This is a genomic window from Kitasatospora viridis (assembly GCF_007829815.1).
Taxonomy (GTDB): domain Bacteria; phylum Actinomycetota; class Actinomycetes; order Streptomycetales; family Streptomycetaceae; genus Kitasatospora; species Kitasatospora viridis.
In genome coordinates this window covers 3868580-4095860 of sequence record NZ_VIWT01000001.1, presented here as the reverse complement: position 1 = coordinate 4095860, position 227281 = coordinate 3868580, and the positions used below count along the sequence as shown (strand labels likewise).

The following is a 227281-nucleotide window of genomic DNA, read 5'->3' as shown; positions in this document are numbered from 1 at the left end:
GCTTCGTCCCGGCCGCCGCCGCGATCGTCTTGTTCACCCTCTGCGTGCGCCTCGCACTGCACCCCCTGGCCCGCGCGGCCGCCCGCGGCGAGCGGGCCCGGGCCAGGTTGGCACCCCGGGTCGCCGAGCTGCAGAAGCAGCACAAGGACCGGCCCGAACGGCTGCGGGCCGAACTCGCCGAGCTCTACAAGGCCGAGCAGGCCTCGCCGTTCGCCGGCTGCCTGCCGATGCTGGTGCAGCTGCCGTTCTTCTCGGTGATGTACCGGCTCTTCACGCTGGCCCGGGTGGCCGGGCGGCCCAACGACCTGCTCGGCCACACCCTGGCCGGCGTGCCGCTCGGCCTGCACGTCACCGCCGCGCACACCCCCGCCCAACTGGCCGTCTTCGGCGCGCTCTACGCGGCACTGGGGTGCCTGGGCCTGCTCGGCTACCGCAAGGCCCGGGCAGCGGTCACCGCCGGTACCCCGGGCGCGGGCATCGCCCCGTACCTGGCCTTCGGCACCGTACTGTTCGCCGCCCTGGTCCCGCTCGCAGCCGCCCTCTACCTGCTCACCACCACGGCCTGGACAGCCGCCGAACGGGCCTGGCTGCACCGGGGCACCCCCGCCCCGGCGCAGCCGAACCCGGGTCAGCCGCGGGTCCAGCCCGCCAGGTAGGCGTCGATCTCGCCGTTCAGCCGGGTCTTGCCGGCCTGGTCCAGGAACGAGGCCTCGACCGCGTTCTTCGCCAGGCCGGCCACGCCCGCCTCGTCCAGGTCGAGCAGCTCGGCCGCCACCGCGAACTCGGTGTTCAGGTCGGTGCCGAACATCGGCGGGTCGTCGCTGTTCACGGTGACCAGCAGGCCGGCGTCGACGAACTTGCGGATCGGGTGCTCCTCGATCCGCTCGACGACCCGGGTGGCCAGGTTGGAGGTCGGGCAGACCTCCAGCGGGATCCGGTGCTCGCCCAGGTAGTCCATCAGCGCCGGGTCCTTGAAGCTCTGGGTGCCGTGGCCGATCCGCTCGGCGCCCAGCTCGCGGATCGCGTCCCAGACCGTCTCCGGGCCGGTGGACTCGCCGGCGTGCGGCACGCTGTGTAGGCCGGCCGCCCGGGCCCGGTCGAAGAACGGCTTGAACTGCGGCCGCGGCACGCCGATCTCCGGACCGCCCAGGCCGAAGCTGACCAGCCCGTCCGCGCCCACGTCCAGGGCCAGCCGCGCCGTCTCCTCCGCGGAGACCAGGCCGGCCTCGCCCGGGATGTCGAAGCACCAGCGCAGCACGATCCCGAAGTCCCGCTCGGCGCTGCGCCGGGCGTCCTCGATCGCCTCCATGAACGCCACGTCCGGGATGCCCCGGCGGACCGAGCTGTACGGAGTCACCGTCAGCTCGGCGTAGCGGATCCGCTGGCGCGCCATGTCCTCGGCCACGCCGTAGGTCAGCGAGCGGACGTCCTCCGCGTCCCGGACCAGGTCCACCACCGAGAGGTACACCTGGATGAAGTGCGCGAAGTCGGTGAAGGTGAAGTACTCCGCCAGCTTCTCGGGGTCGGCCGGCACCTGAGTGCGGCCCTCGTAACGGGCCGCCAGGTTGGCCACCACCCGCGGCGAGGCCGAGCCCACGTGGTGCACGTGCAGCTCGGCCTTGGGCAGTCCCGCGATGAACGCGTCCATCCCGCGCGTCATTTCCCACTCCTCACAGATCGTTCGTCGATCAACCCATTAGACCCCCTCAGCCACCCAGCGCGGTGCTGACGGTGTGGATCAGCAGACCGGCCAGCGCGCCGACCACGGTGCCGTTGATCCGGATGAACTGCAGGTCCCGGCCGACGTTGGCCTCGATCTTGCGGGAGGCGTCGTCCGCGTCCCAGCCCGCCACGGTGTCCGAGATCAGCGAGGTGATCTCGGCCCGGTAGGTGTCCACCACGTAGGCCGCCGCGTCCTGCAGCCAGCCGTCGGTCTTCTGCTGCAGGCGCCGGTCGGTGGTCAGGCGCGTGCCGAAGGACCGCAGGCCGTCCCGCAGCCGGCGGCGCAGCTCGCTCTGCTCGTCCTCGGCCGCCGCCACCACCAGGCCGCGCACCGCGCTCCACGAGGAGGCGATCAGCTCCTGCACCTCGTTCCTGGCCAGCAGCTCGGCCTTGGCCCGCTCGACCCGCTCCTTGGTCGCCCCGTCGGTCTGCAACTCCACCGCGAAGTCGGCCAGGAAGGTGTCGATCGCCCCCCGGGCCGGGTGGTGCGGGTCGTCCCGGACGGCCGCGGTGAACCGCAGCAGCTCCTTGTGGACCCGCTCGCCGACCTGGTGGTCGATGAACTTGGGCGTCCAGCCGGGGGACTTTATCGCCACCTTGTCGACCACCTCGCCGTGGTGCTCGACCAGCCAGTCGTGCGCCCGCACCGCCACCAGGTCCACCACGCCGTGGTGGCCGCCGTCCGCGACCACCCGGCCCAGCAGTCGGCCCAGCGGCTCGGCGACCTGGGTGGCCGCCGCCCGCCGGGTGACCGCCTCGCCCACCACCGCCTGCACGTCCTCGTCCCGCAGCACCGCCAGCACCCCGCGCAGTGCGGCCGCCGCCTCGGTGGTCACCCGCTCGGCGCTGCCCGGCGCGGCCAGCCACTCGCCCAGCCGGTGGGCGATGCCGAGCGAGCCCAGCCGGGTGCGCACCACCTGCGCGGAGAGGAAGTTCTCGCCCACGAAGGTGCCGAGCGAGCGGCCGAAGGCGTCCTTCTTGGTCGGGATGATCGCGGTGTGCGGGATCGGCAGCCCGAACGGCCGCCGGAACAGCGCGGTGACGGCGAACCAGTCGGCCAGCGCGCCGACCATCCCCGCCTCCGCGGCCGCCGCCACGTACCCCGTCCAACTGCCCCAGCCGGCCGCCTTGCCCCAGGTCGCCAGCGCGAACACCACCGTGGCCGCCACCAGGAACCCGGTCGCGATCGCCTTCATCCGCCGCACCCCGCGGCGCTTCTCCTCGTCCGCCGCGGTGAACCGAACCCCCACCGCCGTCGACCCACTGCGCTGACTCTCCACCGCTCCAGTGTCACCGATCCGCCCCTGACAGCGGCTCAGCCACCACGCCCGGCAACGCGATGATGATGATTGTCCTACGTACCGTCACCATTTCCCGGCTAGGCTCTCCCCGACTTCTAGGGGGGAGCACCACCGATGGACCTCGCCAGCCTGCGCGACGCCGACTTCACCGGCCTGTACGCGACGGCCGACGCCTACGACAAGCTCTGGACGGCCTTCGCCGACCACACCACCGACTGGTACAAGGGCACCGACCAGGCAGCCCACGGCGGCGGCTGGACCGGCACGACGGCGGACACCGCCCTGTCCGCCGTCGCCACCACCACCAACCAGCTGAACGCGGCGGAGATCGAGCTCGGCCTGATCGGCGGTCAGCTCCGCGAGAGCGCCGACGCCTTCCAGCTCGCCCAGTCCAAACTGCTCAAGGCCCTCTCCGACGCCCAGACCCAGCACCTCACCGTGGACGCCACGGGCGCGGTCAGCTGGTCGGCCCCGGACCAGGCCCAGACCCCCGACGACGCCGCCACCTGGGACGCCCAGCAGAAACCCCTCGCCACCGCCCTCGCGGGCCGCATCTCCGCCGCCATCAGCGAGGCCGCCACCGCCGACGCCTCCCTCACCTCGATGCTGGCCACCTACACCCAGCGCGCCACCAGCGGCGCCGGCCTCGACCTCACCACCGCCAACGCCGACCAGTACGTCGCCAACTTCGGCGGCGCCACCCCCGACTTCATGAGCGGCGTCCCCGGCGACAAGGCCACCCCGGCCGAGGTGAAGGCCTGGTGGGACGGACTGACCCCCAACGAGCAGCAGTGGTTCATGACGGAGCACCCGGACCTGATCGGCAACCGGGACGGGATCCCGGCGGACATCCGGGACAAGGTGAACCGGGCGTATCTGGACAAGACGCTGAACGACCTGGCGTCGAAGAAGAAGCCGCTCAGCCCTGCGGACCAGGACACCTACGACAAGCTCGCACCCATTGCCGCCCGACTTGATCAGGACAGCAAGATCCAGGACGGCCGCCCCCACGACTACCTGCTGCTCATCGGCACCGACGGCCAGGGTCGCGCGGCGATCTCCTTCGGCAATCCGGACACCGCCACCGACATCTCGGCCTACGTCCCGGGGATGACCACCGACCCGGCCAGTCTGGGCCCGGGATACGGCGTCACCGACGGCTCCAACGAAGCCGAGAACGCGCTCAACACCTGGCGCGCGGCCCAGGCCAAGGAACCGCCCGGGCGCTCGGCCGCCTCGATCGTCTGGCTGGGCTACGACCCGCCGCCGATGCCGGGGTTCCCGGACACCAATCCGTCCGACTACGGGGCCGTCAGCAAGGGTCGGGCCGAAGCCGGCGCGCCTGCCTTCGCCCAGTTCGTCACCGGCCTGCGCGCCACCAACACCACCGGCCAGCCCCCGCACGTCACCTCGATCGGCCACAGCTACGGCTCCCTGCTGGTCGGCGACGCGACCAAGCTCTCCACCCGCCCCGGAGCGCCGTACAGCCCGCCGGACGACGTGGTCCTGATCGGCAGCCCGGGAGTCGGCGTGAACCACGCATCGGACCTGGGTGTGCCCGGGCACGTCTGGGACGGCGCGGCCCGCAACGACCCGATCACCTACCTGCCCAGCAAGACGAACCTGGTGACCAGCGCCGCCGGCTTCGTCGTAGACCCGAGCGAGCGCTGGTTCGGCGAGGATCCGTCCAGCAGCGCCTTCGGCGCCCACCGCTTCACCGTGAACAACAGCAGCGGCTCGGGACTCTTCGGCCCGCACACCAAGTACCTGACGCCCACCCTCGGCGGACCGTCACTGGACAACATCACCAACATCGTGACCGGCCACTACGACCAAGTACACCTGGAGTCAGGACGATGAGCACCGACTTCACCGTCCACCCGGACGCCCTGCAGGCCGCGGGCCAGAACGCCCAGACGGTGGCGGGCAAGATCCCCGACGAGGCGAAGACCGTCGGCACCCCGACGGACACCGCCGTTGCCGGACTCAAGGGTTGGCAGAGTGCCCCCGCTCTCCAGGGCTGCACGAGCGCGTGGCGGGGTCTGCTGGCGAGCCTGTCGGACACCATGGGCCAGCAGGGCCGGAACCTGGTGGCCACCGCGCAGAACTACCGCAACGGCGACGTCGCGGCCGCCAACCAGTTCCCGACCGGACCCTCGCCGTACCAGGGGAAGGCGGTCCCCGACCCGTTCGGCACCGCGGTGAAGGGGCAGGGAGTGGCATGACTGACACGTGGACAACTCCGGTGCCCGCCCCGCGCAAGCCCCTGCACAAGCGCAGGGGCTGCCTGAGCGCGATCGCCGTAGTGGCGCTGCTCCTCGGACTCGGGCGCTGGGCCTACGTCGACGGCTACGGGCCGCAGACGCAGCGCGAGCACTACTCGGCCTCATCGACCCAGGTGAAGGGCTACCTCGACCGAGCGATGCAGGCGACGACCGCTGCCACCACACCGGCCCTCTCGTTCGACGCCCCCACCTACGAGGTGTACCGGCAGAACCGCTACCCGGACGGGGAGATCAGCAACATCTCCACGGTCTTCTGCCGCTTCGCAGTCACCACCCGGATCGCACCCGCCAAGGTCCAGGTCCTCGTCGGCCAGGTCAGCACGGCCTGGCAGCGCATCAGTCTCCAACCCGTCAAGCAGTCCGGACCGGACGGTTCAACCGTCACGGAGCTCACCACGACCACCAGCGACCTGGTGACGCTCCTCCTGGTCGTGGAGAAACCGCCGGCCGCTGCGGACTACCTAACGGTCCGCGTCGTCATGACCTACTACGACGTCCGCTACCAACCCGCCCACGACTACGGCACCCCCACCCCTGCCTCGGGCGCCCCCACCGCCGCCACCCTCGACGACCCCTACTGGTCCCACTGACCCCTCCCCTCCCCCTCACCCCCACCGCGCGTACGCCCGTTGCGCGAACCCCAGCCACACCGGCCGCCGCCGCAGGCTGCGCCGCACCTGGGGCGGCACCAGGCCGCGCCACACCTGGAGCGGCAGCGACGGGGTGGGCGGCGACGGCGTGGCCGGCGGTTCGGGGGTGCCCAGGATCCGGGGTGCCAGGAGTTCGCCGTAGGCGGCCTGGTAGCGGATCAGGCGGCGCAGGGCGGCGATCCGGCCGCGGCGGGCGAGGTCGAGGCGCAGGCGGTCGCGGACGGTGAGGTGTTGCAGGGCGGCCGGGTCGCCGTGGTGGTCGACCAGGCGGCCGACGCCGGCGCAGACCCGGCGTTGGACGGGCTCGTCCAGGGTGAGGAAGTCGGGGCGGAGCAGTCGGGGGAGGTCCCAGCCGAGCAGGCGGGCGCGCAGGGCGGTGAGTTCGGTGCCCGGTTCGGCGAGCTGTTCGGCGATGGTGAGGGCGGCGGCGAGGGCGCGCAGGCGGTCCTCGTGGCGGGCCCGGGCGGTGGCCGCGCCGGGGTCGGGGCGGGGCGGGCGCAGGCAGTCGTAGTCGTCCAGCACCGCGACCCGGTGCGCGCGCAGGCAGGCTTCCAGGGTGAACGGCAGGCGGGCGTCGACGGGCAGGTCGGCCCGGTGCCGCAGTGCGTGCCGTTCGAGGAGTTCGCGGCGGAGCAGGGCGATCCCGCCGAGTGCCCAGCCCGGAGGAGGAGGATCGGCGTCGCCGCCGGTGCGGCCGAGCACCACGTCGGCGCCGGTGCGGTCGGCCAGGTCGACCAGCCGTTGCAGAGCCTCGGGGGCGGCGCGGTCGGCGGCGTCCAGGTGGAGCAGGTAGCGCCCGGCGGGGTCGGCGCCGGGCGCCAGGACCTGGACGGCGTCGGGGTGGCGGCGGCGCAGGGTCTGGTCGGCCAGCGCCGCCAGCGCATCGGCCGGGTCGGGCTCGCGGCCGGTGACCAGCACCGTGACGTCGGGCCGGCGGCGCACTGCGATCACTCCTCAACCGTCGGATCGAACGGGCCCGGACGACCCACGGCACCGAGCTGCCACGGCATCAACCCGCCGCGGGCCGTCCGGGTTACGGTCCGTCAGGTGGGCTCAGCCGATCGGGACCCGGGCGTACATCCGCGCGATCACGTCCTCGATGGCCGGCTCGCGCACCGACAGGTCCCGCAGCGGGAAGCGTTCGGCGACGGCGGCGACCAGCGGCGCCGCGCTCTGCTCGGCGGGGAAGGCCAGGTACTGCCGGCTGCCCTCGGTGCGGACCACCCGCACGCCGGGCAGGTCGATCGGCGGCTGCTCCTCGACCAGGTCCACCACCAGGGTGCGCTCGCTGCGTCCGGCCAGGTGCAGTCCGGGCAGGTCGCCGTCGTAGACCACCCGGCCGTGGTCGATCACCATCACCCGGTCGCAGAGCTGTTCGATGTCGGTGAGGTCGTGGGTGGTGAGCAGCACGGTGGTGCCGGCCGCGTTGACCTCGCGCAGGAACTCCCGGACCCGGTTCTTGCTGACCACGTCGAGCCCGATGGTGGGCTCGTCCAGGTAGAGCACCCGGGGGTCGTGCAGCAGCGCGGCGGCCAGGTCGCCGCGCATCCGCTGGCCGAGCGAGAGCTGCCGGACGGGGGTGTCCAGCAGGTCGCCGAGGCTGAGCAGTTCCACGCAGCGCGCCAGGTTGGCCGCGTACCGGGCGGGCGGGATCCGGTAGAGCCGCCGCACCAGCTCGAAGGAGTCGCGCAGCGGCAGGTCCCACCAGAGGGTGGTGCGGTGGCCGAAGACCACGCCGATCCGGCGGGCCAGTGCGACCCGCTCGCGGGCCGGGTCCACTCCGGCCACCCGCAGCCGGCCGCTGCTGGGCACCAGGATGCCGGTGAGCATCTTGATCGTGGTGGACTTGCCGGCCCCGTTCGGGCCGAGGTAGCCGACGCACTCGCCGGCCCGCACGGTGAAGCTCAGGTCGTCCACGGCGCGCACCTGGCGGCGTTCCCGGCGCCACCGGCCGGCCTTGGTCCGCACGGTGAAGCTCCGGGTCACCCGGTCGAGTTCGATCAGTTCCACGGGGGTCTCCTCTCCAAAGCGAATCTCGACGGAAGGTCAGCTGCCGGTGCCGCGGTAGGCCCGCAGCCCGGCCCGCCAGGCCAGCCCGGCGGCGCCCGCGCAGAGCGCGGCGGCCAGCGGCGAGGCGTACTCGAAGGCGGCCGGCAGGCCGAGGGGGTCGGGCCGGCCGAGGATCCTGCTCAGCGGCAGCCAGTTGACGAAGGCGAGCGGCAGGCCGAAGGTCACCCCGGCGACCAGCTCGCGGGCGTAGATGCTCGGCGGGTAGCGCAGCAGGGTCGCGCCGCCGTAGGTGAAGGAGTTCTGCATCTCCTTGGCCTCGCCCCACCAGAACTGGATGGCGGCCCCGCCGACGAACAGCGCGCCGAAGATGACCGTGCCGCTGACCAGCAGCTGACCGAGCATCAGCAGGTGCGCCGCGCTCCACCGCCCGGGCAGCCGGTGCACCGCCCAGCCGAGCACCAGCAGCGACTGCAGCGGCCGCCCGAGCCGGCGCAGGGTGAACCGTTCGGCGCAGACCATGGCGAGTGCGGGGGCGGGCCGCAGCAGCAGGGTGTCGAGCGCGCCGCTGCGGATCTGCCCGCCGAGCCCGTCGACGCTGCCGACCAGCAGGTCGGCGGCGCCGAGGGCGAAGGCGGAGGTGGCGTAGAGCAGCGCGACCTCGGGCAGCGACCAGCCGCCGAGCCGGTCGGTGTGCCGGAACATCAGCACGAGCACGGCGAAGTCGAGCGAGGTGATCAGCAGGTTCCCGGCGGAGGTGAGCAGGAAGGAGGCCCGGTAGGAGTACTGGGCGCGCATCCACATGGCGGCGGCCAGCCGCCAGGAGGTGACCGCCCAGCGGGCCCGCGCGAGCGGGGACTCGGGCAGCAGCGGGTCAGCCACCCTGCACCACCACCTTGCGGGCGGCCAGCGCCTGGGCGGCCCGCCCAGCGGCGAGCAGCAGCACGGCCCAGCCGGCCTGGAGCGCGAGTTCGGCGGGCACCCGGTCGCCGCCGCGCTCCAGGAAGATGTCGCACGGGGCCTGGATCAGCGCGGCCCAGGGCAGCAGTTGGGCGGCTTGGCGCAGCCCGTCGGGGAAGAGGGTGAGCGGCAGCAGCATCCCGGAGAGGAACATCGAGACCACCACGCTGACGGCCCGCAGCCCTTCGGCGTCCATCAGCCAGAAGCTGCTGACCGAGATCAGGAACCGGATCCCGAAGCTGACCAGCAGTGAGAGCAGCACCGAGCCGAGGAAGAGCGGCCAGGTGAGCGGGGAGTGCGGCAGCCGGGCGTGGCCGACCAGCACGCCGACGGTCAGCGGCACCGCGCCCCGGGTGAGCAGTTGGAAGGCGGCCCGGCCGAGGTCGCCGGCCAGCCACCAGCCGAGGAAGTCGCAGGGGCGGTGCAGGTCGAGGGCGATGTCGCCGGTGCGGAAGCGGTCCTGCAGGTCGTCCTGGAAGCCGCCGCCCCAGGCGGCCACGGCGACGAGCAGGGCCTGGCTGACCCAGATGTAGGTGACGGCCTGTCGGGTGTCGTAGCCGCCCAGGTGCGGTTTGGCGTGCCAGAGCGCGAGGAAGCCGGAGGCGAGCACGAAGCCGAAGACGGTGTTGGTGAAGGCACCGGCCGCGGTCGCCGCGCGGTAGGTGGAGTAGCGGCGGAATCCGCCACGGGCGATGGCCAGGTAGAGACCGGCCGATGAAGCCATGACTTGTCTCCTTATCGACTTTTTGGACGCGGCACCGGCGCGCCCGGTGGAACGCGGGCACAACGACCCGGGCCCCGAACGACGGACCCTGGGGGGTACCCGGGTGTCGTTCGGGGCTCGGTGCCGCGTCTGAAGTTGTGTCAGCTCACGCTAGCGGCAGGCGACCCGCCGCGCAGCCGAAATAGCCGACGGCCACCCGACCGGGTGGCCGTCACCCGCCCAGACCGGGAATGGTCGGGATGGTGATCGGCAGACCGAGACCGCTGAGCAGGCTGCCGATGGTCGACAGCAGACCGTTCAGCAGCTTCAGCAGCGCGCTGGTGTCCGGTGCGGCCGCACCGGTCGGCAGCGCCAGGCCGGTGGGCAGCGCGGGCAGGGTCGGCAGGGCGGCCGCGGCGCCCTTGACCGGCCGGCCGTCGACCAGCCCGGGGAACGAGGGTTCCCCGGGCATCGACGGAACCGCCGGGCCCGACGGCGCGGCCGGGGCCTTGGGGGCGGAGGGGGCCGCCGGCCCCGCACCGTCCTGCGGCGCGGGCAGTCCACCGAGCGGCCGGGGCGCCGCCGGCGCCGCCAGCACCCGGGAGTCGTCGGGATCGCGGAGCGGGACGGCGGCGGTCGCGACGGTGACCGAGGTCAGGCTCAGCGCCGCGCCGATCGCGGCAGCCGTCCATATGGCACGCATGAGGGTTACTTCTCCTGTCGGGGTTGGAGCACACCGAGCGGATTCGCTCTGCTCCACACAGTGAGCTCCCCGCGCCGCCCGGGCCACCGCGACTAGCCCGAACGCATGGCCCCGCCCCTGGAAGTCGGCCGCCCCGACGACCCGTCAACAGGCCTACAGGTACAGCCCCGTGGACCCCTCGGCGTCCTTCAACCGCTCCGCCGCCACCGCGTGCAGGTCGCGCTCGCGCAGCAGCACGTACGTCGCGCCGCGCACCTCGACCTCCAGCTTGTCCTCGGGGTCGTACAGCACCCGGTCACCGGGCTCCACCGCCCGCACGCTCTGGCCGACCGCGACCGCCTCGGCCCAGGTGCACCGCTTGCTCAACTCCGCGGTCGCCGGGATCAGGATGCCGCCGGTCGAGCGGCGCTCGCCCTCACCGGTATCGGTCCTCACCAGCACCCGGTCGTGCAGCATCCGGATGGGGAGCTTCTCCCCCAGCCGGTCGTGCCGGCCGTGCTCGGACTGCCTGATCTGCTCGTCGTCGTTCGCGCTCACGCCCAGACCGTACCTGGCCCGGGCCCGCGCCCGTGCGCGGACCCGGGCGATCCCCGCGGGCCTCAGTCCTTCTTGCGCCGCTTCGCCGAGGCGATCAGCAGCAGCACACCACCGCCGACCAGCACCACCGGCACCACCCGCTCCGGGCGCGGCCGGCCCTGATCGTCGGTCAGCTCGGCCCGCAGCCGCTCCACCCCGCGGCTCGCCGCCACGTAGCAGCGGCCGACCCGCTGCTCGACCGCGCCCAGCACCTTGGCCCGGGTCTGCGCCGCGATCGTGGTCGGGTGCACCCGCATGGCCAGCTCGTCCAACGTGTCGGCCAGCTGGTTGCGGGTCCGGGCGATGTTGGCCTCGATCTCGGCGGTGGACCGCCCGGCATCGTCCCTGACGCTGTCCTTCGACTTCCCCTTGCCCACCCGGGCCACCTCACTCACCTGACGTCACGGTCTGCTCCCGGTCAGTCTGTCAGCTCCCGTTCCTCCCCGCGCAGTCCCACCCACCATCAGGGGTAGGTTTGCTGTCGGTACGACCACCTGTCCCGCACGAGGAGAGAACCGAACGTGAGCCAGCGCCTCCAGGCGGGGGACACCGCCCCCGCCTTCTCCCTGCCCGACGCCGACGGCAACCAGGTGTCGCTCGCCGACCACCTGGGCCGCAAGGTGATCGTCTACTTCTACCCGGCCGCCCTCACCCCCGGCTGCACCACCCAGGCCTGCGATTTCACCGACAACCTGGAGGTGTTCGCCGGCGCCGGCTACGACGTGATCGGCGTCTCCCCCGACAAGCCGGCCAAGCTCGGCAAGTTCCGCGAGACCGAGGACCTCAAGGTCACCCTGGTCGCCGACGAGGACAAGAAGGTGCTGGAGGCCTACGGCGCCTTCGGCGAGAAGAGCAGCTACGGCAAGACCGTGGTCGGCGTGATCCGCTCCACCGTCATCGTGGACGAGCAGGGCAAGGTCGAGCGGGCGCTCTACAACGTCAAGGCCACCGGCCACGTCGCCAAGCTGCTGCGCGACCTCAAGATCGAGGGCTGACCGGGCGTCAGCCACGCCGAAGCGGCGGCCCCGGCTCCCCCACACAGGGGCCGGGACCGCCGCTTCGTCCATGACACGGGTCGGGTCAGGCTGGCAGGCCGACCGCCCGCTCGCCGCTGCGGCGCTGCTGGATCACCACGGCGACCACCAGCAGGGAGCCCTGTGCCACGTTCTGCCAGAACGAGTTGATCCCCTGCACGGTGAGCCCGTTCTGCAGGGCGCCGAGCAGCGCGACGGCCAGCAGCGTGCCGCCGATGCCGCCCTTGCCGCCCTTGAGCGCGCAGCCGCCCAGCGCCGCCGCGGTGATCGACTGCAGCTCCAGGCCCTCGCTGCCGGAGACCGGCTGGCCGGAGCCGGTGCGCGCGGTCAGCAGGATGCCCGCCACCGCGGCCACCGTGCCGGCCAGCGCGTAGGCCGAGATCAGGTACTTGTTCAGGTTGATGCCGGCCAGGCGCGCGGCGGTGTCGTTGCCGCCGATCGCGAACACGTTGCGGCCGATGTCGGTGTACTTGAGCATCAGGTGCACGCCGAGGGCGACCACGATCAGCAGCCAGACCATCACCGGCAGCCCGGCGATCTTGCCGCGGCTGAGGAAGATGAAGACCGGGTCGTTGAGCACGTAGCCCTGCGCCGCGCCGTTGGAGACCAGGTCCGCGACGCCCTTGTAGGCCGCCAGGCCCGCCAGGGTGGCGATGGTCGGGTTGACCCGGCCGTAGACGATGATCACACCGTTCAGGATGCCGATCACCAGCCCGACCCCGATCGCGGCGGCCATGCCCGCCCACGGGTTGGCACCCGAGGAGGTGAAGGCCATCGCGCTGATCACCGACGCCAGGCCCGCCTGCGAGCCGACCGAGATGTCCAGCGCGCCGCAGATGATCACCACGGTCTGCACCACGGCCAGCAGGCCGCTGATGGTCACCGCCTCGGCGATCACCTGGATGTTCGCCCAGGACAGGTAGTTGTCGTTCAACGAGCCGAACAGCGCCAGCAGCACGACCAGCCCGCCGGCCAGGCTGAGGTTCTGCCCGCCGACCGCGGCCAGCAGGCGCAGCCCGCCGCCCTTGTTGGCCGCCGGCACGCTCTGCTCAGCGGTGGAGGTGGTCATGCTTGCCTTCCTTCGTTACTCAGGCCTTCGTTACTCAGGTCGTCGGCCATCGCCAGGGCGAGGATCTTCTCCTCGGTGGCCTCGGAGCGGTCCAGCTCCCCGGTGATCCGACCGTTCTGCATCACCACGATCCGGTCGGACAGGCCGAGCACCTCGGGCAGCTCGGAGGAGATCACCAGCAGCGCGACGCCCTCCTTCGCCAGGTCCGCGATGATCTGGTAGATCTCCGCCTTGGCGCCGATGTCGATGCCGCGGGTCGGCTCGTCCAGGATCAGCACCTTGGGCTTGCGGGCCAGCCAGCGGGCCAGCACCACCTTCTGCTGGTTGCCGCCGGACAGCTTGCGCACCTCGTGCTCGATGCCCGGGGCGCGCACCCGCAGCCGGTCGGTGTAGGACTGCGCCAACTGCCGCTCGGCCGACCGCCGGACGAACCGGAAGCGGCGCAGCCGCTCCAGCACCACCAGCGAGGTGTTGTCCCGGATCGAGCGGTGCAGGAACAGCGCCTGCGCCTTGCGCTCCTCGGGCGCCAGCCCCAGGCCGGCCGCGATCACCTCGCCCGGACGGCCCGAGCGCAGCTTCTTCCCGTCCAGCGTCACCGTGCCCGAACGCACCGGCAGGTCGCCGGCCAGCGCCAGCGCCAGCTCGGAGCGGCCGGCCCCGATCAGGCCGGCCAGGCCCACCACCTCGCCCGCCCGGACGGTCAGGCTGATGTCCCGGACGTCGTCGGTGGTCAGCCCGTCGACCTTAAGCACCACCTCGTCGGTGGCCACGTTCTGGCGGACGAACAGCTGGGACAGGTCGCGGCCCACCATCAGGCGCACCAGGTCCTGCTCACCGGCCTCGGCGGCGTCCAGCACCCCGGCCAGACTGCCGTCGCGCAGCACCGCGATCCGGTCGGCGAGCTGGAAGATCTCCTTCATCCGGTGCGACACGTAGATCACCGCGACGCCCTGGTCGCGCAGTCGGCGGATCAGCGCGAACAGCGCCTCCACCTCCTGCTCGGAGAGCGAGCTGGTCGGCTCGTCGAAGGCGATCACCTTCGCCTCACCGGTCAGCGCCCGCAGGATCTCCACCAGCTGGCGCTGGGCCGGAGTGAGCTCGGAGCCCAGCAGGTCCGGGTCGAGCACCCGGGCGAAGCCGAGCCGGTCCAGGTCGGCGGTGATCCGCCGGCGCAGCTCGGCCCGGTCCAGCCGGCGCCCGGCCCCGTGGGGCAGGGCACCGGCGTACACGTTCTCGGCGACCGAGACGTGCGGGATGATCTCCGGCTCCTGGGGGATGATCCGGATGCCGGCGGCCCGCGCCCGGGCCGGCGAGCCGAGCGACAGCTCGGCCCCGTCCAGCAGCACGGTCCCCTCGGTGGGCTGGTGATCGCCCGTCAGGATCTTGAGCAGGGTGGACTTGCCGGCCCCGTTCTCACCCATCAGCGCGGTCACCTGGCCGGCCGGGAAGTCCAGGGTCACTCCGCCGAGCGCCCGCACCTCGCCGAACCGCTTGCCGAGATCGCGGACCCCCGCACCGGTGGTCGTGGTCGTGGTCGTCACTGTGACTGCCTCAGCTGCACTGGACGCCGGAGGACTGCCAGTTGGTGGCGTCGACCATCTGGGTGGGGGCGAAGGCCTCCTGCGGGAACGGCTTGCTGTTCTTCAGCTTGTCGTACATGGTCTGCACGGCCAGCGCGCCCACGTCACTGCCGTTGATGAACAGCGCGGCCTTCATGCCCGACGGCTTGCCGCTGCCCCAGTCCTTGCACGCCAGGTAGGCGCCCAGGCCGACACCGTCGATGTTGTCCGGGCTGATGCCCGCGTTCTGCATCGCGGTGACACCGCCCTGCACGTTCTCGTCGTTGCAGCCCCAGATGACCCAGTGCTTCACGCCCGGGTTCGCGGTCAACGTCGCCGCGACCTTGTCCTGCGCACCGGTCGGGGTGTTGTCGGTGCCCACGTCGATGCTCTGCACACCCGGCACGACCGCGTTGAACGCCGTCTTCGCCGCGTTGACCCGGTCACCGCAGACCGTCACATCCTGCTGCCAGGCCGAGATGATCCGGGTGTCCGCGGCCGCCCAGCCGGCCTTCTGGAACTCCTGCGCGGCGCGCTGGCCGACCTGCTGGCCCATCTGCTGGCCGGAGAACCCGATCCGCGGCAGCAGGGCCGAGGCCGCGCACTTGGACGGGTCCGGACCGGTCGCGCAGACCTGGTCGTCGGAGCTGATCAGCGCCACACCCGCGTCCTTGGCCGTCTGCACCACCTGCGGACCCACCGACGGGTCCGGCGGAACGATGATCAGACCGTTGGTCTTCTGTGCAATGGCCGACTGCACGTCGCTGACCGTCTGGTTGGCGTCGTTGCCCAGGTTGACCACCTTCAGGTCGACGCCCAGCTGCGCCGCCTTCGCCTTCGCACCGGCGGCCTCGCCGATGAAGTACTGCTGGTCGCCCTGCTTCTGCAGGTAGGTCATGCTGATCTTGCCGGTCACGGGCGCCGCTTGGGCGTTGCCGCCCCCGCTGGTCTGGCCGGTCGAGCAGGCGGTCATGCCGAGCGTGACGAGCAGGCCGGCAGCGGCTGCGACAGTCCGACGACGGTTACGCACAGTGGTCATGGGGTCGGGCTCCTAGCGAGGGGTGGGGACCACAATCCATCAGAACCAAACAGGTTCGAACGAGGTGGGCCCTATGACACCGCCGTCCATCCACTCCCGTCAAGGGTCATCGCACAGATTCGCACAGGTCGCAACAGAACCGTTGTTTGCGTGGGAGTAAAATGTCACCGAGTGACATGGTACTGATCGCAGGAAACGGTACGGACACGAAAAGGCGGCGACGGTGCACCCCCCTACCGGGTGCACCGCCGCCGCCGTCCGTCGCCCCGTGGCGACCGGCTGATCCTGGGTCGGTTCAGCAGGCTCCGAGATCGGTCCAGACGCCCCAGGAGCCGCTCAGGCTCGGGTCGTCGCCCTTGGTCCACCACTTGTTGCTGTAGTAGTGGCCCTTCCAGCCCACCCTCGTGCCACCGACCGCGTAGGCCGTCCCGGCGTCCCAGCCCGGCGCCGCGGCGCAGCTGCCACCGGTCGGGGTCGGCGTGGGCGTGGGGGTCGGCGTGGGGGTCGGGGTCGGGGTGGGCGTCGGGGTGGGCGTCGGCGTCGGGGTCGGCGTCGGGGTTGGGGTCGGCGTGCCGCCGCTCGTGCTGCCGCGGGTGAAGTCGCCCGGGATCCCGTACAGCGACCCGCCCACGTTCACCGTCCAGTTCGACGGCGTGGAGACCGGCAGGTAGTAGACGAAGTCCACGTCCACCGAGGCCCCCGGCGCCAGCGACTGCCAGGCCGGCAGCTTCAACGAGACCCGGTTGTACGTGCCCTTCAGCCCGCCCGCGTTGCCCGGGCCCGGATTGTCCGCGCTGATCACCTGGGAGTTGAAGCCCGACTGGTCGTGCGCGTTGCCCGGCGCCGAGTTGGCGTAGTCGAACTGGAACTCGGTGCCGCCCGGCAGGGTCACCGTCGAGTTGTTGACGATGTGGATCTTCGGGTTGATCGGGTAGTTGTTGTCGCCCAGCGCGAAGTTGGTGAACGACACGTCGATCGGCAGGGTCTGCGCGGGCATCGCCACGGTCGCCCGGGTCGCACCGTACGGGGCGGCCGACTTGAACCTGTCGTACAGGTCACCGGTCAGCGTCGAGCCCGCCACGTACTCGCCCTTGCCGCCGTTGGCGCTCGGATCGAACCGGTAGTCGCCGGCCAACTCCCAGATCATCGCGCCGCCGGCCCCCTGGTTGACCAGGTAGTCCGCCTTGGCGTTCACCGACTGCTCGTCCTCGGTGGACAGGAACACCTTCTTCGTCGCGTTCCACAGCCAGGGCGCGACCAGCGAGGAGCTGTAGTTGCGGGCGTACGTGCCGGTCAACGCGGTGTCCTTGACCCCGTACTTGCCCAGGTAGTCCGGCAGGATGCCGTTCTGCAGGTTCATCGCGTGCCACATCGGGTTGGAGCCCGCCGGGGCCTCCTTCCCCGCGGAGTCCAGGTCGTGCCAGATGTTGTCGACGCCGACGGCGCCGTCACCACAGGTGGTCAGGCCCGAGCCGGCCGGACAGCTGGTGGTGGCGGCGCTCCCCCACAGCCCGTTGGTGCCGCCCTGCACGTTCTCGAAACCGCGCGTGTAGTACGGCAGGCCGAGGTTGATCCGGCCCGCCGGCATCGAACCGCGGAAGTAGTGGAAGGCCCAGTCGCCGTTCAGGTACCCGATCCCGCCGTACTGCGAGGTGCCGTAGACGTTGGCCGCCTTCAACTCGGCGTCGCTGCCGTCGTCGTAGAGCGAGGCGTTCGGTCCGACGTACTGGTTCCAGGCGCCGTGCAGGTCGTAGGACATGATGTTGACGTAGTCCAGGTACTGCGTCACCTGGAAGGTCTCCATGCCGCGCAGCAGGTAGCCGGAGGACGGCGCCGCCACCGACAGCAGGTAGTACCGGCCGTCCGCCGCGCTCGCGGTGTCCAGCTTCTGGCGCATCGTCCGCAGCAGCGCCGCGTACCCCTGCATCAGCGAGGCGCGCTTGCCGTTGGCCAGCGTCCAGTCCGCCGGGTTGCCGGCGTTGTTCATCGAGGTCGGGTACTCGTAGTCGAGGTCGACCCCGTTGAAGCCGTACTTCTCGACGAACTTCACCGCCGAGTCGGCGAAGGTGTTGATGCCGGCCTGGTTGACGCTGCCGTCCGGGTTGACCGTCATCGAGTAGAAGCCGCCGGACGCGACCCGGTTGCCCGAGTCGTCGAAGTAGCCCCCGGTCTCGGCCCAACCGCCCACCGAGATCATCGTCTTGACGTTCGGGTACTGCTTCTTGAACTTGCTCAACAGGTTGAAGTGCCCCTGGTACGGCAGGCTCGGGTCCAGCTCCGCGCCGGGCACGCCGGGGAAGGCCATCCCGGTCGCCGCGTTGTTCGGCCCGTCCGCGCCCACCGAGATGGTGTTGTCGCCCGCCACGTGCGCGAAGGCGTAGTTGAGGTGGGTCACCTTGTCCCACGGGATGTTGTTCACCAGGTAGGCGGGCGTCCCGTCCTTCCCGGTGCGCCAGCCGGTGAAGTACCCGATCACCCGGCGCTGGTGGTCCGGGCCCATCATCTCGCGCCCGGCGGTGTCGTAGACCTGGCAGTACGGCACGTTCACCCCGGGCGTGGTGTACATCCCGTCCGGCCGGCACGCCTGGTTGTCGACGGCCGCCGACGCCTGACTCGGCACCGCACCGACCGCACCGAGCACCAGCCCGGCCAACCCGGCCACCACCGCGACCACGGAACGGCCGCCTGCGCCACGACGGCGCCGTCCGACCTGACTGCGATTCAACACTCGGTCCTCCAGCAGAGAGTGCCCGCCGGCGCACGTGTGGGGCACGCGCCGACGCTGGGGGGAAGAAGGACGACCCGCCCCGGCGGCGAACGCTCTCGGACGGATCGGCGCCGAACTTATGTGGTCTGGACCACAAGGGTCAATAGGTCTGTACCAACCAGTTGTCAATGCGCCGGAGATGAGACCCGTGATTCTCATCACCCGTTCATCTTGTTTACTGATGACCCGTTACTTGACCAACCCTTGGCTCGTTGCCCACCGCAAGGAGGGAAACCATGTCCAAGCCCACGCGGTACACACCGGAGCTTTTGACGCAGATGGCCCAACGCGCCACCTCGCTCGACGAGATGCTCGCCCTGCTCGGCCGGGAACCGAACCACGACCGCCGCAAGTACCTGCGCGGACGGCTCACCGCACTCGGCATCGACACCGGCCACTTCACGCCCACGGGCAGCATCTACACCCGCGAGCTGCTGGCCGCCGCCGTGGCGGAGTGCACCAGCGTGGCCGGCGTCGTCCGCTACCTGCGGCTGCGTCAGGCCGGCGGCACCCAGGCCCACATCGGACGCCGGATCAAGCACTTCGGCATCGACACCTCGCACTTCACCGGCCAGGCACACAGCAAGGGCAAGCAGCTCCCGACCCGATTGCGCCCTGATGAAGTCCTGGTCCAGCGCCCGCGCGACGCCAAGCGCCTGCCCGGGTCCCGGATCCGCCAGGCGCTGGCCGAACTGGGCCGCCCCGAGCGGTGCGGCGACTGCGGCACCGGTGCCGAGTGGCAGGGCCGTCCGCTCACCCTGGAGGTCGACCACATCAACGGCGACTGGTCCGACAACCGGCCGGCGAACCTCCGCCTGCTCTGCCCGAACTGTCATGCCATCACCCCGACCTACTGCCGGCCCAAGAAGGTGGATGCACGCACCGGGACGCGGCAAGTAGCATGATGGCTCGACAGGGGCGGCCTTGGCGTAACGGCAGCCGCGCTGGGTTTAGATCCCAGTGGGGGAAACCCCGTGAGGGTTCGAATCCCTCAGGCCGCACCAGAATTACCTGAGATTCGAAGGCCGGGCCCGGAGGGCCCGGCCTTCGAAGCATCCTCAGCCCAACAGCTCCCGCACCACCGGTGCCAGTGCCCGGAAGGCCTTGCCGCGGTGGCTGATCGCGTTCTTCTCCTCGGCCGTCAGTTCGGCGCAGGTGCGGGTCTCGCCCAGGGGTTCCAGGATCGGGTCGTAGCCGAAGCCGTTGGTGCCGGCGGGGGCGGTGCGCAGGGTGCCGAGCAGGCGGCCCTCGGTGACGCGCTCGGTGCCGTCGGGGAGGGCGAGGGCGGCGGCGCAGGCGAAGTGGGCGGCGCGGTGCTCGGGGGCGATGTCGCGGAGCTGGGCGAGCAGCAGGTCGAGGTTGGCCAGGTCGTCGCCGTGCTTGCCGGACCAGCGGGCGGAGAAGATGCCGGGCGCGCCGCCGAGCACGTCCACGCACAGGCCGGAGTCGTCGGCGATGGCGGGCAGGCCGGTGGCGCGGGCCAGGGCGTGCGCCTTGAGCAGCGCGTTCTCGGCGAAGGTGACGCCGGTCTCGGGGACGTCGGGGATCTCGGGGTAGGCGTCGGCGCCGACCAGTTCGACGTCCAGGCCGGCGTCGCCGAGGATGGCGTGCAGTTCGGCGACCTTGTGCTGGTTGCGGGTGGCGAGGATCAGGCGTCGGGGGGTGCTCATGGCTCCCCAGTATCGCCGACCCCGGGGTGCGGTCAGCTCGCGCAGGCCTTGGTGAGGGTGACGGCCGCGTCGCCGAGCGGGCTGAGGTCGGGCACCTTGCCCGCGTTGACGGACTGCTGGGCCCGGTCGGCCTGGGCGCGCAGGTCGCTGACGGCCTTTCGGGTGTCGGCGCCGTTGGTGCCGCCGGTGCCGCCGCCGATCCGGTCGAGGTCGCCCTTGAGCTTGGCCAGGGCGCGGCCGGCGGCGGCGGGGTCCTGGCCGGCGTCGTTGAGCTGGTTGAGGTCGGAGCCGACGGTGGCGGCGTTGCTGCCGCAGCCTGCGGCCTGTTTGACGTTGGCGCAGCTGATGGTGCTGAGCGGGAGGACGACGAACAGGGCGGCCACGGCGAGTGCGGTGGGGCGGTTGATGCCGGCGTTCATCGCGGACGCTCCTCGGGGGTCCGGTGGGCTGTTGGCGGAACGCTACGGTCCGGTGCCCCGCGCTGTACAGCCCATCGGACGAAAATCCCCTGGTCAGCCCCTGGTCACTGCCGGCTCAGAGTTCGAGCGCCTTGCGCTGCACGGCGTCCAGCTCGGCGCAGCCGAGGGTGCCGAGGTCGAGCAGCTGGTCGAGCAGCGCGCGGTCGAACGGCGCGCCCTCGGCGGTGCCCTGGACCTCGACGAAGCGGCCGTCGGCGGTGCAGACGATGTTCATGTCGGTCTCGGCCCGGACGTCCTCCTGGTAGCAGAGGTCGAGCATCGGGACGCCGTCGATGATGCCGACGCTGACGGCGCTGACGCCGCCGGTGATCGGCTGGCCCTTGGCGCGCAGCAGGTTCTTGCCGCGGGCCCAGGCGACGGCGTCGACGAGGGCGACGTAGGCGCCGGTGATGGCGGCGGTGCGGGTGCCGCCGTCGGCCTGGAGCACGTCGCAGTCGAGCACGATGGTGTTCTCGGCGAGGGCGCGGTGGTCGACGACGGCGCGCAGCGAGCGGCCGATCAGCCGGCTGATCTCGTGGGTGCGGCCGCCGATCTTGCCGCGGACGGATTCGCGGTCGCCGCGGGTGTTGGTGGCGCGCGGCAGCATGGCGTACTCGGCGGTGACCCAGCCTTCGCCGCTGCCCTTGCGCCAGCGCGGGACGCCTTCGGTGACGCTGGCGGTGCAGAGCACCTTGGTGTCCCCGTAGGAGACGAGGACGGAGCCTTCAGCGTGCTTGCTCCAGCCGCGTTCGATGGTGATCGGGCGGAGCTGGTCGGCGGTGCGGCCGTCGATGCGTGACATAGCGCCTGAGCGTAGTCGTTCCGGCGGGCCCGGGCGGACATCCTGAGGGCCCGTCACCGGCGACCGGTGCGGGCCCTCGGGAGGCTGGGCGGTGCTACATCATGTCTTCGATCTCGGCGGCGATCGGGTCGGCGTCGGTGCCGATGACGACCTGGATCGCGGTGCCCATCTTGACCACGCCGTGGGCGCCGGCGGCCTTGAGGGCGGCCTCGTCGATGAGGGAGGGGTCCTTGACCTCGGTCCGCAGGCGGGTGATGCAGCCCTCGACCTCTTCGATGTTGTCGATTCCGCCGAGACCGGCGACGATCTTCTCAGCCTTGCTGGCCATGGTCTTTCTCCCTCTGTCTCGGCTCTCCGGCTGCCTTGCCGGGGGCCGTCCTGCGGTGTGCCGTGCGGAGCCGGTGGGTGACGCGGGCTCAGTTCGCCCTGCTCCGGCGCGACCAGGATCGCCCGGTTCCGGGTGTTCCGCCACGTCGGTCCTCTTTCGGCTCAGCACCGCGAGCGCCGTGTGGATCTTCCTCCCAGGATGACGGTGAGTGGGGTTCCGATCCGCGGCGCGTCGGCTGTACCACAACTGGTCTACACCAATGTGGCGGCACTTCCAAAAACGCGCCGACCGGCCCTGACGTTCCCGCTCGCGCCCGGACGGCCTGCCGCGGAAGGACGAGGATGAGTTCAGCGAGCGCCGCACTCCCCGAGAAGCAGTGGTGGCACACGTTCTACGGCGGCCTGCAGAAGATGGGTCGCTCGCTCCAGCTCCCGGTGGCGGTGCTGCCGGCGGCCGGCATCCTGAACCGGCTCGGCCAGCCGGACATCTTCGGGCCGAAGGGGAAGATCGCCGACTGGCCGGACGTGGCCAAGGTGCTGGCGGGTGCGGGCGGGGCGCTGCTGGACCCGATGCTCGGCCTGCCGCTGCTGTTCTGCATCGGGGTGGCGATCGGGATGGCCAAGAAGGCGGACGGTTCGACCGCGCTGGCCGCGGTGGCGGGCTTCCTGGTCTACTACAACATCCTCAAGCAGTTCCCGGTGAAGCCGCCGACCGATCCGCCCTCGTACCAGAACCCGGGGGTGTTCGGTGGGATCCTGCTGGGCCTGAGCACGGCCTGGCTCTGGGTCAGGTTCCATCGCACCAAACTGCCGGACTGGCTGGGCTTCTTCAACGGGCGCCGGCTGGTGCCGATGATCATGGCACTGGTGGGGATCATCTTCGCGGTGCTGGGCCTGTGGATCTGGCCGCCGATCGGGCGCGGGCTGGTGCACTTCAGCGACTGGCTGTCGGGGCTGGGCTCGCTCGGCTCGGCGATCTTCGGTGTGGCGAACCGCGCGCTGCTGGTGATCGGCATGCACCAGTTCCTGAACACCTTCGTCTGGTTCCAGTACGGCACGTACAAGGATCCGGAGGGCAACACCTGGACCGGCGACATCCCGCGCTTCCTGCACGGCGACCCGACGGCGGGCCAGTTCACCTCGGGCTTCTTCCCGATCATGATGTTCGCGCTGCCGGCGGCCGCGCTGGCGATCGCGCACTGCGCCAAGCCGCACCGGCGCAAGGAGATCTACGGCCTGATGACCTCGGTCGCGCTGACCAGTTTCGTGACCGGGGTCACCGAGCCGATCGAGTACTCGTTCCTCTACGTCGCGCCGCTGCTCTACGTGGCGCACGCGCTGCTGACCGGTGCCTCAATGGGCATCACCTGGGGGCTGGGAGTGCACGACGGCTTCAGTTTCTCGGCGGGCCTGATCGACTATCTGATCAACTGGACCCTGGCCACCAAACCCTGGTTGATCATCCCGATCGGGCTCTGCTTCGCGGTGGTGTACTACGCGCTCTTCCGGTTCATGATCACGAAGTTCAACCTGCTCACTCCCGGTCGTGAGCCGGAGGAGGACGTGGAGGACCTGACCAAGGCCTGACCCGGATCCCGCCGGATCGGTTGCCCGATCCGACACGGATGACTGCGGAGCGCGGTCACCGCGGGTAACGATGATCGTCAATCCTCAACAAGGTTTCGATTTCATAGCGCTTCCGACCTGCGGGGCTATCGGCCCTTCCAGCCCCTCTCGCAGCGTGCTACAAAACTGGTCTACACCACTAGTGGTGTAGACCAGTTCGCGTACCGGCCCCCGGCCCGCACCCCGCCCGGTACGCCATGGCGTGAGGAACCACCCCCATGAGTACGACAGCGCAGGCAACGGCGCCCTCGCCGTCCCCGCTGAAGAAGGTCGGCCAGAGCACCCTGCAGAGCCTGCAGAAGATCGGCCGCAGCCTCCAGCTCCCGATCGCCGTGCTGCCGGCCGCCGGCATCCTGCTGCGCCTCGGGCAGACCGACGTGCAGCAGAAGCTGCACCTGCCGGCCAAGCTGGTCGCCACCTTCGCGGCCGCCGGCCACGCCGTCTTCGACAACATGCCGCTGCTGTTCTGCGTCGGCATCGCGATCGGCCTGGCGAAGAAGGCCGACGGCTCCACCGCGCTGGCCGCGCTGGTCGGCTACCTGGTCTTCAGCAAGGTGCTGACCGTCTTCCCGATGGCCGGCACGGTCACCGCCGCCACCCCGGCCGGCAAGCCGCAGGACCCGGGCGTGCTGGGCGGTGTGGTGATCGGCCTGCTGGCCGCCGTGCTCTGGCAGCGGTACTACCGCACCAAGCTCCCGGACTGGCTGGGCTTCTTCAACGGCCGCCGCCTGGTGCCGCTGATCATGGCCTTCGTCGGCACCATCGCCGGCATCGTGTTCGGCCTGGCCTGGGGCCCGGTCGGCTCCGCCCTGGACCACTTCAGCAACTGGGCGATCGGCCTGGGCGCCGTCGGCTCCGGCATCTTCGGCCTGATCAACCGCGGCCTGCTGCCGGTCGGCATGCACCAGTTCGCCAACACCTTCTTCTGGCAGCAGGCCGGCACCTACACCGACCACTCGGGCACCGTCTTCCACGGCGACCTCAACCGCTTCTTCGGCGGCGACCCGACGGCCGGCCAGTTCATGGGCGGCTTCTTCCCGGTGATGATGTTCGGCCTGCCGGCCGCCGCCCTGGCGATCGCGCACTGCGCCCGCCCGGAGCGCCGCAAGGCCGTGATGGGCATGATGATGTCGCTGGCCCTGACCTCGTTCATGACCGGCATCACCGAGCCGATCGAGTTCTCCTTCCTCTTCATCGCCCCGCTGCTGTACGCGGTGCACGCGGTGCTGACGGCGCTCTCGATGATGATCACCTGGGCGCTCGGCGTGCACGACGGCTTCACCTTCTCCGCCGGCGCGATCGACTACGTCTTCAACTGGCACTTCGCCACCAAGCCCTGGCTGATCATCCCGATCGGGCTCTGCTTCGCGGTCGTCTACTACGTGGTCTTCCGCTTCGCGATCACCAAGTTCAACCTCCCCACCCCGGGCCGCGAGCCCGAGGACGAGATCGACGACATCACCAAGGCCTGACCCCACGGCACCACACGGCGAAGGGCCCGTCCGATCGGTTCGGACGGGCCCTTCGCCGTGTCGCGCCGCTCAGATCCGGTACACCGCGCCGGCCTCGGCCAGCTCCACCGGCCCCGGGAAGGCCAGCCGGGCGTCGTGCAGGTTGCGCTGCGGATCGGTCCACGGGGGGATGTGGGTGAGCACCAGGCGCCGGGCACCGGCGGCCGCGGCGTGCTCGCCGGCCTCCCGGCCGTTCAGGTGGACGGCCCGGTAGGTCTCCTTGCCGTCGGTGTAGGCGGCCTCGCAGAGCAGCAGGTCGCAGTCGCGCGCGAGGGCCACCAGCTCGGGGCTCTCCCCGGTGTCGCCGGAGTAGACCAGCGAGCGGCCGCCGTGCTCGATCCGGAAGGCGTAGGCCTCCACCGGGTGGTTGACCCGGACCGCGGTGACCCGCAGCGGGCCGAGCTCGAACGGGCCGGCGGGCAGCGTGCGGAAATCGAAGACCTCGGTCATCCCGGGGACCTCGGGCATGTCGTAGGCGCGGGCCAGCCGGCCGGGCGTGTCGGCGGGGCCGTAGACCGGCAGCAGCTCGGGGCAGCCCTCCAGCCGGTAGTTGCGGGCGACCCAGTAGGCGCACAGGTCGATGCAGTGGTCGGCGTGCAGGTGGCTGAGTGCGATGGCGTCCACGTCGTAGAGGCCGATGTGGTTCTGCAGCGCGCCGAGCGCGCCGTTGCCCAGGTCCAGGACCAGCCGGAAGCCGTCGGCCTCGACCAGGTAGCTGGAGCAGGCGGATTCCGGCGACGGAAAGCTCCCGGAGCAGCCCACCACAGTCAGTTCCATCCCGTGCCCCTCCGCCGGATCCAGGCCCGCGCATGCCGGTTACCGCCGGGTCGCACCGGCGGGTAGTGGCAGCGGTCGTGTGTCGAGGGTAAGGGTGCGGCGGCACTTTGCCCCCGTCCCCGTGCCGGGCTGTGGCTGGAATCACCAGAACGGAGCGGCGTGCGGCCACCGCCCGTGCTCCGGCTGGTTTCCGGCCGGTTTCCGGCCCGGGGCCGGCGGCGCTCAGCGGTGCCCGGGGCGGCGCCTGGCCCACTCCCGGATCCGCTCCGGGTACCAGCGCGGATGCCCGCCGGCGTCCACGAAGTCGGGTTCGGGCAGCAGCCCGTGGCGCCGGTAGCTGCGCACGGTGTCGGGCTGCACTCCGATGTGGCGGGCGATCTCGGGGTAGGACCACGCGTCGGCGCTGGACTGGCTCATCGGGGACCTCCGGGGCGGCGAGGCTCGATCAGGGGTGGTGCACGACCAGCCAATCGGTGCGGGCGCCGACTCCCGGGGCGCGGCGGGCGCAGTGGTGGTTCTGTGACGAAGCGGCAGCCGGGAACGGATAAATGCTCAACTGTCACACCGGTACGGTCAGCACATGAATCACGCGACCTATCCGCTGCTCGGCCTCGCGGTGCTGGTGCTGCTCGCCCTGGTGGTGCTGCTCGGCTGCCGCTCCCGGACCACCGAACGGCCGCGGCCCGCCCCGGTCGGCGCGCCCCGGGCGGGCTCCCCCGCACCGCGGGAGATCTGGTGGGCCGAGGTGCCGTTCGAAGAGGTCTCGGGGAGCAAGGACCGGCCCTGCCTGGTGCTGGCGGTGCGCGGGCGGACGGCCACCGTCGCCAAGATCACCAGCAAGCACCACGCCGAGCTGCCGGGGGTGCTGGCGCTGCCGCCGGGCGCGGTGGGCGACCGCCAGGGCCGGGCCAGCTGGCTGGAGACGCACGAACTGCGCGAGGTGCCGCTGGCGCACTTCCGCCGCCGGGTCGGCGTGTTGGACGCGACGACCTGGGCCCGTACCGAGCGTGCGGTACGGGCCCGTTGACGGTGCGTCGACTGAAGCCTGATCAGGCCCAGAGCTGGCCGCGCAGCGCCTCGACCGCCTGCTCGGTGGTCTCGGCGGTGTAGATGCCGGTGGACAGGTACTTCCAGCCGCCGTCCGGCACCACGAAGACGATGTCGGCCCGCTCGCCCGCCTCGGCGGCGCGGCGGCCGGCGCCGAGCGCCGCGTGCAGGATGGCGCCGGTGGAGACACCGGCGAAGATGCCCTCCTCGGCGAGCAGCTCGCGGGTGCGCCGCACCGAGTCGGCGGAGCCGACGCTGAACCGGGTGGTGAGCACCTCGGCGTCGTAGAGCTCGGGCACGAAGCCCTCGTCGAGGTTGCGCAGGCCGTAGACCAGGTCGTCGTAGCGCGGTTCGGCGGCCACGATCTTCACGCCCGGCACCTTCTCGCGCAGGTACCGGCCGACGCCCATCAGGGTGCCGGTGGTGCCGAGGCCGGCCACGAAGTGGGTGACGGTGGGCAGGTCGGCGAGGATCTCCGGGCCGGTGCCGGCGTAGTGCGCGCCGGCGTTGTCCGGGTTGCCGTACTGGTAGAGCATCACCCAGTCCGGGTGCTCGGCGGCCAGCTCCTTGGCCACCCGCACCGCGGTGTTGGAGCCGCCGGCGGCGGGCGAGGAGATGATCTCGGCGCCCCACATCCGGAGCAGCTCGCGCCGCTCCTCGCTGGTGTTCTCCGGCATCACGCACACCATCCGGTAGCCCTTGAGCTTGGCCGCCATGGCGAGCGAGATGCCGGTGTTGCCGCTGGTGGGCTCCAGCACGGTGCAGCCCGGGGTGAGCCGGCCGGCCGCCTCGGCCCGCTCGATCATGTGCAGGGCCGGGCGGTCCTTGATCGAGCCGGTCGGGTTGCGGTCCTCCAGCTTGGCCCAGAGCGACACCTGGCCCGACTCGTTGCCGGGGATCGCCGCGGAGAGCCGGGGCAGCCGGACCAGCGGGGTGTTGCCGACGGCTTCGATCGGGCTGTCGTAGCGCATTACTTCGAGCCGCCGGCCACGGCCGGGAGGATCGTGACGCTGTCGCCGTCCTTGAGGCCGGTGCCGATGCCCTCCAGGAAGCGGACGTCCTCGTCGTTCAGGTAGACGTTGACGAAGCGGCGCAGCTCACCGTTGTCCAGCAGGCGGGCGGCGATGCCCGGGTGACGGACATCCAGGTCGGCGATCAGCTCGCCGAGGCTGGCGCCGGCGCCGTCGACGGCCTTGGCGCCGTCGGTGTAGCTGCGGAGGATGGTCGGGATGCGGACCTCGATGGCCATGGCGGTGCTCCTGGGCAGGTCGTGGTGGGGCCGCAGGCGCGCGGCGCGACGGGGTTGGGGTGGGGCGGGCGCGGTGCCGGCTGCCCGGTGGTCGGGCGGCGGCGGCTCAGGCGTCGCGACAGATGGCCGCGGCGTGCCGGCACAGATCGATGTGCAGGCGCGCCACGAGGCGGATGCCCGGGGCCTGGATGCTCACATCGACGGAACGCATGGGCTCATCGTATAGATTCCCGGCCCGGATCCTCCATGCCCGTCTCACTGTTCGGAAGCTTTCGTGTCGGCATCTGGGACTCCCCGGTCGTCCGAATGGAGCCCGAGGGGCCGGCGGGCCGGCTGATCGGCCCGCCGACCAGCCGCTCAGGCCTCGACGACCGTCACGTCCTCCTCGGTGATCACACCGTCCACGATTCGGAACGAGCGGAACTGGTAGGGGTCCTCCGGCCCGGTGCCCTCCGCCGTGGACACCAGCACGTAGTGCGCGTTGGGCTCGGAGGCGTAGCTGACGTCGGTGCGCGAGGGGTAGGCCTCGGTGGCGGTGTGCGAGTGGTAGACCACCACCGGCTCCTCGTCCCGGTCGTCCATGTCGCGGTAGAGCTTCAGCAGGTCCTGCGAGTCGAACTCGTAGAAGGTGGGCGAGCGGGCCGCGTTCAGCATCGGGATGAACCGCTCCGGGCGGTCGGTGCCGGCCGGTCCGGCGACCACCCCGCAGGCCTCGTCCGGGTGGTCGGCGCGGGCGTGGGCGACGATCGCGTCGCGCAGTTCTCGGGTGATGGTGAGCATGCGGCCAGGATAGGGGCAGCCGTTCGCCGCCCCCGAGGGCCTCAGCCGGCCATCGCCTCCAGCAGCGACTCCTGCATCGCGCCGAGCCAGAGGTAGGCCATCACCAAGGGCTTGCGCTCGTCGCCGTCGGGGAGTTGGTAGAGCCCGCCCTCGTCCTCCTCAACGACCTCCAGCCGCACTCCCATGGTCAGCCGCAGGTCGTTGAGCGCGCCGAGCCAGCGCATCCGCTCCTCGCCGGTCGGCTCCAGCACCCCGCCCCTGCCGCCCAGGCTGTCGAGTGCGCGGACCACGTGCAGCGCGTCCTCACGCTTGCGGGCCCGCAGGTCCAGCTCGGTGTAGCGGCGGAACTCGCCGGCGAAGGCCTTGGTCTGTGCGTCGGCCGACTCGCCGGGCTCGCCGTAGGCGTCGGGGAAGAGCCGGGCCAGTGCCGGGTCGGCCGGGGCCTCGGTGGGGCCCTCGGCGAAGAGCGCGGCCAGCGGGTCCTGGTCGGGCTCGTCGACCGGGCCGGGGCCGATGAGCTCCAGCATCTGCACTTCCAGCGAGCGGAGGATGTCGGCCTCCACCTCGTCGAGTGCGATCGCCGTGCCGCCTTCTCGGGTCCGCTCGAACATCCCAGCCATCAGTGCAACTACCGTCCCGGTTCGCTTCTCTGTCGATCTGTCGTCGATCGGTCGTCGATCGATCGGAGTGGGGTGAGAGTCTGTCAGTCGTGCTGCAGGGTGGCCCACAGGCCGTAGCCGTGCATCGCCTGGACGTCCCGCTCCATCTCCTCGCGGGTGCCGCTGGAGACCACCGCGCGGCCCCGGGTGTGCACGTCCATCATCAGCTTGCGGGCCTTCTCCTTCGGGTAGCCGAAGTAGGCCTGGAACACGTAGAGCACGTAACTCATCAGGTTGACCGGATCGTTGTGGACGATCGTGACCCACGGCGTGTCCGGCTCCGCCACCGGGAGGCTCTCGGCCTCGGGGCGTTCGATCTCGGCCGGCGCGACACTCACGGCGGGCTCTCCTCACAAGGGGGTGCGGTCAGGGACTCTCTGACCTCCCATGCTGCCATCCGAGGGACCCGGGAGCGATCCCGACCCGGCGTTCGGCCGCACAAATCGTCAAACTGACGCTAAGTGGTAGTAGCATCATCCTCATGGACGCCAAGGCAATGGCGGCGGGACCCTCCGTCGCGCCCACCCTGTCGGCTGCCGCCTCCACGGCGCTGCTCACCGACCGCTACGAGTTGACCATGCTGCAGGCCGCGCTGCGCAGCGGCGCCGCGCACCGGCGCTCGGTCTTCGAGGTCTTCACCCGCCGGCTGCCCGACGGGCGCCGCTACGGCGTGCTGGCCGGCACCGGACGGGTACTCGACGCGATCGCGAACTTCCGCTTCGACACCGCCCAGTTGGACTGGCTCGCGGACCAGCGGGTGGTGGACGAGCCGACCCTGCGCTGGCTCGCCGACTACCGCTTCACCGGCGACGTCACCGGCTACCCGGAGGGCGAGGTCTACTTCCCCGGCTCCCCGCTGCTGACCGTCGAGGGCAGCTTCGCGGAGGCGGTGATCCTGGAGACGGTGATCCTCTCCATCCTCAACTTCGACTCCGCGGTGGCCGCCGCGGCCTCCCGGATGACGGCCGCCGCAGGGGAGCGGCCGTGCATCGAGATGGGGGCCCGGCGGGCGCACGAGAGCGCCGCGGTGGCCGCCGCCCGGGCGGCCTACGTCGCCGGCTTCGCCGCCACCTCCGACCTGCAGGCCGGCTTCTCGCACGGCATCCCGACCACCGGCACCGCCGCGCACGCCTTCACCCTGCTGCACGACACCGAGAAGGACGCCTTCACCGCCCAGATCGCCTCGATGGGCACCGGGACCACCCTCCTGGTCGACACCTACGACCTGGCCGAGGCGGTCCGCACCGCCGTCGAGGTGGCCGGGCCCGAGCTGGGCGCGGTGCGGATCGACTCCGGCGACCTGACCCTGCTGGCCCACCGGGTCCGCCGCCAACTCGACGACCTGGGCGCCCGGCAGACCCGGATCATCGTCACCTCCGACCTGGACGAGTACGCCATCGCCGCGCTCGCCGCCGCGCCGGTGGACGGCTACGGGGTGGGCACCAGCCTGGTCACCGGCAGCGGGCACCCGACCTGCGCGATGGTCTACAAGCTGGTCGCCCGGGCCGCCTCGGCCGACCCGGACGCGCCGCTGGTGCCGGTGGCCAAGCGCTCCGCCGGGGCCAAGAGCAGCCTGGGCGGGCGCAAGTGGGCGGCCCGCCGGCTCGACGCCGACGGGGTGGCCGAGGCCGAGGTGGTCGGCACCGGCGAGGTGCCCGCGGAGCTGGCCGACCGGCTGCTCCAGGTGCCGCTGGTGCGCGGCGGCGAGCCGGTCGGCCGGGAGCCGCTGGCCGCCGTCCGGGAACGCCACCGGCGGGCCGTGGCCGGACTGCCGCTCTCCGCCACCCAGCTCTCCCGCGGCGAGCCGGTGCTGCCCACCGAGCTCGTCCTCGGGTAGGGCGTCGGACTCCCGCGGCTGCCGCACAGGGGACGGCAGCCGCGGGTCGCCCCTTCCCCCCTCCACCGGTACTCCCTAGAGTGGCCACACTCCCCAGGCCGTCGAGGCCGAGCCGCCGGCACCACCGTCAAAACCACGAGGAAGCACGCCATGTCCCGGGCCCTGATCGTCATCGATGTGCAGAACGACTTCTGCGAGGGCGGGAGCCTGCCCGTCACCGGCGGCGCCGAGGTGGCGGCCGCGATCACCGAGTGGATCGCCACCGAGCACGGCGCGTACCGGCACGTGATCGCCACCCGGGACCACCACCTGGACCCGGGCGAGCACTTCTCGGCCGCGCCGGACTTCGAGAACACCTGGCCGCCGCACTGCGTGGCCGGCACCGAGGGGGTCGGCTTCCACCCCAACTTCGCCCCCTCCGTCACCTCCGGGGCGATCGAGGCGGTCTTCTCCAAGGGCGCCCACGCGGCCGCCTACAGCGGGTTCGAGGGGTTCGACGAGCACGGGGAGACGCTCGCCGCCTGGCTGCGGGAGCGCGGGATCGACGCGGTGGACCTGGTCGGCATCGCCACCGACCACTGCGTGCGGGCCACCGCGCTGGACGCGGTGCGGGAGGGGTTCGCCACCCGGGTGCTGCTCGACCTGACGGCGGGCGTCGCGGCCGGGACCACGGCCGCCGCGCTGGAGCAGCTGCGGGCGGCCGGCGTGGAGCTGAGCGGGGAGCCGGTGCTGGGGTGACGGGACTGGGTCGACGGGACTGGGTCGACGGGGCCTGACGGACAGTCAGGCTGTCGGGTGGTCAGGTAGTCGGGTGGTCTAGCGGTCAGGTGGTCAGGGGTCAGCCCTCGGTGAGCAGCAGCTCGACCAGGTCGGTGCCGCCGTCGGCCAGCGCCTCGCGCAGCTGCTCGGCCACCCCGGCCTCGTCGGCCGCCAGCCGCGCCCCGGTCAGGTGCACCACCCGCACCCCCAGGTACTCCATCCGGTGCTGGCCGGCCCGCACCCAGGCCTCCTCGCCCTCGCTGACGCAGCGCAGCGCCGAGTCCAGCTCGACCGCCACGCCCTGCTCGGGCCAGTAGACGTCCGGCACCGCGACGAAGGTGCCGCCGCGCATCCGCAGCTCCGGGCCGACCAGCGGCAGCGGCAGCAGCTCGGCCGCCGCCAGGTCCAGCAGAGCGCCGAGCACCGCGTCCCGCTCGGCGGCCAGCAGCTCGTCCACCGCCGCCCGGATCCGCGGCTCGCCGAGCAGTTCGGCCTCCCGCAGCTCGGCCACCAGCTCGGCCGGCGTGCAGGCGGGCGCCCCGGCCGGGCCGTCCGGCGCCACCGCCTCGCGCAGCACCGAGCGGAGCACCCCGGCGCCGAGCAGCCCGGCGTCCAGCACCCCGCCGTCGGTCCACTCGCGCAGCGCGTCCGCCACCGCGCGGGGCACCGGCGCGCAGGCCAGCCCGTGCACGTCGGTGGCGCGCAGCTCCCGGGCGGTGCGCTGGATCCGCACCTCGCCGGCGTCCCGCAGCCGGCGCTGACGGGGCACCAGCACCTGCACCCCGGTGACCGCGGGCAGCCTGGGCACACCGGCGAAGCCGTAGAGCGCGAGGGCCGCCGCGCCGGTGATCACCGCACCGGCGCCGGCGCTCGTCTCCTCCCGGCCGTTCTGCGCCGCGTAGAGCAGGGCGGCCCACATCCGCTGCTCGGGGGTCGGGGTGCCGGTCTGCAGCAGGTACACCCGGGGCAGCAGGCGCTGCCACGGCCCGCCCCGGCGGCAGTGCTCGCTCACCACGCGGGACGGAACTCCCCGGGCGCGCAGCTGACTTGCGGTGATCACGTTCTGCTGACGGCGGGACAGTTCTTCGAGGGACAGGGCGGCGGAGGGCGTCTGGTAGCTCATGCGACAACACTCCCCCGTCACCCGGTCGCCGGAGTCATGCACTGACGCACCGTTACGGAACCGTCGTCAAACCGGGACGTCCCCGCACTAAAGTCTCCATACCCTCGCTCATTCGGAGTAATTGGGCGTATTGGCCTTGCATCAGACGATCAGTCATGCCTCGCCCCCGGGCGGCCCATGACATCCGTCATGTGCGACCGGTGATGGGCTGCCCTGCCCGACCCGCCGCCGTCCGAGCAGAATTTCCACTACCGGCGGGGCGAGGGGCGCGGGGCCGGCGAGGACGGGGACCAGAACGATGACCATGACCGAGAGCATCAGCGAGCGCACCAGCGAGACCGTCGACGAGACCATCGGCGAGCCGCAGGCCGCCACCGGGGTCGAGGGGCAGGCCGGCGGGGTCGAGCTGCCCGAGCACCTGGCCGCGCTGCCCGAGAACCTCGACGAGCTGCGGCTGCCCGCCTGGTACTTCGGCTTCGAGGCGGTCTTCGCCGCCACCTACGACCTGCTCAAGGCCTTCCCCGCCGCCTGGCCGGTCGTCCTGCTGCTGGTCGCGGTCAACATCACGCTCTCGCTCACCGTGCTGCGCCGCCGGCTCAAGCTGGCCCGCGCGCTCTGGCGGGGCAAGCGGACCCGGATGATCGCCATCGGGCTGGTGGTGCTGCGGATCGGGGCGCACGGCGCGCTGTCCGCCGTCGGCGTGGCCGTCAACGGTGTCGCCGGACACGCCGTCTTCGCCGTCGTGATGGCCGCCGTCACCGTCGCCATGCTCGCCTTCTCCCAGCGGACCGCCGTCCGGGCGCTCGGCGCGGAGCGGGACCGTGCCCGCGCGGCGGCGGTCTGAAACCCCGTCCGCCCCTGATGTGATCCGGGACACTCGGCGGGATTCCTCCCTCGCACCAAGCGGCCCACGCGCATTGCCTACCATCAGGGCATGCGATATGACGAAACATCAGGTCTTAGCGCGGCCCAGCTGCGCCTGGGCCGGCTGCCCGGATACGTCCGGCGGCCAGACCCCGCCCGACGGGCCGGAGAGCGGGGTTCGACGTACAAGAAGGGCTGGGAGGTTCGCTTCACGGCCCGCTCCGAGGCGGAGATAGCAGAGATCCGCGAAATGCTCGTCGCGGCCGGGTTCGCACCCGCCCGGCCGTTCTTCAAGGGTCAGCAGCTGATCCAGCCGGTCTACGGCATGGCAGTGGTACGGACTTACCTGGAAGCCCGCGAACTGGTCGTCTGACCGCCGGGGCTCGTTGCACCGCACCGCACTTGAACCACACTTGCACTGCTCTCGCAGCACAGTTGCACCACAGCAGGTCACGGGGGCAACGGGGGTTCTCCTCTCAGACCGACTCCGGCCCGATCTCCTCCGCCCGGGCCGCCCGGGCCGCCAGCAGCGGCTCCAGGTTCTCGGCGGCCCAGGCGCAGACCGCGTCCATCGGGCCGAACATCGAGCGGCCCAGCGGCGTCAGCTCGTACAGCACGCGGGGCGGGTTCTCCTCGAACACGGTCCGGGTCAGCAGCCCGTCCCGCTCCAGTGACCGCAGGGTGGCGGTCAGCACCTTGGGCGTGACCCAGTGCAGCGGAACCCGCAGTTCGGAGAACCGGCGCGGCCCCGGCTCCAGGCAGCGCAGCACGAACCAGGCCCACTTGTCGCCCAGCCGGATCGGCACCGGGTTCGGCAGCATGGCCGGGTCGAACAGGTCCGCCGGCAGCGGCTCCGGCGGCGCGGGCGCGAAGGTGCTCACGTGCTCACCGGGTCCCGTTCGGTTCGAGGAACTCCAGCCGGTTGCCCAGCTTGTCCTGGGTGTGGAAGCGGTCGTAGCCGGGGAAGTCGCCGTCCCACACCACCTCGTGGCCGTGCGCCTCCAGCCGCTCGCCGAGCGCCCGCAGCCCCGCCACCAGGATCCCCGGGTGCGCCCTGCGGGCCGCCGCGAAGTCCTGCTCCACCCCCAGGTGCACCTCCAGGCCGCCGCCCCGGAACCAGCAGCCGCCACGCGCCGCCAGCACCGGCGGCTTCGCCACCTCGGTCATCCCGAGCACCCCGCCCCAGAACTCCCGGCAGAGCGGCTCCGCCCCCGGCGGGATCGACAGCTGGACGTGGTGCAGGCCGGTGAACGACGCGGCTGGCGCGGGTGACGCGGGTGACGTGGCTTCAGACATGATCACGACCCTAGTGCTCGTCCGACCGGTTGTCAGGAGCCCCCGATCGACCGGTCGGACGAGCACTGACGGTCAGCCGCCCAGCCGGGCCCGCAGGCGGTCGGCGAAAGCGTCACGCTCCGGCTCCGACGGCACCCCGGCACCGTCGCCGAGCAACCCGAAGACCCGCGGACCACGGTGCTCGGGCGCCAACTCCACCGCCCTGGGGATCAGATGGAAGTGCACGTGGCCGAAGCCCGGCGCCTCGGCGAACTGCGCCACGTACACCTTCGCGCAGCCCGTCTCGGCCACCAGCGCCCGCGACAACCGCACCTGCCACACCCCCAGGCCCGCCGCCTCCTCGTCGGTCAACTCGGCCACGCTCACCACGTGCCGGCGCGGCAGCAGCACCAGCCACCCCAGCACCCCCGCACCGAACGCGTGCGCCACCCGCCAGTGCGCGTCCACCGCCACCCGCTCCCGGGACGGCAGGGCGTCCAACTCGGCGGTACGGGCACAGCTGTGGCAGTCGGGGGCGAGGGTGGTCATGAGGCTGCTCGACGGACCAGGAAGGTCACCCCGGCCGCGATCAGCAGGACGACCACACCGGCGGCCACGTAGAGCCACAACGTCAAGCCGCTGTCCTTGCCACTGCTCGCCGCCGCCGGCACCGGCACGGCCACGCTGGTGTCCGGGGCGCCCTGCGACTCGACCCGGGTCAGCAGCGGATTGTCCTTGGGCCCGTTGTCCACGGCGGGGTTGTCGGCCAGCGACTTGGACGGGGAGGCGATGCCGTAGCCGTAGCGGGCGTTGGGCACCGTGCTGCCGTCGGGGGGCGCCGCGGCACTCGTGATCATGCGGCGGATCACCTGACCGGCCGTCAGGTTGGGGTACTTGGAGCGGACCAGGGCGGCGATGGCGGAGACGTAGGCGGTGGCGTCGGAGGTGCCGTCGGCATAGCCGTAGTCGGAGGTGGTCTTGCTGCCGGCGTCGCGGATGTCCACACCTGGCGCGACGAGGGTGGTCTCCGGGCCGGTGTCGGACTTGGGCCAGAGGTTGCCCATGCGGTCGATCGCACCGACGGCGACGATGCCGGGAAAGGCAGCGGGGTAGTCGATGTAGTCGGTCCCGAGGTTTCCGGTGCTCGCGACCAGCACCACGTCCCGGGAAAGCGCGTACTGGACAGCAGCCCGCGCGTCACGATCGGTCCGCATGGCACCACCGAAGGACATGTTGACCACCTTCGCCCCGTGGTCGACCGCGTACCGCAATGCGTCGGAGAACTTCAGATCAGGACCTGCGGAGAAGTTGTCGGGATCGCGAAGTGCAACCCGCACCGGAAGGATCTTCGCCTTGGGAGCGAGGCCCATCACACCCGCTTGATCACCGTGGCCGTGGCCGGCAATCAAGCTCGCCATAGCCGTCCCGTGACCATCAGTGTCGATCTGACCGTTGCTCTGCTCACCCGAGAAATCGGCCCCCGGCAGCACCTGACCCGTCAGGTCCTGGTGGTCCCCCTCGACCCCGGTGTCGATCACCGCAATCGTGACCCCATCCCCCTGGCTGATCGGCCACACCTTGGTCGGCGCGTTGTACGCCTGCAACGCCCACTGCTGGTCCCGAATGGTGTCGGCCGAGGCCGGAGCGGCCGACAGGCCCCACACCAAGGCCCCCGCTGCCAGGGCGGCCACGCCCCGTACCGGCCGCCTGCTGGTCATGACCGCTACTCCCCACTTCTCGTCACCGGGGCCTCATTCCACCACGTCGGGATTGGCGTCCTGGTCCGACGCCCAGGTCTCCTCGTCCTCGACCAAGTAGTCGGCGCGCTGGCCCTTGCGCTTCTTCTTCCGCTCCGGCGACTGCGATCCGCCGGGCACCAGCCCCATGCCCGCTTCCTGCTCCTCCGCCGCCGTGGAGTCGGCCGCCCGGGTGCGCGCACCGAGGCCGGACCCGCCCTCGGTGAAGGCCTCCTTGCCCGGGCCGACACGCGGCGAGGCGGACGGCGCCTCCTCCTCGCCGATCGCCCCGGCCGTGCGCCGCGGCGTGTTGGCGCGGACACCGCCACCAACCCGCTCACCGGAGCTGCCGGCCAAGCCGCGCCCAGCGCCTGACGCCTCGGCAGCCGCGTTGCCACCGGCGCGCCCGGACACGGGTCCACCGCCTTCCTCGCCCGGCGCCGCCCCCGCTCCGCCGCGAATCGGCGTCCCCGTTCCGGGCTGGGCCTTGGGCCAGGGCGCGTCGAAGCCGCCACCGCCGGTGGAGGTGCGGCCGGCCACGGCTCCGGGGCCGAACGGCAGCCCGGCGCTGGGGCTTCCGGTGCCACCGATCGGCGAAGCGCCCGTCCCAGCCAGCGACGGGCGAACACTGAGCGCCGTGTGATCGATGCCGGTCCCGATGACGGGCCCGGCGGGCTGGGTCGGTGCGGCTACCGATGTGGCAGCGGGGGCGACTGACGGAGCGTCGGCACCGACCGCCACCGACTTCGGCGCCCTCGTGGGAGCGTTCGGCACACCACCGGCGATTCCCGAGTCGGCCGGTGCCGACTGGTCGGACTTGCGGGGGGAAGGCGCGGGCGGAGCCGTGGTCGTCGCCGCATGTGTGGTCGCACGAGTGGTTGTTGGAGCCGTGGAGTACCCGCCGACGGCGCCGACACCGGCTCCTGTCACGAACGCACTGAGTGCTGCTGCCGCGTTGGGGTCCGGTGGTGGAACCTTCGGGTCCTCCAGTGACGGAACGTTCGGCGGCTTCAACACCGGCGTCGCCACCCGGTACTTGTTCGCCAATGTCTGCATCACCGCGACCGCTTGGTTCTTCCGCTGGTCGGCGATCGGGATCTGGGTGCTGTCGTCCTGCTGCCCGATCGCGTTCTGGAAAGTGTCCGAGATCGCGTTGCCCAGCTGGTCGAGCAGACCGGGTTCCTCGGGCATGTCGTGCTTCGCCTGGTCGATCGCCTCGGACATCATCTGCAGCGTGTTCGCGGCGTCGTTGGCGTAGGCGGAGATGTTGTTGACGTTGGTCGCCAGCTTGGTCATCGCCCCGTAGAAGGCGTCGCTGCTGGCGCCCTCCCACTTCTGCGTGGCGTCGCCCGAGGCGGTGTTCAGGGCGGTGCGGATCTGCTTCAGGGTGCTCGCCGCGCGCCGCCAGGGGTCGCTGGCCGACATCACGTCACCCGAGTTGAGCCCTTCGACCATCTGACGCAGTTGGGCGTGGCTGTACTTGCTGAAGTCCGTCTCTGGGGCGCTCACGCCTTCTCCTCGCCGGTCACCACGACGGAAGCTCCGTCCCGTCGGGCGCGGTGGAGCCGGTCTGTCCCGGCTTCTCGCGCTTGGACTTCCCCTTGCCCCCGTCGCCCGGAACCACCGGAGCCCCCGGAACCACCGCACCCTCCGGCCCCGGCGGGACGACCGCAGCGTCCGACGCCCCGTCAACCGGCGCGCCCTGGGCGGCGGCGGAGCGTCCGGCCGCCGCACCCGTGACCACGCCGCCCGCGCCCGCGGCGGCGTACACGACGGTGGCCGGGGCGCCGACGGACCATCCGTCGGAGGTGACCTTCAGGCTCCGGGTGGTCTCCCGTTCCTGCTCGTCGTAGTTGGTGGCGGTGAGGTCGGCCTTCTGCTGGGCGTCGTCGATCAGTTGGTGCAGGGCGATCAGGGCGTCCCGCAGCCCGTCGCGCATCACGTCGTACTGGTCGTGCAGCGCCGTCGCCTCGGTGAACTCGCCGAAGGAGGTCCGGCCCACGCCCGACTTCGCGTGCGCGGTCTTCCCGTCGGCCGAGGCCTGGAACTCCGTCAGCAGACCGCGGACCTGGCCGGCGAACGCGCGCAGGCTGTCCACCTCGATCTGGTAGCCGGATCCGCCGCTCCCCTTGTCGGTCACGGTTCGCGCCTCCCCCAGTCCGCGTGCTTCCGGTGTGCCGATCGGCCGTCCAAGACTGCCAAGTATTCAACGCAACGCCAACCCCCCGTGTCCACCACTCGCACTACCAGTCACCACTCCAGTCACCACTCCAGTCACCACTCCAGTCACCACTCCCGTCACGGCGACCGTCACGGCGCGGCGGCCTCGGCGAGGGCGCGACGGCACAGCGAGTCGGCCCGGCGGGTGGTCTCGGGCAGGCGGTAGGCGGGGGTGAGGGCGAGCACGCAGTCGACCGCCTCGGACAACCCGATCCGGTGGCCGACCGACACGAACACCGGCTTCACCCCCGTGCGGGTGCGCAGCGCCCGGCCGACCTCGGTGCCGTCGGCCGGGTCGACCAGCGGGGTCCAGGCGCCGCGTTCGGGGGCGGGGTCGGTGCTGGTGAAGGTGAAGGCGGTCTTGGCCACGCCGAGGGTGGCCAGGCCGGTGAGCACGCCGAGGTGGCTGGCCAGGCCGAGGCGGCGCGGGTGGGCCAGGCCGTAGCCGTCGCAGACCACCAGGTCGGGGCGGCGGGTGAGCCGGGCCAGCGCGTCCACCACGGCGGGCAGTTCGCGGAAGGCCAGCAGGCCGGGCAGGTAGGGGAAGGCGACCCGGCCGACGGCGGTGGCCTGCTCGACCACCTCCAGGGTGTCGAGGTCGAGCAGCACGGCCGCGGCGGCGACCAGGTCGCGCTCGTCGTCGTAGGCCACGTCCACCCCGGCGACGAGGGCCCCGCGCGCGGGGGCCGGGCCGTGCGGGTCGACCAGCGGGCGCAGCCGCTGCTGCTCGGCCAGCGCGGCGGCCTCGGTGCCGGGCCAGGCGGCCAGGTCGATGGGCGTGATCACGGTGTTCCCCCGGGTTGCTGACGGCACGTCGACGCGGGCCACGCTAGCGGAGTGGTCCCGCCGGCCCGGCCCGCGTGGCGCAGCGGTGCGTCAGTTGGTGGAGACGACCACGGTCTTCGCCGCCTTGTCGTGGATGCACTGGCGGTAGGGCTTGTCGAAGACGCCGAACAGGCCGTTGACCAGCCACCACAGGCCGCAGCAGAGCACGGCGGGCAGGGTGTAGACGGCGGCCCGGGTCCAGGCGGCGCCGTTCTGCGGGCTGGAGCCGTCGGCCAGCATGGCGACCCGGACGTTCATCACCTTCTTGCCGACGGTCTGGCCGTCCCGGGAGAGCATCACGCCCTCGTAGATCAGGTACAGCAGGTAGAAGAGCCAGACGCCGCCGGTCCAGCCGTCCCGGTTGCCGAAGCCCGTGAACGGCAGCACCAGGACGAAGGCGATCACCTGGATGATCACGTAGTCGATCACCCGGGCCAGGATCCGGCTCGGCCAGGTGCCGATCGGGGGCATGCCGGTGATCGGACCGCCGGCCGGGGAGCCGGTCGGCGCGCCGCCGCCGTACGGGTCTCCACCGCCGTACGGGTTGCCGCCGCCGTACGGATTGCCGCCGTACGGGTCCGAGCTGCTGCCGTAGGGCGTGCCGCCGTAGGGGTTGCCGCCGTAGGCCGGGGGCTGGTCCTGCGGGGAACCGCCGTACGGCGAACCGTAGGGCGCGCCGTTGGGCGGCGGCTGGGGGGCTGACGGGTTGTCGGCCCCGGTGGGCGGCCGCTTCTCGAAGGAGGGCTTGCCGCCTCCTTCAGAGTCGGCACTCGAAGGGTCATAGCTGCTCATGCGAGCAGTAGATCACCAGAAATCGTATCTTCTGTGGATTTCTCGACCGTTTCGGACGAACTGACCCGGGATCAGCCGCGCACCACCGTGGTCCGGGCCAGCCGGTCCGGCCAGGCGGCGGCACCGGCCAGGCCCAGCACCGTGAGCAGCAGCAGGTGGGCGACCAGCCAACGGCCGCAGGCCCGGCCGGCGCCCGGGGCCTGCCCGGTGCCGGTCCTGACCACCCGCAGCCCGAGCAGCCGCTTGCCGAGGGTGCGGCCGGTCCGGGCGGTCGGCACCACCTCCAGCAGCACGCCGGCCAGCAGCACCGCCCCGAGCACCAGGGCGACCCGGCCGAGCACCGTGCCGTCGATCAGCCAGACGTCCACCTCACGGCGGGTCAGCTGACTGACCGTCCGGGCCTGGTCGAGCTTCTGCTGGAGGTAGGCGGTGGTCCGCACGGCGAGCGGCACGCCGACGGCGGCGCCGACGGCGAGCAGCGGCAGGGTGTCGAGCAGCCGGGCGAGCAGGCGTCGGCGGAACCGCGCGGGCTCCAGGGCGGGACGGGCGGCTCCGGTGCGGGCGACGGCCGCAGGGGCGCGTGTGGTGCGAGTCACCGTGAGGGCGGGCTCGGCTGCGCGAGAAGTCGGCCCGGCCGACTTCCGCGGCACGGGCACCGACCCACCAGGCACCGACCCACCGGACACCACCGCAGGAACCGCGGAAGCCAAAGGCACCGTGGCAGCCAGCGGAGCCGCGGAAGCCGACACCGCCACCGCATCCGTAGCGCACTCCACCACGAGCGCCCCCTGGCCGCCCTCCGCGACCCCCCAACTGACCACCCGCGGCGCCCGACCGGTCTCCAGCAGCCCGCGCTGCTCCTGCGGATCGGCGTGCCAGCCGCCCACCCGCGACCCCACGTCCCCACCCACACCCACGCCCATGCCCCCGCCCGCGTCCGGCCCCAGCGTGAGCACCGCACCGGCCCCGGTCTCGTCCAGGAAGACCGGCCCGGTCTCCTCCGACTCCGACTCCGCCGCCACCGGCACCGGCACCGCCGGCGGCGGCACGTACCGCCCGCCCGGCCGCGGCGCCACCCGATCGGCGAACCGGGGCGCGGCCAGCACCTCACCGTCCGCGGGGGCCGGCCGACTGGTCCCGGGCACCCAGCCGCCGCCGTTCCAGTAGCGGACGAACCCCGGCACCGAGGGGTCCGGGTAGTACCCGGGCGCGGCCGTCGGCTGCTCCGACCGCTCCGCCCGCAACCTCGACGTCCGGTCCGACATCTGATCCGACCACTGGTCCGACATGCAGATCCACTCTCCTGGAGCCTCTGGCGCCTCGGCGGGGCGCACGCCACGTCGCCGGGCAGTCACAAAGGGTAGCCCTTTCGGCCAGTACTCGGCTGAAGTTGCGGATTCTCCGGAATTCGGTCCGGGAAGTTGTGTAAGAGCCCGCCGGGCCCGCCCTCTCAGCGGGTGGAGCGGCCGCAGTGGCCGCGCACCGAGCGAGCGAGAGGAACGTCGCCATGGACACCCGGCACAGCGTGGTGGAGCAGGAACTGCAGCTGAAGCTGGTGCTCTCCCCCGAGCGCAGCGTCCCCGTCCCGGCCCGGCTGTCCTACGGCAGCCACGACCCGTACGCCGTGCACATCACCTTCCACCTGGACACCGGCACCCCGGTGACCTGGGTGTTCTCCCGCGAGCTGCTGGTCGAGGGCACCTTCCGCCCGTGCGGGCAGGGCGATGTCCGGATCTGGCCCTCGCGCAACGGCAGGCAGAGCGTGCTCTGCCTGGCGCTCACCTCCCCCGGCGGGGACGCGCTGCTGGAGGCGCCGCTGCCGGCGGTGGCCTCCTGGCTGGAGCGCTGCCACCGGCTGGTGCCGCCGGGCAGCGAGCTGAACGTGCTGGACCTGGACGGGTCGCTCGCCGAGCTGCTGGCCTGAGGTGGCCGGCTGGAGCGCGGGCTCAGCGCACCGCGGGGGTGCGCTGCTCCTGTGCCACCAGTTCCCGGGGAGTGGGTTCCGCGGTGCGCTGCGGGAAGATCCGCACCGCCGCGGACTGCCCGGCCGCGCGGCGCCGGGCCCGCACCCGCAGTGCGGCCAGTGCGAGGAAGCAGACGCCGATGCCGGGGTAGATCCCGGCCGGCAGCTGCTGGAGCAGGTTGAACCGGTAGTCCGGCATGCCCTTGTGCGGGACCAGCCACATCGCGAAGGAGTAGAAGCCGAGCAGTGTGACCGCGAAGACCGCCCGCCAGCGCTTGTGCCGCAGCCGGGCCGGCCTGGTCCGCTCGGTGTCCGCCTCGGCGGCCAGCAGCACCAGCAGCGGCACGCACCACACCCAGTGGTGGGTCCAGCTGATCGGCGAGAGCAGCAGCGCGGTGACCGCGGTGCAGCAGACCCCCCAGGCCTCGGCGCGCGGCAGCCAGCGCTCGTTGCGCCAGACGTAGACGGCGGTGGCCAGGCCGGCCACCGCGACCACCGCGGCCAGCAGGGTGGCCGGGGCGCCGGGGTTGGCCTGGTGCAGGAAGCGGGCGACCGCGCCGCGCAGCGACTGGTTGTCGACGATCTGGGTCCGGCCGACCCGCGAGGAGTCGTAGAGGTACTTGGTGAAGAAGCCCCAGGTGGCGTGCGGCAGCACCAGCAGGCCGATGCCGAAGGTGCCCAGGAAGGTCAGGCCGGCGGTGAAGGCGGCCCGGACCCGGCCGGTGAGCAGCAGGTAGACCGCGAACAGGCCGGGGGTGAGCTTCATGCCGGCGGCGATGCCGATGCCGACGCCCTTCCAGCGGCTGTCCCGGCCGAGGTTGAGGTCCCAGAGCACCAGGCAGAGCAGCAGCAGGTTGATCTGGCCGTACCGCAGGGTGGTGAAGACCGGCTCCAGCCAGACCCCGGCCCCGGCCACCAGCAGCACGCCGGCCGGGCGCAGCCGCTTGCGCGGCCAGCCGGCCAGCCGGAACGAGAGCAGTCCGGCCAGCGCCAGCAGTCCGGTGTTGCCGAGGGTCACCAGGACCCGCAGCAGGCCGACCGGGAACCAGGTGGTCGACACGAAGAGCATCGCCGCGAACGGCGGGTAGGTGGCCGGCAGGTTCCAGTCGGCCACCCGCAGCGCGTACAGGTCGGTGCCGTTGACCACCGCCGAGCCCTCGGCCCGGTAGACGATCATGTCCACCATGGGGAAGTGCAGCAGGTGCCGGACGAAGGCGTAGGCGAACAGCGAGACGACGGCGAAGGCGCCGGCGGCCAGCACCGACCCCCGGGGCGCCTCGCGGACCGCGCGGATCGGCTCGGTGACCCTGTGTCGCCACTCCCGGGCAGCCGGCGGACCGGGCCGGTGGGCGGCCGGCGCCGCCCGCTGGTCCTCATGCACCACTGTCACTTTGCCCGCTCCATCTCCGACGGCCGATCGACCAGCCATCGACCATACCGGAGGGGTACGGCCGGGGCGTGTGCTGCGCGAGAGGTTGTGGGGACCAGTTCCGGTCGCCTTCCGTCACCGCACACCGCGCCGCCGGGCGGCCCGTGGGGTCCGCCCGGCGGTTGACGGCGGGTCAGCCGGTGTAGCCGCCCAGCGCCTTGGTGAAGTCCAGCGCCCGCTGGTCGATGCTGCTGCAGCTGGCGTCGGCGGTCGGCTTGGCCCCGCCGGCGCAGGGCTGGTCCCGGGTGGCGCTCCACATGGCGAGCCAGGCGAGGTGCTTGCCGCTCGCGAAGGCGGCCAGCTGCTGGGCGTCGGCGACCGTGAAGACCTCGGTGGAGACGTCGTTGACGCCGATCATCGGGGTGACCGCGGTCTTCGCCCAGGCGTCCGCGTCGTCCAGGCCGAGCACGCTCTTCAGCTGGGCCTGGGTGGCGGTGGCCGCGTCGATCGCGTAGGTGCCCATCCGGCCGCTCGGAGCGGGCGCCACCCCGTCGCCGTAGTCCATCGCCATGATGTTGACGGCGCCGATCCGCACCCCGGCGGCCTTCGCCCCGGTGACCAGGGCGATGCCGTCCTGGGTCAGGCCGGTCGGCAGCGCGGGCAGGGTGAAGGAGACGTCCAGCGCCCGGCCCTTGGCCGCGGCGGTCTGCTGGAGCTGGGCGATCGCCTGGTCGCGGCGGGTGTTGGCGGCGGTGTCGGCGAGCGCGCCGCCCTCCACGTCGAAGTCCAGCTTGGTCAGGCCGTAGGCGTCCACCACCTGCTGGTAGGCGGCGGCCAGGTCGGCGGCCGAGCCGCAGGCGGTCGCCAGCTCGCTGCCGTTGGCACCGCCGAACGAGACCCGCACGTCGCCGCCGATCGCCCGCAGCGCGCCGATCTGTCCGGCCACCGGGTCCGAGGCGAGGTCGGTGACTCCGCCCCACTTGGGCACGCAGCCGCCGCCGGACACCACGAAGGCCAGGGTGAAGTTCTTTACGCCGCTCGCCTTGGCGGTGGCCACCAGGTCGTAGGGCGGGTAGAGCGAGGTGTCCACGTAGGGCGCGAACCCGGCACCGCCCGGCGTCCCGGTCGTCGGGGTCGGCACCGGTGTCGGCGTCGAAGTCGGCTTGGGGGTCGGCGTCGGCTTGAGGGTCGGTGCGGGAGTCGAGCTCGGGGTGGGCCGGGCGCTGGTGGCGGGCGCGCTCGGCACGGGGCTCGGCACGGGCGTGCCGGGCCGGCCGGACGGCACCGGCGTGGGCCCGTCGCCCGCCTTGCAGGAGACGTCGTCGATCAGGCAGTTCGCCGGCTCGGCCTGGGCCGCGCCCGCGCCCTGCACCACGAAGCCGACGTCCACGCTCTGCCCGGCGCCGATCCGCCGGTCCCAGGACTCCGGACGGACCGTCACGTGCTGCCCGCTGACCACGTAGACCGCGTTCCACAGCGAGGAGAGCGAGGCGCCGGCCGGCAGGTCGAAGCTGAGCGTCCAGTCGTCGACCGGGCCAGCGTCGCTGCTGATCAGGTACTGGCCGGTGTAGCCGCCGTCCCAGGTGCTGGTGCGGCTGTACACGGCGCCGATGGTGGCGGCGCTGGCGCTGGAGGCCAGCGCCGCGACCCCGCCGGCGACCACGGCGGCCGCGACCGCGCCGGCGCCGATCACCAGTCCCTTGCGGCCACGGCGGCGGTGCCCGGGGCGGCGGGCGGTCTGCTTGGTCATCGGCGCTCCTCGAAACGGCGTCAGGGGCCGCGGGGCGGATGGGCCCGCACGCGGCGCCGCCGACGCTAGCGGGCCGAAATCCGGGCAAGGCGGGCGCTCAGGCTCGGGTAGCCGTCCCTTAGGCCGGAGTTAAGGAAGATCCCGTAGGAGGCCCCCCGTCGCCTGACGGCTGACGGCGCCTCAGCGCGCCTCGCCGGCCCGCTCCTGCTCGCCGCGCCGCCGGGCCCGCCCGAGCCGCCGGGCCGGCGGCTGCGGCAACGTGGTGCCGGCGCCCAGCCGCAGCCGGATCTCGGCCCCGCCGAGCACCGCCGAGCGGCCCAGCGCCAGGTCGCCGCCGGCCGCCTCGGCGAGCTTGCGCACGATGTCCAGGCCGAGGCCGGTGGAGCCCTCGCCGCCGTGGCCGCCGCCGCGCCGCAGCGCCGCCGAGGGGTCGTCGAAGCCCGCCCCGGCGTCGCCGACCAGCACGATCACGGTCCGCTCGGTGGCCAGCACGTCGACGGCGAAGGCGGTGCCGACGGGGGTGTGCCGGAAGACGTTGCCGAGCAGCGCGTCCAGCGCGGCGGCCAGGTCGCCGCGCTGCACCGGCACCGGCGCGGGCGCCTGCGCGCCGTGCAGCTGCCAGGCCCGGCCCTCGTCCTCGGCCAGCGCGGACCAGAAGGCGGCCCGCTCGCGGATCACCTCGGCGGCGTCGCAGCCCACCGTGACGGCGGGCGCGTCGGCGGGGGCGCGGCGGGCCGAGCGGATGATCTGGTCCACCTCGCGCTCCAGCTGGGCCACCGCGTGCCGGGTGGCGTCGGCCGCGTCGCCGTCGCCGAGCGAGGCCGCGTTCAGCCGCAGCACGGTCAGCGGGGTGCGCAGCCGGTGCGAGAGGTCGGCGGCCAGCTCGCGCTCGGCGGCCAGCAGCTGCACCACCCGGTCGGCCATCGCGTTGAAGGCGGTGGCCGCCTCCAGCAGCTCGGCCGGGCTGCCCTCGGCCGCCGGCCCGGTCACCGGCACCCGCACCGCCAGGTCGCCGGCGCCCAGCGCCCGGGCGGCGCCGGCCAGCCGGCGGGCCGAGCCGACCAGTCGGCCGCCCATCCGGTCGGCCACCAGCACGGCGATCGCGACCAGGCCGAGGGCGACCAACGAGAGCACCAGCCAGGCGGTGGTGACGCCCTGGGTGAGGTCGCTCTCGGCGACGTAGACCTCGATCACCGCGACCCTGGTCGGGTCGACCGCGACGGGCTGCAGTCGGGCGTAGCCGCCGGGCACCGCGACGGTGAGCACCCGGCCCTGCTGGGCCGAGCGGACGTCGGCCGGGCCGACCCGGCCGGTGCCGACGGTCGCACCGGCCCCCGCACCGGCCCCCGCACCAGCGTCCGCACCGGCCTCCGCGCCGCCGCTGCCGGCCGGCAGGTGGATCGCGATCCGGCCGCGGGCGCCGGCGTCGGTGCTGGCCAGCGCCCGGGACAGGTCGCCCTGGTCGGTGGTGATGGCCAGGGCCGGGCCGAGCGCGGCGGCCTGCCGGTCGGCGGCGGTGAACGCCCGGTCCCGGGCGGTCTTCTGCACCATCAGCCCGAGCGGGATCAGGAAGGCCAGCGCGACCATGGTCGTCCCGGCCACGGCGGCCTTGACCAGTGCCCAGCGCAGCGGCTCGCCCGACCGGCGGGCCTTCGGCGGCGCGCCCGCGTCCCCCGTCGCGCCGCCGCCGCGGGTCACGGCCGGCGCTCCACGACCGGCGCCGGCGCCTCCAGCCGGACCCCGACGCCGCGCACGGTGTGCAGGTAGCGCGGCTCGGCGGCGGTCTCGCCGAGCTTGCGGCGCAGCCAGGACAGGTGCACGTCGATGGTCTGGTCGCCGCCGTAGGTCTGCCGCCACACCTCGGCCAGGATCTCCTTGCGCGGCACCACCACGCCGGGCCGGGCGGCCAGGAAGGCCAGCAGGTCGAACTCACGGCGGGTCAGGTCCAGCGGCCGCCCGTCCAGCGCCGCCTCGCGCCGCTGCACGTCGATCGCCAGCCCGCCGACCCGCAGCACCGTGGAGGCGGGCGCGCTGCCGCCGCCGAGCCGGCGCAGCACGGCGGTCATCCGGGCCGTCAGGTGCTCCCCGGAGAACGGCTTGACCAGGTAGTCGTCGGCGCCGTCGTTGAGCAGCCGGACGATCTCCGCCTCGTCGTCCCGCGCGGTGGAGATGATCACCGGGACGTCGGTGAGGCCGCGGATCATCTTGAGCGCCTCGCCGCCGTCCAGGTCGGGCAGGCCGAGGTCGAGGATGACCAGGTCGCAGCCGACCTGCGCGACCTCGCGCAGCGCCTCCAGGGCGGTGCCGACGCTGCGGACGGCGTGCCCGGACTCGGACAGGTGGCGGATCAGGGCCGAGCGGACGAACGGGTCGTCCTCGACCACCAGGACTGTTGCCATGGCCCTGCACGGTACGGCATCCCCGTTTTTCACAAGAACCTTGCTCAATCGGGCGGAGCGGGTGCAGGGCCACTGAGCTGCTGGGGCGGCGGATGCGGCAGGATGGCCGTCGATGCGAAGCGGACTGGTTCAGACGGGTGCCTGGGCGGTGGCCACCACGGCCGCGGTGCTGCTCTCCTGGCTGGGCGTCAACGCCGTGCTCTCCGACTCCGCGTTCGAGCCGCCGGCCGCGCTGCCGCTGCGCCACTCCCCCTCGGCCGCCCCGACCACCGTGCCCGGCACCCCGGCCGCCCCGGGCGCCCCCCTCGCCCCGCAGCCCGGCCAGGAGCCGCCGACCCCGCCGGCCGCCCTGCAGAGCGCGCCGACCGGCGGGCACAGCACCCCGCCCGCGGCCACCCGCCGCCCGGCCACCGCCGCCGCGAGCACCCCCGCGGCCGGCGGCGGCACCGGCACGGTGCGCAGCTACCTGGTGCCGGGCGGCCGGGTGGCGCTGGACATGCACCCGGACAGCGCCGAGCTGGTCTCGGCGGTGCCGGACCCGGGCTGGCAGATGCAGATGTGGAACGGCGACCAGTGGATGCGGATCGACTTCTCCCAGGGCCAGAGCACCAACTCGGTCTTCGTCACCTGGAACGGGCACGCGCCGGACGTGCAGACCGTGGTCAACTGACCCGCCGTCGGGCATGCCGAGCGGCCCCGGACCGGCTGGTCCGGGGCCGCTGGTGACGCCCGGGGCGTCGGACGGACCGTCAGAGGTTGCCGCGGCGCTCCTGCTCGCGCTCGATCGCCTCGAACAGCGCCTTGAAGTTGCCCTTGCCGAAGCCCATCGAGCCGTGCCGCTCGATCATCTCGAAGAAGACGGTCGGCTTGTCCTGGACCGGCTTGGTGAAGATCTGCAGCAGGTAGCCGTCCTCGTCGCGGTCGGCGAGGATCTTCAGCTCGCGCAGCTCCTCGATCGGCACCCGGGTCTCGCCGACCCACTCGCCGAGCGTGTCGTAGTAGCTGTCGGGGGTGTCCAGGAACTCGACGCCGGCCGCGCGCATCTGGCGGACCGTGTTGACGATGTCGTTGGTCGCCAGCGCGATGTGCTGCACGCCGGGGCCGCCGTAGAACTCCAGGTACTCGTCGATCTGCGACTTCTTCTTGGCGATGGCCGGCTCGTTGAGCGGGAACTTCACCTTGCGGGTGCCGTCCGCGACGACCTTGGACATCAGCGCCGAGTACTCGGTGGCGATGTCGTCGCCGACGAACTCCTTCATGTTGGTGAAGCCCATCACCCGGTTGTAGAAGCCCACCCAGGTGTCCATCTTGCCGAGCTCGACGTTGCCGACGCAGTGGTCGATGGCCTGGAAGTTGCGCTTGGCCGGCGGCGCGACGATCGGCTCCCGGGAGACGTAGCCGGGCAGGTAGGCGCCGGAGTAGCCGGAGCGGTCCACCAGGGTGTGCCGGGTCTCGCCGTAGGTGGCGATCGCGGCCAGCACCACGGTGCCGTGCTCGTCGCTCTCCTCGTGCGGCTCGGCCAGGCCGGTGGCGCCGTGCTCCAGCGCGTAGGCGTAGGCGGCGTGCACGTCCGGCACCTCGATGGCCAGGTCGATCACGCCGTCGCCGTGGGCGGCCACGTGGCGGTCCAGGAAGGCGCCGCGCTCGGTGGACGCCTTGACCACGGAGGTGAGCACGAACCGGGCCGAGCCGGACTCCAGCACGTAGCTGGCGGTCTCCCGGTGGCCGGTCTCCGGGCCGCGGTACGCGGTGCAGCGCATGCCGAAGGCGGTGGAGTAGTAGTGGGCCGCCTGCTTGGCGTTGCCCACCGCGAACTCGACGGCGTCCATCCCCTTCACCGGGAAGGGGTCGGCCTGGCCCGCGTGGGCGGGGACGGACTGCGCGGCGGTGTCGGTCATGACGGCCTCCCTGTAAGGCTTGGCACCTCGGCGGCCCCGGGGGTGTGAGGACGCCGGTCGGACCCCGTGGCGGCGGGTGGGGTCCGTGCCACGGGGTTGTGGGTGGAGCGTGACGCCGCTCACGCCGCTGCGCAACTGTTCGGTCGAACGCTGGTCAAGCTGTGCACCGTGGTCGGAGAATGCCTCCGACGGCTGTACAGGTTGACCAGTGCTGGAGGCGCACGATGCATCCGCCGGTAATGTCCCGGATCGACCCGTTGGACGCCCGACTCATCGAACTGCTCGCCGTCGAGCCCCGGATCGGCGTGCTGGAGTGCTCCCGCCGGCTCCAGGTGGCCCGCGGCACCGTGCAGGCCAGGCTGGACCGGCTGATCGCCCGCGGGGTGATCGACGGCTTCGGCCCGGACGTCGACCCGGCCGCGCTCGGCTACCCGGTGACCGCCTTCGCCACCCTGGAGATCTCCCAGGGCCAGGGCGCGGACGTCCGGGCCCACCTGGCCTCGGTGCCGGAGGTGCTGGAGCTGCACACCATCACCGGGCAGGGCGACATGCTCTGCCGGATCGTCGCCCGGTCCAACGCCGACCTGCAGCGGGTGATCGACCGGGTGGTCGGCTTCGACGGGATCGTCCGGGCGGCCACCGCGATCGCGCTGGAGAACCCGGTGCCCTACCGGGTGCTGCCGCTGGTCGCCCAGGCCGCCCAGGAGGGGCAGCCGGACGGGGAGTGAGCGGTCAGCAGGCGGGCACCGGGGCGCCGGCCCGCAGGGCGTTCAGCGCGTTCAGCGAGTCGTCCAGCGTGTTGACCGGGATCAGCCGCAGCTGCTTGGGCGTGTTCACCTTGGCGTCCGCGCACTCGGCGCGCGGCACCAGGAAGACGGTGGCGCCGTCCCGGGCGGCCGCCTGGGTCTTCAGCGCCACCCCGCCGACCTGGCCGACCGTGCCGTCGTCGGCGATGGTGCCGGTGCCCGCGATGTTGCGCCCGCCGGTCAGGTCGCCGCCGTGGCCGTCGCCGGCCAGCTTGTCGATGATCGCCAGGCTGAGCATCTGGCCGCCGCTCGGGCCGCCGATGTCGCCCAGGTTCACCGTCACCTTGACCTGGTCGGCGGAGAGGTGCAGGTGGTTCAGCGCGGCCGTGGTGGCGCTGTCCTGAGCCTGCGTCATCTCCTGCGCGGCCTGGGTCAGGTTGCCCTGCGGGTAGACGCTGTCCCGGGGCAGCACCGCCACCTTGGGGTTGAGCCAGCCGGAGAGCGCCTGGTAGAGGCTGACCGACTGGTCCGGCCCGGTGGCCAGGATGGTGGTCACCCGCAGCGAGCCGGTGGTGCCGCGCACCGGCGCGCCGGTGATGGTCAGCACCGGGTTGCCCTCGTAGCTGCCGAGCGCGTCGGCGGTGGCGCCCGGCCAGGTCTTGGTGAACGGCAGCGGGGCGAACGCGGCCACCAGGACCAGGGCGGCCAGCACCGCACCGCAGAGCGCCAGGGCGCGCCGCCGCGGGGTCAGCCGGGTGCCGGTTGGACGGGCGGGCGCAGTCGGATCAGCAGACACAAGGGGAATCCAAACACACCCCGGCTCAGCGCAGGGCGTCCGCCACCTCGGTCGCGGCCTCCACCACCCGCGGGCCGACCCGCTCGGGCACGAGCCCGTTGAGCATCACGACGCCGACGCTGCCCTCGATCCCGCTCAGCCCGACGAGTGCCGCCGCGGCGCCGCTGGCCCCGGACTGCTCCTCCGCGCGGGTGATCACGAAGGCCTGGTCGGGTCTGCGCTGGCCGGGGTACTTGCGGGCCTCCAGGATCGCCCGGCCGGCCGCGCTCTCGTCCAGCGGGTGCCGCAGGCCGGTCCGGTAGGCGACGTGGAAGTCGGTCCAGCTGGGCTCCACGACGGCCACCGCGAGCGCCTCGGTGCCGTCCACCAGGGTCAGGTGGGCGGTGGCGCCGAGGTCCTCGGCCAGGCTGCGCAGCGCGGGCAGCGCGGCCTCGCGCAGCAGCGGGTGCACCCGGTGGGCCAGCCGCAGCACGCCCAGGCCCACCCGGGCCCGGCCGCCGATGTCCCGGCGGACCAGCCCGTGCTGCTCCAGGGTGGCCAGCAGTCGGTAGACGACCGTTCGGTTCACCGCCAGCCGGGCGGCCAGCTCGGTGACGGTCAGGCCGCGCTCGGAGTCGGCCAGCAGTTTGAGGACCCGTACTCCGCGGTCGAGGGTCTGGGAGGTTTCGGCGGTCACGACACGCATTCCTTTCCGCACCGGGAGCCGACCGCGGGGCCGGCCATGGGGCGTTCCCGCGCAGGGGTGGTGGACGCGGCAAGGTCGGCTGCGTCGTCATCGGCACGCTCGACCGTGCGCCCTCCGGTCGCGGTCGTGCCTGCGAGAAGAGCGTGGGGAGAAAGTAGTAAGTGATTCGCCGTGACGGAAGTGGTTGTCCAAAATTCGGTCATGATCGATATTTTGGATCCGGACTTATCGGGGCGATCCTCGGCATTTCGCTGACCCTTTGTGAGCCCCGACTCCCGCTGTGCTCCGGGTAACGGACACCTGGGAGATTTCCGGGAACTCACCCGGCGCGCTCCGAGGAGCGTACGCCGGGTGGTTCCGGGGCGACACGGCGGAACCGTTTCAACGGGCCCATTCCTTGACCTTGGCGATCCGCGCGCGCAGCTGGTTCGCGGTGGCCTGGGCGGTGAGCGGGCCGCCGCACTGGCGGCGCAGCTCGTTGTGGATGGTGCCGTGCGGCTGGCTGGTCCGGTGGTGCCAGGCGGCCACCAGGTTGTTCAGCTCCTTGCGCAGCTCGCGCAGCTCCTGGTGGGTCACCACCGGGCGCTGCTCGGCCGGCAGCTCCAGCAGGTCGGCCTCCTCGGCCGGCTTGGTCCTGGAGCGCTGGATCTGCCGGGTCTGCCGCTTCTGCAGCAGCAGGTGCACCTGGTCCGGCTCCAGCAGGCCCGGGATGCCGAGGTACTCCTCCTCCTCCTCGGAGCCCGGATGCGCCTGCATGCCGAACTCCATGGCGTTGTAGAGCACCCGGTCGAAGACGGCGTCGGAGCCCAGCGCCTCGTAGGAGAGCTCCTCGCCGCCGCCGTCCGGCCCGTCGTCGGCCCGCTCGGCCTCGGCGAGCAGCCGGTCCTCCTCGTCGAAGAGGCCGTCGCCCTCCTTCTTCGGGCGGTCCAGCACGTGGTCGCGCTGCAGTTCCATCTCGTTGGCGAAGCCGAGCAGCATCGGCACCGAGGGGAGGAAGACGGAGGCGGTCTCGCCGCGCTTGCGGGCGCGCACGAAGCGGCCGACCGCCTGGGCGAAGAAGAGCGGGGTGGAGATGGAGGTGGCGTAGACCCCGACCGCCAGCCGGGGGACGTCGACGCCCTCGGACACCATCCGGACCGCGACCATCCAGCGGTCGTCGCCCTCCGAGAAGTCGGAGATCCGCTTGGACGCCTCGGCCTCGTCGGAGAGCACCAGGGTGGCCTTCTGGCCGGTGATCTCGCGGATCATCTTGGCGTAGGCCCGGGCCGCGTTCTGGTCGGTGGCGATCACCAGCGCGCCGGCGTCCGGGATCGCCTTGCGCACCTCGGTGAGCCGCTTGTCGGCGGCCCGCAGCACGTTCGGGATCCACTCGCCCTGGGGGGCCAGCGCGGTCCGCCAGGCCTGCGCGATCAGGTCCTTGGTCATCGGCTCGCCCAGCCGCGCCTCCAGCTCGTCGCCGGCCTTGGTGCGCCAGCGCATGTTGCCGCTGTAGGAGAGGAAGATCACCGGGCGGACCACGTGGTCGGCGAGCGCGTGCCCGTAGCCGTAGGTGTAGTCGGCCACCGACTTGCGCAGGCCGTCGGTGTCCTGCGCGTACTGGACGAACGGGATCGGGTTGGTGTCCGAGCGGAACGGGGTGCCGGTCAGCGCGAGCCGGCGGGTGGCCGGCTCGAACGCCTCGAAGCAGGCCTCGCCCCAGGACTTGGAGTCGCCCGCGTGGTGGATCTCGTCCATGATCACCAGCGTCTTGCGGGCCTCGGTGCGGTTGCGGTGCAGCATCGGGTTGACGCCGACGCCCGCGTAGGTGACCACGATGCCGTGGTAGTCCTTGCTCAGCGGGCCCGAAGAGTAGGCCGGGTCCAGCCGGATGCCTATCCGGGCGGCGGCCTCGGCCCACTGCTTCTTCAGGTGCTCGGTCGGCGCGACCACCGTGACCTGCTGCACCAGGTGGTTGTGCAGCAGGTACGAGGCCAGGGTCAGCGCGAAGGTGGTCTTGCCGGCGCCCGGGGTGGCGACCGCCATGAAGTCCCGGGGCTGCTTCTCGATGTACGTGTCCAGCGCTCCCTGCTGCCAGGCCCGCAGCTTGCCTGCGGTGCCCCAGGGCGCCCGGCCGGGGAAGGCCGGCGACAGGTGCGAGGCGGCGGAGGTGCCGCTGGCCCGGACGGCGTGGTGCGGGTCGGCGGCGTCGGAGAAGAGCGGGGACATGTCGGAAGAGGCGGCAGTACTCACGGTCTCCGGGGGAAGGGATCGTCGCAGGTCAGGGCGGTGAAGCGGCCCCGGCCCACAGTCGGCGGGCGATCGGACAACCCGCCTAGCCTACCGGGCCGGGGCGAACGCCGGGGCCCGACACGAAGGGCTCAGGGCCGGTCCGGCAGGAGGGCCCGCAACCCCTGGGAGATCGTCTTGACCTCCTCCAACTCACCGGTGGCCACCGCGATGACCAGTTCCTCGGCCGCGTCGATGTCCGGCACCAGATCGACGCCGTTGATCGCCAGGAAGGTCACGCAGGACAGCCAGGCGCTGCGCTTGTTGCCGTCGAAGAGCGGATGGTTGATCGCCAGCGACTGCAGCAGCGCGGCGGCCTTGTCGAGCAGGTCGGGGTAGGCCTCCTCGCCGAACATCTCGGCCGCCGGCCGGTGCACGGCGGACTCCAGCAGACCGACGTCCCGGACGACGATCTGCATGTCGTCGCAGGCCGCGGCGGCGACCGCCAGGACGTCCTCGGCTGACAGGTAGAGAAAGGTCACTTCAGCCGATCCATCAGCTCTCGCCACTTGGCGGCCTGCTTGAGCGCGGTCTCCCGCACCAGGGCCTGCTGGGCGGTGCGGGCAAGGTAGTCGTCGACCGCCTTGACCACTATCGCGTTCATGCTGGTGCCCTCCTGCTCGGCACGCTGCTTCAGGGCCTCGGCCTGGTCGTCCCGGAGACGAAGGTTCATTGCCATGCGACCCAGCGTACCTCCATGGGGCCAGAGTGGTACCACCTTTTCGTGACCCAGATCACCCGTTCGCCCGCGTAATCCCCCGCCGCCCCCGCGCTCTCTCCAGGTGCACGCGCCCCACCGCCCCCGAGGAGCCCCCATGCGCAGCACCGTCGTCGAACACCTCGTGCCCGCCCGTCTGATCCTGAGCACCCAGTGCTCCAGCGGACTCACCGTGGTCCTGCGCTACCTGGCGCGGGACCCGCTGGCGGTGCGGATGGCCTTCCCGGCCGAGTACTCGCTGGACGAGGACCGGGCGCCCCGGGACGGCGCCGAGGTGGTCTGGGTGTTCGCCCGGGAGCTGCTGGCCCACGGGCTGGCCCTGCCCAGCGGGCTCGGCGACGTGCACGTGCGGCCCTGCCGGACCCCGCACACCGTGGTCGAGCTGCGCGCCCCGGAGGGCACCGCGCTGCTGCGGTTCGAGTCGGGCGCGCTGCGCCGGTTCCTGGCGGCCAGCTACCGGGCGGTGCCGCAGGGCCGGGAGGCGGCGCTGCTGGACCCGGACCGGGCGCTGGCCGAGCTGCTCGGCTGACGCCCGGTCACCTCACGACGACAGCCGGCGCATCAGCCGCACGCCCTGACCCGGGGTCAGGTGCGGCAGGTAGGCCTTGCCGATCGCCCGGGTGATCGCCGGCAGCGCCGCCGGGTCGGGGTAGACCATGTACATCGGCCGGTACTCGGGCTGGAACTTCGCCTTGAAGGCCAGCAGCGAGCGGAACCCGTAGACCGGCTCCAGGCTGCGCCCTATCCAGTCCAGCATCCGCTGCAGCGCGGTCGGCTCGCCGCCCCGGTCGGCCCGGGCCAGCGGGGCGCCGGAGAGCGAGAGGAACTCGGCGCCCTCCTCCTTGAAGCCGAGCGCGGCGGAGGCGATCAGGAACTCCATCACGCCCCGGAAGGGCTGGTGGGCGCCGTCGCCGCGGGCCTCGGCGCGCCGCCGCATGAAGTCGAGCGTCCAGCCGACCGGCGCGCCGTCCCGGTAGACCGGCATCCAGCTGGTCAGCCCGTGCACGGTGCGGTCCGGGTCGACCGCGACCAGCAGCCGCACGGCCGGGTCGGTCAGCTCGTCCAGCCCGCCCAGGGTGAAGCCCATCTCGGGCAGCCCCTTGTCGGCCACCCACTCCTCGGAGATCGACCGGATCTGGTCGCGCAGCCCGAGCGGCGCGTCCTGCCAGCTCCACCACTCGGCGGTGATGCCCTGCTTGCCGGCCTTGTTCAGCGCGGTCCTGATGTCCTGCCACTTCTTGCCGGTGAAGGCCAGCTCGGGCAGCGGCACCACGGTGTCCTCGGCCACCTGCAGCGAGCGCCAGCCGAGCGCCCCGGCGGCCTGCTCGGTCTGCCCGCTGACGCTGTAGAAGCACGGCGTCCAGCCGCGCGCGTCGCAGTACCGGCCGAAGCCGGCCACCGCCCGTTCGCGGGCCGCCGGCTCGCCGAACGGGTCGCCGGTGGTCAGCGCGACGGTGGCGATCACCCGGTAGGCCACGGCCGCCTCGCCGTGCTCGTCGAACCAGTAGTGGTTGCCGTCCCAGGTGCTCAGGAACGACAGGGTGGAGCCGCCGGAGCGGGTCAGCAGCTGCCGGGCGCGCTGCGCGGCGGCGGCGTCCTGGTGCACCGAGGGCCGGCGGAAGGCGACCAGCAGCACGGCCAGCGTGACCGCCCAGAAGAGCAGCCCGCAGTAGCTGTCCAGGGCCTGTGTGGTGCCGCCGACCGGCACCGGCGCGGCCGGCAGCAGGTCGCTGTAGGCGGGCGGCAGGAACTGCGCGGGCAGGCCCTTGAGCAGCCCGGTGAGGGTGGCGTCCGGCTGGTACTGGTCGCGGACCAGCCAGCCGATCCCGACATAGGCGGTGCAGGCGGCCAGCAGGGTGCCGCCGATCACGGCGGCCAGCCGCCGCACGTCCGGCCGGCGCAGCCGCAGCCCGAACCGCTTGCGGGCGGCCAGCAGCAGCAGGAGCAGCAGCACCGGCAGCAGCAGCGCCTCGCCGACCACCTGCCAGACCACCTGGGTGCCGCCGAGTTCGCCGGCCTGTCCCAGCAGTTCGCTGAGCAGCCAGCTGAGCAGCCCGATCCAGAGCAGCTGCACCAGCACGAGCGAGCACCAGGCCAGCCGCAGCCCGCGCCGCAGCCCTTCGGCGAGGACCACCAGCAGGACCGGGATGAGCGCGGCCATCAGCTGCCCGGGCGAGTCGAAGAAGTGCGCCTGGGCCTTGAGGTGGGCGCACTCCGGGATCGACACCGAGCAGGCGTAGGCGATGTCCTCGGCGCTCGGCGGCCGGGAGAAGTAGAGGTCGCCGAAGGTGTTGAACGGGCCGTCGGCGGCGCTGTAGAGCGAGGCCATCAGCGGTCCGACCGCCGAGCCGACCACGCAGAGCGCGACCAGCACCCGGGCCTCGGCGTTGGTGGCCCGGCGCGGGCGCAGCCAGGCCCCGGAGCGCCGGGCGGCCAGCGCGCCGACGGCCAGCCCGGCCAGCACCCCGGCCATCCGCTGCACGCTCTGCAGGTGCCCGATGTAGACCATCATCACCAGCGGCACGAGCACCACGACGAGTTGCAGCCGGCGCCGCCAGAGCGCGGTGAGCCGGAAGGCGAGCGCGGCGGCCAGCGCGCACAGGCCGACGCTCGGGCCGACGGCGACCTGGTCGCGCAGTCCTTCGGTCCAGGTCTCGCCGGCCGCGATGCCGAGCCGGACCAGCCCGGTGCCGATCAGCGTGCCGGCCAGCTGCCCGCCGACCAGCACGGCGGCCGACCGGGCGATCCCCATCCGGCGCACGGCCAGCGGTCCGACGAGCAGCGCGAACGCACTGGTGCCCAGGTAGGAGGCGATGCCGGTGCACCAGAGCAGCGAGCTGGCGGGGGTCCACCAGTAGCCGGCCGCCAGGCTGGGGATGCCCACCCCGACGTGGGCCAGCAGCCGCGCCGGCGGCCCGTGCCCGAGGCTGCCGGTGAGCGCGCCGACCAGCCAGAGCGCGAGCACCAGCGCCACCGCGAGCGGCGTCTCGCGCAGCGCCCGCACGGGCAGCGCGGCGGCCCGCAGCATCCGCTGCGCCCGGCCGGGCGGGGCCGGGGCGAGCGGCACCTCGGATTCGGTGGGAGCGCTCACCCGGTCAGCCCCGTGGTCTTGGCGATCCACGGCGTCTGGCCGGCCAGCGCGGCCTTGAAGACGCCCCAGTCGTGCCCGCCGGGCACGGAGCCGATCACCGTGGTCATACCGGCCTTGACGGCGGCGGCGTGCACCGTCCGGGTCTGCGGCCCGTAGGTGCCGTCGCCGGCGCCGTAGACGAAGGAGGCACTGGTCTGCGGGAACCGCTGACGGGCCATCACGTGCAGCGGGTCGACGGCGTCGAAGGCGGCCTCGTCGCCGCCGAAGGCCTTGTCGACGGTCTCCTGGTGGCTGCCCAGGGTGGGCTCGTCCTGGCCGGAGATGTCCAGGAAGGAGCCGTACACCTGGGGCGCGTTGACGGCCAGTTGGACGGCGCAGGTGCCGCCGTAGGAGAGCCCGCCGATCATCGTGGCGCCGCGGCCGGTGGCGGTCTGCAGGTTGGCGTGGATCCAGTCCGGCACGTCCTCGGCCAGGTAGGTCTGCGCCTTGGCGATCTTGGAGTCCATGCAGAGCGTGTTGCCGAAGGTGGAGCCGGTCGGGTCGGCGGTGACCACGATCGGCGCCAGCCCGTGGTGCTTGGCGGCGAACGCGTCCATGGTGGCGGCCAGGTCGCCGGAGTTCACCCAGTCGGAGGGGCTGCCGGGCTGTCCGGCCAGCAGCACCACCACCGGCAGCAGCGGGCGCGGGTCGGCCTGGTAGGCGGGCGGCAGGTAGACGTAGGCGTCCCGGCCGGCGTAGCCGGACTTGGTGCCGGGGATCGCGGCGGTCGACACGGTGCCCTTGGCGGGCAGGCCGGCCGGTGCGTGCCAGACGCTCTCCAGCGAGCGGCCGGGCGGCGCGGCGACGGTGTGCGCGACCTTGCCGGTGGTCAGCTTGGTGGTGTGCGCCAGCCAGGGCGCGAGCAGCACCCGCACGGTCGGGTACTCCTGGTAGTGCCGGTTGATCTCGTTGAGCCCCATGGCGAGCACCAGCAGCGCGGCCGCGAAGGCGGCGAACCGGCCGCGCCAGCGCAGCGCGGACATCCGGAAGGCCGCCAGCAGCGGGCCGAGCAGCGCGATCCCGGCCCAGAACTCCACGTCCCGGGGCAGCGGGTCGGGGAACGGCCGCCACCAGTCGTCGACCCAGATGGCCAGCAGTGCGGTGAGCGCGGCGGCCAGCACCACGGCGGTCGGGAAGCGCCGGCTCCACCAGTGCTTGCTGCTGGAGACGGCCAGGCCCACCAGCGCGACCCAGCCCAGCGCGAGCAGCAGCCAGGCCACCGCTCCGGAGACGATCGACCAGTCCAGCGGGCCAGATATGGCGAGGTTCACGCGGCCCTCCGATGACCGGTCAAGTGGGCGTAGACCACCACGTTGCCCTGGTAGCCGGTCGCCTTGCTGTAGCTGCCGCCGCAGGTGATCAGTCGCAGCTGCGGGTCCGGTGACTGACCGTAGACCTGCCGGTCGGGGAAGGCGCTGCGGGGGTAGACCTCGATCGCGTCCACCATGAACCAGGCGGTGCTGCGGTCGGCCCGGGCCACGTCGATCCGGTCGCCGCGGTGCAGCGCGCCGAGGCCGTAGAAGACGGCGGGGCCGTCGGCGGTGTCGACGTGACCGGCCATCAGGGCGGTGCCGCGCTGACCCGGCGTCACCCCGTCCCGGTACCAGCCGGCCAGGTTCCGCTCGCCGTCCGGCGGGGTGGCCAGGTGGCCCGCGGCGTCCAGGCCGACGCCGGTCACCGGGGCGTCCACGCCGATCGCCGGGATGTTGATCCGCACGGGTGCGGAGGCGCTCATCGGGGTGCCGCTGAGCGCCGCCGGCTGCGGCCCGCCGGCCCCCAGCGCCTCGGCCGGCGAGGGCGCGGGCGGCTGGCCGCCGTGGCTGCCGTCCTGCACCAGCCAGGCGCCGAGCACCACCGCCGCGCCCAGCAGCACCGCCCCCGACCAGGGACTTCTGCCCGCACCCACCCCTGCACCTCGCGTCTTCGAAGGAACCTTCGGAAATATCACCCTTGTCCAGCCAATCCGGACGCCCGACGGCCCGCATCGGTTGCGCCGCCGGGCGGGTGAGCGGTTTCGGAGCGCCGGGCGGCCCCTATGCCGAACAGCCTGGGCCGGACCAGGAAGCCCTCGGCCAGCCCGTTGGCGATGGCGATCACCAGCAGCTCGGAGGACTTCTCGTAGAGCACGAACCGGGGTTCCCAGACCGGCTGGTACTTGGCGTTGGCCCGGTACAGCGACTCCAGCTGCCACCAGCGGGAGAGGAACCGCAGCACCGAGCGGAACAGCCGCAGCACCGGCCCGGCGCCGAGCTTGCCGCCGGCCTCGAAGACGTAGCGGAACATCGCGAAGTTCAGTGAGACCCGGGTGACCGGCAGCCCGCCCTGCTCGGCGGCCAGCAGCAGTTCGGTGACCAGGAACTCGACCAGCCCGTTCTCGGACTCCCGGTCGCGCCGCATCAGGTCGAGCGAGAGCCCGTGCGCGCCCCACGGCACGAAGCTGAGCAGCGCGCAGGTGCGGTCGTTCTCGTCCCGGCACTCGGCCAGCACGCAGTCGCCGTCGGTCGGGTCGCCGAGCCGGCCGAGCGCCATGGTGAAGCCGCGTTCGGTGCGGCCGTGCCGCCAGGCGTCGGCCAGGTGCACCAGCTCGGCCATCTCCTGCTCGGGGATGTCCCGGTGACGGCGGATCACCGCCCGGTAGCCGGCCTTGCGGACCCGGTTGTGGGCCTGGCGCAGGGTGCGCATCGAGCGGCCCTGCAGGCTGAAGTCGGCCACCTCGACGATCGCCTCGTCGCCGAACTCCAGCGCGCGCAGCCCGGTGCGCCGGTAGGCGATGCCGGCCTGCTCGCCGGCGCCGGTGACGGCGGGCACCCAGGCGTGGGCGCGGGCCAGCTCGCGCCAGCGCTCGATCGCCCCGGGCCAGGCCTCCGGGTCGCCGATCGGGTCGCCGGAGGCCAGCGCCACGCCGTTGACCACCCGGTAGAGCACGGCGGCCTTGCCGGACGGCGACCAGCAGACCGACTTGTCGCGGCGCAGCGCGAAGTAGCCGAGCGAGTCCCGGGCGCCGTGCCGCTCCAGCAGGGCGCGCAGCCGCTGCTCGTCCTGCGGCTGCAGCCAGACCTTGCCGCGCGGCGAGCGGAAGAAGACCCGCAGCACGATCAGGAAGAGCGCGGCGCCGAGCACGTTGATCGCCAGGTCGGCCCAGCGGGCCACGGTCACCGTGGGCACCAGTTCACCGAAGCCGGAGGTGGTGAAGAGCCGGATCGCGGCGTACCGCACGCTGTCGTCCCAGTCCGGCACGGGCGCCTGGTTGCTGGCCCGGATCAGCACCGCGCCGAGCCCGATCACCAGCGCCCCGCCGACCGCCGCGGTGGTCAGCCCGACCAGCACGTTGCCGCGCGCGCCGCGCACCTGGTAGGCCCGCCGTCCGAGCAGCAGCGCGGCCAGCACGCTGGCGGTGAGCACCGCCGAGACCCAGTTCAGCGCGTGCGCCCGGTCCTCCGGGAGCACCGCCAGGGCCAGCCCGAAGAGCAGCGCGTAGAGCGCCACCACGGTGGTGGCGACGATCCAGGCGGCCCGCTTCTTGCGGCGCAGCATCACGGCCAGCAAGGCGGCGAAGAGCGCGGCGGTGAAGCCGGCGGTGACCAGCACCGGGGTGAAGTAGTCGCCGCTGTTGGCCCGGTGCACCCGGTCACGGAAGGGGGCGATCAGCCCGGCCAGCAGGTTGAGCGCGGCGGCGATCCGCAGGTACCACTCGGCGTAGCCGCCGCAGCGCTGCCGCCAGCGCGGCAGCGGCGGCTCGGGGGGCAGCTCGGGCGGCGCGGCGGGGGCCGGGACGGCGGCGGCAGCGGCCGCGGCGGCCGGCTCGGCGCTGACGTCGGGGGCGCCGGCCAGCAGGTTGTAGGCGGTGGTCTTGACCGTCATCAGCCGGCGGTGCACCCGGGCCTCGCGGCGTTCGGCGCGGGCCATCCGGCGTGGCCGGCTGCGGTAGCGCCAGCGGGCCCAGGGGCTGCCGGGGCGGGCCAGCCGGATCGCGCCGACCACCGCGAGCAGCGGGACCATCACGCCGATCAGGCCGGTCCACAGCTTGCCCTTGAGCAGGCTGACCACGACCAGCACCAGCAGCGCGCCGGCCACCACCAGCTGGCCGGCGGAGGGGCGTCCGGAGAAGCCGCCGAGCGGCAGTTGACCGAGCAGCAACAGGCCGATCAGCGCCACGGCCAGGATCACCGCGTCCACCGACTTGCGGCCCTGCTCCTTCCAGTACACGTCCTCCAGGTGCAGCACCAGGGCGAACTCGTCCAGCACCAGCCCGCAGCCGATGCCGAAGCCGAGCGCCAGCAGCTCCCGGGTGTGGCTGGTCAGCCCGTGCACGGTGAACCCGCCGACGCCGGTGACCAGCATCAGCGCCTGGCCGAAGACCACGTGGTGGATGTGCAGGCCGCCCGGGGTGAGGTTGCCCGGCCACCAGGAGGTGCCGCGGCGGATCAGCCGGGTGCTGAGCCGGATGAAGAGGAAGGAGACGACCAGGCCGAGCAGCAGCAGGAAGAGCGGCTGCCGGCCGGGTTCGACGACTCGGGAGTGGTAGGCGTCCAGTACCGACTGCCACATGGTGACCTTCTGCTCCTCCCGCTGCCTGCGTCCAATCTGAATGATCGTTCGATCCGGCGGTCCCGTCGACACGCCGACCGGCTGGTCCTAACGGGCGGTCCACCGGGCTCCGGCCCGCCGTGGCGGCCCGGGGCGTGCCATCCTTTGGACAAATCAGCACATAACGGCCCATCAGCGGACGCCACGCCAGAAGTCAGGAGCCGCACGGCCGTTGGACCGCACCGCGGTCGCCCGCCACGCCCCTACGACTTGGAGTGACCATGGACGCCCTGCCCCGCCGTTCCCTGCTGGCCGCCGGAGCGGCGGCCGCCGCCACCGCGGCCGCCGGCTGCGCCCGCCGCCCGTCCGCCGCCGGGAGCCGGGGGGCGGCGCAGGCGGGCGCGGCCCCGGAGACCGGCAGCGCCCCCGCCTCCCCCGCGGCGCCGAGCACCCCGGCCAAGCCGCCGGCCACCATGATCGGCGACGGCTCCACCTCCGACACCGGCCCGCAGCCGCACCAGCCGGTCCCCGAACGCATGGAGCCCGGCCAGCGCCCGCCGCAGTTCGTGGTCTTCTCCTGGGACGGCGCCGGCGAGCTGGACGACAAGCTGTTCTCCCGGTTCCGCACCCTGGCCAACGAGCACAACGCCTCGATGACCTTCTTCCTCTCCGGCATCTACCTGCTGCCGGAGGGCAAGAAGGACATGTACCGCCCGCCGCAGCACCGGATCGGCGCCTCCGACATCGGCTACCTGGCCGACCAGCACGTCCACGCCACGCTGAGCCAGGTGGGCGCCGCCTGGCTGGACGGCCACGAGATCGGCACCCACTTCAACGGGCACTTCTGCGGGCCCACCGGCGGCGGGCGGTGGTCGCCGGACGACTGGGACAGCGAGATCCAGCAAGCCATGGACTTCGTGATGAACTGGCGCACCAACACCGGCTTCACCGACCTGCCGGCGCTGCCCTTCGACTACCGCAAGGAGCTGATCGGCGGCCGCACCCCGTGCCTGGAGGGCCAGCGCGGCCTGCTGCCGACCGCCGCCGCGCGCGGCTGGAAGTACGACGCCAGCGGGCCCGGCGGGCTCCAGGTCTGGCCGCAGAAGTTCCAGGGCGGCGCGCTGTGGGACATGCCGCTGCAGTCCATCCCGTTCCCCGGGCACTCCTTCCAGGTGCTCTCGATGGACTACAACATCATGTACAACCAGTCGGGCGACAACACCAAGGGCAACGCGGTGATGCAGGACGCCTGGCAGCGGCAGGCCCGGGACGCCTACCTGGCCGGCTTCGAGCGGGCCTACAACGGCAACCGGGCGCCGATGTACATCGGCAACCACTTCGAGCAGTGGAACGGCGGCATCTACATGAACGCCGTCGAGGAGGTCTTCCGGACCATCGCCGACAAGCCCGAGGTGCGGCTGGTCTCGTTCCGCCAGCTGGTCCAGTGGCTGGAGGCGCAGGACCCGGCCGTGCTGCGCAAGCTCCAGGCCCTGAACGTCGGCGAGTCCCCGGCCGGCGGCTGGTCGAGCTACCTGGCCCCGACCGCCGCCTGACGCCGACCGGGTGCTCCGTCCCCGACCCGTTCGGCGCTACCCGGGGTGAGGAGGCATCACCCCAGGTAGCGGCGGGTTTGGGCGGGCCGGGCCGGGGGTTCTGCGGATGCGCCCGGCCGGGCCGGACCGTACCCCTGGTGTCAGGACCCGGATCCACCTACTTCCCGCGCGGGGACCGCCCCGCGACCGCGTCCTGGGAGAACCCACCATGCGTGCTCGCCACTTCGCCGCCACCGGGCTGCTCGCCCTGGCCGCCGGCCTGGCCGCGGCCGGTACCGCCGCCGCCAACCCGGTCATCATCGAACCGGACCCGGTCTCCCCCGGCAGCCAGTTCACCGTCCTGGACGGCGGCAACTGCGACAGCGCCGGCGGCACGGCCGTCTTCCGCTCCCGCGAGCACGCGCAGGACGACCAGAACGGCCAGAACGGCCAGAACGGCCAGGCCGAGGACATCCCGCAGGCCAAGCTGGGCTCGCTGCGCGGCCTGGTCGGCGCCGTCGTCACCGTGCCCGAGCACGCCCGCCCCGGCGTCTACGACGTGACCGTCAAGTGCACCACCGTCACCAAGAGCGAGGTCACCACCACCATCACGGTGCACGGCGACCCCGGCCGGCCCGACCACACGCAGCCCACCGGTCCGACCGGCCCGAGCCACGCCGGCCTCGGCGGCTCGATCGGCCCGAACCTCCCGGAGACCGCCGCCGGCCTGACCCTGCTGGGCACCTCGGCCGCCGCCGTGCTGCACCACCGGCGCCGCCGCAGCTCCTGAGCCGGCGGGCCTAGGCCCGGGCCGGGCGGACCCGGCCGGCCAGCGCGGCGCCGAGCAGCGCGACCGCCGTCATCACCAGGAAGATGGCGGCGAACGCGCCGCGCGCCCCGCCGCCCGCCCCGGCGCCGGCCGCCGCCACCGCGCCGCCACCGAGCCCGGCGAAGAGCACCCCGGCCAGGCCGACCAGCAGCACGTTGCCGAGCGCGTCGGACATCTGCAGCGAGGCCGAGTTGGCCCCGGCCGCCTCGGGCGGCGAGAGCTTCATCATCAGCACGCTGATGCTGGCGATCGACAGCCCCATCCCGATGCCGCCGAACGCCCAGGCCACCGCCGCCGTCCAGGTCGGCGCGCCGGGCAGCAGCACCAGCGCGGCCCCGCCGATGGCCAGCGCGGTGAGCAGGAAGCCGGCCCGGATCAACTGCTCGCGGTAGCGCTCGGCGCCGGGCCGCCCCTGCAGCCAGGAGCCGAGCGCCCAGGAGAGGCCGCCGCTGGTCAGGGTGAGCCCGGCCAGGGTGGGCGAGAGGTGGCGCTGGGTCACCATCATCAGCGGTATGAAGGCCTCGGCCGCGAAGAACGCCCCGGCCGCGACCCCGCGCAGCAGGATCAGCGTGGGCAGGCCGCGGGCCGCCCGCAGGGTGCCGCCGGGCAGCAGCCGCAGCACCGCCGGCACCAGCAGTCCGGCCCCGGCCGCCGCGGGCAGCAGCGCGAGCAGGTCGCGCCGCTCCCCCGCGTACTGCAGCAGTCCGGCGCCGAGCGCCGCCATCGCGGCCAACCCGATCCGCTGCCAGTTCAGCGCGCCGCCAACCATCGCCGGCTGTTCGCGCTCGGCGCGGCGCAGCGCCGGGCCCATCACCGCGAGCGGCAGCACCACCAGCATCGGGACCGCCAGGAAGACCCAGCGCCAGCCCAGGTGCTGGGTGACCGCCCCGGAGACCACCGGCCCGACGATCGAGGGCAGCACCCAGGCGGCCGAGAAGGCCGCGAAGACGGCCGGCCGCAGCCGCTCCGGGAAGGCCCGCCCGACCACCACGTAGAGCGCGACGATCACCAGCCCGCCGCCGAGCCCCTGGATCGCCCGGCCGCTGACGAAGAGCCACATGTTCGCCGCCGTACCGGCCACCACCAGCCCGCCGGCGAATATCCCGATCCCGGCGAACAGCGGCAGCACCGGCCCGCGCCGGTCGCACCACTCGCCGGAGAGCACCATGGCGAACAGGGTGCTGGTGAAGTAGCCGGAGAACGCGAAGGCGTACAGCCCCACCCCGTGCAGCTGACGGGCCGCCACCGGCATCGCGGTGTTGACCGCGGTCGCCTCGAAGGCGAGCAGCAGCACCACGGAGACGATCCCCAGGGTCAGCGCCCGGTACCGGGCGCCGAGCACGCCGCCCTGGTCAGGCGGGGCGAGGGCAGTCGGCAGCGCGGTGTCGGAAGCGGTCATGACGGCCATGGTAAGCCGCCATGAGCTGATTGACTCCTGACCTTTGGTCCTAGGACTTCATACGGATGTCACATTCGGGCATTGACGGCCCCCACCCGGCGCCGCGTAATATCTTTTCCAGAAGCCCGCAGAAAGCCCGCGGATATCACCGACCGGAGAGGAGCCCGCGATCATGAACCGCCCCGCCCTCTCCTGTTGTCGCACCGCCTGACGCACCATCACGGCCATGTGCCCGAGTGGCTCAGGGAACCGTCTGCAAAGCGGTGTACACGGGTTCGATTCCCGTCATGGCCTCATTCTCCGCATTCCCGTCGGCATGTCGTCCGACCTTCCCCGGCCTTCGGCCGGGGCCCCACCCCGACCCGGCCTCCGGCCGGGGCTCGGCCATGTGCCCGAGTGGTCCCAGGGATCCGCCTGCACAGCGGTTGACGCGGGTTCGAATCCCGTCATGGCCTCGCTTCACACAGTTCCAGCCGGCTGCCGCCCGTCCGAAAAGGAGCCCACCAGCCCGACCGCACCATCCGACCCACCGTCACGGCCGTGTGCCCGAGTGGTCAAGGGGACCGTCTGCAAAACGGTTTTCCACGGGTTCGATTCCCGTCATGGCCTCGTTCCCGGAATTCCGGACGGCGATTTCGCCGCCCGGAATTCCGACGTTCCCAGAAAAGGGAACGGGCGTTCCCGAGGAGCTCGGGAACGCCCGCCGGGGCGGTGACGGGCCTCAGCCCGCCACCGGGCCCACCGGCACCACCGCGTCCTGCGGCGGGATCGGCAGCCGCCCCACCGGCAGCCCGGTGGCTGCCCGGACCGCCGCCGCCACCGCGGCCGGCGCGACCACGGCCGGCACCGCGCTGACCGCCTTGGCGCCGAAGGTGGCGACCACGTCCCGCTCCTCCACCAGCTTGGCGATCCGCACCTCGGGCGTGTCCAGCGAGGTGGGCAGCCGGTAGCCGGTCAGCGAGGGGTTGAGCACCACGCCGCCGGCCGTGCGCAGGTCCTCCAGCAGCGCGGTGCCGATGCCCTGGGCCACCGCGGCCTCGATCCGGTCCTCGATCTGACCCGGGTTCAGCGCCCGGCCGACGTCCTGGGCCACCGTCACGTCGACCACCCGGACCGCGCCCAGCTCGATGTCCACGTCCACCACCGCGCGCATCGCGCAGAACGCGATGGAGACGAAGGCGTCGCCCTGCCCGGCCTCGTCCAGCGGCTCGGTCGGGTGCGGGCGGCACTGCGCGGTCGCCCACAGCTCCTTGCCCTCCAGCGCCTCGGTGACCGGCATGCCGAGCACCCCGTCGTAGGAGGTGATCTTGCCGTCGGCGATCGACAGCAGCTCCACCGACATCCCGAAGTCGGCCGCGATCGGCGCCAGCAGCTGGTGGCGGACCATCAGCGCGGCCCGCTCCACCGCCCCGCCGGAGACCCAGGTGTGCCGGCCGCGGGCGGACGGCCCGGCGATCGACTGGTCGCTGTCCACCGGCGCGATGTAGACCTCGCTGACCCCGAGCACGCTCTGCACGATCTGCCGGGCCAGCGTGGCGAAACCCTGCCCGGCGTCCACCGCCGCGCAGATCACCGTCGCGTGGTCGCCGCTCACCCGCACGGTGGCGGTGGACACCTCGTCGGTGCCCTCCGCCCCCAGCATGTGCACCATGCCGACCGCGTAGCCGATCCCGCGCCGCACCGCCGCCGGGTCGCCGGCCCCGCCCGGTCCGCCGGGCAGCAGCCAGTCGGTGTCCGGCTCGTCCAGCGGCAGCGCGGGCAGCGGCACCTCGGCCACCGCGTCCAGCAGTTCGGCCACCGGCGCCGGGCAGGTGACGGCCTGTCCGGTGGGCAGCGCGTCACCGGTGGCCATCACGTTGCGGCGGCGCACCTCCAGCGGGTCCAGGCCCAGCCGGGCGGCCAGCAGGTCCAGCTGGGACTCGTGCGCGAAGCAGGACTGCATCGCGCCCTCGCCGCGCATCCGGCCGGCCGGCGGGTTGTTGGTGCGCACCGCCCAGGCGTCCACCGAGACGTTCGGGCAGATGTACGGGCCGACGGCGAAGGCGGTGGCGGCGGCCAGCGACTCGGCCGAGGCGTCGGCGTAGGCCCCGCCGTCCAGCAGGATCTGCGCCTCCACCTTGACCAGCTTGCCCTGGGCGTCGGCGTGGTGACGGTAGCGCAGCAGCGCGGGGTGCCGGCCGGCGTGCGCCTGGAAGGACTCCTCCCGGGTCAGCACCATCTTCACCGGCCGGCCGGAGCGCAGCGCCAGCAGTGCCAGCACCACCTGGAAGGAGAGGTCCTCGCGGTCCGCGGTGGCCCCCGGCACGCCGGTCGCCACCAACCGCACCCGGTCCGGGTCCAGGCCGAGCCGGGCCGCGGCCCGCTCCCGGTCGCCGTGCGGGTCGGTGGAGGACAGGTGCAGCTCGACCCCGCCGTCCGGGCGCGGCACGGCCAGCCCGGCCTCCGCCCCGATCGGCGCCGGGTCCTGCCGGCCCACCTGGTAGAGGCCCTCGACCACCACCTCGCCGACCGCCTCCTGGTCGCCGCGGCGCAGCGGCAGGTGGCGCAGCAGGTTCCCGTTCGGGTGCAGGGCTGGGCCGTTGAAGGCCTGCTCGGGGTCGGTCAGCGGCTCCAGCAGCTGGTACTCGACCAGGATCAGCGAGGCGGCCAGCCGGGCGGTGTCCGGGTGGTCGGCGGCCACCGCGGCCACCGGCTCGCCGTGGTGGCGGACCACCTCGGCGGCCAGCACCGGGCGGTCGCCGCCGTCCTGGCCCGGCAGGTCGGCGGCGGTCACCACGGCGTGCACGCCGGGCAGCGCCAGCGCGGCCGAGGTGTCGATGCCGAGGATCCGGGCGTGCGGGTGCGGCGAGCGCAGCACCGAGCCCCAGAGCAGCCCCTCGGCCCACAGGTCGGCGGCGTACGGGTAGATGCCGAGCGCCTTGGGCAGGGCGTCGGTGCGCAGCGGCGAGCTGCCCAGGCCGGTGGGGGGTGCGGTGGCGCCCTCGGTGCGGTCGAGCTGGTCGGTCATGCGTGGTCGTCCTCGGGGAGGAGGAGGCCGTGGGCGGGGGTGCCCGCCTCGGGCGTGCCGGGGGCGGTCTCGTACACGGTGCCGTCGAACGGGCCGGCGGCGGGCACGCCGTGCGCGGGGGTGCCCTGGTGGCCGAGCGGGTCGTAGCCGGGGTAGCCGCCGGCGTACGGGTCGACCGGGTAGGCCGACGGGTCCTGGTAGGACGGGTCCTGGTAGACGGTCCCGTCGAACGGCACGACCGGGATGCCGTGCGCGGGCGTCGGCTCGTACGGCGTCCCCTGCGCCGGGGTGCCGTCGTAGCCCACCACCGGGACGCCCTGCGCGGGGGTCCCGTCGAACGCCACGACCGGGATGCCGTGCGCCGGCGTCGGCACGTACGGGGTGCCCTGCGCCGGGGTGCCCTCGAACGGCGCGGTCGGGGTGCCGTGCGCGGGCGTCGGCTCGTAGCCGGCGCCTGCGGCGTAGACCGTGCCGGGCCCGTAGGCGGTCTGCTCGTAGCCGGGGTAGCCCTGCGCGGGGATCGCGCCGAGGCCGGTGCCGGCGGCGGTCACCCCGGCCTCCTCGGCGGTGATCCAGCCGTCCTCGGCCTCGAAGATCGGCACCTCGCCGACGGTCTGGGTGCCGCTCCAGGCGTCCTGGTAGACCGGCGGGTCGCTCGGGTCCTCGACGGGCGGCACGGGGGCGGCTGACACCGCGTCAGCGGGGCCGGCCGGCTGCTCCGCCGGTTCCGGGTGCTCGGCCTGCCCGGCCTGCCCGGCCTGCTCGGCTTGTCCGGCCTGCTCGGCGGCCTTCCCCGCGGCCTGCTCGGCCGCGACCAGCGCGGCCGTCCGCCCGTCCGAGACGGTCTGCACGGCCGCCAGCACGCTGCGGTAGCCGGTGCACCGGCACAGGTTGCCGCACAGCGCCTGCCGGGCCTCCACCTCGGTCGGCCGGTGGTTGCGCTGCAGCAGGTCGTGCACCGCCATCGCCATCCCGGGCGCGCAGTAGCCGCACTGCACCGCGCCGGAGTCGGCCAGCGCCTGCTGCACGTCGCTGGCCGCGCCGCCGCCCGACAGGCCCTCCACGGTGGCGATCTCGCTGTCCGCGGCGAGCGCCGCCGGCACCAGGCAGCCGGCCACCAGCTGGCCGTCCACCTGCACCGAGCAGGCCCCGCACTCGCCCTGCTCGCAGCCGTTCTTGGCGCCGGCCAGGCCGAGCCGCTCGCGCAGCACGTAGAGCAGGCTCTCGCCGATCCAGGCGTCGCTGACGGGTCGTTCGAAGCCGTTCACCCGCAGGGTGTAGGAGGCGGTGGGCCGCCCGTCCCCCACCTGGGCGGGGTGCATCGTCGGATCGGTCGCCATCTGGGCGATCCCCTCGGCCGTCACTTCAGTGCCCTCCCCAGCGCCCGGCGGGCCAGCACCGCCACGGTACGCCGTAGCGCGGTGGCCGCCGCCGTCGGCCCCTCCGGCTGCAGCACGCCCGGGTCGGCGCCGTAGCCGTCCGGCACGCAGGCGGTGGCCACGTACTCGCCGAAGGCGGCGGCCGCGGCCGGGTCGATGGTGCGGGCGCCGTCCTCGCCGCGGGCCGACCAGTCGATGCAGCCGGCCACCCAGGCCTCCGCCTCCAGCGGGCGCAGCGGCACCGGCGCGACCGCGCCGACCGCGCAGCGCACCCCGCGCCGGGCCGGGTCGAGCACCAGGGCGACCGAGGCGGTGGCCCTGGCCGGGCCGCTGCGGCCGGTGGCCTTGAGGAAGACCTGGGGGGCGTGCAGCAGCGGCACCCGCACCCAGGTGAGCAGTTCGCCGGGGCGGATCGGGTCCATCCCGGTGAGCAGGTGACTGACCGGCACCTCGCGGGTGGCGCCGGGCCGGGCCAGGGTGACCACGGCCTCCAGCGCGGCGAGCACCGGCAGGGTGTCGCCGGTGGGCGCGGCGGTGGCGATGTTGCCGCCCAGGGTGCCGACGTTGCGGGTCTGCGGCGGGCCGGCGGTGCGGGCCGCGTCGGCCAGCGCCGGGATCAGCGCGGCGAAGTCGGGGCGGTCCATCCGGGCCAGGGTGAGGCCGGCGCCGAGCACCGCGGTGCCGCCGTCCTCGTAGCGCCAGCCGCGCAGTTCGGTGATCCGACCGAGGCCGAGCAGCGCGCCGGGGCGCAGTCGCCCGGCGTTGACCGCCTCCATCAGGTCGGTGCCGCCGGCCACCGGCACGGCGGCGGGGTTGGCGCCCAGGGCCTCGACGGCCTCCTCCAGGGAGGTCGGCAGCATGATCGTCCGATTCACCTGGGTCCCACCATGCTCCACTCTCCTGGGCTGCGCCCGGACCGGGCAGCCGGACCGGGCGGCCGTCGACCGGCCGTCCCGCCTGGCACCGCTGCTCGCGGTACCGCCCGTAGAGTACGGGCCCGGGCAGCCGAACAGAAGCCGCCCGCCGGTTCGGCCACTCTGGCACACCCTGCGACGGGGTCCGGCGGCGGTGCTCCCCGGACCGCCGGCCGGCGGGTCGCGCCACCCGGCGGCCCGGCCGTCCACAAGATCATGACGCGTCGGCGGGTCCGGAAGTTCCCGCCGCCCGCCGCCCCGACGCCCGGTCGGCCGCCGCTCAGCGCACCGGCGGCGGCCCGTCCAGCGGGCGGCCCACCACGCCCGGCCACTGCTGCCAGGGGTGCGGGCCGGCCGGCGGGCGGTACCCCACGCCGAGCGCGTCCAGCCGGGCCAGGTGGGTGCGCATCCGCCGCTCGAAGCCGGGCCAGTCGCGCTCGGCCGGGTCGGTGGGCAGCGCCGACCAGGCCACCTCGGCGAGCGCGGCGAGCCGCGGGAAGGCCCGGAAGTCCACCTCCCGGGGGCTGTCGGCGAACTCGGTGAACAGGGTCGCCTGAGTGCCCATCACCTGACGGGCGCTCGCCTCGTCCAGATCGGCCGGCACCGGTTCGAACCGGTAGACGTCCTCCAGGGTGCGCACGAACCCGATCGGGATCGGCTCCTCGGGCCCGCCGCCCTGCCGGTGGTCCAGGTAGACGTGCTGCTCGGGGCAGATCACCACCTGGTGCCCGGCCCGCGCGGCGGCCGTGCCGCCGGCGAAGCCGCGCCAGGAGGAGACGGCGGCGCCGGGGGCCAGCCCGCCCTCCAGGATCTCGTCCCAGCCGATCAGCCGGCGCCCGCGCTCGGCCAGCCAGCGGTCGAAGTGCCGGATCATCCAGCTCTGCAGCCCGTCCTCGTCGCCCACACCGAGCTCCCGGATCCGGGCCTGCGCGGCCGGGCTGGCCCGCCACTCGTCCTTGGGGCACTCGTCCCCGCCGATGTGCACGAACTCCGACGGGAAGACCTCCAGCAGCTCCTCCAGCACGCCCTCGTAGAAGGCCAGGGTGGCGTCCGAGGCGTTCAGCACGTGCTTGCTGACCCCCCAGTCGGTCCACACCCCGAGGCCGGCGGTGTCCACCACGTCGGTGTTGCCGAGTTCCGGGTAGGCGGCGATGGCGGCCTGGTTGTGCCCGGGCAGGTCGATCTCCGGGACCACGGTGATCCCCCGGTCGGCCGCGTAGGCCACCAGTTCGCGCAGGTCGTCCTGGGTGTAGAAGCCGCCGTGCGGGCGGTCGTCCCAGCGCTGCCCGTCGCGGAACCCCACCATCGAGTGGGTCCGCCAGGAGCCGACCTCGGTCAGCCTCGGGCAGCGCTTGACCTCGAACCGCCAGCCCTGGTCGTCCGTCAGGTGCAGGTGCAGCACGTTGAGCTTGTGCGCGGCCAGCAGGTCCACGTAGCGCAGCAGGTCGGGCTTGGGCAGGAAGTGCCGGGCGGTGTCGATCAGCAGGCCGCGCCAGCGGAACCGCGGGGCGTCGGCGATCTCGCCGAGCGGCAGGGCCCAGCCGGTGCGGCGCAGCGGGGCGCGGCGGTGGGCCTCGGGGCCGAGCAGCTGGCGCAGCGTCTGGGCCGCCCAGTGTGCGCCGGCCGGTCCGCCGGCGGTGAGCAGGGCCCGCTCGGCGTCGACGGTGATCCGGTACTCCTCGGCGGCCAGCGCCTCGTCGATCCGCAGTTCGATCAGCGGCCGCGCGGCCGGCGGCAGGGCCAGGCCGGTGGCGGCGCCGAGCTCGGCGCGCAGCCACCGCTCGGCGGCCTCGGTGCCGGGGCCGCCGGAGAGCGTGGCGTCGGGTCCGAGCGGCAGCGTCCGCCGCGGGTCGAGCCGGACAGCGGACGGTGCGGGGATCAGGTCCATGCGGACCATCCTGCCCCGCACCTCCGCAGTGGCATAGACCAATCCCGGGCTTACTTGCCCTGGTTGCCGCCCTTGTCGCCGCCCTTGTCCCCGCCGGCGCCGATGCCCTCGTAGATCTCCTTGCACATCGGGCAGACCGGGTACTTCTTCGGGTCGCGCCCGGGCACCCAGACCTTGCCGCAGAGCGCGACGACCGGGGAGCCGGAGAGCGCGCTCTCCATGATCTTGTCCTTCTGGACGTAGTGCGCGAAGCGCTCGTGGTCACCGTCGCCGTTGGACACCTGCGGGACGGGCTCGACCAGGGTGCCGGTTCCGAGGCCGCGCTCGGGCTCAAGAGTGCTCATGAGGGCCAAGTCTATGGGGGCCGCGGGCGAAACGGAGCCCGTTGCGGCTCGCCCGGTCAGTTCAGCGTGGGGTCCTCGGGGTAGGTGGCGAGCATCGCCAGCGCCCCGGTCTGGCGCCGCAGCACCGCCCGCCACAGGCCCTCCGGGTGCGGGGCGGAGATGTCGCCGGGCTCGGCGTCCACCAGGTACCAGGCGCCCTCGGCGATCTCCTGCTCCAGCTGGCCGGGCGTCCAGCCCGCGTAGCCGGCGAAGACCCGCAGCGCGCCCAGTTCGCCGGCCAGCACCTGGGGCGGCGCCTCCAGGTCGACCAGGCCGATCGCACCGTGCACCCGGCGCCAGCCGAGCGGTTCCTCCGGGCCGGGCTCGCCGGGCACCACGGCGACCGCGAGCGCCGAGTCCAGGCCGACCGGGCCGCCCTGGAAGATCACCTGGGGGTCGCCGGTCAGTTCGGCCCAGCCGTCCAGCACGTCGCAGACCCCGACCTGGGTAGGCCGGTTGAGCACCACGCCGAGCGCGCCCTGCTCGTCGTGGTCGAGCAGCAGCACCACCGACCGGGCGAAGTTCGGGTCGGTGAGCACGGGGGCCGCCACGAGCAGGCGGCCGGTGTGCGAGGGGGCCGCGGTCATGCCCACATGATCCCGCAGTGCGGGCCGCGCGAGTACCGGAACACGGCCCCGGGACCCGGCGGAGCGGCGAAACCTCACGCACCGAATCGAGCAGCCGTTCGGCTGACGGTCCCTCACCGTTCCACCCGGAGAGAGCATGATCACCCTGCGTGGGGACGGGAACCGAACAACCTCCTACTACCATCTACCGAAGGTGGCGCCCGAGCCATGGCTGCGAACCCCCGATTGCGAGAACGATGACCGACGACGTCCTGCTGGTCCACGGCGGAAACCCGCTGGAAGGCGAGATCCGCGTCCGCGGCGCCAAGAACCTGGTGCCCAAGGCGATGGTTGCCGCCCTGCTCGGCCAGGGCCCCAGCAGACTGCGCAACGTCCCGGACATCCGTGACGTCAAGGTGGTGCGCGGTCTGCTCCAGCTGCACGGGGTCACGGTGCGCAGCGGCGAGGAGGAGGGGGAGCTGATCCTCGACCCCTCGCACGTGGAGAGCGCCAACGTCGCCGACATCGACGCGCACGCCGGCTCCTCGCGGATCCCGATCCTGTTCTGCGGCCCGCTGCTGCACCGGCTCGGCCACGCCTTCATCCCGGGCCTGGGCGGCTGCGACATCGGCGGCCGCCCGGTCGACTTCCACTTCGAGGTGCTGCGCCAGTTCGGCGCCACCATCGAGAAGCACCCGCAGGGCACCTACCTGGTGGCCGCCCAGCGGCTGCGCGGCACCAAGATCGAGCTGCCCTACCCCTCGGTCGGCGCGACCGAGCAGGTGCTGCTCACCGCGGTGCTGGCCGAGGGTGACACCGAGCTGCGCAACGCGGCCATCGAGCCGGAGATCGTCGACCTGATCTGCGTGCTGCAGAAGATGGGCGCGATCATCTCGATGGGCACCGACCGGACCATCCTGATCACCGGCGTGGACGAGCTCGGCGGCTACAACCACCGCGCGCTGCCGGACCGGCTGGAGGCCGCCTCCTGGGCCTGCGCGGCGCTGGCCACCAAGGGCGACATCTACGTCCGCGGCGCCCGCCAGCTGGAGATGATGACCTTCCTCAACACCTTCCGGAAGGTCGGCGGCGCCTTCGCGGTGGACGACGAGGGCATCCGGTTCTGGCACCCGGGCGGCGAGCTGAACGCCATCGCCCTGGAGACCGACGTGCACCCGGGCTTCCAGACCGACTGGCAGCAGCCCCTGGTGGTCGCGCTGACCCAGGCGGCCGGCCTGTCGATCGTGCACGAGACGGTCTACGAGTCGCGGCTCGGCTTCACCTCGGCGCTGAACCAGATGGGCGCGCACATCCAGCTGTACCGCGAGTGCCTGGGCGGCACCCCGTGCCGGTTCGGGCAGCGCAACTTCCTGCACTCGGCGGTCGTCTCCGGCCCGTCGAAGCTGCTCGGCGGCGAGCTGGTGATCCCGGACCTGCGCGGCGGCTTCTCCTACCTGATCGCGGCGCTGGCCGCCGAGGGCACCTCCACGGTGCACGGGATCTCGCTGATCAACCGCGGCTACGAGAACTTCCTGGAGAAGCTGCGGGCGCTCGGTGCGCACGTCCAGCTGCCCAGCGAGCAGGAGATGCTCGCGACGGTCTGAGCCGACCTGTGACGAAGCCGGAAGGGCCGCCCCTCGGGGCGGCCCTTCCGCGTCCTCGGACACGTGCTCAGTGGCAGCGCAGCAGCAGCCAGAGCCGGTCGGTGCGGCGGTTCACGGGCGGGCGGCGCTGGCACCGCCGGGCGGCGTCCCACCAGGGGTGTTGGCGATCTGCTGGACGGGCGGCCGCCCCGGTGCTTTTGGGTGGCCGCCGCCCGGCTGCCCGCCCGGGCCGCGGTGGTGGTCGGAGCCGCCCGCGCCGGGCCAGTGCAGCACTCCCAGCAGGTCCTGGTCGGCCTGCTGGACGCCCCCCGCGGCCGGCCGGCCGGCGGCGGGCGGCCGCGGGTGCGAGCCAGGGGCGGCCGCGTCGGCGGCCGGAGCGGCGGGCAGCAGGTACATCAGTCCGGCCACCGCGCCGGCGGCCACCCCCAGGCCGCCGGCCTTCAGCAGCCGCCGTCGCGGCGCGATCTGGGTCCGGTTCGTCATACCCCGCAGCCTTCCAGCGCGGCCGCCCGCTGACGATGCGTCGGGAGGATGAATCGCCGTCCGGCACCCCCGCCATTAGGGGGGCCCGGCCTCGTCCGGCGGGCGCGCGGGAACGACGAAGGCGGGTGTCCCCGTCGGGGACACCCGCCTTCGACCGTTCGCCGAGCAAGCCTCAGCGGACGGTTCAGACGCCCTTGGCGGCTTCCTTGAGCTTGGAGCCGGCGCTCACCTTGGCGCTGTAGCCGGCCGCGATCTGGATCGGCTCACCGGTCTGCGGGTTGCGGGCGGTGCGGGCCGCGCGGTGGGTGCGCTCGAAGGTCAGGAAACCGGGGATGGTGACCTTCTCGTCACCCTTGGCCACAACCTCGCCGACGACCTCGGCGAAGGCCGCCAGAACGGCGTCGGCGTCCTTGCGGGTCACCTCGGCGCGGTCGGCCAGAGCGGCCACCAGCTCACTGCGGTTCATGTGTACTCCTGTGGTCTGTTCGTTGCGGTGCGCGGGGGCCCCATCGGTCGTCCCTCCGGGGGCCACCCGGCTGGGCCGCTGGTCCGCGCACCGTGCTCGTTCAGGCGGCTGGTGGTAGGGGCCCGGCCTCGTGCCCCGGGCCGCGCATCGTGTCAGTCCTGCCACGTGCCTGCCTGGAGACGAATCCTGCCCTTACCGGCCCTGAGAAAGCCAATCGGGCCTCGGCCGTCCACCCCTAACGGCGCCCTCCCCACGCAGCTGTGACGCTCCGTCGGCGCCGGCGGACCGACGCGGGCGGCGGTCGGTGCGACTCGCCGAGTCATCGGGGGACGTTCCGTACTTGTCGGACACGCCTGCCCCGTGCAGGGCTACGGTACGCCCTGACACGGACAAGCCCAAACACGCCCCAGCCCTTGTGTCGCAAGGGCTGGGGCGTCGCGGTCGACAACGGGGGCGGTATTCGGCCAGCTGATCGACCGGATACCACCCCCGGGGGCAGGTTGTACTACAGCTTGACGACCGGGAAAGCCGCGGTGTCCAGCGTCCCCACGATGCCCGGGGTCGGCCGCGAGGGCGCGGTCTCGCCGCCCCCGCCGGCCGCCAGCGCGGCCTCCCGGACCGCCGCGGCGACGGTCTTCGCCACGTCCGGGTGGAAGACGCTCGGGATGATGTAGTTCGCGTTCAGCTGCTCGTCGGTGACCGTGGTGGCCAGCGCCCGGGCGGCGGCGATCATCATCTCGGTGTTCACCGTGCGGCTCTGCGCGTCCAGCAGGCCGCGGAAGACACCCGGGAAGACCAGCACGTTGTTGATCTGGTTCGGGAAGTCGCTGCGGCCGGTGGCGACCACCGCGGCGGTCTGCCGGGCCACCGCCGGGTCCACCTCGGGGTCCGGGTTGGCCAGCGCGAAGACGATCGCGTTGTCGGCCATCGAGGCGATGTCGTCGCCGTCCAGCACGTTCGGGGCGGAGACGCCGATGAAGACGTCGGCGCCGGCCACCGCCTCCTTCAGGGAGCCGGTGCGGCCCGAGCGGTTGGTGTGCTCGGCGATCCAGCGCAGCGAGTCGTTGAGGTCCTCGCGGTCCCGGTGGACCACGCCGTGCACGTCGGCCACCGTGGCGTGCTCCACGCCGGCCGCCAGCAGCAGCTTGAGGATCGCGGTGCCGGCCGCGCCGGCCCCGGACATCACCACCCGGATGTCGCCGATCTCCTTGCCGACCACCCGCAGCGCGTTGGTCAGCGCCGCCAGCACCACGATCGCGGTGCCGTGCTGGTCGTCGTGGAAGACCGGGATGTCCAGGGCCTCGCGCAGCCGGGCCTCGATCTCGAAGCAGCGCGGCGCGGAGATGTCCTCCAGGTTGATCCCGGCGAAGCCCGGGGCGATCGCCTTGACGATCGCGACGATCTCGTCGGCGTCCTGGGTGTCCAGGCAGATCGGCCAGGCGTCGATCCCGGCGAACCGCTTGAACAGCGCCGCCTTGCCCTCCATCACGGGCAGCGCGGCCTGCGGGCCGATGTTGCCCAGGCCGAGCACCGCCGAGCCGTCGGTGACCACGGCGACGCTGTTGCGCTTGATGGTGAGCCGGCGGGCGTCCTCGGGGTTCTCCGCGATCGCCATGCAGACCCGGGCGACACCCGGGGTGTAGATCATGCTCAGGTCGTCACGGTTGCGGATCGGCAGCTTCGAGGACATCTCGATCTTGCCGCCGAGGTGCATCAGGAAGGTCCGGTCGGAGACCTTGCCGATGGTCACGCCGTCGATGGCGCGCAGCTTCTCGACGATCTCCTCGCCGTGCGCCACCGAGGCGGCCGCCACGGTGACGTCGATCCGCAGCGACTCAAGGCCGGAGGCCGTCACGTCGAGGCCGGTCACCGAGCCGCCGGAGGACTCCACGGCGGTCGTGATGTTGCTGACCGCGCCACCGCTGGCCGGGACCTCCAGCCGAACCGTGATCGAGTTGGAGACACTGGGCACCGTCGCCATCGACGTCCTTCTTCCTGTGTTCAACCACGCTTGATTCAACAACTTGTTGAAGCTGTCGCCTCGCGCATCCTAGGCCTCGATCGTCGCACCGACCAGGGGTAAGCCAGAAATATCGTTCATTGATTGCACGGACTCGACAACAGGAGTCGCGGCGCTCCCGGCGCGCCGCCGGGACCGAATCCGGCACCGGGGATTGCCTCACGGGGCCGATGGGTTACATTGGACGAGACACCGGCTCGATCCAAGCCCCCGGGCCCAACCTTAGTCGCTTCGAGCGACCACTTGCCGCGAGGCGAGCATGGCGGGTCGGTGTCACCAACGTACGACTGTGGCCCCCACCTCCGGTGGGGGCCACAGTCGTTGACGCACGGTCGGTTCCTGACGCCGGGTCGGGGAGAGCCGACCCGGCGTCAGGACTCAGCGCAGCAGCGCCGGCACGCCCGCGGTGTCGGGCAGGTCGTCCGGCCCGGAGAGCACGGTGAGCCGCTGGGTGGCCCGGGTCAGCGCGACGTAGAGCACTCGCAGCCCGGCCTCCGACTCCCCCGCGATGCCGGTCGGGTCGGCCACCACCGTGGCGTCGTACTCCAGGCCCTTGGCCTCCAGGCTGCCCAGCGCCACCGCCCGGGCGCCCAGCCCGGCCACCCACTCGGCCGCCTCGGCCCGCCGGTCCATCGGCACCACCACGGCCACCGTGCCCTCGACCTCGGCCAGCAGCCGGACCAGCTCGGCCCGGGCCGCCGCCGCGAAGGCGGCCGGCGCCGGGTCGGCCACCGCGGCGAACCTCGGCACCGTTCCGGTCGAGCGCACGGCGCGCGGCGAGGGCGTGCCGGGCGCGGCGAGCGCCAGCACCTTGGCCGCCACGTCGGCGATCTCCGCCGGGTTGCGGTAGTTCACGGTCAGCGTGTGGCGCCGGCGCGGCTTTCCGCCGAGCACCTCGTCCAGCGCCTCCTGGGCCTCCCGCGGGAACGGCCAGGAGCTCTGCGCCGGGTCGCCGACGATGGTCCAGGTGGCCGAGCGGCTGCGCCGGCCGATCATCCGCCACTGCATCGGGGTGAGGTCCTGCGCCTCGTCCACGATCACGTGCGCGTACTCGGTGCGCTCCACCGGGAGCCTCCCCCAGCCTCCGGCCGGGGGGACCCCCATGCGCGTGCGCGAGGTCCGGTCGGCGAAGGTGGTCACCTCGTCCAGGCCGGTCAGCAGGTCCATCGCGTCCACCTCGCGGACCCTCGGCCGGGCCGGCTCGCCGAGCAGCTGCTGCAGCTCGTCCAGCAGCGCCACGTCGTGCGCCGAGAGCCCGCCCTCGCCGCGGTCGTCCAGGTGCCGCCAGGAGGCGGCCAGCAGCCGGGCCTCCTCGGGCGTGACGGTGCGCCGGGCGATCCGGTTGGTGTGCTTGGCGCTGCGGAGCGAGGCCAGCACCTGACGCGGGGTCAGCACCGGCCACCAGGCCTGCAGGAAGTCCTGGAACGGCTGCTCGTCCGAGACGTACTCGTCGAACGCCTCCTTCTCCTCCTGGCGCTGTTCCCGGCCGTAGTGGTCGGTGGGCTTGGGCAGGTCGCGCACCGCCTCGGACCAGAGCGCGTCCAGCAGCAGCCGGCGGGCCCGCGGGCGCAGCAGGTTGAGCGGGGTCCCGCCGCCGCCCACCACGTTGCCCCGCACGACCCGCAGCCGGGCCGCGTCCAGCCGCAGCACCTCGCCCCGGGCCACCACCTTCAGCTCGGTCGGCGCGCCCAGCTCGACGGACCCCCGGGCGGCCCGGCGCAGCAGCTGGACCATCCGGGCCGAGCCCTTGATCCGGGAGACCTCGGGCGCGTCGTAGCGGTCCGCCTCGATCCCGTCCACCAGGCTGCCGACCGCGCGGATCGCCACCTGGCCCTCCTCGCCGAGCGAGGGCAGCACGCCCTCGGTGTAGGAGACCAGCAGCGGGGTCGGGCTGACCACCAGGATCCCGCCCGCGTACCGCCGGCGGTCCTGGTAGAGCAGGAAGGCGGCCCGGTGCAGCGCGACTGCGGTCTTCCCGGTGCCGGGGCCGCCGGTGACCAGGGTCGCGCCGGCGGCGGGCGCCCGGATCACCTCGTCCTGCTCCTTCTGGATCGAGGAGACGATGTCCCGCATGCTGTGGCTGCGGGCCCGGCCGAGCGAGGCCATCAGCGCGCCGTCGCCGATCACCGCCAGCTCCTCGCCGTCCAGCACCGGGGCCAGGTCGGGGCGGAGCAGGTCGTCCTCGACGCCGATCACCCGGCGGCCCTTGGAGCGGATCACCCGGCGGCGCAGCACCCGGCCCGGCTCCAGCGGGGTGGCCCGGTAGAACGGCGCGGCGGCGGGCGCCCGCCAGTCGATCACCAGCGGGCCGAACTCGGCGTCCAGCACCCCGAGCCGGCCGATGTGCAGGCTCTGCGCCACGTTCGGGTCCGCCGGGTCGAGCGGGGTGAAGGACGGGATGCCGTGCTCCTCCGGCGCGTCGGCCTGTTGCAGGTCGATCCGCCCGAAGAGGAAGTCCTCGAACTCGTTGTTCAGCCGGTTCAGGTGGGCGCCGGCCCGGTAGACCTGGGCGTCGCGCTCGGCGAGCGCGCCAGGTGTACCGACCTGGACCCGCTTGGCGGCGTCCTCCAGGACGTACTCGGCCTCGGCCAGCTTCTCCTCCAGCCGCCGGTAGACGGTGTCGAGGTGCCGCTGCTCGCCGGCGATCTCGCGCTCCCGCAGGCCCTCTGCGGCTGCTGCGGGATCGGCGGTGCTGGTGTCGGCTGCGTGCGGTCTGCCGTGCGCTCCCAAGGGTGCCCCTGAACTACGTCGTGCGATGGATTCTGGCCGGTTGGCGGCGCCGCCGTCCGAAGTCGGCGGACAGAAGATCCTACGGCACGCGGCCGGAAACACGAAGGCCGCCCTCCGGTTGGAAGGCGGCCCGCATGCACATGGGATGGTGGAGATGCCGGGAATCGAACCCGGGTCCAGTGGAGTGGATTCAGGACTTCTCCGAGCGCAGTCCGCTGTGCTTTTCTCGGCCCTGGCGGTCACACGGACAAGCCACCAACAGGCCCAGTTACTGTTTGGTTTCCCAGCCGCCCCCGTAACCGGGGCGGACGGTTCAGTTCCCTAGATTAAGCCAGGATCCGGGTCGGGAACTCCCACGGTCTGACTCCTTGGCTACTCGCTGCTCAGGCAGCGAGCGCGAAGGTCTCGCGCTTAGTATTGGCGATTATTTTTTTGCGACAGATGGTTAACGAGATCATTGCCGCGTTCCTCGGCTCGCTTCTCCTGTTTCGACGTCCCCTGTCGAAACCGATCATCCCCATGTTGTGTTGAGAAACAGCGCCGGTCAGGACCGGTGGTGCTGGGACCATGGTACGCGGACCGCCGGGGGCGGTCCAGCGGGTTACGCCTTGGGGGTGGCGGGGGGCGGGGCCGAGGGGCGGCCCGGCTGCGGGGCCGAGGGCTGGCCCTGGTGCGGGCCCGGGGTGCCGAGCTGCTGGGCCAGCCAGGGCAGGGCCTGGGCGAAGGCCCCGGAGGCGAACTGCCAGACGTGCCGGCCCGGCTCCACCAGCACCTCGGTGCGGATCCCGTCCTTGCGGGCCGCCGCGCCCAGCTCCTTCTGCTGGGTCACGTGGGCGGTCTCCTGGTCGCCGCTCTCGAACCAGCCGGAGACGCCGTCCTTGTACTTGGGGTGGTGGGCCAGCACGGTCATCGGGTCGTGCGCGGCCCAGGCGGCCGCGTCGCCGCCGTACAGCTTGGCGATGGTCTGCTGCTTGTCGCCGGTGTTGGGGCCGAGGTCGCCGGAGATGTCCTCGAAGTGGGTGAACACGCCGGGGTGCTCCACCGTCAGGTCCACCGCGCAGGTTCCGCCCATCGACCAGCCGACCACGCCCCACTTGCGCGGGTCGGTGGCGGTCCCGAAGGTCTTCTCGATGTACGGCGGGACGTCCTTCACCAGGTGGTCCTCGGCCTGCCCGGCCGGGCCGTTCACGCACTCGGTGTCCACCTTGAAGCCGCCGGTGGCGTCCGTGAAGACCATCACCGGGGCGAAACCGCCGTGACCGGCCGCGAAGGCGTCGGCGGTCTGCACCGCGTCGCCGGCCCGCACCCAGTTGTCCGGCGCGGCGAACTCGCCGCCGATCATCTCCAGCACCGGCAGCTTGGGCCGGGTCTTGCTGCGGAACCAGGCCGGCGGCAGGTAGACCAGCTCGGAGCGGTGCGCGAAGCCGCTGGCGGTGTCGGGTATGTCCACCTGGACGATCCGCCCGGTGGTGGTCCTCCCGGTCAGCGAGGACAGCTGGTCCAGGCTCACCTGCTCGGGCAGCGGGGAGCCGGACAGCTCGCCGATCGCGTCGTCCAGGGTCGGGAAGTAGCCGGTGAAGGCGTTCAGCGCGTTGGCCCCCGCGACCAACGCGAGCAGCGCCGCCACCGGTGCCAGCACCCGGCGCCACCACCGCGCGCCGCGCCAGCCGGCGGCCAGCACGGCGAACGCGGTCACGGCCGCGCCGAGCCAGCACCAGAGCGCGAAGGGCACCGGGTCGGTGAGCCCGCCGACCGTGCGGGCCAGCAACCAGAGGAGGGCGGTGGCCGCGACCGCCGCGGCGAGCGCGATCGGGCCGCGGCGCAGCCGCCAGCGACGGTCCCGCCACCCGATCGCACCGAGCAGCGCGGCGGCGGCCGCCAGCTGCACGGTCCACGGGAACCAGCCGTCCAACAACGAGACGTTCATGGGCCGCGATGCTACTGAGCGTAAATGAGCGCGGCCCCGGTTCCCCCGGTCGGCGGACGGTCCTGGGACGAACCTGGTACAGAGGACCGGCCCGACGGGGCCGGCCCGACGACCCGTCAGCCCTGCCGGCGGCGCGCGGCGGCGACCGCGCGGGCGGTCTCCCGGGTGTCCTGCTTCTCGCGCAGGGTCTGGCGCTTGTCGTACAGCTTCTTGCCGACCGCGAGGGCCAGCTCCAGCTTGACCCGGCCGTCCTTGAAGTACAGCGACAGCGGCACCAGGGTGTGGCCGGCGTCCTTGGTCTTCGCCTCCAGCTTGCGGATCTCCAGCTTGTGCAGCAGCAGCTTGCGCTTGCGCCGCGCCGAGTGGTTGGTCCACGTCCCCTGGAAGTACTCCGGGATGAAGACATTGTCGATCCACACCTCGCCGCCCTGGGTGTAGGCGTACCCGTCGACCAGGTTGGCCCGGCCCTCGCGCAGCGACTTCACCTCGGTGCCGGTGAGCACCATTCCGCACTCGTAGGTGTCGAGGATGGTGTACTCGTGTCGCGCCCGCTTGTTCTGCGCGATCAGCTTCTGTCCCGTTTCCTTTGCCATAGCACCGGCCATTCTCGCACCTCGGCCCGGTGCTCGGCAGCCGCTTTACCGGCCGCCCGACGGGTCGGGGCCCAGGCCGGTCAGCACGTGCAGGGCCAGCCGCTCGGCCGCCGCCGGATCGGCCGCCGGCACGTCGGGCAGCAGGCCGGTGCCGTCCGGGGAGCGGCCCTGCGGGGTGTAGTAGCGGCCGACGGTGCGTTCCAGCACCGAGCCGTCGGCCAGCCGGGTCGGCTGCTGCACGGTGCCCTTGCCGAAGGTCCGGGTGCCGACCAGCACCGCGCGGCAGCGGTCCTGCAGCGCGCCGGCCAGCAGTTCGGCCGCGCTCATGGTGCCGCCGTCCACCAGCACCACCAGCGGGGTCGCGGTGTCGCCGCCGGGCGGCGCGGTCAGCTCCCGCAGCTCGCCGCCCACCTGGTAGGAGGCGATCGGCCCGCCGTCCAGGAAGACCGAGGCGGTGGCCGCCGCCTCGTCCAGCAGGCCGCCGGAGTTGCCGCGCAGGTCCAGCAGCACACCGCGGTGCGGGGTGCCGCGCAGCACGTCGCGGACCTGCTCGCCGACGCCGCTGGTGAAGGCGTGCACGCTGATCCGCAGCACCCCGGGGGCCGGCTGGTCCTGCTCGACGTCCTGCGCGGCCAGCACCGCCCGACCCACCGTCAGCTGCCGGACCGGTCCGCCCGGCCGGCGCACCGCCAGCAGCACCGAGGAGCCGGGGACGGCCGGGGCGCCGCCGTCCGCGCGGCCGCGCAGCCGGGCCACCACCTCGGTGACCGGCAGGCCGTCCACCGGGGTCCCGTCCACCGCGAGCAGCCGGTCGCCGGCCGCGATCCCCGCCCGGTCGGCCGGGGAGCCGGCCGGCACCTCGGCGATCACCGTGCCGCCGTCCTGGGCGCGGTCCACGACCAGGCCGACGCCCAGGTACTGGCCGTCCAGCCCGCGGGCGAAGTCGGCGTAGTCCTGGGCGCTGTAGTAGGCGGCCCAGCGGTCGGAGCCGCTGGCCACCAGGTGCTCGGCCTGGTCCGGGGAGAGCGCGGCGGGTGCCGCGTCCGCCGATCCGGGCCGGCCCGGCAGCGGCGCGGCGCGGTCGCCCCAGGCGCCGGCCGCCGACCCGCCGACCAGCAGCAGGCCGAACACCACGGTCAGCCCGGCTCCCCGGCGCGCCGCCCGCCACGAGCTTGCGGTCATGCTCCCGGAGTGTAGGCGCCCGGCCTGCCGCTGGGGCTCCGAACGCCTCAACACCACGGGTGGTGACGGTCCCTCAGACCTTGAGGTACTTGCGCAGGGTGAGGAAGGCCGCCACCGCGGCCATCGCCATGCCGGCCACCATCAGCAGCGGGATCACCTGGAGCACCGAGGAGAGCCCGATGAACTGGATGAACTGCACCCGGTGGGCCAGCCAGTGCTGCACGCCGAAGTTACCCAGCAGCAGCAGGCCGGAGGCCAGTACCGCGCCCAGGAGTGCCGCGAACGCCGCTTCGGCGATGAACGGCATCTGGACGTAGAAGTTGGAGGCGCCGACCAGTCGCATGATGCCGGTCTCACGCCTTCGACTGAAGGCCGACACCCGGACCGTGTTGACGATCAGTAGCAGCGCCACCGAGAGCATCAACAGCATGATCACGAAGGCCGCGGTCTGCAGGCCGTTCAACAGGCCGAACAGGTTCTCCAGGATCTGCCGTTGGTCCTCGACCGAGCGCACGCCCTTCTGCCCGGCGAACTGGCTCTGGATGATGTCGAACCGGGTCGGGTCCTGGAGTTTGACCCGCCAGGAGGACGGGATCGCGTCGGCGCCCAGCACGGAGACCAGGGCGCTGTCCGGATTCATGTCCTTCCAGTGCTTGTAGGCCTCGGCCTGGGTCTCGAAGGTCGAGTTCTTCACCACCGACGGGGTCAGCTTGTCGAGCCCCGCCTTGACCGCGGCGATCTCGTCGTCGGTGGCCGCGCCGTCGGCGCACTGCGGGGCGGTCTTGGCATCCGCCTTCGTACAGAAGTAGATGCTCACCTCGACCTTGTCGTACCAGTACCCCTTCATGGAGTTGACCTGGTCGCGGACGAGGAGGGAGGCCCCGGCGAGGGCGAGGGAGAGCGCGACGCTGACCACGACGGCGATGGTCATGGTCAGGTTGCGGCGGAGACCCACACCGATCTCCGACAGGACGAACTGGGCGCGCATGGCTTTCAATACTCCAAGGTCAAGGCAGGCGTGCTGTGACAGGGCGCCAGCGTCAGTGCTGGTATCCGTAGACGCCGCGGGCCTGGTCGCGGACCAGCAGACCCTTGTCGAGCTCGATGACGCGCTTGCGCATCTGGTCCACGATGGCCTGGTCGTGAGTGGCCATCAGCACCGTGGTCCCGGTGCGGTTGATCCGGTCGAGCAGCTTCATGATGCCGACCGAGTTCTGCGGGTCGAGGTTTCCGGTCGGCTCGTCCGCGATCAGCAGCATCGGACGGTTGACGAAGGCCCGGGCGATCGCCACGCGCTGCTGCTCACCACCGGAGAGCTCACCCGGCATCCGGTCCTCCTTACCGCCGAGGCCGACCAGGTCGAGCACCTCGGGCACCACCTTGTTGATGGCGCTCTTCGGCTTGCCGATGACCTCCAGCGCGAACGCCACGTTCTGCGCCACGGTCTTGTTCGGCAGCAACCGGAAGTCCTGGAACACGGTGCCCAGTTGGCGCCGCATGTGGGGCACCTTCCAGTTGGACAGCTTGCCCAGGTCCTTGCCCAGCACGTGCACCTCGCCGGTGGACGGGCGCTCCTCGCGCAGGCACAGCCGCAGGAAGGTGGACTTGCCCGAGCCGGAGGAGCCGACCAGGAAGACGAACTCGCCCTTCTCGATCTCCAGCGAGACCTCCGACAGGGCGGGGCGGTTCTGCTTGGGATAGGTCTTGGAAACGTTGTCGAATCTGATCACGGCTGCATCACGGAGGCCATCCTAGGTGGAGTCCCCGACCCCACCGTCCGGGCGGGGGCGGGCGGGCGGAGCGGCCCCGGGCCGTCTCCCCCGGCTTGGGACCATACGCGACCGCCACCCGGCCGCGCAGGGTACGCCCACGAAACACCTGACGGATTGTCCAAATCCGTACTGGTATGACCAGAAAATTGCGAGCCATTTCACAGCGCCCCGGCTACCCAGCGCAGTCCGCTTCGACGGCCCGGGCGCCGGAAGCCGGAGAACCTGGCAGAGTAGAGAGGAGAGCCGCGGGTGCGGCGGCCCGATCCGACTCCGCCGAGCGGGGCGGGAACGGGAACCAACCGGCCACCCGGTGCGTTGATATGGGCAGCGCAGTAAAGGCAAGGAGGAGATCGCATGACGTGCGACCATCTGGTGTGCGCCAACTGCGCGGGCCGCGTGAGCGAGGGCCGTTGCCCGGTGTGCCGCGCCCATCGCGCTCGGATGCAGGAGCAGCAGCAGGGCCTGTTCGGCTCGCTGACTCCCGCCGCGCTGCTCGCCCTGCTGGCGGGGCTGTTCGCGGTGGCGCTGATCTGCCGGCAGGCACTGGCCTGACGCCACGGGAAACGTGAAAGGGAGAGGGCCCCAGTCCTGGGGCCCTCTCCCTTTTGTCCACCTGTGCTTACTCGGCGGTCTCGCGCTGCTTGCGCCAGCGGATGCCCGCCTCGATGAAGCCGTCGATGTCGCCGTCCAGCACCGCCTGCGGGTTGCCGACCTCGAACTCGGTGCGCAGGTCCTTGACCATCTGGTACGGGTGCAGCACGTAGGAGCGCATCTGGTTGCCCCAGGAGCTGCCGCCGTCCTTGAGCGCGTCCATCATGGCCTTCTCCTCCTGGCGGCGCCGCTCCAGCAGCTTGGCCTGGAGGACGTTCATCGCCGAGGCCTTGTTCTGGATCTGCGAGCGCTCGTTCTGGCAGGAGACCACGATGCCAGTCGGCAGGTGGGTGATCCGGACCGCCGAGTCGGTGGTGTTGACGCCCTGGCCGCCGGGGCCGGAGGCGCGGTACACGTCCACCCGCAGGTCGCCCTCGTCGATCGCGACGTGGTCGCTCACCTCGACGACCGGGAGCACCTCGACACCGGCGAACGAGGTCTGCCGGCGGCCCTGGTTGTCGAACGGCGAGATGCGGACCAGGCGGTGGGTGCCCTGCTCGACCGAGAGGGTGCCGTAGGCGTAGGGGCTCTTCACGGTGAAGGTGGCGGACTTGATGCCGGCCTCCTCCGCGTAGGAGGTGTCGTAGACCTCGGTCGGGTAGCCGTGCCGCTCGGCCCAGCGCAGGTACATCCGCATCAGCTGCTCGGCGAAGTCGGCGGCGTCGACGCCACCGGCCTCGGCGCGGATGTTCACCAGCGCCTCGCGGGCGTCGTACTCGCCCGAGAGCAGGGTGCGGACCTCAAGCTCCTCGACCGCCTTGCGGACCGAGGCCAGCTCGGTCTCCGCCTCCGCCCGGGTCTCCGCGTCGGCCATCTCCTCGGCCAGCTCGAACAGCACGCCGACGTCCTCGATGCGCTTGCGCATCGTCTCCACCCGGCGCAACTCGCCCTGCAGGAAGGAGAGCCGGCTGGTCACCTTCTGGGCGTTCACCACGTCGTCCCAGAGGTTGGGGGCGGCTGCCTCCTCCTCCAGGCGTTCGATGTCGGCCCGGATCTTGTCCAGGTCGAGGACGGCCTCGATCGACCCCATGGTCGTTTCGAGGTTCTTGAGCTCTTCGGAAGGATCGACGGCTGCCACGCCACCAGCCTAATGGTTAGCCGGGTGCGCCGGGACCGACCGGTACCCCCTGCGCTGCCGGCCCGAGCACCCGGGCCGGTGCGGCGGCCCCCGAGCCGTGCCGGTGGCCGCCGCCGGCGAAGGCGGAGTAGGCGGCCGCCGCCCCGGCCAGCAGCAGCACCACGGCCAGCAGCACCGCGAGCATCCGGCGGCGGCGGACCAGCGCCCGCCGGCCGTTGCGGTGCGCGGCGGCCGGGGCGGTGCGCTGGGCCCGGGACTGGGCCGCGTAGCCGGCCAGTTCCTGCGGCGAGGGCCGGCGCAGGCTGGTGTGGGTGTCCCGGGCGTCCCGGGCCGCGTCGGGGGCGGCGGGCACCAGCGGCACGGCCGGGCCGCGCCGGCGGCGGTGGGCGCCGGTGCCGGTCTCGGCCTCCGCGTAGACCGCCTCGGCCAGCGTGGTGGGCTCGGCGCCGGCCTGGCGGCCGGGGGCCGCCAGCTCGTCGGGGGCGCGCTGGGCCGGCAGCGCCAGCGGCGGGAGGCCGGCCAGTGCGGGCAGTTGCTCGCGCAGGCGGTCGGCCAGTTCGGCCGCGCGCAGCCGGGAGGCCGGGGCCTTGGCCAGGCACTCGGAGATGATCCGCCACAGCCCGTCCGGCAGGCCGGGCACCGGCGGCACGCTCTCGGTGACGTGCCGGCGCAGCACCGCGCCGGTGTGGCCGCCGCCGAACGGCGTGAAGCCGGCCAGCAGTTCGTAGAGCACGGTGGCCAGCGCGTAGATGTCGACGGCGGCGCGCGGCTCCAGGCCCTCGATGATCTCCGGGGCCAGGTAGTCGGGGGTGCCGATGATCCGGGTGGCCCGGGTCCGGCGCGGGGCGTCCACCAGCCGCGCGATGCCGAAGTCGGTCAGCTTGGCCCGGGGCGCGCCGCCCGGGCCGGGCGGCGCGGCCAGGTCGAGCATCACGTTCTCCGGCTTGACGTCCCGGTGCACGATGCCGGCCGCGTGCGCGGCGGCCAGGCCGTCGGCGACGTCGGCGATCACCGAGGCGGCGGCCTGCGGGCTGAGCACGCCCTCGCGCTCCAGCCGGGAGCGCAGATCGGTGCCGTGCACCAGCTCCATCACCAGGGCCAGGTCGTCGCCGTCCACCACCATGTCGCGGACCCCGACCACCCGGGGGTGGTCCAGGCTGGTGAGCGCGGCCCGCTCCTGCACGAAGCGGCCGACCAGCACCTGGTCACCGGCCAGGTCCTCGCGCAGCAGCTTCACGGCGACCGGGCCGTCCGGCCCCTCGCCCAGCCAGACGGTCCCGGCGGAGCCCCGGCCGATCACCTGGTGCACGGTGTACCGGCTGCCGATCTTTCGTGCCAAGGCTGCTCCGTTGGGGCGGCGGGAGCGCTCCGGATGCCGTCCGCCGGCCCCTGAGCACTCGACAGGTCTGTGCGTCGCGGACCAACCTACGCGGATCCGGGGCGGCGGGGGGACCTCCGGACGGCCATTGTCGACAAATTGTCAATCTTGATCGTCCGGTGATGCGGCGTCACTCCCGGTGACGTCACTTCCCGGTGATGGAGTGCCAGGTGCTGCTGACCCAGCCGGACACCTGGTCGTACCAGCCGTGCACGTCGTCCCAGTAGTGCGGGAGCGGGGTGAAGTTCCACAGCGCCAACGCGGCGATCGCCAGGATCAGCAGCACCATCAGGCAGCCCTTGAGACAGCCCAGGCCCGGGATGTACATCCGGTTTCGGCTGCGCGGACGGGGCTCCCGGCGCTGGCGCGGCTCGTGCACCGGCGGCTCCGCCTCGCGCGGGGCCGGCGGCTCGTAGCGGCGCTCCGGCGCCCGGGGCGGCGCGCCGCCGGGGGGCACCTCCCGGCCGCCGGGCTGGGGGCGTCGCTCGGCGTAGCGGTCGGGCTCGCCGTACGAGCCGTTGCCGTAGCGGCCCGGCTCCGGCTGCGGCCGGCGCGCCTGGTACGGCGGCGGGGCCACCGGCGGGCGCTCCGGCCGGCCGCCGGCGGGCTGGCCGCCCTGCTGCGGGCGCGGCGGGCGCTGGCCCGGACCGCCCTGGTAGCCGGCAGGCTGGCCGCCGCCCTGGTAACCGCCGGGCTGGCCGCCCTGGTAGGGGCGCGGGGCCTGCTGCGGCTGCTCGTACTCCTGCGCGGTGAAGACCTGGGTCGCCTGGTTGCGGTCGCGGGCCGCGCGCAGCTGGGTCTGCCACGGGTGCGGGCCGTCCGGCTGGGCCGGCGGCTGCTGCGGCGCCCCGGGGTTCGGCAGCGGCTGGGCGGGCGGCATCAGCCGGGTGCCCTCGGCGCCGGCCGGCATCACCCTGGTCCCGTCCGGCAGGCCCGGCTGCTGGCCGCCGGGCAGCACCTGGGTGGCGGCCGCGGGGTCGTACTGCGGGGCCATCACCCGGGTCGGGTCGCCCGCGCCGTCCGGCAGGGTCGGCTGGTGACCGGTGCCGGGCACCACGGTCGGCTGCGCGGGCGGCAGCAGCAGCGCGCCCACCGCCAGCGCCGCGTCCACCGCGGCCGGCGAGGCGTGCACCCCGACCCCGGCCGCGACCACCCGCAGCGCGTGGGCGAGCGCGGTGGCGCCCGGCCGCTGGCCCGGGTCCTTGCGCAGGCAGCGCTCGACCACGGTCCACAACGGCTCCGGCACGCCGGGCGGGCGGACCGGCTCCTGGGTGAGGTGGGCCTGCAGCACCTGGAGCGCGCCGTCGCCCTGGAACGGCGGGCGGCCGGTGGTCAGCTCGTAGAGCATGATCCCGGCGCCGTAGATGTCGACCGCCTCGGTCTGCGGCCGGCCGGCGGCGGACTCGGGGGCGACGTAGCTGGGGGTGCCGACGAACTCGCTGGTCCTGGTGATCCCCGGGGAGTCGGCGAGCCGGGCGATGCCGAAGTCGGTGAGCAGCGGGCGCAGCACCTCGCCGCCGGCCTCGGACACGGTGGCGAGCAGCACGTTGGCGGGCTTGAGGTCGCGGTGCACCACGCCGTCGGCGTGGCTGGCCGCCAGCGCGTCGGCGATCTGGGCCATCAGCAGCGCGGCGGAGATCGGGCTGAGCGGGCCGTTGGCGCGCAGGTAGCGGTGCAGGTCGGGCCCGTCCACCAGGTCCATCACCAGCGCCAGCAGCTCGCCCTCGACCACCAGGTCGCGGACCCGGACGATGTTGGGGTGGTTGAGCCGCAGCAGCACCGAGCGCTCGCGCAGGAAGCGCAGCACGATGTCCTGGTCGGTGGCGAGCTCCTCCTTGAGCACCTTGATCGCGACCGGCTGGCCGGGGGCCGGCTCGGTCTGGCCGGCGTCCTCGCGGACGCGTCCGCGCCAGACCGTGCCCATGGCACCGCGCCCGAGCGTCTCCTCGATCAGATACTTGCTGCCGACCGGCCGCACGTGGTGCTCTCCTCGCTCTGTGGAGCCTGCCGGCGGGCGGCAGCCCGCGCGTGCGGCAACTCTAACGGTGCCGGGGCCGGTCGGCCCCGGGGAGGCGGGGGCGGTTGCCCCGGGGTGCCTTGACCTGATGGCCCGTCCGCTCCACCATGACCATGATCACAAGATCGTCAAATCCGGTACGGTGCGCGGACGGTCAGCGCCTGGTGGCAGGATGACTCCAGCACCACTGCGGCGCGCTCCTGCGGACCACACTCACTCACGAGCTCGCACTCATCACGAGCAGAGGGGAACCCCGGGCGAGATGCAGATCCGGCTGACGGTCCTCCGGCCCCGCACGGGCCCAGGCGCGCCCGCCACCGCCACCGACGTGCTGGTCACCGCCCCCGTCGGGACGGCGCTCGGGGCGCTCTCGGTGGCGCTGGCCGGCGCGGTCGGCGTGCGGGGGCCGCGCAGCGCCACCCACGTGCACCTCTACGCCGGATCCGAACGGATCGACGACCGCACCCCGCTCGGCCACCCCCCGCTGCTGGACGGCGCACTGCTCTCGCTCGGCGAGCCCGACCCGCAGGCCCAGGCCGCGCCCGCCGGGGCCGCCGCCGAGCTGCGGGTGGTCGGCGGCCCGGACGCCGGCGGCGTGCACCGCCTGCACGGCCGGCAGATCCGCCTCGGCCGGTCCAGCGAGGCCGACGTGCCGCTGGACGACCCGGACGTCTCCCGGATGCACCTCGCGCTCCAGCTCGCCGCCGACGGCTCGGTCACCGTGCACGACCTCGGCTCCACCAACGGCACCCTGCTGGACGGCCGCCCACTGGCCGAGGAGCCGCAGCCGCTGCCTCCCGGCGCGCTGCTGCGGCTCGGCGAGTCGACCGTGGCGCTGGCCGCCGCGCCCGAGCAGGCCCGCGCCACCACGCCCGACGGGCTCGGCCACCTCCAGGTCGGCCCGCCCGCCCCGCCCGCCGTCCGCCCGGCCGGCCAGGCCGAGGAGCAGCCCCCGCCGGCCGCGCCGAGCACCCCCAGCCGCACCCGCTCGCTGCTCTCCCGCACCCTCGGCCGGACCGCCCCGACCGCCGCCCCGGCCGACCCCGCGCTGCAACTGCAGCGGGCCCGGGAGCGCCAGGCCGCCGCGCTGCGCGAGCGCTTCCCCGACCCGGCCGCGCTGCTGCTCGGTGCGCTCGGCCCCGGCCCGCGGCTGTGGGAGCGGTTGCCGGCCCACCCTGACGCCCTGGTGGTCCGGCTCGGCACCGCCGACCTGCCCACCCGGCTCGGCGGCGCGGCCGCAGCCCCGGACGAGGCCCCGGAGGCCCTGCTGCCCGCCGTCCCGGTCACCGTGGAGCTCGCCGCCGGCGGGCTCGGCCTGGCCGGCCCGCGCGAGCGGCTGCTCGGCCTGGCCCGGGCGCTGCTCGCCCAGCTGACCGTGCTGCACCCGCCCAGCGGCCTGAGCCTGGTGGTGATCAGCGCGGACGGCCGGGCGGCCGCGGAGCAGCGCGCCGAGGACTGGTCCTGGGCGCTGTGGCTGCCGCACCTGCGGCCCACCCGGGGCCAGGACTGCCGGCTGCTCTTCGGCCTCGACCCGGCCCAGGCCGAGCAGCGGCTCACCGAGCTGCTGGCCGACCCGGAGCCGGTCGGCCCCACCGTGCTGCTGGTGGACGGCGACCCGGGCTCGGCGGCGGCCCGCGAGGCGCTGGCCCGGCTGCTGCGCGGGGGCCACGCCGTGCACCCGGTCTGCCTGGCCGAGGCCCCCGACCAGTTGCCGCCGGGCCTGGGCGCCACCGCGGTGATCACCGGCGAGGTGGCCACCCAGCTGAGCCTGCGCGGCCCGCGCCCGGTGGAGGGGGCCGCGCTGGACGCCGTCTCGCCCGCCTGGGCCGAGCGGCTGGCCCGGGCGCTGGCACCGCTGCGGGAGACCGCACCGGTCTCCCGCGGGCCGATCCCCGAGGCGCTGCGGCTGCTGGACCTGCTGGAGCTGGACACCGTCACCCCCGCGAAGCTCTCCGCCCGCTGGGCGGGCCTGCCGAGCACCACCGGCACCGCCAGCGCGCTGCTCGGCACCACCCGCGACGACCTGTGCACCGTGGAGCTGGCCAACGCCGAGCTGCCCGAGCAGCAGCACGTGCTGGTCGGCGGGGCGCGCGGGGCCGGCAAGAGCGAGCTGCTGCGCACCCTGGCCGCCTCGCTGGCGGTCGGCGAGCGGCCGGACCGGCTGTCGCTGCTGCTGATCGGCGGCGCGGGCCCCTCGCTGGCCGCCTGCGCCGAACTGCCGCACGTCGGCGCGGTGCTGGACGCCGCCGCCGACCCCCGGCAGGCGCTGCTGACCGCCGAGGCACTGCTGGACGAGCTGACGCACCGTGAGGAGCTGTTCCGCGGGCGTCCGTTCGCGGCCTGGTACGCCGAGCAGGCGCTCAGGAGCACGGTCGTCGCCCCGCGCGGCGCCACACCGGCCACCGGCCCGGCCGCCCCGCCCGCCGCCGTGGCCACCGCCACCGCGCCGCCGCCCCGGCTGGTCGTGGTGGTGGACGACTACGACGAGCTGCTCGCCCCGCAGTCCCCCGCCGGCCGACCGCTGGCCCGGGCGCTGGCCGCGGTGGCGCAGCGCGGCGGCCGGCTCGGCGTGCACCTGGTGGCCGCCACCGGGCGCCCCGAGCTGACGGTCGGCACCGAGGTGGACAACGCCGCGCAGTGGCGGATCGCGCTGCGCACCGACCACCCCGGCGACTCCGACCTGCTGGTGCACGTGGACGACGCCGCCGCGCTGCCCGACAGCACCCCGGGCCGGGGCTACCTGCGCCGGCCGGACGGCGCGGTGCTGGCCTTCCAGACCGCCCGGATCACCGGCCGGATCCCGCGCACCGCGACGCTGCGCCCGACCGTGGTCGCGCTCGACCCGGCCCAGCTCGGCACCCCGCCGACCCGGCGCCCGGTCCGCGAGCTGGGCAACGGGCCGACCGACCTGGCCCTGCTGGCCAGCGCCCTGCAGCGGGCCGCGGCGAGCGGCTAGCCAGGCCCGCGCGGACAGAAAAGCGGCGGGGCCGCACCTCCCTGGGAGGTGCGGCCCCGCCGTTTCGGCTGTCCGGTGTCAGCCCATCGAACCGGTGCGCAGCAGGGTGCGGATCACCCGCATCGCGACCGAGAGGCTGGACAGCTCGTAGGTGTCCGAACCCCTTATGTCGTCGAGGGTGGTCTGCGCGCGGGTCAGCAGGGTGCCGTTCTCCTCGGCCCAGGCCTGGTAGCGCTCGGACGGCGTGGCGCCCTCCGGGCCGCAGGCCAGCACGTCCGCGGTGAGCTGGGAGTGCGCGGCGAACAGGTCCTCGCGGATCGAGGCGCGGGCCATCGAGGACCACCGGTCGGTGCGCGGCAGCTCGATGATCCGGTCCAGCAGGTGGGCGATGCCCAGCCGGTCGCCCAGGTCGTAGTAGAGCTCGGCGACCTCGGTGACGTCCTTGCCGGCCCGGTCCGCGACGACCGTGATGTCCAGGGTCGGGAAGGCCGAGGAGAGGCCCGCGACCCGGGTGGCCAGCGCGTCCGGCACGCCCGCCTCGGTCAGCTCGGAGTGGATCCGCTGGAACCAGGACTGGTCCTCGCCGTGCAGCGGCTTGGGCAGGCTGGTCCACACCTGGTCGACCCGCGCCTGGAAGAACGCGATGGTGGCGGCGATGTCCAGCGGCTGGCGGCGGTTGTTGAGCATCCACCGGGTGGCCCGCTCGACCAGGCGGCGGGAGTGCAGCCGCATCCGGGTCGCCACCTCGGCCGGCACCTGGTTGTCCAGGCCCTCGACCGCGTCCCAGATCTGCTCCAGGCCGAAGACCGCGCGGGCCGCGGTGTGGGTGCGGGCGATCTCCTCGTAGGTCGCGCCGGTCTCCTCGCGCAGCCGGAAGGCGAAGGTGCAGCCACCGCGGTTGATCGTGTCGTTGACGATCAGGGTGGTGATGATCTCCCGGCGCAGCGCGTGGTTGTCCACCGCCTCGGTGAACTTCTCCCGCAGCTTGGTCGGGAAGTAGAGGTGCAGGGTGTCCCGGAAGTACGGGTCGTCCGGCAGCCCGGTGGCCAGCAGCTCCTCGGACAGGGTGATCTTGGTGTAGGCGAGCAGCACCGCGAGCTCGGGCTGGGTGAGCCCGAAGCCGTTGGCCTGACGCTCCTTCAGCTGGCGCTCGCTGGGCAGGAACTCCAGCGCGCGGTCGAGCTGGCCGTCGGCCTCCAGCTTGTTGATCATGCGGGAGTGCACGTTGATCATGCTGTGCGCCTGGGCCACCGCGTTGGCCAGCACCACGTTCTGCGCGTAGTTGTTGCGCAGGACGAGGTGGCCGACCTCCTCGGTCATCTCGGCCAGCAGGGTGTTGCGCTGCTTGACCGTCATGTCGCCGTCGGCGACCACCTGGTTCAGCAGGATCTTGATGTTGACCTCGTGGTCCGAGGTGTCCACGCCGGCCGAGTTGTCGATCGCGTCGGTGTTGATCCAGCCGCCCGAGCCGGCCGGGCCGCCGGCCTGGGCGTACTCGATCCGGCCGAACTGGGTGCAGCCGAGGTTGCCGCCCTCGCCGATCACCCGGGCCCGGACCTGGCCGCCGTTGACCCGGATCGCGTCGTTGGCCTTGTCGCCGACGTCCGCGTTGGTCTCCCGCTCGGCCTTGATGTAGGTGCCGATGCCGCCGTTCCAGAACAGGTCCACCGGGGCCTGCAGGATCGCCTTCATCAGCTCGGCCGGGGTCAGCTTGGCCGTCGCGATGCCGAGCGCCGCCCGGGCCTGCGCGCTGAGCTGGATCGACTTGGCGGAGCGCGGGAAGACGCCGCCGCCGGCCGAGATCAGCGACTTGTCGTAGTCGTCCCAGGAGCTGCGCGGCAGGTCGAAGAGCCGGCGCCGCTCGGCGTAGGAGCCGGCCGCCTCCGGGTTCGGGTCGATGAAGATGTGCCGGTGGTCGAAGGCGGCCACCAGCCGGATGTGCTCGCTGAGCAGCATGCCGTTGCCGAACACGTCACCGGACATGTCGCCGATGCCGACCACGGTGAAGTCCTCGGCCTGGGTGTCCACGCCCAGCTCGCGGAAGTTGCGCTTGACCGACTCCCAGGCGCCGCGGGCGGTGATGCCCATGCCCTTGTGGTCGTAGCCGGCCGAGCCGCCGGAGGCGAACGCGTCGCCCAGCCAGAAGCCGTACTCCTCCGCCACGCCGTTGGCGATGTCGGAGAAGGTGGCGGTGCCCTTGTCGGCGGCGACCACCAGGTAGGTGTCGTCCTCGTCGTGCCGGACCACGTCCACCGGGCGGACGACCTGACCGCCCTTCAGGTTGTCGGTGATGTCCAGCAGCGCCGAGATGAAGGTCTTGTACGCCGAGATGCCCTCGGCCAGCCAGGCGTCCCGGTCCACCGACGGGTCCGGCAGCTGCTTGGCGACGAAGCCGCCCTTGGCGCCGACCGGCACGATCACGGTGTTCTTGACCATCTGGGCCTTGACCAGGCCGAGGATCTCGGTGCGGAAGTCCTCGCGCCGGTCGGACCAGCGCAGGCCGCCGCGGGCGACCTTGCCGAAGCGCAGGTGCACGCCCTCCACCTGGGGCGAGTAGACCCAGATCTCGAAGGCGGGGCGCGGGGCCGGCAGGTCCGGGATGGCGTGCGGGTCGAACTTCATCGACACGTACGCGTGCCACTCGCCGGTCGCGGTGCGCTGGAAGAAGTTGGTCCGCAGGGTGGCCTTGATCAGGTGCAGGAAGGAGCGCAGGATCCGGTCCTCGTCCAGCGAGACGACCTCGTCCAGCGCGCCGGCCAGCTCCTCCAGGATGGCCTCGCCCAGCTCGCCCGCGCCCAGCTGGTGACTGGGGCTCAGCCGGGCCTCGAAGAGGTTGACCAGCAGGCGGGTGGTGTGGGCGTTGTTGCGGAGGGCGTCCTCCATGTAGTCCTGCGAGAAGGTCGAGCCGGCCTGCCGCAGGTACTTGGCGTAGGCGCGCAGCACCATGGCCTGACGCCAGTTCAGCCCGGCGGTCAAGATCAGGCCGTTGAAGCCGTCGTTCTCGGCGCGGCCGGTCCAGGTGGCGGCGAAGGCCTCCTGGAAGCGCTCGCGGGCCTCGTCGGTCAGCTCGGTGGCCTCGCGCAGCTTGAGGCCGAAGTCGTAGACCCACGCGGTGGTGGCGTCCGAGCGGCGCAGCGCGTACGGGTGCTCGTCCAGCACCTCGACGCCGAGCCGCTGCAGCACCGGCAGCACCTCGGTCAGCGAGATCGGGCCGCCGACCCGGTAGATCTTGAAGCGGCGCTCGTCGTCGCCGGCGCCGACCGGCTGGTACAGGTTGAGCCGGAAGTCGCCCTCGCCGTGCAGCGACTCGATCTGCTTGAGGTCGGCCACCGCGGTGCGGGCGGTGAAGTCGGCCCGGTAGCCGTCCGGGAAGGCGTTGGCGTACTTGTGCGCCAGTTCGGCGGCCCGCTCCTCGCCCAGCTCGACGTGCAGCTGGTCGTTGAAGCCGTCCATCCAGAACCGGGCGGCCTCGGCCAGCTTGCCCTCGATCCGCTCGACCTCGGACTCGGTCAGCTCGGTCAGCTCGCTGCCCGGGGCGACCCGGACCACGAAGTGCAGGCGGGTCAGCACCGACTCGGTCGCGTAGACCGTGTAGTCGATCGCGGCGCCGTTCAGCTCCTGCATCAGGATGTCCATCAGGCGCAGCCGGATGCGGGTGGTGTAGCGGTCGCGCGGCAGGTAGACCAGCGCGGAGAAGTAGCGGCCGTACTCGTCCTGGCGCAGGAACAGCCGCAGCTTGCGGCGCTCCTGCAGGTAGAGGACGCTGCCGGCGATCTGCAGCAGCTCCTCGGCCGGGGTCTGGAAGATCTCGTCGCGCGGGAAGGTCTCCAGGATCTGCAGCAGGTCGCGGCCGTCGTGGCTCTCCGAGGAGAAGCCGGAGCCGGTCACCACCTCCTGGACCTTGCGGCGCACCACCGGGATCCGGGTGACCGACTCGGTGTAGGCGGCGGAGGAGAACAGGCCGAGGAAGCGGCGCTCGCCGATCACGTTGCCGTTGGCGTCGAACTTCTTGACGCCGACGTAGTCCAGGTAGGCCGGGCGGTGCACGGTGGCCCGCGAGTTGGCCTTGGTCAGCACCAGCAGCTTCTTCTCGTGCGCCTTGGCGCGCACCGGCGCGGAGAGCCGGCCGAAGGACTCGCTGACCGGGTGGTGGTCGGTGTCGTGGCTGAGCGGGTCGGAGCGCAGGATGCCCAGGCCGGTGCCGGGGATCGCCCGCAGCACCTCCTCGCCCTCGTGCTCGACCAGGTCGTACTCGCGGTAGCCGAGGAAGGTGAAGTGGTCGTCGGCCAGCCAGCGCATCAGCTCCCAGGCCTCGCCGACCTCCTGCTCGGGCAGGTGGGCCGGGGGCTGCTCGGCGAGCTCGTCGGCCAGGCGCAGCGCGGAGGTGCGCATCTTCGCCCAGTCCTCGACCACCTCGCGGACGTCGCCCAGCACCCGGCGCAGGTCGGCCTCGATCTCGCGCAGGTCGGTGCGGTCGCTCTCGCGGTCGATCTCGATGTGCATCCACGACTCGACGGTCGCGTCGGCCGGCCACTCGGTGCCGCCGGCCTGGCTGCGGGCGCAGGCGTCGATGTCCAGGATCTCCAGCAGCTTGCCGGTGATGTCACGGCGGACCACCAGCTGGGGGTGGATCACCAGGTGGATCGCCCGGTCCTGCCGGGACAGCTCGTTGGTGACGGAGTCCACCAGGAACGGCATGTCGTCGGTGACCACCTCGACCACGGTGTGGCCGCTGGACCAGCCGTTCTCGTCCACGGTCGGGGTGGAGACGCGGACCTCGGCGGTGCCCTGCGGGCGCTTCAGGCCGAGCCGGTAGTGCGAGGCCGCCGCACCGTACACGTCCACCGGGTCGCGGTCGACCAGGTCGTCGGGTGCGGTGTGGAGGTAGTAGTGGTGCAGGTACGCGGTCAGAGCGCCGTTGCTCAGACCTTCCCCGGGCGCCGCTCCCCCCACCTGGCTGTGCTCGGCGGCTTCGGCCGCCTTCACGAGCAGTTCGGCCTTGGCCGCGTCCAGCTTGGTCTGCATGGCTTCTTGGCTCCTGTCGCGCGCCGTTGCGTGACTCGGTGGTGTCGGATGTACACCGCCGGCCCGGCCCCATCCTCCCGCACCGACCGGGCGAGAGGCGCTCAAGGCACGCTTAAAGGACACCTCGCCTGGGTACGACAGCCCTTTCGGCCTGTGGGATCCGTCCCGACGACGCCAGCCAGCCTAACCGGACCACAGCGGGGTGTCAGGCGACAGGGAGGCGCAAACCTGCAGGAAGACGGCGGGTTCCTGGACACAATGGCCACATTGGTCGCAGCCGATGGCCACCGTACGGGCGTGACCAGTGACGATTCCGATTCGTGCGCCCGCGCGCCCTCTGAACACGCTTTCACCCCATGTGCGGGTGGCCGACCGCGGTGGGCGGCACGAAGGTCTCCTTGACCGAGCGGGTGGAGGTCCAGCGGAGCAGGTTCTGCGCGGCGCCGGCCTTGTCGTTGGTGCCCGAGGCCCGGGAGCCGCCGAAGGGCTGCTGGCCGACCACCGCGCCGGTCGGCTTGTCGTTCACGTAGAAGTTGCCGGCCGCGAACCGCAGCACCTCCTGGGCCCGTGCGATGGCGAACCGGTCCTGGGCCACCACCGAGCCGGTCAGGCCGTACGGCGCGCCCCGGTCCACCAGGTCCAGCACCTCCTCCCAACCGTCGTCGGGGTAGACGTGCACGGCCAGGATCGGGCCGAAGTACTCGGTCCGGAAGACCTCGTTGCCCGGGTCGGTGCCGACCAGCACGGTCGGGCGGACGAACCAGCCGATCGCGTCGTCGTACTGGCCGCCGGCCACCAGTTCCACCGAGGGGTCGGCCTTGGCCCGCTCGATCGCCTCCCGGCACTTGGCGAAGGCCCGCCGGTCGATCAGCGCACCCATGAAGTTGGACAGGTCGGTGACGTCGCCCACCGTCAGGGCGTCGGTCTCGGCGATCACCCGGTCCCGGATCCGCGCCCACAGGCTGCGCGGCAGGAAGGCCCGGGAGAGCGCCGAGCACTTCTGGCCCTGGTACTCGAAGGCGCCCCGCAGCAGCGCGGTGCGCAGCACTTCCGGGTCGGCCGAGGGGTGCGCGACCAGGAAGTCCTTGCCGCCGGTCTCGCCGACGATCCGCGGGTAGCCGCGGTAGCCGTCGATGTTGTCGCCGATCTGCCGCCAGAGCCGGCGGAAGGTCGCGGTGGAGCCGGTGAAGTGCAGCCCGGCCAGGTGCGGGCTGCCCAGCGCCGCTTCGGAGACCGCCAGGCCGTCGCCGGTCACCAGGTTGATCACGCCGGGCGGCAGGCCGGCCGCCTCCAGCAGCCGCATCAGGTGGTGGGCGGCCAGGGTCTGGGTCGGCGCGGGCTTCCAGACCACGGTGTTGCCCATCAGCGCCGGGGCGGTCGGCAGGTTGCCGGCGATCGCGGTGAAGTTGAACGGGGTGACCGCGTAGACGAAGCCCTCCAGCGGGCGGTGGTCGGCGCGGTTCCACACCCCGGGCGAGGACTCCGGCTGCTCGGCCAGCAGCTGCCGGGCGAAGTGCACGTTGAACCGCCAGAAGTCCACCAGCTCGCAGGGCGCGTCGATCTCGGCCTGCTGCGCGGTCTTGGACTGGCCCAGCATGGTGGCGGCGGCCAGGGTCTCCCGCCAGGGGCCGGCCAGCAGTTCGGCGGCCCGCAGGAAGACCGCCGCCCGGTCGTCGAAGGAGAGCGAGCGCCAGCGCGGGCCCGCGTCCAGTGCGGCGGCCACCGCCTGCCGGGCGTCCTCGGCGGTGGCGTTGCCCAGCACGCCGAGCTTCGCCGCGTGGTGGTGCGGCTGGACCACGTCGATCCGTTCGCCGCCGCCGAGCCGCCGCTCGCCGCCGATGGTCATCGGCAGCGGGACGGGCTCGGCGGCCAGCTCCTCCAGCCGGGCCAGCAGGCGGGCCCGCTCCGGGCTACCGGGGGCGTAGCCGTGCACCGGCTCGTTGGCCGGCACGGGCACCTTGGTCACTGCGTCGAACGGCATGGGCGGGGCTGCTCCTCGCGTCTGGGGTCACGCCCAGACTGACGCGCGGCGGCCGGCCCGGCGCCGCGCGACACACCACCGTTCGGGGTGCGGTGCCCGGGCCGCCGGACGGTCAGACCGCCAGCTGCCGGGCCAGCGCCACCGCCTCGGCCAGCGAGTCCACCACCGGCACGCCGACCGGCTCCAGGTTGGCCCGCACGTGCGAGCCGCCGGTGTACAGCACCGCGTGCACCCCGGCCTCCCGGGCGGCCAGCGCGTCGTCCGCCGCGTCGCCGATCACCACGGTGCGGGACGGGTCCACCGCCTCGCCCAGCGCCCGCAGGTGGCGCACCATGGCGGCCGCCTTCTGCCCGTGCGAGGGGCCGGTGCGGCCGTCCACCCGCAGGAAGCGCGGGCCGATGCCGAACCGCTCGACGGCCGGCAGCAGCCGCTCGTGCTGGTGCATCGACAGCAGCGACTGGGTGTGGCCGTCGGCGGCCCAGCCGGCCAGCAGCTCGGGCACCCCGTCGGCCAGCCCGACGTCCGCGCTCAGCCGGGTGTAGTGCTCCTGGAAGGTGGCGTCCAACGCCTCCCACTGGGTGCCGCTGGGCTGGAAGCCCAGCACCCGCTGGTAGAACCGCGGGATGGGGATCTCGTAGTTCTCCCGGTACTGCGCGACGGTCAGCGGCGCCCCGCCCACCGTGGCGAAGGCCGCGTTGCTGGCGGCGACCACGGCCGCCATGTCGTTGAGGAGGGTCCCGTTCCAGTCCCAGACGATGTGAGTACGCACCCGGGCACGGTAACCGGCCCCGCTGACACCCCGGTTTCCAGGGGGCGAAAGTCAGCCGAGCAGACCGGGGATCTCCTGGGTGGCGAACCAGAGCAGCTCGTGGTCCTCGGCGCCGTCGACGGCGAACTGGGCGTCCGCGTCGCCCGCGTCGGCGGCGACCACCGCACCGGCCGCGGTGGCCACGTCGCCGGTCACCTCGGCCTCGTCGGCGTCGGCGTGCACGGCGGCGGCCTTGGCCAGCAGCACCGGCTCGGCCAGGCTGACCCGGCCCAGTGAGGCCTGGTCCTGGTACTCGTCGCCGCCGAACGGCTTGACCGCGCGGTCCGGCACGTCCAGCGCCACCACCACCCGGCGGCGCGGCGCCCCCGGGTCGGCGGCCAGCAGGCGCAGCGAGGACTGGGCGGCCCGGACCAGCGCCGCGTACTCCAACTCCTCGATGTCGTCGCTGACGTACCACTCGCGCAGCGCCGGGGTGACCGCGTAGGCGGCGGACTGGTCGAGCTCGCCACCGCGGTGCGCCTGGGCCAGCGCGGCCAGGGTGGTGGGTACGTAGACACGCATCGGGGACACGCTCGCTTCCTGCTCCGACAGCTCGGGACCCCCACAGAATACGGCCCGGACGATCACCGGGGTGTCCCCCTTCGAGCGGACCGTCCGGAGCGGTCCGCGCCGGGTGCGGCGCCGCCGACCCCTTGGCGCTCCGGGCCGACGGGGTGTCAAGACGCCGTTCGGGGGACCACTTCGGGGGTGGCGGACGGCCCCTTGAGCCGGACGGCAAGCTGCCGATAGCACGGGTGACGCACCCGATCCGCCCGAACCCGGGGGTACCGACGATGACCCAGACCGCGCTCGCCACACCCATGGTGACGATCCGTCCGCTCGGCCGCGCCGCGACCGGGGAGCACCCGCCGCACCGGCCCGCCGCCGCCAGGACCGCCGCGCCCCGGCAGCCGCTGCGCCCGCACGCCGGCGCCCCCGCGCCCCGCGCGCCGCGCCATCCGCGCAGCGCCTGCGCAATGCCCGCCGACCGCCCCGGCACCGGAAGCGGAAGCGGCACCGGCACCGGCACCGGCACCGACGAGGCCGCCGCCCGCCGCGAACTGGCCCGCCGCTTCGCCCAACGCCTGGTCGAGGTGCTGGCCGGCGCCCGCCCGGCCGGCCAACTCGCCCGGCACACCACGCACGACGGCTACCGCCAGCTGGCCGGCCTGGTCCGCCGCGGCCCGCTGCGCTCGGCCGCCGGCCGCGGCCGGCTCGGCCTCGGCCCGGTGCACGAGTTCTCCCCCGCGCCGGACGCCGTGGAGGTCTGCGTCCGGGTCGCCACCGGCCGCCGCGACCACGTGGTGGCGTTCCGGCTGGAGCGCCACCACCGCACCGAGACCTGGCAGTGCGCGGCCGTGGAGGCCCGCTGAGCGGCCCCGGGAACGCCGCCGCGCCGCCCGGTCGGACCGGACGGCGCGGCGGACGCTGCTGACGGGGTGTTACTTGCGGCGGCGGCCCTTGGCGGCCTTGCGGCGCTCGGCCCGGGTCAGCCCGTCGCCCTCGGCGGCCGGCGCGGCGTCCTCGTCGAAGTCACCCTCGACCACCGTGTCGTCGCCGTCCACCGACGGGGCGGTGTAGTGCAGGCGCTGGCGGGCCGGCGCCTCCAGGCCCTTGGCCTTGATCTCCGGACGGACGTCCTCGACCGCGGCCTCCTCGCCCTCGGCGTCGGCCGGCAGCGGCACCTCCTCGACCTGCTGCTCGACCTGGACCTCCAGGTTGAACAGGTAGCCGACGGACTCCTCCTTGATGCCCTCCATCATGGCGCCGAACATGTCGAAGCCCTCGCGCTGGTACTCGACCAGCGGGTCGCGCTGGGCCATCGCCCGCAGGCCGATGCCCTCCTGCAGGTAGTCCATCTCGTAGAGGTGCTCGCGCCAGCGGCGGTCCAGCACCGAGAGCACCACCCGGCGCTCCAGCTCGCGCATGACCTGCTCGCCGAGCTGGTCCTCGCGGGCGCCGTACTGGGCCTGGATGTCCTCCTGGACCACCTTGGTGAGGAACTCGGGGGTGAGCCCGGCGGTGCCGCCGGCCTCCTCCTCCAGCTCGGCCAGGTCCAGGGTGATCGGGTAGAGCTGCTTGAGCGCGGTCCACAGCTTGTCGAGGTCCCAGTCGTCCTCGAAGCCCTCGCCGGTGGCGGCCTGCACGTACGCCTCGACGGTGTCGTCCATGAAGTGGCCGACCTGCTCCTGCAGGTCCTCGCCCTCCAGCACCCGGCGGCGCTCGCCGTAGATGACCTCGCGCTGGCGGTTCAGCACCTCGTCGTACTTCAGGACGTTCTTGCGGATCTCGAAGTTCTGCTGCTCGACCTGGGTCTGCGCGGAGGCGATCGCCCGGGTGACCATCTTGGACTCGATCGGCACGTCCTCGGGCACGTTGGCCATCGACAGCACGCGCTCGACCATGCCGGCCTTGAACAGGCGCATCAGGTCGTCGCCGAGCGAGAGGTAGAAGCGGGACTCGCCCGGGTCGCCCTGGCGGCCGGAGCGGCCGCGCAGCTGGTTGTCGATCCGGCGGGACTCGTGCCGCTCGGTGCCGAGCACGTAGAGGCCGCCCAGGTCCTGGACCTCCTCCTGCTCGGTCTTGACCGCGGCCTTGGCCTTCTCCAGCGCGTCCGGGAACTCGGCCTGGAACTCGTCCGGGGTCTCCACCGCGCTCAGGCCGCGCTGCGCCAGCTCGGCGGTGGCCAGGTGCTCGGGGTTGCCGCCGAGCATGATGTCGGTGCCGCGGCCGGCCATGTTGGTGGCCACCGTGACCGCGCCCTTGCGGCCGGCCTGGGCGACCACCTGGGCCTCGCGCTCGTGGTGCTTGGCGTTCAGCACCTCGTGCGGGATGCCGCGCTTGCGCAGCTCCTGGGAGAGGTACTCGGACTTCTCCACCGAGACGGTGCCGACCAGCACCGGCTGGCCCTTCTCGTGCCGCTCGGCGATGTCGTCGACCACGGCGGCGAACTTGGCCGGCTCCGACTTGTAGATCAGGTCGGGCTGGTCGATCCGCTTGGGGTTCTTGTTGGTCGGGATCGGCACCACGCCGAGCTTGTAGATCTGGTGGAACTCGGCCGCCTCGGTGGTGGCGGTACCGGTCATGCCGGAGAGCTTGGAGTAGAGGCGGAAGAAGTTCTGCAGGGTGATGGTGGCCAGCGTCTGGTTCTCGTTCTGGACCTCCACCCCCTCCTTCGCCTCGATCGCCTGGTGCATGCCCTCGTTGTAGCGGCGGCCGGCCAGGATTCGGCCGGTGTGCTCGTCGACGATCATGACCTCGCCGTTCATCACGACGTAGTCCTTGTCCGTCTTGTAGAGCTCCTTCGCCTTGATGGCGTTGTTCAGGAACCCGACCAGCGGAGTGTTGACCGACTCGTAGAGGTTGTCGATGCCCAGGTAGTCCTCGACCCGGGTGACACCCTCCTCCAGCACGCCGACGGTGCGCTTCTTCTCGTCGACCTCGTAGTCCCGGTCGCGCTTGAGGCGCAGCACCAGCTTGGCGAAGTCGGTGTACCACTTGGTGGCCTGGTCGGCCGGGCCGGAGATGATCAGCGGGGTGCGGGCCTCGTCGATCAGGATCGAGTCGACCTCGTCGACGACCGCGAAGTTGTGGCCGCGCTGCACCAGTTCGTCCTGCGACCAGGCCATGTTGTCGCGCAGGTAGTCGAAGCCGAACTCGTTGTTCGTGCCGTAGGTGATGTCCATCGCGTACTGGCGACGGCGCTCGGCCGGCGGCATGTTGGCCAGGATCACGCCGACCTCAAGGCCCAGGAAGCGGTGCACCCGGCCCATCCACTCCGAGTCGCGCTCGGCGAGGTAGTCGTTGGTGGTGATCAGGTGCACGCCCTTGCCGGTGAGCGCGTTCAGGTAGGCGGGCAGGGTGCCGACCAGGGTCTTGCCCTCACCGGTGCGCATCTCGGCGACGTAGCCGAGGTGCAGGGCCGCACCGCCCATGATCTGCACGTCGTAGTGGCGCTGGCCGAGCACGCGCTTGGCGGCTTCGCGGACCGTGGCGAAGGCCTCGGGGAGGATGTCGTCCAGCGACTCGCCCTCCTCCAGCCGCGACTTGTACTCCGCGGTCAGCGCGCGCAGCTCGTCGTCCGTCAGGTTCACGAAGTCGTCTTCGATGGAGTTGACCTGGGCAGCAATCCGCTGCAGCTTGCGAAGGATCTTCCCCTCGCCGGCGCGCAGGATCTTGTCGAAGACGGACACTTGAGCGGGCTCCTTGCCTGGATCGGCTCTGGACGACTGCACGGCGGGTCCACCCCGCCGCACGGGCCATCGTATGCGAGGAGTCCAATCCCCCGGGAGGTGCGTCAGCACGCCATTCCGGTGTCACTCCTGAGGGCGGATCGCGCGATAGTCATCGCAACGGTCACAAAACGGGCGGCGAAAACCCGTTGCCGCCCGTGCGGGCCCGCCCGGGATACTTCGGTTCATGAACGAACCGATCACGCCCGTGACCCTGGAGACCGACCGCCTCGTACTGCGCCCGCCCGCACTCGACGACCTGGACGCGGTCACCGCCGCCTGCCAGGACCCGGAGATCCAGCGCTGGACCGTGGTCCCCACTCCCTACCGCCGCGAGGACGCCGAGTTCTTCGTCAACGTGGTCGGCACCAAGGGCTGGGCCTCGGGCTCGCCGACCTGGTGCGTGTTCGAGAAGGCCACCGGCGAGCTGGTCGGCACCCAGGGGCTCACCCACCGCGGCCCGGGCCGGGCCGAGATCGGCTACTGGGCCACCGCCTCGGCCCGCGGCCGCGGCCTGACCCTGGAGGCCACCCGGGCGGTCTGCCGGTGGGGCCTGACCGAGCGCGGGCTGCGCCGGATCGACTGGACCGCCTACGTCGGCAACGAGCCGTCCAAGGCGCTGGCGCTCAGGGCCGGCTTCACCATCGAGGGCGTGCTGCGCTCCTGGGGCGAGCAGCGCGGCCGGTTCCACGACGTGTGGATGGGCTCGCTGCTGGCCGACGAGGCCGACCGCTCGGCCTGACCGGACCGCCGCCGGAACGGCCCGGGCCGTTCCGGCTGTCGCATCCGCCACCTACCCTGTCCGGCATGACCGTTGCCGCTCCCCCGCCGTCCCTGACGCTCAGCGCCGACCAGGCCCGCCGGATCGCCCTGCGGGCCCAGGGCCTGCTCGGCTCGCCGGACCGGCGGGCGGGGGTGCGCGGGGTGCTGCGCCACCTCGGCGCGGTGCAGTTGGACACCATCTCGGTGCTGGCCCGCTCGCACGAACTGGTGCCCTACGCCCGGCTCGGCGCGGTCGGCCGCCCGGCGGTCGAGCAGGCCTACTGGGGCGGCGGGACGAGCTTCGAGTACTGGTCGCACGCGGCCTGCGTGCTGCCCGTCGAGGAGTGGCCGCTGTTCGCCTTCCGCCGCCGGGCCTACCGCGACCGCGGCCGGCTCTGGGACCACCGGGTGAGCGAGTCGGCCTACCGCGCGGTGCTCGACCGGCTGCGCGCCGAGGGCCCGCTGACCAGCACCGAACTCGGCGGCGCCAAGCGCACCGCCGAGTGGTGGGACTGGTCGGAGGGCAAGATCGCGGTGGAGCGCGCGCTGGCCTTCGGCGACGTGGTCTGCACCGAGCGCCGCGGCTGGAAGCGGGTCTACGCGCTGGCCGAACAGGCCGTGCCCGCCGAGCTGTTCGAGCAGGACCCGGACGACCGCAGCTGCCTGTTGCGCCTGGTCGGCCAGGCCGGCCAGGCCCTCGGCGTCGCCACCCGGGCCGACCTGGCCGACTACCACCGCCTGAAGACCAATCAACTCGACTCCGTGCTGGCCGAGTCGGGGCTGGTGCCGGTCGCGGTCGCCGGCTGGGGGGCGGACGGCGGCGAGGGCCCCGCCTGGGCCGATCCGCAGGCCCTGGCGGCGGAGCAGCTGGCCGGCCGGGAGTGCCACCGCACCACGCTGCTCTCGCCGTTCGACTCACTGATCTGGGACCGGGCGCGCACCGAACGGATCTTCGGCATGTCCCACCGGCTGGAGGCGTACACCCCCAAGTCCCGCCGGGTGCACGGCTACTTCGCGATGCCGCTGCTGGCCGCCGGCCGCCTCATCGGCCGGGTGGACCCGGCGCGCGAGGGGCGGGTGCTGGTGGCCCGCCAGGTCTCGCTGCACGGCCGGTCCCAACTGCCCGCGCTGGCCCGGGCGCTGCGTGAGGCGGCGAGCTGGGTGGGCTGCACCGAGGTGCGGGTGGAGGCGCTGCACGACGAGGCCCTGCGGCCGGACCTGGTCCGCCTGTTGGCCGACTAGGCCGCCGCGGCGGACCGGCGGCGGGCCCGCGACGGACCGGCGGTCACCCTATTTCGAGGATCTTCTCCCGCATCGCGTAGACCACCGCCTCCATCCTGGAGTGCAGTTGCAGCTTCTCCAGGATGTTGCGCACGTGGTTCTTCACGGTGTTCTCGCTGATGAACAGCTCCTTGGCGATCTCCCGGTTGTTCATCCCGGTGGCGACCAGCTTGAGCACCTCCAGCTCCCGGTCGGTCAGCCGCGGTGCGGGCACCAACTCCCGGTCGTCGGAGCGCCGTTGGATCATCGACTTGAACTCGGTGAGCAGCTTGGCCGCCATCGAGGGGCTGATCTGCGACTGCCCGTCGGCCACCGCGCGGATCGCGGTGGCCACCTCGTCGGTGGAGATCTCCTTGAGCAGGTAGCCGGTGGCCCCCGCCTTGATCGCCTCGTAGAGGTCGGCCTCCTCGTCGCTTATCGTCAGCATGATGATCTTGGTGCTGGGCGCCACCTCCTTGATCGAGGTGCACGCCTCGATGCCGCTGCGGCGCGGCATCCGAACGTCCATCAGGATGATGTCCGGCAACAAATCGGCGGCCTTGAGCACGGCCTCCGCACCGTCCGCCGCCTCGCCGACCACCCGGATGTCCGGTTCGTCGGCCAGCACGATCTCCAACCCCCGCCGGAAGAGCGCGTGGTCGTCCACCACCAGGACGCGAATGGGCTCGCCGCCGCGCGGCGCGAACTCCGACTCCGGACCCCCGCCGACACCGCCCTCGAACCGCTCCGCCATCCGCCCCTCCCCCTCGCCGAAAGCTCCGGGGGTCATCATTCCACGGTCCACGGGAGCGGACTCACCGCTCGTGCCCGGGGTCCCTCCAACGGGTGCGCCCGGCGCCCGGCGGTCCGCCGGGCGCCGGGCGCGCTCCACTGCCGTCAGCCGTGCCGGTTCACCGCTCGGCTCCGTTGATCGATCCGCCCGCGCCGGCCGCCTCGTCGTCGGGCTCCAGTCCGTCCGACCGCAGGTGGATGACGCCGTAGTCGTAGCCGCGGCGCCGGTAGACCACGCTCGGCAGGCCGCTGTCCTTCTCCACGAAGAGGTAGAAGTCGTGGCCCACCAGCTCCATCGACTCCAACGCCTGGGAGAGCGCCATCGGGTGGGCGACGTGCGTCTTCTCGCGGACCACCAGCGGGCCCTCGCCCTCCACCTCGACCGTGCCCATCACGGTCCGCGGCACCGCCTGCTCGTTCAGCTCCTCCATGGTCGCGGTGCCCTGCTGCGCCGCGATCCGCGCGGTCGCCTGGGCGACGCTGAGCGGCGTGGTGCGGGCCCCGTGGTGCACCCGGCGCCGGTCCGCGGACTTGCGCAGCTGGGCGTCGAGCTTCGCCGCGGCCAGATCCAGGGCCGCGTAGGGGTCACCGGCCGCCGCCTCGGCCCGGATCACCGGGCCACGGGTACGGACAGTGATCTCGACCCGGTCGGACCGCTCGGCCTGGCGCGGGTTGTGTTCCTTGGACACCTCGACGTCGAGGCTGATCACCTTGCCGTCGAACTTCTGGACCTTCTCCAGCTTCTCGGCCACGTGCTCGCGGAACCTCTGGGGCACCTCGGTCTTGCGGCCCTTGACGACGATGTCCACGCAGAACTCCGATCCCTCGTACTGGCGCCGGCCCGGACTACCGGGCCGGGCATGAGACCCAGCCTGACCAGCCGTACTGCCGCCGGTCCGGCACCCGGTCCGCGGACCGGGTGGGGCTGGACCCTCACCCACTTCCTCCCCACCAGAGACGCTTGAAACCCTGGGAGCCTCATCTCACACCCAGCACGGGTTTCCTGCCTCTCCAGCGGGACCTTAGAGGGCGTGCGATCCGGCCGGACAGCTGTTCACCCCTGTCTACCCTCAATGGAGTGAAGTGAGGGTAAATATCTGGACAACTCCGCCCGGACGGCCCACTCTGGCGGCATCACCGAGGGTGATCACCAGGGAGGCTCCGTTGCTGACCGCCGCGCTCGACGTGCTGCTGCCCTCCCCGTGCACCGGCTGCGGGGCGCCCGGCGGTCCGCTCTGCCCCGGCTGCCGGACGGTCCTGGACGCGCTGCGCCCGCACCCGGCCGGCCCGCTCCCCGCACCGCCCGGCCTGCCGCCGCTGCACGCCTGCGCCGGCTACCGCGACCCGGTGCGCCGACTGCTGATCGCCCACAAGGAACGCGGCGCGCTCAGCCTCGCCGGGCCGCTCGGCGAGGTACTGGCCCGGTCCGTCCGCGCGGCGCTGGCCGGGGCCGGTGCCGGTCCCGGCGGGCCGCCGCTGCTGCTGGTGCCGATGCCGTCCGCCCGGCGCGCCGTGCGGGCCCGCGGCCAGGACGCCACCCGCCGACTGGCCCGCGGCGCCGCCCGGGCACTGCGCCGCCAGGGGCTGCCCTGCCGCGTCGCACCGGTGCTCCGCCCGGCCCGCCGGGTGGCCGACCAGAGCGGGCTCGGCGCGGCGGCCCGCCGGGCCAACCTGCACGGGGCCCTGACGGTGCCCCGGCTGACGGCGGACCAGCTGACGGGCCGCCGGCTGGTGCTGGTGGACGACCTGGTGACCACCGGGGCCAGCCTGGCCGAGGCCGCCCGGGCGCTGCGCGCGGCCGGCGCCGAACCGCTGGCCGCCGCGACCGTGGCCGCCACCGCCGCCCCGGCCGGCCTGCCGCGCGCCGTCCACCGGCGCGGGCCGCTCGGCGGACCTCAGCCCGCGTAGGCCGGCTGCCCGCCGTCCTTGGCGGCCACCTTCCACTGCGGCTGCACGGTGCCGAACAGCCGGTAGACGGTGTGGTCGGTGTCCTTGGCGTCGGCCAGCACCGGGTCGGAGCGCGACTCGGAGGCCGCCACCACGCTCATCCCGTCCACCGCCTGCAGGCCATTGGTGTCGATCGCGGTGGAGCCGTCGGTGGACAGGTAGTGCAGCTGCATCACGCTGTCCGCCTCCTTGCCGAGCACCAGCAGGGTGTCCGGGTCGGCCCAGGAGACCGAGGTGACGTCGGCCAGTTGCGGCGGGGAGACCTGGCGCACCGCGGTGATCTCCGCGGTGGGCTGCGTCGGCGTGCCGCCGCGCTGCACCAGGCCGATCGCCAGGGTGTGCCCGCCGCCGTCGGACAGCAGCAGCGCCACCCGGGTGCCGTCGGAGGAGACCCGCAGGCCGTCCACGGTCTGCCCGTCGGCCAGCCCGGCGACCGGGACGGTGACCTTGGCCTGGTTGCGGAGCATCAGCACCTGCGGGGCGGCCGGGTCGCGGTCCACCACGAAGAGGTCGTCGTAGCCGTCCCAGCTGGGCGAGGAGAGGCCCTGGTCGGGGCGCGGGGCGCGGCTGGTGGCCAGCGGGGCGCCGAGCGACTTGGCGGTGTCGTCCAGTCCGGCGACGTACAGCGACTTGCCGTCCTCGCTGACCACGGCGGCGGCCTTGTCGTCCCGGCGCACCGCGTACTGCCCGTTCACCTTGCCGCCCGAGGGCTGCAGCGCGGGCGGCAGCTTGGCGGCGCCGAGCACGCCGGGCACCGGGTTGCTCTGGCCGGGGCTGTCGCCGAGCGGCAGCCGGGCCAGCTGGCCGTTGTCGGCGTCCCGGACGTAGGCCAGGCCGGTGCCGGCCAGGTTGCCCGGCTGGTACGACGAGTTCTTGGCCTGCGTGGAGTTCATGCTGGCGCTGCCGCGCCGACCGGTCACCGTGACCGACTCGATCGCGGTGGGGCCGTTCACGCTGACCAGGGTGAAGTAGAGCTGCGCGGCGATCTGCCGGCACTGGCGCTCGCTGACCACGCAGTCCACCCCGTCCAGCCGGAGCTTGGGGTTGTGCGGGTCGTCGCTCGTCACCGTGTCGGCCGGGTGCACGCTGTCGTCGAAGGCGGAGTGGACCGCCGGGGCGAGCCACTGGGACGGGCCCTCGGCGAGCGCCCGCGCGGCGGCCGAGTCCGGGTCGACCCGGCGGCGCAGGTAGATCGGGTCCGGCACCAGCACCGGGTCCTGGTCCGGGCCGGGCGCCTGCGGGTCGTCCTTGGTGAAGTAGTAGCGGTCCACCTGCTGGTAGGCGTTGCGGAAGCTCACCTGGTCCAGCACCAGGCCGGTGGGCAGCTGGGAGATCCGCCACTCGGCCCGGGCGGCGGCCTCCTTCGGGTCCTTGGTGTCCTTGGCGTCCTTGGCCGTGTTCACCAGGGTGAACGTGCCGGTGTACTGCTGGTCGGTGGCCCGGTAGGTGTGCTGGGCGTCCAGCTGGCCGATCTGGTGCGAGCTGATCGTCAGCACCACCTGGTCGGTGGCGGTCGAGTCGTCGTCGACGGGCGGCTTCTGCTGCGCGGTGCTCTTGAGCACCACCGCGCCGCTGTCCGGCTGCCAGCTGGTCAGCGCGTCGCCGGTCAGGTACTGCTTGGCGGTCTTGTAGTTCGCCTCGTCGGCGATCGACGCGTCGAGGAAGTTCTGCAGCACCTCGGCGGGGTTCAGCCCGTCGCGCGGCGGGAACGGCAGCACCCGCACCTGGATGCCCTGGTCGGCGCCGGCGCCCTGGGGCGGGGCCACCGCCTCCGGGTCGCCGCTGTCCGGCATGGTGGCGCAGCCGGCCGCCAGCAGGACGGTCAGCGCCGCCGCCAGCGCGCCGGACCAGCGCCGGCCGGGCCGAACCGGCTCACTGAGGCTCCGCACTCCCCGCCCCCTCCGCGTTGGTCCCCTCGGCGCCCTGTGCGCCCTGTTGCGCGCCGCCCGGTGCCCGTCCCCGGTCCACCACCACGTGCGCGCCGGTCGCACCGTACCCGCCGCCCGCCGTGCTGACGTCGGACGGGTCGGCCACCGGCCCCCTCGCCAGCCGCTGCGGGCCGAGTCCCCCGGTGATCGCCAGCACCCCGCCCAGCCCGGGGCCGAGCCCGCCGCCCGCGCCGCCCGGGGTCTCCGGGATCACCGACAGCTCGCCGCTGGCGGTCAGCGCGGTCGCGCCGGACGGCAGCGCCCGCCGGTACGGGGTCCCCTGGGCCCGCAGCCCGCGGTTGTGCCGGGAGTCCTCCGGCTCCAGCCGGAACGGCGCCCGGCCTATGTCCCCGCCGCGGGTGCGCGGCAGGGTGAGCCGGAAGTGCGAGCCGCCGCCCGGCTCGCCCCAGGCCTGCAGCCAGCCGCCGTGCAGGTGCGCGTCCTCCACCGCAATGGACAGCCCCAGGCCGGTGCCGCCGGTGGTCCGCACCCGGGACGGGTCGGCCCGCCAGAACCGGTGGAACACCCGGGAGGCCTCGCCCGGCTTGAGCCCGATGCCGTAGTCGCGCACGCCGACGGCCACCGCGCCCTCGGCCGAGCCGAGCCGGATCACCACGTCCCGGCCCTCGCCGTGCTCCAGCGCGTTGACCACCAGGTTGCGCAGGATCCGCTCGATCCGGCGCTGGTCCACCTCGGCGACCACCGGAACGTCGGCGTCGCGCAGCACCACGGCGCTGCCCTTCAACCGGGCCAGCGGGTCGGCCGCCTCGACCACCCGGTTGACGATGTCGCGCAGGTCCACCGGCTCGGCGTCCAGGATCGCCGCGCCCGCGTCGAACCGGCTGATCTCCAGCAGGTCGGCGAGCAGCGACTCGAAGCGGTCCAGCTGGCCCTGGAGCAGCTCGGCGGAGCGGGCCGCCATCGGGTCCAGGTCCTCGCGCGAGTCGTAGATCAGGTCGGCGGCCATCCGGACCGTGGTCAGCGGGGTGCGCAGCTCGTGCGAGACGTCCGAGACGAACCGGCGCTGCACCCGGGAGAGCTCCTCCAGCTGGTGGATCTGCGCCTGCAGCGCCCCGGCCATCCGGTTGAAGGACTCACCGAGGCGGGCGATGTCGTCCGTCCCGGTGACCTTCATCCGCTCCTCCAGGTGCCCGTCGGCCAGCCGCTCGGCGATGCCGGCCGCCATCCGCACCGGGGTGACCACCTGACGGACCACCAGCCAGGCGATGCAGCCCATCAGCATCACGATGAACAGACCGGCGGTGGCCACCGTGCCGGTGACCAGGGCCAGGGTCTGGTCCTCCTGGGCGAAGGAGAAGGCGAAGTAGAGCTGGTAGGGCTTGTTGTCCGGGCCGTTGAGCTGCTTGCCGATCACCAGGCCGGGCTCGGAGACCGCAGAGCCGTTCGCGGCGATCCGGTGGATCGTGGTCGCCTGCTCGTGCGGCACGTTCGAATTCTTCGCCACGTCGGCCGCGAGCTGCGGGGAGATGCTGCTCAGCGAGATGTCCTCGGAGGCACGGGCGCTCTCCGGCGCGGTGACGCTGCTGGCCACCGCGCTCTGGTCGGTGGCCGGCACGGTGCCGATCACCACGTAGACGCCCTGGCCGCCGCTGGCCAGGCTGGCCACCTGGGTGGTCAGCCAGCTGTTGCTCTCGCCCTGGTCGGTGCCGGTGCCGGCCTGCTTGGCGGCCTCGTCGGCCTGCTGCTGACCGTCGCTCAGCTTCTGCGCGGTGGTGAACCCGCCGAAGGCCTGGCCCAGCGCGGCGTGCTTCTTGCTGTCCAGCAGGCCCTGGCGCACCTGGGCCATCACCACCACGCCGAGCACCACCACCAGCGCCACCGAGAGCGCCAGGGTCGCGGCGACCACCCGCAGCTGGATCGAGCGGCGATACAGCGCGGCGAGCCGCAGGAACGGGCTGCGCAGCCGGCGCGTCAGCAGACCGAAGGGGGAACCGGCGTCCCGCGTCTGCGGGGCCGGATCCCCGGTGTGCGCCTCCCCGGCCGCGTTCGGGGCCGGGGAGGGGTGGATCTGATCCGTCACGTCAGCTGGGCCCGGCCTTGTAGCCGACACCGCGGACGGTGACCACGATCTCCGGGCGCTCCGGATCCTTCTCGATCTTCGAGCGCAGGCGCTGCACGTGCACGTTCACCAGACGGGTGTCGGCGGCGTGCCGGTAGCCCCAGACCTGCTCCAGCAGCACCTCGCGGGTGAACACCTGCCAGGGCTTGCGGGCCAGCGCGACCAGCAGGTCGAACTCCAGCGGGGTCAGCGGGATGCCCCGGCCGTCCCGCTTGACCGAGTGGCCGGCGACGTCGATCACCAGGTCGCCGATGGTCAGCTGCTCGGGGGTGGGCTCCTCGGCCCGGCGCAGCCGCGCACGGACCCGGGCCACCAGTTCCTTGGGCTTGAACGGCTTGACCACGTAGTCGTCGGCACCGGACTCCAGGCCCACCACGATGTCGACCGTGTCGGTCTTCGCGGTGAGCATGACGATCGGGACTCCCGACTCGGACCTGATCTGCCGGCAGACGTCGATCCCGTCCCGCCCGGGCAGCATCAGATCGAGCAGCACCAGGTCCGGCTTGACCTCGCGGAACGCGGCCAGGGCCTTGTCCCCGTCCGCGACGAAGCTCGGCTCGAAACCCTCTCCACGCAGCACGATGCCGAGCATCTCGGCGAGTGCGGTGTCGTCATCGACGACCAGGACGCGACCTTTCATGCGCCCATCCTCTCATTACGCGAATGTGACCTGTCGCACACCCGCGCCAATTCCCCCGCCGGTTCCCCGGCCAGACGACCCATATCCACCCAAACTCCCAACTTCCTCGGTCCTGCCGACTCCGTTGTCGATCAGCAACCAGGCACCCCTGGGGCGCCTGCCGACACCATGGCACGATGGTCGGCACGCATGCGCCACCCACCATCCTGGGGCCCGACGCCCCACCGAGGAGCAGTGATGACCGACACCCCGGGCTGGGTCTCGCCCGGCTCGTCCCCGTCCGACCCCGAGGACGGCCGGGCGCCCGCGAGCGCGCCCGCCGCACCGGAGTCCCCCCGCCCGGAGGGTGGGGCAGGGACGTCGGCCGCACCCGCGGACGCCACTGCACCCGCGCCGGCGCCCGCCGCCTCCGCCGCGCCGCCGTACGCCGGCGCCTACGGACAGCCGGGCGCCCAGGTGCCCCCGCAGCAGGGCTTCGCGCCGCCGCCCGGTTGGGGCCGGCCGCCGCACCAGCAGCAGGTCGGCTGGGGCCAACCCGGCTGGAGCCAACCCGGCTGGGGGCAGCCCGGCTGGCAGCCGCAGTGGGGCAGTCAGCCGCTCACCCCGAAGCCCGGGGTGATCCCGCTGCGCCCGCTCGGCGTCGGCGAGATCCTGGACGGCGCGATCACCACCAGCCGCAAGCACTGGCGCACCGTGCTGCCGCTCTCACTGGGCGTCGCCGTGCTCACCCAGGGCACCTCGGTCGCGATCCAGTGGTACGCCCAGAGCAACGACACCCCCGGGCTGGCGGCCGTCCTGCTGCTGGGCGTCGGATTCCTGATCAGCGCGGTGGCGAGCCTGGTGATGAGCGCGCTGCTCACCATGGTGGTCAGCAAGGCCATCCTGGGCGAGCCGGTCACCGCCGGTGCGGCCTGGCGGGCCGCCCGTCCGCAGTTCTGGCGACTGCTGGGGCTGAGCCTGCTGATCGCGCTGATCTGCGTCGGGATCGTGGTGCTCGGCCTGCTACCCGCCCTGATCATCGGCCTGGCCAGCGACAACACCTCCGCCGCCGCGGCCACCGCCGTGCTCGGCCTCCTCGTGGCCGGCTTGGTGGCGACCTGGATGTACGTCCGGCTCAGCCTCGCCACGCCCGCGCTGATGCTGGAGAAGCAGGGCATCAAGGCCGCACTGGCCCGCTCCCGCAAGCTCACCCGGGACAGCTGGTGGCGGATCTTCGGCATCTCCGTGCTCGGCGTGGTGCTCACCGCCATCATCGCCGGGCTGATCGCCGCGCCGTTCACCATCGGGGCGGGCGTGGCGAGCAACCCGTTCGCCCAGCTCAACGACCCGAACCAGCCGGTGACGCTGTCCTTCCTCGCCCTGCTGCTGACCGGCGTCGGCGGCGTGCTCGGCGCCACCATCACCGTCCCGGTCCGGGCCGGCATCAACGTGCTGCTCTACGTCGACCAGCGGATCCGCCGCGAGGCGCTCGACCTGGAGCTGGCCCGCGCCGCCGGCCTGCCCGAGTACGGCGGCACCGGCTGGGCCGGGCAGCCGGGCCAACCGCCCACCGGGGCGGCCTGACCCGATGCACGTCTGGGGGGACTGGGGGCGCGCCGTGATCACGGCCGACGGCGCGCCGGTGACCGAGCTGCGCGACCCGGCCAGGAACGCCGCCCGCGAGGAGCTGCTCAAGCCGGCCTACCACCGGCACGACCCGACGCTGGTGCAGCGGATCAGCAGCTGGGTCTGGGACCAGCTGGGCAAGCTCCTGGACCGGCTGGGCTCGGTGGTCGGCGGCGACGGCACCACCGGCCTGGTGCTCTTCCTGGTGCTGTTCGCGCTGCTCGCCGGCGGCTTGTGGTGGCGGTTCGGGCGGCCGCGCCGCTCGGCCGCCCGGGCCGGCGCGCTGTTCGCGGCCGACGGCCCGCTCACCGCCGAGCAGCACCGCGCCGCCGCGGCCGGGCACGCCGCCGCCGGCCGGTGGGCCGAGGCGGTCCGCGAGCAGCTGCGCGCCCTGATCCGCTCGCTGGAGGAGCGCACCCTGCTCGACCACCGCCCGGGCCGCACCGCCGACGAGGCCGCCCGCGAGGCCGGCCGCCAGCTGCCCGAGCACGCGGCCGAGCTGATCGCGGCGGCCCGGCTCTTCGACGACATCGCCTTCGGCGAGCGCCCCGCCGACCAGGCCGCCCACCAGCGGCTGGCCGAGCTCGACGAGCGCCTGCGCCGCACCCGCCCGGCCCCGCTCTCTCCGGCCGGAGGTGCCGCATGAGCACCACCGCACTCTCCCCGACGGCACGTCAACTGTGGCTGCGATCGCGCTGGTTCCTGCTCGGCACGGTGGTGCTGCTGCTCGGCGGCCTGCTGGTCGCCGGGCTTAACAACAGCCCCTCCTACCCGGCGCTGGACCCGCGCTCCCCGGACGCCGACGGCACCCTGGCCGCCGTCCAGCTGCTCCGCGACCGGGGCGTCACGGTGACCACCACCGCCGATCCGAGCGCCTTGGCGGCCACCCCCGCCGGGGACGACACCGTGGTGGTCCCGCTGCCCGACCTGCTCAGCGACGACCAGTTGGACGCGCTGGCCCGGGCCGGCCACCGCCGCCTGGTGCTGATCTCCCCCGGTCCGCAGGCGCTCTACCGGCTGGCCACCGGCGTCCAGACCTTCGGGCCCGACGATCCGCCGGTCACCGTGGCCTCCGCGAGCGCCCCGGGCGACTGCACCCTGGCGGAGGCCCAGCGGGCCGGCACCGCCGAGGGCGGCGGCCGGCTCTACCAGGTGGCGTCCGGGGCCACCGGCTGTTACCCGCGGCTCGGCCACCCGACCCTGGTCCGCACCACCGGCCCGGTCGGCGGCGAGGTGATCGTGCTGGGCTCCGGCCGGTTCCTCAGCAACCAGCGGCTGGCCCAGGACGGCAACGCCTCGCTCGCCCTCGGCGTGCTCGGCGCCCAGCCGCACCTGACCTGGTTCCTGCCCGACTACGCGGCCGCCGAGGCCGCCGCGGGGCCGCAGCAGAAGAGCTTCGTCCAGCTGATCCCGGACGGCTGGAAGTGGGCCCTCGTCCAGCTCGCGCTGGCGGCCCTGCTGGCGATGGCCTGGCGGGCCCGGCGGCTCGGCCCGGTGGTCCCGGAGAACCTGCCGGTGGTGGTCCGGGCCGCCGAGACCACCGAGGGCCGGGGCCGGCTCTACCAGCAGGCCAAGGCCCGCGGCCGGGCCGCCGACGCGCTGCGCCGGGCCACCCGGCAGCGCTTGGCCGCCCTGCTCGCCGTGCCGGTGCGGCACGGCGAGCCCGACCGCGACGCGCTGGCGGCCGCACTCGCCGCCCGGCTGGCCGACGGCCGCGCCCCGGGCGAGCTCGCCGGGCTGCTGCACGGCCCGCCGCCCACCGACGACGCCGCCCTGCTGCGGCTCGCCGACGACCTCGACGCCCTGGAAAGGCAGGTACGACAGCCGTGACGGCCGACTCGGTACACACCACGGACACCACGGACGCGGTGACCACGGACGCGGTTGCCCCCGCGCAGGACCCCCGGCAGGCCCTCGGCGCGCTGCGCGCCGAGATCGGCAAGGCCGTGGTCGGCCAGGACGCCGCCGTGACCGGGTTGGTGGTCGCGCTGCTCTGCGGCGGCCACGTGCTGCTCGAAGGCGTTCCCGGGGTCGCCAAGACCCTGCTGATCCGCGCCCTGTCCACCGCGCTCGACCTGGAGACCAAGCGGATCCAGTTCACCCCCGACCTGATGCCCGGCGACGTCACCGGCTCGCTGGTCTACGACGCCCGCACCGCCGAGTTCTCCTTCCAGCCCGGCCCGGTCTTCACCAACCTGCTGCTGGCGGACGAGATCAACCGCACCCCGCCGAAGACCCAGGCCTCGCTGCTGGAGGCCATGGAGGAGCGCCAGGTCACGGTGGACGGCGAGCCGCGCCCGCTGCCCGAGCCGTTCCTGGTCGCCGCCACCCAGAACCCGCTGGAGTACGAGGGCACCTACCCGCTGCCCGAGGCCCAGCTGGACCGCTTCCTGCTCAAGCTGGTGCTGCCGCTGCCCGACCGGGAGCAGGAGTTCCAGGTGCTCAGCCGACACGCGTCCGGCTTCGACCCGCGCGACCTGGCCGCCGCCGGCATCCGCCCGGTGGCCGGGCCGGCCGACCTGGCCGCCGCCCGGGCCGCGATCGCCCGGCTCACCGTCTCTCCCGAGGTGCTGGCCTACATCGTCGACCTGTGCCGGGCCACCCGGCAGTCGCCCTCGCTCTCGATGGGCGTCTCGCCGCGCGGCGCCACCGCGCTGCTCAACGCCTCCCGGGCCTGGGCCTGGCTGGCCGGGCGGGACTACGTCAGCCCGGACGACGTCAAGGCGCTGGCCCTGCCCACCCTGCGGCACCGGGTGCGGCTGCGGGCCGAGGCCGAGATGGAGGGCGTCACCGCCGACTCGGTGATCCAGGCCGTGCTCGCCCAGACCCCCGCACCCCGCTGAGCTAGGAGTACCCCGTGGCCCTGACCGGCCGTACCGCGCTGCTGGCCGCCCTGGGCAGCCTGATCACGGGTCTGCTGCTGCCCTCCTGGGCGGGGATCGGCCTGGTCTGCGGTCTCCTGCTGCTCGCCGTCCTGCTCGACCTGCTGCTCGCGGCTCCGGTCCGCTCGCTGCAACTGGTCCGGGGCGGCGACCGCTCGGTCCGGCTCGGCGAGCCGGCCAGCGTCGAGCTGACCGTCGCCAACCCTTCCGGGCGCCCGCTGCGCGCCCGGATCCGGGACGCCTGGGCGCCTTCGGCCTTCGCGCCGGGCACCGAGCTGACGGCCGCCCGGCACCAGTTGCTGGTCCCGGCCGGCGAGCGGCGCCGGGTCCACACGGCATTGCGGCCGACCCGGCGCGGCGACCACCGCAGCCTGCGGGTGACGGTCCGTTCGCTCGGGCCGCTCGGCCTGGCGGGCCGTCAGGGCTCGCACCAGGCGGCCTGGACACTGCGGGCGCTGCCGCCGTTCACCAGCCGCAAGCACCTGCCCTCCCGACTCGCCAGGCTGCGCGAACTGGACGGCCGCACCTCACTGCTGACGCGGGGCCAGGGCACCGAGTTCGACAGCCTGCGCGAGTACCTGCCGGGCGACGACGTCCGCTCGATCGACTGGCGGGCCAGCGCCCGGCGGAACACCGTCGCGGTCCGCACCTGGCGTCCGGAGCGCGACCGGCACATCCTGATCGTGCTGGACACCGGCCGCACCTCGGCCGGCCGGGTCGGCGACGCCCCCAGGCTGGACGCCGCCCTGGACTCGGCACTGCTGCTCACCGCGCTGGCCACCCGGGCCGGCGACCGGGTCGACCTGCTCGCCCACGATCTGGCCCAGCGCGTGGCCGTGGTCGGCCGCACCGCCGGGGACGTGCTGCCCGCCTTCACCCAGGCGATGGCCATGCTCGAACCCGCCCTGGTCGAGACCGACCAGCGCCGCCTCAGCACCGCCGCGCTCCGCCTCGCCCCGCGCCGCTCGCTGATCGTGCTCCTCACCGGCCTGGACGCCGGCTCCGCCGAGGACGGCCTGCTGCCCGCGCTCCCCCTGCTCACCAAGCGCCACGAGGTGATCGTGGCGGCCGTCGCCGATCCCCGCCTCGACGAACTGGCGGCCGGCCGCGGCAGCACCCAGGCCGTGTACGCCGCCGCAGCCGCCGAGCAGACCCGGGCCGACCGCCGCGCCGTCGCCGACCGCCTCACCCACCTCGGCGCCACCGTCCTCGACGCTCCCCCGGCCACCCTGCCCCCGGCGCTCGCCGACACCTACCTCGCCCTCAAGGCCGCCGGCCGCCTGTAAGCGCCCCAACCCAACCCTCCGGGCCCGCCTGCGCAGCACTCCTGCGCAGGCGGGCCCTTTGCCTCTCCCCTGACCTCCCCCAGCCGCCCTCCCCCAGCCGCCCTGGATAGCGCCACACGGCGGCGCCCAGCGACCGGACTACGGGTCCCCTCCAGCCAGCCCTAAACAAGCCTCCACCGCCCGCTCCGACAGCGCGGACAGTATGCCGGGGAAGTTCTGGAGGCCCATGAATCCGCTTTTCCCGGAAACGCGAAGAAGCCCCCATCACCAAGTGATGGGGGCTTCTCCACAAAGATTGTTCGGCGGCGTCCTACTCTCCCACAGGGTCCCCCCTGCAGTACCATCGGCGCTGTAAGGCTTAGCTTCCGGGTTCGGAATGTAACCGGGCGTTTCCCTCACGCTATGACCACCGAAACACTATGAAACTGTCAACCGCACCCACCCAACACTAACGGTGGGGGTCGTTGTTTCAGAACAACACAGTGGACGCGAGCAACTGAGGACAAGCCCTCGGCCTATTAGTACCGGTCAGCTCCACCCCTTACAGGGCTTCCACATCCGGCCTATCAACCCAGTCGTCTACTGGGAGCCTTACCCTCTCAAGGAGGTGGGAGTGCTCATCTCGAAGCAGGCTTCCCGCTTAGATGCTTTCAGCGGTTATCCCTCCCGAACGTAGCCAACCAGCCATGCCCTTGGCAGGACAACTGGCACACCAGAGGTTCGTCCGTCCCGGTCCTCTCGTACTAGGGACAGCCCTTCTCAACACTCCTACGCGCACAGCGGATAGGGACCGAACTGTCTCACGACGTTCTAAACCCAGCTCGCGTACCGCTTTAATGGGCGAACAGCCCAACCCTTGGGACCTACTCCAGCCCCAGGATGCGACGAGCCGACATCGAGGTGCCAAACCATCCCGTCGATATGGACTCTTGGGGAAGATCAGCCTGTTATCCCCGGGGTACCTTTTATCCGTTGAGCGACGGCGCTTCCACAAGCCACCGCCGGATCACTAGTCCCTGCTTTCGCACCTGCTCGACCCGTCGGTCTCACAGTCAAGCTCCCTTGTGCACTTACACTCAACACCTGATTGCCAACCAGGCTGAGGGAACCTTTGGGCGCCTCCGTTACTCTTTAGGAGGCAACCGCCCCAGTTAAACTACCCACCAGACACTGTCCCTGATCCGGATCACGGACCCAGGTTAGACATCCAGCACGACCAGAGTGGTATTTCAACGGCGACTCCACAATGACTGGCGTCACTGCTTCAAAGTCTCCCACCTATCCTACACAAGCCGAACCGAACACCAATATCAAGCTATAGTAAAGGTCCCGGGGTCTTTCCGTCCTGCTGCGCGAAACGAGCATCTTTACTCGTAATGCAATTTCACCGGGCCTATGGTTGAGACAGTCGAGAAGTCGTTACGCCATTCGTGCAGGTCGGAACTTACCCGACAAGGAATTTCGCTACCTTAGGATGGTTATAGTTACCACCGCCGTTTACTGGCGCTTAAGTTCTCAGCTTCGCCTGGACGAATCCAAGCTAACCGGTCCCCTTAACGTTCCAGCACCGGGCAGGCGTCAGTCCGTATACATCGCCTTACGGCTTCGCACGGACCTGTGTTTTTAGTAAACAGTCGCTTCTCGCTGGTCTCTGCGGCCGGCCCCAGCTCAAGCAGCAAGTGCCATCACCAGTTCCGGCCCCCCTTCTCCCGAAGTTACGGGGGCATTTTGCCGAGTTCCTTAACCATAGTTCACCCGAACGCCTCGGTATTCTCTACCTGACCACCTGAGTCGGTTTGGGGTACGGGCCGCCATGAAACTCGCTAGAGGCTTTTCTCGACAGCATAGGATCATCCACTTCACCACAATCGGCTCGGCATCAGGTCTCAGACTATATGCAAGGCGGATTTGCCTACCTTGCGTCCTACACCCTTACCCCGGGACAACCACCGCCCGGGCTGGACTACCTTCCTGCGTCACCCCATCGCTCACCTACTACCCTGTTGGATCAGCGGCTCCACCACGTCCCTTCGTCCGAAGACTCCAGGCCGGCTTCACGGCTTTAGCATTCAGAGGTTCAGCGTTGGCGCTTCAAAGCGGGTACGGGAATATCAACCCGTTGTCCATCGACTACGCCTGTCGGCCTCGCCTTAGGTCCCGACTTACCCTGGGCAGATCAGCTTGACCCAGGAACCCTTGGTCAATCGGCGCAAGAGTTTCCCACTCTTGTATCGCTACTCATGCCTGCATTCTCACTCGTATACCGTCCACGACTCGATTCCTCGGCCGCTTCACCCGGCACACGACGCTCCCCTACCCATCACAGCGGGCGTTGGCCCTCATGCTGCAATGACACGACTTCGGTGGTGTACTTGAGCCCCGCTACATTGTCGGCGCGGAATCACTTGACCAGTGAGCTATTACGCACTCTTTCAAGGGTGGCTGCTTCTAAGCCAACCTCCTGGTTGTCTCTGCGACTCCACATCCTTTCCCACTTAGCACACGCTTAGGGACCTTAGTCGGTGTTCTGGGCTGTTTCCCTCTCGACCATGGAGCTTATCCCCCACAGTCTCACTGCCGCGCTCTCACTTACCGGCATTCGGAGTTTGGCTAAGGTCAGTAACCCGGTGAGGCCCATCGCCTATCCAGTGCTCTACCTCCGGCAAGAAACACGCGACGCTGCACCTAAATGCATTTCGGGGAGAACCAGCTATCACGGAGTTTGATTGGCCTTTCACCCCTAACCACAGGTCATCCCCCAGGTTTTCAACCCTGGTGGGTTCGGTCCTCCACACGGTCTTACCCGCGCTTCAACCTGCCCATGGCTAGATCACTCCGCTTCGGGTCTTGGGCATGCAACTCAAACGCCCTATTCGGACTCGCTTTCGCTACGGCTACCCCACACGGGTTAACCTCGCTACACACCGCAAACTCGCAGGCTCATTCTTCAAAAGGCACGCAGTCACGGCCCGCCAGCAAGCTGACGAACGACGCTCCCACGGCTTGTAGGCACACGGTTTCAGGTACTATTTCACTCCGCTCCCGCGGTACTTTTCACCATTCCCTCACGGTACTATCCGCTATCGGTCACCAGGGAATATTTAGGCTTAGCGGGTGGTCCCGCCAGATTCACACGGAATTTCTCGGGCTCCGTGCTACTTGGGAGAAGCTCAAGTGAGCCGTACAGATTTCGCCTACGGGGGTCTTACCCTCTACGCCGGACCTTTCGCATGTCCTTCGACTATCCATACGGTTTCTGACTCACCCAGCCGCCGGCAGACGACTGAAGAACTTTCCCACGACCCCGAAGTGGCAACCCCTGCCGGGTCTCACACCACTACGGTTTAGCCTCATCCGGTTTCGCTCGCCACTACTCCCGGAATCACGGTTGTTTTCTCTTCCTGCGGGTACTGAGATGTTTCACTTCCCCGCGTTCCCTCCACATACCCTATGTGTTCAGGTATGGGTGACAGCCCATGACGACTGCCGGGTTTCCCCATTCGGACACCCCCGGATCAAAGCTCGGTTGACAGCTCCCCGGGGCCTATCGCGGCCTCCCACGTCCTTCATCGGTTCCTGGTGCCAAGGCATCCACCGTGCGCCCTTAAAAACTTGGCCACAGATGCTCGCGTCCACTGTGCAGTTCTCAAACAACGACCAGACACTCATGCTCAACACCCGAAGGCGCCTCACAAGAGACCGGCACTGAGACAACGTTTCCGTTCCCTCAGGACCCAACAACGTGCCCGACACACCCGATCACTCGAACCCGTTCCACGCCGAAGCAGTACTAGGAGACAACCAACCAAGTGTGCCGAATAGTCAACGTTCCACCCATGAGCAAGCACTCCAGGACATTCGCCCGAAGCTGCCATGTGCTCCTTAGAAAGGAGGTGATCCAGCCGCACCTTCCGGTACGGCTACCTTGTTACGACTTCGTCCCAATCGCTGGTCCCACCTTCGACGGCTCCCTCCCAAGGGTTAGGCCACCGGCTTCGGGTGTTACCGACTTTCGTGACGTGACGGGCGGTGTGTACAAGGCCCGGGAACGTATTCACCGCAGCATGCTGATCTGCGATTACTAGCAACTCCAACTTCATGGGGTCGAGTTGCAGACCCCAATCCGAACTGAGACCGGCTTTTTGGGATTCGCTCCACCTCACGGTATCGCAGCCCTTTGTACCGGCCATTGTAGCACGTGTGCAGCCCAAGACATAAGGGGCATGATGATTTGACGTCGTCCCCACCTTCCTCCGAGTTGACCCCGGCAGTCTCCTGTGAGTCCCCGACATTACTCGCTGGCAACACAGAACAAGGGTTGCGCTCGTTGCGGGACTTAACCCAACATCTCACGACACGAGCTGACGACAACCATGCACCACCTGTATACCGACCACAAGGGGGCGCCTATCTCTAGACGTTTCCGGCATATGTCAAGCCTTGGTAAGGTTCTTCGCGTTGCGTCGAATTAAGCCACATGCTCCGCTGCTTGTGCGGGCCCCCGTCAATTCCTTTGAGTTTTAGCCTTGCGGCCGTACTCCCCAGGCGGGGAACTTAATGCGTTAGCTGCGGCACCGACGACGTGGAATGTCGCCAACACCTAGTTCCCAACGTTTACGGCGTGGACTACCAGGGTATCTAATCCTGTTCGCTCCCCACGCTTTCGCTCCTCAGCGTCAGTAATGGCCCAGAGATCCGCCTTCGCCACCGGTGTTCCTCCTGATATCTGCGCATTTCACCGCTACACCAGGAATTCCGATCTCCCCTACCACACTCTAGCCTGCCCGTATCGAATGCAGACCCGGGGTTAAGCCCCGGGCTTTCACATCCGACGCGACAGGCCGCCTACGAGCTCTTTACGCCCAATAATTCCGGACAACGCTCGCACCCTACGTATTACCGCGGCTGCTGGCACGTAGTTAGCCGGTGCTTCTTCTGCAGGTACCGTCACTTGCGCTTCTTCCCTGCTGAAAGAGGTTTACAACCCGAAGGCCGTCATCCCTCACGCGGCGTCGCTGCATCAGGCTTGCGCCCATTGTGCAATATTCCCCACTGCTGCCTCCCGTAGGAGTCTGGGCCGTGTCTCAGTCCCAGTGTGGCCGGTCGCCCTCTCAGGCCGGCTACCCGTCGTCGCCTTGGTAGGCCATTACCCCACCAACAAGCTGATAGGCCGCGGGCTCATCCTGCACCGCCGGAGCTTTCCACCAACCCCCATGCAGAGGAAGGTAATATCCGGTATTAGACCCCGTTTCCAGGGCTTGTCCCAGAGTGCAGGGCAGATTGCCCACGTGTTACTCACCCGTTCGCCACTGATCCACCCCGAAGGGCTTCACCGTTCGACTTGCATGTGTTAAGCACGCCGCCAGCGTTCGTCCTGAGCCAGGATCAAACTCTCCGTGAATGTCTCCCCGCAATCGGGGCGAACACCCGCGCAGAGCGGCACAGCAACCACCGGAATAGGGCGGCCCCGTGCACTGCGTCCTCGCTAGTGTTTTTGTTACTAAAGGAATCTCCAACCCCGATCAGAAGACCGAGGCCGGGGATGTCAACATATCTGGCGTTGACTTTTGGCACGCTGTTGAGTTCTCAAGGAACGGACGCTTCCTTCGAAATCGTTCTCGCGATTTCTCCGGGCGCTTCGTTCTTTCGTGTTCTCAGCTTATCAGATCCGATCCGCGCCGTTTACCGGCCGTTTTCCGATCCGAATTTCCCGCTGAGGGAGGAGGGCTTACCGGACTGCATTCTCGCGAATGTTTCGCCTCGGCTTGCCGTGTCGTAGACACTACGCCTGGTTCGGGCTCGTTGTCCAGCCCGTCCCAACCGTTCGAATCTACTAGCCCGTCAGTTCCGTGTCAACGGTTCTGGCGGCGTGAAGAGAACATTACCAGCTCCCAGGGGGTCATCCCGCCACGGGCTGGAGGTCGCCGCGGTCGGTCGCCTCCACGTCGCCGATCTCGCCGGCGGCGGCGGCGCGGCGGCCGAGGACCAGGGCGTAGAGCAGGAAGAGCAGCTCGGCCAGGACACCGATGCCGATGCGGGCCCAGGTGGGGAGGCCGGAGGGGGTGACGAAGGCCTCCAGGCAACCGCTGACGAAGAGGACCGCGGCGAGTCCGATCGCCATGCCGATCACCGAGCGGCCCTCCTCGGCGAGGGCGACGGAGCGGGTGCGCGGGCCGGGGTCGATCACCGTCCAGCCGAGGCGCAGGCCGAGGCCCGCGGCGACGAAGACGGCGGTGAGTTCGAGCAGGCCGTGCGGCAGCAGGAGGCCGAGGAAGAGGTCGAGGTGGCCGGCCGAGGACATCAGGCCGATCCCGACGCCCAGGTTGAGGACGTTCTGGAACAGCACCCAGAGCACGGGTATCCCGAGGAAGACGCCGAACACCAGGCACATCGCGGCGATCTCCGCGTTGTTCGTCCAGACCTGGGCGGCGAAGGAGCTGGCCGGGCGGTCGGTGTAGTAGGTCTGGTACTCGCCGCCGGGGCGGGTCATGTCCCGCAGTTGCTCGGGGGAGGCGATGCTGTCGCGGACCTCGGGGTGGCTGGAGACCCACCAGGCGATCAGTGCGGCGACGAGCAGCGAGACCACCGCGATCGGGATCCACCAGCGCCGCGAGCGGTAGAGCGCGGCCGGGAAGCTGACGGTGAAGTAGCGCACGGCGTCCCGCCAGCCGGCCGTGCGGCTGCCGGTGACCGCGTTGCGGCCGCGGGCCACCAGGGTGGTCAGCCGGGAGACCAGCGCCGGGTCGGGTGCGGTGGCCTGGACCCGGGCCAGGTGACCGGTGGTCCGCTGGTAGAGCAGGACGAGTTCGTCGGCCTCCTCCCCGGTGAGCCGGCGTCGCTTGCTCAGGGTCTCCAGTCGGGCCCACTGCGCTTGGTGGGCGGCGACGAAGACATCCAGGTCCATGACGGGCTCACTCCAGATCACGGCGGCGGGTTGGCGTGGGGTCAGCTTGCCAGACGCCCGCGCCCGGGGGACGGGCCTTTCCGCCCCGGAGGCCGCCCCGTATGTTGGGCGCGGACGGCGGGGGCGGCGCGAGCGGCGCACACCCGCGTGAAGCTAGCGGAACGGGCGGGTGCAGTGAGCGACCTGGTGACGGGTGAGGCCGTGGTCCTCGGTCTGCGGACGGCGAAGCTGCCGAGCAGGGCGTTGGCCGCCGTCATCGACCTGGTGGTGGAGTTCGTCGCCTTCTTCGCGGTCACGTTGCTGCTGCTGGCGGTGCTGGACGGCCTGGACGACGCGGCCTCGGCGGCGCTGGTGATCTGCCTGATGGTCTTCTTCCTGGTCGGCCTGCCGGTGCTGGTGGAGACGCTGAGCCGGGGGCGGTCGCTGGGGAAGCTGGCGCTGGGGCTGCGGGTGGTGCGCACCGACGGTGGGCCGGTGCGGTTCCGGCACTCGCTGGTCCGGGGCCTGGTCGGGGTGGTCGAGGTGGTCCTGCTCACCGGTGTGCCGGCCGTCATCACCTCGCTGATCTCCACGGACGGGCGCCGGCTGGGCGACATCTTCGGCGGCACCGTGGTGGTCCGGGAGCGGGTGCCGGGTGGGCGGAACCTGGCGCAGGTGCCCCCGCCGCCGCCTCAGGTGCTGGCCGCGCTGGGCGGTGACCTGGTCCGGCTGGACTTCTCGGCGGTGCCGCCGGGGCTCTGGCTGGCCTGCCGTCAGCTGCTGGTCCGGTCCGGCGAGTTGGACGCGTCCGCGGCGCTGCGGATGGCGGACCAGCTGGCCGCGGACGTGGCGGCGCGGGTGCAGTGGCCGGTGCCGCCCGGGCTGCACCCGGCGCTCTACCTCGGCGCGGTGCTCACCGAGCGGCAGCGGCGCGACTGGCAGCGGACGAACGAGGCGCAGCTGGGCGCGGTGCCCTTCGGAGCACCGCCGTTCGCGCCATCGCCGTTCGCACCGCCGCAGTTCGCACCACCGCAGTTCGGTGTGCCGCAGTTCGGTGCGCCGCAGCCGCCGGTGGTGGCTGCCCCGATGCCGCCGAGCCTCCAGCAGCCCCAGTCCCAGTCCCAGCCGGCGGCGCCCGCGCCCGCGGCCGAGCCGCGGGACAACGGCGGGTTCGCGCTCCCCGGCTAGCGCGGCCAGGGGTTCGGCGGGCTGTCCAGCGATTCGAGTTCGATGCCCGGCGCGGACAGCACCACGTCCCCGGCGAGGTGCACCTCGTGCTGCTCGCCGGTTTCCAGGTCGGCCACCAGGTAGCGCTCGACCCGCAGCGGCCCGCTGTCGGTCGGGTGCTCCTCCGTCCCCGCGAAGGTCCAGCCCTGGTCGAAGGTCCGCGGGGCCAGTGCGGCACCGCTGAAGGAGACCAGCCGGACCCGGGCCGCGGCGCCCTCGGCGAGGTCGAGCAGCCGCGCGGTGGCGATCAGGAAGGCGGGCGAGTCGCCCGCGAAGCCGTGCGCCCGGTCGTGCCCCTCGACGGCGGCCGCGCCGCCCGGGTCGGCGGCGTCGGTGCGCACCCAGGCGACCCCGTCCACCGCTCCCCCGCGCACCTGCCAGCCGCCGGCCCGCAGTTCCATCCGCAGCGGCCGGCTGCGCGAGTCCAGGGTGAGGTCCACGCTGCCCAGCACCGCACCGTCCGGCGCGTAGCTCTTGGCCACGTAGCGCCAGCCGGCCGGCCCGGGGGCGCAGCTGAACCGCTCCTCGCCGAGGAGCGTGCCGTGGTGCGGGTCGTGCAGCGAGTAACGGCCGTTGGGCATGGGTCAGAAGCCTACGGGCAGGAAGCCGGAAGGCCGGCCGCACCCGCCCAGGGGTGCGACCGGCCTCCACGGTGTGTCAGTAGCGGTACTGCTCCGCCTTGTACGGGCCCTCGACCGGGACGCCGATGTAGTCGGCCTGGTCCTTGGACAGGGTGGTGAGCTTGACGCCCAGCGCGGCCAGGTGGAGGCGCGCGACCTTCTCGTCCAGGTGCTTCGGCAGCACGTACACGCCGACCGGGTACTCCTCGGTCTTGGTGAACAGCTCGATCTGCGCGATGGTCTGGTTCGCGAAGGAGTTGGACATCACGAACGACGGGTGGCCGGTCGCGTTGCCCAGGTTCAGCAGGCGGCCCTCGGAGAGCACGATGATGGTGCGGCCGTCGGCCTTGCGCCACTCGTGGACCTGCGGCTTGACCTCGGTCTTCACCACGCCGGGCAGCTTCGCCAGGCCGGCCATGTCGATCTCGTTGTCGAAGTGGCCGATGTTGCCGACGATCGCCTGGTGCTTCATCCGCTCCATGTGCGGAGCCATGATGATGTCCTTGTTGCCGGTGGTGGTGATGAAGATGTCGGCGATCTCCACCACCTCCTCCAGGGTGGTGACCTGGTAGCCGTCCATCGCCGCCTGCAGCGCGCAGATCGGGTCGATCTCGGTGACGATGACCCGGGCGCCCTGGCCGCGCAGCGACTCGGCGCAGCCCTTGCCCACGTCGCCGTAGCCGCAGACCACGGCGACCTTGCCGCCGATCAGGACGTCGGTGGCGCGGTTGATGCCGTCGATCAGCGAGTGGCGGCAGCCGTACTTGTTGTCGAACTTCGACTTGGTCACCGAGTCGTTGACGTTGATGGCCGGGAACAGCAGCTTGCCGTCGCGGTGCATCTCGTACAGGCGGTGGACGCCGGTGGTGGTCTCCTCGGTCACGCCCTTGATGGTGGCGGCGACCTCGGTCCACTTCTTCGGCGACTCGGTCAGGGTGCGGTTGAGCAGCTCCAGGATGATCCGGAACTCGTCGTTGTCCGCGGTGGACGGGTCCGGCGCGGCGCCGGCCTTCTCGAACTCGACGCCCTTGTGGATCAGCAGGGTGGCGTCACCGCCGTCGTCCAGGATCATGTTCGGGGTCTGGCCGTTCGGCCAGGTCAGCGCCTGCTCGGTGCACCACCAGTACTCCTCCAGCGTCTCGCCCTTCCAGGCGAAGACCGGGACGCCCTGCGGGTTCTCCGGGGTGCCCTCGGGGCCGACCGCGATGGCGGCGGCGGCGTGGTCCTGGGTGGAGAAGATGTTGCAGGAGCACCAGCGGACCTCGGCGCCCAGCGCGGTGAGGGTCTCGATCAGCACCGCGGTCTGCACGGTCATGTGCAGCGAGCCGGTGATCCGGGCGCCGGCCAGCGGCTGGCTCTCGGCGAACTCCTTGCGGATCGACATCAGGCCGGGCATCTCGTGCTCGGCGAGCTGGATCTCCTTGCGGCCGAACGGGGCCAGGGAGAGGTCGGCGACCTTGAAGTCACCAGTGGTGTTCGACATGCGGGGTTGCTCCTCGCTGCGTGGTCGGTCGGAACGGGTGTGCTGAACGGCGGGGCGGCCCGGGACGGGACGCTCCGCTGCGCGGCACAATCCGTCGGAGGACCTCTCTCCCTCGACCCGCTCCCGGATCGACCGCCATCAGCAGCGACGTTTGGCACCGCCAACGAACATACACCGAGCCGACTCGGCGGCGGGGGCACACGGCCGGATTGCGCCGGCCGGGTGCCCGCGGCGGAGCCGCCGGACCAGGTGCCGGCCCCGGGGCCGGACCTGGCGCCGGGTCAGAGCGTGACGGTGGCGCGGAAGACGGTGCCGGTGCCGGTCAGCCGGGTGTCCCCGCCGGTGGCCGGCAGGTAGGCGGACTGGCCCCGGCCCAGCTCGATCTCCTGGCCGTCCGACCCGGTCAGCCGCACCGTGCCGTCAGTGCAGAGCAGGATCTGCGCGGCCCGGCCGTCCACCCGGCGCTGCTCGCCGCCGGTCAGCACGAACCGGGAGAGCCGGAACTCGTCGATCGGGACCGGGAAGAGCTCCTCGCCCTCGGCGTCGGCCTGCGGGCGCAGCACCCCGGGGTCGCCGGCCCGGAAGACCACGACCTTCAGCAGTTCGGGCACGTCGATGTGCTTCGGGGTCAGGCCGCAGCGCAGCACGTTGTCCGAGTTGGCCATGATCTCGATGCCGGTGCCGTGCAGGTAGGCATGCGGCACGCCGGCGCCCAGGTAGAGCGCCTCGCCGGCCTGCAGCCGGACCACGTTGAGCAGCAGGGCGGCCAGCACGCCGGCGTCGCCCGGGAAGTGCCGGGCGGCGTAGGCGTAGCCGGCCCAGGTCAGCGCGCGCGGCGAGTCGGGGTGGGCGGCCAGCAGCCGGTCCAGCGCCTCGGCCAGCTCGCCGACGATCGCGGCGGCCACCGTCGGGTCGGTGGAGAGCAGGGTGGCCAGCGTCTCGCGCAGCGCCTGCTCGGCGGGCTTGGTGCGCATCAGGTCGATCAGCGGGGCGAGGCCGGGAACGGCCAGCTCCTCCATCAGGTCGGCCGTGGCCAGCGGGTCGCGGAAGCCGCAGAGCCCGTCGAACTCCTCCAGCGCGCAGATCAGTTCGGGCTTGTGGTTGGCGTCCCGGTAGTTGCGGTGACCGGCCCCGGCCGGCACCCCGGCGGCCTCCTCGGCCGCGAAGCCGGCCTCGGCCTGGGCCCGGGACGGGTGCACCTGCAGGGAGAGCGGCAGCTCGGCGGCGAGCACCTTGAGCAGGAACGGCAGGCTCGGACCGAACTTGGCCACCGACTCGGCGCCCAGCTCGCCCACCGGGTCGGCGGCGATCAGCCGGGACAGCTCGACCCGGTCCGCGCCGCGCTCCACCCGGGAGGAGTCACCGGGGTGCGCGCCCAGCCAGAGCTCGGCCTGCGGCTCGCCGCTCGGCTGCTCGCCGAGCAGTGCCGGGATCGCGGTGGTCGAGCCCCAGGCGTACGGGCGGACGGTGTTCACGAGGCGGTCCATGGTGCTGCCCTGCTCCTGGTCTCGGTCGACGTGTTTCTGCGTCAGAGACCCTAGCCGACCTGGCCTCAGTGGCCGGACACACCCGCCAGGCCCAGGTAGACGGCCGCGAAGTCGCCCAGCGAGACCAGCTCCGCCAGCGCCGCCAGCGGTTCCGCACCGACCCCGGCGAGCTCGGTGAACCGCACCTCGTGCGCCTCGGCGAGCCGGCGGGCCCGGCGCACCGCCGGGCCGGCCTCGGCCGGCTCGGCGGGCTCCTGCTGGGCGCCCGGGGTGTGCCGCAGCACCAGCACCTCCAGGGCGAGCGGCTCCGGCTCCTCCACCCGGTCCCGGAAGAAGTCCTCCGGGTCGGCGCCGGCCCCGAGCTGGCCGGTGAGCATGCCGTGGTGGTCGGTGAGCGCCTGCGGCAGCCGCCCGCTGACGGCGGGTCGGCCGGCCCGGTCGGCGAGCACCGCGGCCAGCCGCTCGGCCGCCACCGCCGCCACCTCGCCGTCGCCCCAGAGCAGCGGCACGGTGCCGGCCAGCTGGGCGGCCAGGCCCTTGGCGGGGTTGCGGTAGGCGTCGGCGTCCGGCCGGTGACGGACCGCCAGTTCGTCCAGCAGGTCGGCCAGCCGGGACAGTTCACCGGGTGCCAGGCGGAGCAGCCCGATCCGGTCGGCGAGCGCCAGCAGCGGGGTCAGGAAGGCCCAGAGCGCCCCCGGGTCCTCGGCCGGCAGGTCCGGCTCGGCGCCCCGGCCGGTCGGCTCCTCGACCGCGCTCGGCACGTAGGGCAGCGGCAGTGCGCGGACCTGCGGCGCGGCCTCGGCCAGCGGCCGGTCCTCGGGGGCGATCACGACGATCGAGCAGCCCCGGGCGTAGGCCTGCTGGGCGAGGCGGATCAGCCCCTCCTCGACGCCCTCGGCGCTGGCCAGCACCACCAGGTCGAGCGGTCCGGCCCAGCCCGGCAGCTGCCAGCCGAAGCCGGCCTCGAACGGGTCGCTGGGCAGTGCCTCGGTCGGGGCCAGCGGGTGCACCAGCACGGCGCCGCCGGTCAGCGCGGCCAGTGCCTGGCCCGCGGTGCGGGCGCTGCGCTGCCCGGCGACCAGTACGGCCCGGGGGCGTCCCTCGGGGTTCAGCTCGGCCAGCCCGGCCGCCTCGGTCAGCCGCAGCGCGGTGCGGACCCGGGCGCCGGCACCGGCCAGTGCGAGCAGCGCGTGGTCGCGGTCGGCGCGCTGGAGGGCGGCCGGGTCGTCGAGCAGGGTGTCGTCGAGCATGCGCTGGACCTCCGGGTCCGCTCGGGTGACGCGGGGTCGGACGATCAGGCGGTGCGGCGGGCCTCGTCGACGAGCAGCACCGGGATGCCGTCGCGGACGTCGTAGCGCAGGCCGCAGTCGGTGCCGCCGCAGACCAGCTCGGGGGCTTCCTCGGTGCCGCCCTCGGTCAGCCGCGAGTGGCACTGCGGGCAGACCAGGATCTCCAGCAGGAAGGGTTCGAGCGTCATGGGGTGCGGCTCCGTGGTGTCGATGCGGCGGCCGGAAAGGGTGCGCCCCGGCCGGTAGTCACCCTACCGGCCGGGGCGCGTCCGCAGGACGATCAGGCCCGCACGATCGCCAGCACCGCGTCGCGCAGTTCGGCCATCTTCGCCGGGTCCTTGGCCTCGACGTTGAGGCGCAGCAGCGGCTCGGTGTTGGAGGCGCGCAGGTTGAACCACCAGTCGGCGCCGGCCACGGTCAGGCCGTCCAGCTCGTCCACGGTGACGCCGTCCAGGGTGCCGTAGGCGGCCTTGACCTCGGCGGACTTGGCGGCCTGGTCGGCGACCTCGCTGTTGATCTCGCCGGAGGCGGCGTACCGGTCGTACTCCTCGGTCAGCGCGGACAGCGTGCCGGGCTGGCCGCCGAGCGCGGCGAGCACGTGCAGCGCGGCCAGCATGCCGGTGTCGGCGCGCCAGAAGTCGCGGAAGTAGTAGTGCGCGGAGTGCTCGCCGCCGAAGACGGCGTCGGTCTCGGCCATCCGCTGCTTGATGAAGGAGTGGCCGACCCGGGTGCGCACCGCGGTGCCGCCGTGCTCCGCGACCACCTCGGGGACGGTCCAGGAGGTGATCAGGTTGTGGATGATGGTCGGGCTCTGCTCGCCGGCCGCCTTGGCGCGGGCCAGCTCGCGGACCGCGACCAGGGCGGTGATCGCGGACGGGGAGACCGGCTCGCCGCGCTCGTCGATCACGAAGCAGCGGTCGGCGTCGCCGTCGAAGGCCAGACCGAGGTCGGCGCCGACCTCCTTGACCTTGGCCTGCAGGTCGACCAGGTTCTTCGGGTCGAGCGGGTTGGCCTCGTGGTTCGGGAAGGTGCCGTCGAGCTCGAAGTACATCGGGACGACGTCCAGCGGCAGGCCGTCGAAGACGGTCGGCACGGTGTGGCCGCCCATGCCGTTGCCGGCGTCCACCGCGACCTTGAGCGGGCGGATGGCGGTCAGGTCGACCAGGCCGAGCAGGTGGTCGGCGTAGCCGCGCAGGGTGTCCTGCCGGCTGAGCTCGCCCTGCTTCGCCTCCACCTCGGGGACGGTGACGGTGTCGTCCTCGTTGATCCAGCTCTGCACCAGCTCGCGGATCTCGGCCAGGCCGGTGTCCTCGCCGACCGGGGCCGCGCCCGCGCGGCACATCTTGATGCCGTTGTACTGGGCCGGGTTGTGGCTCGCGGTGAACATCGCGCCGGGCAGGTCGAGCTTGCCGCTGGCGTAGTAGAGCTGGTCGGTGGAGCAGAGGCCGATCTCGGTGACGTCGGCGCCGCGGGCGGCCGCGCCCTCGGCGAAGGCCCGGGACAGGCTCGGCGAGGACGGGCGCATGTCGTGGCCGACCACGATCGCCGTGGCGCCGGTGACCTGCACGAATGCGGCGCCGAAGGCACGGGAGAGGGTCTCGTCCCACTGGTCCGGGACCACGCCTCGGACGTCGTAAGCCTTCACGAGCTGCTTGAGGTCGCGCACTGCGGCTCCACCTTGTTGTGTGTCTTCCAGGACCCGGTCGGCCCCACGGTCACGATATGTCGACCCGGCGGCGGGGTGTGCCCGAGGGTGCGGCGCCGAGAGGGCAGCAGCGTACCCGGTGTGGGTGGCGGGTTCGAGAACGCGGCGTGAGCGCTGTGGCCGACGGGTCGTCAGTGGACCTACGTGGTCAGTTGTCCGGCGACCGGAGCACCCTGAGGTGGCCGCGCCGACCCGCCTCGGTGGGGTCGCCGTCGCCGCCGCGCACCGGGCGCGGGCCGCGCTCCTGCGGCCGGGCGGCCTCCCGGACGGCGTTGGCGAGCGCCTCCAGGTCGTCGCTGCTGCGGCGCAGCGGCGCGCTGTCGGTGGCCAGCCGGACGACCTCCCAGCCGCGCGGGGCGGTGAGGCGCTCGGCGTGCTCGGCGCACAGGTCGTAGCAGTGCGGCTCGGCGTAGGTGGCCAGCGGGCCGAGCACCGCGGTGGAGTCCGCGTACACGTACGTCAGGGTCGCCACGGCCGGACGGCCGCACGCGGTCCGCGAACAACGACGTACAGGGCTCACGAGGGTGGACGGTACCGCACCATCGGCCGACTGGCTAAGACCGGCCGGTCGGGGACGGTTCGTGTCGCGTCCGAACGGGGCCGGATCGGTGTTCGTGTGGTCCAATTCCTGGCCTCCAAGGACTACGCTCGTCATTGATATGGACAGCTCCGCACCGCAACCACCGGCCGCACCGCCACCCTCCGGTCCGCCGCGCCCCCGGCGCCGCGACCGCCACGGGCGGGGCCTGCGCGGGCCGCTGGCACCGCCTCAGGTCCCGATCTCGCTGACCAGGTCCGAGCTGTTCGAGGACTACATCCGCGAGTCGGTGGAACGGCTGGAGCGCCGCTGGCCGCAGCTGGTCGACGTCGAGTTCGAGGTCGCCGAGGTGCCCGAGGAGGCCGCGCTGAGCGGCCCGCTGCCGGACGGCGTGCCGCTCGGCCGGGTGGTCGTCGCGCAGCCGGGCCAGAGCCAGAAGAGCCGGATCACCATCTACCGCCGCCCGGTGGAGATCCGGGCCAAGGCCCGGGAGGACCGGGCGGCGCTGGTGCACGAGATCCTGATCGAGCAGGTCGCCGAGCTGCTCGGGCTCTCGCCGGACGCCATCGACCCCCGCTACGACGAGGACTGACGGCGCCCGGCCCACCCGGCGGTCAGTGCACCAGCACGCCCGGGTCCTGCGCGGTCTGCGGCACCTGCACGTAGCTGTGGTCGTCCTGCAGCTCCTGGACGGTGAACATCGGGACGTTGTTGGTGTTGACCGCGAGCACCCGGGCCGCCACCACGCCGGAGCCCGAGGTGGTCTCCAGGGTGACCGCGAAACTGCCGTTGCCGCCGCCCGGTTCGGGTGAGGCCAGGCCCACCGTGGAGCCGGCCGGGATCGGCACGGTCTTGGTGGTCGGGGTGCCGCCGCCGGTGCTCGCCGAGGCCGTCACCTGGACGGTGGCGGCGTCACCCGTGGCGGTGAGCAGCAGGGTCGACGTCCCGCCGCCGCGGGAGTCCGCGACGGTGGCCCGCTTGCCGACCGGGGCGGCCCCGGTGATCCACGCCGAGTCGGTCTTCCCGCCGCCGCCCCGGTCCACCCGGATGGTGGCGATCACCGGGGTCGGGTGGGACGGGTCGCTCGGGGTGAGCCGGACCGCCGAGACCTGCTGGCGGTTGACCTGGCCCAGGTCGACGGCGGTGACCATGCCCGCCTTCACGTGGATGGTCTCGTGGCCGGCCGGGGTGAACCAGCCGTTCTGGCTGGAGAGCTGGACCTTCAGGTCGGCGTCGTCGTCCGAGCCCGGGGCGGCCACGATCAGCCGGGCCGCGCTGAGGTCGGCGGGCAGGCCCGGCAGCACCGCCGAGGGGGCCGGATCGGTCGAGGCCGGGATCCAGTCGGAGCCGGCCGAGCCGTCGGAGGCGTGCAGGTAGGCGCCGAGCCGGCCGCTGCGCACCGTCACCTCGACCGCCAGGTCGGTCACCTGATCGGTGGTCAGGGTGGTGAGCAGCACGTCCGTCGAGGTGCCCGGGTCCACCTTGATGCCGGTGCCGGCGTCGCCGGTGTCGATCGGGCCCTGGTCGCCGTAGAGGTGGATGTCGACCACGGCGGCCGTCGTCTGATCGTTGTTCAGCGAGACGTAGTCCTTGCGGTCGCCGGCCGTGCCGGCGCCGGCGAACCAGAAGTGGGTGCCGGCCGGCTGGCAGGTCACCCCGGACATGCCCTGGCCGCGCTGGTCGGTCACCGAGGTCACCTGGGTGACGGTGAAGCCGGGGGCCAGCGAACCGGTGGCGACGGCCGACGCGCCGTTGGCGGTGTCGCCGGAGTCGGCCTGGCCGGCCACCGGCACGCCCGGCTTGGCCAACGTGATCCGGGCGTCGTTGGGCTGGCCGGCCGCCGGGGCGGCGGGCGCGGAGCCGCTCGGCGCGGGGCTGCCCGAGGGGGCGCCGCTCGCCGGGGCGACGGTGGACGGCGGGGTGAGCACCCGCACCGTCGCGGTGCCGTTGCCGGAGCCGCCGGCGTCCGCCGGGGTGACCGCGGTGATCTGGGTGGTGCCGGTCATGCCCTGCATGGGCTGCGGGCAGACCGCGCTGGTCCGCTCGACCTGGGCGCCGACCGGCGCCCCGGTGGGCCGGCCGCTGGGCGGGGCCGGCGGGCGCAGCTCGGCCACGCCGAGCACGACGGCCAGCACGGCGGCGCCGGCCAGCAGGGAGCGGCCGGTGCGGCCGGCGGCGCTCGGGGAGAGGGCGGGCAGCTTCATCGCTGGTCGGCTCCGTCCTGGTGCGGGTGGCCGCCGTAGGCGGGGTCGTCGGGGTGCGGCTGGCCAGGCAGCCAGGGCTGCTGCGGCTGGGCGTACGGGTCGACCGGCTGCTGGTAGCCGGTGTAGCCGTACTCCGCCGGGTATTGCTGAGGCTGGGCTTGCTGGGGTTGGGCGTACGGGTCGACCGGCTGCTGGTAGCCGGGCTCGGCGTACTCCGCGGGGTACTCGGTGTAGCCCTCGCCCGCGTACTGCGGGGCGTAGCCCTGGTAGGCCTGCTGGGCCGCGTACGGGTCGTAGCCGTACGGGTCGGCCTGCTGGTACTCGCCGCCCTGGTAGGGCTGCTGGGCGTACGGGTCCTGGAGCGCGGCGCTCGGCTCCGGCACCGCGGCGGGCTCGTCCACGGCCTGGGCCGGGATCACCGCCTGGGTGCCGTAGACGCCCTCGTCCGGCTCCTCGGCGGACGGGCCGCCCTCCCCGCGCTCGGCCATCCGGCGGGCCCGGCGGCTGCCGGGGGCCGGCGGTGCGGCCTGCGCCTGGGCGGCCAGCGCGGCGGCGGCCACCACCTCCTCGGGCAGGTCGTCGTCCTTGGTGGAGCGGCGGCCGGGCAGCGCCAGCACCAGCACCACCAGGCCGAGCAGCAGCTGGGCGGCGATCCAGCCGGTGTGCAGCAGCGGCGTGTCGCGGGTGACCGCGAGGGTGCCGCCGCCGGCGGGCAGCTGGAAGCCCTGCGCCCAGCCGTCCACGGTGACCGGCTGCAGCTTGCTGCCGTTCAGGGTGGCCTGCCAGCCGGGGTCGGCCTGCTCGGCCAGCCGCAGCACCCGCCCGGCCGGGCCGGCCGGGATGGTGGCGTGCACCGCCTGGGCGGCGGAGGGCACGCTGACCGGCTGCGCACCGGGGGCGGTGATCAGCACCCGGGCGGCCGGGGTGCCGGTGACCTGCCAGACCGTGTGGCCGGAGTCCGCGCCCGCGTCGAGCAGGCCCGGGGTGGTGTCCAGCACGTCCCGGACCTTGTTCGTCAGCGGGTCCTGGACCAGCACGTAGGCGACGCCGTAGCCGGCCAGCGCACTGGCCTGGTCGGCGCCGGAGCCGGCCAGCAGGCTGCCGACCAGCTTGTCCAGCCCGTCCTTGGTGGTGCCGCCGGGGTCCACCGTGCCCTCGGTCTGACCGAGCGTCAGGCCGGAGCCGCGGACCAGCGCGTAGCGCACCGAGTCGGCGCCCGCGTCACCGGAGAGCACCAGGGTGCGGGCGCGGTCCGGGGTGACCGCCTCGACCGCGATGAAGGCCGGCAGCTGGCCGGCCGAGGTGCGGTGCAGCGGGCCGTCCGCGCCCGACACGGCCCACCACAGGCCGGTGCCGAGCGGGGCCAGCACGGCCGAGAGCACCACCAGGGCGGCCACCGGCTGGCGCCAGCCGAAGGCGATGCCGGCCACTCGGGCGTTGGCGCCGTCGGCGCCGATCGCCGCGGCGGCCAGCAGCGCGACGCCGGCCAGCAGGGTCGCCGGGCCGGACCAGGCGGCCACCGGCAGGCCGCCGGAGGCCGGGGTGACGCTGGTGCCGGCGACCACGGCGGTGAAGAGCAGTCCGGCCGCGGCGGCGCCCCAGGCGGCCAGCACCGCGCGGCGCCGGTCGGAGCGCAGCAGCGCGGCCAGTGCGGCCAGCAGCACGCCGGCCGAGAGCCAGACCGGCGGCACGCCGGCCCCGCCCGGGTTGAGCAGCAGCAGGCCGACCGGCCCGGCCCGGTGGCCGTCGAAGCCGGGCAGGCCGGCCTCCAGCAGCAGCCGGGACGGGTGGCTCAGCAGCTGCAGCGACCAGGGCGCCAGCACCACCAGCGGGAGCAGCAGCATCGCCAGCACCCGGGGGCCGAGGGTGCGCAGGGCGGCCGGTCCGGCACCGTAGGCACCGCCGCGCAGCACCGCGACGACCAGCGCGGCCAGCGCCAGCGGCACCGCGACGGCCCAGCTGAGCGGCACGAAGGCGGTGCAGACGCTGAGCAGGGTGACGGTCATCCAGGTGGACCGCCAGCCGGGCCGCAGGCCCCGCGCGGCGGTCTCCCGGCGGATCCCGAGGCCGGCCGCGATCGCGGCGGCGCGGGCCAGCGGCGGCAGCAGCACCACCAGCACGGCGGTGCCGATCCGGCCCTGGGCGATCGCACCGGTGGCGGCGGGCAGCAGCGCGTAGCTGGCGCTGGCCCAGGCGCGGACCAGCTTGGAGCCGATCAGCGGGCGGGAGACCAGGTAGGCGCTGACCGCGGCGAGCGGCACCGACAGCACGAACACCAGGGTGACGGCCAGGTCGGCGTGGTCGAAGAACAGCCAGGAGAGGACCGAGAGCACCACCAGGTACGGCGGGGCGGTGGCGGTGGAGCCGGTGCCGACGCCGTGCCAGCTGCCGGCGTACATGTCCCACAGGCCCGACGCACCGTCACCGGCGGGCAGCAGCGCGCCGCCGAGCAGGTTCCCGCTGCCGAGCAGGTTGCGTCCGGCGACCAGGGTGAGCAGCAGCAGGACCGCGAAGAGCAGCGGCGCGGGGCGCCGGGCGAGCTTCTTGACCAGCGCGAACTGCTCGACCTCCAGGACCTCCTGGTCCTCGTCGCCGCCGGTGGCCTCGCCGCCGCCGTGCCGGCCGATGGTGCTGTCGTCGCTGCCGCCGATGCCGAGCGAGGCGATCGCGCCCTCGACGGCGAGCCGGGCGGTGGCGCCGGGCGGCGGGAAGAGGCTGCGGTCGTCGAGCGCGTCCACCGAGCGGGTCTGGGCGCGGCGCTTGCGGGCGAGCAGCAGCCGGGGCAGCCGGACCAGTTCGTGGCCGAGACCGGTGATCTCGTCGTAGGCCTGCCGGGGGTCCTTGCCGACCAGGTTGGCGAGCACCCGCAGCACGGTGCCGAGCACCAGCCGCAGCAGCACGTAGGGGAGGACCAGGCCGCGGGAGTTGGCGAGCAGGGTGTAGACCGCGCCGGCCTTGTCGACCCGGTGCGGGTGGTTGGCGGCGCAGTCGATCGCGCGGCGCTCCCGGCTGGCCGCCTCGGCGTGCCGCAGCACCGCGTCGGGGGCGATGACCACCCGGTGGCCGGCCGCGTTGACCCGCCAGCAGAAGTCGGCGTCGTCGCGCATCAGCGGCAGCGCCCGGTCGAAGCCGCCGAGCTGCTCGAAGACGTCGCGGCGGACCAGCATGCCCGCGGTGGAGACCGCGAGGACCGGGCGGACCTGGTCGTGCTGGCCCTGGTCCTGCTCGCGCCGGTCCAGGCCGGTCCAGCGGCGGCCGGAGCGGGCGATGGTGATGCCGACCTCCAGCAGCTGGCGCCGGTCGTACCAGCTGCGCAGCTTGGGGCCGACCACGGCGGCGGACGGCGTGGAGTCGGCCACCTGGAGCAGTCGGCGCAGCGCGTCGGTCTGCGGTTCGCAGTCGTCGTGCAGCAGCCAGAGCCACTCGACCGGCTGGGTCTCGCGCTGGCTGCCGGCGTTGAAGTCGTCCTCGTCGGCCAGCGGGTCGCCGAAGTCGTCCCAGCCGCCGGTGACCGGGTCGTAGCCGGACGGGTCGAGGCTGTAGGGCAGGTCCTCGGGGCGCAGCGGCGGGCTGTTGAAGACGGCCTCGGCGACCGCGGTGCCGAAGCCGGCCCGGCGGCCGAGCACGGTCGGCCCGGATTCGGGCAGCCAGTCGCCGAGGGTGTCGCGGAGCAGTTGCGGCGACGCGTCGGTGCTGCCGGTGTCCACGGCCAGGATGCGCTGCACCTGGCGGTCCTGGCCGAGCAGGCCGGCCAACGCCTGGGGCAGCCAGCGGGCGCCGTCATGGCTGACGACGACGGCGGTGACCAGATGGCGCGGGTAGGCGGGCGGCCGGTTGGAGCCGCCGTGGGGCAGCGGGCCGGACGACGGCTGGTCTGGGTAGCCGTGCTGGTGGCTGTAGGCAGTCATCGAGTGCGCAGGCCCCGGTTCCGAGTTGGACGGCAGGTGGCGCACCACACTAACGGCTTCGGCTGAGCCGCCTGCCCACCGGTGGGGGCTTGGGGCGCGGAGCGGGCCCGGGGCGCGGGGAATTGCAAAAGCGCCCCGCCATTGTGGCGAGGCGCTTGCACAACTCCGGTGAACTCTTTGGGAGAGGGCCGCAGGGATTCCGCGCAGGGGAAATACGGATGAACGATCGGACGGTCAGCCGGCGCTCTTTCAGACGGCGCTCTTCTTGAGCCGGCGACGCTCGCGTTCCGACAGGCCTCCCCAGATGCCGAAGCGCTCGTCGTTGGCGAGGGCGTACTCAAGGCATTCGGATCGCACCTCGCAGGCCAGGCAGACCTTCTTGGCCTCGCGGGTGGAGCCGCCCTTCTCCGGGAAGAAGGACTCGGGGTCGGTCTGGGCGCACAGCGCCCGCTCCTGCCAGCCGAGTTCCTCTTCCTCTTCGATGCCCTCACCGATCAACAGCTCAAAGAGCTCGCTCATTGGCGCGCCTCCTCTGCCCCTCTTGGCGTCCCCGTGCGGGTGGCCGCCGGCTGGCTCAGCCGGACGACACGACTGAAATTACATGTGCGTCACTCTGGCTCAGTCAAGCCGAGCTCTGGTATTGACCGCCGAATTCACTCCCCGGAACCAAGCCACTACAAATAGTGTACATATCCGGACAGAACGGACTTTCCGCAGCTCGCGACGGATGCAGCGGGTCCGAACCGGTCCCGGCCTCCGCTCCTGGGGACGACTCCTCGCCCCGCTCCGGTTGCCGATGGCACCCGAGCGGGCCAGGACCACCCGCACCCGGGGCCGAGCCGACCGGAAGCGGTCGCCGGCAGACCGGAGCAGCAGGGGATCAACCCGACCAACGCCCTGCCTTCCCGGCCTTTGGCGCATCCAAACATCGAGCAGGACTTATCGCCTGATCCAGTGTTTCGCACCGAATGTCCCCCTGATGGCGGTACGGGCGGACTTGACACGAAGCCCGGCGACCATGTCTCCTGTACCGCATGTCAGAGTCCATCGCGCCCCGGAGCCGCCAGGCCGTGCTCCGCCGTGCCGCGAGCACTCTGTGTTGTCGTCGCCACTCCTGTTGTCGCTAGGCGCGTCGGCCGTCCCCCTCCCTGCGGGACCCCTTCTCGGCGCGCCTGTCCAGGACCGACCGGGCCGCCCGCGCTGCTGACTGCTCCCGCTCCCTCGCGGTTGCCGGCCCACCACCGACGACCAGACCCGCGAGGACCTCCGATGCGCAGCCGCCTCCGCCCCCGCAAGCGCAACCGCGACCGCAACAAGCTCGCCCGCCGCGCCGCCACGGCCCCGTCCACCGCCCCGACGGCGCTGCCCTCGGCGCGCAGCTGGGCCGACGGGCTGAGCGACGTCAGCATCGCCGGCGACCCGCTGGCCTTCCCCCACCTGGCGCGCACCGACCTGCCCGGCCACCCCACCACCGTGGCCGGCTACGCCCGGCTGGTCCGGGAGATCGCCGCTGACCGCGACCGCTGGGCCCCGCTGGTCCGCTACGACGCGCTGACCCGCTGGTACGCCCGGCTGGAGACCGGCCCCGGCTACGAGGTCTGGCTGCTCAGCTGGCTGCCCGGCCAGAGCAGCGGGATGCACGACCACGGCCGGTCCTCCGGCGTGCTGACGGTGGTTCAGGGCGAGCTGGTGGAGCGCTCGCTCGGCTCGGCCGGCGAGGGCACCCGCACCCTGTCGCCGGGGAGCCGCCGGGTGATCTCCCCCGGCTACCTGCACGAGGTGGTCAACGCCTCGCTGGAGCCGGCCGTCAGCATCCACCTGTACTCCCCCGGGCTGACCGAGATGAACCAGTACCGCTCGCTGGCCGCCGAGTTGGCCCCCGAGGTGCCGTAGCCCGGCGGCCGGGCTGGCAATATGAGCCCATGCGTATCGTGGCACTGGCAGGCGGGATCGGCGGGGCTCGGTTCCTGCGCGGCCTCAAGGACGTGGTGGCCCCCGGCGACGAGATCACCGTGGTCGGCAACACCGGGGACGACATCCACCTCTTCGGTCTGAAGGTCTGTCCGGACCTGGACACCGTGATGTACACCCTGGGCGGCGGGATCCACGAGGGCCAGGGCTGGGGCCGGGCCGAGGAGACCTTCGCGGTCAAGGAGGAGCTGGCCGCCTACGGCGTCGGCCCGTCCTGGTTCGGGCTCGGCGACAAGGACTTCGCCACCCACATCGTGCGCACCCAGATGCTGGACGCCGGCTACCCGCTGAGCGCGGTCACCGAGGCGCTCTGCGACCGCTGGCAGCCCGGGGTGCGGCTGCTGCCGATGAGCGACGACCGGGTGGAGACCCACGTCCGGATCACCGACGCGCAGGGCACCCGGGCGATCCACTTCCAGGAGTACTGGGTCAAGCTGCACGCCGCGGTGGACGCCGAGGCGATCATCCCGGTCGGCGCGGACACCGCCAAGCCCGCGCCCGGCGTGCTGGAGGCGATCGCCGCCGCCGACGTGATCCTCTTCCCGCCGTCCAACCCGGTGGTCTCGATCGGCACCGTCCTGGCCGTGCCGGGCGTGCGGGCCGCGGTGGCCGCGGCCGCCGCGCCGGTGGTCGGGCTCTCCCCGATCATCGGCGGCGCGCCGGTGCGCGGGATGGCCGACAAGGTGCTGGCCGCGGTCGGGGTGGAGGCCTCGGCCGCCGCCGTCGCGCTGCACTACGGCGCCGACCTGCTGGACGGCTGGCTGGTGGACGAGGCGGACGAGGCGGCCGTCGAGCCGGTCTCGGCCGCCGGGATCGCCTGCCGGGCGGTGCCGCTGCTGATGACCGATCAGGCCGCCACCGCCGCGATGGCCCGGGCCGCGCTGGAGCTCGCCGAGCAGGTGCGCCGGTGACCGCCCTGACGGTCCTGCCCGTGCCCGGCCTGCCGGAGGTCGAGCCCGGCGCCGACCTGGGCGAGCTGATCGCCAAGTCGGTGGAGCTGCTCCCCGGTGACGTCGTGGTGGTCACCTCGAAGATCGTCAGCAAGGCCGAGGGCCGGATCGTGCGGGCCGAGGACCGGGAGGCGGCGATCGACGCCGAGGCGGTCCGGGTGGTGGCCCGGCGCGGCCGGACCCGGATCGTGGAGAACCGCAACGGCCTGGTGATGGCCGCCGCCGGGGTGGACGCCTCGAACACCGCGCCCGGCACCGTGCTGCTGCTGCCCGAGGACCCGGACGCCTCGGCGCGGGAGATCCGGGCCCGGCTGCGGGAGCTGACCGGCCGTCAGGTGGGCGTGCTGATCACCGACACCTTCGGCCGGCCCTGGCGCAACGGCCTGACCGACGTGGCGATCGGCGCGGCCGGGGTGGCCGTGCTGGAGGACCACCGGGGGCGGGTGGACAGCCACGGCAACGAGCTGGCCCTCACCGTGACCGCCACCGCCGACGAGCTCGCCGCCGCCGCCGACCTGGTGAAGGGCAAGGCCACCGGCACCCCGGTCGCGGTGGTGCGCGGCCTGCCGGGCGCGGTCACCGAGGAGGACGGCGCCGGGGTGCGGCCGCTGATCCGGCCGGTCGAGGACGACATGTTCCGGCTCGGCACCTCGGAGGCGGTCCGGGCCGCGGTCACCCTGCGGCGGACCGTGCGCGAGTTCAGCGACCAGCCGGTGCACGGCGACGCGGTGCGCCGGGCGGTGGCCGCCGCCGTCACCGCGCCGGCCCCGCACCACACCCAGCCCTGGCGGTTCGTGCTGCTGGAGTCGGAGCGGGCCAGGGGCGAACTGCTGGACGCGATGCTCGACGCCTGGCGGCGCGACCTGCGCGAGCTGGACGGCTGGGACGAGGCGCGGATCGCGCGGCGCACCGCGCGCGGGGACGTGCTGCGCCGGGCGCCCTACCTGGTGGTGCCCTGCCTGGTGATGGACGGCTCGCACAGCTACCCGGACGCGCGGCGGGCGGCCGCCGAGCGGGAGATGTTCACGGTGGCGCTCGGCGCGGCGGTGCAGAACCTGCTGGTGACGCTGAGCGGCGAGGGCTACGGGACGGCCTGGGTGTCGTCCACCATGTTCTGCCGCGACGTGGTGCGCGAGGTGCTGGGGCTGCCGCAGGGGTGGGACCCGATGGGCGCCGTCGCCGTCGGACGCCCCGTCACCCCGCCGGCCGACCGCCCGGAGCGGGACGTCGAGCCGTTCGTGCTGGTGCGCTGAACCCCGGCCCCGGCGGCCCCGGGCGGCCGGTCAGCGCGACCGGTGGTCGTTCGGGGCCAGCCGGGGGCCGTACTTCGGGGCCGTCAGGCCCGTCAGCCCGACCAGCCGGCAGACCCGGTGCCGGTGCGGGGTGAACGGGGCGAGCAGGGTGAGCAGTTCGGCGTCGGTCGAGCGGGGGCGGCCGACCATCGCCCAGCCGACGTGGTTGGCGAGGTGGAAGTCGCCGACCGAGACGGCGTCGGCGTCGCCGTTGCTGCGCTGCAGGGTCTCGGCGGCGGTCCACTCGCCGATCCCGGGCACGGCGGTGAGCCGGGCGAAGGCGTCCGCGTGGGTCATCGCGGAGGCCTCCTCCAGGCGCGGGGCGAGCCGGACCGCGCGCAGGACGGTGGCCGAGCGCTTGGGGTCGACGCCGGCGCGGTGCCACTCCCAGGACGGGATCGACGCCCACTCCCGGGCGCTCGGCGGCACCCGCAGCCGCGGGTCGGGGCCGGGGGCCGGGGTGCCGTAGGCGTGCAGCAGCTGCCGCCAGGCCCGGTAGGCCTCGTCGGTGGTGACCTTCTGCTCCAGGACCGCCGGCACCAGCGACTCCATCACCAGCCCGGTCCGGCACAGCCGCAGCCCGGGGTTGGCCCGCTGGGCCTCGCGCAGCGGCCCGGGCGGCAGGCGCAGCCCGGACGGATCGTCAGCCGCCCCCAGCAGCACGGGCAGCCGCTCCAGCAGCCACTCGGCGCCCGGCCCCCACGCCCGCGCCCGGACGGCGCCGCCGCCGGCCTCGATCCGCAGCGTGCCCGGCCCTGCGGGGGTGCGCGAGGCGCGCCACACCGTGCCGTCCCGGTCCAGCCGGCAGGCGGGGTCGGCGGGGCCGCGCCGCAGCGGGAAGAGGGTGCGGCGCAGGTCGAGCGGGTGGTCCGGGCGCCAGTCGCGCTCCCGGGTCGGTTCGGTCACCCGTCCAGTCTGGCCCGGACCTCCGACAGCCCGCGCCTACCGGCGGCCCTGGAGGTGGGCGGCCCAGCCGCGGATCGCGGGCAGCTTGTCGAAGAGCTGGTCGCCGGGGCAGTCGGTGTTGAAGGCGTCCCGGTGGCCGGAGACGGCGGCGAAGGTGTGGCTGGTGCCGGCCTGGAAGCGGCTGCCGCTGTTGGCGGAGGTGAGCACGGTGCTGCCGCTCGCGTCCCGCCCGGTCAGGCCGAGCTTCCAGGCGGCGATCTTGGCGATGCCGTCGAGCTCGGCCTGCGGCGCGGCGGCGCTGCTGTAGGTGCCGAGCGCGGCCACGCCGGACGAGTCGGTGTTGAAGCCGAGGGTGTGCGCGCCCAGCACCGCGCGGGAGACCCCGCCGGCCCGGCCCTCGAAGATCGTGCCGCACTTGTCGACCAGGAAGTTGTAGCCGATGTCCCGCCAGCCGTTGGTCTTCACGTGGTACTGGTAGATCGCCCGGATCAGCTTGGGGCTGTCGGAGCAGCTGTAGCCGTTGCCGGTGTCGGTGTGGTGGACGAAGACCACCCGGACGTCACCGGTGTAGGCGTACCCCGGCTGGCGCAGCGACTCGTCGGCGCCCCAGCCCGAGCGGGTGACGATGCCGGGCCGCGGCGCCTGGTGGTCGACGGCGGGCAGCAGGCGGCCCTGGGGCTGTTCGGCGGCCGCGCCGCGCGGGCGCTCTGACGCACCGTCACCGGGTGCCACCAGGTCCACCCGCAGCCCGGTCGGCAGCGTGCCGGCGCCGGCCACCCGGACCTCGACCCCGTCGCTGGGGCCGACCCAGAGCGGGGCGGTGGCGCCGCGGGCGCCCGGGGCGTCGGCCTCGGCGGCGTCCGGGCGGTCCTCGGAATCGGCCTCCAGGGCACGCCAGTCGCTCCATCGCCCGGCGCTGCGGGTGCGGACCTGGACGGTGCCGTTCAGCGCGGCGGCCGGGTCGTCCCAGCTGACGCCGAGCAGCGAGTAGCCGGTGGTGGCACGGGCGGGCAGGCCGAGCAGCAGGGTGCCGCCGGACCGGTCGCCGGGGAGCGCGCCGAGCGGCAGCGCGGTCGTGCGGCCGGCCGGGCCGGGGTCGGCGGCGGGCGCGGGAGCGGCGGGGCTCTGGCAGAGCAGGGTCAGGGCGCAGCCGGCGCCCAGCAGGGTCATGGAACGAATCAGCATAAAACGGATAATCAACCCGTTCTTCGGCCGTCGCCACCGGGTTTCTGACGCCCAGTCGACAACCACCCGTCACCCGCAACCCGCCCAGGACCCCCTCCCCCGGCCGCTCGGCCAGGCCGTAGGCTGGAGGGCACCATGACTGCGCCCTTCGCTGCCGACGCCCTCACCCCCGCCGAGCTGCTGCGAGCCGCCCTCGGTGAGGACCCCGCCCGCCCACTGGTCACCTTCTACGACGACCGGTCCGGCGAGCGGGTCGAACTCTCGGTCAAGACCTTCGACAACTGGGTCGCCAAGACCGCCAACCTGCTCCAGGACGAGCTGAACGCGGGCCCCGAGGACCGCGCGGCGCTGCTGCTGCCGGCCCACTGGCAGAGCGCGGTCTGGCTGCTGGCCTGCTGGTCGGTCGGGGTCACCGCGGTGCCGGGCGGCGACCCGGCCGAGACCGAGCTGGTGGTCAGCGGTCCGGACGGGCTGGCCGCGGCCGAGGCCTGCACCGGCGAACGGGTGGCGCTGGCGCTGCGCCCGCTGGGCGGCCGGTTCCCGCAGCGGCCGGACGGGTTCCTGGACTACGCGGCCGAGGTGCCGGGCCAGGGCGACCGGTTCGCGCCCTACTCCCCGGTGGTGGCCGACTCGCCGGCGCTGGAGACCGTGGTGGACGGGCTGCCGCTGAAGCTGACCGGCGAGCAGACCGTGCGGCTGGCCCGGGAGGGCGCCGCCCGGCTGGGCCTGGAGCGCGGCTCCCGGGTGCTCAGCACCCTCTCCTACGACGACTGGGCCGGGCTGGAGGCGGGCCTGCTGGCCCCGCTGGCGGCCGGCGGCTCGGTGGTGCTCTGCCGCAACTCCGAGGAGTTGACGGATGATCAGTGGCAGCGCCGGATCGAGGCCGAACGAGTGACCGTTCGCCTGGGATGACCCCGTGTCAGGTGGTCACCCGGCATCTCGGGCGACCACCTGACCCCTCGTCAGCGCGCCGGCTCGCGCTCGGCGGCGGTGTTCGCGGCGGTCGGGGCGGGCGCGGTGGAGGCGATCACCCGGTTCGCCAGCTTGCGCGGCGAGGTGAGGAACCCGAAGCCCCAGCTGAAGTGCATGGTGGCCAGCGCCACCGGCAGCTGCAGCCGGGCCCGGGCCGACAGGCCGCGCCCGGCCGGCACCGAGCCGCCGAGGATGCCGACGGCGTAGAGCCCCGGCACCGCGAAGAAGAGCGGGTGCACCGCGGCGCCGAGCACCAGGCCGAGCAGGCACGCGGTGAGCGCCGCCGGCGGGGCCAGGTAGCGCAGGTTGACGGAGCCGCGGTGGTAGCGCGTCACCACCCGGCGCCAACGGCCGTAGTCCTTGTACTGCTTGGCCAGTGCCCGCACGCTGGGGCGCGGCCGGTAGGTCACCTTCAGCTGCGGGGTGAACCAGATCAGCCCGCCGTCCTGGCGGATCCGGTAGTTCAGCTCCCAGTCCTGGGCGCGGATGAACTCCTCGTTGTAGCCGCCGAGCCGCTCCAGCACCTCGCGCCGGAACACCCCGAGGTAGACCGTCTCGGCCGGGCCGGCCAGGCCGCCGGTGTGGAAGGCCGCGTTGCCCACGCCGATCTTGGCGGTCATCGCGGCGGCGACCGCCTTCTCCCACTCGGTCTCGCCCTCGGCGTGCATGATGCCGCCGACGTTGGCCGCCTCCATCTCGCCGAGCAGCCGCACGGCGGTGGCGACGTAGCCCGGGGTCAGCAGTCCGTGGCCGTCCACCCGCACCACTATCGGGTGCCGGGACTCCCGGATCGCCGCGTTCAGCCCGGCGGGGGTGCGCCCGGTGGGGTTGGGCACGGTGCGCACCCGGGGGTCCTCCGCGACCAGTTCGGCGGCGATGGCGTCGGTCCGGTCGGTGGACGGACCGAGCGCGATCACCACCTCCATGGCGCCGGCGTAGTCCTGCTCCAGGATCCGCCGCACGGCCGTGCGCAGGTGTCGTTCCTCGTTCAGCACCGGCATGATCACGGAGACCGCCGGCAGCTCCTCAGCAGCCTTGGTGTTCATCGCCGCCAACGGTACCGGACCCGGCTGAACCCCCGCTGAACGGCTGCGGGCCGGGCGCCCCTCCCCTGTGGGGGCGCCCGGCCCGTGCGCTCTGACGGGTGGTCAGCCGCTGGCGATGGCCGCCAGCACGTTCATCCGCCCGGCCCGGAAGGCCGGCAGCAGCGCGGCCAGCAGGCCGACCACCGCGGAGCCGATCAGCACCGTGACGATGGTGGAGACCGGCACGCTGAGCACGCTCAGCCCCGAGCCCTTCAGCACCCGCTGGGCGGTGATGCCCCAGGCCAGGCCGAGGCCGATGCCGAGCACCGCGCCGAAGAGCGCGATCACCACCGACTCCAGCCGGATCATCCGGCGCAGCTGGCGGCGGGACATGCCGACCGCCCGCAGCAGGCCGATCTCCCGGGTCCGCTCGACCACCGAGAGCGCCAGGGTGTTGACCACCCCGAGCACCGCGACCACGATCGCCAGGCCGAGCAGGCCGTAGATCAGGGTGAGCAGCCCGTTGATGCTCTGCTGCACCAGCTGCTTGTAGCCGGCCTGGTCCTTCACCATCACCTGCGGGTAGGCGTTGAAGGAGTCCTGCAGCGCGGCCAGGGTCTTGGCCTTGTCCGCGCCGACCGCCGCCCGGCCGTAGATCTGGTCGTCCAGCGACTGCTGGTCGGCCGGCAGCACCTTGGTGACGGTGTCGATGGTGGCGATGGTCGCCCCGTCGAACAGGCCGCCCTTGGCGGTGACCAGGGTGATCGGCAGCTGCTGGGTGTGGCCCTGGCCGTAGTCGACCTTGAGGGTGTCCCCGACGGCGAGCTTGTGGCTGGTGGCGAAGTCCTGGCCCACCGCGATGCCGCCGGCCATCAGGGCGTTCGCGCTGCCGGCGCTGACCGGCACGGTGAAGTCCTCGGCGAAGGTCGGCGAGACCGCGGTGACCACCTGCTTCTTCAGCACCGTGCCGTCGGGCAGGGTGAGGACGGCCGGCTCCTCGCGCTGCTCGGTGACGTGGGCGATCCCGGGGGTGTTGCGGGCCGCGTCCACCATCGGCTGGGTCAGGCCGTTGTTGGTCTGGATGATGTAGTCGGCGCCGACCTGCTTGTCGATCTGCGAGCTGGTCGAGCTGACCATCGAGCTGGTGACCACCGAGGCCCCGGTGACCAGCGAGAGGCCGATCATCAGCGCGGCGGCGGTGGCGCCGGTGCGGCGCGGGCTGCGCAGCGCGTTGCGCTTGGCCAGCGTGCCGGCCGACCCGAAGGCCGGCAGCACCGCGCCGATCACCCGGACCACGCCGGCGGCCAGCAGCGGACCGAGCACCACCAGGCCGACCAGCGTGAGCACCACGCCCAGCCCCAGGTCGGAGCCGGCCCGGGCGAGCTCGGAGCTGCTCGCGCCGGCCGCCAGCAGCCCGGCGCCGCCCAGCGTGAGCAGCAGGCCGATGCCGATCCGCCACTTGTTGGTGCGCCCCTCGACGGGGGTGCCGTGGTCGCTGAGCGCCGCCATCGGGGAGACCTTGCCGGCCCGCCAGGCGGGGAACCAGGCGGCCAGCAGGGTGATCACGATGCCGACCAGGTAGGAGGCGATCGGCACCGAGGCGGTGATCTCCAGCGAGCCGCTGAGCGTCATGCCGACCGACTTCATCAGCGTGATCAGCAGCTCGGCCAGGCCCAGGCCGGCCAGCATGCCCAGGGTCGAGCCGACGACGCCGAGCACCAGCGCCTCCGTCAGCACGGAGTTGTTGACCTGGGCGCGGCTGCCGCCGAGGGCGCGCAGCAGGCCCAACTCCCGGGTGCGCTGGGCGACCAGCATGGAGAAGGTGTTGATGATCAGGAAGGTGCCGACCAGCAGCGAGATGCCGGCGAAGCCGAGCATGATGTATTTCATGTAGGTGAGGACACTGCCGATGCCCTTGTTGTTGTCGGCCTGCTGCTCGGCCGCCGTCTTCAGCTGGTAGCCGCTGCCGAGCGCGCTCGCGGCCTCGGCCTTGAGCTGGTCGTTGGTCCTGGTGCCGTCGCCGTCGAGGTTCACCGAGGTGAGCCGGTCGGTGGCGCCGAGCAGGTCCTGCTGGGCGGTGGGCAGGTCCAGGAAGGCCAGGGCCGCACCCGGGTTGGTGCCGTTGAAGGTGGCGATGCCCGAGATGGTGAAGTCGAAGGTGCCCTTCTCGCCGATGATCCGGATCGGGTCGCCGAGGCCGAGCTTGGCCTTCTTCGCGGTGTCCGCGTCCAGCATCAGCTGGTTCGGGCCGGCCGGCGCGCTGCCCGAGGTGATCGTCATCGCGGGGCGCGGGCCCGGGGTCCAGCTGCCGGCGATGGTCGGGGCGCCGCTGGTCGGGCCGACCGCCTTGTTGGTCTTCGGGTTGACCAGGGTGGAGGTCTGCGAGGTGACGTCCGGCCGGGCGGTCTTCACCCCGGGCAGCGACTGCACCTGCTGCAGGGTCGAGGCCGCGATGGTGGCCGTGCGGCCGCCCCTGGCCCCGCTGCTGCCGCTGTCGTCGCCGTCGGCGGGGGCCGGGCTGACCGCCACGTCCGAGGCGGTGGAGGCGAAGAGCTTGTTGAAGGTACTGGTGGCGGTGGCCGAGAAGACCAGGGTGCCGGCGACGAAGGCCACCGAGAGCACCACCGCGAGCAGGGAGAGCGCGACCCGGCCCTTGTGGGCCATCAGGTTGCGCAGTGAGGTCTTGAGCAGCATGGTTACTGACCCCGCCTCAGCTGGTGCGCTTGCCGTCGAAACGGCGCATCCGGTCCAGCACCGCGTCGGCCGTGGGCGAGTGCATCTCGTCCACGATCACGCCGTCGGCGAGGAAGAGCACCCGGTCCGCGTAGGAGGCGGCGACCGGGTCGTGGGTGACCATCACGATGGTCTGGCCCAGGTCGTCCACCGAGCGGCGCAGGAAGTCCAGCACCTCGGCGCCGGAGCGCGAGTCCAGGTTCCCGGTCGGCTCGTCACCGAAGATGATCTCGGGGCGGGAGGCGAGGGCGCGGGCCACCGCGACGCGCTGCTGCTGGCCGCCGGAGAGCTGGGTCGGACGGTGCTTCAGCCGGTCGCCCAGACCGACGGTGGAGACCACCTGGTCGAGCCAGGCCTGGTCGGGCTTGCGGCCGGCTATGTCCATCGGCAGCGTGATGTTCTCGATCGCGTTGAGCGTCGGCAGCAGGTTGAAGGCCTGGAAGATGAAGCCGATCTTGTCCCGGCGCAGCCGGGTGAGCTGCTTGTCGTTCAGCCCGGTGATCTCGGTGTCGCCGACCCAGATCCGGCCCTCGGTCACGCTGTCCAGACCGGCCAGACAGTGCATCAGGGTCGACTTGCCGGAGCCGGACGGGCCCATGATCGCGGTGAACCGGCCGCGCTGGATGTCCACATCGACCGCGTTGAGCGCCGTGACCCGGGTCTCCCCGGCTCCGTACGCCTTGGTGACCTGCCGGGCTGATGCGGCGTTGGCGGACGGGCCGCCCGGGTTGTCTGTCTGCACGGCTGCGGATGCCGTCGTCACGGTGCACTCCTTGGTCGATGTTCCCCCGGACCCCGACCCGTGTGCACACGGGATCGAGTCGATGCCACCAACGTAGGGCCTGCCTCCCGGCGCATCGTCATCCGCCGGGAGGAGGGTCGGTACCCATAGGGAGTACGGGTCGCGGCGGGCCTCCCCCTAGGGGACCAGGACCCCCCTCTCAGGGCTCCCGGGGACCCCCGCTCAGGGGTGGCTGACCAGGGCGGGTACGGACTGTCGCCGCAGGGCGTCGGCGAAGGCCGACACCACCGGCGCGAGCAGCACGTCGGTCTCCCGCTCGATCACCGTGCCGCCGTCCTCCCCGGTCGAGATGTGACGGTCCAGCACGAACCAGCCCTGGGTGACGTGCTGGGCGCCCATCGAGCTGAGCACCGGGCGCAGCGCGTAGTCCACCGCGAGGACGTGCGCGGTGGAGCCGCCGGTGGCCAGCGGCAGCACCGTCTTGCCGGTCAGCGCGTACTGCGGCAGCAGGTCGAGCAGGGTCTTCAGCAGGCCGGAGTAGGCGGCCTTGTAGACCGGGGTGCCGACCACCAGGCCGTCCGCCTCGGCGACCAGCCGGACGGCCCGGGCGATCTCCGGGTCGTCGGTGTCGGCGCCGAGCAGGGCGGCGGCGGGCAGGTCGCGGACGTCCAGCCGGACCACCTCGTGGCCCAGTTCGGTGAGCCGGTCGCCGACGTGGGCGACCAGGCGGGTGGTGCGGGAGGTCGGGGAGGGGGAGCCGGAGAGGGCGAGGACACGGGCCATGGGGTTCACCTCGGGCAGGGCGGAGGAACGGCGTGGGGTGCCGTCGTGCACGTGCTGCGTGCGGCTCGGGGGTTCAGCCGCGGTGGAGGGAACGACACAGCGAGCCGGAGACACGCTGCAGGTCGACGTGCCGCCGACGCGTGAGACTCCACTGCTGGTCCATGCCTCATGACAACACGCACCCGAACGGGTGGTCAAGATCCGTCCGATCCGGTGACCATGCGGCCGGACCGTCGCACCGGTGCATCAACTCTGCTACAGACCCCCTGGTCGGGGTCGGGCCGGGACTCGAACCGGGATCCTTCGGGCATCCTCGACGGCATGGAGAACTGGCAGCAGGGCCGCCCGGCGGGCGGCGGGCGTGGACCCGGTCCGGGCGGTGCGGCCGGTGGCGGCGAACCGCCGCTGCCGCCCGGCCTGAGCCCGCGCGGCGGCGGGAACGGCGGTGCGAACGGCGGCGGGAACGGCGCTGGGAACGGCGGCGGCCGGGTGGCCGGCCACGCGTCCGGCGGGGCGGCGCCGCGCCGGCGCCGCTCGCGCAAGCGGATCGCGGCCTACGTGGCGCTCGGGGTGGTCGGCGCGCTGCTGGCCACCGCGGTGGGCACCTACGCCTGGGCCGACTCCAAGCTGAACCAGCAGAACGTGCTGCAGGACTACGACGGGCGCCCGGCGGCCGGCAAGGGCACCAACTGGCTGATCGTCGGCTCGGACAGCCGGGACGGTCTCACCGACTCGCAGAAGCAGCAGCTGCACACCGGCTCGGACGACGGCAAGCGCAGCGACTCGATGATGGTCCTGCACATCGGGAGCAACGGGGACACCCTGATGAGCATCCCGCGCGACTCCTGGGTGCCGATCCCGGCGCACCTGGACACCGCGGGCACCGGCAAGACCATCCCGGCCACCACCAACAAGATCAACTCGGCCTTCAACAACGGCGGCGGCCCGCTGCTGGTGCAGACCGTGGAGAAGAACACCGGCCTGCACATCGACCACTACGCCGAGGTGGGCTTCGCCGGGTTCGTCAACATCGTGGACGCGGTGGGCGGTGTGCACATGTGCATCGACAAGGACATCCAGGACAAGGACTCCGGGCTGAACCTGAAGGCCGGCTGCCAGACCCTGAACGGCCAGCAGTCGCTCGCCTTCGTCCGCCAGCGGCACCAGATGGCCGACCAGGACCTGGGGCGGATGCGCAACCAGCAGAAGTTCCTCTCCGCGCTGGCCCACCAGGCGGTCACCCCGGGCACCATGCTCAACCCGTTCGAGGTCTACCCGCTGATCGGCTCCGGCCTGGACACCCTGATCGTGGACAAGGGCACCGGGCTGACCGACCTGGCCAACCTCTTCGAGGCGATGCGCTCGGTCAGCGGGGGTTCCGGACGGAGCATCACCATCCCGATCGGCAACCCGGATTACCACACGCCCGACGGGCAGTCGGCGGTGAAGTGGGACCCGGTGAAGTCCAAGCAGGTCTTCGACGCGCTGAAGAACGACACCCCGGTGGCGAACGTCTGAGCCGGGCGGGCGTCTGAGCCGGGCGGGCGTCTGAGCCGGGCGGGCGCGCGCAGGTGGATCGCACGCCCCCGATCCGCGCGTCTGCCCGGCCGGCGGGGTCCGGCTGGCCAGAATGGCCCCATGTCTCTGGTGACCTCGCTGATCTACCGCCGCCGCCACCCGGTGTACGGCCGCCTGGCGCGCGAACTCCTCGCGCTGTACGGCGTGGAGGTCCCGCCGGCCGCCGAGATCGGCCCCGGCCTGCGGGTCTACCACCGCGGCTTCGGCACCGTGCTGCACCCGTTCACCACGCTCGGCGCCGGGGTCACCCTCTACAACGGGGTGACCATCGGCCGGGCCGACCCGTGGGTGCCGCAGCAGCGCAGCGCGATGGAGCGGGTGGTGCTGGAGGACGAGGTGGTGGTGTGCGCCGGGGCGAAGATCGTCTGCAAGCGCGGGGTGCTCACCGTCGGCGCGGGGACGGTGGTCGGCGCCAACGCGGTGCTCACCCGCTCGACCGGTCCGGACGAGATCTGGGCCGGGGTGCCGGCCCGCCGGGTCGGCTTCCGCACCGACCGGACCGGGCGGGCCGCCGGACAGGCCGCGGGTCAGTCCGCGGGGCTGGCCGCCGCCGGCTGAGCCAACAGGGCGGCCGCACAGGCTGGTTGAGCAGGCGTGATTCTCGGTGGCTGGTCCGGCTTCCCGGTTCATATACTGGCGCCCCGCCCGCAGTTGCCCATCCCGAGGATCCGCCATGACCGCCCGCAGTGCCGGTCCGACCGACGAGTTCGGATTCCCGATCATCCCGGCCCCGGTGGACTCCTCCGAGCGCAAGCGCCGCACGATCATCGACGCGGCGCTGGCCGAATTCCTGCGCGAGGGCTACGCGGCCGCCTCGGTGGACGCCATCACCGCCCGCTCCGGGGTCTCCAAGGCCACCATCTACAAGCACTTCGGCAACAAGGAGCGGCTCTTCCTGGCGGCGGTGGGCAGCTTCCTGCCGAGCAGCTACGCCGAACTGGAGCCCGGCATCAGCGGCCTGGCCGACGCCCCCGACCTGCGCGCGGCGCTGATCACCCTGGCGGTCGACTGGGCCCGGCTGCTGATGCACCCCCAGGTGCTCTCGCTGCGCCGGCTGGTGATCGGCGAGATCGACCGCTTCCCGCAACTCGGCCGGCTCTGGTACCGGGTCACCTACGACCTGAACAACGGCCCACTGGTGGACACCTTCGCCGAACTCCACCGGCGCGGCGCCCTGCGGGTGCCGGACCTGCCGCTGGCCGTCCAGCAGTTGGTCGCCGCCACGGTCGGCGTCCCGCTGCTGATCCGCACCTTCAACCCGGACGCCGAGTTCGACGACGCCGAGCTCACCCGCCAGATGACCTCGGGCGTCGACCTCTTCCTGGCCGGCTACGCGGCCCGCTGAACACCCGTGGGGTGAACCGCCGTCCGACGGTTCACCCCACGGGGCGTCAGCTGTCTACACGTCAGGCGGTCGGCAGGTTGCGGGCCATGACGATGCGCTGGACCTGGTTGGTGCCCTCGTAGATCTGGGTGATCTTGGCGTCGCGCATCATGCGCTCGACCGGGTAGTCGCGGGTGTAGCCGTAGCCGCCGAGCAGCTGGACCGCGTCGGTGGTGACCTCCATCGCGACGTCGGAGGCGAAGCACTTGGCGGCCGCGCCGAAGAAGGTGAGGTCGGCGTCGACGCGCTCGGACTTGGCGGCGGCGGCGTAGGTGAGCTGGCGGGCGGCCTCGATCTTCATCGCCATGTCGGCGAGCATGAACTGGACGCCCTGGAAGTCGGCGATCGGCTTGCCGAACTGCTTGCGCTCCTTGACGTAGCCGGCGGCGTAGTCGAGGGCGCCCTGGGCGACGCCGAGGGCCTGGGCGGCGATGGTGATCCGGGTGTGGTCCAGGGTCTTCATCGCGGTGGCGAAGCCGGTGCCCTCGGCGCCGATCATCCGGTCGGCCGGGATCCGGACGTTGTCCAGGTAGACCTCGCGGGTCGGCGAGCCCTTGATGCCGAGCTTCTTCTCCGGCGCGCCGAAGGAGACGCCCTCGTCGCCCTTCTCGACGACGAAGGCGGAGATGCCCTTGGAGCGCTTCTCCGGGTCGGTCACGGCCATCACGGTGTAGAACTCGGAGACGCCCGCGTTGGTGATCCACCGCTTGACGCCGTTCAGCACCCAGAAGTCGCCGTCGCGGACCGCGCGGGTCTTCATCCCGGCCGCGTCCGAGCCGGCGTCCGGCTCGGAGAGGCAGTAGGAGAACATGCCCTCGCCGCGGGCCAGCGCGCCCAGGTACTTGGCCTTGAGCTCCTCGGAGCCGGAGAGCTGCACGGGCAGCGAGCCGAGCTTGTTGACGGCGGGGATCAGCGAGGAGGAGCAGCAGACCCGGGCGACCTCCTCGATCACCAGGACGGTGGCCAGCGCGTCGGCCCCGGCGCCGCCGAACTCCTCCGGCACGTGGACGGCGTGCAGGTCGTTGGCCTCCAGCGCGTCACGGGCCTCCTGCGGGAACCGGCTGTGCTCATCGACGTCGGCGGCGAACGGCGCGATCTTGGCCTCGGCCAGGGCGCGGACGGTCTCGCGGAGCATCTCGTGCTCCTCGGAGAGCCGGAAGAGGTCGAAGTCGGCACTGCTGGCCATGGTGTGCGCCCCTCTGCGGTGAATTGTCGGATTCGACACCGTTTCAGATGTTTTCCGACGTTAGTTACTGTTAAGTAGGTCCTCATTCTAGGCCTTTGCGGGCCCGATCGAGGACGTGACGTGGGTGACACGGAGCCAGCCGATACCATCGGTGACGCACGTCAGCCCGCGCCGGTGGGGACCCTCCCCGGCAACCCGTGAAGGGGAACCCCTGTGGCCCTGCGCATCTCGGTCATCGGCACCGGCTACCTCGGCGCGACCCACGCCGCCTGCCTGGCCGAGCTCGGCTTCGAGGTCCTCGGTCTCGACGTGGACCGCGACAAACTCGCCGCACTGGCCGCCGGCCAGGTGCCGATGTACGAGCCCGGCCTGGCCGAACTGCTGGTCAAGCACGTCGTCGGGCACCCCGGCTCGACCGGGCGGCTGCGCTTCACCGACTCCCCGGCGGAGCTGGCCGAGTTCGCCGACGTGCACTTCGTCTGCGTGAACACCCCGCAGCGCCGCGGCGAGTTCGCCGCCGACATGTCGCACGTGGACGCCGCGGTGGACGCGCTCGCCCCGCACCTGACCCGGCCGGTCCTGGTGGTCGGCAAGTCCACCGTGCCGGTCGGCAGCGCCGGCCGGATCGCCGAGCGGCTGGCCGCGCTGGCCCCGGTCGGCGACCAGGTCGAGCTGGCCTGGAACCCGGAGTTCCTGCGCGAGGGCTTCGCGGTCGGCGACACCCTGCACCCGGACCGGATCGTCATCGGGGTGCGCCCGGGCGGGCGGGCCGAGGAGCTGCTGCGCGAGGTCTACGCGACCCCGCTGGCCGAGGGCGTGCCGATGGTGGTCACCGACTACCCGACGGCCGAGCTGGTCAAGGCCGCCGCCAACTCCTTCCTGGCCACCAAGATCTCCTTCATCAACGCGATGGCCGAGGTCTGCGAGGCCTCCGGCGCGGACGTCACCCTGCTCAGCAAGGCGCTGGCCTACGACGAGCGGATCGGCGGCCGGTTCCTCAACGCCGGGCTCGGCTTCGGCGGCGGCTGCCTGCCCAAGGACATCCGGGCCTTCATGGCCCGGGCCGGCGAGCTGGGCGCCGACCAGGCGCTGACCTTCCTGCGCGAGGTCGACTCGATCAACATGCGCCGCCGCTCCCGGATGGTCGAGCTGGCCCGCGAGCAGTGCGGCGGCGGCTTCCTGGACCGCCGGGTCGCGGTGCTGGGCGCCGCCTTCAAGCCCAACTCGGACGACATCCGGGACTCGCCCGCGCTCAACGTGGCCGGGCAGATCCAGCTGCAGGGCGCCCAGGTGACCGTCTACGACCCGCGTGCGATGGACAACGCCCGCAAGATGTTCCCCTCGCTCTCCTACGCCGCCTCGGCCACCGAGGCCGCGGTCGGCGCCCACGTGGTGCTGCACCTGACGGAGTGGCAGGAGTTCCGCGAGCTCGACCCGACCGCGCTCGGCGAGGTGGTCGCCGAGCGCCGGATGCTGGACGGCCGCAACGTGCTGGACGGCGCCGCCTGGCGCGCGGCCGGCTGGAGCTACCGCGCGATGGGGCGCCCGTTCACCGAGTGAGCCGCCGCGGGCGGGCCTGCTGAGCCGACCCGGCGGCCCGACAAGCCCGACAAGCCCAGCGGCCCCGGCTCAGCTCAGCAGGCCCCGCTTGTAGCCCTCGGCCACGGCCGCCGCGCGGTCCCGCACGCCCAGCTTGGCGTAGAGGTGCAGCAGGTGGGTCTTGACGGTGGCCTCGCTGATGAAGAGCCGGCGGGCCGACTCCTTGTTGGTGCTGCCGTCCGCGACCAGCCGCAGCACCTCCAGCTCCCGCTCGGTCAACGCCTCCACCGGCGCGGCGGGCGCGGGCGCGCGCATCCGGCCGAGCAGCGCGGCCGCCACCGTCGGCGCCAGCACCGTCTGCCCCTGCGCGGTCGCCCGGACGGCCCGGACCAGCTCCTCGCGCGGTGCGTCCTTCAGCAGGTAACCGGTGGCGCCGGCCTCCACGGCGGGCAGCACGTCGGCCTCGCTGTCGTAGGTGGTGAGCACCAGCACCCGTAGCGCGGGGGCCAGCTCGCGCAGCCGGCGGATCGCCTCCACCCCTCCGGTGCCCGCCATCCGCAGGTCCATCAGCACCACGTCGGGCGCCAGGGCGAGGGCCTGCCGCACCCCCTCGGCACCGTCCCCCGCCTCGCCGGCCACCTCGAAGTCGGGGTCGCCCTCGAAGACGCCGCGCAGGCCGTCCCGGACGATGGGGTGGTCATCGACGATCAGCAGACGAATGGTCACGGTGCATTCTCCACCTGCCCGGACGAGGCCGTGATCCCGGGACCGGGCACCCGCAGCGCCGGCACGCTGACGCTGAGCGCGGTGCCCTCCCCCGGGCCGCTCTCCACCGCCAGGCTCCCGCCCACCTGTTTCAGCCGCTGCCGCATCGCGGTCAGCCCGTAGCTCTCCCCGCCGGCCGCCTCGGTGGCCACGGGGTCGAAGCCGACCCCGTCGTCCAGCACGTCCAGCAGCACCACCTCGTGGGTGTAGCTGAGGGTCAGTCCGACCCGGTCGGCGCGGGCGTGCTTGGCGATGTTGGCCAGCCCCTCCTGGGCGGCCCGGAACAGCACCACCTCCAGCGTGGGCGACAGCGGGAACGGCACGCCCGTGACGGTCACCCCGGCCGTCACTCCGGAGACCGCGGTCCAGCGCGCGGCCAAGTCCTGCACGGCCTCCGGCAGGTGGGCCTCGGCCAGCGGACCTGGCCGCAGCGCCTGCACCGAGCGGCGGGCCTCGGCCAGGCTCTCCCGGGCCAGCCTGCGGGCGGTCGCCAGGTGGTGCAGACGCCGCTCGGGGTCGTGGTCGAAGCGCTCGGCGGCCTCCAGCTGGGTGACGATCCCGGTGAGCCCCTGGGCGATGGTGTCGTGGATCTCGCCGGCCATCCGCTGCCGCTCGTCCAGCACGCCGGCCTCGCGGGCCTGCACCACCAACTGGGCGTGCAGGCCGGCGTTCTCCTCCATGGTCTCCCGCAGCTGCCGGTTGGCCTCGGCCAACTCGTCGATGTGGGCAGCCCGTTGGCGGCTGCGCCGGTCCTCGTCGATGCTCTGCTGGGTGAGCGCGCCGGCGATCACCAGGTTGACCAGCACCAGGCCGGCGTAGAGGCCGAGCACCGTCCCGTGCAGGTTCTGCACGCCGCCGACCTGGGTGGTCGCCATCAGCGCGGCGGTGACCGCGACCCCCAGCCACCAGAACCGCCGGGGCAGCGCCGCCACGTGCAGGTAGCCGCTGAAGGCGAAGAAGCCGTAGAACGGGCTGAGCACCACCAGTACCCCGATCAGCACCAGCAGACCGACGTAGAAGACCACCGCCTTGACCGGCCGAGGCTCGCCCGGCGCGGCCGGGACGACCGGGACGGCCATCAGCCACTGCCAGAGCGCGGCGAGCCCGGAGACCGCCAGCACCGCCACCCGGTAGCGGGTCGAGCTGCCCGGGCCGAGGCCGAACGCGAGCACCGTCGAGAAGGCCAGCCCCGCGTAGGGCAGATAGCGCTGGACCCGGACCGATCGCCCCTCGGTGCCGTCCGGCCGCTCGGCCGCTCGATCGCCCTGCTGCACGGTGACCATCTCCCGTCCTCCCCCGCCGACCCGTACTCACTCCCAGCGGAAGGTGCGGGCGGCGACCACGCTGCCGAGCACCGTCCAACCGGCCAGTACCAGCAGATGCTGCCAGAGCGGGCCCCGGCCGGCCCAGGCGGCGGTCACCGCGCCGAACGGGATCACCTCGCACACCTGCTGCAGCCACCGCGGCAGCTCCTCGACCGGGATGTAGAGGCCGCTGGCGAAGAAGTTGAGCACCATCAGCGGCACCCCGAACCCGCTGGCCGCGGCGCCGGTGCGGGCCCGGGCGGCGATCACCAGGCCGAGCGCGAGCACCGCCGCCGAGCCGAGCACGAAGGAGCCGAGCACCGCGACCGCGCCGCCCGGCAGCGCGACGCCGAAGGCCAGCATGCCGATCGCCGTGATCACCGCCACCCCGGCGGCGGCCAGCGCGGCGATCACCGCGACCAGCCCGGCCAGCATCCCGGCCGCCGGCACGGGGCTGACGGAGAGCCGGCGCAGCACGTCCTTCTCACGCCAGGCGGCCATGGTCATCGGCAGCGCGGTGCAGGCCAGGAACAGCGGGACCATCGCGGCCAGGGTCGGCACGTAGACGTCGATCACCCGCTTGCCGCCGAGCGCGGCGGTGGGGTGCAGGAAGGACGGGATGTTGCCGAAGACCACCACCAGCAGCACCGGCACGCCCAGCCAGATCAGCGCGACCGGCTCGCGCAGCAGCAGCCGGGCCTGGGTGGTGGTGAGGGTGCGCAGGCCGCCGCGCGGCAGGCCGAAGGTGAGGGACACGGGGCGCTCCTTGGAACGGAGGACGGGCAGGGAACGGGCGGCGGGCTGGGATCGGAGGACGGACCGGGAACCGGCTCGACCGGACGGCTGCGGGGCCACGGTCACTCCCGCCCGCCGGTGAGGGCGACGAACGCGTCGTCCAGGCTGGCCTGGTCCACCCGCAGGTCGGCGGCGATGATCTGACGGCGCGCCAGCTGCGCGGTGACCACCTGCACCAGGTTCCCGGTGCCGGTGATCTCCACCACCGGGCCGTGCCAGACCAGCCCCGCCACCTCGGGCAGCGCCCGCAGCAGCTCCTCGTCCAGCGGACCGGAGGGCCGGAACCGCATCCGCTGCTGCTGCCCGGCGCGGGCGGCCAGCCCGGCCGGGGTGTCCACCGCGACCACCCGGCCCCGGTCGATCAGCGCCACCCGGTCGCAGAGCCGCTCGGCCTCCTCCATGAAGTGGGTGACCAGCAGCACCGTGACCCCGCTCGCCCGCACCTGCTCGACCAACTCCCAGACGGTGCGCCGGGCGTGCGGGTCGAGCCCGGTGGTGAGCTCGTCCAGGATCACCACCTCGGGGTTGCCGATCAGCGCGAGGGCGATCGCCAGCCGCTGCTGCTGCCCGCCGGAGAGCCGCTTGTACCGCTCGCCGGCCTTCTCGGCCAGCCCCAGACGGTGCATCAGCTCCACCGGATCGGCGGGCCGGCGGTAGAAGGACGCGTACAGCTCCAGCGCCTCGCGCACCTTGAGCCGGTCCGGCAGCCCGGCCTGCTGCAACTGCACGCCGAGCACCTGCCGCAGGTCCTCCCGCTGCCGCACCGGGTCCAGCCCGAGCACCGAGATCCGCCCGCCGTCCGGCGCGCGCAGCCCGGAGAGGCACTCGACGGTGGTGGTCTTGCCCGCGCCGTTCGGCCCGAGGATCCCGAAGACCTCGCCCTCGCCGACCTCGAAGGACACCTCGTCCACCGCCGTGAACCGCCCGTACCGCTTGTGCAACCGCTCGACCTCGATGACCGCCATGGCCACCGCCCCCTTCCGCCGCCGTTCCCGCCGTTCCTGACGTGCTCCAATCTCCCGCGGCGGCCCGGTCCGGCGGATCGACCACCCGGCTGCTCCTGCATGGCCGAACGGATGAGGCCCGGCATCAACCGTTCGGTTGATGCCGGGCCCGGAATGCCCTGCGGAACGGGCCGGTTGGCACCGTCATGACTGACTACCGCGACCAGCAGACGGCCCACGACATCCTCACCGGCTCGGGTGACACCTGGGCCGTCGTCGGGCTCTCCACCAACCGGATGCGGGCCGCCTACGGCGTGGCCCAGGCGCTCCAGCGGTTCGGCAAGCGGATCGTCCCGGTCCACCCGAAGGCGGAGGCGGTGTTCGGCGAGCAGGGGTACGCCAGCCTCGCCGACATCCCCTTCCCGGTCGACGTGGTGGACGTCTTCGTCAACAGCTCGCTGGCCGGCCCGGTCGCCGACCAGGCGGTGGAGATCGGCGCCAAGGCGGTCTGGTTCCAGCTCGACGTGATCGACCGGGAGGCCTTCGACCGCACCACCGCGGCCGGGCTGAAGATGGTCATGGACCGCTGCCCGGCCCAGGAGATCCCGCAGCTCAAGTGACGCACCGTCAGCCGTCTAACTCGACGCACCGTCAGCTGTCCAACTCGACGCACCGTCAGCCGTCCGGCTCGACGACCCGTCAGCCGTCCAGCTCGGCCAGGGTGGCCAGCGAGGGCCCGCGGGTGGCGCTCAGGTCGCGGGCGACGTCCTCGGCCGAGCGCAGCACCCGCATCGCGTTCTGCCAGGTCAGCTTGGACAGGTCGGCCTGCGACCAGCCGCGGTGGAGCAGTTCGGCCAGCAGGTTCGGGTAGCCGGAGACGTCGTCCAGGCCGGCCGGGGTGAACGCCACCCCGTCGAAGTCGCCGCCCAGGCCCAGGTGGTCGATGCCGGCCACCTCCCGCATGTGGTCCAGGTGGTCGGCGACGGTGGCCGCATTGGTGACCGGCCGCGGAACCCGCTCCTCGTAGGCGTGCAGCACCTTCATCGCCTCCGGGCTGTTCGCCAGCGCGTGGAGGCCGTGCGCGGCCAGCTCCTCGGACGCCCCGGCCACCCAGACGGTGGCCCGGGCGTCGATGAACTGCGGCACGAAGGTGGCCATCGCCACTCCCCCGTTGGCCGGCAGCTGGGCCAGCACGTCGTCGGGGATGTTGCGCGGGTGGTCGTTGACCGCGCGGGAGGAGGAGTGCGAGAAGACCACCGGCGCCGCCGTCACCCGCAGCGCGGCCCGCATGGTGTCGGGCGAGGTGTGCGAGAGGTCCACCAGCATGCCGATCCGGTTCATCTCCCGCACCACCTCCTCGCCGAACCGGGTCAGCCCGCCGGCTGACGGGGTGTCGGTCGCCGAGTCCGCCCACGGCACGTTGTCGTTGTGAGTGAGCGTCAGGTAGCGCACGCCCAGGGCGAAGAGCGCCCGCAGCGTGGCCAGCGAGGAGTTGATGCTGTGTCCGCCCTCGGCGCCCATCAGCGAGGCGATCCGCCCGTCGGCCCGGGCCTGCTCGGCCTGGTCGGCGGTGAGCGCCAGCCGCAGCCGGTCCGGGAACCGGTCCACCAGCGCGTGGACGAAGTCGATCTGTTCCAGGGTGGCGCTGACCGCCGTGTCCCCGGCCAGCCGGGAGGGCACGAAGACGGACCAGAACTGCGCACCGACCCCGCCGGCGGTGAGCCGGTCGAGGTCGGTGTGCAGCCGGTGCCGCTGGTCGGCGGCGAGGTCGACGGCGCCCAGGTCGTAGCCGGCCAGTTGGCGCATCGCCCAGGGCAGGTCGTTGTGCCCGTCCACCACCGGTGCGATGGCGAGCACGGCCCGGGCCTCGTCGAGCAGTTCTGCGGGAGGAGTCATCCCCCCATGGAACTACTTGCTGAAGCCGAAGGAGGAAGAACCCGCCACTTTGGCGCGCAGCTTCTTGCCCTTCTCGGTGGCCTGGGTGTTCAGGTCGTGCTGGAAGTCGACCATCTTCTCGGAGAGTTCCTGGTCGAAGGCGGCCACCATGCGCACCGCCAGCAGGCCGGCGTTGCGGGCACCGGCCACCGAGACGGTGGCCACCGGCACGCCGGCCGGCATCTGGACGATGGAGAGCAGGCTGTCCATCCCGTCCAGGTAGCGCAGCGGCACCGGAACGCCGATCACCGGCAGCGGGGTCACCGAGGCGAGCATGCCCGGCAGGTGCGCGGCGCCGCCGGCCCCGGCGATGATCGCCTTCAGGCCGCGGGTGTGCGCCTGCTCGCCGTAGGCGATCATCTCGCGCGGCATCCGGTGCGCGGAGAGCACGTTCACCTCGTAGGGCACCTCGAACTCGTCGAGGGCCTGGGCCGCCGCCTCCATCACCGACCAGTCGGAGTCGGAGCCCATCGCGATGCCGACGACGGGGATGTCGCTGTTGCTAATCACTCGGTGATCGTGCCTCTCAGGTAAGCGGCCGCGTGGCGCGCCCGCTCGCGCACGTCTTCGAGGTCGTCCCCGAAGACGGTGACGTGGCCCACCTTGCGGCCGGGCTTCACGTCCTTGCCGTACATGTGGATCCGCAGGCCCGGGTCGCGGGCCATGCAGTGCAGGAAGGCGTGGTACATGTCCGGGTAGTCACCGCCGAGCACGTTGACCATCACGGTCCACCTGGCCCGCGGGCGCGGATCGCCGAGCGGCAGGTCCAGCACGGCGCGCAGGTGGTTCTCGAACTGCGAGGTGACGGCGCCGTCGATCGACCAGTGGCCGGAGTTGTGCGGGCGCATGGCCAGTTCGTTGACCAGGATCCGGCCGTCCCGGGTCTGGAACAGCTCGACCGCCAGGTGGCCGGTGATGTCCAGCTCACCGGCGATCCGCAGGGCCAGGCCCTGCGCCTCGGCGGCCAGCGCCGGGTCCAGGTCGGGGGCCGGGGCGGTGACCTCGGCGCAGACGCCGTTCTCCTGGACGCTCTCCACCACCGGGTAGGCGACCGCCTGACCGCTGGGCGAGCGGACCACGTTGGCGGCCAGCTCGCGGACGAAGTCCACCTTCTCCTCGGCCAGCACCGGAACGCCGGCCAGGAACGGCGCGGCGGCCTGCGCCTCGTCGTCCACCACCCAGACGCCCTTGCCGTCGTAGCCGCCGCGCACCGTCTTGAGCACCACGGGGTAGCCGGTGCCCTCGTCGGCGAAGGCGGTCACGTCGGCCGGGTCGGCAACCAGCCGGTGCCGCGGGCAGGGCACCCCGATCGAGTCCAGCTTGGCCCGCATCACGCCCTTGTCCTGGGCGTTCACCAACGCGTCCGGACCGGGGCGGACGACCACGCCCTCGGCCTGCAGCGCCCGCAGGTGCTCGGTCGGCACGTGCTCGTGGTCGAAGGTGACCACGTCGCAGCCGGCCGCGAACCGGCGCAGCGTCTCCAGGTCCCGGTAGTCACCGAGCACCGTGTCGGCCACCACCTGGGCCGCCGAATCCTGCGGGGTGTCCGCCAGGATCCTGAAGCGCACCCCGAGCGGGATGCCGGACTGATGTGCCATGCGTGACAGCTGTCCGCCGCCCACCATGCCAACCACTGGAAATTTCGCGCTGCCCGGGAAAGTCACGCTGCCAGGATATCGGGGCCGGTCAAGGCGGGTGCCGCGGCGCCCGCCGGTCCCGGGACGGGATCGGGGGCGGGCCCGGGGGCGGACGCGGGCCCAGGGAACTCTCATCGGGAGCCGGTAGCCTGGACGGCTCCAGTGTCGGAATCAGGAGAACTCCTCGGATGTCCAAGACCGGTGTGCACCGCCGCCCCACTCTCGCCCAGCGACTTCGCGGTGTCTCGGGCGAGGTCGTGCAGTTCGCGATAGTCGGCCTGATCGGCATCGCGGTGAACTTCGGCGTGTCCAACGCCGTGCTGCACATCACCCACTGGCCGGCGGTCCGCTCCTCGGTGGTCGGCACCCTGGTCGCGATCGTGGTGAACTACGTCGGCTACCGCTACTGGGTCTACCGGGACAGCGACGCCGCCTCCCGCCGCCGGGAGATCACCCTGTTCCTGGTGTTCAGCGGCATCGGGCTGCTGATCGAGAACGGCACCCTCTGGTTCACCACCTACACCCTGGGCATGACCAGCACCCTGGCCTACAACGGCGCCAAGGTGGCGGGCACCGGGATCGCCACGCTGTTCCGCTTCTTCTCCTACCGGACCTGGGTGTTCAAGACGATCCCCGAACTGCCCGAGCCGGCCACCGTGGTGGAGCAGGCCGAGCGGATCCTGGCCGGCGAGCGGGTCGAGTACACCACGAGCTGACCGGCGGCCCTACTCCTCGGCCGCGCCGCCGCCGCGCGCCAGGCTCCCCCGCTGGTCATCCGCCGTCCGCGGCAGGAACAGCGCGAACACCGGCGGCTTGAGCGAGAGCAGTTCCAGCCGCCCGCCGTCCGCCTCCGCCAGGTCGCGGGCCACCGCCAGGCCGATGCCGGTGGAGTTGCGCCCGCTGACGGTCCGTTCGAAGACCCGGTTGCCCAGCTCGGCCGGCACGCCCGCGCCCTCGTCCTGCACCTCCACCACCACCGAGCTGCCGGACGGCCGCACCCGCACCGTCACGGTGCCGCCGCCGTGCATCAGCGAGTTCTCGATCAGCGTGGCCAGCACCTGGGAGACGGTGCCGGGGGTGCCGGTGGCCGTCACGTGGCTCAGGCCCTCGGTCACCAGCCGCCGGCCCCGGCCGCGCAGCGTGGCCGACCACTCCCCGACCTGCTGCTTGATCACCTCGTCCAGGTCGAAGCCCCGGGTGGCGGTCGGACCGTGGGTGTCCCGCTGGTTGGTGAGCAGCCGCTGCACCACGTCGGTCAGCCGCTCCACCTGCTGCAGCGCGATGGTGGCCTCCTCGCGCACCGTCTCCGGCTGGTGGGCCAGCGCGGTGATCTCCTCCAGCCGCATGGAGAGCGCGGTCAGCGGGGTGCGCAGTTGGTGCGAGGCGTCGGCGGCGAGCCGGCGTTCGGCGGTGAGCATCCGGCCGATCCGCTCGGCGCTGGCGTCCAGCACCTCGGCCACCCGGTCCAGTTCGGGCACGCCGTAGCGGCGGTCGCGCGGGCGGGGGTCGCCGGAGCCGAGCCGTTCGGCGGTCTCGGCCAGGTCGATCAGCGGCCGGGTCAGCCGGCGGGCCTGCCAGAGCGCCAGGGCCACCGCGGCCAGCACCGCCAGCAGCGCGACCAGGCCGAGCAGCAGCAGCATGTTGGCGGTGTCCCGGTCCACGTCGCGGCTGGACTGCTCGACGGTGACGGTCTCGCCGTGCGGGCCGGTCTCGGTGGCGGTCAGCAGGTGGGCGCCGGTGGGCCGCTGGCCGATCGTCACCAGGGCCTGGCCGGGCACGGTGATCTCGGCGTAGTCGCCCTCCACCACCCCGGAGCCGATCCGCTCGCCGGTGACCGGTTCGTCGGCCGCCAGCCGGGTCTCCACCAGGCCGAGCAGCCGCACCGCCGCCGCGTCGACCCGGTTCTGGGCGTTGTTGACGATGCTCTGCTTCTCGACCAGGGCGAGCGGCACGCAGAACACCGCCACCACCACCAGGACCACGCCCAACAGCGAGTTGATCATGCGGCGCTTCACGCGGTCGGGTCCTGCTCTCGGGGTCGATCAGCGGTGGGGCGGTGGGGGCGGGCCGCCCGGGGGCTGCCGGCGGCCGTCAGTTCTTCTCGAACCGGAAGCCGACCCCGCGCACGGTGGCGATGTAGCGCGGGTTGGTGGCGTCGTCGCCGAGCTTCTTGCGCAGCCAGGAGATGTGCATGTCGAGCGTCTTGGTCGAGGTCCACCAGGTGGTGTCCCAGACCTGGCGCATGATGTCCTCCCGGGTGACCACCCGGCCGGCGTCCCGCACCAGCACCCGCAGGAGTTCGAACTCCTTCGCGGAGAGGGTGAGTTCCTCCTCCCCGACCCAGGCGCGGTGGGACTCGATGTCGATCCGCACGCCGTGCGCCCCGGTGGAGAGCGAGTCCACGTTGCCGCGCCGCAGCAGCGCCCGGACCCGGGCGAGCAGTTCGGCCAGCCGGAACGGCTTGGTCACGTAGTCGTCCGCGCCGGCGTCCAGGCCAACCACGGTGTCCACCTCGTCCGCCCGGGCGGTGAGCACCAGGACCGGGCAGCTGCGGCCGTCCGCGCGCAGCCGGCGGCAGACCTCCAGTCCGTCCATCTCCGGCAGGCCCAGGTCGAGGACGATCAGGTCGATCTCCTCCTCCAGGCCGGCTTCGAGCGCGGCCGGGCCGTCCTCGCGGACCAGCACCTCGTAGCCCTCGCGGCGCAGCGCACGGGCCAGCGGTTCCGAGATTGCCGGATCGTCCTCGGCGAGCAGCACACAGGTCATGGGGCGATGGTAGTCCGCCCGGGGCCCGGTGATCAGTCCCGGCGGGCCCGCCGACCGTGGCGCGCGCCGGTCGCGGGTCGCGCGGACGGCGCGATCGCGCCGCTCCCGCGACTCGCCCGGGTACGGAGCAATGGGGTGTGAACTCTTTCACACTGGGTAGTCGCGCGGCCGGGGGCCGGTCACGCCCAACTCTCCTGCGGGACACCCGCAGTGGGCACAGATTCTCCGGTCATACCTTTGCTTCGAAGGATTCAGTGGCGTACCGCCATCGATTTACCATCACACTTGAGTCTTCTTTGACCGTTCCGTTATCCCATTGGCACCTTTTGCCCGGCCAAATCACGGAATAGCTGGACGTACAGTGGTCCGGTCCCCACGACACAGCGTGCGGTGTCCCCTGCCCGAGCAGCGAGCAGGAACCGCACGATGCTCGGACGCCCCCTGCCGCACCCCCCTAGGCAGGGGGCGTCCCACCAGTCAGGCAAGGAACACCACTGATGGCGTCAACCACCACCCTGGACACCGGCGTGCAGCCGGGCGCTCCTTCTGGCGGCAAGACCTTCTTCGGGCACCCCCGAGGACTCGCCACGCTCTTCATGACCGAGATGTGGGAGCGGTTCAGCTTCTACGGCATGCGAGCCCTGTTGGTCCTCTACATGACCAACTCGACCACCGGCGGCCTGGCGATGAAGGTGGCGCTGGCCACCGCGATCTACAGCGTCTACAACGCGATGGTCTACCTGCTCGCCCTCCCGGGCGGCTGGATCGCCGACCGCTTCTGGGGCGCCCGCAAGACGGTCGCCGTCGGCGGCAGCATCATCATGATCGGCCACTTCCTGCTGGCCGTGCCGTTCAAGGGCGCGTTCTTCGCCGGCCTCGGCTGCATCGCGCTGGGCTCGGGCCTGCTCAAGGCGAACATCTCGACGATGGTCGGCCACCTCTACGACGGGCCGAACGACCCGCGCCGGGACGGCGGCTTCACCATCTTCTACATGGGCATCAACCTCGGTGCCTTCGCCGCTCCGCTGGTCATCGGGACCGTCGGCCAGAAGGTCGACTGGCACCTGGGCTTCGCCATGGCCGGTGTCGGCATGGCGCTGGGCCTGGGTCAGTACCTGCTCGGCAGCCGCCACCTGAGCAAGAAGAGCGACGTGGTCACCTCGCCGATCTCGCCCGAGGAGAAGAGCGCGCTGCTGCGCAAGGCCGGCATGTGGCTGGGCGCCGCGGTGGTCTTCTACGGTGCGCTGGTCGCCTCCGGCCAGTTCAGCGTCAACTGGGCGGTCTGGCCGCTGTCGATCGCCGGCATCGCGATCCCGGTCGTGGTGTTCACCCGGATCAAGCGGGACAAGGACCTGTCCCCGACCGACCACACCAAGATCCGCGGTTACATCTGGTTCTTCGTGGTCGCCGCGGTCTTCTGGATGATCTACGACCAGTCCGGTTCCACGCTGAGCGTCTTCGCCGACAACAGCACGAACCTGTCGGTCTTCGGCTGGCACTTCCCGTCCAGCTGGTTCCAGTCGCTGAACCCGCTCTACATCATGGCGCTGGCCCCGGTCTTCGCCTGGCTCTGGGTCTGGCTGTCGCGCCGCGCAAAGAACCCGAGCACCACGGTGAAGTTCGCCATCGGCCTGCTGATGATCGGCTTCTCCTTCATCGTGATGATGCTCGCGATGGCGGCGGCCTCGGGCGGTCACAAGACCACCCCGCTCTGGCTGACCATCGTGTACCTGATCCAGACCGTCGGTGAGCTGACCCTCTCCCCCGTCGGCCTCTCGGTCACCACCAAGCTGGCGCCGGCCAAGTACGCCTCGCAGATGATGGGCATCTGGTTCCTCGCCGTCACCGCGGGCGACTGCGTGGCCGCGGTCATCCAGCTCGGCCTCGGCAACGCCACCGGCTCCACCTGGTACTTCGCCATCCAGGGCATCGCAGCCCTGATCGCGGGCGCGGCCCTGTGGATGTACCGGAAGAACGTCATCAAGCTGATGGGCGACGTGCACTGACGCACGGCTCCGACAGCTAGTACGGACGGCCCGGCTCGCACTGGCGAGCCGGGCCACCGTTGTTCCCACATGGTTACGCTGAGGTCATGGACTACGCGCGCCTGCGGGCCGTCGCCGACGAGCTCATGGACCAGTACGGTGACCTGGCTCAGAAGATCGAGATCCAGGGCGGCGTGATCACCATGATGATGTCGCCGTCGATGCCCCACGAACTGAACGTGCTGCGCCTTCAGCGCCAGCTGTTCCGGCAGATCACAGGAGATCTGGTGGCCCTGGCCGGGGGTGAGATCGAAGACGTCGGGCTGGGCATACTGCGGCGGCCCGACTTGATCGTCGCCTCGGAAGCCGTCCTTGAGACGTTCGACGACAAGGCCGACCCTCACGTCCTGCTGCTGGTCGCCGAGATGGTCTCGCCGTCGAACCATCCCAATGACTACGTCGAGAAGATGCAGGACTACCCCGCCATGGGCATCCCGCTCTACCTGCTCGTCGATCCGCGCAACGGCACCCTCCGGGTCTCCAGCGATCCGAGCGACGGCCCCGACGGGCCGCGCTACCGGGCCACCCACGACTACGTCTTCGGCGACCAGGTGAAGGTCGGCGACTGGACCATCGACTCCGGCGAGTTCAAGCGCTACACCCCGCGCTGATCACCCGTCAGGGCGAACCCCTGAGGGCCGGTACCCGCTCCACGCGGGTACCGGCCCTCAGGGGTTCCTACGGGCCGTCAGACCTCGCGGATGCCCGCCCGCCAGACGGCTGCCGTCAGCGGGACGCCCGGGCGGTAGGCCAGGTGGACCGGGGAGGGCGCGTCCAGGAGGAGCAGGTCGGCGCGGGCGCCGGGGGCGATGTGGCCCACGTCGGTGCGGCGCAGGGCGCGGGCACCGCCGGCGGTGGCGGCGTGCACCGCCTCGTCCGGGGTCATGCCCATCTCGCGGACGGCGACGGCGATGCAGAAGGCCATCGAGCTGGTGAAGCTGGAGCCCGGGTTGCAGTCCGTGGACAGCGCCACGGTGGCACCCGCGTCCAGCAGTCGGCGGGCGTCCGGGTAGTCGGCCCGGGTGGAGAACTCGGCGCCGGGCAGCAGGGTGGCCACCGTGCCGGACCCGGCCAGCGCGGCGACGTCCGCGTCGGTCAGGTGGGTGCAGTGGTCGGCCGAGGCCGCGCCGAGCTCCACCGCGAGCTGCACGCCGGGGCCGTGGCTGAGCTGGTTGGCGTGCACCCGGGGGATCAGGCCGCGCTCGATGCCGGCGGTCAGCACGGCCCGCGCCTGGTCGCCGTCGAAGGCGCCCCGCTCGCAGAACACGTCCACCCAGCGGGCGTGCGGCGCGCAGGCGTCCAGCATCTTGCCGGTCACCAGGTCCACGTAGCCGGCCGGGTCGTCGGCGTACTCGGGGGCGACCACGTGCGCGCCCAGGTAGGTGGTCTCCGGGGTGTGCCGGGCGGCGATCCGCAGGGCCCGGGCCTCGTCCTCCACGGTGAGCCCGTAACCGGACTTGACCTCCACCGTGGTGGTGCCCTGCCGGAGCATCTCCCGGACGAACCGGTCGACCTGGGCGTCCAGTTGCTCGTCGCTCGCCGCCCGGGTGGCGGCCACCGTGGTGCGGATGCCGCCCGCGCTGTAGGCCTGGCCGGACATCCGGGCGTTGAACTCGGCGGTGCGGTCGCCGGCGAAGACCAGGTGCGCGTGCGAGTCGACGAAGCCGGGCAGCAGCGCCCGGCCGTCGGCGTCGAACCGCCGGTCGGCCGCGGGCGCCTCGGCGGCCCGGCCGGTCCAGGTGACCACCGAGCCGTCGATGACCACCGCGGCGTCCTCGACCGTCCCGAGCAGGCCGGGATGTGACGGGTCGTTGGTGACCAGGGTGCCGATGTTGGTGATGAGCGTGCTGGTCATGAGCCCCTCACGGTGCAGATGGAGTGCTTGAGCGCGGCGGCGACGTCGGGCACCAGGGCGTGCACGCCGTCGACGACGACCCGCCGGCCGCCGACCACGACGTGGCGCACGTCGGCCGCCGAGGCGGCGAAGACGGCGGTCTCGGCGCCCAGCCGCGGGGTGGGCCCGGCGGTGCGCACCGAGTCGAGCGCCAGCACCGTGAAGTCGGCCAGCGCCCCGGCCTCGATCCGGCCGGCCTCCGGCCAGCCGAGCGAGGCGTGCCCGTCCTCGGTGCCGGCCCGCAGCAGCGCGTTGGCGGTCCAGTGACCGCGGGTGCGGGTGCGCAGCCGCTCGTTGAGTTCGAGCGCCCGGGCCTCCTCGAAGGGGTCGATCACCGCGTGGCTGTCGCTGCCCAGGGTGACCGGGCAGCCGGCGCTGGCCAGCTGCCGGGCCGGGCCGATGCCGTCGGCCAGGTCCCGCTCGGTGGTCGGGCACATGCAGATCACCGTGGAGGAGTCGGAGAGCAGCTTGACGTCCTCGGCGGTCAGGTGGGTCGCGTGCACCGCGCTGGTGCGCGGGCCGAGCACGCCGTGGTCGTGCAGCAGCCGGGTCGGGGTGACGCCGTGCGCGGTCAGGCAGGCGTCGTTCTCCGCGGTCTGCTCGGACAGGTGCACGTGCAGCGGCGCCTTGCGCATCGCGGCCCAGTGCGCCACGGTGCCCAGCTGCTCGGCCGGCACCGCGCGCACCGAGTGGACGGCCGCGCCGATCCGGGCGTGCGGACGGGCCGTCAGGGCGTCGGCCCGGGCGGCCCAGGCGTCCGCGTCGCCGTCGCCGAACCGCAGCTGGGGCTTGGTCAGTTCGGCGCCGAAGCCGGCGGACAGGTAGCAGGTGTCCAGCAGGGTGATCCGGATGCCGGCCCGGTCGGCGGCCTCGATCAGCGCCTCGCCCATCGCGTTCGGGTCGGCGTAGCGGACCCCGCCGGGGGCGTGGTGCAGGTAGTGGAACTCGCCGACGGCGGTGATCCCGGCCAGCGCCATCTCGGCGTAGACCGCGGTGGCCAGCGCCAGGTAGCTGTCCGGGTCGAGCGCGCCGGCGAACCGGTACATGGTGTCGCGCCAGGTCCAGAAGGTGCCGGAGCCGACCTGCACGGTGCCGCGAAGCGCCCGGTGGAAGGCGTGCGAGTGGCTGTTGGCCTGGCCGGGCACCAGCAGGCCGGCCAGCCGGACGGCGCCGGGCGGGCAGGGCCCGCTGTCCGGCACCACCCGGGCGAACCGCCCGTCGGCCCCCACCTCGATCAGCACGTCGGGCTCCACCACCGGCCCGTTGACGTGCGGCAGCCAGGCGTGCTCGGCCCAGTACGTCTGCGCTGCTACTGCGCTGCTGACATGCATGCCAGGTCCTCCAGGACGTCCGCGAGGGCCGAGACGCCGGCCAGGCAGTCGGGCAGTTCGGCGTGCTCGGTCGGGGAGTGCGAGACCCCGCTCGGGTTACGTACGAACAGCATGGCGGTCGGCACGGTGGATGCCAGGATTCCGGCGTCGTGTCCCGCTCCGGTCGGCAGCACCGGCACGCCCCCGAGGGTGGCGGCGATCCGGTCGCGCAGCGGCCCGTCGAAGTCCACCACCGGGGTGTAGGACTCGCGGACCAGCTCGACCTTCACGCCGTCGCGCTCGCCGCGCTCCACCGCCGCCGCGCGGATCTCCTCCACCAGCTCGGCGAGCACCGACTCGTCGGCCGCCCGGGAGTCCAGCCAGCCGCGCACCAGCGAGGCGATCGCGTTGGTGCCGTTGGGCTCCACCGCGACCTTGCCGAAGGTGGCCAGCGCGCCGGCCAGCCGGGCCTTCTTGCGGGCCGCGAGCACGGTGTTGGCGTAGGTGAGCATCGGGTCGCGGCGGTCCTCGATCCGGGTGGTCCCGGCGTGGTTGGCCTCGCCGTGGAAGTCGAACCGCCAGCGGCCGTGCGGCCAGATCGCCGAGGCCACGCCGACCGGCTGACCCTCGCCCAGGTAGCGGCCCTGCTCCACGTGCAGCTCGACGAACGCGCCGATCCGGGCCAGCCGGCCGGGGTCGGCGCCGATCGCGGTCGGGTCCTGGCCGGCCCGCTCCATCGCGTCGGGCAGCCGCACGCCGTCGGCGTCGCGCAGCTCGCGGGCCTGATCGGCCGTCAGCACGCCGGTGGCGAGCCGGGAGCCGACGCAGGCGACGCCGAACCGGGCGCCCTCCTCGTCGCCGAAGTTGACGATCGCCAGGGGCTTGGCGAACCGCGCTCCCCGCCCGCGCAGTTCGTCCAGCGCGGCGAACGAGGAGACCACGCCGAGCGGGCCGTCGAAGGCGCCGCCGTCCGGCACCGAGTCCAGGTGCGAGCCGGTGACGATCGCACCGTCGCCGTCCGGGTCGCCCAGCCAGGCCCACTGGTTGCCGTTGCGGTCCCGCTCGTAGTGCAGGCCGCGGTCGCGGGCCTGCTGCTCGAACCAGGCCCGGCACTCGGCGTCCGCGCCGTTCCAGGCGTACCGGCGGTAGCCGCCGGAGGAGGCGGAGCGGCCCACGGGGAGCAGCTCCGCCCACATCTCTTCGAAGGACGGCAGGGTCACAGCTCGCCCATGGGGCTGTGCTCGTTCATGGGAACCCGCACGCCGCGCTCGCCGGCGACCTCGACCGCGCGGTCGTAGCCGGCGTCCACGTGCCGGATCACGCCCATGCCCGGGTCGTTGGTGAGCACCCGGCGGATCTTCTCGCCGGCCAGCGCGGTGCCGTCGGCCACCGTGACCTGGCCGGCGTGGATCGAGCGGCCGATGCCGACGCCGCCGCCGTGGTGGATGGAGACCCAGGAGGCGCCGGAGGCCACGTTGACCATGGCGTTGATCAGCGGCCAGTCGGCGATCGCGTCCGAGCCGTCCAGCATCGCCTCGGTCTCGCGGTACGGGGAGGCGACCGAGCCGCAGTCCAGGTGGTCGCGGCCGATCACGATCGGCGCGGACAGCTCGCCCGAGGCGACCATGTCGTTGAACCGCTCGCCGGCCTTGTCGCGCTCGCCGTAGCCGAGCCAGCAGATCCGCGCGGGCAGGCCCTGGAAGTGCACCTTCTCCTGGGCCATCTTGATCCAGCGGTGCAGCGACTCGTTCTCCGGGAACAGGTCGAGCACGGCCTTGTCGGTCTTGGCGATGTCCTTCGGGTCACCGGACAGCGCGGCCCAGCGGAACGGGCCCTTGCCCTCGCAGAACAGCGGCCGGATGTAGGCCGGCACGAAGCCGGGGAAGGCGAAGGCGCGGTCGTAGCCGGCCAGCTGGGCCTCGCCGCGGATCGAGTTGCCGTAGTCGAAGACCTCGCAGCCGCGGTCCAGGAAGCCGACCATCGCCTCGACGTGCTTGGCCATCGACTCGCGCGAGCGCTGGGTGAACTCGGCGGGCTTCTCGGCCGCGTAGGTCGCCATGTCGTCGAAGGCGACGCCGATCGGCAGGTAGCTCAGCGGGTCGTGGGCGCTGGTCTGGTCGGTGACGATGTCGATCGGCGCGTCCATCGCGAGCAGCTGCGGGAAGACCTCGGCGGCGTTGCCGAGCAGGCCGATGGAGAGCGGCTGCTTCTTGTCCCGGGCGGCGGTGGCCAGCTCCAGGGCGTGCTCCAGGCTGTTCGCCTCGACGTCCAGGTAGCGGTGCTCGATCCGGCGGGAGATCCGGGACGGGTCGCAGTCCACGCAGATCGCCACGCCGCCGTTCATGGTGACGGCCAGCGGCTGGGCGCCGCCCATGCCGCCGAGGCCGGCGGTGAGCGTGATGGTGCCTTCGAGCGAGCCGTTGTAGCGCTTGTTGGCGACCGCGGCGAAGGTCTCGTAGGTGCCCTGGAGGATGCCCTGGGTGCCGATGTAGATCCAGGAGCCGGCGGTCATCTGGCCGTACATGGTGAGCCCGAGGCTCTCCAGCCGGCGGAACTCCTCCCAGTTGGCCCAGTCGCCGACCAGGTTGGAGTTGGCGATCAGCACCCGGGGCGCCCACTCGTGGGTCTGCATCACGCCGACCGGGCGGCCGGACTGGACCAGCATGGTCTCGTCCTGCTTCAGCCCCTGGAGCGTGCGCACCATCGCGTCGAAGGAGCGCCAGTCGCGCGCCGCCTTGCCGGTGCCGCCGTAGACGACCAGCTTCGACGGGTGCTCGGCCACCTCCGGGTCGAGGTTGTTCATCAGCATCCGCAGGGCGGCCTCCTGCTGCCAGCCCTGCGCGGTCAGGTTGGTCCCGCGCGCCGCACGCACCTCGCGCGCCCCGCTGATCTGCTGCTCCGCCATGGCGGCCTCCTTGCGGATGGATTCATTCAGGAATGAGCAGTCTGAATATATCCAATCAGCCGAAGGGCGGCCAGAGGCGGGCGGATCCGATCGGCGCCCGAGTCCCACTTCCAGCGAGGGACGGTCCGAAACCGGCGAGCACCGGCACCGAACCGGCGGGCTCCGAACCGGCGACTTTCCCGACTACGGAAGCTGACGCCCCGTCAAGCCGCCTCCCCGTCCCCCCAGTCGATGCCGATCTCGGCCAGCCAGGCGCGGTCGGCGGCGGCCGTGGCGGCGGGGTCGGCGGGGAGCATCGGGAGGTTGGGCGGGCGGGGGATCTCCTGGATCGGGCCGAGGCCGTAGGGCTCGCCCGGGTTGCGGACGGCGCCGCCGGGGGTGTTCAGGCCGATGTGCACGGCGGCCTCGTCGCCCGGGTCCAGCACGGTGACGCCGGGCTCCGGCGGGCCGGCCAGCGCGACCCGGCGGCCGCAGCTGGGGCAGGCCCACTCCTGGGCGCCGGAGGCGAGCCGGCCGACCTGCCTCATCTCGTGGATCTCGCGCACGGCCGTCCACCCCCCGTCGGTCCTGTCAAGGGGATGCCCGGTTTACTCCAGGAACAGTCCTCGGGCCGCCGCCGACTGCTCGATCTCCTCCAACCGGGCTTCGGCGTCCGGCAGTTCGTCGCACATCGTCTGCAACAGGACCCGGCCCAGCACCATCGGCGCGCAGGCGGTGTCGAAGACCAGTCCGGTGCCCACCTCGGCCGGCAGGATCAGGTCGGAGAGCTTGGCCACCGGCGCGAAGACGCTGTCCGCCACGGTCAGCACGGTCAGCCCGCAGTCCCGGGCCACCGCCAGGGCGTCCATCAGCTCCCGGGGGTAGCGGGGCAGCGCGAAGCAGAGCAGCGCGCTGGCACCGGCCGCCGCGCACCGCTCGATCCGGTCGGCCAGCATCGAGCCGCCCTCGTCCAGCAGCCGGATGTCGGGGTGCACCTTGGCGGCGAAGTAGGCGAAGCCGTGCGCCTGCGCCGAGGCGGCCCGCAGGCCCAGCACCGGCAGCGGCCGGGAGGCGGCGAGCAGCCGGGCCGCCCGGACGATCGGCTCCGGGTCGGCCAGCAGTTCGGCGAGCCGGCGCAGGTGGGCGATCTCGGCCAGCACCGCCTGCTGGTGCTCGTTGCGCACCGCGTCGCCGGGGCTCTCGGGCGGGGCCGGCTCGCCGCCCAGTTCGCGCAGCCGGCGGCGCAGCGCCGGGTAGCCGTCGTAGCCGAGCGCCACCGCGAACCGGGTGACCGAGGGCTGGCTGACGCCGGCCAGTTCGGCCACCTCGACGCTGGACAGGAACGGCGCCTCGGCGGCGTGCCGGACCAGCGCGTGCGCGATCCGCCGCTGGGTCGGGGTGAGCCGGTGTCCGTCGAAGAGTTCCAGCAGGCGGGCGGACGGGCCCAGGGACGACTCGGTCATCTGCGGGGGTCCCTTCGGGCGGTGGATGTCCGATCGACTGTGCAGCAGGGGCGGCACGACCGGCAATGATGTCTCGCACCCCGGACTGCCGACGCGGCGGGGGCGGGTGCTCTCAGGGTCACCCTGATTTCCCCCTGAGCGGCCGGGTGCGGACTGGACCGGGCGGCGTCCGGTGCCCGAACCTGTCTGCATGCAGCCTTCCGCGCCCGGACTCCCCGGACAGCACCACCGCACCGAGCTCCGCAAGGACCTGGACGCCGCCATCGAGACCCGCCGCGAGCTCGGGCCGGAGTACGAGTCCGAGCTGGTCGACGCCTTCCTGGCGCGGATCGACTCCCGGCTGGACGCCCGGGTCGAGCAGCGGGTGGCCGAGCGGCTGGCCGAGCTGGGCCACGAGCAGCCACGCCGCCACGGCAAGTTCGGTTCGCTCGGCTACCTGCCCTACACCTCGCTGGTGATGGCGGTCCCGCTGACCGGCATCGGCGTGGCGGTGATGGGCGGCTTCGGCGTGGTGGTCGCCTGGGCCGGGATCGTCGGCGTCAACCTGGCGGCCGCGCTCGGCGGGCAGCGGGAGCAGGAGCAGCGGCGCCGGACCGCCGCCCGGAGCGAGTGGGCCTGACGGATCGCCAGGCCCACTCGCTGTCGGGCGGGCGTCAGGCCAGCGGGCCGGTGACCGACTCGACGGCCGTGACCAGGGCGCCGGAGGCGACCAGGGCCTCGGCGGCGTCCAGGTCGGGCGCCAGGAAGCGGTCCCGCCCGGCACCGCCGACGCCGGCCGCCCGGGCCGCGGCGAGCGCGGCGGCGCTGGCCGGCGCCAGGGTGGCGGCGGAGTCGGCGGTGCGGATCTCCAGCGCGCGGGCGGCGGCGGTCAGCTCGACGGCCAGGATCCGACCGAGGTTGTCGACCGCCTGGCGCAGCTTGCGGGCCGCGGACCAGCCCATCGAGACGTGGTCCTCCTGCATCGCCGAGGACGGGATGGAGTCCACCGAGGCGGGCACGGCGAGCCGCTTGTTCTCGCTGACCAGGGCGGCCTGGGTGTACTGAGCGATCATCAGACCGGAGTCCACGCCCGGGTCGTCGGCCAGGAAGGCCGGCAGGCCGTGCGAGCGGGCCTTGTCGAGCAGCCGGTCGGTGCGCCGCTCGGAGATCGAGCCGAGGTCGGCGGCGGCGATCGCCAGGAAGTCCAGCACGTAGGCGACCGGGGCGCCGTGGAAGTTGCCGTTCGACTCGACCCGGCCGTCCGGCAGCACCACCGGGTTGTCGACCGAGGCGGCGAGCTCGCGCTCGGCCACCGTGCGGGCGTGCGCCAGGGTGTCCCGGCCCGCGCCGGCCACCTGCGGGGCGCAGCGGATCGAGTAGGCGTCCTGCACCCGGGGGGCGTCGTCCTGGTGGTGCCCGGTCAGGCCGGAGCCCTGGAGCACGGCGAGCATGTTGGCGGCGCTGAGGGCCTGGCCGGGGTGCGGGCGGATCGGCGCGTGCAGCTCGGGGGCGAGCACCTTCTCCGAGCCGAGCAGCGCCTCCAGGGTCATGGCGGCGGTGATGTCGGCGGTGGTGAACAGCCGGGAGAGGTCGGCGATGGCCATCACCAGCATGCCGAGCATGCCGTCGGTGCCGTTGATGAGGGCCAGGCCCTCCTTCTCCAGCAGCTCGACCGGGCTGATGCCGGCCGCGGCGAGCAGCTCGCCGGCCGGGTGCTCGGCGCCGTCCGGGCCGTAGGCGAGGCCCTCGCCCATCAGCACCAGGGCGCAGTGCGAGAGCGGCGCGAGGTCGCCGGAGCAGCCCAGCGAGCCGTACTCGCGGACCACCGGGGTGATGCCGGCGTTCAGGATCGCGGCCATGGTCTCGGCGACCAGCGGGCGCACGCCGGTGCGGCCGGAGGCCAGGGTCTTCAGCCGCAGGAACATCAGCGCGCGGGTCACCTCGCGCTCGACCGCCGGGCCCATGCCGGCGGCGTGCGAGCGGACCAGCGAGCGCTGGAGCTGGGCGCGCAGCTCGGGGCTGATGTGGCGCACGGCGAGCGCGCCGAAACCGGTGGAGACGCCGTAGACCGGGCGCGGCTCGGCGGCCAGCGCGTCGATCCGGGCGCGCGAGACGGCCATCTCGGCCAGCGCGTCCGGGCCGAGCTCGATCCGGGCGTTGCCGCGCGCGACCGCGAGCACGTCCTCGGCGGTGACGTCGGCCTTGCCGACCTGAACGACCGGCGCGTCAGCGGCCGGAGCACTGTGCATATCCATATGCACTATCAGATCAGCTGAATGAAGATATGACAACTATGCGAGAGCAAGGTTCACCCATGCCTCATCCTGGTCCACGAAGGGTCGGCACGACGGAAGGCGGAGGCGATGACACGGGCGACGGCACGGCGCCGGGTGGTGCGGCTGCGCGGGGCGGAACACGGCAGCCGGCCGGACACCCTGGCAGCCGAGGAGCCGCTGGAGATCCGGATCGGCGGCGAGCCGCTCACCGTCACCATGCGCACCCCGGGCCAGGACTTCGACCTGGTGGCCGGCTTCCTGGTCGGCGAGGGCCTGCTGCACCGCACCGACCAGTTGGCCGCACTGCGCTACTGCGCCGGCACCGACGAGGCCGGCGCCAACACCTACAACGTGGTGGACGCGACCCTGCGCGGCGCCCCCGCGCTGCCGCTCTCCGCCCACCGCACCCTGCTCACCACCAGCGCCTGCGGCCTGTGCGGCCGGGACACCGTGGACGCCGTGCGCACCCACGTGCGCTGGCCGGTGGCCGCCGACCCGCTCACCGTGGACCCCGCGGTGCTCTACGCCCTGCCGGAGCGCCTGCGGGCCGCCCAGCGCACCTTCGACTCCACCGGCGGACTGCACGCGGCCGGCCTGTTCACCGCCGCGGGCGAACTGCTCTGCGCCCGCGAGGACGTCGGGCGGCACAACGCGGTGGACAAGGTGATCGGCTGGGCGCTGCGCGAGGGCCGGCTGCCGCTCACCGGGCACCTGCTGCTGGTCAGCGGGCGGGCCTCGTTCGAGCTGACCCAGAAGGCCGCGCTGGCCGGGCTGCCGCTGCTGGCCGCCGTCTCGGCCCCCTCCTCGCTCGCCGCCGACCTGGCCGAGGAGCTGGGCCTGACCCTGGTCGGCTTCCTGCGCGGCGAGCAGGCCAACGTCTACACCCGGCCCGAACGCATCGTCGGCTGACCCGCCGTCAGGAGGGCGGCGGCGAGGCCGGGCCGGCCAGCGCCACCGCGACCAGCGCCCGCAGCGCCGCGGCCGCCTGGCCCAGCGGCAGCGTGGCGTCGTCCGCGAACAGCTCGACCAGCCAGCCGCCCGCCGGGTTCGCCCCGCCGGCCGCGACCATCCCCTGGTAGCCGCCGACCACCAGCACCGCCTCCTCGGCCGGGTCGTTGCCGGCCGCCCCGGTGCGCAGCGCGAAGCTGCCGCCGAGCACGGCGCGCCGGGTGAGCGGGTAGTGGTCGAGGTCGAAGACCGCGTCCGGGGCCTCGATCCGGGCCCGCTGGTTCTCCGCCCGGCGGGCGGCGGCGGGGGTGAGCGTGCCGTCGGGGCCGCTGGTCATCCGGTAGACCGCGTGCTGCGCGGTGTGCATCAGCAGGGAGCCGGGCGGCACGTAGGAGATCCACCAGGCCACCGCGTCCAGCAGCCGGGCGGCGGTCTCGGCCACCACCACGAGCCGGCCCATGGTGTCGGCCGGGTGCAGCGCCGGGCCGCCGCCGTCCTGGTCCAGCGCGGCCAGCACCGTGGCCAGCAGCTGGCCCGGGTCGGCGCTGTGCGCAGCGCCGCGGAACCGCCGCCGGTCGCCGTGCGGGCCGCGCACCGCGCCGGCCGCCGGGCGGCCCCGGCCGTCGGCCCGGTGCTGCGGGTCGGCCGAGTCGGCGAGCAGCACGGTCGGGTCGGGGGCGCTGCCGGGGCCGTGGCTGCGCCCGGCCACCACCGGGTGCGGGGCCCGGGCGGCCTTGGCCCGGTACTGCGCCGCGTCGGCCAGCCGGAACAGCCGGTCGGGGGTGGAGACCGGGCCGATCGCGTCGCCGGTGGAGGCGATCCCGCAGGCCACCCCCTCGCCGTCGGCCAGCAGCAGCGCCCGGGCGCACAGCTCCTCGGCCACCTCGACCACCTCGTCCGCCTTCTGACCCTGCGCCAGCAGGCAGAACTCGTCCCCGCCGAGCCGGGCGGCGAGCGAGCCGGGCAGCTTGGCGCCGGCCATCGAGAGCTGGTTGGCGAAGCGCTCCAGCAGCCGGTCGCCCATCTCGTGGCCGTGCCGGTCGTTGATCCGCTTGAGCCCGTTGACGTCGCAGACCACCAGCGAGACGACCGTGCCGTCCTGGTTGTGCGCGGCCAGCGCGGACTCCAGCCGGGCGTCCACCGCGCGGCGGTTGGCCAGGCCGGTCAGCGGGTCGGTGAAGGCCAGCCGGCGCAGGTCGGCCAGCCGCTCGGTCTGCGCCAGGCCGGCCGAGACCTGGGCGGCCAGCAGGGTGGCGTACTGCGCGTCGGTCTCGGTGAAGACCGGCAGCCCGGCGCCGCGGGCCAGGTAGAGCTCGCCCCAGGCCTGGCCGTGCAGCACGATCGGCGCGACCAGGCAGCAGGACCGCCCGCGGCGGCGCAGCCCGGCGGCCCGCTCCCGGCAGAACGCGGCGGCGCCGGCGAACCCGGCCTGCTCGCCCGGCAGCGCGTCCTCGGCGGTCTGCACCCAGGCCCGGGGCAGCTTGCCGGTGGTCCAGTGCTCGTCCAGGTAGGTGACGATCTCCGGGAAGTCCGCCACCGGGTAGGACTCGTCGTCCGGGATCTCCTCCTCGCCGGCCGCCAGTTGCCCGTGGTTGACCAGCACCCGCAGCCGCCCGGACTCGCGGTCCCAGACCGAGATCGCCGCCATCGTGGCGTCCAGCGCCGCGGTGGCCCGGGTGGCGGCCGCGCGCACCGCCTCCAGCGCGCTCTGCGCCCCGGCCATGTCCTGGGCCAGCTCCACCACGGCCTGCAGCCGTCGGTCCAGCCCACGGGCCGTCAGTTCGTCGGGGGCCGGGCTCTGAGGGTGTTCCAGGTCCGCCATCACGGCACCAGAGTAGGGCGAATCACCCGGATCGGGGCGGATCCCCCGAAAACCACCAGGAGACCCGCGCACTCAGTGGGTCGGCGACTTGATCCACCGGGTCAGCAGCCAGGGTTCGACCAGCCCGAGCCCGCGGACCGGCCGGCGCCACATCGCCTGCAGGTGGAACCGCGGCGAACCGGTGCCGGGGGCCGGCGGGCCGACCAGGCCGAGCGGCGAGCCGGAGGCCGCGGCCAGCGCCTCGGCCAGCTGCGACTGGGTGGTGCCGGTGCCGTCCTGCGCGCCCTGGGCGCCGGCCCCGGCCTGCTCCAGCACGGCGGCGAACTCGCCGTCGATCAGCACCGCGTCGCGCTGCGCGATCGAGGTCAGCCGGCTGGCCAGGTTGACCGTGGTGCCGAAGACGTCGCCCATCCGGGAGGTGACGGTGCCGAAGGCCATGCCGACCCGCAGTGCCGGGATCGCCTCGTCCTGGGTCAGCGTCTCGACCAGCCCGAGCGCGATCTCCGCGGCGGTCACCGGGTCCTCGGAGACGAAGAGGATCTCGTCGCCCAGGGTCTTGATCAGCCGGCCGCCCTGACCCGCGATCAGGTCGGCGCAGGTGGACTCGAAGGTCTCGACCAGCGAGCCGAGCTCCTCCTCCTCCAGCCGCCGGGAGAGCCGGGTGAAGCCGACCAGGTCGGCGAAGCCCACCGCGAGCCGGCCGCTGGTGATCTCGGTGTCCTCGGCGACCTGCACCACCCGGCCGGTGACCGCGGCCAGCTGGCGGCGCCAGACGTAGACCAGGAACTGCTCCAGCTCCGGCAGCAGCAGCTCGACCAGCGGGTAGGCCACCTCGGCCCGGGAGAGCCCGGGCTCGGCGGCCTGGGTGAGGTTCTCCAGGAAGGTGTCCATCTGCCAGCCGGCCAGCCTGGCGGTGGTCTGGCCGGTGGACCGGGCCACCTGGATCGCCATCGCCTCGTTGATCAGCCCGGACTCCACCAGGCCGGCCAGGCGGCGCAGTGCGATCACGTCGCCGTCGTTCAGCGCCCGGGACTGGCCGATGTCGGGGAAGCCCATGGCGCGCCAGAACCGGGTGGCCAGCTCCATCGGCACCTCGGCGGTGCGGGCGGCCTGGTAGGGGGTGTAGCGGCGCGGGGCCCCCAGGATCAGCTCCTCCAGGTCGAGCGCCACGTTCGGGTCCGCCGCGCCCGAATCACCGCCGCGCGCACCGTCCTCGGGCGCCTGCCCGTCGTCGTCTGCCACCGGTCCGTCCCCGTGCGGTCGCCGCACTTGCCGTAGGTCCCATCCGTGTGAGCACCCCGCCGCCCGCGGACAGTGGCGCGCCTCACACCGTGCAGGGGGAATCGTCGCACGGAATTCGCCGATCCGGAGCATCCGGAGGGTAAAGGCCGTGGTTGCGGCAGGTCCGCCACGCGCCGGGCGCGCCCCGGCGCGGGCTCAGCGCGGCTGCGGCCGCACGTGCACCACGTCGCCCGCGCCGACGGCCTGACGGCTGCCGTCGGCGGTGCGCACCACCAGGCGGCCGTCGGTGTCCAGCGCCACCGCCTCGCCCAGCAGCTCCCGCTCGCCGGGCAGTTGCACCCGCACCTGGCGGCCGAGCGTGGTGCAGCGCGCGGTGTAGGCCGGCAGCAGGCCGCTGGCCTGCGGGTCGCCGGCCGCCGCCTGCCACTCGCCGTACAGCTCGGCGAACTCGCGCAGCAGCGCCCGCAGCAGGGTGTCCCGGTCGGTGACCTCGGCGCCGGCCAGCGCCAGCGAGGCGGCGGTGGGCACCGGCAGCTCCTCCTGGCGCAGCGTCACGTTCAGGCCCAGGCCCGCCACCACGGCGTCGCCGGTCAGCTCGGTGAGGATGCCGCCGAGCTTGCGCTCGGTGCCGTCGACCTCCGCCTGGAGGTCGTTGGGCCACTTCAGGCCGACCTGCACCCCGGCCACCCGGTGGACCGTGGTGGCCACCGAGACCCCGATCAGGATCGGCAGCCAGCCGAGGCGCTCGCGCGGCACGGTGGGGCGCAGCAGCACCGACAGGAAGAGGCCGGAGCGGGCGGGGGCGGACCAGCGGCGGTCCAGCCGGCCGCGCCCGGCGTCCTGCCGCTCGGCGACCAGCACGGCGCCCTCGGGCGCGCCGGTCCGCGAGCGCTCGGTCAGGTCGGTGTTGGTGGAGCCGGTCAGCTCGACCACGTCCAGCGCGGTCCACAGGCCGCCGGGGACCACCAGGTCGCGGCGCAGCGCCGCGGCGTCCAGCGGCGGGCGGTCCAGGTCGGTCCAGGGGGACGGGCCGGCGTGGCCGAAACCACGCAGCCCGCTGCGGCGGGGACGGTCGGCGTCGGTCATGGCCCCACACTAGAGGGGCGCACCGCGACGGCGTGCGACGCAGGCCGTAGGCCGCCCCATCGTGCCGCAGAACGGTCGGTTGACACACTGTGTCGCTGGCCATAACGCCCGGGGCACCGGGCTGGTTAGGCTACCCGGCGGTAGACCGTGGGCACCGCCCTGCCCCGGCCCTCCGTCACCCTCCACCGCGTCGCTCACGTGAGGAACTCCCCCGGATGACCGACCTGTCCACCTCTGCGGACCCCCACACCACCGCCGGCAAGCTCGCCGATCTGCGCCGGCGGATCGACGAGGCGGTGCACTCCGGCTCGGCCGCGGCGGTCGAGAAGCAGCACGCCAAGGGCAAGCTGACGGCCCGTGAGCGAGTGCTCGAACTGCTGGACGAGGACTCCTTCGTGGAGTTCGACGAGTTCGCCCGGCACCGCTCGACCAACTTCGGCCAGCAGAAGAACCGCCCGTACGGCGACGGCGTGGTGACCGGCTACGGCACCGTGGACGGCCGTCAGGTCGCGGTCTTCGCCCAGGACTTCACGGTCTTCGGCGGCTCGCTCGGCGAGGTCTTCGGCGAGAAGATCGTCAAGGTGATGGACTTCGCCCTGAAGACCGGCGTCCCGGTGATCGGGATCAACGACTCCGGCGGCGCCCGGATCCAGGAGGGCGTGGTCTCGCTCGGCCTGTACGGCGAGATCTTCCGCCGCAACGTGCACGCCTCCGGGGTGATCCCGCAGATCTCGCTGATCATGGGCCCGTGCGCGGGCGGCGCGGTCTACTCCCCCGCGATCACCGACTTCGTGGTGATGGCCGATCAGACCTCGCACATGTTCATCACCGGCCCCGACGTGATCAAGACGGTCACCGGCGAGGACGTCGGGATGGAGGAGCTGGGCGGCGCCCGGGCCCACAACACCAAGTCCGGCAACGCGCACTACCTGGCCGCGGACGAGAAGGAGGCGATCGACTACGTCAAGAGCCTGCTCTCGTACCTGCCCTCGAACAACCTCAGCGACCCGCCGGCCTACCCCGAGCAGGCCGACCTGGAGGTCTCCGAGCTGGACCTGGAGCTGGACACCATCGTCCCGGACTCCGCCAACCAGCCGTACGACATGCGCAAGGTGATCGAGCACGTGCTCGACGACGGTGACTTCCTGGAGACCCAGCCGCTCTACGCCGGCAACATCGTCACCGGCTTCGGCCGGGTCGAGGGCCACCCGGTCGGCGTGGTCGGCAACCAGCCGATGGACCTGGCCGGCTGCCTGGACATCGCGGCCAGCGAGAAGGCCGCCCGGTTCGTGCGCACCTGCGACAGCTTCAACATCCCGGTGCTGACCTTCGTGGACGTGCCCGGCTTCCTGCCCGGCACCGGCCAGGAGTGGGACGGCATCATCCGCCGCGGCGCCAAGCTGATCTACGCCTACGCCGAGGCCACCGTGCCGCTGATCACCGTGATCACCCGCAAGGCCTTCGGCGGCGCCTACGACGTGATGGGCTCCAAGCACCTGGGCGCCGACCTCAACCTGGCCTGGCCGACCGCGCAGATCGCGGTGATGGGCGCGCAGGGCGCGGCCAACATCGTCTACCGCCGGGAGCTGGCCGAGGCCGCCGCGGCCGGGCAGGACGTCGAGGCCCGCCGCGCCGAGCTGGTCGCCGACTACGAGGACACCCTGCTCAACCCGTACCTGGCGGCCGAGCGCGGCTACGTGGACGCGGTGATCGCGCCCTCCGAGACCCGCAAGCACATCGTCCGGGGCCTGCGGGCGCTGCGCGGCAAGCGCGAGGTGCTGCCGCCGAAGAAGCACGGCAACATCCCCCTGTAGGCCCGCGACCCGGAACCCCCGGAAGGACAGCCGATGCCCGAGATCCACGTGCTGCACGGGCAGCCGACCCCCGAGGAGCTGGCCACCGTCCTGGCGGTGGTCCATTCCCGGGCCGCCGCCGCACAGGCCGCCGCCGAGGCGGCCCGCCGGACGGCCGGCGGCCCGGCCTCCCCGTGGACCGACCGTTCGCGCGCCATGCGCCGGATGCCCGCCGCCGGGCCGAACGCCTGGCGCACCTCCGGCTGGGCCCGCTGACGGCCGGGCCCGCCGACGGCCGCGCCTGAGTACCCGTACTCAGGCGTTTCCGGGCGGATCGGGGCAGACTGGCGCAATGCTCTGGTCCGATCCGCCCGACGAGGCCTCCCCGCAGGCCCGCCGGACCGCCGCGCTGCTGCGCCGCACCGCCCGCCTGCTCGCCCTCGCCGTGGTCCTGCTGGCCCTGGCCCTGATGATCCACTGATCCCGGGTCCGGCCGGGCCGCCGGCTGCCTGGCCCTAGGGTTGGGCCATGACTGATCGTCGGACCCTGGTCCTCGCCTCCGCCTCCCCCGCCCGGCTGGGTCTGCTCCGGCAGGCCGGCCTCGACCCGCAGGTGATCGTCAGCGGGGTGGACGAGTCCGCGCTGACCGCCGCCACCCCCGCCGAGCTGGCCCTGGTGCTGGCCGAGGCGAAGGCCGCCGCGGTGGCCGGGCAGCTGACGGACGGCCAGCTGGTGGTCGGCTGCGACTCGGTGCTGGAGCTGGACGGCCAGGCGCTCGGCAAGCCGGCCGACGCCGAGGAGGCGGTGGCCCGCTGGCGGGCGATGCGCGGGCGCAGCGGCGTGCTGCGCACCGGCCACTGCGTGATCGACACCGCGAACGGCCGCAGCTCCTCGGCCACCGCCTCCACCACCGTGCACTTCGGCCAGCCGGACGACGCCGAGGTCGCCGCCTACGTGGCCAGCGGCGAGCCGCTGCACGTGGCCGGCGCGTTCACCCTGGACGGCCGCTCGGCGCCGTTCGTCACCGGCATCGAGGGCGACCCGGGCAACGTGATCGGCCTCTCGCTGCCGCTGCTGCGCTCGCTGCTGGCCGACCTGGACGTCCGGATCACCGACCTCTGGGCCGACTGACCCGCGTCCGCCGGGCAGCGGCCCGGCGGACACCGGACCGGTGGCCCTGGGAGCCGGGCCACCCCGCCGCTAGGCTGGCGGGCGGGCGGCGTCCAGGGGAGGGGCCGATGAAGGACATCCTGCTCAACATCGCGATCGGGCTGGCGACCAGCGCGATCGGCGCGGTGGCCGGCCTGCTGCTGCAGTCGGCGCTGCGCCGCCGGGCCGCGGCGCGCCGGCAGGCCTTCTTCGGGCTGCCCGCCGGCACCGAGTGCCTGCTGGTGGTCCCCCGCTACATGGGCGGCTCCGGCAACCGCAGCGTGCACCGGGACGACGTCAGCGCGCTGATGGAGCTGGCCGTGCTGGTCGAGTCCTGCTCGGCCCGGCCGGAGATCGTCTCCCACGACCAGGTCCGCCAGGGCCTCGGCCGGCAGGCCGAGTTCTGCCTGGGCGGGCCGACCAGCAACGAGCGCACGGTGGCCCACCTGGGCTGGCGGCTGCCGGGCGTGCGCTTCGACTACGACCCGGACCGGCCCGACCCGGGCGCGATCGTGGTCGGCGACCGGGAGTTCCGCGAGGAGCCCACCGGCCCCGACGCACCGGGCTGCCGCTACGCCCTGCTGGCCCGGCTGGACCCGGAGGGCGGCGGCCGGCCGGTCTTCCTGATAGCCGGTCAGAACGCCGTCGCCAACCACGCCGCGGTCCGCTACCTGACCAACTCCCAGCGGGACCTGGTCCACCGTCAAGGAGCGCACGGTACCTTCGCGGTGGTACTGCGAGTGGTCAATCCGGAGCGTTACGGACCGGACGTGGTCGAGTTCGTGGCGGACGTGACCGCGAGCGCGACCGCGACCCCCGCCGCGGCCGCTCCGGCCCGCGCGAGCTGATGTGGCGAAGGCCACGGCGGCGGCGCCCCGGACGGGCGCGGGCCCGGCCCGCCGGGGGCTACGGTTGCCACCTGCGGTGTTCCCGCTGGGTGCGCGGACGGTCACGATCTGCGTCACGCTCCGTGTGGGCAAGCTCACCACCAGGGTCTACTCGCCGGTACCACCCCGTCATCCCTAGACTCCATCGAGGTTCAAGAAGGGAGCCACAGTGCGCAAGGTGCTCATCGCCAACCGCGGAGAAATCGCCGTCCGCGTCGCCAGGGCCTGCTCGGACGCCGGTATCGCCAGTGTCGCCGTCTACGCCGAGCCGGACCGGGACGCGCTGCACGTCCGCGCGGCCGACGAGGCCTACGCCCTCGGCGGCGACACCCCGGCGACCAGCTACCTGGACATCGCCAAGGTCCTCAAGGCGGCCGCCGACTCCGGGGCCGACGCCGTCCACCCCGGTTACGGCTTCCTGTCCGAGAACGCCGAGTTCGCCCAGGCCGTGCTGGACGCCGGCCTGATCTGGATCGGCCCGCCGCCGCAGGCGATCCGCGACCTCGGCGACAAGGTCACCGCCCGTCACGTCGCGCAGCGCGCCGGCGCCCCGCTGGTGGCCGGCACCCCCGACCCGGTCTCCGGGCCGGACGAGGTCGTCGCGTTCGCGACCGAGCACGGTCTGCCGGTGGCCATCAAGGCCGCCTTCGGCGGTGGCGGCCGCGGCCTCAAGGTCGCCCGCACCCTGGAGGAGATCCCGGAGCTGTTCGAGTCGGCGGTCCGCGAGGCGGTCGCCGCCTTCGGTCGCGGCGAGTGCTTCGTCGAGCGCTACCTGGACAACCCGCGGCACGTCGAGACCCAGTGCCTGGCCGACCAGCACGGCAACGTGGTGGTCGTCTCCACCCGTGACTGCTCGCTGCAGCGCCGGCACCAGAAGCTGGTCGAGGAGGCCCCGGCGCCGTTCCTGACCGAGGAGCAGAACGCCGAGCTGTACCGCGCCTCCAAGGCGATCCTGCGCGAGGCGGGCTACGTCGGCGCCGGCACCTGCGAGTTCCTGGTCGCCCTCGACGGCACCATCTCCTTCCTGGAGGTGAACACCCGCCTGCAGGTCGAGCACCCGGTCACCGAGGAGGTCACCGGCATCGACCTGGTCCGCGAGATGTTCCGGATCGCGGACGGCGAGGAGCTCGGCTACGACGACCCGAAGGTCTCGAAGCACTCCTTCGAGTTCCGGATCAACGGCGAGGACCCGGGCCGCAACTTCCTGCCCGCCCCCGGCACCGTGACCCTGTTCGCCCCGCCGTCCGGCCCGGGCGTGCGGCTGGACTCCGGCGTCGAGAGCGGCTCGGTGATCGGCCCCGCCTGGGACTCGCTGCTGGCCAAGCTGATCGTCACCGGCCGGGACCGCAAGCAGGCCCTGGAGCGGGCCCGGCGCGCGCTGGCCGAGTTCAAGGTGGAGGGCATGGCCACCGCCCTGCCGTTCCACCAGGCCGTGGTCGTGGACCCGGCGTTCGCGCCCGAGGTGCACGGCTCGGACGCCCCGTTCAGCGTCTACACCCGCTGGATCGAGACCGAGTTCGTCAACACCATCCCGCCGTTCGCCGGCGGTGCGGTGGACGGCGAGGAGCCGGACGGCCGGGAGACCGTGGTGGTCGAGGTCGGCGGCAAGCGGATCGAGGTCTCGCTGCCCGCCTCGCTCGGCGTGGGCAGCGCCCCCGCCGCGGGTGCCGGCCCGGCGACGGCCAAGGCCAAGCGCCGGGTGGGCCCGAAGAAGGCCGGCTCGGCGGTGTCCGGCGACACCCTGGCCTCGCCGATGCAGGGCACCATCGTGAAGGTCGCCGTGGCGGAGGGTCAGACCGTCGCCGAGGGCGAGCTGATCGTGGTCCTGGAGGCCATGAAGATGGAGCAGCCGCTCAACGCCCACAAGGCCGGCACCATCGTCGGCCTGAAGGCGGAGGTCGGCGCGAGCGTCAGCAGCGGCGCCGCGCTCTGCGAGATCAAGGACTGACCGGGATCGAGGGCTGACGCCCGGTCAGCCGCAGTACCCCGAGTGGCCCGCTGGTTGCGACCGGCGGGCCACCGGTGTCAGCGGGCGCCGGCCAGCCTGGTCGGCAGGTGGCCCGGGCCGGGCGGCGGACCGCCGTGGGTACCGGGGCGGCGCTGGCCGGGCAGCGGGGCGCCGCCGGGGCCGCGCCGCAGGCCGGGCTGCTGGGCCTGCTGCGGGTGCCGCTCCAGGCCCTGGTGGCCCGGTGGCTCGGCGGCCAGCCCGAGCGGCGCCAGGGCGATCTGCACCCCGCAGTCGGCCAACGCGTCGAGCTCGCGGGCGGTCGGGTCGTGGCCGGCCGCGTGCTCGTCGGTGACCAGCCGGGTCACCGCGTCGGTGGGCACCGTCTGGAACATGCTGTCCGTGCCGAGCTTGGTGTGGTCGGCGAGGACGATGACCTCGGCGGCCGACTGCACCAGAGCCCGGTCCACGCTCGCGGACAGCATGTTGGCGGTGGAGAGACCGCGCTCGGCGGTCAGCCCGCTGCCCGAGATGAAGGCCTTGGAGACCCTCAGCCCGTGCAGCGACTGCTCGGCTCCGCTGCCCACCAGGGCGTAGTTGGAACCGCGCAGGGTGCCGCCGGTCATCACCACCTCCACCCGGTTGGCGTGCGCGAGGGCCTGGGCGACCAGCAGGGAGTTGGTGACCACCGTCAGGCCCGGCACCCGGGCGAGGCGGCGGGCCAGCTCCTGGGTGGTCGTGCCGGCCCCGATCACCACCGCGTCGCCCTCTTCGACCAGGGTGGCCGCGAGGTCGGCGATGGCACTCTTCTCGGCGGCGGCGAGGTGGGTCTTCTGCGGGTACCCGGGCTCTCGGCTGAAGCCTCCGGGGAGCACCGCGCCGCCGTGCCGGCGGTCGAGCAGCCCTTCGGCCTCCAGCGCCCGCACGTCCCGCCGGACGGTGACTTCGGAGGTCTGGACGACGCGGGCAAGCTCGCGGAGCGACACGGCTCCGTTGGCCCGCACCATTTCGAGGATCAACTGGCGACGTTCTGCAGCAAACACAGAACCGACGGTAACCCCCATGACGGTCGGCTTTCAGGCGTTTGCCGCTAGTAACAGGAACTGCTCACCCTTACGCGGCGCGCACCCTTACAATGCGCGCCGACATGCCCCGGCGCACCCCCGCCGTCCGGGCGAACCACCCGGGCGACGGGGTGAAACGATCAGGATTCGCTCTCGGCCCGCTTGCGAATGTGCAGCTGGCGAGCCGCTTCGGCGGTCGAACCGGACAGCGAGGGGTAGACCGTGAAGGCGCTCGCCACCTGCTCGACCGTCAAGCTGTTGTCGACCGCGAGCGAAATCGAGTGAATCAGTTCGCTCGCGCGCGGCGCGACCACCACGCCGCCGACCACGATGCCGGTGCCGGGGCGGCAGAACAGCTTCACGAAGCCGTCCCGGATGCCCTGCATCTTGGCCCGCGGGTTGCCGCGCAGCGGGAGCTTCACCTCGACCGCGTCCATCTTTCCGCAGGAGACGTCGGCGGCGGTGTAGCCGACCGTGGCGATCTCCGGGTCGGTGAAGATGTTGGAGGCGATGGTCTTCAGGTTCAGCGGCTGCACCGCGTCGCCGAGCGCGTGGTACATCGCGATCCGGCCCTGCATGGCGGCCACCGAGGCGAGCATGAAGACGCCGGTGCAGTCGCCGGCCGCGTAGACGCCGGGGGCGGAGGTGCGGGAGACCCGGTCCACCTTGATCTGGCCCCACTCGGTCAGCTTGACGCCGGCCTCCTCCAGGCCGAGCCCGGCGGTGTTGGGAATGGAGCCGATCGCGATCAGGCAGTGCGTGCCGCTGATCACCTCGCCGTTGGAGAGGGTCACCTCGACCCGGTCGCCCACTCGCTTGGCGCGCTCGGCGCGCAGCCGGCTCATCACGTTCATGCCGCGGCGGCGGAAGACGTCCTCCAGCACGCCGGCCGCGTCCGGGTCCTCGCCCGGGAGCACCCGGTCGCGGCTGGAGACCAGGGTGACGCTGGAGCCGAGCGCCTGGTAGGCGCCGGCGAACTCGGCGCCGGTGACGCCGGAGCCGACCACGATCAGCTCGGCGGGCAGCTCCTCCAGGTCGTAGAGCTGGGTCCAGTTGAGGATCCGCTCGCCGTCCGGGCGGGCGTCGGGCGCCTCCCGGGGGTGCACGCCGGTGGCGATCAGCACCGCGTCGGCGCGCAGCGACTGGGTGCTGCCGTCGGGGGCGGTGACCAGGACCTCGCGCGAGCCGTCGGCCGACTGGCCGCCGCCGCCGAGCCGGCCGGTGCCGCGCAGCACGGTGACGCCGGCCCGGGTGACCGACTGGGTGATGTCGTGCGACTGGGCGATCGCCAGCCGCTTGACCCGTCGGTTGACCTTGCCGAGGTCCACGCTGATCGGGCGCTCGTTCTCGCCGTCCAGGGTGATGCCGAGCTCCTGGTAGGAGGCGTCGAAACCGGTCATCACCTCGGCGGTGGCGATCAGGGTCTTGGACGGCACGCAGTCGGTCAGCACCGCCGCCCCGCCCAGACCGTCGCGATCGACGACGGTCACCTCCGCGCCGAGCTGGGCCGCCACCAGGGCCGCCTCGTAGCCGCCGGGTCCGCCACCGATGATCACGATCCGAGTCACGTGCACCATTGTCCCGCACGCCGCGTCAGGTGCGAACAGCGGGCTCCCGCTTGGCGCAGCGCCCGGGCGGGCGTGTCGGGTGCCGCGCCGCCGGGGCGGTCGGGCCGGCGGGCGGGCGGCGACCGGGCCGCCGGTCAACTCCCGTAGGCTGGCGCCCATGTCGCTCTACGCCGCGTATGCCACGAACCTCGACGCCCGGCAGATGAGCCGGCGCGCCCCGCACTCCCCGCTGCGCGGAACGGGCTGGCTGGACGGCTGGCGGCTGACCTTCGGCGGCGAGCAGCTGGGCTGGGAGGGCTCGCTGGCCACCGTGGTGGAGGACGAGAAGGAGCAGGTCTTCGTCTCGCTCTACGACATCGCCCCGATGGACCTGGAGGGCCTGGACCGCTGGGAGGGCCTGCAGCTCGGCATCTACCGCAAGGTGCGGCTGCGGGCGCACACCCTGGACGGCGAGGTGCCGGTCTGGACCTACGTGCTGAACGACTACGAGGGCGGCCTGCCCGCCGCCCGCTACCTCGGCCTGATCGCGGACGCCGCGGAGAGCGCCGGCGCCCCGCACGACTACGTGCTGGACCTGCGCCGCCGCCCCTGCTGAGCCGGGTGGCGCGGGCCACCGCGGGGACAACTGGAGTTTCCTCCGAAGCGGGTTGTCGTACACCGGCCAAAGCAGGTGCTTTCGGGTCAACCTGGTAACGATCCGGCATGGTGGAGCAGGTTGTTCTACGCGCGTAGGAATTTCTTGTCTATCCTCGGCGGTGTGAACGCTTCTCCTCAGACCGCCGTGTCCGCCGACCCCTATGCCGCCGCCCAGGCCGCCGCTGCCCGCCTGCGCGAGCTGACCGGTGCCGAGCGCCACGACGTCGCCCTGGTGATGGGCTCCGGCTGGGTGCCGGCCGCCGATGCCCTGGGCGAGACGGTGGCGGAAATCTCCGTCACCGACCTGCCGGGCTTCCCGGCCCCCGCCGTGGCCGGCCACGCGGGCAAGATCCGCTCCGTGAAGATCGCCAGCGAGGATTCGGGCGACAAGCGCGCGCTGATCTTCCTCGGCCGCAACCACTACTACGAGGGCCACGGCGTGGCCACCGTGGTGCACGGCGTGCGCACCGCCGCCGCGGCCGGCTGCGGGACCATCGTGCTGACCAACGGCTGCGGCGGCCTGCGCCAGGGCTGGGTGCCCGGCCAGCCGGTGCTGATCAGCGACCACATCAACCTGACCGCGGACTCCCCGATCGTCGGCGCCAACTTCGTCGACCTGACCGACCTCTACTCCAAGCGGCTGCGCGCGCTCTGCAAGGAGGTCGACCCGACCCTGGACGAGGCCGTCTACGTGCAGTTCCGCGGCCCGCACTACGAGACCCCGGCCGAGGTCAACATGGCCCGGGTGATCGGCGGCGAGCTGGTCGGCATGTCCACCACGCTGGAGGCGATCGCCGCCCGCGAGGCCGGCTCCGAGGTGCTGGGCATCTCGCTGGTCACCAACCTGGCCGCCGGCATCACCGGCGAGCCGCTCAACCACGCCGAGGTGCTGGAGGCCGGCAAGGCCTCCGCCGAGCGGATGGGCGAGCTGCTGGCGAAGGTGCTGGAGCGGATCTGACGCCGCACCAGGCCCGGGTGCCCCTGAGGGGCCCCGGGCCGTTCCCGTTCCCTGACCACTGACGACCACCGAGTAGCGGAGTTAGCGATGGCCGACACCACCACCCTCAAGGCCCGGGTCCAGCAGTGGCTGGCCGAGGACCCCGACCCGGCGACCCGCACCGAGCTGGCCGGTCTGCTGGCCGCCGCCGAGGCGGGCGACGACTGGGCCGGGCTGGCCGAGCGGTTCGCCGACCGCCTGCAGTTCGGCACCGCCGGCCTGCGCGGCGAGCTGGGCGCCGGACCGATGCGGATGAACCGCGCCGTGGTGATCCGGGCCGCCGCCGGGCTGGCCGCCCACCTGCGCGCCACCGGCGCGGGCGACCTGGTGGTGATCGGCTACGACGCCCGGCACATGTCCGCCGAGTTCGCCCGGGACACCGCCGCCGTGATGGTCGGCGCCGGGCTGCGCGCCGCGCTGCTGCCCCGCCCGCTGCCCACCCCGGTGCTGGCGTTCGCGATCCGCGAGCTCGGCGCGGCGGCCGGCGTGATGGTGACGGCCAGTCACAACCCGCCGCAGGACAACGGCTACAAGGTGTACCTGGGCGACGGTTCGCAGATCGTGCCGCCGGCGGACGGGCAGATCGCCGCCGAGATCGACGCGATCGCCTCGCTCGACCAGGTGCCGCTGGCCGACGAGACCGCCGCCGGTTGGCAGCTGCTCGGTGACGAGGTGCTGGACGCCTACCTGGCCCGCGCCGCCACCGTGCTCGACCCGGACGGCCCGCGCGCCCTGGAGGTCGTCTACACCCCGCTGCACGGCGTCGGCCGGGACACCCTGCTGACCGCCTGGAAGCAGGCCGGCTTCCCGGCCCCGACCGTGGTCGCCGCGCAGGCCGAGCCGGACCCCGAGTTCCCGACCGTGGCCTTCCCCAACCCGGAGGAGCCGGGCGCGATGGACCTGTCCTTCGCGACCGCCGCCGAGGTCCGCCCCGACCTGGTGATCGCCAACGACCCGGACGCCGACCGCTGCGCGGTGGCCGTGCCGGACGCCGCCGCGCCGGGCGGCTGGCGGATGCTGCGCGGCGACGAGGTCGGCGCGCTGCTCGGCGCCGCGCTGGCCGCCAAGGGCGCCGCCGGCACCTTCGCCACCACCATCGTCTCGGCCACCCTGCTGGGCCGGATCGCCGAGTCGGCCGGCCTGGACTACGCGGAGACGCTGACCGGCTTCAAGTGGATCGCCCGGGCCGAGGGCCTGCGCTACGGCTACGAGGAGGCGCTCGGCTACTGCGTGGACCCGCAGGGCGTGCGCGACAAGGACGGCATCACCGCCGCGCTGGTGGTCGCCGAGCTGGCCGCCGGCCTCAAGCGGGACGGCCGCACGCTGACCGACCTGCTGGACGAGCTCGCGCTGACCCACGGCCTGCACGCCACCGACCAGCTGTCCGCCCGGGTCGAGGACCTCTCGCTGATCGGCGCCGCGATGCGCCGGCTGCGCGAGCGGCCGCCGACGGCGCTGGCCGGGCTGGCGGTCACCCGGGCCGACGACCTGGCGGCGGGTTCGGCCGAGCTGCCGCCCACCGACGGGCTGCGCTACTACCTGGCCGGCGAGGGCGTGCGCGGGGCCCGGATCGTGGTCCGGCCGTCCGGCACCGAGCCGAAGCTGAAGTGCTACCTGGAGGTCGTGCTGCCGGTCGGCGCGGCCGACGAGCTGGCCGGGGCGCGGGAGCGGGCGGCCGGGCTGCTGGGCGCGCTGAAGCGGGACCTGGCGGCGGCTGCCGGGATCTGACCGGTCCTCATATGCCGAAAGGGCCCCCGTCGGGGGCCCTTTCGGCATATGGAGCGGTTGGTCAGACCGCGATCAGCACGATCAGCACGGCGAGCGCGGCCAGGGTGGGCGCGATCACCCACCAGCACCAGCGGACCACGACCTCGCCCTTGGCGGTCGGCCGCACGGCGTTGCGCTCGGCCTGCTCGCGGATGATGTCCACCACCTGGTCGGACCAGGCGCGGTTCGGGTCCGGCGCGCCGGGGACGGCGCCGCGGCGGGGCTTGGGGCCCTGGCGGGGGTCGGCCACCCGGTCCATCGCGACCCGGCGGTTGGCCTTGTTCCGCTGGCGCAGCGAGACCGGGACGGCCCACATCTGGAAGGTCCGCCCGCCGGCGGTCACCTCGGCCGAGTACCCGGCGCGCAGCCCGTCCAGCGCGGCCCACGGCACGACGACGGTGCGCAGCGGGTTGCGCACCAGCAACTGGTCCAGGCCCAGCTGCACGGACGGGCGCAGCGTGTAGGCGATCACCGGGAAGGCGAACACCGGCGCGGCCGCCAGCGCGACCCAGGGGGTCTTGCCGGTGCTGGACACCATGGCGTCGACGACCAGCCAGCCGGCCACGAGCAGCAGCAGGACACCGGAGATCATGCCGGGCGTGGAGCGGAACACCTGGTCGGCGTAGCTCGACTCGGCTTTGGGGGCGGCTCTGCCGGGGTCGGGCTTGCCGTCGGATTCGGTCATGCTGACGATTCTGCCGCATGGCCCCCCGCAGCCCTGGAGGCGGCGGGATCACTTTTCGGCTGCGACCCGGCAACCGATCGGTCAGCGCGGCCGGCGGCCGCCCGTTCAGCCCCGCAGCCGCCGGACCAGCACGATCCCGCCGTAGAGCAGCAGGGCCAGCCCGCCCGCCACTGCCACCCGGGCCAGCTCGGCCGCGACCGCGAGCACGGTGCCGTCGGCGCCGAGGATCCGCGGTCCGGCGTCGGCCACCGCGATCAGGCCGCCCACCCCCGGCAGCCACTCCAGGTGGCTCGGCCGTTGCGGCGCGCGCAGCCTGCGGTGCCGGTGCGAGCGCACGGTGACGGCCAGGCGCACGCTCACGGCGATCAGCAGGAACCCGCTCCACACCAACGGCCACTGCGACGACTCCGGCACGGTGCCACCTCCCCCAAGCCGACCTCCCCTTGTCAGGGACGCTACCCCCGTCGAACACACACCTACCCGGCCGAGGGGTGGATCTGTGCGAGATTTGAGCTTTCCTCATCCTTCCGGTGACACCGGCAGCCACCTCTGGCATATTCGCCCCCTGTCGGGGGAGAGCAGTGCGGCGAGCGGGGGCGCGCGATGAAGTGGCATGACGCCAAGGGCAACAAGTGGACGCTGCGGCAGCGGCGGCTCGCCTGGTTCCGCCGGGTCAACCCCGGCCCCGCGGTCGACATGCTGCCGGACGGCCTCGGGGACGACCCGATCTCCCTGCTGATCGGGCTGCCGGCGCTGATCGCGATCACCGTGATGAGCGCGCTGTGGCTGGTCGAGTTCGCCCTGCGGCTGGCGCTCGCGCCGTTCGCGGCGGTGCTGCGGCTGGTCGGCGTGCTGCCGTACCGGATCGAGTTGTTCTGCAAGGGCCAGCAGGTGGAGATGTGGCTGCCGCGCGGGCGCGGCGCGCGGCGCAGGCTGATCAACGAGGTGCGGCGTTAGCGGGTGCCTGGTGGGTGCCGGGCGGGTGCTGAGTGGACCTCAGGTGGTTCCGACGCCGCTCTCGTAGGCGCGCAGGGTGTCGACGAAGAGCAGGCGCTGAGCGGGCGTCAGGTCGGCGAGCGCGCCGCGCCAGGCCGCGGCCCCCGGCGAGAGCCACCGCTCGATCGCGGGCCGCGCGGATCCGGTGATGCTGACGATCCGGCGGCGGCGGTCGGTCTCGTCGGCGCGGCGCTCCAGCACGCCCTTCTCGCTGAGCTCGGCGAGCAGCAGGCTCACCGTGGTCGGGGCGACCTCCAGCCGGGCGGCGAGCTCGTTGACCGTCATCGGGCCATCGAGCAGTAGGTAGGAGAGCAGCGAGAGGTGGCGCGGCCCGAGGGCGAGCGGCTGCAGCGGCTCGGGGACGGGCAGCCGCTTGGCCCGGGCGACAAGCCGGGGCATGAGCAGCAGCAGGGCGCGCACCGCGTCGTCCAGGTCGTCCAGGTCGGGCGTGTCCGGTGTGTCCCGGGCTTCTGTTGACACTTCGTCAGCCTCCAATTTACCTTTGCAGTCAAAGATATATTGCTCCATTCGACAGGAGTCGCGATGACCATCCTCGTCACCGGAGCCCGGGGCAACCTCGGCGGGCGACTGTTCAGGCTGTTGGCGCAGCGCGGGCACGCGGTGCGCGGGTCCGCCCGGGCGGCGGCGGGCGGGGACGGGCTCGTCGAGCTGGACCTCACCGCCCCGGCCGAGCAGGCGGAACGGGCGCTGCGCGGCGTCGAGGCGGTCTTCCTCTACCCGGCGCGCGGCCCCGTCGACGGGTTCCTCCGCGCGGCGGGCGAGGCCGGCGTGCGGCACGTGGTGCTGCTCTCCTCCCCCGCCGCCTACGAGGCGCACGAGCACGACCGGGCGCTCGGGCTGGCCCACCGGGCGGTCGAACGGGCCCTGGACGCCTCCGGGTTGGGGTACACGGTGCTGTACCCGAGCTGGCTGGCGACCAACGCGGCGCGGGACTGGGCGGGTTCCGTCGGGTCCACGGGCACGGTCGAAATCGCCTTTCCCGAGGCGCAGTTCAACCCGATCCACCCGGACGACGTGGCCGCGGTGGCGGCCGAGCTGCTGACCGGCCGGGCGCACCGGGCCCGGATGCAGGTGCTGACCGGCCCGCGCTCGATGCGGCTGCGCGAGGTGGTCGCCGAGCTGGGCGCGGCACTCGGACGGGAGCTGCGGGTCGAGGAGTTGAGCCGGGAGCAGGCCCTGGAGCGGCGCGCGGCGTGGCTGCCCGAGCCAGTGCTGAGCGCCCTGCTGGACGCGGCCGAGGCCGCCGTCGGCGTACCGGCGCCGGTGACCAACGCGGTGGAGCGGATCACCGGGCGCCCGGCGCGGAGTTTCGGGGAGTGGGCGGCGGCCAATCGGGAACCGTTCGAGGGGCTCAGTTGATCTTCTAGCATGACACCGCATCAGTGACAGGGGGGGTTCGGCGTGGTGACCGACAAGCTCGGTTCGATGAGACCGGTCAAGAGTTACGATCCGGTGCGGTTCCTGCTGGTGGCCGCGTTCGCGCTGTTCTTCGCACTGGAGGCCCCCGGGCTGTTCATGCCGTCGATCGGCGGGAAGGTGTTCTCGGCGGTCCTCGGGTTCTTCTGCCTGACCTTCTGCTTCCTGATGGCGCGCCTGGGGCTGGTCATCGACCGGAACGGCCTGACTGAGCGGAACGGCTTCCGCCCCCGGCGCACCGGCTGGCAGGACGTCGAGGAGGTGGCGATCCGCGACGGCCGGCGGAGCAACGGGACCGACTTCTGGCTGATCGTGCTGCGACTGCGCGACGGCCGGGAGCTGTCGGTGCGGTCCACGGTGGGCCAGGACCGGAAGAAGGTGGAGGCGGTCGGCCGGCGGATCCTCGCGATGCGCACCGCCGCTGTCGGGCGCCGAGGTGCCACCGGGCCGGCCACCTTGGCCGTGCTGGCCGGGAACCCGGACCAGATGGACGGGAAGCCGCTGCAGGAACCGGTCGTCGGGCCGGACGGCGTCCCGGTGACGGTCCGGCTGCGCGGTCCCAACGGAGTGCACCTCAACTGGAGCGCCACGATCCTCCCCGACGGCATCCTGGTCGGGCTGGTGGCCGCCGTGCTGCTCGCCGTCGGGACCGTGGTGGCGGTCATCGTGCGCCGGATCCGCAAGCGGCCGGGCTACCGGCTGACCGTCGAGGTCGGCGGACCGGAACCGCGCAGCCTCACCCTGGCGTTCCACTCCCGTTCGCGGGCCGTGCGGCACGTCCGCGAGCTGGTCGCCGCCGTCGGCGAGCGGGGCGCGGCCGCCGTGCCGCGTGCTGCGATGGCCGGGTAGGTGCGGGCGAAATCCGTTTGGCGGGTGGGGGCGGGCGCTGCTACCTTGCCGGTGACCGTGCGAGAGAACGAGGAGGTGGTACCCGTGAACGCAGTAACGACATGGGTGCTCCTCTCCGGGGTCACGGTCGGGCGATAGGTCGTCCGGGAGCGCCGTTTTCACGAGCACTCCCGAAAGGTACGACCATGGACCTTCACTTCACCGCCGAGCAGCGCCACGACGACGGCACTCTCGAACGCGAGTTCATCCTCGGGGAGATCCCCGGCACCCTGTGGACGCCCGGATCCGTGTCCGACCCGGCTCCGCTGATCCTGATGGCGCACAACAACGGCCTGCCCAAGTCGGAGCCCCGCCTGGTGGCCCGCGCCCGGACCACCGCCGCCCACGGGTACACCGTGGCCAGCATCGACGCCGCCGGCTGCGGCGCCCGCCCCCACTCCGCCGCCGCTATGCAGGCCCGCGCCGACCTCCGCCGCGCGATGCAGGCCGGCGAGCCGGTCGACGAGATCTTCGAGTCCCTCGTCGGCCCGCTGGTCGAGGGGGCCGTCCCGGAATGGCGGACCGCCCTGGACGCGCTGCTCGAACTGCCCGGGCTCAACGGTCCCGTCGGGTACTCGGGTTGGACCGCCCTCGGCATCCGGCTCGCCGTGACCGAACCGCGCATCACGGCCGCCGGTTTCTTCGCGGGGGGCTACGTGCCCCGCGCTCAGCGTGAGGAGGCCCGGCAGCTGACGATTCCGCTGCGGTTCCTGCTGCAGTGGGACGACGAGGGCAACCCCCGGCAGCGGGCACTGGACCTGTTCGACGCGTTCGGCAGCAAGGAGAAGACGCTGAGCGCCAACATGGGCGGGCACGTCGGCACCCCGGCGTTCGAGCTGGCGGAGGGGGTCGGGTTCTTCGGGCGGCACCTGAAGTGACGTCGGCCGTAGGCGGCAGATGAGGCCGGCCGGGACACCGCTCGCGAGGGCGGGTCCCGGCCGTCCTCGGTGGTGGGGTCATCAGGGTTCCCCGGGGTGCGTCTCCTCGATGAGGGCGAGGAGGTTGAGGAGGGTTGAACGGTCTTCCGCATGCAACGCCAGCGTGTAGTGCGCGCTCGTGAGCAACGCACTACACAGCCTTCGCCCATGAAGCGGACTCCCGAACGTTTCTCTCCGGGTGGTGCCCTTCAGCGCTGGTGTCATCCCCAGCCCCAGCGAGAACTTCGTCTTCGCAGCAGGGTCGATCCCGGAGCTGGACACCTCGCAGATGGACACTGGCCACGGCAATGCCACGGCGCTCTCGGAGGAGGGCTCACGAGAGTTGATTCAATCCTTGAAAGAAGAGAAGGAGCAGAGACATGGCTAGCGCAGGATGGCAGAAGTCCAGCTACTCGGGTTCGAGCGACAACTGCATCGAGGTTCGCACTGCCGACGGAATGGTCGAACTCCGCGAGTCGGAAGAGGGCGAGGTCATCGTCCGCACCACCCCGATCAAGTTCGCCAAGTTCCTCCAGGGCGTCAAAGACGGCGAGTTCGACCACGTCGCCGAGTGACACCGAAGCGGTTGAGCCGTGGCCTCCTCGCACGCCACGGCTCGGCCCTCGCCCATCAGCTCGGGGACGCGAGCGCATCCGCCACGAACGCCGGCGCTGCGGCTCCCCGAGCAGCCCCCTGTACGAGCCGTTCGAAGGCTCGGGCGTGTCCTGCGTTCGGTTCACTCGCCGTACTTGGCCCACCAGTCCGCGAACGGCTCGGCAGCCGTGAGGGCCGCGTCGCGGTAGGCGCGGAATTCGGCGACCCGCTCGCCTACGACGAAATCGACCCCGAGGTACCGGCCGTTTCCGTCGTAGTTCATGGCGGCGGCAGTGTGGTCGTCGAACAGCCAGAAGTCCGGTGCTGCGGGGATCGGGTTCTCGCAGTCGGTGGTGTCGAGGATGAAGAACTCCTCGCCCGCTGCCGCGTTCCGCCGGTAACCCCAGCCGAGTTCGAAGCGGAGGTAGGGCGTGAGCGGGCGCGACAGGATGTGGACGCGGCACATGCGCTTCCCGGAGCGCGTTGCGTCGCCCACGGTCGTGACCCAACTGGAGTTCTTGTAGTCCTCGGGCTGTTCTTGACCCGCGAGGAATGCCTGGTACGCATCGAGCCCACCGGACTGGCTGTAGTCGTCCAGGGTCTCCAGACGGAACGCGTCCCGGTCGAACTGCGAGAACCAGTCTCCGAGTGTCCTAGATGAGGTTGTCACGAACGGCCTTTCGGATGAGCTCGATCGGGATCTCGACGAGGGCTTCGTGAGCCGGGATCCGAAGGCCGTGCTCCGTCACGCGCTCTCCCTGTACCGCGAGCGTTCCCCGGTCGGTCAGGTACAGGGTCGGGCATTCGCCCTCATCGCACGAACCTACGAGCCGTGTCAGTCGCACTGGCGCTCCCTCCGCCGGTTCCGATGTCGCTTTCGATCCTCCGGTCCCACTCAAGGCCGCGCAAGGGGCCCGAGTTTCCGTTACTGGAAACCCTGGCTCCGCCGCCTGGCGCTCGACCCAGCAGTCGCCTAGAGATCCCTGCGGTAGAACTCCGCCCACTCGTGCAACTGCTCCCCGGCCTGCTCGCCGAAGAGCGCGGTGCGCTCGTAGAGTGCGAAGACCTGACGGTGCTTCGCCACGTCTGCGGGGTCCTGGAACACCATCCGGTCGGTGAAGGTCTCGACCGTGGCCAGCCGATCGTCGTAGACGGTGAAGGTGTTCATGGGCCCCTGGCCGAGGCGCGAGCCGAGCGGGACCACTCCGAGGCGGATGTTCGGGAGCTGCGAGAGGTTCGCCAGGTGTTCGATCTGGACGGACATGGCCAGTGGCCCCACCACCGCCCATCTGACGGCCTGTTCGGTGAGGACGAACGTGAACGCCTTCGACGTGTCGTGGAGGACCGCCTGTCGCTCAAGCTTGCGTGCGACCGTCTTCGAGACGTCGCCCGGCAGGTGGCCGAGGCTCGCCCTGATGTACTCCGGCGTGCTCAGCAGGCCGGTGATCATGGCCGGGAGGAAGTACCGCAGTTCGCGGGCGGCTGTCTCCAGCGCCGCCAACTCGGCCTGTCGCCTCTCCAGCCCGAGTTCCTCGGGATCCTGTGTCATTCGATGCCTTCGATCAGTGCCCGACTGACGAACCGGCAGTCACGTTAGCGCTACCTCTGGTGGACCGTCCACGGATCTTCCGTACCCGGTGCTTGACCCTCACGTGGCGTGATGGCGCATAGTCCTCGGCATGGAAGAGCACCTGACCGTGGGGCGGGTGGCCGAGTTGGCCGATGTGACCGTCCGGACGCTGCACCACTACGACGAGGTCGGCCTCGTTCAGCCGTCCGCGCGGACTGCCGGCGGGTACCGGGCGTACTCGGCGCAGGACGTGGAGCGGTTGCGGGAGGTGCTCGCCTATCGGCGGTTGGGGTTCGGGTTGCGGGAGATCGCGCGGCTGGTGGATGACCCGGCCGGGGATGCTGTGGCGCGGTTGCGGCGGTTGCGCGGGTTGTTGGCCGAGCAGCGGGACCGGGCGGCGGCGATGGTGACGGCGATCGACCGCGAGCTCCAGGCGCGGGCCATGGGGATCAGGACTACACCGGAGGAGCAACTCATGATGGTTGGCGCGCAGTTGTACGAGGTCATCGGGTCGGACTATCCGGCGACGCGGCGCACCGAGCCGCGGATCGCCGCGCAGGTGTGGAGCGCGCTCGGGGACGCACGGACGGTGTTGAACGTCGGGGCCGGTACCGGTTCGTACGAGCCGGTGGACCGGGAGGTGACGGCGGTGGAGCCGTCGGCCGTGATGCGGGCGCAGCGTCCGGCGGACGCGGCGCCGTGCGTGGCCGCCAGCGCGGAGCGGCTGCCGTTCGCGGACCAGTCCTTCGACGCCGCGATGGCGTTCAGCACGATCCACCACTGGCAGGACCCGATCGCGGGGCTGCGCGAGATGCGGCGGGTGGCCCGGCGGGTGGTGGTGTTCACGCACGACTCCAGCGAGGCCGGGTGGCTGAACCGGTTCTGGCTCAGCCGGGACTACCTGCCCGAGGTCGGTGAACTCATCGTCGGGCGGCCCTCGGTGAACGAGCTGGCCGAGGCGATCGGGGCGCGGATCGAGCCGGTGCTGATCCCGTGGGACTGCGCCGACGGGTTCTTCGAGGCCTACTGGCGGCGCCCGGAGGCGTACTTGGAGGAGCACGTGCGCCGGGCGGTGTCGGTGTGGACCAGGGTCGGGCCGCAGGCCGAGCGGCGGGCGGTGGAGCAGCTGCGCGATGACCTGACCTCGGGCCGGTGGGCCGAGCGCAACCCCGAGTTGGCGGACCTGGACGCGGCGGAGCTCGGCCTGCGGCTGCTGGTCGCCTGAGTCCGCGTCAGCCGGCGGACCCTGGGCGATCGAGGCGTTCGAGGGTCTCCCGGAACCCGGCGAGCAGCGCGGCCAGGCCGAGTTCGAAGGTGCGGTCGCGGTGGTCCGGCGGCGGGTTCAGCAACGGGTCGAGGCCGGGCGGCAGTTCGGCCGCCGCCGGCAGGTCGTGCGGCCGCTCCTCGGTCGAGGCGGTGGCGATGATCAGGCTCTCCACCGCGTGCACGACCGGCAGCAGGTACTCCTCGGGCCACCCGGCCGTGCGCAGCATGGCGAAGGCGTCGGCGTAGCCCTGGAGGGCGGACGGGGACTGCGGGGGCCGGGAGCGGAAGAGCGGCACCGCATTGGCGTGGGCGGTGAGCACGGCCCGGTAGCGGCGGGCCCAGGTGTCCAGGGCGGCGGTCCACGGGCGGACGGTCATGTCGAGGTCCATCTCGGCGACGATGAGCTCGCAGATGCCGTCGATGATCTCGCCGCGCCCGGAGACGTGGTTGTAGAGCGAGGGCCCCTTCACGCCGAGCCGGGCGGCGACCCGGGGCGTTGACAGGGCGTCGGGCCCTTCCTCGTCGACGAGCGCGAGGGCGGCCTGCATGATCCGCTCCTTGGTCACCAGGGGCCGCGCGGGTCTGCCCACCTGTGGTCCTCTCCGTCCGGCGGGTCGGTCCCCCTCACCTGAGCCCGTGTCTGATCCCGCAGTTGAGCCGCGAGTTCGGGCCAGTGTACGTTCTCGCTCAGCTAAAACTACTGCCTGTAGTTTTAGACCGTCCCGCCTCTACCCGCCGAAGGTGACCCTCCGCGTGAAAATGCGCACCCTCGCCCTGCCCGCGCTGGCCGCGTCCGTCGTGCTCGCGCTCAGCGCCTGCGACCCGTCGACGCCGGGCCCCGGCGCCGCCCCCGGCGCCGCCCCCGGCGCGAACGACGCCGCGGCCGCCCCGACCACCGGCACCCTGGCCACGGCCGACCCGCAGGTGGTCCTGGTGCCCCCGGCCGCGGCCCGGCCGGCGGCCGGCTCGACGCCGAGCGCGAAGCCGACCGCCGGCGCCACCGCCCGCGCCACCGCGGCCCCGTCCGGTCAGCCGGTCGCGGCCGGCGGCTCCGCCGTCAAGCTCGACTCCTACGACCAGCGGACCGGCAAGGTGGTCCTCGCGGCCACGGCCGGCACCGCCGCTCCCACCCCTTCCGCAAGCACCTCCGCAAGCACCTCCGCGAGCACCTCGGCCACCCCCACGGCCACCGCATCGGCCGGCGCCACCGCCACCGCCGCGCCCAGCGCGGCCGTCCAGGTCGGCCAGCTGATCGACAGCCCGCCCACCCCGGCCGCCCCGCACGGCGCCCTGCTCGCGATCACCGGTGTCGCACCGGCGCAGGGCGGCAAGGTCGAGGCCGACACCCGGCCGGCCACCATCTCCGAACTGCTCGGCCAGGCCTCGGCCGACCTGAAGACGGCGCTCGACCCGCACTCGATCACCGTCACCCCGCAGATCAAGGACCTGAAGACCTCCTACCTGCCCGGGCCCGACGGCGCCACCGGCTCCGCCTCGGCCACCCTGCGGCTCGACGCGAACGACAGCGTCCCGCTGCCGGGCGGCAACCGGGCCACCCTCAGCGGCTCGCTGGAGCTCGACCCGAGCCTCGCCTTCAGCTACCAGGGCGCGCACGGCGTGCTCGCCGCCGACCGCGCCAAGGTCGGCTTCGACCTGGGCGCGCACGCGAACTGGCACCTCACCGCCGGGCTCACCGGCAGCGCCGGCAGCGCGCCGGTGAAGATACCGATCGCGAACCTCACGGCGACGCCGACCATCATGGTCGCCCAACTCCCGGTCGTGATCAGCCTCGACCTCACGGTCTACGCCGAGATCTCCGCCGACGGCAGCGTCACGGTGGACGCCCAGCAGACCATCGACGGCGACTGGGGCGTGCACGCCGACTACACCAAGGCCGCCGGCTGGACCTCCGCCACCGAGCCGGTCCGCACCCAGGTCTCCCCGGTCAAGGCCGCGTTCACCGGCACCGCCGACGTCCGCACCGGCCTGGTGGCCGAGGGCTCGGTGGCGCTCTACGACGCGGTGGGCGTGAAGGCCACCGTCGAGCCCTACCTGCGGGCCCAGGTGAACGGCGCCGTCACCATCGACTCGGGCGCCGGCAAGCCCGTCGTCACCGGCCGGGCCGGCCTCTACGGCGGGCTGGAGGTGGACGGCGACGTGATGGCCCGGATCGCCGTCCTCGGCACGCCGCTGCTGGAGAAGGACATCCCGTTCACGGTCTACCGCAACGAGTGGCCGATCGCGACGGCGGCCGCCGGGGCTACCCCGACCAGCTGACCCGGAACTCCAGCGGCAGCCCGTCCAAGGCGCCCAGCTCGGCGGACAGTTCGGGAGCGGACTCGTCGAGCGGGCGCCTCTCCAGCAGTGGGGCGCTGCGGTAGAGCTTGCGCAGCGCGAAGCCGCCGCCCGGCTCGGGCGTGACCCGCAGGCGGTGCGGCTCGTAGTGCAGCCGGGCGGTCTCGGCCCGGGTGGCGGCGCAGGCGTCGAGGGCGGACCAGAACTGATGGTCGGTCATCCGGGCCAGCTGCTCCGGGGTGACCGGGGAGTCCGCCAGCAGCCGGCCGGCCAGGCCGCGCACCACCGCGCTCGGGCCCACGCTGTTCCACGAGGTGTGCAGCCGCGCCTCGGCGCACACCAGGGCGACCAGAGCCGCAGCATCCTCGCGGGCGTCGGCCGAGACGGCGTGGCCGACCAGGGTGAGCCGGCGCAGCAGGGCGGCCGGGTCGGTCTCCAGCCAGCCGCCGGAGCGGCCGCTGCGCACGAACGAGTCGAGGTGGTCGAGGCTGAGCAGCCCGGCGGGCGGGTGCTCGGCGAGGGCGGCGGTGACGGCGTCCGGGCGGATGCCGTGCTCGGCCAGCACCGGGCGGATCGGGTCGCCGTCCAGCAGCCGCAGGCCGATGGCGTGGTGGTCGAGGCCGGCCAGCCCCTCGAAGGTGTGGCTCAGCGGCAGGTGGCCGACGTCGTGCAGCAGCGCGGCGACCCGCAGCGCCGCGTCCGTCGGCCGGAAGTGCGCGACCAGGGCGAGCACCCCGAGGGTGTGCTCCAGCCTGGAGTACGACTGCAGGGTGGTCAGCGCGGAGGCGCCGCCGTGCACGACGAAGTGCAGGCGCCGCAGCGGCTCGGTGCGCAGCAGCGCCGACTCCACCGGGTTCAGCCGCACCCGGACCCGCCAGAGCGGGTCGGTGAACTCCGGGCGGGCGCCGACCGCGCCGGCGGGGACGTGGGTCGCAGCAAGGTCGTCGTCCGAGAACATCGCGCAAGTGTCGGCCACCGCTCCCACCCGCACAACCGGATTACGGACCGTCAGGGATCGTGACGCGAAAGATGGTTGGGCGGCATGCGCGTGTGGCCACAAGGGCGCGCTGGGGCACGAGGGGCGCTCTTTAGCCCCCCCTAAGCCCCCGCTCCTAGCGTCGCAGCCCGATGGAGCGGTCGTCGCGTCGGTGCCCCCGGTACCCAACCGCCCCGTCGCCGATCGGCGGTGCGCGTACGGCAGCGCGCACCGCCGGTGCGGCTGCGGATGCGGCGGGTCGGCCGACCGGTGGTCCCGGCGCGCCCGCGGGCCGCCGCCGTCGCGTGCCCGCCGTGGAGTTCACGGACTCGAGACAAGGACCTGATCCCTTGAGAATCACCGGCCTCAGCGAGGTGCTGCCGGGCGAACCCGTCACCAATCGGGACATGGCGGAGCGCTTCGGCCTGCACGAGAAGTGGTTGGAGAAGATGACCGGCAACCGCAGCCGGTACTTCTGCGAGCCCGACAGCGCCAGCGGCGTCCCGAAGAACACCGGTGACCTGGCGACCGCCGCCGGCGAGCGGGCGCTCGCGGCGGCCGGCGCGGACCCGGCCTCGATCGACTTCCTGATCCTGACCACCGGCTCCCCCGACCACCTGATGCCCTCCACGGCCAACCTGGTCGCGGACCGGCTCGGCCTCGACGACCTGCCGACCTTCCAGCTCGCCTCCGGCTGCGCGGGCGCCCTGCAGGGCCTCTTCACCGCCCGGGCGCTGCTGCACAGCGGGCTGCGCCGCGGCCTGGTGATCGGCGCGGACAGCGTGGTCAAGCTGTGGCCCGCCGACCGGGACATCCAGCGGATCAGCTCCGCCGAGCTGGCCAACTTCGCGCTGTTCGGCGACGGCGCCGGCGCGGCCGTGGTCGACGCCGACCCGGACGGGCCCGGCCTGCTGGTCGAGCACCTCTTCCTGCGCACCGTCGGCAAGGGCCGCGCGCCCGCCCAGGTGGTCCGCTGGTACGGCGCCGACGGCGCGCCGATGATCACCGGGCCGAACGGCCGGACCGTGCGCGAGCCGATGGGCGAGGAGGACTACAAGGCGATCGCCGAGCACGTGCCGGGCCTTGCCGCGACCGTGCTGGACGAGCTGGTCGCCGCCACCGGCTGGCCGCTGGCCGAGGTCGAGCACGTGCTGGTGCCGCAGCTCAACGGCGCGATGTCGGAGCAGATCCGGCACTCCCTGGGCGTGCGCCCCGAGCAGGCCGTCCAGGTGGTCGCCGAGACCGGCAACAACGGCAACGCCCTGCCGTTCATCCAACTGCACCGCGCCCAGCGGCGGTTCGCCGAGGGCGAGAGCGGCGACCGGGTGTTCGTCGCCACCATCGAGTCCTCCAAGTGGGTCATCTCCGGCCTCGCGCTGCGCCGCCAGGACGAGGCGGGCACCCGTGCCTGAGACCACCACCCCGCTGGCCGAACTACGCGCCCTCAAGCGCGCCGGACTCGCCACCGCCGACGCCCGCGACCGGGTGCACCGGCTGCTCGGCGAGCTCGCCGAGCACGGCGACGCGCTCGACCTGGAGGCGGCCGGCGCGCTGCTGCTCGGCGCCGCGCCGCGCGCCCAGCTGGCCGAGGCCGGCGGCCACCGCGCCCAGCGGATCGCCCTGCTGGGCAGCTCCACGCTGGACGCGCTGCCCGCCCTGCTCACCGCCGCGCTGCTGCCGCTCGGCGTGCTGCCCGAGATCCGCAGCGCCGGCTTCAACCAGTGGCGGTTCGAGATCCTGACCGGCGCGCCGAACCTGACGGACCACCGGCCCGAGCTCACCGCCCTGCTGCTGGACGACGCGGCCGTGCTCGACGGCGTCACCGACCCGCTGGACCTCGACGAGGTCGAGGCCCGCTGCGCCACCTTCCCCGCCGAACTGGCCGGCTGGGTGGGGGCCTGCCGGGAGGCGCTGGGCGACGGCACGCTGGTGCTCACCACCGTGCCGCTCGGCCCGCTGCGCCGCGACCGGATCATCGACTACCGGAACAAGGCCCGGCTGGACGCCGCCTGGCACCGGATGAACGCGGCCCTGCTCGACCTGGCCGACCGCTCCACCGTGGTGCTCCCCGCCGACGGCATCGCGGCGCACGCCGGCACCGTCTTCGCCGCCCACCGGATGCGGCACGCCGCCGGGCACGTCTACGCGCCCGACTACCTGCGCGCCTACGCGCAGGAGCTGACCCGGGTGGTCCGGGCGCAGGCCGGGCGGGCCGCCAAGTGCCTGGTGCTGGACCTGGACAACACGCTGTGGGGCGGGGTGGTCGGCGACGACGGCGTCGCCGGACTCAAGCTCGGCGGCGGCTACCCGGGCTCGGCGCACCGCGAACTCCAGGCGCTGGCGAAGGACCTGATGCGCCAGGGCGTGATGCTGACGGTCTGTTCGAAGAACGACGAGGCGATCGCCCGGGAGGCCATCGCCACCCATCCCGAGATGCTGCTCGGGCCGGACTCCTTCGTCGCGGTCAGCGCGAGCTGGGACCCCAAGCCACAGGCCGTGCGGGAGCAGGCGCAGCGGCTGAACATCGGCGCGGACGCCATGGTCTTCGTCGACGACAACCCGGTCGAGCGCGGCCTGATGCGGGAGTTGCTGCCGCAGGTGGCCACCGTCGAGCTGCCCGCCGACCCGGCCGACTACGCGGCCCGCCTCGCCGCCCGCGGCGACTTCAACCTGCTGCGGCTCACCGAGGAGGACCGGGGCCGCACCGCGCTCTACCGGGCCCAGGAGCAGCGGGCCGACCTGGAGCGCGGCGCCGCCAGCCTGACGGACTACCTGCTCGGGCTCGGCTCCCGGCTCACGGTCGAGCCGCTGGGGCCGCTCAACTCCGCGCGGATCAGCCAACTCTTCGGCAAGACCAACCAGTTCAACCTGACCGGGCTGCGCTACCCGGAGCCCGAGACGGCCCGGCGCGGCGCGGACGGCAGCGGCGCCTTCCTCGGCGCCCGGTTGGCCGACCGGTTCGGCGACAACGGCCTGATCGCCGCGCTCGCACTCGGCCGGGACCCGGACGGCGCCTGGCGGATCGAGAACATGGTGCTCAGCTGCCGGGTCTTCTCCCGCAGCGTCGAGGACGCCGTGGTCGGGCTGCTGCTGCGGGCCGCCCGGGCCGCCGGGGCGCCCGCCGTGCGCGGCCGGTTCGCCCCGACCGCGCGCAACGGCAAGTTCGCCGGCTTCTACCCGGCCCTCGGCTTCACCGAGCTGCCCGGGACCGGCGACGACGGCACCGACCACCAGCACGACCTGCGCGAGCTCGCCGACCTGCCGCGCTGGATCAGCGTCACACCCCAGGACGAGGAGACCCTCCGTGCTTTCTGACCAGGCCGTCAAGGACGTGCTCGCGCAACTGCTCGACCTCGATGAGACGACCCTCACCCCGGACCGGGCACTGGCCGAACTCGACGGCTGGGACTCGGTGAACGCGCTGCGGGTGCTGGTCTTCCTGGAGCGCGAGCTCGGCACCTCGATCGACTACGAGCGGTTCATGGCCGCCGGGTCGCTCGGCGAGCTCACCGCGCTGGTCGCGGACACCGGCACCGGGGTGCGCCCGTGAGCGCCACCGTCAGACCGCTGCCGGCCGCCCGCAAGGGCACCTACACCTTCCTGCGGGACGCCCGGAACACCTGCCACGTCTACCTGGTGGCCGACGTGGACGCCACCCGGCTGCGCGAGGCCCGGGCCGCCACCGACGGCAGGGCCAGCTACGTCAGCTTCGTGGTCAAGGCCGCCGCCGAGGTGATCGCACGGACCCCGGCGGCCCGCTCGGTGCTCACCGACGGCCTGCGGCCCAAGGTCGCCGAGCTCGACGAGATCCACGCCAAGGTGCTCTTCGACAAGACCGTGGACGGCACCCGCTGCGTGGTCTCCGGCACCGTCGAGTCGGTGCAGGACCGCTCGCTGCTGGAGGTGCAGGACCGGATCGACACCTACAAGAACGCGGCGCTGGACGATCCTGACGGTCCGTTCGCCCGGCTGCGCAAGGTGCAGAAGCTGCCGCTGCCGCTGGCCGGGCTGCTCTACCGGCTGGCCATGCGCGACCCGCTGCGCCGGGCCGCCCTGCAGGGCGTCTTCTCGGTCACCTCGGTCGGCCACGAGCCGGTCCGGGCGATCTTCCCGATGATCTCCGGCACGCTCGGCTTCGGCATCGGCCGGATCGTCGACACCCCCGTGGCGGTCGACGGCGAGGTGCGCGTCGCCCCGGTCCTCACGCTGTCCCTCGCCTTCGACCACCGGGTGCTCGACGGCGCCGCCGCCTCCGAGGTCCTCGCCCGCACCAAGCACCTGCTCGAAACCTGGGAGATGCCATGACCGTCCCGGCCACGACGGACGTCCTGATCGTCGGCGGCGGCCCCGCCGGCGCCCTGCTCGGCTGCCTGCTGGCCCGCCGCGGCATCGAAGTGCTGGTGGTGGAGAAGCAGCAGGGCCTGGAGCGCGACTTCCGCGGCGAGACGCTGGCCGCGCCGTCCGCCGTCACGCTGCGCCGGCTCGGCTTCGGACCTGCGCTGACCGAACACGGCTACCTGGAGACCACCGCGGTCAGCATGCGGATGGAGGGGCGGCAGGTCTTCCGCGTCGACTACAGCCGCTTCCCGGTCGGCGTGCTGCCGATCGACATCCCGCAGCCCGCCCTGATCGGCATGTTCAACGAGGCGGCCGCCGGCCTGCCCGGCCACACCTACGCCGCCGGCACCGCCTTCACCGGGCTGCTCCAGCAGGACGGCGCGGTGCACGGCGCGGTGCTCAAACTGCCCGACGGCTCCCGGGCCGAGGTGCGCACCCGGCTGCTGGTCGGCGCCGACGGCCGGTTCTCCAAGGTGCGCAAGGCCGCCGGGCTGGCCGCCGACGTCCGGCCGATGCAGCGCGACTTCCTCTCCTTCAAGCTGCCCCGCCCGGCCGACTGGGGCACCGAGGCCGAGCTGGTGGTGCTGCGGGACAAGCACCTGGTGGTGCTGCCGACCTTCCCCGACTACCTGCGGGTGGGCCACAACCTGCCCAAGCGCGGGCTCGGCGACCTGCGCAAGGAGGGCTTCGAGGCGTTCCGGGACGGCATCGCCGCGATCGACCCGCGGCTCGCGCCGCTGCTCGCCGAGCACCTGCTCTCCTGGGACGACACCAGCTTCCTGGAGATCTTCACCGCCGAGGTGCCGACCTGGTCCCGGGACGGCCTGGTGCTGCTCGGCGACGCCTCGCACACCGTCACGCCGATCCTCGGGCAGGGCGTCAACCTGGCGATCCAGGACGCCGTCTGCCTCGCGCCGGTGATCGCCCGGGCGCTGGGCGGCACCGGCACCGTCGTGCCGGGCTCCGCCTTCGACGAGTTCGCGGCGGGCCGGCGCAGGCACAAGGCCTTCGTGACCAGGTTCCAGCGGATGCAGGAGGCCGCGCTGGCCCAGCACACCCCGCTGCGGACCGCGCTGCGCCGGCTGCGCTTCCGCACCCTGAACAGCCTGCCGGCCAAGTACCGGATCTTCGACAAGGTGATCAACGCCCCGCACCCGATCGACCCGGTCGACCTGCGGACCACCGAACCCGCCCCGGCCCCCGCCGCCTGACCTTCCAGCGACCGCGACCTGAGGGACCATCACCATGCACGCAGACGAACCCACCAACGACCCCGGACAGCTCGTCGCCGTCGTCGGCATGGCCGGCCGCTTCCCCGGCGCCCCGGACATCGAGAGCTTCTGGCAGCTGCTGATGGAGCGCGGGGACGCGATCGGCCCGGTGCCCGCCGACCGGTGGGACGCGTCCGCGCAGCTCGACCCGGAGAAGTCCGTGCAGGCCGTGGGCGGCTTCCTGACCGGCGTCGACCTGTTCGACCCGACCTTCTTCGGCATCTCCCCGCGGGAGGCCGACGACATCGACCCGCAGCACCGGCTGGTGCTGGAGGCCGCCTGGCGGGCCCTGGAGGACGCCGGCCGGCCCGCCGCCGGGCTGCGCGGCTCGCGCACCGGCGTCTACGTCGGGGCCTCGTGGCACGACTACGAGATCCTGCGCAAGGACCGGGGCGCGGGCGCCAGCCAGCACAGCGCGGTGGGCAACGCGCTGGACGTGGCCGCCGCCCGGGTCTCCTACTTCCTCGGGCTCACCGGCCCCAGCCTGACCGTGGAGACCGGCTGCTCCTCCGCGCTGGTGGCGCTGCACCTGGCCGCCCAGGCGCTGCGGGCCGGCGAGGTCGAGGGCGCGCTGGTCGGCGGCGTCAACCTGATCCTGGCCCCCGACGTGTCGATCGGCCTGACCCACTTCGGCGGCCTCTCCCCCACCGGCCGCTGCCACGCCTTCTCGGCCGACGCCGACGGCTTCGTGCGCGGCGAGGGCGTGGTGGCGCTCTACCTCAAGACCCTGGACCGGGCGCTGGCCGACGGCGACCGGGTGCACGGCGTGATCGCGCGCACCGTGGTGAACAACGACGGCGGCGGCGAGAGCCTGGTCACCCCCAACCCGGACGGCCAGCGGGCACTGCTCGAAGCCGCCTACGGCGACGGCGCGATCCCGCTGGACCGGCTCGCCTACGTCGAGGCGCACGGCACCGGCACCCGGCGCGGCGACCCGGTCGAGGCCGGCGGCATCGGCGAGGTGCTCGGCCGCAGGCGCGACCGCGCGCTCGGCCCGCTCGGGATCGGCTCGGCCAAGACCAACATCGGCCACCTGGAGGCCGCCGCCGGCATCGCCGGGCTGGTGAAGGGGCTGCTCTCGCTGGAGCACGGCGTCGTCCCGCCCAGCCTGCACGCCGAGCGGCTCAACCCCGACATCCCGTTCGAGGAGCTCGGCGTCGAGGTGGTGCGCGAGCCGCTGGCGCTGCCGAGCGACGGCCGGCCGGTCTACCTGGGCGTCAACTCCTTCGGCTGGGGGGGCACCAACGCGCACGTGGTGCTGATGAGCGCGCCGCCCGCGCCCGCCGCCGAGCCGGCCGGGGAAGTGGCGGGCCCGGTGCTGCTGCCGCTCTCCGCCCGGACCGAGGAGGTGCTGCGGCAGCGGGCGGGCGAACTGGCCGAGGTGCTCGGCGGGGAGTGCGCACCCGAGCCGCGCGCGCTGGCCGGCACGCTGGCCCGGCGCCGCGACCACTTCCCGGCGCGGGCCGCGTTCAGCGGCGCCACGGCCGCCGAACTCGCCGATCAGCTGCGGCAGTTCGCCGCAGACCCGGAGGCCGAGGTCGAGGGCGCGGTGACCGGCCGGGCCCGCGAGCGCGGCCTGACCGCCTTCGTCTTCCCCGGCCAGGGCTCGCAGTGGGCCGGCATGGGCCGCGAGCTCCACCGCAGCAGCCCCGTCTTCGCGGCCGTCGTCCGGCGCTGCGCGCGGGCGCTGGCGCCGCACGTCGACTGGGACCTGTCGGCGATCGTGGCCGGCGAGGCCGGCGAGGAGTGGCTGACCCGGATCGACATGCTCCAGCCGGTGCTCTGGGCGGTCTCCCTGGGCCTGGCCGAGCTGTGGCGCGAGGCCGGGATCGAGCCGGACGTGGTGATCGGCCACAGCCAGGGCGAGGTGACCGCCGCCACGCTGGCCGGCATCCTCTCCTACGAGGACGGCGCGCTGGTGATGGCCCGGCGCAGCGCGATCGCCCGCCGCACCTCCGGCCAGGGCCGGATGCTCGCCGTCGACCTCGACGTCGCGGGCGCCGAGCGGGCGCTGGAGGGCTTCGAGGAACTCGTCTCACTGGCCGTCAACAACGGCCCCAGCTCCTGCGTGCTCTCCGGTGACGAGGACGCGGTGCTCACCCTCAAGGAGATCCTGGAGGCCGACGGCGTCTTCTGCCGGCTGGTCAACGTCGACTACGCCTCGCACAGCCCGCAGATGGACCCGCTGCGCGAGGACCTGCTGGCCGCCCTGGCGCCGGTGCGGCCGCGGGCGGGCGAGGTGCCGCTGATGTCGACGGTGCGCCTGAGCCGCCTCGACGGACCCGAGATGGACACCGCCTACTGGGTGGAGAACCTGCGCCGCCCGGTGCTGTTCGCCGACGCCATGAGCGCGCTCTTCGACCAGGGCGTCACCCACGTGGTGGAGATCAGCCCGCACACCGTGCTGGTGCCCGCGATCGAGCAGCTCGCCGCGCTGCGCCCCGAGCCGCCGGCGGTGCTCGGCACCCTGCGCCGGGACGCCGGCGCGCCCGCCGACCTGGCCCGCGCCTTCGCGCACGGCTACGTGCGCGGCCTGGAGCCGTTCGCCACGCTGCCCGCCGACGCGCTGGTGCCGGCGCCGGGCTACCCGTGGCAGCGGGCCAGCCACTGGCCCGAGCCCGGTCGGCGCCGCGCCGCCACCGCGCCGAGTGGTCTGGAGGTCGCGCTGCTGCCGGCCGCCGGCGAACCGGACGCCTGGCAGGGCGCGTTGGAGCTGGGCCCGGACGAGCACCCCTGGCTGACCGACCACCGGGTGCACGACGCGGTGGTGCTGCCCGCCGCCGCCATGCTGGCGCTCGCCCTCTCCACCGCCCGGGCCCGCACCGGCGCGCTGCCCGGCACGCTGACCGGCCTCGCCTTCACCAGCGACCTGACGCTCGGTCAAGAGCCGGCCCGACTGGCCGTGCACTGGCGCGACGACGTCACCGAGGGCGGCAGCTTCACCCTGCGCTCGCTGCCGACCGGCGCCACCGCCTGGACCGAGCACGCCGCCGGCCGGGTCCGGCAGCACCGCGACCCGGTCGAACCGGCCGGGTTCCCGCAGCAGTTGGCCGCGCTGGAGGCGGGCGATCCGGCGGACTTCTACACCGCCTGCACCGCGCGCGGCCTGAACTACGGCCCGGCGTTCCAAGGCGTGCGGGAGCTGCGGCAGGCCGACGGCGCCGCGCTCGGCCTGGTCCGGCTGCCCGAGCGCTGCCGCGCCGGCCTGCGCCCGCACTCGCTGCACCCTGCGCTGTGGGACGCGGCGCTGCAGGTGTCGCTCGCGCTCTTCGCGGGCGAGCGGGCGGTGGTGCCGGTGGCCGTCGAGCGGATCCGGCTGTTCGGCGAACTGGCCGAGCCGGTGGACGCGTTGTGGTCGCACGCGGTGCGCCGCGACGCCACCCGGGTGGACCTGCACCTGTTCGACACCGAGCACCGTCCGCTGCTCACCATGGAGGGCCTGACCCTGCACGAGCTGGCGCTCGCCGAGCAGGCCGACGGCGAGGGCGAGCTGGTGCACCGGCTGCGCCTGCGCCCCGCCGCCCGGCCCGAGCCGGCCGGCCCGGCCGGGCGGTGGGCGGTCTGCGGTGGCGGCGCCACCGCGCAGCTGCTCGCCACGGCGCTGGGTGCCACGGTGATCGAACTCGCTCCGGATGCCGCCGAGTTGACCGGCACCCCGGACGGCGTGGCCTTCGTCGCCCCCGACGCCGAGGCCGGGCTCGACGCACAGCGCCGCGCCCTGCTGGATCTCACCGCGCTGGTGCGGGCCGCCCTGGCGCTCGCCACCCCGCCGCGCCTGGCCGTGGTGACCACCGGCGCGCAGGCCGTCACCCCCGCCGACCGGGCCGACCCGGGCGCGGCGCTGTTCTGGGGCTTCACCCGGGTGCTGCGCCGCGAGCACCCGGAACTCCAGCCGCTGATAGTCGACCTGGCGCCGGGTCAGCTCTTCGACTTCGACTGGGCCGCCGACGCCGCCGCCGAACTGCTGGCGGGCGACGGCGAGGACCAGGTGGTGCTGCGCGACGGGCTGCGGCTGGTCGGCCGGCTGGTGCGCGGCGAGGAGTCCTTCGAGGAGTCCTTCGACGGCGCCGGCCAGGACCAGCAGCCCGTGCCCTGGCGGACCCCCGCCCAGCCGTTCCGGCTCAGCCCGGACCGGCCCGGCTTCTGGGACGGCCTGCGCTACCGCCCGCTGGCCCGGCGCACGCCGCAGCAGGGCGAGATCGAGATCGCGGTGACCGCGGCGGCGGCCAACTTCATCGACGTGATGAAGGCCATGGGCACCTACCCCGACCCCTCGGGCGGCGCCGACCTGCTCGGCGGCGAGTGCGCCGGCACGGTCACCGCCGTCGGCCCGGACGTCACCGGCCTGCGGGTCGGCGACCGGGTGGTCGCCTGCGCCTTCGGCTCGATGGCCTCGCACGTGACGGTGCGCGCCGACCACGCGCAGCCCGTGCCCGGGCACCTCGACGACGAGGCCGCCGCCGCGCTGCCGCTGGTGCTGACCACCGCCTGGTACGGACTGGTGGAGCTGGCCCGGCTGGCCCCGGGCGAGACCGTGCTGGTGCACTCGGCGGCCGGCGGCCTGGGCCTGGCGGCGGTGCGGATCGCCCGGGCGCTGGGCGCGCGGGTGATCGCCACGGCCGGCAGCGAGGAGAAGCGCGCGCACCTGCGCGCACTCGGCGTCGAGCAGGTGTACGACTCCCGCGACCTGTCCTGGGCCGACCAGGTGCGCGCGGCCACCGACGGCCACGGCGTCGACGTGGTGCTCAACTCGCTGACCGGCGCCGCCATCCCGCTCGGCCTGGAGGCGCTGGCCGAGGACGGCCGGTTCATCGAGGTCGGCAAGAAGGACATCTACGGCGGGCGGCCGATCAGCCTGGCCGCCTTCCGCAAGGGCATCACGCTGGCCTCGGTGGACCTGGCCGGCCTGATGGCCCGGCGGCCCGAGCGCTTCGCCCGGCTGTTCCGGGAGGCCTGGACGGAGGTGGTCGAGGGCCGGATCGAGCCGCTGCCGGTGCTGACCTACCCGTTCGCCGCGGCGGCCGAGGCGCTGCGCGAGATGTCCCGGGGCAGCCACATCGGCAAGTTCGTGCTGAGCGACCCCGCGAGCGTCACCGGGATCGCCCCGCAGCCGCTGGCCGGCGGCCGGCTGCGCGCCGACGGCAGCTACCTGGTCACCGGCGGCCTCGGCGCCCTCGGCCTCTCGCTGGCCGGCTTCCTGGCCGACCGGGGCGCGGGCGCGGTGGCCCTGCTGGGCCGCTCCGAGCCGAGCGCCGAGGCGGCCGAGCGGATCGCCGAACTGCGCGCCCGCGGCGTCCAGGTGGTCACCGCCCGGGTCGACGTGACGGACCGCCAGGCCCTCACCGAGGCGCTCGACAAGCTGCGGGCCGGCCTGCCGCCGCTGCGCGGCGTCTTCCACGCGGCCGGCCTGCTGGACGACGCCACCGTACTCAACCTGACGCCCGGTCAGCTGGAGCGGGTGCTCGCGCCGAAGGTCGACGGCGCCCGCCACCTGGACGCCGCCACCGCCGAGGACCCGCTGGACCTGTTCGTGCTGTTCTCCTCCGCCGCCGCCCTGTTCGGCAACGCCGGCCAGGCCGCCTACGCCGCCGGCAACGCCTACCTGGACGCGCTGGCCCAGGACCGCCGCCGCCGCGGCCGGCCCGGACTCAGCGTCCAGTGGGGCCCGTTCGAGCAGATCGGCCTGGCCGCGCAGGACGCCAACCGCGGCGCCCGGCTGGCCGAGCGCGGCATGGGCGGCTTCACCGCCGAGCAGGCCTGGGCGGCGCTGGCCCGGTTCCTGGAGCGCGAGGAGCAGGTGGTGGGCTACGTGCCGCTGAACCTGCGCCAGTGGTTCGACGCCTACCCCGACACCGCGGCGCAGCGCAGCTGGCAGCTGCTGCGCGAGGCCTCCCGGGAGGGCGGCGGCGCGGTGGCCGGCAGCGAGTTCCTGGCCGGCCTGGCCGGCGCCCCGCAGGCCGAGTGGCCGCCGCTGGTCGAGGCCAAGGTGCGGGAGCTGGCCGGCCGGGTGCTGCGGCTGGACGCCGCGGCGATCGACCGGGAGACGCCGTTCAAGGCGCTCGGCCTCGACTCGCTGATGGGCCTGGAGCTGCGCAACCGGCTGGAGGCGGCCTTCGGGCTGAAGCTCTCGCCGACCCTGCTGTGGAGCTTCGGCACCGCGGCGGCGCTCTCCGGGGTGCTCTGCGAGCGGCTCGGCGAAGCCGCAGCCGCAGCCGACGCGGTAGCCCCGAACGCCGGTTAGTCCCCGCCGAGTTCTCCGGGCCCTCCCCTCCGCCGGACGGGGAGGGCCCTTCGGCCCGCCCCTCCCCTACGTCCCTCTCCGCCCGCCCGACCCACGGAAGCGAGCAGCCCTGCCGTGACCACACAGACCCCCATGACCCGCGCCATGGAGACGATCAAGCGTCTGCGCGCCCAGCTCGACGCCGCGGCCGGCGCCCAGCCGCTCGCGGTGGTCGGCGTGGGCCTGCGCCTGCCCGGCGGCATCCACGACCTCGACGGCTACTGGGAGGCCCTGGCCACCGGGCGCGACCTGGTGCAGCCCCTGCCGCACTCCCGCAAGGGCCCGTTCGCCGAGCAGTGGGAGGGCCTGCCGCAGCGCGGCGGCTTCCTCGACGAGGTGCTGGAGTTCGACGCCGAGGCCTTCGGCATCAGCCCCCGGGAGGCCCGCGGGCTGGACCCGCAGCACCGCCTGCTGCTGGAGGTCACGGCGGAGGCGCTCGACGACGCCGCGCTGCCCCGGGACCGGATGCAGGACACCCGTGCGGGCCTCTACATCGGCATCACCGGCCAGGACTACCGCGACTGGATGGCCGGCGAGCCCGACGCCTCCTGGGCCACCGGCAACGGCCACTGCTTCGCCGCCGGCCGGATCGCCTACACGATGGGCCTCACCGGCCCGGCCGTGGCGCTCGACACCGCATGCTCCTCCTCGCTGGTCGCCGTCCACCTGGCCCGGCAGGCGCTGCGCCGCGGCGAGTGCGACCTGGCCATCGCCGGCGGGGTCAACCTGGTGCTCTCGCCCCGCTCGACCCGGCTGGTCGAGCAGACCCGCTCGCTCGCCCCCGACGGGCTGTGCAAGAGCTTCGACGCCCGGGCCAACGGCTTCACCCGGGGCGAGGGCGCGGGCGTGGTGGTGCTCAAGCGGCTGGACGACGCGCTGCGCGACGGCGACCGGGTGCACGCGGTGGTGCGCGGCTCCGCCGTCAACCAGGACGGGCGCTCCACCGGCTTCACCGCGCCCAACGTGCTGGCCCAGATCGCGCTGATCCGGGCGGCCCTGGCCGACGCCGAACTCACCCCCGCCGACATCGGCCTGGTCGAGGCGCACGGCACCGGCACCGCGCTCGGCGACCCGATCGAGATGGAGGCCGTGCTGGAGGCGCTCGGGCGGCGCAACGGCGGCGCCCGGCTGCACGTCGGCTCGGTCAAGGCCAACCTGGGCCACCTGGAGTCGGCCGCCGGGATCGCCGGGCTGCTGAAGGGCATCCTCTGCCTGCAACGGCGTCAGGTGCCGCCGCTGGTGCACTTCCGGACCCTGAACCCGCGGATCGACCTGGCCGGCACCGGCGTCGCGCTGGCCGGCGCGCTGGAGCCGTGGGGGCCGGCGGGCGACTGCGCCGGCGTCAGCTCCTTCGGCATGAGCGGGACCAACGCGCACGTGATCCTCGGGCCGGCCGGGGCGCCGGCGGCGGTCGCCGAGGAGGAGCCGGTGACCGGCTTCGAGCTCTCCGCCCGCACCCCCGAGGCGCTGCGCGCGCTGGCCGGCCGGCTCGGCGGGCACCTGGCCGGCGCGCCCGCCGCCGACTACCCCGCCTTCGCCTACACGGTGACCGCCGGCCGCCCCCGGTTCGCCGAGCGCGCCCGGATCACCGCCGCCGATCCGCTGGCGGCCGGGGCGGCGCTCGCCGCGCTGGCCGCCGACGAGCCGTCAGCCGCCGTCAGCCGCCCCGGGTCGGAGGAGGAGGCGCTCGCCGTGCCGGCCCGCCGGGTGGTGAGCCTGCCCGGGTACCCGTGGCAGCGGCAGCGGTACGCGCCCGAGCCGGCGAGCGTGGAGCCGATGAGCCCTGAGCTGACGGGGCACGAGCTTGCTTGGCGTCAGGCCGTGCTGCCCGAGCCGGCGGCGGACGCCCACGCGCTGGTGCTGGCCGGCGACGACGCCGAGCTGCTGGAGCTGCTGGCCCGTCAGGCGAGCGCGCTGGGCCTGCGGGGCGTGCTGCTCGGCGGGGCGCCGGTGCCCGGCTGGGAGCACGCCGCCCTGCCGGACGGCGCCGACTCCTGGTCAGCGTTCTGGGCCGGCCGTCCGGCCGGCGAGCGGGTGGCCCTGGTGCTCGCCTTCGCGGCCACCCCGCTGCCCGCCGAGCTCGGCGCGGGGCCCGACCCCGCCGCCCGCGGCGCGGCCCTGTGCACCGCGGTCACCGCCGCCGTGCACGGCCTGGACCGGGGCTCGGCGGCCGGCGCCGCGTGGGCCGTCACCCGGGGAGCCCGCCAGGTGACCGGCGCCGACCCGGTCGCGGCGACCGACCACGGCCTGCTGCACGGCCTCGCGCCCGCGCTCGGCCTGGAGTTCCCGGCGAGCTGGGGCGGCGTCTGCGACCTGCCCGCCGCCCCCGGTGCGGCG

The 227281-nt window shown here is 73.1% G+C and carries 195 protein-coding genes, 4 tRNA genes, 3 rRNA genes, 1 other RNA gene and 1 pseudogene (2 of these 204 cut by a window edge); 74 read left to right on the top strand and 130 right to left on the bottom strand.

The window, feature by feature from the left end; genetic code table 11:
- Window positions 1-656: the 3' portion of a YidC/Oxa1 family membrane protein insertase gene (locus FHX73_RS18360; protein WP_145906020.1), read on the top strand. It extends 67 nt beyond the left edge of the window; only the last 656 of its 723 coding nucleotides appear in the window; the start codon falls outside the window, past its left edge; it ends in the stop codon at window positions 654-656.
- On the opposite strand, the gene FHX73_RS18355 is transcribed toward FHX73_RS18360, so the two are convergent.
- Together FHX73_RS18355 and FHX73_RS18350 are read right to left on the bottom strand one after the other, a co-directional pair.
- On the bottom strand, window positions 629-1660 hold the full coding sequence (locus FHX73_RS18355) for an adenosine deaminase (RefSeq protein ID WP_246213588.1): 1032 nt from the start codon (window positions 1658-1660) through the stop codon (window positions 629-631). The two genes, FHX73_RS18360 and FHX73_RS18355, sit on opposite strands and share 28 nt — an antisense overlap.
- Window positions 1661-1706: 46 nt before the next feature.
- Window positions 1707-2918, bottom strand: coding sequence for a DUF445 domain-containing protein (locus FHX73_RS18350; protein WP_145908371.1), 1212 nt, complete (start codon window positions 2916-2918; stop codon window positions 1707-1709).
- 219 nt (window positions 2919-3137) lie between these two features.
- Between FHX73_RS18350 and FHX73_RS18345 the strand changes: the two genes are divergently transcribed.
- The 3 genes from FHX73_RS18345 to FHX73_RS18335 are packed head-to-tail and all read left to right on the top strand — an operon-like array spanning window position 3138 to window position 5898.
- Window positions 3138-4883 carry an alpha/beta hydrolase gene (locus FHX73_RS18345; RefSeq protein WP_145906019.1) on the top strand — a complete coding sequence of 582 codons (1746 nt, stop codon included), beginning with the start codon at window positions 3138-3140 and terminating at the stop codon, window positions 4881-4883.
- On the top strand, window positions 4880-5248 hold the full coding sequence (locus FHX73_RS18340; protein ID WP_145906018.1) for a type VII secretion target: 369 nt from the start codon (window positions 4880-4882) through the stop codon (window positions 5246-5248). The genes FHX73_RS18345 and FHX73_RS18340 overlap by 4 nt, the downstream gene beginning before the upstream one ends.
- Window positions 5245-5898 (top strand): hypothetical protein, encoded by a 654-nt coding sequence (locus FHX73_RS18335; RefSeq protein WP_145906017.1) that lies wholly within the window; start codon window positions 5245-5247, stop codon window positions 5896-5898. The genes FHX73_RS18340 and FHX73_RS18335 overlap by 4 nt, the downstream gene beginning before the upstream one ends.
- Before the next feature lie 15 nt (window positions 5899-5913).
- Here FHX73_RS18335 and FHX73_RS47230 read toward each other — a convergent pair whose 3' ends face one another.
- From FHX73_RS47230 to FHX73_RS18300, 7 genes are all read right to left on the bottom strand, one after another.
- Window positions 5914-6909 carry a hypothetical protein gene (locus tag FHX73_RS47230; protein WP_145906016.1) on the bottom strand — a complete coding sequence of 332 codons (996 nt, stop codon included), beginning with the start codon at window positions 6907-6909 and terminating at the stop codon, window positions 5914-5916.
- Between the two features lie 102 nt (window positions 6910-7011).
- Window positions 7012-7968, bottom strand: coding sequence for an ABC transporter ATP-binding protein (locus FHX73_RS18325; RefSeq protein ID WP_145906015.1), 957 nt, complete (start codon window positions 7966-7968; stop codon window positions 7012-7014).
- Window positions 7969-8004: 36 nt separating this feature from the next.
- A complete protein-coding gene (locus FHX73_RS18320; protein ID WP_246213587.1) occupies window positions 8005-8847 on the bottom strand; it encodes an ABC transporter permease in 843 nt (280 codons plus the stop codon).
- Window positions 8840-9649, bottom strand: a complete 810-nt coding sequence (locus FHX73_RS18315) for an ABC transporter permease (RefSeq protein WP_145906014.1) — start codon at window positions 9647-9649, stop codon at window positions 8840-8842. Before FHX73_RS18315 ends, FHX73_RS18320 begins: the two co-directional genes overlap by 8 nt.
- Window positions 9650-9860: 211 nt before the next feature.
- Window positions 9861-10331, bottom strand: a complete 471-nt coding sequence (locus FHX73_RS18310) for a hypothetical protein (RefSeq protein ID WP_145906013.1) — start codon at window positions 10329-10331, stop codon at window positions 9861-9863.
- A gap of 153 nt (window positions 10332-10484) precedes the next feature.
- Window positions 10485-10787, bottom strand: coding sequence for a GroES family chaperonin (locus FHX73_RS18305; RefSeq protein WP_246213857.1), 303 nt, complete (start codon window positions 10785-10787; stop codon window positions 10485-10487).
- 143 nt (window positions 10788-10930) lie between these two features.
- Window positions 10931-11302: a DUF3618 domain-containing protein gene (locus tag FHX73_RS18300; RefSeq protein ID WP_342795306.1), complete on the bottom strand. Its 372-nt coding sequence runs from the start codon at window positions 11300-11302 to the stop codon at window positions 10931-10933.
- Between the two features lie 126 nt (window positions 11303-11428).
- Here FHX73_RS18300 and bcp point away from each other — a divergent pair, with 126 nt between their 5' ends.
- Window positions 11429-11902: a thioredoxin-dependent thiol peroxidase gene (bcp, locus tag FHX73_RS18295; RefSeq protein ID WP_145906012.1), complete on the top strand. Its 474-nt coding sequence runs from the start codon at window positions 11429-11431 to the stop codon at window positions 11900-11902.
- 85 nt (window positions 11903-11987) lie between these two features.
- On the opposite strand, the gene FHX73_RS18290 is transcribed toward bcp, so the two are convergent.
- From FHX73_RS18290 to FHX73_RS18275, 4 genes are all read right to left on the bottom strand, one after another.
- Entirely contained in the window at window positions 11988-13010 is a 1023-nt protein-coding gene (locus FHX73_RS18290) for an ABC transporter permease (RefSeq protein ID WP_145906011.1), read from the bottom strand.
- Window positions 13007-14551, bottom strand: coding sequence for a sugar ABC transporter ATP-binding protein (locus FHX73_RS18285; RefSeq protein WP_145906010.1), 1545 nt, complete (start codon window positions 14549-14551; stop codon window positions 13007-13009). The genes FHX73_RS18290 and FHX73_RS18285 overlap by 4 nt, the downstream gene beginning before the upstream one ends.
- A gap of 10 nt (window positions 14552-14561) precedes the next feature.
- Window positions 14562-15608, bottom strand: a complete 1047-nt coding sequence (locus FHX73_RS18280; RefSeq protein WP_145906009.1) for a substrate-binding domain-containing protein — start codon at window positions 15606-15608, stop codon at window positions 14562-14564.
- A 295-nt stretch (window positions 15609-15903) separates the two neighbouring features.
- A complete protein-coding gene (locus FHX73_RS18275) occupies window positions 15904-18336 on the bottom strand; it encodes a chitinase C-terminal domain-containing protein (protein WP_425461396.1) in 2433 nt (810 codons plus the stop codon).
- Between the two features lie 275 nt (window positions 18337-18611).
- Here FHX73_RS18275 and FHX73_RS18270 point away from each other — a divergent pair, with 275 nt between their 5' ends.
- Window positions 18612-19280 (top strand): HNH endonuclease signature motif containing protein, encoded by a 669-nt coding sequence (locus tag FHX73_RS18270; protein WP_145906007.1) that lies wholly within the window; start codon window positions 18612-18614, stop codon window positions 19278-19280.
- Window positions 19281-19293: 13 nt separating this feature from the next.
- Window positions 19294-19379 (top strand) — tRNA-Leu (locus tag FHX73_RS18265).
- A 54-nt stretch (window positions 19380-19433) separates the two neighbouring features.
- On the opposite strand, the gene rdgB is transcribed toward FHX73_RS18265, so the two are convergent.
- The 4 genes from rdgB to FHX73_RS47225 form a co-directional block, all read right to left on the bottom strand.
- The gene (rdgB, locus tag FHX73_RS18260) at window positions 19434-20045 is read right to left on the bottom strand and encodes an RdgB/HAM1 family non-canonical purine NTP pyrophosphatase (protein ID WP_145906006.1); all 612 of its coding nucleotides are present in this window, start codon (window positions 20043-20045) and stop codon (window positions 19434-19436) included.
- A gap of 32 nt (window positions 20046-20077) precedes the next feature.
- On the bottom strand, window positions 20078-20464 hold the full coding sequence (locus FHX73_RS18255; protein WP_145906005.1) for a hypothetical protein: 387 nt from the start codon (window positions 20462-20464) through the stop codon (window positions 20078-20080).
- A 115-nt stretch (window positions 20465-20579) separates the two neighbouring features.
- Complete coding sequence (gene rph, locus FHX73_RS18250) at window positions 20580-21305, bottom strand: ribonuclease PH (protein ID WP_145906004.1); 726 nt, start codon at window positions 21303-21305, stop codon at window positions 20580-20582.
- Between the two features lie 94 nt (window positions 21306-21399).
- Window positions 21400-21777: a PTS sugar transporter subunit IIB gene (locus tag FHX73_RS47225; RefSeq protein WP_281292687.1), complete on the bottom strand. Its 378-nt coding sequence runs from the start codon at window positions 21775-21777 to the stop codon at window positions 21400-21402.
- 197 nt (window positions 21778-21974) lie between these two features.
- On the opposite strand from FHX73_RS47225, the gene FHX73_RS18240 reads away from it, so the two are divergent.
- Window positions 21975-23219, top strand: coding sequence for a PTS transporter subunit EIIC (locus tag FHX73_RS18240; protein WP_145906002.1), 1245 nt, complete (start codon window positions 21975-21977; stop codon window positions 23217-23219).
- A gap of 257 nt (window positions 23220-23476) precedes the next feature.
- A complete protein-coding gene (locus FHX73_RS18235; RefSeq protein ID WP_145906001.1) occupies window positions 23477-24730 on the top strand; it encodes a PTS transporter subunit EIIC in 1254 nt (417 codons plus the stop codon).
- A 69-nt stretch (window positions 24731-24799) separates the two neighbouring features.
- On the opposite strand, the gene FHX73_RS18230 is transcribed toward FHX73_RS18235, so the two are convergent.
- Both FHX73_RS18230 and FHX73_RS18225 read right to left on the bottom strand, forming a co-directional pair.
- Window positions 24800-25546, bottom strand: coding sequence for an MBL fold metallo-hydrolase (locus FHX73_RS18230; RefSeq protein ID WP_145906000.1), 747 nt, complete (start codon window positions 25544-25546; stop codon window positions 24800-24802).
- A 222-nt stretch (window positions 25547-25768) separates the two neighbouring features.
- Window positions 25769-25963: a MerR family transcriptional regulator gene (locus FHX73_RS18225; protein ID WP_145905999.1), complete on the bottom strand. Its 195-nt coding sequence runs from the start codon at window positions 25961-25963 to the stop codon at window positions 25769-25771.
- Window positions 25964-26126: 163 nt separating this feature from the next.
- Here FHX73_RS18225 and FHX73_RS18220 point away from each other — a divergent pair, with 163 nt between their 5' ends.
- Window positions 26127-26573, top strand: a complete 447-nt coding sequence (locus tag FHX73_RS18220) for a type II toxin-antitoxin system PemK/MazF family toxin (protein ID WP_145905998.1) — start codon at window positions 26127-26129, stop codon at window positions 26571-26573.
- A gap of 22 nt (window positions 26574-26595) precedes the next feature.
- Here FHX73_RS18220 and FHX73_RS18215 read toward each other — a convergent pair whose 3' ends face one another.
- The 6 genes from FHX73_RS18215 to clpS form a co-directional block, all read right to left on the bottom strand.
- Window positions 26596-27564 carry a PLP-dependent cysteine synthase family protein gene (locus FHX73_RS18215; protein ID WP_145905997.1) on the bottom strand — a complete coding sequence of 323 codons (969 nt, stop codon included), beginning with the start codon at window positions 27562-27564 and terminating at the stop codon, window positions 26596-26598.
- Complete coding sequence (locus tag FHX73_RS18210; protein WP_145905996.1) at window positions 27564-27842, bottom strand: MoaD/ThiS family protein; 279 nt, start codon at window positions 27840-27842, stop codon at window positions 27564-27566. Before FHX73_RS18210 ends, FHX73_RS18215 begins: the two co-directional genes overlap by 1 nt.
- Window positions 27843-27948: 106 nt before the next feature.
- Window positions 27949-28053 (bottom strand): putative leader peptide, encoded by a 105-nt coding sequence (locus FHX73_RS47520; RefSeq protein WP_342795305.1) that lies wholly within the window; start codon window positions 28051-28053, stop codon window positions 27949-27951.
- A 146-nt stretch (window positions 28054-28199) separates the two neighbouring features.
- A complete protein-coding gene (locus tag FHX73_RS18205) occupies window positions 28200-28622 on the bottom strand; it encodes a M67 family metallopeptidase (protein WP_145905995.1) in 423 nt (140 codons plus the stop codon).
- 41 nt (window positions 28623-28663) lie between these two features.
- Entirely contained in the window at window positions 28664-29242 is a 579-nt protein-coding gene (locus FHX73_RS18200) for a DUF2017 domain-containing protein (protein ID WP_145905994.1), read from the bottom strand.
- An 83-nt stretch (window positions 29243-29325) separates the two neighbouring features.
- Window positions 29326-29619 carry an ATP-dependent Clp protease adapter ClpS gene (gene clpS / locus FHX73_RS18195; protein ID WP_035848862.1) on the bottom strand — a complete coding sequence of 98 codons (294 nt, stop codon included), beginning with the start codon at window positions 29617-29619 and terminating at the stop codon, window positions 29326-29328.
- A gap of 143 nt (window positions 29620-29762) precedes the next feature.
- Here clpS and FHX73_RS18190 point away from each other — a divergent pair, with 143 nt between their 5' ends.
- Together FHX73_RS18190 and FHX73_RS18185 are read left to right on the top strand one after the other, a co-directional pair.
- Complete coding sequence (locus FHX73_RS18190; protein ID WP_246213585.1) at window positions 29763-31118, top strand: nicotinate phosphoribosyltransferase; 1356 nt, start codon at window positions 29763-29765, stop codon at window positions 31116-31118.
- A gap of 150 nt (window positions 31119-31268) precedes the next feature.
- The gene (locus tag FHX73_RS18185) at window positions 31269-31856 is read left to right on the top strand and encodes an isochorismatase family protein (protein WP_145905993.1); all 588 of its coding nucleotides are present in this window, start codon (window positions 31269-31271) and stop codon (window positions 31854-31856) included.
- 100 nt (window positions 31857-31956) lie between these two features.
- Here FHX73_RS18185 and FHX73_RS18180 read toward each other — a convergent pair whose 3' ends face one another.
- Window positions 31957-33000 carry a hypothetical protein gene (locus tag FHX73_RS18180; RefSeq protein ID WP_145905992.1) on the bottom strand — a complete coding sequence of 348 codons (1044 nt, stop codon included), beginning with the start codon at window positions 32998-33000 and terminating at the stop codon, window positions 31957-31959.
- A 304-nt stretch (window positions 33001-33304) separates the two neighbouring features.
- Between FHX73_RS18180 and FHX73_RS18175 the strand changes: the two genes are divergently transcribed.
- Entirely contained in the window at window positions 33305-33844 is a 540-nt protein-coding gene (locus FHX73_RS18175) for a hypothetical protein (protein WP_246213584.1), read from the top strand.
- A gap of 90 nt (window positions 33845-33934) precedes the next feature.
- On the top strand, window positions 33935-34237 hold the full coding sequence (locus FHX73_RS18170; protein WP_145905991.1) for a hypothetical protein: 303 nt from the start codon (window positions 33935-33937) through the stop codon (window positions 34235-34237).
- Between the two features lie 103 nt (window positions 34238-34340).
- Here the strand turns inward: FHX73_RS18170 and FHX73_RS18165 are convergent, their stop codons facing one another.
- The 9 genes from FHX73_RS18165 to FHX73_RS18125 all read right to left on the bottom strand — a co-directional run bounded on the left by FHX73_RS18165 (window position 34341) and on the right by FHX73_RS18125 (window position 41977).
- Window positions 34341-34685 carry a winged helix-turn-helix transcriptional regulator gene (locus FHX73_RS18165; RefSeq protein WP_145908365.1) on the bottom strand — a complete coding sequence of 115 codons (345 nt, stop codon included), beginning with the start codon at window positions 34683-34685 and terminating at the stop codon, window positions 34341-34343.
- Window positions 34686-34749: 64 nt separating this feature from the next.
- Entirely contained in the window at window positions 34750-35160 is a 411-nt protein-coding gene (locus FHX73_RS18160; protein WP_145905990.1) for a VOC family protein, read from the bottom strand.
- Between the two features lie 72 nt (window positions 35161-35232).
- Entirely contained in the window at window positions 35233-35688 is a 456-nt protein-coding gene (locus FHX73_RS18155) for an HIT family protein (protein ID WP_145905989.1), read from the bottom strand.
- Window positions 35685-36857, bottom strand: a complete 1173-nt coding sequence (locus tag FHX73_RS18150; protein WP_145905988.1) for a S8 family serine peptidase — start codon at window positions 36855-36857, stop codon at window positions 35685-35687. Before FHX73_RS18150 ends, FHX73_RS18155 begins: the two co-directional genes overlap by 4 nt.
- Window positions 36858-36890: 33 nt before the next feature.
- Complete coding sequence (locus tag FHX73_RS18145; protein WP_145905987.1) at window positions 36891-38384, bottom strand: PPE domain-containing protein; 1494 nt, start codon at window positions 38382-38384, stop codon at window positions 36891-36893.
- A gap of 16 nt (window positions 38385-38400) precedes the next feature.
- On the bottom strand, window positions 38401-39015 hold the full coding sequence (locus tag FHX73_RS18140; protein WP_145905986.1) for a hypothetical protein: 615 nt from the start codon (window positions 39013-39015) through the stop codon (window positions 38401-38403).
- Between the two features lie 170 nt (window positions 39016-39185).
- Window positions 39186-39878 carry an endonuclease V gene (locus FHX73_RS18135; protein WP_145908364.1) on the bottom strand — a complete coding sequence of 231 codons (693 nt, stop codon included), beginning with the start codon at window positions 39876-39878 and terminating at the stop codon, window positions 39186-39188.
- A 93-nt stretch (window positions 39879-39971) separates the two neighbouring features.
- Window positions 39972-40712 carry an RDD family protein gene (locus tag FHX73_RS47220; protein WP_145905985.1) on the bottom strand — a complete coding sequence of 247 codons (741 nt, stop codon included), beginning with the start codon at window positions 40710-40712 and terminating at the stop codon, window positions 39972-39974.
- A 71-nt stretch (window positions 40713-40783) separates the two neighbouring features.
- Window positions 40784-41977, bottom strand: a complete 1194-nt coding sequence (locus tag FHX73_RS18125) for an RDD family protein (RefSeq protein WP_425461442.1) — start codon at window positions 41975-41977, stop codon at window positions 40784-40786.
- A 242-nt stretch (window positions 41978-42219) separates the two neighbouring features.
- Between FHX73_RS18125 and FHX73_RS18115 the strand changes: the two genes are divergently transcribed.
- Window positions 42220-42636: an SsgA family sporulation/cell division regulator gene (locus FHX73_RS18115; RefSeq protein ID WP_145905984.1), complete on the top strand. Its 417-nt coding sequence runs from the start codon at window positions 42220-42222 to the stop codon at window positions 42634-42636.
- Between the two features lie 22 nt (window positions 42637-42658).
- Here FHX73_RS18115 and FHX73_RS18110 read toward each other — a convergent pair whose 3' ends face one another.
- The 4 genes from FHX73_RS18110 to FHX73_RS18095 all read right to left on the bottom strand — a co-directional run bounded on the left by FHX73_RS18110 (window position 42659) and on the right by FHX73_RS18095 (window position 48193).
- Window positions 42659-44065 (bottom strand): glycosyltransferase 87 family protein, encoded by a 1407-nt coding sequence (locus FHX73_RS18110; RefSeq protein WP_246213582.1) that lies wholly within the window; start codon window positions 44063-44065, stop codon window positions 42659-42661.
- A 172-nt stretch (window positions 44066-44237) separates the two neighbouring features.
- Window positions 44238-45794: a glycoside hydrolase family 18 protein gene (locus FHX73_RS18105; protein ID WP_145905982.1), complete on the bottom strand. Its 1557-nt coding sequence runs from the start codon at window positions 45792-45794 to the stop codon at window positions 44238-44240.
- Between the two features lie 180 nt (window positions 45795-45974).
- The gene (locus FHX73_RS18100; RefSeq protein WP_145908362.1) at window positions 45975-47423 is read right to left on the bottom strand and encodes a sensor histidine kinase; all 1449 of its coding nucleotides are present in this window, start codon (window positions 47421-47423) and stop codon (window positions 45975-45977) included.
- 65 nt (window positions 47424-47488) lie between these two features.
- Window positions 47489-48193, bottom strand: coding sequence for a response regulator transcription factor (locus tag FHX73_RS18095; protein ID WP_145905981.1), 705 nt, complete (start codon window positions 48191-48193; stop codon window positions 47489-47491).
- Between the two features lie 112 nt (window positions 48194-48305).
- Between FHX73_RS18095 and FHX73_RS18090 the strand changes: the two genes are divergently transcribed.
- Window positions 48306-48863, top strand: a complete 558-nt coding sequence (locus FHX73_RS18090; RefSeq protein ID WP_145905980.1) for a hypothetical protein — start codon at window positions 48306-48308, stop codon at window positions 48861-48863.
- 79 nt (window positions 48864-48942) lie between these two features.
- Here FHX73_RS18090 and hppD read toward each other — a convergent pair whose 3' ends face one another.
- Window positions 48943-50091 carry a 4-hydroxyphenylpyruvate dioxygenase gene (hppD, locus tag FHX73_RS18085; RefSeq protein WP_145905979.1) on the bottom strand — a complete coding sequence of 383 codons (1149 nt, stop codon included), beginning with the start codon at window positions 50089-50091 and terminating at the stop codon, window positions 48943-48945.
- A 224-nt stretch (window positions 50092-50315) separates the two neighbouring features.
- On the opposite strand from hppD, the gene FHX73_RS18080 reads away from it, so the two are divergent.
- Entirely contained in the window at window positions 50316-50819 is a 504-nt protein-coding gene (locus FHX73_RS18080; RefSeq protein WP_246213581.1) for an Lrp/AsnC family transcriptional regulator, read from the top strand.
- A 4-nt stretch (window positions 50820-50823) separates the two neighbouring features.
- On the opposite strand, the gene FHX73_RS18075 is transcribed toward FHX73_RS18080, so the two are convergent.
- The 5 genes from FHX73_RS18075 to FHX73_RS18055 form a co-directional block, all read right to left on the bottom strand.
- A complete protein-coding gene (locus FHX73_RS18075) occupies window positions 50824-51633 on the bottom strand; it encodes a S16 family serine protease (protein WP_246213580.1) in 810 nt (269 codons plus the stop codon).
- Window positions 51634-51658: 25 nt separating this feature from the next.
- Window positions 51659-52309: an IclR family transcriptional regulator gene (locus FHX73_RS18070; RefSeq protein WP_145905978.1), complete on the bottom strand. Its 651-nt coding sequence runs from the start codon at window positions 52307-52309 to the stop codon at window positions 51659-51661.
- 390 nt (window positions 52310-52699) lie between these two features.
- Entirely contained in the window at window positions 52700-54523 is a 1824-nt protein-coding gene (locus tag FHX73_RS18065) for a DEAD/DEAH box helicase (RefSeq protein ID WP_145905977.1), read from the bottom strand.
- 152 nt (window positions 54524-54675) lie between these two features.
- Window positions 54676-55065 carry a type II toxin-antitoxin system death-on-curing family toxin gene (locus FHX73_RS18060; protein WP_145905976.1) on the bottom strand — a complete coding sequence of 130 codons (390 nt, stop codon included), beginning with the start codon at window positions 55063-55065 and terminating at the stop codon, window positions 54676-54678.
- Entirely contained in the window at window positions 55062-55262 is a 201-nt protein-coding gene (locus FHX73_RS18055; RefSeq protein WP_145905975.1) for a CopG family transcriptional regulator, read from the bottom strand. The genes FHX73_RS18060 and FHX73_RS18055 overlap by 4 nt, the downstream gene beginning before the upstream one ends.
- A gap of 136 nt (window positions 55263-55398) precedes the next feature.
- Between FHX73_RS18055 and FHX73_RS18050 the strand changes: the two genes are divergently transcribed.
- Window positions 55399-55830, top strand: coding sequence for an SsgA family sporulation/cell division regulator (locus FHX73_RS18050; RefSeq protein WP_145905974.1), 432 nt, complete (start codon window positions 55399-55401; stop codon window positions 55828-55830).
- A 12-nt stretch (window positions 55831-55842) separates the two neighbouring features.
- Here the strand turns inward: FHX73_RS18050 and FHX73_RS18045 are convergent, their stop codons facing one another.
- Genes FHX73_RS18045 through FHX73_RS18030 form a run of 4 tightly spaced genes read right to left on the bottom strand, consistent with a single transcriptional unit; the run spans window position 55843 to window position 62979 of the window.
- Complete coding sequence (locus FHX73_RS18045; RefSeq protein ID WP_145905973.1) at window positions 55843-58392, bottom strand: bifunctional lysylphosphatidylglycerol flippase/synthetase MprF; 2550 nt, start codon at window positions 58390-58392, stop codon at window positions 55843-55845.
- A complete protein-coding gene (locus FHX73_RS18040; RefSeq protein ID WP_145905972.1) occupies window positions 58389-59702 on the bottom strand; it encodes an alpha/beta hydrolase in 1314 nt (437 codons plus the stop codon). The genes FHX73_RS18045 and FHX73_RS18040 overlap by 4 nt, the downstream gene beginning before the upstream one ends.
- The gene (locus FHX73_RS18035; protein WP_246213579.1) at window positions 59699-60337 is read right to left on the bottom strand and encodes a class F sortase; all 639 of its coding nucleotides are present in this window, start codon (window positions 60335-60337) and stop codon (window positions 59699-59701) included. The genes FHX73_RS18040 and FHX73_RS18035 overlap by 4 nt, the downstream gene beginning before the upstream one ends.
- A gap of 38 nt (window positions 60338-60375) precedes the next feature.
- A complete protein-coding gene (locus tag FHX73_RS18030) occupies window positions 60376-62979 on the bottom strand; it encodes a phosphatidylglycerol lysyltransferase domain-containing protein (RefSeq protein ID WP_211786219.1) in 2604 nt (867 codons plus the stop codon).
- Between the two features lie 260 nt (window positions 62980-63239).
- Between FHX73_RS18030 and FHX73_RS18025 the strand changes: the two genes are divergently transcribed.
- Window positions 63240-64511 (top strand): polysaccharide deacetylase family protein, encoded by a 1272-nt coding sequence (locus FHX73_RS18025; RefSeq protein ID WP_145905971.1) that lies wholly within the window; start codon window positions 63240-63242, stop codon window positions 64509-64511.
- A 208-nt stretch (window positions 64512-64719) separates the two neighbouring features.
- Entirely contained in the window at window positions 64720-65280 is a 561-nt protein-coding gene (locus FHX73_RS18020) for a hypothetical protein (RefSeq protein ID WP_145905970.1), read from the top strand.
- A gap of 10 nt (window positions 65281-65290) precedes the next feature.
- On the opposite strand, the gene FHX73_RS18015 is transcribed toward FHX73_RS18020, so the two are convergent.
- Window positions 65291-66727, bottom strand: a complete 1437-nt coding sequence (locus FHX73_RS18015; RefSeq protein ID WP_145905969.1) for an MFS transporter — start codon at window positions 66725-66727, stop codon at window positions 65291-65293.
- Window positions 66728-66940: 213 nt separating this feature from the next.
- Here FHX73_RS18015 and FHX73_RS18010 point away from each other — a divergent pair.
- From FHX73_RS18010 to FHX73_RS18000, 3 genes are all read left to right on the top strand, one after another.
- Window positions 66941-67012 (top strand) — tRNA-Cys (locus FHX73_RS18010).
- An 88-nt stretch (window positions 67013-67100) separates the two neighbouring features.
- Window positions 67101-67173, top strand: a tRNA-Cys gene (locus FHX73_RS18005).
- Between the two features lie 81 nt (window positions 67174-67254).
- Window positions 67255-67327 (top strand) — tRNA-Cys (locus FHX73_RS18000).
- Window positions 67328-67439: 112 nt separating this feature from the next.
- On the opposite strand, the gene FHX73_RS17995 is transcribed toward FHX73_RS18000, so the two are convergent.
- From FHX73_RS17995 to FHX73_RS17970, 6 genes are all read right to left on the bottom strand, one after another.
- Window positions 67440-69725, bottom strand: a complete 2286-nt coding sequence (locus tag FHX73_RS17995; protein WP_145905968.1) for a xanthine dehydrogenase family protein molybdopterin-binding subunit — start codon at window positions 69723-69725, stop codon at window positions 67440-67442.
- Complete coding sequence (locus FHX73_RS47655; protein ID WP_425461395.1) at window positions 69722-71089, bottom strand: 2Fe-2S iron-sulfur cluster-binding protein; 1368 nt, start codon at window positions 71087-71089, stop codon at window positions 69722-69724. The genes FHX73_RS17995 and FHX73_RS47655 overlap by 4 nt, the downstream gene beginning before the upstream one ends.
- Window positions 71086-71964 carry an FAD binding domain-containing protein gene (locus FHX73_RS17985; RefSeq protein ID WP_145908358.1) on the bottom strand — a complete coding sequence of 293 codons (879 nt, stop codon included), beginning with the start codon at window positions 71962-71964 and terminating at the stop codon, window positions 71086-71088. Before FHX73_RS17985 ends, FHX73_RS47655 begins: the two co-directional genes overlap by 4 nt.
- Before the next feature lie 334 nt (window positions 71965-72298).
- On the bottom strand, window positions 72299-73906 hold the full coding sequence (locus tag FHX73_RS17980; RefSeq protein ID WP_145905967.1) for a beta-N-acetylhexosaminidase: 1608 nt from the start codon (window positions 73904-73906) through the stop codon (window positions 72299-72301).
- 50 nt (window positions 73907-73956) lie between these two features.
- Window positions 73957-74250 (bottom strand): DUF3039 domain-containing protein, encoded by a 294-nt coding sequence (locus FHX73_RS17975; RefSeq protein ID WP_145905966.1) that lies wholly within the window; start codon window positions 74248-74250, stop codon window positions 73957-73959.
- 56 nt (window positions 74251-74306) lie between these two features.
- On the bottom strand, window positions 74307-74876 hold the full coding sequence (locus FHX73_RS17970) for a YqgE/AlgH family protein (RefSeq protein ID WP_145905965.1): 570 nt from the start codon (window positions 74874-74876) through the stop codon (window positions 74307-74309).
- A gap of 236 nt (window positions 74877-75112) precedes the next feature.
- Between FHX73_RS17970 and murA the strand changes: the two genes are divergently transcribed.
- Window positions 75113-76459 (top strand): UDP-N-acetylglucosamine 1-carboxyvinyltransferase, encoded by a 1347-nt coding sequence (gene murA, locus FHX73_RS17965; RefSeq protein ID WP_145905964.1) that lies wholly within the window; start codon window positions 75113-75115, stop codon window positions 76457-76459.
- 111 nt (window positions 76460-76570) lie between these two features.
- On the opposite strand, the gene FHX73_RS17960 is transcribed toward murA, so the two are convergent.
- The 10 genes from FHX73_RS17960 to ftsE form a co-directional block, all read right to left on the bottom strand.
- Entirely contained in the window at window positions 76571-76942 is a 372-nt protein-coding gene (locus FHX73_RS17960; protein WP_145905963.1) for a hypothetical protein, read from the bottom strand.
- Between the two features lie 184 nt (window positions 76943-77126).
- Complete coding sequence (locus FHX73_RS17955; RefSeq protein WP_145905962.1) at window positions 77127-77408, bottom strand: HU family DNA-binding protein; 282 nt, start codon at window positions 77406-77408, stop codon at window positions 77127-77129.
- Window positions 77409-77913: 505 nt separating this feature from the next.
- A complete protein-coding gene (locus FHX73_RS17950) occupies window positions 77914-79389 on the bottom strand; it encodes an NAD-dependent malic enzyme (RefSeq protein WP_145905961.1) in 1476 nt (491 codons plus the stop codon).
- Between the two features lie 417 nt (window positions 79390-79806).
- Window positions 79807-82158 (bottom strand): HelD family protein, encoded by a 2352-nt coding sequence (locus FHX73_RS17945; RefSeq protein ID WP_170304949.1) that lies wholly within the window; start codon window positions 82156-82158, stop codon window positions 79807-79809.
- A 146-nt stretch (window positions 82159-82304) separates the two neighbouring features.
- Window positions 82305-82677: a transfer-messenger RNA gene (gene ssrA / locus FHX73_RS17940) on the bottom strand.
- Window positions 82678-82759: 82 nt separating this feature from the next.
- Window positions 82760-84085 carry an alpha/beta hydrolase gene (locus FHX73_RS17935; protein WP_145905960.1) on the bottom strand — a complete coding sequence of 442 codons (1326 nt, stop codon included), beginning with the start codon at window positions 84083-84085 and terminating at the stop codon, window positions 82760-82762.
- A 116-nt stretch (window positions 84086-84201) separates the two neighbouring features.
- Complete coding sequence (gene smpB / locus FHX73_RS17930) at window positions 84202-84678, bottom strand: SsrA-binding protein SmpB (protein ID WP_145905959.1); 477 nt, start codon at window positions 84676-84678, stop codon at window positions 84202-84204.
- A 45-nt stretch (window positions 84679-84723) separates the two neighbouring features.
- On the bottom strand, window positions 84724-85860 hold the full coding sequence (locus FHX73_RS17925) for a S41 family peptidase (RefSeq protein ID WP_145905958.1): 1137 nt from the start codon (window positions 85858-85860) through the stop codon (window positions 84724-84726).
- A gap of 73 nt (window positions 85861-85933) precedes the next feature.
- Entirely contained in the window at window positions 85934-86848 is a 915-nt protein-coding gene (gene ftsX, locus FHX73_RS17920) for a permease-like cell division protein FtsX (protein ID WP_145905957.1), read from the bottom strand.
- A 52-nt stretch (window positions 86849-86900) separates the two neighbouring features.
- On the bottom strand, window positions 86901-87590 hold the full coding sequence (ftsE, locus tag FHX73_RS17915) for a cell division ATP-binding protein FtsE (RefSeq protein WP_145905956.1): 690 nt from the start codon (window positions 87588-87590) through the stop codon (window positions 86901-86903).
- Window positions 87591-87986: 396 nt separating this feature from the next.
- On the opposite strand from ftsE, the gene FHX73_RS17910 reads away from it, so the two are divergent.
- Window positions 87987-88184: a hypothetical protein gene (locus FHX73_RS17910; RefSeq protein WP_145905955.1), complete on the top strand. Its 198-nt coding sequence runs from the start codon at window positions 87987-87989 to the stop codon at window positions 88182-88184.
- A gap of 67 nt (window positions 88185-88251) precedes the next feature.
- On the opposite strand, the gene prfB is transcribed toward FHX73_RS17910, so the two are convergent.
- The 3 genes from prfB to FHX73_RS17895 all read right to left on the bottom strand — a co-directional run bounded on the left by prfB (window position 88252) and on the right by FHX73_RS17895 (window position 92717).
- Entirely contained in the window at window positions 88252-89361 is a 1110-nt protein-coding gene (prfB, locus tag FHX73_RS17905; protein ID WP_145905954.1) for a peptide chain release factor 2, read from the bottom strand.
- A 16-nt stretch (window positions 89362-89377) separates the two neighbouring features.
- Window positions 89378-90700, bottom strand: a complete 1323-nt coding sequence (locus FHX73_RS17900) for a serine/threonine-protein kinase (protein ID WP_145905953.1) — start codon at window positions 90698-90700, stop codon at window positions 89378-89380.
- A gap of 184 nt (window positions 90701-90884) precedes the next feature.
- Window positions 90885-92717 (bottom strand): serine/threonine-protein kinase, encoded by a 1833-nt coding sequence (locus tag FHX73_RS17895; RefSeq protein ID WP_145905952.1) that lies wholly within the window; start codon window positions 92715-92717, stop codon window positions 90885-90887.
- A gap of 301 nt (window positions 92718-93018) precedes the next feature.
- Here FHX73_RS17895 and FHX73_RS17890 point away from each other — a divergent pair, with 301 nt between their 5' ends.
- A complete protein-coding gene (locus FHX73_RS17890) occupies window positions 93019-95712 on the top strand; it encodes an FtsK/SpoIIIE domain-containing protein (protein WP_145905951.1) in 2694 nt (897 codons plus the stop codon).
- A 78-nt stretch (window positions 95713-95790) separates the two neighbouring features.
- Here FHX73_RS17890 and FHX73_RS17885 read toward each other — a convergent pair whose 3' ends face one another.
- From FHX73_RS17885 to FHX73_RS17870, 4 genes are all read right to left on the bottom strand, one after another.
- Window positions 95791-100737 carry an NAD-glutamate dehydrogenase gene (locus FHX73_RS17885; RefSeq protein ID WP_145905950.1) on the bottom strand — a complete coding sequence of 1649 codons (4947 nt, stop codon included), beginning with the start codon at window positions 100735-100737 and terminating at the stop codon, window positions 95791-95793.
- A gap of 349 nt (window positions 100738-101086) precedes the next feature.
- Entirely contained in the window at window positions 101087-102718 is a 1632-nt protein-coding gene (gene pruA, locus FHX73_RS17880) for an L-glutamate gamma-semialdehyde dehydrogenase (protein ID WP_145905949.1), read from the bottom strand.
- Between the two features lie 112 nt (window positions 102719-102830).
- The gene (locus tag FHX73_RS17875) at window positions 102831-103487 is read right to left on the bottom strand and encodes an HAD family hydrolase (protein ID WP_145905948.1); all 657 of its coding nucleotides are present in this window, start codon (window positions 103485-103487) and stop codon (window positions 102831-102833) included.
- A 51-nt stretch (window positions 103488-103538) separates the two neighbouring features.
- Entirely contained in the window at window positions 103539-104048 is a 510-nt protein-coding gene (locus tag FHX73_RS17870; protein ID WP_145905947.1) for a DUF6912 family protein, read from the bottom strand.
- A 272-nt stretch (window positions 104049-104320) separates the two neighbouring features.
- Here FHX73_RS17870 and FHX73_RS17865 point away from each other — a divergent pair, with 272 nt between their 5' ends.
- Window positions 104321-104899 carry an Rv3235 family protein gene (locus tag FHX73_RS17865; protein WP_145905946.1) on the top strand — a complete coding sequence of 193 codons (579 nt, stop codon included), beginning with the start codon at window positions 104321-104323 and terminating at the stop codon, window positions 104897-104899.
- Window positions 104900-104968: 69 nt separating this feature from the next.
- Here FHX73_RS17865 and secA read toward each other — a convergent pair whose 3' ends face one another.
- Window positions 104969-107719 (bottom strand): preprotein translocase subunit SecA, encoded by a 2751-nt coding sequence (gene secA, locus FHX73_RS17860; protein ID WP_145905945.1) that lies wholly within the window; start codon window positions 107717-107719, stop codon window positions 104969-104971.
- 226 nt (window positions 107720-107945) lie between these two features.
- Here secA and FHX73_RS17855 point away from each other — a divergent pair, with 226 nt between their 5' ends.
- Together FHX73_RS17855 and FHX73_RS17850 are read left to right on the top strand one after the other, a co-directional pair.
- Window positions 107946-108500: a GNAT family N-acetyltransferase gene (locus FHX73_RS17855; RefSeq protein WP_342795304.1), complete on the top strand. Its 555-nt coding sequence runs from the start codon at window positions 107946-107948 to the stop codon at window positions 108498-108500.
- Window positions 108501-108565: 65 nt separating this feature from the next.
- Window positions 108566-109762: a winged helix-turn-helix domain-containing protein gene (locus FHX73_RS17850; RefSeq protein WP_145905944.1), complete on the top strand. Its 1197-nt coding sequence runs from the start codon at window positions 108566-108568 to the stop codon at window positions 109760-109762.
- Window positions 109763-109805: 43 nt separating this feature from the next.
- On the opposite strand, the gene FHX73_RS17845 is transcribed toward FHX73_RS17850, so the two are convergent.
- A complete protein-coding gene (locus tag FHX73_RS17845) occupies window positions 109806-110534 on the bottom strand; it encodes a response regulator (RefSeq protein ID WP_145908355.1) in 729 nt (242 codons plus the stop codon).
- A gap of 157 nt (window positions 110535-110691) precedes the next feature.
- Entirely contained in the window at window positions 110692-111381 is a 690-nt protein-coding gene (gene hpf / locus FHX73_RS17840; protein WP_145905943.1) for a ribosome hibernation-promoting factor, HPF/YfiA family, read from the bottom strand.
- A gap of 355 nt (window positions 111382-111736) precedes the next feature.
- On the opposite strand from hpf, the gene FHX73_RS17835 reads away from it, so the two are divergent.
- On the top strand, window positions 111737-112480 hold the full coding sequence (locus FHX73_RS17835) for a ComF family protein (protein ID WP_145905942.1): 744 nt from the start codon (window positions 111737-111739) through the stop codon (window positions 112478-112480).
- On the opposite strand, the gene FHX73_RS17830 is transcribed toward FHX73_RS17835, so the two are convergent.
- Genes FHX73_RS17830 through mtrA form a run of 3 tightly spaced genes read right to left on the bottom strand, consistent with a single transcriptional unit; the run spans window position 112468 to window position 117167 of the window.
- Window positions 112468-114408 (bottom strand): LpqB family beta-propeller domain-containing protein, encoded by a 1941-nt coding sequence (locus tag FHX73_RS17830; RefSeq protein WP_145905941.1) that lies wholly within the window; start codon window positions 114406-114408, stop codon window positions 112468-112470. The two genes, FHX73_RS17835 and FHX73_RS17830, sit on opposite strands and share 13 nt — an antisense overlap.
- The gene (gene mtrB, locus FHX73_RS17825) at window positions 114392-116488 is read right to left on the bottom strand and encodes an MtrAB system histidine kinase MtrB (protein WP_425461394.1); all 2097 of its coding nucleotides are present in this window, start codon (window positions 116486-116488) and stop codon (window positions 114392-114394) included. The genes FHX73_RS17830 and mtrB overlap by 17 nt, the downstream gene beginning before the upstream one ends.
- Before the next feature lies 1 nt (window position 116489).
- Entirely contained in the window at window positions 116490-117167 is a 678-nt protein-coding gene (gene mtrA / locus FHX73_RS17820) for an MtrAB system response regulator MtrA (RefSeq protein WP_145905940.1), read from the bottom strand.
- A 237-nt stretch (window positions 117168-117404) separates the two neighbouring features.
- Here mtrA and FHX73_RS17810 point away from each other — a divergent pair, with 237 nt between their 5' ends.
- From FHX73_RS17810 to FHX73_RS17790, 5 genes are read left to right on the top strand one after another with little or no spacing between them, the layout of a single operon-like run.
- A complete protein-coding gene (locus tag FHX73_RS17810) occupies window positions 117405-118730 on the top strand; it encodes a DUF7847 domain-containing protein (protein ID WP_170304948.1) in 1326 nt (441 codons plus the stop codon).
- A gap of 4 nt (window positions 118731-118734) precedes the next feature.
- On the top strand, window positions 118735-119418 hold the full coding sequence (locus FHX73_RS17805) for a DUF4129 domain-containing protein (RefSeq protein ID WP_246213577.1): 684 nt from the start codon (window positions 118735-118737) through the stop codon (window positions 119416-119418).
- Window positions 119415-120602 (top strand): DUF4350 domain-containing protein, encoded by a 1188-nt coding sequence (locus FHX73_RS17800; RefSeq protein WP_145905937.1) that lies wholly within the window; start codon window positions 119415-119417, stop codon window positions 120600-120602. Before FHX73_RS17805 ends, FHX73_RS17800 begins: the two co-directional genes overlap by 4 nt.
- A 38-nt stretch (window positions 120603-120640) precedes the next feature.
- Window positions 120641-121615, top strand: coding sequence for an AAA family ATPase (locus FHX73_RS17795; protein WP_145908352.1), 975 nt, complete (start codon window positions 120641-120643; stop codon window positions 121613-121615).
- Between the two features lie 14 nt (window positions 121616-121629).
- Entirely contained in the window at window positions 121630-122940 is a 1311-nt protein-coding gene (locus FHX73_RS17790; RefSeq protein ID WP_145905936.1) for a DUF58 domain-containing protein, read from the top strand.
- 297 nt (window positions 122941-123237) lie between these two features.
- Here the strand turns inward: FHX73_RS17790 and rrf are convergent.
- The 4 genes from rrf to FHX73_RS17765 all read right to left on the bottom strand — a co-directional run bounded on the left by rrf (window position 123238) and on the right by FHX73_RS17765 (window position 129844).
- Window positions 123238-123354 (bottom strand): 5S ribosomal RNA (gene rrf / locus FHX73_RS17785).
- Between the two features lie 84 nt (window positions 123355-123438).
- Window positions 123439-126558 (bottom strand): 23S ribosomal RNA (locus tag FHX73_RS17780).
- 268 nt (window positions 126559-126826) lie between these two features.
- A 16S ribosomal RNA gene (locus FHX73_RS17775) occupies window positions 126827-128341 on the bottom strand.
- Together the 16S, 23S and 5S rRNA genes form the textbook arrangement of a ribosomal RNA operon.
- A 498-nt stretch (window positions 128342-128839) precedes the next feature.
- Window positions 128840-129844: a stage II sporulation protein M gene (locus tag FHX73_RS17765; RefSeq protein ID WP_145905934.1), complete on the bottom strand. Its 1005-nt coding sequence runs from the start codon at window positions 129842-129844 to the stop codon at window positions 128840-128842.
- 174 nt (window positions 129845-130018) lie between these two features.
- Here FHX73_RS17765 and FHX73_RS17760 point away from each other — a divergent pair, with 174 nt between their 5' ends.
- Window positions 130019-131011 (top strand): RDD family protein, encoded by a 993-nt coding sequence (locus FHX73_RS17760; protein ID WP_211786217.1) that lies wholly within the window; start codon window positions 130019-130021, stop codon window positions 131009-131011.
- Here the strand turns inward: FHX73_RS17760 and FHX73_RS17755 are convergent.
- From FHX73_RS17755 to FHX73_RS17720, 7 genes are all read right to left on the bottom strand, one after another.
- Window positions 131008-131631 (bottom strand): hypothetical protein, encoded by a 624-nt coding sequence (locus FHX73_RS17755; protein ID WP_145905933.1) that lies wholly within the window; start codon window positions 131629-131631, stop codon window positions 131008-131010. The two genes, FHX73_RS17760 and FHX73_RS17755, sit on opposite strands and share 4 nt — an antisense overlap.
- Before the next feature lie 76 nt (window positions 131632-131707).
- On the bottom strand, window positions 131708-133153 hold the full coding sequence (gene ahcY / locus FHX73_RS17750) for an adenosylhomocysteinase (protein ID WP_145905932.1): 1446 nt from the start codon (window positions 133151-133153) through the stop codon (window positions 131708-131710).
- A gap of 281 nt (window positions 133154-133434) precedes the next feature.
- On the bottom strand, window positions 133435-134640 hold the full coding sequence (manA, locus tag FHX73_RS17740; RefSeq protein WP_145905931.1) for a mannose-6-phosphate isomerase, class I: 1206 nt from the start codon (window positions 134638-134640) through the stop codon (window positions 133435-133437).
- Window positions 134641-134705: 65 nt separating this feature from the next.
- Window positions 134706-135890, bottom strand: coding sequence for an SIS domain-containing protein (locus FHX73_RS17735; RefSeq protein WP_145905930.1), 1185 nt, complete (start codon window positions 135888-135890; stop codon window positions 134706-134708).
- Window positions 135891-135934: 44 nt separating this feature from the next.
- The gene (locus FHX73_RS17730) at window positions 135935-136117 is read right to left on the bottom strand and encodes a Trm112 family protein (RefSeq protein ID WP_145905929.1); all 183 of its coding nucleotides are present in this window, start codon (window positions 136115-136117) and stop codon (window positions 135935-135937) included.
- 92 nt (window positions 136118-136209) lie between these two features.
- A complete protein-coding gene (locus FHX73_RS17725) occupies window positions 136210-137595 on the bottom strand; it encodes a phosphomannomutase/phosphoglucomutase (RefSeq protein WP_145905928.1) in 1386 nt (461 codons plus the stop codon).
- 187 nt (window positions 137596-137782) lie between these two features.
- A complete protein-coding gene (locus tag FHX73_RS17720) occupies window positions 137783-138154 on the bottom strand; it encodes a DUF3499 domain-containing protein (protein ID WP_246213576.1) in 372 nt (123 codons plus the stop codon).
- 139 nt (window positions 138155-138293) lie between these two features.
- Here FHX73_RS17720 and FHX73_RS17715 point away from each other — a divergent pair, with 139 nt between their 5' ends.
- Window positions 138294-138764, top strand: a complete 471-nt coding sequence (locus FHX73_RS17715; protein ID WP_145905926.1) for a metallopeptidase family protein — start codon at window positions 138294-138296, stop codon at window positions 138762-138764.
- Between the two features lie 22 nt (window positions 138765-138786).
- Here the strand turns inward: FHX73_RS17715 and FHX73_RS44705 are convergent, their stop codons facing one another.
- The 3 genes from FHX73_RS44705 to FHX73_RS17700 form a co-directional block, all read right to left on the bottom strand.
- Window positions 138787-140376: a DUF5719 family protein gene (locus FHX73_RS44705; protein WP_170304947.1), complete on the bottom strand. Its 1590-nt coding sequence runs from the start codon at window positions 140374-140376 to the stop codon at window positions 138787-138789.
- On the bottom strand, window positions 140373-144284 hold the full coding sequence (locus tag FHX73_RS17705; protein ID WP_145905925.1) for a glycosyltransferase family 2 protein: 3912 nt from the start codon (window positions 144282-144284) through the stop codon (window positions 140373-140375). The genes FHX73_RS44705 and FHX73_RS17705 overlap by 4 nt, the downstream gene beginning before the upstream one ends.
- A gap of 249 nt (window positions 144285-144533) precedes the next feature.
- Complete coding sequence (locus tag FHX73_RS17700; RefSeq protein ID WP_145905924.1) at window positions 144534-144803, bottom strand: WhiB family transcriptional regulator; 270 nt, start codon at window positions 144801-144803, stop codon at window positions 144534-144536.
- Window positions 144804-145553: 750 nt separating this feature from the next.
- Here FHX73_RS17700 and FHX73_RS17695 point away from each other — a divergent pair.
- The 3 genes from FHX73_RS17695 to FHX73_RS17685 are packed head-to-tail and all read left to right on the top strand — an operon-like array spanning window position 145554 to window position 148458.
- Window positions 145554-146177, top strand: a complete 624-nt coding sequence (locus tag FHX73_RS17695) for a cysteine dioxygenase (RefSeq protein WP_145905923.1) — start codon at window positions 145554-145556, stop codon at window positions 146175-146177.
- Window positions 146178-146206: 29 nt separating this feature from the next.
- Window positions 146207-147166 (top strand): 2-phospho-L-lactate transferase, encoded by a 960-nt coding sequence (gene cofD, locus FHX73_RS17690; RefSeq protein ID WP_145905922.1) that lies wholly within the window; start codon window positions 146207-146209, stop codon window positions 147164-147166.
- Window positions 147163-148458: a coenzyme F420-0:L-glutamate ligase gene (locus tag FHX73_RS17685; protein ID WP_145905921.1), complete on the top strand. Its 1296-nt coding sequence runs from the start codon at window positions 147163-147165 to the stop codon at window positions 148456-148458. The genes cofD and FHX73_RS17685 overlap by 4 nt, the downstream gene beginning before the upstream one ends.
- 30 nt (window positions 148459-148488) lie before the next feature.
- Here the strand turns inward: FHX73_RS17685 and FHX73_RS17680 are convergent, their stop codons facing one another.
- Both FHX73_RS17680 and FHX73_RS17675 read right to left on the bottom strand, forming a co-directional pair.
- Window positions 148489-149403, bottom strand: a complete 915-nt coding sequence (locus FHX73_RS17680) for a DNA-3-methyladenine glycosylase family protein (RefSeq protein ID WP_145905920.1) — start codon at window positions 149401-149403, stop codon at window positions 148489-148491.
- A 36-nt stretch (window positions 149404-149439) separates the two neighbouring features.
- Entirely contained in the window at window positions 149440-150588 is a 1149-nt protein-coding gene (locus FHX73_RS17675; protein ID WP_246213575.1) for a peptidoglycan recognition protein family protein, read from the bottom strand.
- A gap of 135 nt (window positions 150589-150723) precedes the next feature.
- Here FHX73_RS17675 and FHX73_RS17670 point away from each other — a divergent pair, with 135 nt between their 5' ends.
- Window positions 150724-151500, top strand: coding sequence for a TIGR03089 family protein (locus tag FHX73_RS17670; RefSeq protein WP_145905919.1), 777 nt, complete (start codon window positions 150724-150726; stop codon window positions 151498-151500).
- A gap of 50 nt (window positions 151501-151550) precedes the next feature.
- On the opposite strand, the gene FHX73_RS17665 is transcribed toward FHX73_RS17670, so the two are convergent.
- The 5 genes from FHX73_RS17665 to FHX73_RS47650 form a co-directional block, all read right to left on the bottom strand.
- A complete protein-coding gene (locus FHX73_RS17665) occupies window positions 151551-152606 on the bottom strand; it encodes a glycosyltransferase family 2 protein (RefSeq protein ID WP_145905918.1) in 1056 nt (351 codons plus the stop codon).
- 102 nt (window positions 152607-152708) lie between these two features.
- The gene (locus FHX73_RS17660) at window positions 152709-155279 is read right to left on the bottom strand and encodes an ABC transporter permease (RefSeq protein WP_145905917.1); all 2571 of its coding nucleotides are present in this window, start codon (window positions 155277-155279) and stop codon (window positions 152709-152711) included.
- Window positions 155280-155295: 16 nt separating this feature from the next.
- Complete coding sequence (locus FHX73_RS17655; RefSeq protein WP_145905916.1) at window positions 155296-156081, bottom strand: ABC transporter ATP-binding protein; 786 nt, start codon at window positions 156079-156081, stop codon at window positions 155296-155298.
- A 201-nt stretch (window positions 156082-156282) separates the two neighbouring features.
- Complete coding sequence (gene ssuE, locus FHX73_RS17650) at window positions 156283-156843, bottom strand: NADPH-dependent FMN reductase (RefSeq protein WP_145905915.1); 561 nt, start codon at window positions 156841-156843, stop codon at window positions 156283-156285.
- Between the two features lie 73 nt (window positions 156844-156916).
- Window positions 156917-157006 carry a putative leader peptide gene (locus FHX73_RS47650; protein ID WP_425461393.1) on the bottom strand — a complete coding sequence of 30 codons (90 nt, stop codon included), beginning with the start codon at window positions 157004-157006 and terminating at the stop codon, window positions 156917-156919.
- 158 nt (window positions 157007-157164) lie between these two features.
- Here FHX73_RS47650 and FHX73_RS17645 point away from each other — a divergent pair, with 158 nt between their 5' ends.
- From FHX73_RS17645 to FHX73_RS17635, 3 genes are all read left to right on the top strand, one after another.
- On the top strand, window positions 157165-158361 hold the full coding sequence (locus FHX73_RS17645) for an LCP family protein (protein ID WP_145905914.1): 1197 nt from the start codon (window positions 157165-157167) through the stop codon (window positions 158359-158361).
- 120 nt (window positions 158362-158481) lie between these two features.
- A complete protein-coding gene (locus tag FHX73_RS17640; protein ID WP_145905913.1) occupies window positions 158482-158979 on the top strand; it encodes a serine O-acetyltransferase in 498 nt (165 codons plus the stop codon).
- A 115-nt stretch (window positions 158980-159094) separates the two neighbouring features.
- Window positions 159095-159766 (top strand): TetR/AcrR family transcriptional regulator, encoded by a 672-nt coding sequence (locus tag FHX73_RS17635; RefSeq protein ID WP_145905912.1) that lies wholly within the window; start codon window positions 159095-159097, stop codon window positions 159764-159766.
- 61 nt (window positions 159767-159827) lie between these two features.
- Here the strand turns inward: FHX73_RS17635 and FHX73_RS17630 are convergent, their stop codons facing one another.
- A complete protein-coding gene (locus FHX73_RS17630; protein WP_145905911.1) occupies window positions 159828-160991 on the bottom strand; it encodes an acyl-CoA dehydrogenase family protein in 1164 nt (387 codons plus the stop codon).
- Between the two features lie 213 nt (window positions 160992-161204).
- Between FHX73_RS17630 and FHX73_RS17625 the strand changes: the two genes are divergently transcribed.
- Window positions 161205-162551: a UDP-glucose dehydrogenase family protein gene (locus FHX73_RS17625; RefSeq protein ID WP_145905910.1), complete on the top strand. Its 1347-nt coding sequence runs from the start codon at window positions 161205-161207 to the stop codon at window positions 162549-162551.
- A gap of 69 nt (window positions 162552-162620) precedes the next feature.
- Here the strand turns inward: FHX73_RS17625 and FHX73_RS17620 are convergent, their stop codons facing one another.
- The 4 genes from FHX73_RS17620 to FHX73_RS17605 all read right to left on the bottom strand — a co-directional run bounded on the left by FHX73_RS17620 (window position 162621) and on the right by FHX73_RS17605 (window position 166359).
- Window positions 162621-163256 carry a response regulator gene (locus FHX73_RS17620; RefSeq protein WP_145905909.1) on the bottom strand — a complete coding sequence of 212 codons (636 nt, stop codon included), beginning with the start codon at window positions 163254-163256 and terminating at the stop codon, window positions 162621-162623.
- Entirely contained in the window at window positions 163253-164578 is a 1326-nt protein-coding gene (locus FHX73_RS17615) for a sensor histidine kinase (protein WP_145905908.1), read from the bottom strand. Before FHX73_RS17615 ends, FHX73_RS17620 begins: the two co-directional genes overlap by 4 nt.
- A gap of 27 nt (window positions 164579-164605) precedes the next feature.
- Window positions 164606-165355 carry an ABC transporter permease gene (locus FHX73_RS17610; RefSeq protein ID WP_145905907.1) on the bottom strand — a complete coding sequence of 250 codons (750 nt, stop codon included), beginning with the start codon at window positions 165353-165355 and terminating at the stop codon, window positions 164606-164608.
- Window positions 165356-165456: 101 nt separating this feature from the next.
- A complete protein-coding gene (locus FHX73_RS17605; protein ID WP_145905906.1) occupies window positions 165457-166359 on the bottom strand; it encodes an ABC transporter ATP-binding protein in 903 nt (300 codons plus the stop codon).
- A 185-nt stretch (window positions 166360-166544) separates the two neighbouring features.
- On the opposite strand from FHX73_RS17605, the gene FHX73_RS17600 reads away from it, so the two are divergent.
- Window positions 166545-166958, top strand: coding sequence for a CoA-binding protein (locus FHX73_RS17600; protein ID WP_145905905.1), 414 nt, complete (start codon window positions 166545-166547; stop codon window positions 166956-166958).
- Window positions 166959-167037: 79 nt separating this feature from the next.
- Here the strand turns inward: FHX73_RS17600 and FHX73_RS17595 are convergent, their stop codons facing one another.
- The 3 genes from FHX73_RS17595 to FHX73_RS17585 are packed head-to-tail and all read right to left on the bottom strand — an operon-like array spanning window position 167038 to window position 170045.
- Window positions 167038-168234, bottom strand: a complete 1197-nt coding sequence (locus tag FHX73_RS17595; RefSeq protein ID WP_145905904.1) for a dipeptidase — start codon at window positions 168232-168234, stop codon at window positions 167038-167040.
- Window positions 168235-168246: 12 nt separating this feature from the next.
- On the bottom strand, window positions 168247-168744 hold the full coding sequence (purE, locus tag FHX73_RS17590; protein WP_145908349.1) for a 5-(carboxyamino)imidazole ribonucleotide mutase: 498 nt from the start codon (window positions 168742-168744) through the stop codon (window positions 168247-168249).
- Between the two features lie 35 nt (window positions 168745-168779).
- The gene (locus tag FHX73_RS17585) at window positions 168780-170045 is read right to left on the bottom strand and encodes a 5-(carboxyamino)imidazole ribonucleotide synthase (RefSeq protein ID WP_170304946.1); all 1266 of its coding nucleotides are present in this window, start codon (window positions 170043-170045) and stop codon (window positions 168780-168782) included.
- 53 nt (window positions 170046-170098) lie between these two features.
- Between FHX73_RS17585 and FHX73_RS17580 the strand changes: the two genes are divergently transcribed.
- On the top strand, window positions 170099-170626 hold the full coding sequence (locus tag FHX73_RS17580) for a GtrA family protein (protein WP_145905902.1): 528 nt from the start codon (window positions 170099-170101) through the stop codon (window positions 170624-170626).
- Between the two features lie 9 nt (window positions 170627-170635).
- Here FHX73_RS17580 and FHX73_RS17575 read toward each other — a convergent pair whose 3' ends face one another.
- Both FHX73_RS17575 and FHX73_RS17570 read right to left on the bottom strand, forming a co-directional pair.
- Complete coding sequence (locus FHX73_RS17575) at window positions 170636-171925, bottom strand: ATP-binding protein (RefSeq protein ID WP_145905901.1); 1290 nt, start codon at window positions 171923-171925, stop codon at window positions 170636-170638.
- 76 nt (window positions 171926-172001) lie between these two features.
- Window positions 172002-172676, bottom strand: a complete 675-nt coding sequence (locus FHX73_RS17570) for a response regulator transcription factor (RefSeq protein ID WP_145905900.1) — start codon at window positions 172674-172676, stop codon at window positions 172002-172004.
- 497 nt (window positions 172677-173173) lie between these two features.
- On the opposite strand from FHX73_RS17570, the gene FHX73_RS17565 reads away from it, so the two are divergent.
- Together FHX73_RS17565 and FHX73_RS17560 are read left to right on the top strand one after the other, a co-directional pair.
- Window positions 173174-174682 (top strand): peptide MFS transporter, encoded by a 1509-nt coding sequence (locus tag FHX73_RS17565; protein ID WP_145905899.1) that lies wholly within the window; start codon window positions 173174-173176, stop codon window positions 174680-174682.
- Window positions 174683-174768: 86 nt separating this feature from the next.
- Complete coding sequence (locus FHX73_RS17560) at window positions 174769-175332, top strand: Uma2 family endonuclease (RefSeq protein WP_145905898.1); 564 nt, start codon at window positions 174769-174771, stop codon at window positions 175330-175332.
- A 77-nt stretch (window positions 175333-175409) separates the two neighbouring features.
- Here FHX73_RS17560 and hutI read toward each other — a convergent pair whose 3' ends face one another.
- The 6 genes from hutI to FHX73_RS17530 all read right to left on the bottom strand — a co-directional run bounded on the left by hutI (window position 175410) and on the right by FHX73_RS17530 (window position 182272).
- Window positions 175410-176576 carry an imidazolonepropionase gene (hutI, locus tag FHX73_RS17555; protein WP_145905897.1) on the bottom strand — a complete coding sequence of 389 codons (1167 nt, stop codon included), beginning with the start codon at window positions 176574-176576 and terminating at the stop codon, window positions 175410-175412.
- Window positions 176573-177946 (bottom strand): formimidoylglutamate deiminase, encoded by a 1374-nt coding sequence (locus FHX73_RS17550; protein ID WP_145905896.1) that lies wholly within the window; start codon window positions 177944-177946, stop codon window positions 176573-176575. The genes hutI and FHX73_RS17550 overlap by 4 nt, the downstream gene beginning before the upstream one ends.
- The gene (locus tag FHX73_RS17545; RefSeq protein WP_145908348.1) at window positions 177925-179121 is read right to left on the bottom strand and encodes an allantoate amidohydrolase; all 1197 of its coding nucleotides are present in this window, start codon (window positions 179119-179121) and stop codon (window positions 177925-177927) included. Before FHX73_RS17545 ends, FHX73_RS17550 begins: the two co-directional genes overlap by 22 nt.
- A 20-nt stretch (window positions 179122-179141) precedes the next feature.
- The gene (hutU, locus tag FHX73_RS17540; RefSeq protein ID WP_145908347.1) at window positions 179142-180815 is read right to left on the bottom strand and encodes a urocanate hydratase; all 1674 of its coding nucleotides are present in this window, start codon (window positions 180813-180815) and stop codon (window positions 179142-179144) included.
- Between the two features lie 218 nt (window positions 180816-181033).
- Window positions 181034-181375 carry a hypothetical protein gene (locus tag FHX73_RS17535; protein WP_145905895.1) on the bottom strand — a complete coding sequence of 114 codons (342 nt, stop codon included), beginning with the start codon at window positions 181373-181375 and terminating at the stop codon, window positions 181034-181036.
- Window positions 181376-181417: 42 nt separating this feature from the next.
- Complete coding sequence (locus tag FHX73_RS17530; protein ID WP_145905894.1) at window positions 181418-182272, bottom strand: MurR/RpiR family transcriptional regulator; 855 nt, start codon at window positions 182270-182272, stop codon at window positions 181418-181420.
- Window positions 182273-182462: 190 nt separating this feature from the next.
- Here FHX73_RS17530 and FHX73_RS17525 point away from each other — a divergent pair, with 190 nt between their 5' ends.
- Window positions 182463-182891, top strand: a complete 429-nt coding sequence (locus FHX73_RS17525; RefSeq protein WP_145905893.1) for a hypothetical protein — start codon at window positions 182463-182465, stop codon at window positions 182889-182891.
- A 34-nt stretch (window positions 182892-182925) separates the two neighbouring features.
- Here the strand turns inward: FHX73_RS17525 and hutH are convergent, their stop codons facing one another.
- A complete protein-coding gene (gene hutH / locus FHX73_RS17520; RefSeq protein WP_145905892.1) occupies window positions 182926-184500 on the bottom strand; it encodes a histidine ammonia-lyase in 1575 nt (524 codons plus the stop codon).
- Window positions 184501-184614: 114 nt separating this feature from the next.
- On the opposite strand from hutH, the gene fdhD reads away from it, so the two are divergent.
- On the top strand, window positions 184615-185436 hold the full coding sequence (gene fdhD / locus FHX73_RS17515; protein WP_145905891.1) for a formate dehydrogenase accessory sulfurtransferase FdhD: 822 nt from the start codon (window positions 184615-184617) through the stop codon (window positions 185434-185436).
- A gap of 637 nt (window positions 185437-186073) precedes the next feature.
- Here the strand turns inward: fdhD and FHX73_RS46300 are convergent.
- The 3 genes and pseudogenes from FHX73_RS46300 to FHX73_RS17500 all read right to left on the bottom strand — a co-directional run.
- Window positions 186074-187198: pseudogene (locus FHX73_RS46300) on the bottom strand (GGDEF domain-containing protein); the annotation flags it as partial.
- A gap of 171 nt (window positions 187199-187369) precedes the next feature.
- Entirely contained in the window at window positions 187370-188539 is a 1170-nt protein-coding gene (locus FHX73_RS17505) for an adenylate/guanylate cyclase domain-containing protein (protein WP_425461392.1), read from the bottom strand.
- A gap of 195 nt (window positions 188540-188734) precedes the next feature.
- The gene (locus FHX73_RS17500; protein WP_145905889.1) at window positions 188735-189625 is read right to left on the bottom strand and encodes a biotin--[acetyl-CoA-carboxylase] ligase; all 891 of its coding nucleotides are present in this window, start codon (window positions 189623-189625) and stop codon (window positions 188735-188737) included.
- 215 nt (window positions 189626-189840) lie between these two features.
- On the opposite strand from FHX73_RS17500, the gene FHX73_RS17495 reads away from it, so the two are divergent.
- The 6 genes from FHX73_RS17495 (at window position 189841) to FHX73_RS17470 (ending at window position 195402) form a co-directional block, all read left to right on the top strand.
- Window positions 189841-191439 (top strand): acyl-CoA carboxylase subunit beta, encoded by a 1599-nt coding sequence (locus tag FHX73_RS17495; protein WP_145905888.1) that lies wholly within the window; start codon window positions 189841-189843, stop codon window positions 191437-191439.
- 33 nt (window positions 191440-191472) lie between these two features.
- Window positions 191473-191694, top strand: a complete 222-nt coding sequence (locus FHX73_RS17490) for an acyl-CoA carboxylase subunit epsilon (RefSeq protein ID WP_145905887.1) — start codon at window positions 191473-191475, stop codon at window positions 191692-191694.
- Window positions 191695-191770: 76 nt separating this feature from the next.
- On the top strand, window positions 191771-191899 hold the full coding sequence (mmpB, locus tag FHX73_RS47215) for a morphogenic membrane protein MmpB (protein WP_281292686.1): 129 nt from the start codon (window positions 191771-191773) through the stop codon (window positions 191897-191899).
- 47 nt (window positions 191900-191946) lie between these two features.
- Window positions 191947-192549 carry a nucleoside triphosphate pyrophosphatase gene (locus FHX73_RS17480; protein ID WP_145905885.1) on the top strand — a complete coding sequence of 201 codons (603 nt, stop codon included), beginning with the start codon at window positions 191947-191949 and terminating at the stop codon, window positions 192547-192549.
- A gap of 107 nt (window positions 192550-192656) precedes the next feature.
- Window positions 192657-193415, top strand: a complete 759-nt coding sequence (locus FHX73_RS17475) for a hypothetical protein (protein WP_145905884.1) — start codon at window positions 192657-192659, stop codon at window positions 193413-193415.
- Window positions 193416-193623: 208 nt separating this feature from the next.
- Window positions 193624-195402, top strand: a complete 1779-nt coding sequence (locus FHX73_RS17470) for an acetyl/propionyl/methylcrotonyl-CoA carboxylase subunit alpha (RefSeq protein ID WP_145905883.1) — start codon at window positions 193624-193626, stop codon at window positions 195400-195402.
- Between the two features lie 77 nt (window positions 195403-195479).
- On the opposite strand, the gene FHX73_RS17465 is transcribed toward FHX73_RS17470, so the two are convergent.
- Window positions 195480-196406, bottom strand: a complete 927-nt coding sequence (locus FHX73_RS17465; RefSeq protein WP_246213851.1) for a DeoR/GlpR family DNA-binding transcription regulator — start codon at window positions 196404-196406, stop codon at window positions 195480-195482.
- A gap of 197 nt (window positions 196407-196603) precedes the next feature.
- Window positions 196604-198040: an NAD(P)H-quinone dehydrogenase gene (locus FHX73_RS17460; RefSeq protein ID WP_145905881.1), complete on the bottom strand. Its 1437-nt coding sequence runs from the start codon at window positions 198038-198040 to the stop codon at window positions 196604-196606.
- A gap of 148 nt (window positions 198041-198188) precedes the next feature.
- Here FHX73_RS17460 and FHX73_RS17455 point away from each other — a divergent pair, with 148 nt between their 5' ends.
- The 3 genes from FHX73_RS17455 to FHX73_RS17445 all read left to right on the top strand — a co-directional run bounded on the left by FHX73_RS17455 (window position 198189) and on the right by FHX73_RS17445 (window position 201392).
- Entirely contained in the window at window positions 198189-198626 is a 438-nt protein-coding gene (locus FHX73_RS17455) for a gamma-glutamylcyclotransferase family protein (RefSeq protein ID WP_145905880.1), read from the top strand.
- Window positions 198627-198788: 162 nt separating this feature from the next.
- A complete protein-coding gene (locus FHX73_RS17450; RefSeq protein WP_145905879.1) occupies window positions 198789-199625 on the top strand; it encodes a purine-nucleoside phosphorylase in 837 nt (278 codons plus the stop codon).
- An 87-nt stretch (window positions 199626-199712) separates the two neighbouring features.
- Window positions 199713-201392 (top strand): phospho-sugar mutase, encoded by a 1680-nt coding sequence (locus tag FHX73_RS17445; RefSeq protein WP_145905878.1) that lies wholly within the window; start codon window positions 199713-199715, stop codon window positions 201390-201392.
- Between the two features lie 61 nt (window positions 201393-201453).
- Here FHX73_RS17445 and FHX73_RS17440 read toward each other — a convergent pair whose 3' ends face one another.
- Together FHX73_RS17440 and FHX73_RS17435 are read right to left on the bottom strand one after the other, a co-directional pair.
- On the bottom strand, window positions 201454-202116 hold the full coding sequence (locus FHX73_RS17440) for a PH domain-containing protein (protein WP_145905877.1): 663 nt from the start codon (window positions 202114-202116) through the stop codon (window positions 201454-201456).
- 105 nt (window positions 202117-202221) lie between these two features.
- The gene (locus FHX73_RS17435) at window positions 202222-202530 is read right to left on the bottom strand and encodes a hypothetical protein (RefSeq protein WP_145905876.1); all 309 of its coding nucleotides are present in this window, start codon (window positions 202528-202530) and stop codon (window positions 202222-202224) included.
- A gap of 189 nt (window positions 202531-202719) precedes the next feature.
- On the opposite strand from FHX73_RS17435, the gene FHX73_RS17430 reads away from it, so the two are divergent.
- Window positions 202720-203073, top strand: coding sequence for a hypothetical protein (locus tag FHX73_RS17430; RefSeq protein WP_145905875.1), 354 nt, complete (start codon window positions 202720-202722; stop codon window positions 203071-203073).
- Window positions 203074-203112: 39 nt separating this feature from the next.
- On the opposite strand, the gene FHX73_RS17425 is transcribed toward FHX73_RS17430, so the two are convergent.
- A complete protein-coding gene (locus FHX73_RS17425; protein WP_246213850.1) occupies window positions 203113-203511 on the bottom strand; it encodes a MarR family winged helix-turn-helix transcriptional regulator in 399 nt (132 codons plus the stop codon).
- Between the two features lie 144 nt (window positions 203512-203655).
- Between FHX73_RS17425 and FHX73_RS17420 the strand changes: the two genes are divergently transcribed.
- The 4 genes from FHX73_RS17420 to FHX73_RS17405 all read left to right on the top strand — a co-directional run bounded on the left by FHX73_RS17420 (window position 203656) and on the right by FHX73_RS17405 (window position 206929).
- On the top strand, window positions 203656-204492 hold the full coding sequence (locus tag FHX73_RS17420) for an NAD(P)H-binding protein (protein WP_145905873.1): 837 nt from the start codon (window positions 203656-203658) through the stop codon (window positions 204490-204492).
- 66 nt (window positions 204493-204558) lie between these two features.
- On the top strand, window positions 204559-205398 hold the full coding sequence (locus FHX73_RS17415; protein ID WP_145905872.1) for a PH domain-containing protein: 840 nt from the start codon (window positions 204559-204561) through the stop codon (window positions 205396-205398).
- A gap of 185 nt (window positions 205399-205583) precedes the next feature.
- A complete protein-coding gene (locus tag FHX73_RS17410; RefSeq protein ID WP_145905871.1) occupies window positions 205584-206315 on the top strand; it encodes a dienelactone hydrolase family protein in 732 nt (243 codons plus the stop codon).
- A 419-nt stretch (window positions 206316-206734) separates the two neighbouring features.
- The gene (locus FHX73_RS17405; protein ID WP_145905870.1) at window positions 206735-206929 is read left to right on the top strand and encodes a DUF397 domain-containing protein; all 195 of its coding nucleotides are present in this window, start codon (window positions 206735-206737) and stop codon (window positions 206927-206929) included.
- Window positions 206930-207090: 161 nt separating this feature from the next.
- Here the strand turns inward: FHX73_RS17405 and FHX73_RS17395 are convergent, their stop codons facing one another.
- The 3 genes from FHX73_RS17395 to FHX73_RS17385 form a co-directional block, all read right to left on the bottom strand.
- On the bottom strand, window positions 207091-207618 hold the full coding sequence (locus FHX73_RS17395; RefSeq protein WP_145905869.1) for a DUF6879 family protein: 528 nt from the start codon (window positions 207616-207618) through the stop codon (window positions 207091-207093).
- On the bottom strand, window positions 207602-207793 hold the full coding sequence (locus FHX73_RS46295) for a hypothetical protein (RefSeq protein ID WP_145905868.1): 192 nt from the start codon (window positions 207791-207793) through the stop codon (window positions 207602-207604). The genes FHX73_RS17395 and FHX73_RS46295 overlap by 17 nt, the downstream gene beginning before the upstream one ends.
- A gap of 128 nt (window positions 207794-207921) precedes the next feature.
- Window positions 207922-208497 carry a DUF5753 domain-containing protein gene (locus FHX73_RS17385; protein ID WP_211786216.1) on the bottom strand — a complete coding sequence of 192 codons (576 nt, stop codon included), beginning with the start codon at window positions 208495-208497 and terminating at the stop codon, window positions 207922-207924.
- 130 nt (window positions 208498-208627) lie between these two features.
- Here FHX73_RS17385 and FHX73_RS17380 point away from each other — a divergent pair, with 130 nt between their 5' ends.
- Complete coding sequence (locus FHX73_RS17380; protein ID WP_145905867.1) at window positions 208628-209743, top strand: MerR family transcriptional regulator; 1116 nt, start codon at window positions 208628-208630, stop codon at window positions 209741-209743.
- Window positions 209744-209750: 7 nt separating this feature from the next.
- Here FHX73_RS17380 and FHX73_RS17375 read toward each other — a convergent pair whose 3' ends face one another.
- A complete protein-coding gene (locus FHX73_RS17375) occupies window positions 209751-210374 on the bottom strand; it encodes a TetR/AcrR family transcriptional regulator (RefSeq protein WP_145905866.1) in 624 nt (207 codons plus the stop codon).
- 163 nt (window positions 210375-210537) lie between these two features.
- Here FHX73_RS17375 and FHX73_RS17370 point away from each other — a divergent pair, with 163 nt between their 5' ends.
- Window positions 210538-212061 carry a hypothetical protein gene (locus FHX73_RS17370; protein ID WP_145905865.1) on the top strand — a complete coding sequence of 508 codons (1524 nt, stop codon included), beginning with the start codon at window positions 210538-210540 and terminating at the stop codon, window positions 212059-212061.
- Here the strand turns inward: FHX73_RS17370 and FHX73_RS17365 are convergent.
- A complete protein-coding gene (locus FHX73_RS17365) occupies window positions 212045-213037 on the bottom strand; it encodes an HD domain-containing protein (protein WP_145905864.1) in 993 nt (330 codons plus the stop codon). The genes FHX73_RS17370 and FHX73_RS17365 overlap by 17 nt on opposite strands.
- 368 nt (window positions 213038-213405) lie before the next feature.
- Between FHX73_RS17365 and FHX73_RS17360 the strand changes: the two genes are divergently transcribed.
- From FHX73_RS17360 to FHX73_RS17330, 7 genes are all read left to right on the top strand, one after another.
- Entirely contained in the window at window positions 213406-214467 is a 1062-nt protein-coding gene (locus tag FHX73_RS17360) for a 3-oxoacyl-ACP synthase III family protein (protein ID WP_145905863.1), read from the top strand.
- Entirely contained in the window at window positions 214460-216370 is a 1911-nt protein-coding gene (locus FHX73_RS17355; protein WP_145905862.1) for an HAD-IIIC family phosphatase, read from the top strand. Before FHX73_RS17360 ends, FHX73_RS17355 begins: the two co-directional genes overlap by 8 nt.
- On the top strand, window positions 216360-216605 hold the full coding sequence (locus tag FHX73_RS17350; protein WP_145905861.1) for an acyl carrier protein: 246 nt from the start codon (window positions 216360-216362) through the stop codon (window positions 216603-216605). The genes FHX73_RS17355 and FHX73_RS17350 overlap by 11 nt, the downstream gene beginning before the upstream one ends.
- The gene (locus FHX73_RS17345) at window positions 216602-217360 is read left to right on the top strand and encodes a 2-oxo acid dehydrogenase subunit E2 (protein WP_145905860.1); all 759 of its coding nucleotides are present in this window, start codon (window positions 216602-216604) and stop codon (window positions 217358-217360) included. The genes FHX73_RS17350 and FHX73_RS17345 overlap by 4 nt, the downstream gene beginning before the upstream one ends.
- Window positions 217357-218604, top strand: a complete 1248-nt coding sequence (locus FHX73_RS17340; RefSeq protein WP_145905859.1) for an FAD-dependent monooxygenase — start codon at window positions 217357-217359, stop codon at window positions 218602-218604. The genes FHX73_RS17345 and FHX73_RS17340 overlap by 4 nt, the downstream gene beginning before the upstream one ends.
- A gap of 34 nt (window positions 218605-218638) precedes the next feature.
- On the top strand, window positions 218639-224905 hold the full coding sequence (locus FHX73_RS17335; protein WP_145905858.1) for a type I polyketide synthase: 6267 nt from the start codon (window positions 218639-218641) through the stop codon (window positions 224903-224905).
- 114 nt (window positions 224906-225019) lie between these two features.
- A protein-coding gene (locus FHX73_RS17330; protein ID WP_145905857.1) for a type I polyketide synthase crosses the window boundary here: on the top strand, window positions 225020-227281 show its 5' portion. It continues 6576 nt past the right edge of the window; the window shows 2262 of its 8838 coding nt (coding positions 1-2262); its start codon is at window positions 225020-225022; its stop codon lies beyond the right edge, outside the window.

Coding starts and splice junctions, on each gene's coding strand:
- FHX73_RS18355 (WP_246213588.1), bottom strand. CDS start 1,660: ATGACGCGCGGGATGGACGCGTTCATCGCGGGACTGCCCAAGGCCGAG.
- FHX73_RS18350 (WP_145908371.1), bottom strand. CDS start 2,918: ATGAAGGCGATCGCGACCGGGTTCCTGGTGGCGGCCACGGTGGTGTTC.
- FHX73_RS18345 (WP_145906019.1), top strand. CDS start 3,138: ATGGACCTCGCCAGCCTGCGCGACGCCGACTTCACCGGCCTGTACGCG.
- FHX73_RS18340 (WP_145906018.1), top strand. CDS start 4,880: ATGAGCACCGACTTCACCGTCCACCCGGACGCCCTGCAGGCCGCGGGC.
- FHX73_RS18335 (WP_145906017.1), top strand. CDS start 5,245: ATGACTGACACGTGGACAACTCCGGTGCCCGCCCCGCGCAAGCCCCTG.
- FHX73_RS18315 (WP_145906014.1), bottom strand. CDS start 9,649: ATGGCTTCATCGGCCGGTCTCTACCTGGCCATCGCCCGTGGCGGATTC.
- FHX73_RS18310 (WP_145906013.1), bottom strand. CDS start 10,331: ATGCGTGCCATATGGACGGCTGCCGCGATCGGCGCGGCGCTGAGCCTG.
- FHX73_RS18305 (WP_246213857.1), bottom strand. CDS start 10,787: ATGCTGCACGACCGGGTGCTGGTGAGGACCGATACCGGTGAGGGCGAG.
- FHX73_RS18290 (WP_145906011.1), bottom strand. CDS start 13,010: ATGACCACCTCCACCGCTGAGCAGAGCGTGCCGGCGGCCAACAAGGGC.
- FHX73_RS18280 (WP_145906009.1), bottom strand. CDS start 15,608: ATGACCACTGTGCGTAACCGTCGTCGGACTGTCGCAGCCGCTGCCGGC.
- FHX73_RS18270 (WP_145906007.1), top strand. CDS start 18,612: ATGTCCAAGCCCACGCGGTACACACCGGAGCTTTTGACGCAGATGGCC.
- rdgB (WP_145906006.1), bottom strand. CDS start 20,045: ATGAGCACCCCCCGACGCCTGATCCTCGCCACCCGCAACCAGCACAAG.
- FHX73_RS18255 (WP_145906005.1), bottom strand. CDS start 20,464: ATGAACGCCGGCATCAACCGCCCCACCGCACTCGCCGTGGCCGCCCTG.
- rph (WP_145906004.1), bottom strand. CDS start 21,305: ATGTCACGCATCGACGGCCGCACCGCCGACCAGCTCCGCCCGATCACC.
- FHX73_RS18240 (WP_145906002.1), top strand. CDS start 21,975: ATGAGTTCAGCGAGCGCCGCACTCCCCGAGAAGCAGTGGTGGCACACG.
- FHX73_RS18235 (WP_145906001.1), top strand. CDS start 23,477: ATGAGTACGACAGCGCAGGCAACGGCGCCCTCGCCGTCCCCGCTGAAG.
- FHX73_RS18230 (WP_145906000.1), bottom strand. CDS start 25,546: ATGGAACTGACTGTGGTGGGCTGCTCCGGGAGCTTTCCGTCGCCGGAA.
- FHX73_RS18225 (WP_145905999.1), bottom strand. CDS start 25,963: ATGAGCCAGTCCAGCGCCGACGCGTGGTCCTACCCCGAGATCGCCCGC.
- FHX73_RS18220 (WP_145905998.1), top strand. CDS start 26,127: ATGAATCACGCGACCTATCCGCTGCTCGGCCTCGCGGTGCTGGTGCTG.
- FHX73_RS18215 (WP_145905997.1), bottom strand. CDS start 27,564: ATGCGCTACGACAGCCCGATCGAAGCCGTCGGCAACACCCCGCTGGTC.
- FHX73_RS18210 (WP_145905996.1), bottom strand. CDS start 27,842: ATGGCCATCGAGGTCCGCATCCCGACCATCCTCCGCAGCTACACCGAC.
- FHX73_RS47520 (WP_342795305.1), bottom strand. CDS start 28,053: ATGCGTTCCGTCGATGTGAGCATCCAGGCCCCGGGCATCCGCCTCGTG.
- FHX73_RS18205 (WP_145905995.1), bottom strand. CDS start 28,622: ATGCTCACCATCACCCGAGAACTGCGCGACGCGATCGTCGCCCACGCC.
- FHX73_RS18200 (WP_145905994.1), bottom strand. CDS start 29,242: ATGGCTGGGATGTTCGAGCGGACCCGAGAAGGCGGCACGGCGATCGCA.
- FHX73_RS18190 (WP_246213585.1), top strand. CDS start 29,763: ATGGACGCCAAGGCAATGGCGGCGGGACCCTCCGTCGCGCCCACCCTG.
- FHX73_RS18185 (WP_145905993.1), top strand. CDS start 31,269: ATGTCCCGGGCCCTGATCGTCATCGATGTGCAGAACGACTTCTGCGAG.
- FHX73_RS18180 (WP_145905992.1), bottom strand. CDS start 33,000: ATGAGCTACCAGACGCCCTCCGCCGCCCTGTCCCTCGAAGAACTGTCC.
- FHX73_RS18175 (WP_246213584.1), top strand. CDS start 33,305: ATGACCGAGAGCATCAGCGAGCGCACCAGCGAGACCGTCGACGAGACC.
- FHX73_RS18170 (WP_145905991.1), top strand. CDS start 33,935: ATGCGATATGACGAAACATCAGGTCTTAGCGCGGCCCAGCTGCGCCTG.
- FHX73_RS18165 (WP_145908365.1), bottom strand. CDS start 34,685: ATGCTGCCGAACCCGGTGCCGATCCGGCTGGGCGACAAGTGGGCCTGG.
- FHX73_RS18160 (WP_145905990.1), bottom strand. CDS start 35,160: ATGTCTGAAGCCACGTCACCCGCGTCACCCGCGCCAGCCGCGTCGTTC.
- FHX73_RS18155 (WP_145905989.1), bottom strand. CDS start 35,688: ATGACCACCCTCGCCCCCGACTGCCACAGCTGTGCCCGTACCGCCGAG.
- FHX73_RS18150 (WP_145905988.1), bottom strand. CDS start 36,857: ATGACCAGCAGGCGGCCGGTACGGGGCGTGGCCGCCCTGGCAGCGGGG.
- FHX73_RS47220 (WP_145905985.1), bottom strand. CDS start 40,712: ATGAGCAGCTATGACCCTTCGAGTGCCGACTCTGAAGGAGGCGGCAAG.
- FHX73_RS18125 (WP_425461442.1), bottom strand. CDS start 41,977: ATGTCGGACCGGACGTCGAGGTTGCGGGCGGAGCGGTCGGAGCAGCCG.
- FHX73_RS18115 (WP_145905984.1), top strand. CDS start 42,220: ATGGACACCCGGCACAGCGTGGTGGAGCAGGAACTGCAGCTGAAGCTG.
- FHX73_RS18105 (WP_145905982.1), bottom strand. CDS start 45,794: ATGACCAAGCAGACCGCCCGCCGCCCCGGGCACCGCCGCCGTGGCCGC.
- FHX73_RS18095 (WP_145905981.1), bottom strand. CDS start 48,193: ATGGCAACAGTCCTGGTGGTCGAGGACGACCCGTTCGTCCGCTCGGCC.
- FHX73_RS18090 (WP_145905980.1), top strand. CDS start 48,306: ATGCGAAGCGGACTGGTTCAGACGGGTGCCTGGGCGGTGGCCACCACG.
- hppD (WP_145905979.1), bottom strand. CDS start 50,091: ATGACCGACACCGCCGCGCAGTCCGTCCCCGCCCACGCGGGCCAGGCC.
- FHX73_RS18080 (WP_246213581.1), top strand. CDS start 50,316: ATGCATCCGCCGGTAATGTCCCGGATCGACCCGTTGGACGCCCGACTC.
- FHX73_RS18065 (WP_145905977.1), bottom strand. CDS start 54,523: ATGTCCCCGCTCTTCTCCGACGCCGCCGACCCGCACCACGCCGTCCGG.
- FHX73_RS18055 (WP_145905975.1), bottom strand. CDS start 55,262: ATGGCAATGAACCTTCGTCTCCGGGACGACCAGGCCGAGGCCCTGAAG.
- FHX73_RS18050 (WP_145905974.1), top strand. CDS start 55,399: ATGCGCAGCACCGTCGTCGAACACCTCGTGCCCGCCCGTCTGATCCTG.
- FHX73_RS18030 (WP_211786219.1), bottom strand. CDS start 62,979: ATGTGGCAGTCGGTACTGGACGCCTACCACTCCCGAGTCGTCGAACCC.
- FHX73_RS18025 (WP_145905971.1), top strand. CDS start 63,240: ATGGACGCCCTGCCCCGCCGTTCCCTGCTGGCCGCCGGAGCGGCGGCC.
- FHX73_RS18020 (WP_145905970.1), top strand. CDS start 64,720: ATGCGTGCTCGCCACTTCGCCGCCACCGGGCTGCTCGCCCTGGCCGCC.
- FHX73_RS18015 (WP_145905969.1), bottom strand. CDS start 66,727: ATGGCCGTCATGACCGCTTCCGACACCGCGCTGCCGACTGCCCTCGCC.
- FHX73_RS17995 (WP_145905968.1), bottom strand. CDS start 69,725: ATGACCGACCAGCTCGACCGCACCGAGGGCGCCACCGCACCCCCCACC.
- FHX73_RS17985 (WP_145908358.1), bottom strand. CDS start 71,964: ATGCTGCCGACCTCCCTGGAGGAGGCCGTCGAGGCCCTGGGCGCCAAC.
- FHX73_RS17980 (WP_145905967.1), bottom strand. CDS start 73,906: ATGGACCTGATCCCCGCACCGTCCGCTGTCCGGCTCGACCCGCGGCGG.
- FHX73_RS17975 (WP_145905966.1), bottom strand. CDS start 74,250: ATGAGCACTCTTGAGCCCGAGCGCGGCCTCGGAACCGGCACCCTGGTC.
- FHX73_RS17970 (WP_145905965.1), bottom strand. CDS start 74,876: ATGACCGCGGCCCCCTCGCACACCGGCCGCCTGCTCGTGGCGGCCCCC.
- murA (WP_145905964.1), top strand. CDS start 75,113: ATGACCGACGACGTCCTGCTGGTCCACGGCGGAAACCCGCTGGAAGGC.
- FHX73_RS17960 (WP_145905963.1), bottom strand. CDS start 76,942: ATGACGAACCGGACCCAGATCGCGCCGCGACGGCGGCTGCTGAAGGCC.
- FHX73_RS17955 (WP_145905962.1), bottom strand. CDS start 77,408: ATGAACCGCAGTGAGCTGGTGGCCGCTCTGGCCGACCGCGCCGAGGTG.
- FHX73_RS17950 (WP_145905961.1), bottom strand. CDS start 79,389: ATGGCGACGGTGCCCAGTGTCTCCAACTCGATCACGGTTCGGCTGGAG.
- FHX73_RS17935 (WP_145905960.1), bottom strand. CDS start 84,085: ATGAACGTCTCGTTGTTGGACGGCTGGTTCCCGTGGACCGTGCAGCTG.
- smpB (WP_145905959.1), bottom strand. CDS start 84,678: ATGGCAAAGGAAACGGGACAGAAGCTGATCGCGCAGAACAAGCGGGCG.
- FHX73_RS17925 (WP_145905958.1), bottom strand. CDS start 85,860: ATGACCGCAAGCTCGTGGCGGGCGGCGCGCCGGGGAGCCGGGCTGACC.
- ftsX (WP_145905957.1), bottom strand. CDS start 86,848: ATGCGCGCCCAGTTCGTCCTGTCGGAGATCGGTGTGGGTCTCCGCCGC.
- FHX73_RS17910 (WP_145905955.1), top strand. CDS start 87,987: ATGACGTGCGACCATCTGGTGTGCGCCAACTGCGCGGGCCGCGTGAGC.
- FHX73_RS17890 (WP_145905951.1), top strand. CDS start 93,019: ATGCAGATCCGGCTGACGGTCCTCCGGCCCCGCACGGGCCCAGGCGCG.
- FHX73_RS17885 (WP_145905950.1), bottom strand. CDS start 100,737: ATGCAGACCAAGCTGGACGCGGCCAAGGCCGAACTGCTCGTGAAGGCG.
- pruA (WP_145905949.1), bottom strand. CDS start 102,718: ATGCCGTTCGACGCAGTGACCAAGGTGCCCGTGCCGGCCAACGAGCCG.
- FHX73_RS17870 (WP_145905947.1), bottom strand. CDS start 104,048: ATGCGTGTCTACGTACCCACCACCCTGGCCGCGCTGGCCCAGGCGCAC.
- FHX73_RS17865 (WP_145905946.1), top strand. CDS start 104,321: ATGACCCAGACCGCGCTCGCCACACCCATGGTGACGATCCGTCCGCTC.
- FHX73_RS17855 (WP_342795304.1), top strand. CDS start 107,946: ATGAACGAACCGATCACGCCCGTGACCCTGGAGACCGACCGCCTCGTA.
- FHX73_RS17850 (WP_145905944.1), top strand. CDS start 108,566: ATGACCGTTGCCGCTCCCCCGCCGTCCCTGACGCTCAGCGCCGACCAG.
- FHX73_RS17845 (WP_145908355.1), bottom strand. CDS start 110,534: ATGGCGGAGCGGTTCGAGGGCGGTGTCGGCGGGGGTCCGGAGTCGGAG.
- mtrA (WP_145905940.1), bottom strand. CDS start 117,167: ATGAAAGGTCGCGTCCTGGTCGTCGATGACGACACCGCACTCGCCGAG.
- FHX73_RS17810 (WP_170304948.1), top strand. CDS start 117,405: ATGACCGACACCCCGGGCTGGGTCTCGCCCGGCTCGTCCCCGTCCGAC.
- FHX73_RS17805 (WP_246213577.1), top strand. CDS start 118,735: ATGCACGTCTGGGGGGACTGGGGGCGCGCCGTGATCACGGCCGACGGC.
- FHX73_RS17800 (WP_145905937.1), top strand. CDS start 119,415: ATGAGCACCACCGCACTCTCCCCGACGGCACGTCAACTGTGGCTGCGA.
- FHX73_RS17765 (WP_145905934.1), bottom strand. CDS start 129,844: ATGGACCTGGATGTCTTCGTCGCCGCCCACCAAGCGCAGTGGGCCCGA.
- FHX73_RS17755 (WP_145905933.1), bottom strand. CDS start 131,631: ATGCCCAACGGCCGTTACTCGCTGCACGACCCGCACCACGGCACGCTC.
- ahcY (WP_145905932.1), bottom strand. CDS start 133,153: ATGTCGAACACCACTGGTGACTTCAAGGTCGCCGACCTCTCCCTGGCC.
- manA (WP_145905931.1), bottom strand. CDS start 134,640: ATGGACCGCCTCGTGAACACCGTCCGCCCGTACGCCTGGGGCTCGACC.
- FHX73_RS17735 (WP_145905930.1), bottom strand. CDS start 135,890: ATGCTCGACGACACCCTGCTCGACGACCCGGCCGCCCTCCAGCGCGCC.
- FHX73_RS17730 (WP_145905929.1), bottom strand. CDS start 136,117: ATGACGCTCGAACCCTTCCTGCTGGAGATCCTGGTCTGCCCGCAGTGC.
- FHX73_RS17715 (WP_145905926.1), top strand. CDS start 138,294: ATGGACAGCTCCGCACCGCAACCACCGGCCGCACCGCCACCCTCCGGT.
- FHX73_RS44705 (WP_170304947.1), bottom strand. CDS start 140,376: ATGAAGCTGCCCGCCCTCTCCCCGAGCGCCGCCGGCCGCACCGGCCGC.
- FHX73_RS17705 (WP_145905925.1), bottom strand. CDS start 144,284: ATGACTGCCTACAGCCACCAGCACGGCTACCCAGACCAGCCGTCGTCC.
- FHX73_RS17700 (WP_145905924.1), bottom strand. CDS start 144,803: ATGAGCGAGCTCTTTGAGCTGTTGATCGGTGAGGGCATCGAAGAGGAA.
- FHX73_RS17695 (WP_145905923.1), top strand. CDS start 145,554: ATGCGCAGCCGCCTCCGCCCCCGCAAGCGCAACCGCGACCGCAACAAG.
- cofD (WP_145905922.1), top strand. CDS start 146,207: ATGCGTATCGTGGCACTGGCAGGCGGGATCGGCGGGGCTCGGTTCCTG.
- FHX73_RS17675 (WP_246213575.1), bottom strand. CDS start 150,588: ATGCTGATTCGTTCCATGACCCTGCTGGGCGCCGGCTGCGCCCTGACC.
- FHX73_RS17670 (WP_145905919.1), top strand. CDS start 150,724: ATGACTGCGCCCTTCGCTGCCGACGCCCTCACCCCCGCCGAGCTGCTG.
- FHX73_RS17665 (WP_145905918.1), bottom strand. CDS start 152,606: ATGAACACCAAGGCTGCTGAGGAGCTGCCGGCGGTCTCCGTGATCATG.
- FHX73_RS17660 (WP_145905917.1), bottom strand. CDS start 155,279: ATGCTGCTCAAGACCTCACTGCGCAACCTGATGGCCCACAAGGGCCGG.
- ssuE (WP_145905915.1), bottom strand. CDS start 156,843: ATGGCCCGTGTCCTCGCCCTCTCCGGCTCCCCCTCCCCGACCTCCCGC.
- FHX73_RS47650 (WP_425461393.1), bottom strand. CDS start 157,006: ATGGACCAGCAGTGGAGTCTCACGCGTCGGCGGCACGTCGACCTGCAG.
- FHX73_RS17645 (WP_145905914.1), top strand. CDS start 157,165: ATGGAGAACTGGCAGCAGGGCCGCCCGGCGGGCGGCGGGCGTGGACCC.
- FHX73_RS17640 (WP_145905913.1), top strand. CDS start 158,482: ATGTCTCTGGTGACCTCGCTGATCTACCGCCGCCGCCACCCGGTGTAC.
- FHX73_RS17635 (WP_145905912.1), top strand. CDS start 159,095: ATGACCGCCCGCAGTGCCGGTCCGACCGACGAGTTCGGATTCCCGATC.
- FHX73_RS17630 (WP_145905911.1), bottom strand. CDS start 160,991: ATGGCCAGCAGTGCCGACTTCGACCTCTTCCGGCTCTCCGAGGAGCAC.
- FHX73_RS17615 (WP_145905908.1), bottom strand. CDS start 164,578: ATGGTCACCGTGCAGCAGGGCGATCGAGCGGCCGAGCGGCCGGACGGC.
- FHX73_RS17605 (WP_145905906.1), bottom strand. CDS start 166,359: ATGGCGGTCATCGAGGTCGAGCGGTTGCACAAGCGGTACGGGCGGTTC.
- FHX73_RS17600 (WP_145905905.1), top strand. CDS start 166,545: ATGACTGACTACCGCGACCAGCAGACGGCCCACGACATCCTCACCGGC.
- FHX73_RS17595 (WP_145905904.1), bottom strand. CDS start 168,234: ATGACTCCTCCCGCAGAACTGCTCGACGAGGCCCGGGCCGTGCTCGCC.
- purE (WP_145908349.1), bottom strand. CDS start 168,744: ATGGGCTCCGACTCCGACTGGTCGGTGATGGAGGCGGCGGCCCAGGCC.
- FHX73_RS17585 (WP_170304946.1), bottom strand. CDS start 170,045: ATGAGAGTTCCCTGGGCCCGCGTCCGCCCCCGGGCCCGCCCCCGATCC.
- FHX73_RS17580 (WP_145905902.1), top strand. CDS start 170,099: ATGTCCAAGACCGGTGTGCACCGCCGCCCCACTCTCGCCCAGCGACTT.
- FHX73_RS17570 (WP_145905900.1), bottom strand. CDS start 172,676: ATGACCTGTGTGCTGCTCGCCGAGGACGATCCGGCAATCTCGGAACCG.
- FHX73_RS17565 (WP_145905899.1), top strand. CDS start 173,174: ATGGCGTCAACCACCACCCTGGACACCGGCGTGCAGCCGGGCGCTCCT.
- FHX73_RS17560 (WP_145905898.1), top strand. CDS start 174,769: ATGGACTACGCGCGCCTGCGGGCCGTCGCCGACGAGCTCATGGACCAG.
- hutI (WP_145905897.1), bottom strand. CDS start 176,576: ATGACCAGCACGCTCATCACCAACATCGGCACCCTGGTCACCAACGAC.
- FHX73_RS17550 (WP_145905896.1), bottom strand. CDS start 177,946: ATGCATGTCAGCAGCGCAGTAGCAGCGCAGACGTACTGGGCCGAGCAC.
- FHX73_RS17545 (WP_145908348.1), bottom strand. CDS start 179,121: ATGTGGGCGGAGCTGCTCCCCGTGGGCCGCTCCGCCTCCTCCGGCGGC.
- FHX73_RS17530 (WP_145905894.1), bottom strand. CDS start 182,272: ATGACCGAGTCGTCCCTGGGCCCGTCCGCCCGCCTGCTGGAACTCTTC.
- FHX73_RS17525 (WP_145905893.1), top strand. CDS start 182,463: ATGCAGCCTTCCGCGCCCGGACTCCCCGGACAGCACCACCGCACCGAG.
- hutH (WP_145905892.1), bottom strand. CDS start 184,500: ATGCACAGTGCTCCGGCCGCTGACGCGCCGGTCGTTCAGGTCGGCAAG.
- fdhD (WP_145905891.1), top strand. CDS start 184,615: ATGACACGGGCGACGGCACGGCGCCGGGTGGTGCGGCTGCGCGGGGCG.
- FHX73_RS17500 (WP_145905889.1), bottom strand. CDS start 189,625: ATGACCGACGCCGACCGTCCCCGCCGCAGCGGGCTGCGTGGTTTCGGC.
- FHX73_RS17495 (WP_145905888.1), top strand. CDS start 189,841: ATGACCGACCTGTCCACCTCTGCGGACCCCCACACCACCGCCGGCAAG.
- FHX73_RS17490 (WP_145905887.1), top strand. CDS start 191,473: ATGCCCGAGATCCACGTGCTGCACGGGCAGCCGACCCCCGAGGAGCTG.
- mmpB (WP_281292686.1), top strand. CDS start 191,771: ATGCTCTGGTCCGATCCGCCCGACGAGGCCTCCCCGCAGGCCCGCCGG.
- FHX73_RS17480 (WP_145905885.1), top strand. CDS start 191,947: ATGACTGATCGTCGGACCCTGGTCCTCGCCTCCGCCTCCCCCGCCCGG.
- FHX73_RS17475 (WP_145905884.1), top strand. CDS start 192,657: ATGAAGGACATCCTGCTCAACATCGCGATCGGGCTGGCGACCAGCGCG.
- FHX73_RS17465 (WP_246213851.1), bottom strand. CDS start 196,406: ATGGTGCGGGCCAACGGAGCCGTGTCGCTCCGCGAGCTTGCCCGCGTC.
- FHX73_RS17460 (WP_145905881.1), bottom strand. CDS start 198,040: ATGGTGCACGTGACTCGGATCGTGATCATCGGTGGCGGACCCGGCGGC.
- FHX73_RS17455 (WP_145905880.1), top strand. CDS start 198,189: ATGTCGCTCTACGCCGCGTATGCCACGAACCTCGACGCCCGGCAGATG.
- FHX73_RS17445 (WP_145905878.1), top strand. CDS start 199,713: ATGGCCGACACCACCACCCTCAAGGCCCGGGTCCAGCAGTGGCTGGCC.
- FHX73_RS17440 (WP_145905877.1), bottom strand. CDS start 202,116: ATGACCGAATCCGACGGCAAGCCCGACCCCGGCAGAGCCGCCCCCAAA.
- FHX73_RS17430 (WP_145905875.1), top strand. CDS start 202,720: ATGAAGTGGCATGACGCCAAGGGCAACAAGTGGACGCTGCGGCAGCGG.
- FHX73_RS17425 (WP_246213850.1), bottom strand. CDS start 203,511: ATGCCCCGGCTTGTCGCCCGGGCCAAGCGGCTGCCCGTCCCCGAGCCG.
- FHX73_RS17420 (WP_145905873.1), top strand. CDS start 203,656: ATGACCATCCTCGTCACCGGAGCCCGGGGCAACCTCGGCGGGCGACTG.
- FHX73_RS17415 (WP_145905872.1), top strand. CDS start 204,559: ATGAGACCGGTCAAGAGTTACGATCCGGTGCGGTTCCTGCTGGTGGCC.
- FHX73_RS17410 (WP_145905871.1), top strand. CDS start 205,584: ATGGACCTTCACTTCACCGCCGAGCAGCGCCACGACGACGGCACTCTC.
- FHX73_RS17405 (WP_145905870.1), top strand. CDS start 206,735: ATGGCTAGCGCAGGATGGCAGAAGTCCAGCTACTCGGGTTCGAGCGAC.
- FHX73_RS17385 (WP_211786216.1), bottom strand. CDS start 208,497: ATGACACAGGATCCCGAGGAACTCGGGCTGGAGAGGCGACAGGCCGAG.
- FHX73_RS17380 (WP_145905867.1), top strand. CDS start 208,628: ATGGAAGAGCACCTGACCGTGGGGCGGGTGGCCGAGTTGGCCGATGTG.
- FHX73_RS17365 (WP_145905864.1), bottom strand. CDS start 213,037: ATGTTCTCGGACGACGACCTTGCTGCGACCCACGTCCCCGCCGGCGCG.
- FHX73_RS17340 (WP_145905859.1), top strand. CDS start 217,357: ATGACCGTCCCGGCCACGACGGACGTCCTGATCGTCGGCGGCGGCCCC.
- FHX73_RS17335 (WP_145905858.1), top strand. CDS start 218,639: ATGCACGCAGACGAACCCACCAACGACCCCGGACAGCTCGTCGCCGTC.